The 230686-nt window shown below is 43.6% G+C and carries 227 protein-coding genes, 1 tRNA gene, 1 other RNA gene, 9 pseudogenes, 1 riboswitch and 4 other annotated features (2 of these 243 cut by a window edge); of the genes and pseudogenes, 52 read left to right on the top strand and 186 right to left on the bottom strand.

What is annotated here, in order from left to right:
• The 6 genes from hrcA to gpr form a co-directional block, all read right to left on the bottom strand.
• A protein-coding gene (gene hrcA / locus M1D98_RS12360; protein WP_010330718.1) for a heat-inducible transcriptional repressor HrcA crosses the window boundary here: on the bottom strand, positions 1–903 show its 5' portion. Its footprint begins 129 nt before the window's first position; 903 of the gene's 1032 nt are visible here — the first part of the coding sequence; it begins with the start codon at positions 901–903; its stop codon lies beyond the left edge, outside the window.
• Positions 904–983: 80 nt separating this feature from the next.
• Positions 984–2123 (bottom strand): radical SAM family heme chaperone HemW, encoded by a 1140-nt coding sequence (gene hemW / locus M1D98_RS12365; RefSeq protein ID WP_121642930.1) that lies wholly within the window; start codon positions 2121–2123, stop codon positions 984–986.
• A gap of 52 nt (positions 2124–2175) precedes the next feature.
• Positions 2176–4014 carry a translation elongation factor 4 gene (gene lepA / locus M1D98_RS12370; RefSeq protein WP_121642931.1) on the bottom strand — a complete coding sequence of 613 codons (1839 nt, stop codon included), beginning with the start codon at positions 4012–4014 and terminating at the stop codon, positions 2176–2178.
• Between the two features lie 133 nt (positions 4015–4147).
• The gene (locus tag M1D98_RS12375; protein WP_268522981.1) at positions 4148–4486 is read right to left on the bottom strand and encodes a YqxA family protein; all 339 of its coding nucleotides are present in this window, start codon (positions 4484–4486) and stop codon (positions 4148–4150) included.
• A 16-nt stretch (positions 4487–4502) separates the two neighbouring features.
• Complete coding sequence (gene spoIIP, locus M1D98_RS12380) at positions 4503–5708, bottom strand: spore autolysin SpoIIP (protein ID WP_456279617.1); 1206 nt, start codon at positions 5706–5708, stop codon at positions 4503–4505.
• A 62-nt stretch (positions 5709–5770) separates the two neighbouring features.
• Positions 5771–6877, bottom strand: coding sequence for a GPR endopeptidase (gpr, locus tag M1D98_RS12385; protein ID WP_039074531.1), 1107 nt, complete (start codon positions 6875–6877; stop codon positions 5771–5773).
• Positions 6878–7080: 203 nt separating this feature from the next.
• Between gpr and rpsT the strand changes: the two genes are divergently transcribed.
• Positions 7081–7347 carry a 30S ribosomal protein S20 gene (gene rpsT, locus M1D98_RS12390; protein ID WP_010330723.1) on the top strand — a complete coding sequence of 89 codons (267 nt, stop codon included), beginning with the start codon at positions 7081–7083 and terminating at the stop codon, positions 7345–7347.
• 14 nt (positions 7348–7361) lie between these two features.
• On the opposite strand, the gene holA is transcribed toward rpsT, so the two are convergent.
• Positions 7362–8405 (bottom strand): DNA polymerase III subunit delta, encoded by a 1044-nt coding sequence (gene holA / locus M1D98_RS12395; protein WP_010330724.1) that lies wholly within the window; start codon positions 8403–8405, stop codon positions 7362–7364.
• Positions 8406–8444: 39 nt separating this feature from the next.
• A complete protein-coding gene (locus tag M1D98_RS12400; protein ID WP_121642933.1) occupies positions 8445–8594 on the bottom strand; it encodes a hypothetical protein in 150 nt (49 codons plus the stop codon).
• Between the two features lie 40 nt (positions 8595–8634).
• Between M1D98_RS12400 and M1D98_RS12405 the strand changes: the two genes are divergently transcribed.
• Positions 8635–8769: a YqzM family protein gene (locus tag M1D98_RS12405; RefSeq protein WP_003229983.1), complete on the top strand. Its 135-nt coding sequence runs from the start codon at positions 8635–8637 to the stop codon at positions 8767–8769.
• Between the two features lie 40 nt (positions 8770–8809).
• On the opposite strand, the pseudogene M1D98_RS12410 reads toward M1D98_RS12405, so the two are convergent.
• The 3 genes and pseudogenes from M1D98_RS12410 to M1D98_RS12420 form a co-directional block, all read right to left on the bottom strand.
• Positions 8810–11139 (bottom strand): annotated as a pseudogene (locus M1D98_RS12410) (DNA internalization-related competence protein ComEC/Rec2).
• Positions 11140–11142: 3 nt separating this feature from the next.
• The gene (locus M1D98_RS12415; RefSeq protein ID WP_121642935.1) at positions 11143–11712 is read right to left on the bottom strand and encodes a ComE operon protein 2; all 570 of its coding nucleotides are present in this window, start codon (positions 11710–11712) and stop codon (positions 11143–11145) included.
• A gap of 66 nt (positions 11713–11778) precedes the next feature.
• Positions 11779–12396 carry a helix-hairpin-helix domain-containing protein gene (locus M1D98_RS12420; RefSeq protein WP_121642936.1) on the bottom strand — a complete coding sequence of 206 codons (618 nt, stop codon included), beginning with the start codon at positions 12394–12396 and terminating at the stop codon, positions 11779–11781.
• 83 nt (positions 12397–12479) lie between these two features.
• Between M1D98_RS12420 and comER the strand changes: the two genes are divergently transcribed.
• Positions 12480–13301, top strand: a complete 822-nt coding sequence (gene comER / locus M1D98_RS12425) for a late competence protein ComER (RefSeq protein ID WP_010330728.1) — start codon at positions 12480–12482, stop codon at positions 13299–13301.
• A 65-nt stretch (positions 13302–13366) separates the two neighbouring features.
• Here the strand turns inward: comER and M1D98_RS12430 are convergent, their stop codons facing one another.
• Genes M1D98_RS12430 through M1D98_RS12465 form a run of 8 tightly spaced genes read right to left on the bottom strand, consistent with a single transcriptional unit; the run spans position 13367 to position 18379 of the window.
• The gene (locus tag M1D98_RS12430; protein ID WP_010330729.1) at positions 13367–14110 is read right to left on the bottom strand and encodes a class I SAM-dependent DNA methyltransferase; all 744 of its coding nucleotides are present in this window, start codon (positions 14108–14110) and stop codon (positions 13367–13369) included.
• The gene (gene rsfS, locus M1D98_RS12435; RefSeq protein ID WP_039074535.1) at positions 14107–14463 is read right to left on the bottom strand and encodes a ribosome silencing factor; all 357 of its coding nucleotides are present in this window, start codon (positions 14461–14463) and stop codon (positions 14107–14109) included. Before rsfS ends, M1D98_RS12430 begins: the two co-directional genes overlap by 4 nt.
• Positions 14464–14480: 17 nt before the next feature.
• Positions 14481–15041 carry a bis(5'-nucleosyl)-tetraphosphatase (symmetrical) YqeK gene (gene yqeK / locus M1D98_RS12440; RefSeq protein ID WP_121642937.1) on the bottom strand — a complete coding sequence of 187 codons (561 nt, stop codon included), beginning with the start codon at positions 15039–15041 and terminating at the stop codon, positions 14481–14483.
• On the bottom strand, positions 15031–15600 hold the full coding sequence (locus tag M1D98_RS12445; protein ID WP_456279618.1) for a nicotinate-nucleotide adenylyltransferase: 570 nt from the start codon (positions 15598–15600) through the stop codon (positions 15031–15033). Before M1D98_RS12445 ends, yqeK begins: the two co-directional genes overlap by 11 nt.
• 11 nt (positions 15601–15611) lie before the next feature.
• Entirely contained in the window at positions 15612–15902 is a 291-nt protein-coding gene (gene yhbY / locus M1D98_RS12450) for a ribosome assembly RNA-binding protein YhbY (protein WP_003226133.1), read from the bottom strand.
• Positions 15896–16738, bottom strand: coding sequence for a shikimate dehydrogenase (gene aroE / locus M1D98_RS12455; RefSeq protein WP_456279619.1), 843 nt, complete (start codon positions 16736–16738; stop codon positions 15896–15898). The genes yhbY and aroE overlap by 7 nt, the downstream gene beginning before the upstream one ends.
• Before the next feature lie 18 nt (positions 16739–16756).
• Complete coding sequence (gene yqeH, locus M1D98_RS12460) at positions 16757–17857, bottom strand: ribosome biogenesis GTPase YqeH (RefSeq protein ID WP_010330734.1); 1101 nt, start codon at positions 17855–17857, stop codon at positions 16757–16759.
• 3 nt (positions 17858–17860) lie between these two features.
• Positions 17861–18379 (bottom strand): YqeG family HAD IIIA-type phosphatase, encoded by a 519-nt coding sequence (locus M1D98_RS12465; protein ID WP_003226126.1) that lies wholly within the window; start codon positions 18377–18379, stop codon positions 17861–17863.
• Positions 18380–18736: 357 nt separating this feature from the next.
• Here M1D98_RS12465 and sda point away from each other — a divergent pair, with 357 nt between their 5' ends.
• Complete coding sequence (sda, locus tag M1D98_RS12470) at positions 18737–18877, top strand: sporulation histidine kinase inhibitor Sda (RefSeq protein ID WP_003226124.1); 141 nt, start codon at positions 18737–18739, stop codon at positions 18875–18877.
• A gap of 304 nt (positions 18878–19181) precedes the next feature.
• Here sda and M1D98_RS12475 read toward each other — a convergent pair whose 3' ends face one another.
• Together M1D98_RS12475 and M1D98_RS12480 are read right to left on the bottom strand one after the other, a co-directional pair.
• Positions 19182–19913 (bottom strand): SGNH/GDSL hydrolase family protein, encoded by a 732-nt coding sequence (locus M1D98_RS12475; protein WP_010330735.1) that lies wholly within the window; start codon positions 19911–19913, stop codon positions 19182–19184.
• A gap of 253 nt (positions 19914–20166) precedes the next feature.
• Positions 20167–20756 (bottom strand): annotated as a pseudogene (locus M1D98_RS12480) (peptidoglycan recognition protein family protein).
• Positions 20757–20968: 212 nt separating this feature from the next.
• Between M1D98_RS12480 and M1D98_RS12485 the strand changes: the two are divergent.
• Positions 20969–21595 (top strand): TVP38/TMEM64 family protein, encoded by a 627-nt coding sequence (locus M1D98_RS12485; RefSeq protein WP_010330736.1) that lies wholly within the window; start codon positions 20969–20971, stop codon positions 21593–21595.
• Between the two features lie 17 nt (positions 21596–21612).
• On the opposite strand, the gene gnd is transcribed toward M1D98_RS12485, so the two are convergent.
• The gene (gene gnd, locus M1D98_RS12490; protein ID WP_435576516.1) at positions 21613–22506 is read right to left on the bottom strand and encodes a phosphogluconate dehydrogenase (NAD(+)-dependent, decarboxylating); all 894 of its coding nucleotides are present in this window, start codon (positions 22504–22506) and stop codon (positions 21613–21615) included.
• 350 nt (positions 22507–22856) lie between these two features.
• On the opposite strand from gnd, the gene M1D98_RS12495 reads away from it, so the two are divergent.
• Positions 22857–23576, top strand: a complete 720-nt coding sequence (locus M1D98_RS12495; RefSeq protein WP_456279620.1) for a YqeB family protein — start codon at positions 22857–22859, stop codon at positions 23574–23576.
• A gap of 35 nt (positions 23577–23611) precedes the next feature.
• Here M1D98_RS12495 and M1D98_RS12500 read toward each other — a convergent pair.
• A pseudogene (locus M1D98_RS12500) lies at positions 23612–24022 on the bottom strand (sporulation protein).
• 200 nt (positions 24023–24222) lie between these two features.
• Here M1D98_RS12500 and sigK point away from each other — a divergent pair.
• The 4 genes and pseudogenes from sigK to M1D98_RS12520 form a co-directional block, all read left to right on the top strand.
• The gene (sigK, locus tag M1D98_RS12505; RefSeq protein ID WP_013308023.1) at positions 24223–24951 is read left to right on the top strand and encodes an RNA polymerase sporulation sigma factor SigK; all 729 of its coding nucleotides are present in this window, start codon (positions 24223–24225) and stop codon (positions 24949–24951) included.
• A gap of 502 nt (positions 24952–25453) precedes the next feature.
• Positions 25454–25741, top strand: coding sequence for a hypothetical protein (locus M1D98_RS12510; RefSeq protein ID WP_435576514.1), 288 nt, complete (start codon positions 25454–25456; stop codon positions 25739–25741).
• Positions 25742–25864: 123 nt separating this feature from the next.
• A pseudogene (locus tag M1D98_RS12515) lies at positions 25865–26073 on the top strand (IS5/IS1182 family transposase); the annotation flags it as partial.
• A pseudogene (locus M1D98_RS12520) lies at positions 26055–26405 on the top strand (transposase); the annotation flags it as partial. The pseudogenes M1D98_RS12515 and M1D98_RS12520, both read left to right, overlap by 19 nt.
• Before the next feature lie 115 nt (positions 26406–26520).
• Here the strand turns inward: M1D98_RS12520 and M1D98_RS12525 are convergent.
• From M1D98_RS12525 to arsL, 5 genes are all read right to left on the bottom strand, one after another.
• Positions 26521–27663 (bottom strand): anion permease, encoded by a 1143-nt coding sequence (locus M1D98_RS12525; protein ID WP_456279621.1) that lies wholly within the window; start codon positions 27661–27663, stop codon positions 26521–26523.
• A 122-nt stretch (positions 27664–27785) separates the two neighbouring features.
• On the bottom strand, positions 27786–28157 hold the full coding sequence (gene vcpD / locus M1D98_RS12530) for an ArsD-related vicinal cysteine protein VcpD (protein ID WP_435576511.1): 372 nt from the start codon (positions 28155–28157) through the stop codon (positions 27786–27788).
• Between the two features lie 13 nt (positions 28158–28170).
• Entirely contained in the window at positions 28171–29280 is a 1110-nt protein-coding gene (locus M1D98_RS12535) for a GTP-binding protein (protein ID WP_456279622.1), read from the bottom strand.
• A 19-nt stretch (positions 29281–29299) separates the two neighbouring features.
• A complete protein-coding gene (locus M1D98_RS12540; protein WP_435576509.1) occupies positions 29300–30019 on the bottom strand; it encodes an aquaporin in 720 nt (239 codons plus the stop codon).
• A 13-nt stretch (positions 30020–30032) separates the two neighbouring features.
• Complete coding sequence (arsL, locus tag M1D98_RS12545) at positions 30033–31307, bottom strand: arsinothricin biosynthesis radical SAM protein ArsL (RefSeq protein WP_435576508.1); 1275 nt, start codon at positions 31305–31307, stop codon at positions 30033–30035.
• Between the two features lie 568 nt (positions 31308–31875).
• Here arsL and M1D98_RS12550 point away from each other — a divergent pair.
• Entirely contained in the window at positions 31876–33129 is a 1254-nt protein-coding gene (locus tag M1D98_RS12550) for a tetratricopeptide repeat protein (protein ID WP_435576507.1), read from the top strand.
• Positions 33130–33155: 26 nt separating this feature from the next.
• On the opposite strand, the gene M1D98_RS12555 is transcribed toward M1D98_RS12550, so the two are convergent.
• From M1D98_RS12555 to M1D98_RS12565, 3 genes are read right to left on the bottom strand one after another with little or no spacing between them, the layout of a single operon-like run.
• Positions 33156–33437, bottom strand: a complete 282-nt coding sequence (locus M1D98_RS12555) for a metalloregulator ArsR/SmtB family transcription factor (protein WP_435576506.1) — start codon at positions 33435–33437, stop codon at positions 33156–33158.
• A 2-nt stretch (positions 33438–33439) separates the two neighbouring features.
• Positions 33440–34663, bottom strand: a complete 1224-nt coding sequence (locus tag M1D98_RS12560) for an ATP-grasp domain-containing protein (RefSeq protein ID WP_435576505.1) — start codon at positions 34661–34663, stop codon at positions 33440–33442.
• 11 nt (positions 34664–34674) lie between these two features.
• The gene (locus tag M1D98_RS12565) at positions 34675–34968 is read right to left on the bottom strand and encodes a carboxymuconolactone decarboxylase family protein (protein WP_435576504.1); all 294 of its coding nucleotides are present in this window, start codon (positions 34966–34968) and stop codon (positions 34675–34677) included.
• A gap of 199 nt (positions 34969–35167) precedes the next feature.
• Here M1D98_RS12565 and M1D98_RS12570 point away from each other — a divergent pair, with 199 nt between their 5' ends.
• From M1D98_RS12570 to M1D98_RS12580, 3 genes are all read left to right on the top strand, one after another.
• Positions 35168–35620 carry a MarR family transcriptional regulator gene (locus M1D98_RS12570; RefSeq protein WP_435576503.1) on the top strand — a complete coding sequence of 151 codons (453 nt, stop codon included), beginning with the start codon at positions 35168–35170 and terminating at the stop codon, positions 35618–35620.
• An 87-nt stretch (positions 35621–35707) separates the two neighbouring features.
• Positions 35708–36610 carry a permease gene (locus M1D98_RS12575; RefSeq protein WP_435576502.1) on the top strand — a complete coding sequence of 301 codons (903 nt, stop codon included), beginning with the start codon at positions 35708–35710 and terminating at the stop codon, positions 36608–36610.
• Positions 36611–36625: 15 nt separating this feature from the next.
• A complete protein-coding gene (locus M1D98_RS12580) occupies positions 36626–36760 on the top strand; it encodes a hypothetical protein (RefSeq protein ID WP_256720753.1) in 135 nt (44 codons plus the stop codon).
• Between the two features lie 640 nt (positions 36761–37400).
• Here the strand turns inward: M1D98_RS12580 and M1D98_RS12585 are convergent.
• From M1D98_RS12585 to M1D98_RS12595, 3 genes and pseudogenes are all read right to left on the bottom strand, one after another.
• The gene (locus M1D98_RS12585; protein WP_435576501.1) at positions 37401–37574 is read right to left on the bottom strand and encodes a hypothetical protein; all 174 of its coding nucleotides are present in this window, start codon (positions 37572–37574) and stop codon (positions 37401–37403) included.
• Positions 37575–37641: 67 nt separating this feature from the next.
• Positions 37642–38231, bottom strand: a pseudogene (locus M1D98_RS12590) (siderophore biosynthesis protein); the annotation flags it as partial.
• A gap of 351 nt (positions 38232–38582) precedes the next feature.
• Complete coding sequence (locus M1D98_RS12595; RefSeq protein WP_435576500.1) at positions 38583–38993, bottom strand: sigma-70 family RNA polymerase sigma factor; 411 nt, start codon at positions 38991–38993, stop codon at positions 38583–38585.
• A gap of 313 nt (positions 38994–39306) precedes the next feature.
• Between M1D98_RS12595 and M1D98_RS12600 the strand changes: the two are divergent.
• Together M1D98_RS12600 and M1D98_RS12605 are read left to right on the top strand one after the other, a co-directional pair.
• Positions 39307–39470: pseudogene (locus tag M1D98_RS12600) on the top strand (hypothetical protein); the annotation flags it as partial.
• Between the two features lie 549 nt (positions 39471–40019).
• Positions 40020–40322: pseudogene (locus M1D98_RS12605) on the top strand (sigma-70 family RNA polymerase sigma factor); the annotation flags it as partial.
• Positions 40323–40457: 135 nt separating this feature from the next.
• On the opposite strand, the gene M1D98_RS12610 reads toward M1D98_RS12605, so the two are convergent.
• The 8 genes from M1D98_RS12610 to M1D98_RS12645 all read right to left on the bottom strand — a co-directional run bounded on the left by M1D98_RS12610 (position 40458) and on the right by M1D98_RS12645 (position 47642).
• Complete coding sequence (locus tag M1D98_RS12610) at positions 40458–41672, bottom strand: alanyl-tRNA editing protein (RefSeq protein WP_456279623.1); 1215 nt, start codon at positions 41670–41672, stop codon at positions 40458–40460.
• Positions 41673–41745: 73 nt separating this feature from the next.
• Positions 41746–42852 (bottom strand): D-TA family PLP-dependent enzyme, encoded by a 1107-nt coding sequence (locus M1D98_RS12615; RefSeq protein ID WP_268526621.1) that lies wholly within the window; start codon positions 42850–42852, stop codon positions 41746–41748.
• On the bottom strand, positions 42849–43238 hold the full coding sequence (locus M1D98_RS12620; protein ID WP_435576498.1) for a RidA family protein: 390 nt from the start codon (positions 43236–43238) through the stop codon (positions 42849–42851). The genes M1D98_RS12615 and M1D98_RS12620 overlap by 4 nt, the downstream gene beginning before the upstream one ends.
• Positions 43239–43259: 21 nt before the next feature.
• A complete protein-coding gene (locus M1D98_RS12625; RefSeq protein ID WP_456279624.1) occupies positions 43260–44234 on the bottom strand; it encodes an asparaginase in 975 nt (324 codons plus the stop codon).
• Positions 44235–44277: 43 nt separating this feature from the next.
• Positions 44278–45384 (bottom strand): threonine synthase, encoded by a 1107-nt coding sequence (locus M1D98_RS12630; protein WP_010327812.1) that lies wholly within the window; start codon positions 45382–45384, stop codon positions 44278–44280.
• 76 nt (positions 45385–45460) lie between these two features.
• Entirely contained in the window at positions 45461–45835 is a 375-nt protein-coding gene (locus M1D98_RS12635) for a RidA family protein (RefSeq protein WP_010327813.1), read from the bottom strand.
• Positions 45836–45846: 11 nt separating this feature from the next.
• The gene (locus M1D98_RS12640; RefSeq protein ID WP_010327814.1) at positions 45847–46506 is read right to left on the bottom strand and encodes a helix-turn-helix transcriptional regulator; all 660 of its coding nucleotides are present in this window, start codon (positions 46504–46506) and stop codon (positions 45847–45849) included.
• A gap of 224 nt (positions 46507–46730) precedes the next feature.
• Positions 46731–47642 (bottom strand): AraC family transcriptional regulator, encoded by a 912-nt coding sequence (locus tag M1D98_RS12645; protein WP_268526615.1) that lies wholly within the window; start codon positions 47640–47642, stop codon positions 46731–46733.
• Positions 47643–47767: 125 nt separating this feature from the next.
• Between M1D98_RS12645 and M1D98_RS12650 the strand changes: the two genes are divergently transcribed.
• The 8 genes from M1D98_RS12650 to M1D98_RS12685 all read left to right on the top strand — a co-directional run bounded on the left by M1D98_RS12650 (position 47768) and on the right by M1D98_RS12685 (position 55087).
• Positions 47768–48019, top strand: coding sequence for an Atu4866 domain-containing protein (locus tag M1D98_RS12650; protein WP_010327816.1), 252 nt, complete (start codon positions 47768–47770; stop codon positions 48017–48019).
• Positions 48006–48794 (top strand): SDR family NAD(P)-dependent oxidoreductase, encoded by a 789-nt coding sequence (locus M1D98_RS12655; RefSeq protein WP_435576496.1) that lies wholly within the window; start codon positions 48006–48008, stop codon positions 48792–48794. Before M1D98_RS12650 ends, M1D98_RS12655 begins: the two co-directional genes overlap by 14 nt.
• Before the next feature lie 943 nt (positions 48795–49737).
• Positions 49738–51357 (top strand): nickel ABC transporter substrate-binding protein, encoded by a 1620-nt coding sequence (nikA, locus tag M1D98_RS12660; protein ID WP_456279625.1) that lies wholly within the window; start codon positions 49738–49740, stop codon positions 51355–51357.
• Positions 51358–51366: 9 nt separating this feature from the next.
• Entirely contained in the window at positions 51367–52311 is a 945-nt protein-coding gene (gene nikB / locus M1D98_RS12665; protein ID WP_268524276.1) for a nickel ABC transporter permease subunit NikB, read from the top strand.
• Positions 52308–53138, top strand: coding sequence for a nickel ABC transporter permease subunit NikC (gene nikC / locus M1D98_RS12670; protein ID WP_010327822.1), 831 nt, complete (start codon positions 52308–52310; stop codon positions 53136–53138). The genes nikB and nikC overlap by 4 nt, the downstream gene beginning before the upstream one ends.
• Positions 53139–53155: 17 nt before the next feature.
• Entirely contained in the window at positions 53156–53983 is an 828-nt protein-coding gene (gene nikD / locus M1D98_RS12675) for a nickel import ATP-binding protein NikD (protein ID WP_435576495.1), read from the top strand.
• Positions 53984–54013: 30 nt separating this feature from the next.
• Positions 54014–54832, top strand: a complete 819-nt coding sequence (gene nikE / locus M1D98_RS12680) for a nickel import ATP-binding protein NikE (RefSeq protein WP_010327824.1) — start codon at positions 54014–54016, stop codon at positions 54830–54832.
• A gap of 132 nt (positions 54833–54964) precedes the next feature.
• Entirely contained in the window at positions 54965–55087 is a 123-nt protein-coding gene (locus M1D98_RS12685; protein WP_257392362.1) for a hypothetical protein, read from the top strand.
• On the opposite strand, the gene M1D98_RS12690 is transcribed toward M1D98_RS12685, so the two are convergent.
• Together M1D98_RS12690 and M1D98_RS12695 are read right to left on the bottom strand one after the other, a co-directional pair.
• Entirely contained in the window at positions 55070–56845 is a 1776-nt protein-coding gene (locus M1D98_RS12690; RefSeq protein ID WP_435576494.1) for a phosphatase PAP2 family protein, read from the bottom strand. The two genes, M1D98_RS12685 and M1D98_RS12690, sit on opposite strands and share 18 nt — an antisense overlap.
• Before the next feature lie 386 nt (positions 56846–57231).
• A complete protein-coding gene (locus M1D98_RS12695) occupies positions 57232–57987 on the bottom strand; it encodes a metal-binding protein ZinT (RefSeq protein ID WP_121642951.1) in 756 nt (251 codons plus the stop codon).
• Positions 57988–58311: 324 nt separating this feature from the next.
• On the opposite strand from M1D98_RS12695, the gene M1D98_RS12700 reads away from it, so the two are divergent.
• The 5 genes from M1D98_RS12700 to M1D98_RS12720 are packed head-to-tail and all read left to right on the top strand — an operon-like array spanning position 58312 to position 60629.
• Positions 58312–58557 (top strand): hypothetical protein, encoded by a 246-nt coding sequence (locus tag M1D98_RS12700; protein ID WP_010327827.1) that lies wholly within the window; start codon positions 58312–58314, stop codon positions 58555–58557.
• A gap of 17 nt (positions 58558–58574) precedes the next feature.
• Positions 58575–58943, top strand: coding sequence for a spore coat protein (locus M1D98_RS12705; protein WP_010327828.1), 369 nt, complete (start codon positions 58575–58577; stop codon positions 58941–58943).
• Positions 58944–58961: 18 nt separating this feature from the next.
• A complete protein-coding gene (locus tag M1D98_RS12710; RefSeq protein ID WP_435576493.1) occupies positions 58962–60098 on the top strand; it encodes an alcohol dehydrogenase catalytic domain-containing protein in 1137 nt (378 codons plus the stop codon).
• 18 nt (positions 60099–60116) lie between these two features.
• Positions 60117–60314 carry a hypothetical protein gene (locus M1D98_RS12715; protein WP_268526598.1) on the top strand — a complete coding sequence of 66 codons (198 nt, stop codon included), beginning with the start codon at positions 60117–60119 and terminating at the stop codon, positions 60312–60314.
• A 15-nt stretch (positions 60315–60329) separates the two neighbouring features.
• Positions 60330–60629, top strand: a complete 300-nt coding sequence (locus tag M1D98_RS12720; RefSeq protein WP_010327831.1) for a spore coat protein — start codon at positions 60330–60332, stop codon at positions 60627–60629.
• 101 nt (positions 60630–60730) lie between these two features.
• On the opposite strand, the gene M1D98_RS12725 is transcribed toward M1D98_RS12720, so the two are convergent.
• The 6 genes from M1D98_RS12725 to M1D98_RS12750 form a co-directional block, all read right to left on the bottom strand.
• Entirely contained in the window at positions 60731–62764 is a 2034-nt protein-coding gene (locus M1D98_RS12725; protein ID WP_010327832.1) for a GH32 C-terminal domain-containing protein, read from the bottom strand.
• Positions 62765–62923: 159 nt separating this feature from the next.
• Positions 62924–63751 (bottom strand): PTS fructose transporter subunit IID, encoded by an 828-nt coding sequence (levG, locus tag M1D98_RS12730; protein ID WP_121642956.1) that lies wholly within the window; start codon positions 63749–63751, stop codon positions 62924–62926.
• Positions 63752–63772: 21 nt separating this feature from the next.
• A complete protein-coding gene (gene levF, locus M1D98_RS12735) occupies positions 63773–64579 on the bottom strand; it encodes a PTS fructose transporter subunit IIC (protein ID WP_010327834.1) in 807 nt (268 codons plus the stop codon).
• A gap of 16 nt (positions 64580–64595) precedes the next feature.
• A complete protein-coding gene (gene levE, locus M1D98_RS12740) occupies positions 64596–65084 on the bottom strand; it encodes a PTS fructose transporter subunit IIB (RefSeq protein WP_121642957.1) in 489 nt (162 codons plus the stop codon).
• On the bottom strand, positions 65084–65524 hold the full coding sequence (levD, locus tag M1D98_RS12745) for a PTS fructose transporter subunit IIA (RefSeq protein ID WP_121642958.1): 441 nt from the start codon (positions 65522–65524) through the stop codon (positions 65084–65086). Before levD ends, levE begins: the two co-directional genes overlap by 1 nt.
• Before the next feature lie 179 nt (positions 65525–65703).
• Positions 65704–68511 carry a sigma 54-interacting transcriptional regulator gene (locus tag M1D98_RS12750; protein WP_435576491.1) on the bottom strand — a complete coding sequence of 936 codons (2808 nt, stop codon included), beginning with the start codon at positions 68509–68511 and terminating at the stop codon, positions 65704–65706.
• A 1106-nt stretch (positions 68512–69617) separates the two neighbouring features.
• Here M1D98_RS12750 and M1D98_RS12755 point away from each other — a divergent pair.
• Positions 69618–71006, top strand: a complete 1389-nt coding sequence (locus M1D98_RS12755; protein ID WP_121642961.1) for an amino acid permease — start codon at positions 69618–69620, stop codon at positions 71004–71006.
• A gap of 131 nt (positions 71007–71137) precedes the next feature.
• Here the strand turns inward: M1D98_RS12755 and M1D98_RS12760 are convergent, their stop codons facing one another.
• Positions 71138–71770, bottom strand: coding sequence for a LysE family transporter (locus M1D98_RS12760; RefSeq protein ID WP_010327840.1), 633 nt, complete (start codon positions 71768–71770; stop codon positions 71138–71140).
• A gap of 150 nt (positions 71771–71920) precedes the next feature.
• Here M1D98_RS12760 and M1D98_RS12765 point away from each other — a divergent pair, with 150 nt between their 5' ends.
• Positions 71921–72748, top strand: coding sequence for a TrmB family transcriptional regulator (locus tag M1D98_RS12765; RefSeq protein ID WP_268574240.1), 828 nt, complete (start codon positions 71921–71923; stop codon positions 72746–72748).
• 346 nt (positions 72749–73094) lie between these two features.
• Positions 73095–73391 carry a YrhK family protein gene (locus tag M1D98_RS12770; RefSeq protein ID WP_010327842.1) on the top strand — a complete coding sequence of 99 codons (297 nt, stop codon included), beginning with the start codon at positions 73095–73097 and terminating at the stop codon, positions 73389–73391.
• Positions 73392–73622: 231 nt separating this feature from the next.
• Here the strand turns inward: M1D98_RS12770 and cypB are convergent, their stop codons facing one another.
• The 7 genes from cypB to M1D98_RS12805 form a co-directional block, all read right to left on the bottom strand.
• Positions 73623–76787: a bifunctional cytochrome P450/NADPH--P450 reductase CypB gene (cypB, locus tag M1D98_RS12775; protein ID WP_456279626.1), complete on the bottom strand. Its 3165-nt coding sequence runs from the start codon at positions 76785–76787 to the stop codon at positions 73623–73625.
• Between the two features lie 20 nt (positions 76788–76807).
• A complete protein-coding gene (gene fatR / locus M1D98_RS12780; protein WP_010327844.1) occupies positions 76808–77392 on the bottom strand; it encodes a transcriptional regulator FatR in 585 nt (194 codons plus the stop codon).
• A 219-nt stretch (positions 77393–77611) separates the two neighbouring features.
• On the bottom strand, positions 77612–78154 hold the full coding sequence (locus tag M1D98_RS12785; protein ID WP_121642963.1) for a class I SAM-dependent methyltransferase: 543 nt from the start codon (positions 78152–78154) through the stop codon (positions 77612–77614).
• 188 nt (positions 78155–78342) lie between these two features.
• Positions 78343–78498: a hypothetical protein gene (locus tag M1D98_RS12790; RefSeq protein ID WP_338021076.1), complete on the bottom strand. Its 156-nt coding sequence runs from the start codon at positions 78496–78498 to the stop codon at positions 78343–78345.
• A gap of 158 nt (positions 78499–78656) precedes the next feature.
• Complete coding sequence (locus M1D98_RS12795; protein WP_010327846.1) at positions 78657–78806, bottom strand: YrzI family small protein; 150 nt, start codon at positions 78804–78806, stop codon at positions 78657–78659.
• Between the two features lie 388 nt (positions 78807–79194).
• On the bottom strand, positions 79195–79995 hold the full coding sequence (locus M1D98_RS12800) for a formate/nitrite transporter family protein (RefSeq protein ID WP_121642965.1): 801 nt from the start codon (positions 79993–79995) through the stop codon (positions 79195–79197).
• Positions 79996–80251: 256 nt separating this feature from the next.
• Complete coding sequence (locus M1D98_RS12805) at positions 80252–80620, bottom strand: DUF2294 domain-containing protein (protein WP_010327850.1); 369 nt, start codon at positions 80618–80620, stop codon at positions 80252–80254.
• Between the two features lie 314 nt (positions 80621–80934).
• On the opposite strand from M1D98_RS12805, the gene fdhF reads away from it, so the two are divergent.
• Together fdhF and M1D98_RS12815 are read left to right on the top strand one after the other, a co-directional pair.
• Positions 80935–83877: a formate dehydrogenase subunit alpha gene (gene fdhF / locus M1D98_RS12810; protein WP_121643759.1), complete on the top strand. Its 2943-nt coding sequence runs from the start codon at positions 80935–80937 to the stop codon at positions 83875–83877.
• Between the two features lie 18 nt (positions 83878–83895).
• Positions 83896–84378 carry a DUF1641 domain-containing protein gene (locus M1D98_RS12815; RefSeq protein ID WP_010327852.1) on the top strand — a complete coding sequence of 161 codons (483 nt, stop codon included), beginning with the start codon at positions 83896–83898 and terminating at the stop codon, positions 84376–84378.
• Between the two features lie 207 nt (positions 84379–84585).
• On the opposite strand, the gene M1D98_RS12820 is transcribed toward M1D98_RS12815, so the two are convergent.
• From M1D98_RS12820 to M1D98_RS12850, 7 genes are all read right to left on the bottom strand, one after another.
• Positions 84586–85209, bottom strand: a complete 624-nt coding sequence (locus M1D98_RS12820) for an FMN-binding negative transcriptional regulator (RefSeq protein WP_010327853.1) — start codon at positions 85207–85209, stop codon at positions 84586–84588.
• Between the two features lie 24 nt (positions 85210–85233).
• Entirely contained in the window at positions 85234–85752 is a 519-nt protein-coding gene (locus M1D98_RS12825; RefSeq protein ID WP_121642966.1) for a GNAT family N-acetyltransferase, read from the bottom strand.
• A gap of 657 nt (positions 85753–86409) precedes the next feature.
• On the bottom strand, positions 86410–86640 hold the full coding sequence (locus M1D98_RS12830) for a YrhC family protein (protein WP_010327855.1): 231 nt from the start codon (positions 86638–86640) through the stop codon (positions 86410–86412).
• 82 nt (positions 86641–86722) lie between these two features.
• Positions 86723–87862: a bifunctional cystathionine gamma-lyase/homocysteine desulfhydrase gene (locus tag M1D98_RS12835; protein WP_039074596.1), complete on the bottom strand. Its 1140-nt coding sequence runs from the start codon at positions 87860–87862 to the stop codon at positions 86723–86725.
• 1 nt (position 87863) lies between these two features.
• Positions 87864–88787: an O-acetylserine dependent cystathionine beta-synthase gene (locus tag M1D98_RS12840; RefSeq protein ID WP_121642967.1), complete on the bottom strand. Its 924-nt coding sequence runs from the start codon at positions 88785–88787 to the stop codon at positions 87864–87866.
• A gap of 63 nt (positions 88788–88850) precedes the next feature.
• Positions 88851–89546 carry a 5'-methylthioadenosine/S-adenosylhomocysteine nucleosidase gene (gene mtnN, locus M1D98_RS12845; RefSeq protein WP_121642968.1) on the bottom strand — a complete coding sequence of 232 codons (696 nt, stop codon included), beginning with the start codon at positions 89544–89546 and terminating at the stop codon, positions 88851–88853.
• 20 nt (positions 89547–89566) lie between these two features.
• On the bottom strand, positions 89567–90208 hold the full coding sequence (locus tag M1D98_RS12850) for a class I SAM-dependent methyltransferase (RefSeq protein WP_121642969.1): 642 nt from the start codon (positions 90206–90208) through the stop codon (positions 89567–89569).
• 191 nt (positions 90209–90399) lie between these two features.
• On the opposite strand from M1D98_RS12850, the gene M1D98_RS12855 reads away from it, so the two are divergent.
• Positions 90400–90603, top strand: a complete 204-nt coding sequence (locus tag M1D98_RS12855) for a YrzA family protein (protein ID WP_003225924.1) — start codon at positions 90400–90402, stop codon at positions 90601–90603.
• Positions 90604–90637: 34 nt separating this feature from the next.
• Here the strand turns inward: M1D98_RS12855 and M1D98_RS12860 are convergent, their stop codons facing one another.
• From M1D98_RS12860 to cymR, 21 genes are all read right to left on the bottom strand, one after another.
• Positions 90638–91333, bottom strand: a complete 696-nt coding sequence (locus tag M1D98_RS12860) for a YrrS family protein (protein ID WP_121642970.1) — start codon at positions 91331–91333, stop codon at positions 90638–90640.
• A 64-nt stretch (positions 91334–91397) separates the two neighbouring features.
• Complete coding sequence (locus M1D98_RS12865; protein ID WP_121642971.1) at positions 91398–93152, bottom strand: peptidoglycan D,D-transpeptidase FtsI family protein; 1755 nt, start codon at positions 93150–93152, stop codon at positions 91398–91400.
• 53 nt (positions 93153–93205) lie between these two features.
• The gene (gene greA, locus M1D98_RS12870; RefSeq protein ID WP_010327863.1) at positions 93206–93679 is read right to left on the bottom strand and encodes a transcription elongation factor GreA; all 474 of its coding nucleotides are present in this window, start codon (positions 93677–93679) and stop codon (positions 93206–93208) included.
• Positions 93680–93929: 250 nt separating this feature from the next.
• The gene (udk, locus tag M1D98_RS12875; RefSeq protein WP_039074602.1) at positions 93930–94565 is read right to left on the bottom strand and encodes a uridine kinase; all 636 of its coding nucleotides are present in this window, start codon (positions 94563–94565) and stop codon (positions 93930–93932) included.
• Between the two features lie 6 nt (positions 94566–94571).
• Positions 94572–95840 carry a peptidase U32 family protein gene (locus M1D98_RS12880; protein ID WP_010330986.1) on the bottom strand — a complete coding sequence of 423 codons (1269 nt, stop codon included), beginning with the start codon at positions 95838–95840 and terminating at the stop codon, positions 94572–94574.
• Positions 95841–95858: 18 nt separating this feature from the next.
• On the bottom strand, positions 95859–96788 hold the full coding sequence (locus M1D98_RS12885) for a peptidase U32 family protein (protein ID WP_456279627.1): 930 nt from the start codon (positions 96786–96788) through the stop codon (positions 95859–95861).
• A 5-nt stretch (positions 96789–96793) separates the two neighbouring features.
• Positions 96794–97447, bottom strand: coding sequence for an O-methyltransferase (locus M1D98_RS12890; RefSeq protein WP_010330988.1), 654 nt, complete (start codon positions 97445–97447; stop codon positions 96794–96796).
• 152 nt (positions 97448–97599) lie between these two features.
• Positions 97600–98682, bottom strand: coding sequence for an endolytic transglycosylase MltG (mltG, locus tag M1D98_RS12895; RefSeq protein WP_268551973.1), 1083 nt, complete (start codon positions 98680–98682; stop codon positions 97600–97602).
• A gap of 339 nt (positions 98683–99021) precedes the next feature.
• Positions 99022–99303, bottom strand: coding sequence for a DUF1292 domain-containing protein (locus tag M1D98_RS12900; protein WP_010330990.1), 282 nt, complete (start codon positions 99301–99303; stop codon positions 99022–99024).
• Between the two features lie 17 nt (positions 99304–99320).
• Positions 99321–99737, bottom strand: a complete 417-nt coding sequence (ruvX, locus tag M1D98_RS12905) for a Holliday junction resolvase RuvX (protein ID WP_010330991.1) — start codon at positions 99735–99737, stop codon at positions 99321–99323.
• Positions 99738–99744: 7 nt separating this feature from the next.
• The gene (locus tag M1D98_RS12910) at positions 99745–100011 is read right to left on the bottom strand and encodes an IreB family regulatory phosphoprotein (protein ID WP_003225903.1); all 267 of its coding nucleotides are present in this window, start codon (positions 100009–100011) and stop codon (positions 99745–99747) included.
• Positions 100012–100095: 84 nt separating this feature from the next.
• Positions 100096–102732: an alanine--tRNA ligase gene (alaS, locus tag M1D98_RS12915; RefSeq protein ID WP_456279628.1), complete on the bottom strand. Its 2637-nt coding sequence runs from the start codon at positions 102730–102732 to the stop codon at positions 100096–100098.
• Between the two features lie 337 nt (positions 102733–103069).
• Positions 103070–104131, bottom strand: a complete 1062-nt coding sequence (locus M1D98_RS12920; RefSeq protein WP_010330993.1) for an AI-2E family transporter — start codon at positions 104129–104131, stop codon at positions 103070–103072.
• A 95-nt stretch (positions 104132–104226) separates the two neighbouring features.
• Positions 104227–104358 carry a YrzQ family protein gene (locus M1D98_RS12925; protein WP_268522092.1) on the bottom strand — a complete coding sequence of 44 codons (132 nt, stop codon included), beginning with the start codon at positions 104356–104358 and terminating at the stop codon, positions 104227–104229.
• A gap of 21 nt (positions 104359–104379) precedes the next feature.
• On the bottom strand, positions 104380–104571 hold the full coding sequence (locus tag M1D98_RS12930) for a hypothetical protein (RefSeq protein WP_003225893.1): 192 nt from the start codon (positions 104569–104571) through the stop codon (positions 104380–104382).
• An 11-nt stretch (positions 104572–104582) separates the two neighbouring features.
• Entirely contained in the window at positions 104583–105107 is a 525-nt protein-coding gene (locus M1D98_RS12935) for a PRC-barrel domain-containing protein (RefSeq protein ID WP_268522093.1), read from the bottom strand.
• A 56-nt stretch (positions 105108–105163) separates the two neighbouring features.
• On the bottom strand, positions 105164–107560 hold the full coding sequence (gene recD2, locus M1D98_RS12940; RefSeq protein WP_121642975.1) for an SF1B family DNA helicase RecD2: 2397 nt from the start codon (positions 107558–107560) through the stop codon (positions 105164–105166).
• Positions 107561–107584: 24 nt separating this feature from the next.
• A complete protein-coding gene (locus M1D98_RS12945) occupies positions 107585–108205 on the bottom strand; it encodes a tetratricopeptide repeat protein (RefSeq protein ID WP_268559620.1) in 621 nt (206 codons plus the stop codon).
• A gap of 85 nt (positions 108206–108290) precedes the next feature.
• Positions 108291–109406, bottom strand: a complete 1116-nt coding sequence (gene mnmA / locus M1D98_RS12950; protein WP_121642977.1) for a tRNA 2-thiouridine(34) synthase MnmA — start codon at positions 109404–109406, stop codon at positions 108291–108293.
• A 27-nt stretch (positions 109407–109433) separates the two neighbouring features.
• Positions 109434–110576 carry a cysteine desulfurase family protein gene (locus M1D98_RS12955; protein WP_121642978.1) on the bottom strand — a complete coding sequence of 381 codons (1143 nt, stop codon included), beginning with the start codon at positions 110574–110576 and terminating at the stop codon, positions 109434–109436.
• Between the two features lie 18 nt (positions 110577–110594).
• Positions 110595–111011 carry a cysteine metabolism transcriptional regulator CymR gene (gene cymR / locus M1D98_RS12960; RefSeq protein ID WP_003225879.1) on the bottom strand — a complete coding sequence of 139 codons (417 nt, stop codon included), beginning with the start codon at positions 111009–111011 and terminating at the stop codon, positions 110595–110597.
• A 202-nt stretch (positions 111012–111213) separates the two neighbouring features.
• On the opposite strand from cymR, the gene M1D98_RS12965 reads away from it, so the two are divergent.
• Positions 111214–112479 carry a replication-associated recombination protein A gene (locus M1D98_RS12965; protein ID WP_010330999.1) on the top strand — a complete coding sequence of 422 codons (1266 nt, stop codon included), beginning with the start codon at positions 111214–111216 and terminating at the stop codon, positions 112477–112479.
• Positions 112480–112522: 43 nt separating this feature from the next.
• Here M1D98_RS12965 and M1D98_RS12970 read toward each other — a convergent pair whose 3' ends face one another.
• From M1D98_RS12970 to M1D98_RS12990, 5 genes are all read right to left on the bottom strand, one after another.
• A complete protein-coding gene (locus M1D98_RS12970; protein ID WP_010331000.1) occupies positions 112523–113287 on the bottom strand; it encodes a tRNA threonylcarbamoyladenosine dehydratase in 765 nt (254 codons plus the stop codon).
• Between the two features lie 82 nt (positions 113288–113369).
• Positions 113370–113562, bottom strand: a non-coding RNA gene (gene ssrS, locus M1D98_RS12975) — 6S RNA.
• A gap of 60 nt (positions 113563–113622) precedes the next feature.
• A complete protein-coding gene (gene aspS / locus M1D98_RS12980; protein ID WP_456279629.1) occupies positions 113623–115401 on the bottom strand; it encodes an aspartate--tRNA ligase in 1779 nt (592 codons plus the stop codon).
• Between the two features lie 13 nt (positions 115402–115414).
• On the bottom strand, positions 115415–116689 hold the full coding sequence (gene hisS, locus M1D98_RS12985) for a histidine--tRNA ligase (protein ID WP_435576477.1): 1275 nt from the start codon (positions 116687–116689) through the stop codon (positions 115415–115417).
• An 89-nt stretch (positions 116690–116778) separates the two neighbouring features.
• Positions 116779–117010, bottom strand: a binding site (T-box leader).
• 60 nt (positions 117011–117070) lie between these two features.
• Entirely contained in the window at positions 117071–117241 is a 171-nt protein-coding gene (locus tag M1D98_RS12990; protein ID WP_121642982.1) for a YrzK family protein, read from the bottom strand.
• Positions 117242–117371: 130 nt separating this feature from the next.
• Here M1D98_RS12990 and M1D98_RS12995 point away from each other — a divergent pair, with 130 nt between their 5' ends.
• The gene (locus tag M1D98_RS12995; protein ID WP_456279630.1) at positions 117372–118925 is read left to right on the top strand and encodes an SH3 domain-containing protein; all 1554 of its coding nucleotides are present in this window, start codon (positions 117372–117374) and stop codon (positions 118923–118925) included.
• A 25-nt stretch (positions 118926–118950) separates the two neighbouring features.
• Here the strand turns inward: M1D98_RS12995 and dtd are convergent, their stop codons facing one another.
• The 8 genes from dtd to comN form a co-directional block, all read right to left on the bottom strand.
• A complete protein-coding gene (gene dtd, locus M1D98_RS13000) occupies positions 118951–119391 on the bottom strand; it encodes a D-aminoacyl-tRNA deacylase (protein ID WP_121642984.1) in 441 nt (146 codons plus the stop codon).
• 12 nt (positions 119392–119403) lie between these two features.
• Positions 119404–121608 (bottom strand): GTP diphosphokinase, encoded by a 2205-nt coding sequence (gene relA / locus M1D98_RS13005; protein WP_268522099.1) that lies wholly within the window; start codon positions 121606–121608, stop codon positions 119404–119406.
• Positions 121609–121775: 167 nt separating this feature from the next.
• Positions 121776–122288 carry an adenine phosphoribosyltransferase gene (locus tag M1D98_RS13010; RefSeq protein ID WP_010331008.1) on the bottom strand — a complete coding sequence of 171 codons (513 nt, stop codon included), beginning with the start codon at positions 122286–122288 and terminating at the stop codon, positions 121776–121778.
• Between the two features lie 5 nt (positions 122289–122293).
• Positions 122294–124654: a single-stranded-DNA-specific exonuclease RecJ gene (gene recJ, locus M1D98_RS13015; protein WP_268559607.1), complete on the bottom strand. Its 2361-nt coding sequence runs from the start codon at positions 124652–124654 to the stop codon at positions 122294–122296.
• Between the two features lie 66 nt (positions 124655–124720).
• Positions 124721–125053, bottom strand: a complete 333-nt coding sequence (locus tag M1D98_RS13020) for a LapA family protein (RefSeq protein ID WP_010331010.1) — start codon at positions 125051–125053, stop codon at positions 124721–124723.
• A gap of 76 nt (positions 125054–125129) precedes the next feature.
• Positions 125130–125627: a cation:proton antiporter regulatory subunit gene (locus tag M1D98_RS13025; RefSeq protein ID WP_268559604.1), complete on the bottom strand. Its 498-nt coding sequence runs from the start codon at positions 125625–125627 to the stop codon at positions 125130–125132.
• A 159-nt stretch (positions 125628–125786) separates the two neighbouring features.
• The gene (gene secDF, locus M1D98_RS13030) at positions 125787–128000 is read right to left on the bottom strand and encodes a protein translocase subunit SecDF (RefSeq protein WP_456279631.1); all 2214 of its coding nucleotides are present in this window, start codon (positions 127998–128000) and stop codon (positions 125787–125789) included.
• A 38-nt stretch (positions 128001–128038) separates the two neighbouring features.
• Positions 128039–128335, bottom strand: a complete 297-nt coding sequence (comN, locus tag M1D98_RS13035) for a post-transcriptional regulator ComN (protein WP_010331013.1) — start codon at positions 128333–128335, stop codon at positions 128039–128041.
• Positions 128336–128451: 116 nt separating this feature from the next.
• Here comN and spoVB point away from each other — a divergent pair, with 116 nt between their 5' ends.
• Complete coding sequence (gene spoVB / locus M1D98_RS13040; RefSeq protein ID WP_010331014.1) at positions 128452–130008, top strand: stage V sporulation protein B; 1557 nt, start codon at positions 128452–128454, stop codon at positions 130006–130008.
• A 3-nt stretch (positions 130009–130011) separates the two neighbouring features.
• On the opposite strand, the gene M1D98_RS13045 is transcribed toward spoVB, so the two are convergent.
• Positions 130012–130668 carry a DUF421 domain-containing protein gene (locus M1D98_RS13045; RefSeq protein ID WP_010331015.1) on the bottom strand — a complete coding sequence of 219 codons (657 nt, stop codon included), beginning with the start codon at positions 130666–130668 and terminating at the stop codon, positions 130012–130014.
• Between the two features lie 196 nt (positions 130669–130864).
• Here M1D98_RS13045 and M1D98_RS13050 point away from each other — a divergent pair, with 196 nt between their 5' ends.
• Positions 130865–131254 carry a TIGR04086 family membrane protein gene (locus M1D98_RS13050; RefSeq protein ID WP_010331016.1) on the top strand — a complete coding sequence of 130 codons (390 nt, stop codon included), beginning with the start codon at positions 130865–130867 and terminating at the stop codon, positions 131252–131254.
• Positions 131255–131306: 52 nt separating this feature from the next.
• Here M1D98_RS13050 and yajC read toward each other — a convergent pair whose 3' ends face one another.
• The 9 genes from yajC to iolG all read right to left on the bottom strand — a co-directional run bounded on the left by yajC (position 131307) and on the right by iolG (position 138766).
• Positions 131307–131573: a preprotein translocase subunit YajC gene (yajC, locus tag M1D98_RS13055; protein WP_003237527.1), complete on the bottom strand. Its 267-nt coding sequence runs from the start codon at positions 131571–131573 to the stop codon at positions 131307–131309.
• Positions 131574–131613: 40 nt separating this feature from the next.
• The gene (gene tgt, locus M1D98_RS13060) at positions 131614–132759 is read right to left on the bottom strand and encodes a tRNA guanosine(34) transglycosylase Tgt (protein WP_268534516.1); all 1146 of its coding nucleotides are present in this window, start codon (positions 132757–132759) and stop codon (positions 131614–131616) included.
• 26 nt (positions 132760–132785) lie between these two features.
• On the bottom strand, positions 132786–133814 hold the full coding sequence (gene queA, locus M1D98_RS13065) for a tRNA preQ1(34) S-adenosylmethionine ribosyltransferase-isomerase QueA (protein ID WP_456279632.1): 1029 nt from the start codon (positions 133812–133814) through the stop codon (positions 132786–132788).
• Between the two features lie 29 nt (positions 133815–133843).
• Positions 133844–134044: a DUF2905 domain-containing protein gene (locus tag M1D98_RS13070; RefSeq protein ID WP_039074629.1), complete on the bottom strand. Its 201-nt coding sequence runs from the start codon at positions 134042–134044 to the stop codon at positions 133844–133846.
• On the bottom strand, positions 134037–135041 hold the full coding sequence (gene ruvB, locus M1D98_RS13075) for a Holliday junction branch migration DNA helicase RuvB (protein WP_010331020.1): 1005 nt from the start codon (positions 135039–135041) through the stop codon (positions 134037–134039). The genes M1D98_RS13070 and ruvB overlap by 8 nt, the downstream gene beginning before the upstream one ends.
• 10 nt (positions 135042–135051) lie before the next feature.
• On the bottom strand, positions 135052–135657 hold the full coding sequence (ruvA, locus tag M1D98_RS13080; protein ID WP_010331021.1) for a Holliday junction branch migration protein RuvA: 606 nt from the start codon (positions 135655–135657) through the stop codon (positions 135052–135054).
• 138 nt (positions 135658–135795) lie between these two features.
• Positions 135796–136308, bottom strand: a complete 513-nt coding sequence (gene bofC, locus M1D98_RS13085; protein ID WP_010331022.1) for a sporulation cell-cell signaling protein BofC — start codon at positions 136306–136308, stop codon at positions 135796–135798.
• 47 nt (positions 136309–136355) lie between these two features.
• The gene (locus M1D98_RS13090) at positions 136356–137660 is read right to left on the bottom strand and encodes an MFS transporter (protein ID WP_010331024.1); all 1305 of its coding nucleotides are present in this window, start codon (positions 137658–137660) and stop codon (positions 136356–136358) included.
• 80 nt (positions 137661–137740) lie between these two features.
• On the bottom strand, positions 137741–138766 hold the full coding sequence (gene iolG, locus M1D98_RS13095; protein ID WP_010331025.1) for an inositol 2-dehydrogenase: 1026 nt from the start codon (positions 138764–138766) through the stop codon (positions 137741–137743).
• A 234-nt stretch (positions 138767–139000) separates the two neighbouring features.
• Here iolG and M1D98_RS13100 point away from each other — a divergent pair, with 234 nt between their 5' ends.
• Positions 139001–139648, top strand: a complete 648-nt coding sequence (locus M1D98_RS13100) for a phosphotransferase (RefSeq protein WP_456279633.1) — start codon at positions 139001–139003, stop codon at positions 139646–139648.
• Positions 139649–139692: 44 nt separating this feature from the next.
• Here M1D98_RS13100 and M1D98_RS13105 read toward each other — a convergent pair whose 3' ends face one another.
• The gene (locus tag M1D98_RS13105; RefSeq protein WP_010330286.1) at positions 139693–139815 is read right to left on the bottom strand and encodes a hypothetical protein; all 123 of its coding nucleotides are present in this window, start codon (positions 139813–139815) and stop codon (positions 139693–139695) included.
• Positions 139816–140467: 652 nt separating this feature from the next.
• On the opposite strand from M1D98_RS13105, the gene M1D98_RS13110 reads away from it, so the two are divergent.
• Positions 140468–141922, top strand: a complete 1455-nt coding sequence (locus M1D98_RS13110; protein ID WP_435576473.1) for an amino acid carrier protein — start codon at positions 140468–140470, stop codon at positions 141920–141922.
• A 41-nt stretch (positions 141923–141963) separates the two neighbouring features.
• Here M1D98_RS13110 and M1D98_RS13115 read toward each other — a convergent pair whose 3' ends face one another.
• The 6 genes from M1D98_RS13115 to nadB all read right to left on the bottom strand — a co-directional run bounded on the left by M1D98_RS13115 (position 141964) and on the right by nadB (position 148310).
• On the bottom strand, positions 141964–142686 hold the full coding sequence (locus M1D98_RS13115; protein WP_435576472.1) for a YebC/PmpR family DNA-binding transcriptional regulator: 723 nt from the start codon (positions 142684–142686) through the stop codon (positions 141964–141966).
• 93 nt (positions 142687–142779) lie between these two features.
• Positions 142780–143376 carry a YhcN/YlaJ family sporulation lipoprotein gene (locus tag M1D98_RS13120; protein ID WP_121642993.1) on the bottom strand — a complete coding sequence of 199 codons (597 nt, stop codon included), beginning with the start codon at positions 143374–143376 and terminating at the stop codon, positions 142780–142782.
• Between the two features lie 146 nt (positions 143377–143522).
• Positions 143523–144686 (bottom strand): spore coat assembly protein SafA, encoded by a 1164-nt coding sequence (gene safA / locus M1D98_RS13125; protein WP_456279634.1) that lies wholly within the window; start codon positions 144684–144686, stop codon positions 143523–143525.
• Positions 144687–144801: 115 nt separating this feature from the next.
• The gene (gene nadA / locus M1D98_RS13130; RefSeq protein WP_121642995.1) at positions 144802–145908 is read right to left on the bottom strand and encodes a quinolinate synthase NadA; all 1107 of its coding nucleotides are present in this window, start codon (positions 145906–145908) and stop codon (positions 144802–144804) included.
• Complete coding sequence (gene nadC / locus M1D98_RS13135; protein ID WP_121642996.1) at positions 145895–146764, bottom strand: carboxylating nicotinate-nucleotide diphosphorylase; 870 nt, start codon at positions 146762–146764, stop codon at positions 145895–145897. Before nadC ends, nadA begins: the two co-directional genes overlap by 14 nt.
• Positions 146718–148310: an L-aspartate oxidase gene (gene nadB, locus M1D98_RS13140; RefSeq protein WP_121642997.1), complete on the bottom strand. Its 1593-nt coding sequence runs from the start codon at positions 148308–148310 to the stop codon at positions 146718–146720. Before nadB ends, nadC begins: the two co-directional genes overlap by 47 nt.
• Before the next feature lie 102 nt (positions 148311–148412).
• On the opposite strand from nadB, the gene M1D98_RS13145 reads away from it, so the two are divergent.
• Together M1D98_RS13145 and M1D98_RS13150 are read left to right on the top strand one after the other, a co-directional pair.
• A complete protein-coding gene (locus tag M1D98_RS13145) occupies positions 148413–149600 on the top strand; it encodes an IscS subfamily cysteine desulfurase (RefSeq protein WP_456279635.1) in 1188 nt (395 codons plus the stop codon).
• Positions 149560–150102, top strand: a complete 543-nt coding sequence (locus tag M1D98_RS13150) for a transcription repressor NadR (protein WP_121642999.1) — start codon at positions 149560–149562, stop codon at positions 150100–150102. Before M1D98_RS13145 ends, M1D98_RS13150 begins: the two co-directional genes overlap by 41 nt.
• Positions 150103–150128: 26 nt before the next feature.
• Here M1D98_RS13150 and pheA read toward each other — a convergent pair whose 3' ends face one another.
• The 4 genes from pheA to M1D98_RS13170 are packed head-to-tail and all read right to left on the bottom strand — an operon-like array spanning position 150129 to position 153395.
• On the bottom strand, positions 150129–150980 hold the full coding sequence (gene pheA, locus M1D98_RS13155; RefSeq protein WP_010330278.1) for a prephenate dehydratase: 852 nt from the start codon (positions 150978–150980) through the stop codon (positions 150129–150131).
• Between the two features lie 16 nt (positions 150981–150996).
• The gene (thrR, locus tag M1D98_RS13160; protein WP_003222630.1) at positions 150997–151440 is read right to left on the bottom strand and encodes a transcriptional regulator ThrR; all 444 of its coding nucleotides are present in this window, start codon (positions 151438–151440) and stop codon (positions 150997–150999) included.
• Between the two features lie 56 nt (positions 151441–151496).
• Complete coding sequence (gene obgE / locus M1D98_RS13165; protein ID WP_010330277.1) at positions 151497–152783, bottom strand: GTPase ObgE; 1287 nt, start codon at positions 152781–152783, stop codon at positions 151497–151499.
• Between the two features lie 33 nt (positions 152784–152816).
• Entirely contained in the window at positions 152817–153395 is a 579-nt protein-coding gene (locus M1D98_RS13170; RefSeq protein WP_010330276.1) for a sporulation initiation phosphotransferase B, read from the bottom strand.
• Positions 153396–153472: 77 nt separating this feature from the next.
• Here M1D98_RS13170 and M1D98_RS13175 point away from each other — a divergent pair.
• Positions 153473–153597, top strand: a pseudogene (locus tag M1D98_RS13175) (hypothetical protein).
• A gap of 121 nt (positions 153598–153718) precedes the next feature.
• Here M1D98_RS13175 and rpmA read toward each other — a convergent pair.
• From rpmA to valS, 16 genes are all read right to left on the bottom strand, one after another.
• The gene (gene rpmA / locus M1D98_RS13180; protein WP_003152662.1) at positions 153719–154003 is read right to left on the bottom strand and encodes a 50S ribosomal protein L27; all 285 of its coding nucleotides are present in this window, start codon (positions 154001–154003) and stop codon (positions 153719–153721) included.
• 12 nt (positions 154004–154015) lie between these two features.
• Positions 154016–154354, bottom strand: coding sequence for a ribosomal-processing cysteine protease Prp (locus M1D98_RS13185; RefSeq protein WP_003229669.1), 339 nt, complete (start codon positions 154352–154354; stop codon positions 154016–154018).
• A gap of 2 nt (positions 154355–154356) precedes the next feature.
• Positions 154357–154665 carry a 50S ribosomal protein L21 gene (rplU, locus tag M1D98_RS13190; protein WP_010330275.1) on the bottom strand — a complete coding sequence of 103 codons (309 nt, stop codon included), beginning with the start codon at positions 154663–154665 and terminating at the stop codon, positions 154357–154359.
• Between the two features lie 13 nt (positions 154666–154678).
• Positions 154679–154753, bottom strand: a sequence feature (ribosomal protein L21 leader region).
• A 57-nt stretch (positions 154754–154810) separates the two neighbouring features.
• On the bottom strand, positions 154811–155677 hold the full coding sequence (spoIVFB, locus tag M1D98_RS13195) for a stage IV sporulation intramembrane metalloprotease SpoIVFB (protein WP_121643002.1): 867 nt from the start codon (positions 155675–155677) through the stop codon (positions 154811–154813).
• Positions 155670–156464, bottom strand: coding sequence for a M23 family metallopeptidase (locus tag M1D98_RS13200; RefSeq protein ID WP_010330274.1), 795 nt, complete (start codon positions 156462–156464; stop codon positions 155670–155672). The genes spoIVFB and M1D98_RS13200 overlap by 8 nt, the downstream gene beginning before the upstream one ends.
• A gap of 142 nt (positions 156465–156606) precedes the next feature.
• Positions 156607–157413 (bottom strand): septum site-determining protein MinD, encoded by an 807-nt coding sequence (minD, locus tag M1D98_RS13205; RefSeq protein ID WP_010330273.1) that lies wholly within the window; start codon positions 157411–157413, stop codon positions 156607–156609.
• Between the two features lies 1 nt (position 157414).
• Positions 157415–158095, bottom strand: coding sequence for a septum site-determining protein MinC (minC, locus tag M1D98_RS13210; protein ID WP_010330272.1), 681 nt, complete (start codon positions 158093–158095; stop codon positions 157415–157417).
• 51 nt (positions 158096–158146) lie between these two features.
• Positions 158147–158665, bottom strand: a complete 519-nt coding sequence (gene mreD, locus M1D98_RS13215) for a rod shape-determining protein MreD (protein WP_010330271.1) — start codon at positions 158663–158665, stop codon at positions 158147–158149.
• Positions 158662–159534, bottom strand: a complete 873-nt coding sequence (gene mreC / locus M1D98_RS13220) for a rod shape-determining protein MreC (protein ID WP_010330270.1) — start codon at positions 159532–159534, stop codon at positions 158662–158664. The genes mreD and mreC overlap by 4 nt, the downstream gene beginning before the upstream one ends.
• A gap of 30 nt (positions 159535–159564) precedes the next feature.
• Complete coding sequence (mreB, locus tag M1D98_RS13225; protein ID WP_010330269.1) at positions 159565–160578, bottom strand: cell shape-determining protein MreB; 1014 nt, start codon at positions 160576–160578, stop codon at positions 159565–159567.
• 91 nt (positions 160579–160669) lie between these two features.
• A complete protein-coding gene (gene radC / locus M1D98_RS13230; RefSeq protein ID WP_010330268.1) occupies positions 160670–161365 on the bottom strand; it encodes a RadC family protein in 696 nt (231 codons plus the stop codon).
• 36 nt (positions 161366–161401) lie between these two features.
• On the bottom strand, positions 161402–161971 hold the full coding sequence (locus tag M1D98_RS13235) for a Maf family nucleotide pyrophosphatase (protein ID WP_010330267.1): 570 nt from the start codon (positions 161969–161971) through the stop codon (positions 161402–161404).
• Positions 161972–162122: 151 nt separating this feature from the next.
• Positions 162123–163121: an SPOR domain-containing protein gene (locus M1D98_RS13240; RefSeq protein ID WP_456279636.1), complete on the bottom strand. Its 999-nt coding sequence runs from the start codon at positions 163119–163121 to the stop codon at positions 162123–162125.
• Between the two features lie 133 nt (positions 163122–163254).
• Entirely contained in the window at positions 163255–164001 is a 747-nt protein-coding gene (locus M1D98_RS13245) for a prepilin peptidase (RefSeq protein ID WP_121643007.1), read from the bottom strand.
• Between the two features lie 137 nt (positions 164002–164138).
• Positions 164139–165431 carry a bifunctional folylpolyglutamate synthase/dihydrofolate synthase gene (locus tag M1D98_RS13250; protein ID WP_456279637.1) on the bottom strand — a complete coding sequence of 431 codons (1293 nt, stop codon included), beginning with the start codon at positions 165429–165431 and terminating at the stop codon, positions 164139–164141.
• A 59-nt stretch (positions 165432–165490) separates the two neighbouring features.
• Positions 165491–168133, bottom strand: a complete 2643-nt coding sequence (gene valS, locus M1D98_RS13255) for a valine--tRNA ligase (RefSeq protein ID WP_121643009.1) — start codon at positions 168131–168133, stop codon at positions 165491–165493.
• Between the two features lie 59 nt (positions 168134–168192).
• Positions 168193–168415 (bottom strand) — a binding site (T-box leader).
• A 165-nt stretch (positions 168416–168580) separates the two neighbouring features.
• Between valS and M1D98_RS13260 the strand changes: the two genes are divergently transcribed.
• Positions 168581–168772, top strand: coding sequence for a hypothetical protein (locus M1D98_RS13260; protein ID WP_010330262.1), 192 nt, complete (start codon positions 168581–168583; stop codon positions 168770–168772).
• Positions 168773–168789: 17 nt separating this feature from the next.
• Here the strand turns inward: M1D98_RS13260 and cotN are convergent, their stop codons facing one another.
• From cotN to hemA, 8 genes are all read right to left on the bottom strand, one after another.
• Positions 168790–169812: a spore coat protein CotN gene (cotN, locus tag M1D98_RS13265; protein ID WP_268522123.1), complete on the bottom strand. Its 1023-nt coding sequence runs from the start codon at positions 169810–169812 to the stop codon at positions 168790–168792.
• A gap of 32 nt (positions 169813–169844) precedes the next feature.
• Positions 169845–171821, bottom strand: coding sequence for a LysM peptidoglycan-binding domain-containing protein (locus M1D98_RS13270; RefSeq protein ID WP_456279638.1), 1977 nt, complete (start codon positions 171819–171821; stop codon positions 169845–169847).
• Positions 171822–171954: 133 nt separating this feature from the next.
• Positions 171955–173247, bottom strand: coding sequence for a glutamate-1-semialdehyde 2,1-aminomutase (gene hemL / locus M1D98_RS13275; RefSeq protein ID WP_121643012.1), 1293 nt, complete (start codon positions 173245–173247; stop codon positions 171955–171957).
• 29 nt (positions 173248–173276) lie between these two features.
• A complete protein-coding gene (gene hemB / locus M1D98_RS13280) occupies positions 173277–174251 on the bottom strand; it encodes a porphobilinogen synthase (RefSeq protein ID WP_268522127.1) in 975 nt (324 codons plus the stop codon).
• On the bottom strand, positions 174248–175036 hold the full coding sequence (gene hemD / locus M1D98_RS13285) for a uroporphyrinogen-III synthase (RefSeq protein WP_010330257.1): 789 nt from the start codon (positions 175034–175036) through the stop codon (positions 174248–174250). The genes hemB and hemD overlap by 4 nt, the downstream gene beginning before the upstream one ends.
• Positions 175026–175967, bottom strand: coding sequence for a hydroxymethylbilane synthase (hemC, locus tag M1D98_RS13290; RefSeq protein ID WP_010330256.1), 942 nt, complete (start codon positions 175965–175967; stop codon positions 175026–175028). The genes hemD and hemC overlap by 11 nt, the downstream gene beginning before the upstream one ends.
• Before the next feature lie 34 nt (positions 175968–176001).
• The gene (locus tag M1D98_RS13295) at positions 176002–176832 is read right to left on the bottom strand and encodes a cytochrome c biogenesis protein (protein WP_456279639.1); all 831 of its coding nucleotides are present in this window, start codon (positions 176830–176832) and stop codon (positions 176002–176004) included.
• 7 nt (positions 176833–176839) lie between these two features.
• Positions 176840–178207 carry a glutamyl-tRNA reductase gene (hemA, locus tag M1D98_RS13300; RefSeq protein WP_456280226.1) on the bottom strand — a complete coding sequence of 456 codons (1368 nt, stop codon included), beginning with the start codon at positions 178205–178207 and terminating at the stop codon, positions 176840–176842.
• A 227-nt stretch (positions 178208–178434) separates the two neighbouring features.
• On the opposite strand from hemA, the gene M1D98_RS13305 reads away from it, so the two are divergent.
• A complete protein-coding gene (locus M1D98_RS13305) occupies positions 178435–178932 on the top strand; it encodes a hypothetical protein (RefSeq protein ID WP_268559690.1) in 498 nt (165 codons plus the stop codon).
• 23 nt (positions 178933–178955) lie between these two features.
• On the opposite strand, the gene yihA is transcribed toward M1D98_RS13305, so the two are convergent.
• The 13 genes from yihA to ilvB all read right to left on the bottom strand — a co-directional run bounded on the left by yihA (position 178956) and on the right by ilvB (position 196047).
• On the bottom strand, positions 178956–179543 hold the full coding sequence (yihA, locus tag M1D98_RS13310) for a ribosome biogenesis GTP-binding protein YihA/YsxC (RefSeq protein WP_010330252.1): 588 nt from the start codon (positions 179541–179543) through the stop codon (positions 178956–178958).
• Entirely contained in the window at positions 179540–181864 is a 2325-nt protein-coding gene (gene lon, locus M1D98_RS13315) for an endopeptidase La (RefSeq protein ID WP_121643015.1), read from the bottom strand. Before lon ends, yihA begins: the two co-directional genes overlap by 4 nt.
• Positions 181865–182043: 179 nt before the next feature.
• Entirely contained in the window at positions 182044–183702 is a 1659-nt protein-coding gene (gene lonB, locus M1D98_RS13320) for an ATP-dependent protease LonB (RefSeq protein ID WP_010330250.1), read from the bottom strand.
• Between the two features lie 152 nt (positions 183703–183854).
• Positions 183855–185117 (bottom strand): ATP-dependent protease ATP-binding subunit ClpX, encoded by a 1263-nt coding sequence (clpX, locus tag M1D98_RS13325; protein ID WP_039074669.1) that lies wholly within the window; start codon positions 185115–185117, stop codon positions 183855–183857.
• A 271-nt stretch (positions 185118–185388) separates the two neighbouring features.
• Complete coding sequence (gene tig, locus M1D98_RS13330) at positions 185389–186663, bottom strand: trigger factor (protein ID WP_010330248.1); 1275 nt, start codon at positions 186661–186663, stop codon at positions 185389–185391.
• Positions 186664–186890: 227 nt separating this feature from the next.
• Positions 186891–187895 carry a DNA damage checkpoint antagonist DdcA gene (gene ddcA, locus M1D98_RS13335; RefSeq protein ID WP_456279640.1) on the bottom strand — a complete coding sequence of 335 codons (1005 nt, stop codon included), beginning with the start codon at positions 187893–187895 and terminating at the stop codon, positions 186891–186893.
• A 119-nt stretch (positions 187896–188014) separates the two neighbouring features.
• Entirely contained in the window at positions 188015–188614 is a 600-nt protein-coding gene (gene leuD, locus M1D98_RS13340; RefSeq protein ID WP_456279641.1) for a 3-isopropylmalate dehydratase small subunit, read from the bottom strand.
• 12 nt (positions 188615–188626) lie between these two features.
• A complete protein-coding gene (gene leuC / locus M1D98_RS13345; protein ID WP_121643017.1) occupies positions 188627–190045 on the bottom strand; it encodes a 3-isopropylmalate dehydratase large subunit in 1419 nt (472 codons plus the stop codon).
• A 49-nt stretch (positions 190046–190094) separates the two neighbouring features.
• Positions 190095–191192 carry a 3-isopropylmalate dehydrogenase gene (gene leuB / locus M1D98_RS13350; RefSeq protein ID WP_435576464.1) on the bottom strand — a complete coding sequence of 366 codons (1098 nt, stop codon included), beginning with the start codon at positions 191190–191192 and terminating at the stop codon, positions 190095–190097.
• 20 nt (positions 191193–191212) lie between these two features.
• Entirely contained in the window at positions 191213–192769 is a 1557-nt protein-coding gene (locus M1D98_RS13355) for a 2-isopropylmalate synthase (protein WP_121643019.1), read from the bottom strand.
• Positions 192756–193784 carry a ketol-acid reductoisomerase gene (ilvC, locus tag M1D98_RS13360; RefSeq protein ID WP_010330243.1) on the bottom strand — a complete coding sequence of 343 codons (1029 nt, stop codon included), beginning with the start codon at positions 193782–193784 and terminating at the stop codon, positions 192756–192758. Before ilvC ends, M1D98_RS13355 begins: the two co-directional genes overlap by 14 nt.
• A gap of 23 nt (positions 193785–193807) precedes the next feature.
• Entirely contained in the window at positions 193808–194326 is a 519-nt protein-coding gene (ilvN, locus tag M1D98_RS13365; protein ID WP_010330242.1) for an acetolactate synthase small subunit, read from the bottom strand.
• Positions 194323–196047, bottom strand: coding sequence for an acetolactate synthase large subunit (ilvB, locus tag M1D98_RS13370; RefSeq protein ID WP_268559452.1), 1725 nt, complete (start codon positions 196045–196047; stop codon positions 194323–194325). Before ilvB ends, ilvN begins: the two co-directional genes overlap by 4 nt.
• A 118-nt stretch (positions 196048–196165) precedes the next feature.
• Positions 196166–196413, bottom strand: a binding site (T-box leader).
• Positions 196414–196840: 427 nt separating this feature from the next.
• Here ilvB and M1D98_RS13375 point away from each other — a divergent pair.
• Together M1D98_RS13375 and M1D98_RS13380 are read left to right on the top strand one after the other, a co-directional pair.
• Positions 196841–197155 (top strand): hypothetical protein, encoded by a 315-nt coding sequence (locus M1D98_RS13375; protein ID WP_121643021.1) that lies wholly within the window; start codon positions 196841–196843, stop codon positions 197153–197155.
• A 184-nt stretch (positions 197156–197339) separates the two neighbouring features.
• On the top strand, positions 197340–197795 hold the full coding sequence (locus tag M1D98_RS13380; RefSeq protein WP_268522131.1) for a GNAT family N-acetyltransferase: 456 nt from the start codon (positions 197340–197342) through the stop codon (positions 197793–197795).
• Between the two features lie 134 nt (positions 197796–197929).
• On the opposite strand, the gene M1D98_RS13385 is transcribed toward M1D98_RS13380, so the two are convergent.
• Complete coding sequence (locus tag M1D98_RS13385; RefSeq protein WP_268522132.1) at positions 197930–199231, bottom strand: Kelch repeat-containing protein; 1302 nt, start codon at positions 199229–199231, stop codon at positions 197930–197932.
• Between the two features lie 222 nt (positions 199232–199453).
• Between M1D98_RS13385 and M1D98_RS13390 the strand changes: the two genes are divergently transcribed.
• Together M1D98_RS13390 and M1D98_RS13395 are read left to right on the top strand one after the other, a co-directional pair.
• Positions 199454–200278, top strand: a complete 825-nt coding sequence (locus tag M1D98_RS13390; RefSeq protein ID WP_268522133.1) for a YsnF/AvaK domain-containing protein — start codon at positions 199454–199456, stop codon at positions 200276–200278.
• Positions 200279–200409: 131 nt separating this feature from the next.
• Positions 200410–201560 (top strand): IS3 family transposase gene (locus M1D98_RS13395; RefSeq protein WP_435576462.1). Its coding sequence is split into 2 segments (ribosomal slippage): positions 200410–200683 and positions 200683–201560, totalling 1152 coding nucleotides; the frame shifts between segments, so codons are not numbered across the junction.
• 67 nt (positions 201561–201627) lie between these two features.
• Here the strand turns inward: M1D98_RS13395 and M1D98_RS13400 are convergent.
• The 12 genes from M1D98_RS13400 to sdhC all read right to left on the bottom strand — a co-directional run bounded on the left by M1D98_RS13400 (position 201628) and on the right by sdhC (position 210554).
• Positions 201628–201701 (bottom strand) — tRNA-Arg (locus M1D98_RS13400).
• A gap of 130 nt (positions 201702–201831) precedes the next feature.
• On the bottom strand, positions 201832–202341 hold the full coding sequence (locus M1D98_RS13405) for a YfcE family phosphodiesterase (RefSeq protein ID WP_039074679.1): 510 nt from the start codon (positions 202339–202341) through the stop codon (positions 201832–201834).
• Positions 202342–202356: 15 nt separating this feature from the next.
• The gene (locus M1D98_RS13410) at positions 202357–202953 is read right to left on the bottom strand and encodes an XTP/dITP diphosphatase (RefSeq protein ID WP_268522135.1); all 597 of its coding nucleotides are present in this window, start codon (positions 202951–202953) and stop codon (positions 202357–202359) included.
• A gap of 12 nt (positions 202954–202965) precedes the next feature.
• Positions 202966–203703 (bottom strand): ribonuclease PH, encoded by a 738-nt coding sequence (gene rph / locus M1D98_RS13415; RefSeq protein ID WP_121643027.1) that lies wholly within the window; start codon positions 203701–203703, stop codon positions 202966–202968.
• 110 nt (positions 203704–203813) lie between these two features.
• Positions 203814–204914 (bottom strand): spore germination protein GerM, encoded by a 1101-nt coding sequence (gene gerM, locus M1D98_RS13420; protein ID WP_435576461.1) that lies wholly within the window; start codon positions 204912–204914, stop codon positions 203814–203816.
• A 114-nt stretch (positions 204915–205028) separates the two neighbouring features.
• Entirely contained in the window at positions 205029–205847 is an 819-nt protein-coding gene (gene racE, locus M1D98_RS13425; protein WP_082246343.1) for a glutamate racemase, read from the bottom strand.
• A 7-nt stretch (positions 205848–205854) separates the two neighbouring features.
• Positions 205855–206295: a MarR family winged helix-turn-helix transcriptional regulator gene (locus M1D98_RS13430; protein WP_121643029.1), complete on the bottom strand. Its 441-nt coding sequence runs from the start codon at positions 206293–206295 to the stop codon at positions 205855–205857.
• Positions 206296–206546: 251 nt separating this feature from the next.
• Positions 206547–206771: a spore germination transcription factor GerE gene (gerE, locus tag M1D98_RS13435; RefSeq protein WP_003184172.1), complete on the bottom strand. Its 225-nt coding sequence runs from the start codon at positions 206769–206771 to the stop codon at positions 206547–206549.
• 114 nt (positions 206772–206885) lie between these two features.
• A complete protein-coding gene (locus M1D98_RS13440) occupies positions 206886–207329 on the bottom strand; it encodes an acyl-CoA thioesterase (protein ID WP_010329755.1) in 444 nt (147 codons plus the stop codon).
• Between the two features lie 58 nt (positions 207330–207387).
• Complete coding sequence (gene sdhB / locus M1D98_RS13445) at positions 207388–208149, bottom strand: succinate dehydrogenase iron-sulfur subunit (protein WP_010329754.1); 762 nt, start codon at positions 208147–208149, stop codon at positions 207388–207390.
• 2 nt (positions 208150–208151) lie between these two features.
• Complete coding sequence (sdhA, locus tag M1D98_RS13450) at positions 208152–209912, bottom strand: succinate dehydrogenase flavoprotein subunit (RefSeq protein WP_010329753.1); 1761 nt, start codon at positions 209910–209912, stop codon at positions 208152–208154.
• A 33-nt stretch (positions 209913–209945) separates the two neighbouring features.
• A complete protein-coding gene (sdhC, locus tag M1D98_RS13455; protein WP_121643030.1) occupies positions 209946–210554 on the bottom strand; it encodes a succinate dehydrogenase cytochrome B558 in 609 nt (202 codons plus the stop codon).
• A 292-nt stretch (positions 210555–210846) separates the two neighbouring features.
• Between sdhC and M1D98_RS13460 the strand changes: the two genes are divergently transcribed.
• Positions 210847–211293 (top strand): YslB family protein, encoded by a 447-nt coding sequence (locus tag M1D98_RS13460; RefSeq protein ID WP_010329750.1) that lies wholly within the window; start codon positions 210847–210849, stop codon positions 211291–211293.
• 44 nt (positions 211294–211337) lie between these two features.
• On the opposite strand, the gene M1D98_RS13465 is transcribed toward M1D98_RS13460, so the two are convergent.
• From M1D98_RS13465 to zapA, 15 genes are all read right to left on the bottom strand, one after another.
• Positions 211338–212567 carry an aspartate kinase gene (locus tag M1D98_RS13465; protein WP_121643031.1) on the bottom strand — a complete coding sequence of 410 codons (1230 nt, stop codon included), beginning with the start codon at positions 212565–212567 and terminating at the stop codon, positions 211338–211340.
• A gap of 127 nt (positions 212568–212694) precedes the next feature.
• Positions 212695–212874, bottom strand: a riboswitch (Lysine riboswitch).
• A 64-nt stretch (positions 212875–212938) separates the two neighbouring features.
• Entirely contained in the window at positions 212939–214711 is a 1773-nt protein-coding gene (uvrC, locus tag M1D98_RS13470) for an excinuclease ABC subunit UvrC (protein ID WP_435576460.1), read from the bottom strand.
• A gap of 135 nt (positions 214712–214846) precedes the next feature.
• Complete coding sequence (gene trxA, locus M1D98_RS13475; RefSeq protein WP_003222500.1) at positions 214847–215161, bottom strand: thioredoxin; 315 nt, start codon at positions 215159–215161, stop codon at positions 214847–214849.
• 324 nt (positions 215162–215485) lie between these two features.
• Positions 215486–216973, bottom strand: coding sequence for an alpha-L-arabinofuranosidase AbfB (gene abfB / locus M1D98_RS13480; protein ID WP_268522141.1), 1488 nt, complete (start codon positions 216971–216973; stop codon positions 215486–215488).
• A gap of 213 nt (positions 216974–217186) precedes the next feature.
• Complete coding sequence (etfA, locus tag M1D98_RS13485) at positions 217187–218164, bottom strand: electron transfer flavoprotein subunit alpha (protein WP_121643034.1); 978 nt, start codon at positions 218162–218164, stop codon at positions 217187–217189.
• A 35-nt stretch (positions 218165–218199) separates the two neighbouring features.
• On the bottom strand, positions 218200–218973 hold the full coding sequence (gene etfB, locus M1D98_RS13490; protein WP_435576459.1) for an electron transfer flavoprotein subunit beta: 774 nt from the start codon (positions 218971–218973) through the stop codon (positions 218200–218202).
• Between the two features lie 14 nt (positions 218974–218987).
• Positions 218988–219764, bottom strand: a complete 777-nt coding sequence (locus M1D98_RS13495) for an enoyl-CoA hydratase (protein ID WP_435576458.1) — start codon at positions 219762–219764, stop codon at positions 218988–218990.
• Positions 219765–219778: 14 nt separating this feature from the next.
• Positions 219779–220363, bottom strand: coding sequence for a fatty acid metabolism transcriptional regulator FadR (gene fadR, locus M1D98_RS13500; protein WP_010329742.1), 585 nt, complete (start codon positions 220361–220363; stop codon positions 219779–219781).
• A gap of 111 nt (positions 220364–220474) precedes the next feature.
• Positions 220475–222163, bottom strand: coding sequence for an AMP-binding protein (locus tag M1D98_RS13505; protein WP_456279642.1), 1689 nt, complete (start codon positions 222161–222163; stop codon positions 220475–220477).
• A gap of 197 nt (positions 222164–222360) precedes the next feature.
• Entirely contained in the window at positions 222361–223713 is a 1353-nt protein-coding gene (locus M1D98_RS13510; protein ID WP_456279643.1) for an IS1182 family transposase, read from the bottom strand.
• 225 nt (positions 223714–223938) lie between these two features.
• A complete protein-coding gene (locus tag M1D98_RS13515; protein WP_003222485.1) occupies positions 223939–224343 on the bottom strand; it encodes a DUF350 domain-containing protein in 405 nt (134 codons plus the stop codon).
• A gap of 14 nt (positions 224344–224357) precedes the next feature.
• Entirely contained in the window at positions 224358–226715 is a 2358-nt protein-coding gene (locus M1D98_RS13520; RefSeq protein ID WP_456279644.1) for an endonuclease MutS2, read from the bottom strand.
• Positions 226716–226735: 20 nt separating this feature from the next.
• A complete protein-coding gene (gene polX / locus M1D98_RS13525) occupies positions 226736–228448 on the bottom strand; it encodes a DNA polymerase/3'-5' exonuclease PolX (RefSeq protein ID WP_121643038.1) in 1713 nt (570 codons plus the stop codon).
• Positions 228449–228520: 72 nt separating this feature from the next.
• Entirely contained in the window at positions 228521–229054 is a 534-nt protein-coding gene (locus M1D98_RS13530) for a CvpA family protein (RefSeq protein ID WP_121643039.1), read from the bottom strand.
• 6 nt (positions 229055–229060) lie between these two features.
• Positions 229061–229318, bottom strand: coding sequence for a cell division protein ZapA (gene zapA / locus M1D98_RS13535; protein WP_010329735.1), 258 nt, complete (start codon positions 229316–229318; stop codon positions 229061–229063).
• A 133-nt stretch (positions 229319–229451) separates the two neighbouring features.
• On the opposite strand from zapA, the gene rnhC reads away from it, so the two are divergent.
• Positions 229452–230393 carry a ribonuclease HIII gene (rnhC, locus tag M1D98_RS13540; protein WP_010329734.1) on the top strand — a complete coding sequence of 314 codons (942 nt, stop codon included), beginning with the start codon at positions 229452–229454 and terminating at the stop codon, positions 230391–230393.
• A 34-nt stretch (positions 230394–230427) separates the two neighbouring features.
• On the opposite strand, the gene pheT is transcribed toward rnhC, so the two are convergent.
• A protein-coding gene (gene pheT / locus M1D98_RS13545; RefSeq protein ID WP_456279645.1) for a phenylalanine--tRNA ligase subunit beta crosses the window boundary here: on the bottom strand, positions 230428–230686 show its 3' portion. Its footprint extends 2156 nt past the window's final position; only the last 259 of its 2415 coding nucleotides appear in the window; its start codon lies off the right edge, out of view; the stop codon is at positions 230428–230430.

Genomic DNA, 230686 nt, shown 5'->3' on the forward strand with positions numbered 1-230686 from the left:
AACGGAATAAGAAGCCGTAATCAGACTGCAGTTTTCCATCTCTGCATAGTCGTTTTCTTTTCCGATTTTAATCGAAATTCCCGTGTGGGGGGATTGAACCAGCTTTAGTACGTCCTGTTCTTTTTCGATTAATGAAAGCAGCGACCGCACTCTGGTGATATCATGGAACTCCGGCTGGTTCAGCATATTGATTTTTCCGCCAAAAAACAGTTTTTCAACGTGGTTCGTGGAATGAAATGTTGAACGAAGCGCGTCAAGAATATTGTCATAGTTCTTAATGTGCTGTCTTAAATACATGACGACTTCCTTAAAAATGCGCTCATTCAGTTCATCCATTGGAACGCCGCTTAAACGGTCGTTTAGTATATTCACCAGTTTTTCAATATCAGACAGATCCATTTTGGCTGGAAAATTAATCGTTTTGTTTTCCACGTGCCCTGTATTGGTAACGAGAATGGCTACCGCCTTATCGGGCTGAATCGGTATGATTTGAATCTGTTTAAGGTAATTCTCACTCAGCTTCGGCCCGAGTACGATGGATGTATAATTCGTCAAATCGGACAAAATTTGCGCTGATTTTTGAACTGTCTTTTCCAGCTCGAAAATTTTCTCTTTGAAGATCGAGTGGATTTGGTCCATGTCGCTTTTCGTCAGTTTGACGGGTGACAGCAAATGGTCAACATAGTACCGGTACCCTTTTTCTGACGGAACACGTCCTGAGGATGAATGGGTTTTCTCTATGAAGCCCAATTCTTCCAAGTCAGCCATCTCGTTTCTTATTGTTGCAGAGCTAAATGTGATTTCATCTTTTTTCGAAAGAGTTCTTGACCCTACCGGCTGCGCCGATTGAATAAAATCGTTGATTATGACCTGAAGGATCAGCAGCTGACGATTTGTTAACATCATCATCACCTCTGTTAGCACTCTCAATAAGTGAGTGCTAATTCTATAACAAAAGTATCAAACCACAAGAAAAATGTCAATTATAACTCACCCAAAAAAGCGCCAAAAACTTCATTACCTAATAATTTCCCCTGATGAGTCAAATAAACGGCAGACTCCGATTGATGAATCAGGCCTTTTTCTGTGAGATCTTTTAATACGCGTGGGAAAAGCGCATCCAGGGAACGCCCGTATTTTTCTGCAAAGTGCTTTTTGCTGATACCGGCTGTTTTTCTCAAGCCTAAAAACATTTCTTCTTCAATTTGCTCTTCTGTTGTCACTACATGAGTATCTCTGTAGGGGAAGCCTTTTTCAGCGATCAGATCAATGTAATGTTTAACAGGTCCGACGTTTACTGTACGCGTGCCGCCAATATATCCATGGGCCCCAGCTCCAAATCCGAAATATTCATCATTGCTCCAATATGTGAGATTGTGCTTTGACTCCATGTCTCGCTTGGCAAAGTTGCTGATTTCATATTGATGAATGCCGCGAGCCTCCATCCGGCTCATCACCATTTCATACATTTCGGCTTCCTGCTCCTGCGGCGGTAGATGCAGCCGCCCTTTTTGCATGAGATTATAAAATACGGTTTTCGGTTCTACAATGAGAGAGTACACCGAATAATGCTCAGCACCCAGCGATAAAGCTGTGTCTAAGGAATGATCCAGATGCTTGAGGGTTTGACCCGGGAGTCCGAACATTAAATCAAGACTGATATTGTCAAAACCGATTTCCCGCGCCCTTTCAAAAGAGGCAAATACATCTTTTTGTTTGTGCACACGGCCGATTTTTTCTAACAAGTCGTCTTCGAACGTTTGAACGCCAAAGCTGAGACGGTTTACGCCTGCTTCTTTTAATATGTTTAACTTCGCTGCGGACAAGTCGTCCGGATTCGCTTCAACTGCAAATTCCGCTAAGGCGCTCGAGGGCTTCAGCACTCGGATGATGATGTCCATCAGCTTTTTGAGCTGTTCCTCAGATAGAGAGGTCGGCGTGCCTCCTCCGATAAAGATCGTTTTGAGGCGAGGCTGCCCTGTTTTTGCAATTGTATTTATCATTTCCTGTTCGAGCGCGTTTAAATACTCGTCGACAGGCTGGCTTTGAATAAAATATTTATTGAAATCGCAGTAGTGGCAAATATGCTCACAAAACGGGATGTGGATATAGGCTGATTTCAACGAATTCACCTTCTTTACAGAAAGAAGCCGCAGTACAAGACTGCGGCGGCTTCTATTGTTTTTTCGGACTGTCGTCCATTTTCAGAACTGCCATGAATGCCTCTTGCGGCACTTCAACTGAGCCGACCTGCTTCATTCGGCGTTTTCCTTCTTTTTGTTTTTCAAGAAGCTTCCGTTTACGGGAGATGTCCCCCCCGTAACACTTAGCCAATACGTTTTTACGCATCGCTTTAATCGTAGAGCGCGCTACGATTTTCTGGCCGATCGCCGCTTGAATCGGCACTTCAAAGTGCTGACGCGGAATGAGATCTTTCAGCTTCTCAACGATCACTTTTCCTCGTTCATACGCGTAATCACGGTGCACGATAAAGGAAAGGGCGTCGATTTTTTCTCCGTTCAGCATAATGTCCATTTTTACAAGCTTAGACGGTTTGTAGCCGATCAGTTCATAATCGAAGGACGCATAGCCTTTTGTGCTTGATTTCAGCTGGTCAAAAAACTCGTAAACAATTTCAGCCAGCGGCATATCATAGACAATGCTGACTCGGTTTGCGTCTAAATATTGCATATCAATAAAGTTGCCGCGTTTTCCTTGGCAAAGCTCCATCACAGCACCGACAAAATCATTCGGCACCATCATTGTTGCTTTCACATAAGGCTCTTCTACCCGTTCAATCTTCTGCGGGTCCGGCATGTTGGACGGGTTGTCGACAACAACTTTTTCACCGTCTGTCATGTATACATCGTAGATAACACTAGGCGCTGTTGTAATCAAATCGATTTTAAACTCGCGCTCAATCCGCTCCTGTATGATCTCCATGTGGAGCATGCCTAAAAATCCGCATCGGAAACCGAATCCAAGCGCCTGTGATGTCTCCGCTTCATATTGAAGGGAGGAATCATTGAGCTCAAGCTTTTCAAGAGCTTCCCTTAAATCATTATATTTCGCTGTATCAATTGGATACAAACCGCAATATACCATCGGGTTGAGCTTGCGGTATCCCGGCAATGCTTCTTCTGCAGGATTGGCAGCGCCCGTTATCGTATCACCGACACGAGTGTCGCCGACATTTTTGATTGAGGCAGTCAGGAAGCCTACATCACCGACTGTCAGTTCATTTGTCGGAGTCGCTTTCGGCGTGAACACACCGACTTCTGTTACTTCGAATTCTTTGCCGGTAGCCATCATTTTGACTTTTTGTCCCGGCTTTACCGTCCCTTCAACAACTCTGATATACGCCACGACACCCCGGTAGGCGTCATAAAGCGAGTCGAAGATGAGCGCTTTAAGCGGCGCCTCCGGATCTCCTGTCGGAGCGGGCACCTTTTCCACGACCTGTTCTAAAATCTCCTCAATCCCGATACCGGCTTTTGCTGAAGCAAGCACGGCTTCTGATGCGTCAAGGCCGATAACGTCCTCTACCTCTTGGCGCACGCGTTCAGGCTCTGCGCTCGGAAGATCGATTTTGTTAATGACTGGCAGAATTTCAAGATCATTGTCAAGCGCTAAGTAAACGTTGGCAAGCGTCTGCGCTTCAATTCCCTGCGCTGCATCCACGACAAGAATCGCTCCTTCGCAGGCAGCAAGGCTTCGGGATACTTCGTATGTGAAATCGACGTGTCCCGGCGTATCAATCAGATGAAAAATATATTCTTCTCCGTCTTTTGCTTTGTATTTAAGCTGAACAGAGTTTAACTTAATCGTTATGCCCCGTTCACGTTCAAGATCCATAGAATCGAGCAATTGTTCTTTCATTTCTCGTTGAGTGATTGCCGACGTTTTTTCTAAAATTCGATCCGCTAAGGTCGATTTTCCGTGGTCAATATGGGCAATGATAGAGAAATTCCTTATTCTCGACTGCCTCTCTAAACGCTTTTCTTTATCTGTCACAATCTATCACTCCTACTATTAAACGCAAAATACACTAGCTTAGATTATATCAATAGGATTGTAAAGATTCAATGTAAAACAAGAAAGAGAAAAGTTCCCTGTTCATCTTGGGCTGCTTTTCTCTTTCACACGCCTATTGAGTCATATCCCGTATCCATTCATACATCGACTGGACGGTGTTGGTTACAGTGTTCGAAAGCGCTTTTCCAGCTTTAGAGAACATATTGAACGTTTCCACCTGTTCCAGCTCTCTTTGTTTTTCTTCTAAATCTTTCGCCGTGACTGTTTGTCCTAGGATCGAGGCTTCTTTTTCATTATTTTTTCCGTCGGTGAGCGTAAACGCCCCCTTAAGTGAAGGGTCTTGATAGCCTTTCATGCTCAACATCCCGTTATTGGCCTGCTGCATGCCAAACAGCACGCCTAAAAACATGATCGTGACAAGCAACAGGCATTTGCCAAAATAAGCAATCAATTAAACCACCTATTTCTTATTGTTTTTTCGTTTCACCGCTCTCCGCGTTGACTTTTTCAGCATCCCAGTACATTTCGCTGAATACGTCTGCGGCGGCGTCAGCCGAGCGCTGCAGTTCCTTGAGGTTATTATCTACTCCGCCAAATTCAAGCAGAAGCGCTCTATCGGTAAGATCTTGATTGTATACCCCATTATCGCCCGGCGAGCCTTTTGAAAAGACACCTGTGCTGAGTCCTGGGTATTTTTTCTCCATCAATTTATGAAGCTCGCTTGCAATTTTATAGTTTTCTTCGAAGTTTTTGCTTTTTTTGCCGACGACAAAGGCCACCCTCGCATAGCTTTTCCCTTTAATCATTGCGGTCGTATCTTTTTTGCGCCGCGAGTCCCTATGGATGTCAATGATATATTGCAGACTTTTGTTTGATGCGAGCGCGTCTTTTACGACCGGCCTTGATTCATCATAGGATCTTGCATAGTTTAAGCCTTTTTTGTTCAGGTTCGCCTGTATATCGGTTTTATTTACTGTAGCTCCGATGCCCTGGGATTCAAGCGCTTTTCCGAACATATCTCCTACGAGGGTGACGTTGGCCTTGGAGTGGCGTGCCATGTCAGGGTCTGTCTCGCCTTTTAATAGAGGGAGATATGATTCCGTATTATGTGTGTGATAGATAAAGACCACCTTTTTATCACCTGTTGTTTGTTTCGGCGGATCTTTTTGCGCACGATCTGATTGTGTTTGCTGTTTTTCAATCTCAGCCAAATTCGCTTCTCTTTCTTCCTCCATTACCTTAGACGGCGGCGGCGATTCTGCAGGCATATTCGTATAATCCGTGCCTTGTCCAGCTAACAGAATCTCGGTATCGAATTGCGCGAATCCCGGCAGCTCCCGGCCGAGAAAGCTCCGCGGATCTTCAAGGTTTATGCTTGTTGCCAGCTTCAAAGAAAGACGTGAAAGATGAAATGAGCTGTCGGTTTGAGAAAGATCAGAAGCGAAATAATGGTTTTCCATCCGTAGCAAGTGTACAAACACGTCACCCGGCAATTCCTCAGTAATCCCGTAAAAGGAGTCAGACGACGGCCTGAGTTCAGGCCGGAGAGACGTCAGCACACCGGATAGAACAAAAATCACGATAAGGCTTACGATAAATAGAAAGATGGCTTTTACCGCTTTCCCGCCATTTACCGCAACAACAATTTGTCTGTTTCTGCGTTTATTTCTCATTGAATCCCTCCAGCGCTTGTCTAGTAATTACTCTATGAACAAGCTAGAGGAAGTAGAACCGTTTAGTGATTGTAGGAGCCTTTGTTTTCTTGTGACACTTTTTCATGAAGCGCTGTGTTTAATCCGTTCGCCAGCACATTGGCCATATCGTCGATAAATGAATCAACTTCCTTCGGCGTAACCATTAAGTTGTGGCCTAAAGGTGAAAGCACCTCGTGAATGAGCTGCCGTTTTTCATCTTCTCCAAGCGTTCCGACAATCCCGAGGAACGATTGGCGCTGCTTTTGATCAGGAAGATCCTCTTCAGTGAGCACTTTCTTTTTCCCAAACGCCATGCCTGCCGGAACAAGCGATCTTGACGGCCTGTCATCTTTCATTTCTCTTCCAAAGTGTTTTAATATGTAGTCCACCGTATCGCTGGCAATCGTCACCGCGTCAACGACTGTCGGCACTCCGATTGCAATCACCGGTACGCCAAGCGTGTCTTTGCTTAAATCCTTTCGTTTATTCCCCACACCAGAACCCGGATGAATCCCTGTGTCAGATATTTGAATGGTTGTGTTAACCCTTTCCACCGCCCGTGCCGCCAGTGCATCAATGGCAATGACAAAATCAGGCTTCGATTCCTCAATCACCCCTTTAATAATGTCGCTTGTTTCGATTCCCGTAATCCCCATCACACCAGGTGCAAATGCGCTGACAGGCCTGTAGCCCTCCTGCACATTTTCCGGCTGAAGCTTAAACAAGTGCCTTGTGACCAATAAATTTTCTACAGCCATCGGTCCGAGCGCGTCAGGTGTCACGTTCCAGTTGCCGAGCCCGACGATCAAACAGCTCGCATCTTTTGAGATATGAAGGCTTTCAAGAAAAGCCGAAAATTCCTCCGCAAAAACAGCAGAGACCTTTTCCTGCATTTCCGAATCATTCTCTCTGATTCCTTGCGCCTCGAGCGTTAAATAGCGCCCTTCTTTTTTTCCTGAGAGCTCGGCGCCTTCCTTGGTAATATCAACAGTGCGGATTTTTATGCCGCCGCGATCACGTTCTTTTTCAATAAAACCTCTAATTTCTTTTGCCGGCACAGCCTTCTGATTGGCCATCGCTTCCTTCGTCTCAACTGCTAAATCGGTACGTATCAAATACTGGTTAACGTCCAGTTCACTCTTTTTCATACAGGGGCCTCCTTCACATTCAGTACCTATATTGTTGCCATTTGCTGAATGAATCATGCTAAAAAGAGATCCTTCAATGAAAAATACTTTACATTTATATTGCAATCTAAAGATGTGTTTGATAGAATACAATTTGTTCTATTGTGAAGAAGATTTAACCTTAAGACACTGTGCTACAGGTTGTATCTTAGGAGGTGAAACACGTGCCAAACATTAAATCAGCGATTAAACGTACAAAAACAAACAACGAACGCCGCGCTCATAACGCGACAATCAAATCTGCTATGCGTACTGCAATCAAACAAGTTGAAGCTTCTGTTGCAAACAACGAAGCTGACAAAGCGAAAACTGCTCTTACTGAAGCAGCTAAACGTATTGATAAAGCAGTGAAAACAGGTCTTGTACACAAAAACACCGGTGCTCGATACAAATCAAGACTGGCTAAAAAAGTGAACGGACTTTCTGCATAATATAAAAACGATCCTCAATAATGGGGATCGTTTTTTTCATTTCTTTTTAATAGCTGTAAAAGGAACAGTTCGAGCAGGAGCTGCTTGTCCTTTTTCCCTGTTTTCATTTCATAGTCCATGACGGCAAGCTGTTCAATAATTGACCGGAGCTCAGCTTCTGAAAAAAGCCTTGCTTGATCCATCGCCAGCTTTACCCGAAATGGGTGAACTTTTAAATTAGCAGCGATTTGCTTTTGTCCGTATCCTTGTTCCGCGAAGTACTTTGTTTGCAAAATCAGCCGGAACTGATTCGAAATGAGCGCCATGATTTTGATCGGTTCTTCATTTTGTTTGAGCAAATCATAAAAAATTTGCAGGCTCTCCGTGCGTTTCCGATTGACGATTTTATTAATCAGCTCAAATATATTTTGTTCAAGGCTTCTCGCTACAAGCATTTTCACATCATCCAGTGTAATTTCTTCACGATCTCCAATAAATATGCAGAGCTTTTGAATCTCCTGAAAAATCGAAGATAGATGTCCGTTCACTAGCAGAACCAAATGCTCCGCCGCTTCAGTGCCGATTGTTTTCTGCTCGGTTTTTGCAAGGTTAACCGTAAAGTCTGTCGTCTCCTTTGCGTTTAATTCCTTCGCCTCCATCATAAACGCGTGCTTCTTTAATGCTTTCGTCAGTTTTTTCCGCTCATCCAGCTTTTCATACGGAGCGAGCAGAACAAAGACCGTGTAAGGCGCAGGCGATTGTATATATGATTCAAGCGCGCTGACGTTATGCTCAATTTTTTCTTTTTTCTTTTCACCTGTTAAAAAATATGGATTTTTCACAATAACAAGACGCCGCTCACCCATAAACGGAAACGTTTCAGCATCTGCAATCGCTTGATCCAGCGACTCCTCTTCCAGATCAAAAACAGAAAGATTGAAATCCTTTGTCTCCTGGTCAATGACCGTCTGTCTAATTCTGCTGACAGTTTCTTGCAGCAAATACGCCTCTTTTCCGTATAAACAATAAACCGGATGGACATCTCCTTTTTTCAGGCTTTTCCACACATCAAATACCATTGTTGTACGACTTCCTCTCTTTCATCATCCCCTTCTATCCTAAATTGAGTTTGGAAAATAGTAAAGAGGAAGCCTGACTGCTGCTTCCCCATTTATATTAAACGCCTGTTCGCAAGCCCCCGGGACAGCTTGTAAAAAGGCGATAATCACCAGAACAAAAAACGTTACCTTAGCTTCTAGATTTTTCAAAACGATTCCATTATACTTAAAGCAGTCAGGAGGGATTGAATTGAATGATTTTGAAAAAAACGTTCAAAGCAAACGAAATGATGCTGTCGATTCAGCTGTTGGTTTTGTTGTGTCCTTCGGATTTTTCGCCTTCTTGTTTGTCATGGCAACGGTTATTCACCTGGTTGGTTCATAACAGCGACTGCCCGGGCTGCTGATTTCTCGGCAGTCTTTTTTTAGTTCGTCTCTGTTATTCTGATGTATCATATGGAGGATAGACAGAAAAGGTTCCAACTCTGTTCTGATATCTGTATTGGATCGTTCCGTTTTGATCGGTGCGCAGCACGCGGATGGAATGTTTCTGTAATAGTTGCAGAACTTCTTGATGGGGGTGATGGTACCGATTGTTTTCTCCCGCTGAGATAAGGGCCGTTTCCGGCTGAAGCTGTTTGATAAATTCTTCCCCGGTAGAGCCTTTGCTTCCATGATGCCCAACCTTTAACACGTCTGCTTTTAGATTCGGAAACATGCGCATAACCTCCTGCTCCCCTTCTTTCTCCAAATCACCAGTCAAGATCCAGCTCACACCGCCCGTTTTCATCCACAAAACGAGAGAAGAATTATTTTTGCTTGCCGGATCAGGTGCGTCCGGTGATAGTACATGAAACTGTAAATCCTTTATGTGCAATACATCGCCTCGCTTCACTTCTTCAATTGCCACTCCCTCTTCTCTGGCAGCCTGGAGCACTTTCTCATCTTTAGGTTCAGAAACGAATCCTTTCGGAATCACGAGACGCTTCACTTTATGATGCTTCAGCAGAGTCTCCGCCTCCCCGATATGATCTTGGTCAGCATGCGTCAGTATCAAAGCGTCAAGCTGTTTGATTCCCTTAGCGGTTAAGAACGGAATCAGCACCTTTTCCCCGAGTGAAAACGGATGCTGTTTCTCCCGCCATGGCTCTGATAAGTAAGACAACGTGCCGCCAGTATCAATTAAAACATGGCCTTGCTGATACGGGGCACCGACATACATGCTGTCACCCTGCCCGATATCAATCATATCGACCTCTCCTTCAGAACTAAAACGCGGATAAATAAAAAGAAGGCAGAGCACCGCGCAGCAAATGCCCCCATTAATCATCAGCTGTGATAAGGAGCGTTTTTCAATTGCCATAAGCAATGCGATGATCGCGGCCGTGAACAAAAAGAGCAAAACAGGGGCGGGACGTGCAATGATAATTGTAAATACATCAATATCTGCTATTCTTGTGATCAGCTTGTTGATCCAGCTCATCAGGAAATCAAACCAGCTGAAGAACAACCGGCCAGCCGAAGCGGAAAGGCTTAATAAAAAAACACCTGCTATAGCTCCTGGCAAAACACAGAATGTATAAATGGGAACAAGCACCATGTTCATCAGTACGCTAATCATAGAAAACTGCTGAAAATGATACAGAAGAATGGGAAGTGAACCCAGCTGAGCGATCAGTGATACCATTGTCATCTGACCTAGGGAGGTTTTAACATGTTGAAAAATAGAAGAGGAGAGCACTAAAGAAAAACTGACGGCGAATGACAGCTGAAAACCGGCTTCAAAGAGATGGTAAGGATTGAAGAGCAGGAGGGTGATGTATGAAAGGCAGATTGCACCAGCAGCATGTACACGCCATTTAACAAGACTTCCAGCTAAGTAAATTCCCGACATTAGCGCGGCGCGAAGCACTGAAGGAGCAGCGCCAGTCAACATCACATAGAGCGGCAATAATACCAGCAACAGGATTGCTGCCTTTTCTCTGGTTATTCCAACACGGATCATGATATAAAACAAGCCGGCTGTCAAAATGCCGACGTGCAGTCCTGAAATCGCCAAGAGATGGACAACACCAAGCTTTTGGTACGCGTTAAGCACCCCGTCTTCCACGTGAAATCTGTCACCTACTATAAGAGCTTGTACGATTCCTGCCGAAGCAGGAGGCAGCAGGCTGTTAGTGAATGACACGATATCTTTTCTTAAACCGAGCAGTTTATAACTGAAATTAGCAGGTTCGCTGCAATTTTGAATAGATGCAATAGAATAGTTCCAGTGAATATGCTGCCGGTAAAGATATTCGTTATAATCAAACGCGCCCGGCACAGTTGCGTGTTTAGGTTCTTCCAGTGTGCCAGTCCATTCACATGCCATTCCCGGCTCTATATTTGACAGCTGATCTTTTTCACCGGCAGACTGAATGCGATACGAAGCGGCCCATTTTTCGCCATCAGGCGTCTTAACTATCATGGACATACGGTCGCCGTCAATTTTAGGAATGCTGTCAATGACTGCCCTGACTTGATAGGTTCCCCGCTGATATAAAGAAACATTTTGGGAATCTGTGACGGCATACAATGCAAAAAACAATATAAAAGAGAAGAAAGAAACAAATATGAGAAAAGCGTGTCTCGTTTTGATGAGGATGATAAGGAGAAAGAGGAAGAAAAGAAATACAGCGGAGAAATAAGCGGCGGCAGTGATTCCAGCCGTTGCTGAAGCTGCCGCCAAAGGCAATATTAAGCGCGAGCTACGCATTCATCACACATAGCTCGTGAAAAGTGTATTGGCTTGTTCATGTATTTTCTTCAAATCTTCCTCTGCAAGACCGGCATCCGCCAGTCTCTCTAAAAGACCAGCTACAAATGAAAGCTTTTCCCTGTTTTTCAAATCAACGATCATTTCATCGAGTTCAACCTGTTCAACGGTGACACCCGCCTGTTCAAATAATTCCTGCGCGTAAGGATTCGTTTTGTAATCCTCAGCAAAATAAACTGTTTTAATACCCGCTTGAATGATAGATTTACAGCATTGAATGCACGGATAATGCGTCACATAAATCTCCGCTCCATCTGTCGGCACCCCGAACTTTGAACATTGAAGAATCGCATTCATTTCAGCGTGAATCGTTCTTGCGCAATGATCATCTATCATCAGGCAGCCTTCGTCTGCGCAGTGCACGCCGCCAGCGATTGACCCATTATAGCCTCCGGCAATCATGCGTTTGTCTCTGACTATAGTAGCGCCGACAGACAATCTCGGGCAAGTACTGCGCAACGCCAGTAAATGGCTTTGAGCCATAAAGTATTGATTCCATGAAATTCGTTCCACGTTGTTCCCTCCAAATGTTGTGTTGCCTAGCCTTTAGTTTACCTATCATGATGCATGACCGTCAAATCACTTTACTGTAATGGAAGACTTTATTTTATCAAACGACTTCTCACCGATTCCCGACACCTTCGTGATCTCTTCAATTGTCTGGAAACGCCCGTTTTCTTCACGGTATGCGATAATAGCTTCAGCTTTTGATGGTCCCACCCCTGGGATGCCTTGTAATTCCTCTAAGGTTGCTGTATTGATATTTACCAGTGCTTCTTTCCCGCCGCCGCTTCTCACATCGTCTCCGGACCCTTGCCGCCCCGATTCCTCCTCTCCCTTTTTCGGAATATACACCACTGTCCCGTCCTGCAGCAACTCCGCCAAGTTAACTTGCATCTCATCTGCTTGTTCACTGGCCCCGCCCGCTCTCTCAATTGCCTGAGATACTCGGTCCCCTGTTTGCATCTCATAAACGCCGGGATGCTGGACAGCCCCTTTTATATCAATCACAATGGTATCGTCTGAATCGTCTTTTACGGCCTCCTGCTTTACCTCCGGATTTTCTGTCTCAGTTGATACAGCCTGCTTTACCGGCTCTTTGTTTTCCCTGCTGGCCAAGAAGAAAATAACCGCTATGAAAGCAGCCGCAAAAGCCGCTAAAATGATTGCTTTTTTATGCTGGATCAACCAATTCATCGTGCATGTTCCCCGCTTTCGTCATAATTTATTTTCATCACACATATGGTTTAGAGGATAATAGCTCAAAGGAGGGGAAATCAGTGAAGATTGGTTTTATCGGCACAGGAAATATGGGGACGATCCTTATAGAATCATTTATTGAATCAAAAGCAGCCGATCCCTCAAACATCACAATCACAAACCGCACAATTGAAAAAGCGTTACACATAAAAAACCGCTACAGCAGCATAAACGTAACAGAAAGTCTAGAAAAGCTTGTTTCTGAAAACGAGATGATTTTTATTTGTGTGAAGCCGCTTGACATATATCCTTTACTAGCAAGGGCGGTGCCTTATGTCAGAAAGGACCATATTCTTATTTCAATTACAAGCCCCGTTCAAACTGAACAGCTCGAGCAATATGTGCCATGCCAAGTGGCGCGAGTGATCCCAAGTATTACGAACAGAGCGCTGGCCGGCGTTTCTCTCGTCACTTTCGGCACAAGCTGCGGAGAAGCTGCAAAAGCGAAAGTCAATGAGCTGATGAAGCATATCTCCCATCCGCTGCAAATTGAAAGTGACATTACAAGGGTAGCATCAGATATCGTAAGCTGCGGACCCGCTTTTATGAGCTATCTGATTCAGCGGTTTATAGATGCTGCCGTATCGGAAACATCGGTATCCAAACAGGACGCTATTCTGATGTGTAAGGAAATGCTTGTCGGAATGGGAAAACTGTTAGAAACGGAATTGTACACCCTGCCCGCGTTGCAGGAAAAGGTTTGCGTTAAAGGCGGTGTGACAGGAGAAGGCATTAAAGCGCTGGAAAGCGGTGTGCAGGATATGTTTCACCGGGTATTCCAAAATACTCATATGAAGTATGAGGAGGACATTTCCGCAGTGAAGAAGCAGTTCCATGTGTAGACGAGTGTCTCATACATTTGTCTGTCCTGCAAAGGAATAAAAAAGCATTTTAAAAAACCATCGTATTAGGAAACGATGGTTTTTGATTTCTGCGCCTTGAAGAATAGGCGTTCTGATTGTGCAGTTGGCTCTGCATCCGTAAAATCAGCTGTCACGCGGTGAAGCTGAAAGCCGCAGTTCTCGAGCATTTCTTTGTATTCATCAACCGGGAATGTTCTTTGCTCGTGCGTCTCATCAAAGCGGTCATACGCTTCTCCGTTCCACACAAAAAACGACATATCGTGGATGACAGAAAGCTCTTCACTTCCGGAAAAGCTCTGCCAAATATAGCTGATATCTTCGTCCTGGTCAGCAAATGTGCTATCCGGAAAGACTTCACCAACTTTATATGATGAATGAACATCAAACAGCAACATGCCTTCAGGCTTCAACACCCGAAATACACTTTTGAAGGTTTCAATGACATCATTTTTCGTTTTTAAATAATTTAATGAGTCACAACATATCGCAACAGCGTCAAACTGGCCGTCAAAACCGGTCATCTCTCTCATATCCTGCTGAAGAAAAAGAATCGGCTGGTTACTGGAGACCTTTTGCTGGGCGTAAGCAAGCATTTCCTCACTGAGATCGATCCCTGTGACCTCGAAGCCCTTTTCGGCAAGCCGGATTGAGATCTCTCCTGTGCCGCATGCCAAATCGAGGATACGGCCTTTTTCCGGGAGAGATGCTTCAATCCACTTTGTCCATTGATCGTAAGGTGCGTGCGACATTAACTCGTCATACACGCTTGCAAAGCCTTGATAAATCATTGGTTCATTCCAAGCTCAAGATCTGCGAGCGGAGCGTCTCCCCACAGTTTTTCCAGATTGTAATAACTTCTTTCATCCTTGTGGAAGACATGGACAATCACATCACCAAGGTCAACGAGCACCCATCTTGCTTCATCGAAGCCTTCCATCTTTTTGATTTGAATGTCGTTTTCTTCAGCCTGATCCTTGATTTCACGAGCAATCGCCTGCACCTGTTTATCTGAATTCCCGTGGCAGATCAGAAAGTAATCTGCAACCAGAGATATGCCTTCCATATCCAGTGCTAAAATATCTTCTGCGCGTTTATCATCGCAAGCTGCAGCTGCGATCTTTAGAATGGACTTTTGGTTCATTCACAAATTCCTCCTGTTCAGTTACCAGACACAAGCCAGTTATACGTTGAGAATGTGTCCGGAAAAACCGGTTGATTTTTTTTCATAAGAAACATCATTGTATTTTTAATGGATTGAATGAGCGCTTGATTCAAATCTGTCTCAGCAAGCTTACGCACCTCATCGACACCGGGAAATGCCCGGTTGGGCTCAATGTAATCGGCTACGTAAATCACTTTTTCCAAAAGTGTCATGCCGGGCCGACCAGAAGTATGATACCTGATGGCGTCAAGAATGTCTTCGTCTTGAATCCCCGCTTCTCTTTGGGCCAAATAAGCGCCAACCGGAGCGTGCCACAGCTCCGGATTATGATCCAATAAATGTGAAGGCATTTTTTCCCTGGCGATAATCTGTTTCATTTCTTCTTTCGGGCGGAATTTGGCATAGTCATGAAAGATAGCGGCTGTTTCCGCTTTTTTAAGGTCGGCTCCAAATCGCTCCGCAAGTTCGATCGCCGTGTTCATCACGCCCAGCGTGTGGATATATCGGTGTTCGGTCAATTGCTGCTTGACGCAGGCAAGTGCCTCCTCACGATTCATATAAACCATTCTCCTCTACATACTTCTTCACTTTATCAGGGATTAAGTAGTCAGTGTGCTTCCTGCTTTTAAACCGTTCCCTTATCATAGTTGATGATACCTCAAATTCCGGAACGTCTGCAAAGAGAAGCGGATAAGGGGTTTCAATATGAAAACCGGGGCGCTTTACTCCAATAAATTGAATGAGGTTCAGCAGTTCGTCCAGCTTATACCATTTCGGCAAATATTCAATCATATCAGCACCGATAATAAAGAACAGCTGATCATTCGGATAACGCTGCTTCAGTAAAGAAACAGTATCAAACGTATAGGAAGGCCCTTCTCTTTCCATTTCAGCCAGCTCCAGCTTAAAGGACGGATTGGACTGAATCGCAAGCTTCAGCATTTCCACACGATGAAAGCTGTCCGTATAGTTTTCGTCCTGCTTATGCGGCGGAATTTGATTGGGCATAAACCAAATTTCATCAAGCCCCGCCTGGTACAGCACCTCATTCGCCATTAAGAGGTGACCGTTATGCGGAGGGTCAAACGTGCCTCCGAAAATTCCGATTTTCTTCATTTCAACCACCTTTAAGGAAGCTCGATTTGTTTGTTTTCCTTTGATTCCTTATATAACACAATCGTATTGCCGATTGTTTGCACCAATTGAGATCGGCTTCCTTTTACAAGAGCTTCCGCCACATCGTTTTTATCCTCTTCACAATTCTGAAGAACACTGACTTTAATGAGCTCTCTTGCTTCCAGCGCCTCGGCGATTTGTTTAATCATGTTGTCGTTTACCCCGCCTTTTCCCACTTGAAAAATCGGCGTTAAATGATGTGCTTTTGAACGTAAAAAACGTTTTTGTTTACCTGTTAACATTCTGTTCCTCCTAATTTTCCTATAACAATCGATCTCATTTTTTCAATATCAGGCTCTTTTCCAGTCCACAATTGGAAAGACAATGCTGCCTGTTCTACAAACATGCCCACTCCATCTAGCGTCTTCAGGCCATTTTGGTTTGCTTCTTTTAAAAGGGCCGTCTGAATTGGATTATACACGATATCGCATACGACGGCACAGCTTGCTGCATGCTGCAATGAAAGCGGCGCATCTTCCACGTTCGGATACATGCCCACAGACGTTGTATGGATGATTACATCATACTGCTCAAGCCGCTTTTCTGCTTCTGTCATGCTTAACACTTCTTTATTGTGAAATGAGGGAGCGGATTCTGAAAGCTGCTTTGCTTTTTCTAGCGTCCGGTTGCAAATGTCAAACTTTTTCGGTATATCACGGGCGATTGTTGTAAAGATGGCTCTTGCCGCTCCGCCCGCGCCGACCATTAAGAATGACAGCTCAGAGATGGGCTTGTCCAATACCTTCATTAATGACTTGACAAAGCCTTCCCCGTCGGTATTGTATCCGACAAGCTTGTCTCCCTCTCTCCTCACCGTGTTTACGGCACCAATCACTTTAGCACTCTCGTCAATATGATCCAAATAATTCATAATGGATACCTTATGCGGCACAGTAACATTGATGCCCTGTACGCCGAGTGCTCTTATTCCTTTTACCGCATCTTCAAGATCATTCTCTTCTACTTTGAAGGCATGATAATATCCGTCTAAACCGAGATCTTTCAACGATGCGTTATGAATATCAGGTGACATGGAATGGCCAATCGGATTTCCGATAACCCCGTACAGCTTTTTCATGCTCCTCTCCCCTTTTCATTAAATTAATGAGCGCCGAACAAACACGTGCACGCCTTTTGGCGCGTAAGCAGTTACTTTTTTATCAGCGTCATGCACCGTTACCCAGCCTAACCCAGAGAACACGATATCTGTCTTTTTGTCTTTTATCGTAAACGTATGAGCGACCAATTCCGGAAACTCACCCATTTCATCTTTTCCCGGAGGCGTGAGCAATTCCCCAGCATGCTTTTCATAAAGCGCGTCTGCATTTTCTAATTTTGTTCTATGAATCATCAGCTCATTTGGCATATAGCAAATAAAAGGAGCCCTTTCTCCGGACACGTAATCGAACCTTGCAAGCCCGCCGAAATACAGTGTTTGCTGATCGTTAAGCTGGAATGTGCGAGGCTTCAGCTCCTTTTTAGGAGATAGTATTTTCAAGTCCTTTTTATTGACATAATGCGCCATTTGGTGATGGTTGATAATTCCCGGTGTATCATAAAGCGCTGAGCCGTCGTCCAGCGGGATTTCAATCGCATCAAGGGTTGTACCCGGAAATTGGGAAGTCGTAATAATATCTTCTTCACCTGATACTTCTTTAATAATCCGGTTAATAAAGGTTGACTTTCCTACATTGGTACACCCGACAACATAAACGTCTTTATCGTTGCGATAGTGCTCAATCGCATCAATGACTTCTCTGATCCCCTGGCCGCGTCCCGCACTGACTAAAAATACGTCAACCGGTTTTAAGCCAAGCTCTTTCGCTTCACGCTTCATCCACTGGATCAGACGCTCTCTTTTCAATGACTTGGGCAAAATATCGGCTTTATTGCCGACCAATAAGACAGGGTTCCCCCCTACCAAGCGCTGCAGCCCATTGATCCAGCTGCCGTTAAAATCAAAAATATCAACAATTTTAACAACGAGAGAATCCGTTTCCCCTATACCGTGAAGAATGTTTAAGAAATCATCATCCGTTAAGGAAACATCTTGTATTTCATTATAATTTTTCAGTCTGAAGCAGCGCTGGCAAATGACATTTTCTTTCGTAAGCGATGCCGGCGGCGCGTATCCCAGACCTGATTTGTCCTCGGTTTGGATTGTTACTCCGCAGCCGATACAAACAACCTTATCCATTTCTTACTCCTCCCACTGAATATGCCCTTTTCGTTTGAGAGCACTCAGTATTCTGCGTTCAACCTGGCGGTTAAAGCGCGTAATGAACCCGTCAGAGGAAGCAACAGGCACGACCAAAATCGTATGGTAGCCGTTACGGTTTCCCCCGAGCACATCGGTCAAAAGCTGGTCTCCAATGACCACGCAGTCTTCTTTTTTCAGTTCCATATTGCGCACCGCTCTGTTAAAGGCTTTGCCCATCGGTTTTCTCGCTTTATAGATGAATGGAATTCCAAGCGGTTCTGAAAAAAGTTTTACTCTTCTTTCATTATTATTAGAGACAATCGTCACTTTAATGCCGTGCTCCTTCATTTCTTCAAACCACTCGATCAAACGCGGCGTCGCGTTCGGCCTGTCCCACTCAACAAGCGTATTATCCAGGTCAGTAATGATTCCTTTTACATTTCGTTCTTTTAATTTCTCAGGTGTAATATGAAAAATATTTTTTACAAACTCGTCAGGTAAAAAAAACTTTTTTAACAAAACCTGCACCCTTTCCTTTTCTCTTTAAAATGATTGTCGAAAAAAATCGAACTTGTGCCGAAAGAAAAACTGAGCAAAAAAATTTCGACAAAAATTGGGTTTCTTCACCAGGTGTGGATAAAATTACACACACTATCCACTCTTATTACATCACTCTTTAGACAAATTATAAACACGATACTCACAAGTTATCCACTTTTTGGTGTGGATAACAGAACGATTGTTCTTATATGCATTTCATGGTAGATTAAAGGTAACTTCAGCCTCAGATATGCGCAACGTATCAATATATGCGTTACATTCATGAATGATTCCAACTTTTAAGGAGGTGACTCTCCCATTAATTGGGTTCCAAGCATGAGAAAACTGTCTGATGAATTACTAATAGAATCTTATTTCAAAGCCACTGAAATGAATTTAAACCGTGACTTTATTGAGTTAATTGAAAACGAAATAAAAAGAAGATCGCTCGGACATATTATTTCCGTATCTTCTTAATAGGAACTTGTCTATTTTTTCCGGGCGTATTTCCTTTTTTTACTCAGATGACTGATATTATATCACTTCGGTTGCGGGCTTTACTACTGTTTTCATCAAAAAACACCCCTAAAAAGAGGTGTTTTCAAGGGACGGTAGCTATGCTAACCAATATATGCCGCCCACAACCAGAAGAACAACAACTAAAACAACGATAAAAGCATATCCATATGCCCTGCCTGCGCCATACATTGAAGCGCCTCCTTACATAAGATTTATAACAGCCTATGTAGGAGAAATAAAACGGCTTAGGCCGTTGTCCGGCTCAGTACTTCAAAACCTGCCCATCTTGTATTCCTTCATATACAATCCTTGCTCCTTTAGGTGTCATATGATTGCCTGAAGGATCTATCAGGCCCGATTGGATAAGCGCTTCATCCGTTGCTTTTCCGCCGTCTGCTTCTACAAAATGCTTCCAATTGTCTACAAGAGGGACATCCATGCGCTTCGACACATCCCTTGTTATATCGTTGTATGAGTTGTGCCATTTTCTCGCCCCGCCTTTCGGTTCAAATACAGCTGCTTTATATCTCGAATAGTAAAACAAATGGTGCTTTCCGTTCCCTTCAATAATTGGGATACATGTCATTAGGATTGGCTTGATCCCGTGCTCTCTGCTTTCTTCAATAAAATAAACCAGATTTTCTCTAAAACGCAGCTTCGATACCCTCGGTTTTCCCTCAGTCAGTATCGCGGCGTCATTTGTGCCGAACATAATGAACACATACTTCGGTTTTTGATCCAGCACATCTGCCTGAAACCGCAGACGGGCATCCTCAGTCGTCTGTCCGCCAATTCCCGCGTTGCGTATATCAAGCTTTCCGCGTTCAGCCGTTTTTAACATATTGACCCACTGCTGTGCTTTTGGATAATCGCGATAGTCCCAATTAGAGCCTCGCGTATTACTGTCACCAAATGCTACAACGTCTTCGTATCCCTCCCCCTCGCATCCAGCTGTAACGAACAGCAGAAGGAAAAGGATAAAAAAATGCTTCATCTTTACACCCCCACAAGCCTCACCACTATGTTATACCTCTGTTCCCCCTCGTTCAACGAAGAGTTTCTCGTTCTTCCTGTATTTTTCTTACTGTTAACGTGTCCCCCTCAGTAAAAATCATTCTATTTTCATTGAGGCACGGCCGATGATTCTTTTAAAAATTCCCTTCTTCTCACTCGAAAAAACACCAAATCACACAGAAAAAATATAACCTGAATCCTCCTTGGAAACAGGTTATCCCTTACCCCTGCATTCACTTTACCTTCGATTTAAGCTTGGCCTTTGTTTGGGGTCCATAGATGCCGTCCGCAGTTAATCCGTTCATCAGCTGAAAACGCTTGACGGCATTTGCGGTTTTCGGTCCGTCAACTCCGTTATTTTTGGCGCCCTTGTCAGGATAGAATAGAAAGGTGAAGTAAGTTTTATCATCCCCGACAGCAGCGGATATGATGGAGATGTCTGTTGGGGCGTATCGGCGGAAGTAATTCCATCTTAAAAAGAACTCCCGACATCCAAGAGTTTGCGCGGACATTCTTTCCCGGACCATTTTTGTAGGGAACGACATGGTTCAGCGGAATATTGATTTCTTTCATTCGTTTTCTGATCATTCACTGGGCATTTCAGTTGTTTGCTCAAAATCGCCGTCAGCATTTTCGCAAATTTCAATTCCGATTAATGTGAGCGGTTCCCTGTTCCATTTGTGCCTTCACCAGCATGCCAGCCGTTTTCATCTATCGGAAAATGCAGATAAATGACTGAATCTTCACCTGTAAAATGCCAGCTGACAGATATGCTTGGTTTTTTCACGTAAACCGTAATGTAAGCAGGATATGCCGGAATAATCCTTTTTTAGCCTAGTCATTTCTATCCCTCCCTACTATATAAAGAATGGAGAAAACAGAGAGATGGACAGCCTATTTTACAAGATAGAAAAGAATGGGTTTCCAACCCGGATATCAATTTCAATTGGACCGCTGACATGACACCAGTTATACTAACTCTAGATGACGGAGATTTCAGCTCCTGACATCACCGTAGTTGGGAGTGACACATACATGTTAAAAAAGATACTGGGTATCATCGTCATTTTGACGGTCATTGCAGTCGGTTTTTTTCAGAAAGAGGCTTGGCTTGATGCGATCAAAGCAGGAGGGATGTTTTCTGTTTTATTCAGTATGCTGCTGATTGCTGCCGATGTCTTTTTCCCTATTGTGCCGTTTGCTTTGGTAGCCGCTTTAAATGGAGCTGTGTTCGGAATGGCAAATGGAATCTGGATTACACTGAGCGGCTCCATGCTTGGTACAATCATGCTGTTTTTTCTCGCCAGGTACAGCCTTAGAGATTGGGCCAGAAAAAAAGTTCAGGCCTATCCTGCCATCCAAAGCTACGAGGCTTCTTTCAACAAGAATGCTTTTGCCGCTGTTTTATTAGGAAGGCTCATCCCGGTTATTCCTTCCCTTGTTATGAACGTGATATGCGGGCTGAGTCAGGTTCGCTGGCATGTTTTTTTCTTCGCGTCTCTCATAGGAAAAATCCCGAATATTGTCGTTGTTACCATTGCAGGTGCCAATTTCGCGAGCAATAAATTGCTGTCTTTCAGCATTTACGGAGCCTACATTCTCATCATCATGCTGATCGTTTATAAAAAGTTTCCTCACCTGCTGAACGTGCAAAAAAAATAAGGAGGCGTGTGCGCCCCCTACTTTTTTTCTGTCGCATGGCCTCCGAATTCATTTCGAAGCGCCGCGACAACCTTTCCTGTAAACGTATCGTCTGTTAAAGAACGGTATCTCATCAATAGCGACATGGCGATTACCGGCGTTGCTGTTTGCAGATCAAGCGCTGTTTCCACCGTCCATTTTCCTTCACCTGAGGAATGCATGATACCTTTGATCTGATCCAGCTTCGCATCTTTAGAGAAAGCCCGCTCAGTCAGCCCCATAAGCCAAGATCGAATGACAGAGCCATGATTCCACACCCTGGCGACCTTTTCATAGTCAAAATCAAATTGGCTGTTTTCAAGCACTTCGAATCCTTCACCGATCGCAGCCATCATTCCGTACTCAATGCCATTATGAATCATTTTCAGAAAATGTCCGCTGCCCGCTTCACCAGCGTAAAGATAGCCATTTTCAACGGCAGCATCCCGAAACAGCGGCTCAGCAGCCTCCCATGCTTCTGGGTCGCCTCCCACCATAAAACAGGCTCCGTGGCGTGCGCCTTCCATTCCGCCTGACGTTCCGGCGTCGAGATAATGGATACCCGCTTCTTTCAGTTGATTGTAACGGCGAATCGATTCTTTATAATGAGAATTTCCGGCTTCAATGATGATATCGCCTTGGCTTAATAAAGTTGTCACATCACGCAAAACAGCATCGACAACGCCATGCGGCACCATAACCCATAGTATACGCGGCGTATCTAATGAAGAAATCAACTCGTTTAGATTCGTTGTCCCTTCAGCCCCATAGGCTTTCAATTCATCAACAGCCGATTGATTTACATCATACCCAACCGCTTGATGTTTGCGGTCAATCAATTGTTTTCCTATGTTGATGCCCATTTTTCCCAGCCCGATTAATCCGATTTTCATGTCAATTCCTCCTGGTTGTCTAAAAAGCCTTTACTTTTTATGTTCCCAGTGAACTGAATTGTGATACGCATAAACACAAATGAAGTCAAAAAGGGTTTACTGTTGCACCTTGTTTATATGTTCTTAAGCATTAGCTTTTCTTTTTCCAAAACAGCTTAAGCGGTTTGACTTTCAGCTGCGCCATCCGAGCCGAGACGACTGCCAACTCAAGTCCATGTTTTACCCGGGCGCTATTGTTTCCAGCTGTTGCAGGTCCATTTCCGAGTTTCTTTTTCCCTTGATTTACCAAGTTTTTAAGATAAAATATAGGAAGGAGATTTTGATTTCCCTCAGAAAAAGAAGGTGACATATTGTATAATCGGCCATACACTCTTATAGGAGTTACGAAAACCGCTGTTTACTTGTTATACGTTGCACTTGCAATCATCGGCTTTGCGATCGGGTATTTTGTCCCGCAGTTTGCAAAATGGGCATTGTCACTCCCATGGATCCCTTTCGAGGGACCTCTCCGTCTGGTCACCTCTTTTCAGGGATCACCAGCTGCATTCATTATTGCGTTCCTTGGCGCGTCTGCAGGGATTTGGTTCGCTTATTCTGTTATTGCCATGCTGCTGTCTGTCAAGATTACAGATGACACAGTGGAATTAACCAAGGGAAAGAAAGTGCAAACGATTGATTCCAACGACATCGCTCTTGTGTTTATCGATCAAAAACAGCTTGTCCTCCTAGGAACAGCCGGGTATGAATTGGTGCGGGAAGAAATTGATGAAAAACCACAAAACGTCGAGAAGGCCTTTAGACAGCATCATTACGAATGGTCAGCAGATGGTGATCCGTTCAAAGATCAATTTCGCCGGTGGATACCTGATGCACCAGACCTTTCGCCAGGCGCCCATGCTATATTGAAGGCTCGTCACCAAGCACTGAAAGACGAAGAAACAGACGATGTGGAAGAATTCCGGCTTGAACTTGCACAGCTGGGCATCGTTGTTCGAGACGAAGGCACACGCCAGTATTGGCGAAAAGCAGGAACCAATCCTCCGAACCTTCAGCATCGCGAAGGTTCATAACAACAGAGGCTCAGGAAAGAGCCTCTATTCCTTTATTACTGCACAATAAACAGCACTCTGGTGCCGTCAGGATAACCGCTCATTTGATTCCCTACCCATGAGCCGGCCCCGCGATTATCAGAAGGCGTCACATATCGGACATCTGCCCCCGCGCCGCCCTCCTCACAAACCGCCATCAGCCACTCATCCCGGTCTTAGCCCGGCTTCGTCGGAATTCCTTTTAATGACTCCTGCCGTCTTTTGTCCGCTCCACCCTTGTCGATGGTGCAAATATCAGAATGTCCCTCTGCAATCGCATCTCTATTATGATCCCCTGTTTCCGGATAACGAGACAGCGGAAAAGTCAACACTTTGTCGTACATAGAAGCGCCTTGGATCTGCTGCGGAACCATAAAACAAAGAAGCACTGCTGCAGCAAGAAACAGGCCTGCCATCCACTTTTTCATTCCCATCCCCCCATACACATTTTTTGTACATTTCCATGTATGGGAGTCTGATAAAAATTATTTTTAAAATTTGAAATTCGTATATTGCTCACAAAAGCCAAGCCCCCCTGCGAGAAATTTCCCTGTACAGACACAGACAGCCTTATGCCCACATACATTTACATATAGGCTTTTGCCTACATACTTTTGTGGAGGTGACGATGGTGACAGGTGTTTTCGCAGCGCTCGGCTTTGTTGTTAAAGAGCTTGTCTTTTTAGTATCTTACGTGAAAAACAATGCCTTTCCACAACCGCTCTCAAGCAGCGAGGAAAAAAAATACTTAGAACTTATGGCTAAAGGGGATGAACATGCCAGGAACATGCTGATAGAGCATAATCTTCGCTTGGTCGCCCATATTGTGAAAAAATTCGAAAATACAGGTGAGGATGCAGAGGACTTAATCTCCATCGGAACAATCGGGCTGATCAAAGGGATTGAAAGCTATTCCGCCGGAAAAGGGACAAAGCTGGCGACGTATGCCGCGCGGTGTATTGAGAACGAGATCCTCATGCATTTGCGCGCATTGAAAAAAACAAAAAAAGACGTCTCCCTTCATGATCCAATCGGGCAGGATAAAGAAGGGAATGAAATAAGCCTAATCGACGTTTTAAAATCAGAAAATGAAGACGTGATTGATACGATCCAGCTCAATATGGAGCTTGAAAAAGTGAAGCAATACATCGACATTTTAGATGATCGTGAGAAGGAAGTGATTGTCGGGCGGTTTGGGCTTGATTTGAAGAAGGAAAAAACGCAACGGGAGATTGCCAAAGAGCTTGGTATTTCGCGCAGCTATGTGTCGCGGATCGAAAAGCGGGCGCTGATGAAGATGTTTCATGAGTTTTACCGGGCGGAGAAGGAGAAGCGGAAGAAAGCAAAGGGAAAATAATGGAGAAGAAGCCGGATCTCATATTCCGGCTTTCTGTATTCATTTAAAGGTTTCTTTTCATTGAAATAGAAAAACATTTATGAAAATCACTTTTTGTCATCACTGATAGCTCTCCGAGAAACGGTCTAGGTCGCACCAAAAAATTTCACTAATCCGTTCTTTACTTGCATCCGCCCTAAACAATTAAATGCCAGACGCATACTTCAGCACATCCTTAGTCTGCTTTCTTTATGAAGGCCTCGATCTGGCTGTCGAATACTCGACCTACTTACATATATTGCCATTAATTAAGGCCAATCAATCTATGAAGTTAATAAAAAATTGGATAATCCATATCTGAAAAAAGGAGATAGATTTTATTTAGATAATTTGCACAAGGATCATTTAGAAGTTTTCGATAAAAGAGGAAATTTAAGAGTAGTGTTGAATTTGGATGGAACATTGAACGAAGTTAAGACTAAGAATGCTATTGGAAGAAAATTAAAATAGGCGGTTATGATAGATGAAAAATATTGATAAAATTTTTAGTGCTTTAAAAGAATTAAATGAAAAATATAATAGTACATTAATTTCAACAGAAGAACTTTTAGAAGAAGAGGAAAATATTAAAGAACTTCCGCATATAGATGAAAGATTGAATAAAGTTTTAGCTAACTTAAGTCAAATTGAAGATAAAGAAAAACTAACTTCTGAATTACTACAGTTACATTTAGTAATAGGTGATATAGAATGGCAGTTTGACCAAATACATGAAATGGTTAGACAGGTAATCGAAAATATTGAGGATTAATATTATAAAAAAGGCCTCTTGAAAAGAGAGCCTTTCAGCGTGTCGACAAAGTCACAAAAAGTGGCTTCATCGACACGCTTTTTTGTTAAAATATGAATGAATCTAGATTTTGGAGGTTTTACCATGTTGTCCAAGCATTCAAAAGATCAGCGTGAACAGCTCGAAGTCTTTGCCTTAAGTGAACTTGTCCCTGAAAATCATTTGGTTAGGAAGATGGAAGAAGCCATGAATTTTCGTTTATTTATGATCAAGTTGCCCCTCTTTATTCTTCAAAAGGACGTCCAAGCATTGACCCCGTTGTATTGATCAAAATAAGCAGGACACAGACTTTGTCTTACACACACTTGATCAACTGCCAACACTGCCTGAGAACTGCGTGTTATATAGTGACCAAGGATCTGTGTATACATCTTACGAGTATCAGAAAGCTGTTAAAACAAAAGGCATTACCATGAGCATGTCCCGCAAAGGGACGCCCGCTGATAATGCCTCCATCGAATCGTTTCATTCCTCACTAAAGTCTGAAACGTTCTATCTTAACAGCATTGATCGAACCACGACCGCACGCACTGTCATAGAATACATTCATTATTATAACAATATTCGTATTCAAACGAAACTAAACAACCAATCACCGATAAACTATCGGCAATTGGCTGTTTAAAAGGTGTTTTGATCCCTGTCTCAAAAACAGGGATCAGTCCCTAACTGAGGCAGGCTTTTTTATAAAAATCTACATATTCTTATATTTAGAAAATCGTATAAAGATATAACAGCTGTTAAAGGATTAATTTTAGAATATAGTAGAAAATCATTGCAATAATTCCGGCACCCGGTAAAGTAACAACCCAGGATAGAATAATCTCTCTAATAACTCCAAAATTCAATGCTTCTCGTCCATTTTTTAATCCAGCTCCAATAATAGAAGAAGTACTTACGTGGGTCGTAGAAGCCGGTAATCCAAATTGACTCGAGGCCATAACTAAAGAGGTGGTAGTGAGCACTGCTGACAAGGAGCTATTTTCATCTAATTTAGTCACTTTTTTTGCTAATAGTTCTGTTACTGGCAGCCCTTTAATTAAGCTCCCTAGGCTCATCGCTACAGTAACTAAAATGAAGAATGAAAATGGTAAGGTACTGCTTTGTTCCGAGGAACCATTTAATACAGAGACTAGTAAAGCAATTGCTACAATTTTTGGTGTATCATTGACCGATCGAACGAAACAAATTAAACCACTAGAGATCCATGCAATCCCTATTCCTACTTGGGGATTGATTTTAATTTCATCTACAAATAAATTAAGGAACCAAGCTATACATAAGCCTAATACTGGACTAAGAAGTAAAGGTAAAACAAATTTACTTCCAAGATTCCCCCACAATACACTAGATACACCTTGTGAGATACATGCAACTAAGATAACTGCTCCGATAATAGCATGTGTTGTAGAAACAGGTAATGAAAATTTAGTGGCAAGTGCTACCCAAAGAGTTGCCCCTAGTGCCATAGCCAAAGCCATGATACCCGTGAGTTGATATTCTGAATTCATTAAACCGGCAGTAAATAAACCAACTAGTTTAGAAGCAAGAAAGAAGGAGCATACTCCTCCAATTACAGTCATGACAACGCCATATATTATAGCTGTTAACGCACTAGCGTAGCCAGAAGCTACTAATGAGGATACACCTTTAGAAACATCGTTTCCTCCATTTTCTGCTGCTAACCAAGCAACAACACATAACCCCATAAAGGTTATAAAAGATTCTGATGGTACAATATTAGTTATCACAAAGAAAGTTGTAGTTAAAATGGCGATGATTAAACCTGTTAAAGGGTTAGTCCCAATATTTAATTTCTTTCTTAAACCTGTTTGAACTGCTATATCAATACTTATCTTTTGATTTTGCATCTCTATTTTCACACCCTTTCACCCTGATATAATTTCTTAGCTTTTAGGAAGCTTATCTCTTTATTTAGGAAGCCAATGTTTTATTTATATAGATCTTATTTTAAATAAGGAGCCAATATACTGGCTCCTTACTATTAACTAAATTCTTTTACTACTAGTTCTAAGTGAGGTTTTGTTGCAAAGCTTACTAAGTTCCCGTTTACAACTACAGCTGGTGTTACATACTTAAGGATTGTATCCTCGCTTATATGCTGAAATCCTCTTTGTTTAATTAATTCGCTGAGCTTTTTCTGAGCCATTACTCGATCCATTGAAATATCGTAGTTATAAAGATGCACATTTACCGATTTATCAAAGTACTCCTTTAATTGCTCTTTTAACTCAAGGCTTTCTTCATAAAAATTTTGACTATCTTCGCAGCAGTCAGTATCCTCACCTGATTCTAGTTCACAACATTGAGCACCTGATATACTTGGAAAGATTTCAATTAAGTCACTTGTTTTCATTTATATCCTCTCCTTACAATACTTCGTATAAGCGATGAACAGGCTTTGGTGGTAACGGGCTAAAGCACTCATTATATGTCTCAGTCCATTTCGTACCAAACTCTTGATTAAGCGCACCGATGGCATCTGCTACAACTAAATTTAAGATTGCTGGGGATGCTTCAATACGGATATTTAATACCACTCGTAGTTGTTTTGCATCGTGTACATTTTCTTCAGTAAACGTTGGTTCATCACCTGTATGAACCATACTTGCTTTCACATATCCATTTTCAAGTCCTACATGAACTTTTAAATGAGCAATAGCCATTTTTTCTCTTGCAAAATGAGCATTTAATCTATCTAAGAAGTTTGTAGCCCATTGACGTGGATCTACATCTTGATCAGAACTTAAATCACCTAATATGTTCATCCAAGCTAATTGTGCTTCTCCTTCCGCATATCGTTCGTAATCGATATCAAGAACCTTATCTCCGCCTAAATCTGTTGTTAACCAGGTTTCAGTTAATAGATCAAGGTGATCTCCTCTTTCTGCAGAGATGGTTTGGATCACAGTTTGTGGATAGCGTTGTTGTAAATAGTTATATAGTTTTTCAATTTCTTCAGAAGAGTAACGATCTAATTTGTTGAGCGTAATGATATCTGCTTCAGCTAATTGTTTCTCAAAAATATAACTTATTGATTGTGAAAAAGAAGGTCTTGTTTCATCCGTAGCATTTAACTCATGCATCAATCTAGCTGGATCAACAACAATCGTTAGAGGTGCAGTCTTAAACTGTTCTGAATAATACTGTTTTAGTGGTTGAATTACAGTAGCAGCTAAATCTGTACAACTTCCTACAGCTTCTGCAATAATGACATCTGGTTGTTTTTCTTCTAATAATCCAGTTAAATTCTCGTATAGATCTTCAAATTGACAGCAGAAACATCCGCCTGTTACTTCTTTTGTATCTAAGCCGTTTTTACGAGCTAGTTCAGTATCAATCAACTCTTTCCCTTGGTCATTTGTTACAATAGCAACACGATAACCTTGCTCCTCAAGTTTTAAAGCAGAATTAATCATTGTAGTTGTCTTACCAGCTCCTAAAAATCCTCCAAGTAACACTAATTTTGCAGTTTTCATTTTCATTCCCCCTGATTATTTACTCTTCTTCATGAAGTATTTTATAAATGAAGGCAGCACTAATGGCACCTAATACAGTTGCTATTAGGTAAATCCATAGCGCACTAACCGACCCTGATACGATTGCAGGTCCAAATGATCGAGCAGGATTCATTGAAGCTCCACTAATTGGACCACCAAACATTGCTTCTAGAGCTACAGTTGCTCCTATTGCCATGCCAGCAAATGCTTTGACTGCTTTACCATGTACAGCTGATGTTAAAATCACCATCATTAGTACAAATGTCAAAACAAACTCTAAAACGAAACTTTGAGTCCAAGAACCACTAGGTAGAGTAGATCCCAAGTTCGCTACGTCCCCAAACATATATAATAAAGTGATGCTTGAGGCTGATGCTGCGATTAATTGAGTAAAAAGGTATAGTGTAGCTTCTCTTTTATTGATTTCACCAAGAAGTAGAAAAGCGAGTGTGACTGCTGGATTAAAATGAGCTCCTGAGATATGTCCAAATGAATAAATTAAAGCCAATACAACCAAACCAAATGTGATGGCTACTCCAACATGAGTTAGACTCTTTGTAAGGGAGTCGACGACAATTGCTCCTGTCCCTGCAAAAACAAGAAAATAGGTTCCAATAAACTCTGCTATCAGTTTCTTCTTTATTTCTGCGTAAGGATCTATCTTTAGCAAGACATGCGTTTGTCCAACAGAAGCTGCTACCATAGATTTCTCAGCCACTAGTTATTCCTCCTTAACATTTCAAGCAGCATCGCTTAAAGATGCCCTCTTCAGCTGGCGTTAACATTTCAGAATAAAGCTCGTCCAGTTTAGGATCTGGATGCTTCCAATCATAGTGGAATTCATGTTCTTCTAAATCCAAGGCTTTAATAGACTCTTTATGTAATAATGGAGAGCCTTTATACAAATATAGTCTTGTTTCATATTGAATTGGATCTACTATATTCCCTAGTTGGTTATCCTCTACAAAAGTTCTGAATTTCGTAAGATCTTCAAATTTAGTCCATGGGTTAAACATGATAAACGTTGGATTCAATTTGATATCAATTTCTCTTAAGTAGGCAATCGCTTCCTCAATGTCTGGAACGGTAGTATTCTTAGCAACTGCATCAAGTACTTCTTCAGAAGGAAATTCTAATGCTGATGTTATAAATTTGACGCCTAATTCTTTCATTTCTAAAAGGGTTTCTTTATTTTCTAGGATGTGATCTACTCGGGTAGTGAAATCATATGTTAAGTTCGGAAATTCATCATGAAGTTTACGTAAGATTTTAATTCCATGGTATTTTGCATTAAAGAAATCCGCATCAATAAATGTAAGGTGAGTCATTCCTCCTGCTACCAGATTTCGAATATCTTCTAATACAATATCTTCTGGAACTAAAATAACTTTTCCATCGTATGCTGCAAATACTGAACAGTATAAGCATTTATGATGACAGCCCCTAGCGATTTCAGTGGAGCCTACAACTTCTTCTGAGCCTAAAATATGATTAATTTGTTTTTGAGGATATTTATACAATGGTGGTAGTAAGTCTCTTGAAGGTATATCTAGATGATCACGTGCCATATAAGGATGAATTGATTCCCCTTTTATAGCTTGTTCTGCGCTTAATAATCCTGGGATGTTCTCCTGTACCTCACCTGAAAGATGTTTAGCTAATAGTGTTAATGGATGTTCCCATTCCCCGCAAATACAGGAGTTACTATACTTTCCAGCTAAACGATTAGCGTTAATTGTTGCATGTTGTCCAAAAAAAGTGATGTGAGCTTCTGGATTAAGATTTGCCGCACGCTTTGCAATCTCAATTCCAGCGTGCACTGCATCGAATAATGGAACAGAAATAGCGATTAGATCTTTATCTAAAAATTTATCTTCAACTATTCCTTCGACGTAAGTATCTAAAATTGAAACGTTAAAGCCAGCTTTGATTAATGGAGTTGCTGCTGTGGCAATGGTATTTGGCTGAAAGCCACCTTCAAAATTTGAAACCAGTAAAACATTCATTAATGAACCCTCCTAATTTCTTTTATGGCCAAACTGGATCTGTCATCATGATAATAACGGCTGCTGCCATCGTAGCGTACATTAACCAAGCTTTATATCGTATCTTCATTTTATTTCCTCCGTTCTTTGATTTTTTCCTAATAAGTATTTAATTCGCTTAGACGCGTGGCCACACTGGGTCTGACATCAATAATAATAGTAGCTGCTGCTATTGTAGCCTTCATCAACCAAATCTTATATTTTATTTTCATCGCCCTCTCCATTTTTATAATATTCAAACTATTTAAAGTGAACATGACCAGCTGTCGTCATAATTATGTAAGGCTAATACTTGTTAACTACTACTCTTCAAATTTTAATTGTATGTTCCTCCTTTTTTAACACTTAACATTAGTTAACATTTTTAATTTGTTATAAGTTTTGTTACAAATGTTAATTCATAAGTAAATAGTAATAGATGTGGAAGTCATTGTCAACACATTTTGAACATTTAACAAACTGTTTGCATTTTGTTCAAAAACGTTAATAATAGAGATAGGAAAATAACGAAAAGATTGGGGTATTTTTTATGTTAGGTCAGCGCATAAAAGAATTAAGAAAAGAATCCAAGTTAACGCAGCAACATTTATCAGAGGGCATCATTACTAGAAGCTATCTAAGTCAAATTGAAAAAGGACTTGTCCATCCTTCATTTGATGTATTAGAAAAATTAAGCGAAAAACTAGATTGTACGGTCGATGATTTTTTTAAAACCGTTGAAAATAAAGACTTACTTTTATCTCAAGTGAAAAAAGAAATAAAAACAGCCGAAAACCAAGTCAATGCTAACTCATTTGATAAAGTGGAGGCATTTGTTCAGAAAAAAGAGTATTTGTCCCGTGAGGACCTAAATGAGTATGATAAAGGGATTTTAACGTGGATACATGGAAAATATTACGAGTATAAAAAGGACTATAATCACGCGATTACTTTCTTTGAAAAAAGTTTTTATCAACTAGAAATAGGAAACCATACAAACGAAATGTTACGTTCACTGGATTCCCTAGGTCATAGTCACAGTCAGGTTCAGGATAATGAAAAGGCCCTTCATATCTTAAATAAAGCCTATCGTATCATGATTTATGATCAAATTAGTGAAATGATAAGAATCTCTATTTTAGTTAACTTAGGGATTGTTCATGGTAAGTTAAGAGAATTTTATTCAGCAATTAATTTCTTAGAAGAAGCGAGAGATTTAAACGATAAGCTAGGTTCGTTTTATAAAGCAGGAGAAATCTTTATGGCTCTAGGAGTTTGTAATATGGAGCTGAAGCGTTATAAAGAGGCTAAAATCTCTTATGAACGGGCTCTTAAATACTTTAAGTTAAGTGAAGATAAATACCATGAAGCTGGTACTTATACTAACTTAGGAATCTTATGTTCTTATCAAAAAGACTATTATCAAGCTGATCTTGACTTAAGAACAGCTATAAATATTTATAAACACGTTAAAGCTGAAGAATCTAAAATTATGAACGCACAAGTAGAGCTTGCAAAAGTATATTATCTACAAGAGAATTACGAAAAGGCTGCGTCATTATGTAACGACATTATCAAACCGGATGATAACAATAAGCATAAGGCACAAGCATTTGAACTATTAGGAGATATTAATGATAAATTATCTAATGTAGAAGTGGCGTTGTATAATTATACCGAGGCAAAGAGAATTTTAGTGAATCAATCTATGCCATGTGATCATGTATGTAAAAAGGTCGCAGATGTTTACTTCAAATTAGGAGAGTACCAAAAAGCTGCTGATTCTTATAAAGAATGTTTTTAACGAAAAAAACAGTGAGTTATCTGGACTCACTGTTTTTTTATGATTTCTTGGTAAGTGATAGGAGATAAAATGCGCTTAATTTCTTTCTCATTCACCTGATAATAGCACCAAGTTCCTCTTTCGCAACGCATGAGGATGCCGGCCTCAACAAGTAGTCTTAGATGATAAGATAGCTTTGATTGAGAAATATTAAACTTTTTTTGTAGATCAGAGACGCATAACTCCTTACAGCAGGAAATTTCCTGTAAAAGTGCAAGTCTGGTCCTATCACTAAGTGCTTTAAATTTAATCTCAACATCTGTAATCATATTTAAATCTCCAATGGGCTCTTAATTGTTATAGATAATTCTTTTTCTACAGAATCAGCTTTACTACATGAAGGGCTGTGTTCATCTCCATAGACAATAAAATAACCCAAACGATTAAAATTACTCTCGGTTCGTTGGACTAATTCACCGTTGTTAACATACCACTTCTGCTCTCTTATAGAAGCAGACTGGAATCGTTCATCAAAATAGACTTTACCTTCTTGATTTGCTAATAAAAATCGAATGGACGCAGAATGAACAGTGGATGAAGACAAATTTAAAGAATCAATTCCTTTGCCTAGGGTAACAAGAAAAGCTAAGGTTTTAAGGTCAATTCCCGTAACTGCCTTAACAAGGTGTGGGATCTCATCGCCTCCAGGTCTAGCATTCACTTCTACAATCCTTGGACCCTTATTCGTTAATTTAACTTCGGTATGAGTAACGGCAAAATCCACTCCTAAAATAGCCAAACTTTCCTTTACTAGACTTCTTATCTCTTTCCCTTCATCAGGGCCTAAAGCTACAGGGAAGTCATGCCCTACTTCAATGGAAAGGGGGTAGGGAGTGACAAGTTTTTTTGTAATCCCTAGTATAATAGTTTGGCCATTTACGGTCACAGATTCAATACTAAACTCCGGACCATCCAAAAACTCCTCAATCAATATATCTGTATCAAGACTTTGACCAACGATATTTTTCTTGCTCTGTACAATATGTTTAATAGCTATTGATATTTCCGATTCGCTCTTACATAAGTAAACATTTTTACTTCCTGAATCGTTAGACGGTTTAACAATTAGGGGGAAATCCATGCCCTGAAGTTCAGATTCTAAATCGCTTTCTGAAGTGACAAGGCGATATTGAACCTCCCCTACACTAGCTTCATTTAGTTTTTGTCTAGCCAATTTTTTATTCCGACATCGTAAACTAGCTTCATAAGGTAGTTGATATGTTAATTGTAGTGCTTCACTTATCTTAGATGCTAAAGGAATTCGGTATTCATTCATCGTAAAAACTGAAATAATATCAAGCTGATTAGCTAGTTCTAAACATTTTTCTAACACCACTTCTTCATTGTTTAAATCTATTTCGATAGGTACGTCCACATCAAAAATTTCATCAAATGAAATCTCTTTTCTTAATAAAATGGTTTTATAACCTTGTTGTTGTACCAATTGAACTTCATTATCTCTAGGACTCACTAAAATAACATATTGATTATCCATAGATCGTCTCCTTATTGGCAGCATGTAGAAGATGGTTTACTCTCTACCTTTACCTCGGCTTGATCTTTTAACTTTTGAGCATTCACAGCAACCGCAATAGCAGTTATTTGACCGATCTCTTCTTTAGTAAACCCTAATTGTTTAGCAGTTAGGACCGCATTCTTCAATGTAGCCTGATCATTTAACAAAGTAGCTGAAGTTAAAATAGCTACAACTTTCTCTCTTTCGGGCAGTGTACCCCCTTCGACTGCTTCAGTAAAAAAAGTATCAAAATAAGAATTTAGTTTTTGATTCAAAGCTAACATGTATTTAGCACCCCTTATAACTTTATTAACATTTTTATATTTTATATATAAATGTTTTGTTATGTTAATCAGATAATATAACCTATTTTTAGACCCGTCAACAAAAAAACTGAAAAAAATGTCAATTTAATCGTTGACATTTGAAATAGTTGTATTTTACAATTGTTTTAACACGCAAATAAGGTGTGGTGAAAAGATTATGAACAACGTAGAAGTAGGAAAAGAATCTCATCAATTTCGTCAAATGCTTCAAATTCTAATTAGACGCTTTGGGTTACTTGAAAAAGAGGGTGCACAATGTTGTGGAGTTTCTTTAGTACAGAGTCATATATTATTTGAAGTAGAGCGCACAAAAAAACCGTCTTTAAATGAACTCTCTGCTTCACTAGGTTTAGATAACAGTACATTAAGTCGTCATATTCAAGGATTGGTAGAACGTAATTTAGTAAGTCGTATACAATCTCCTACTGATCGTAGATATGTCACAATTACACTTACTCCTGAGGGAGATCAATACGAAGATGAAATTGCTAAACAGATGAATGTATATATTCAAGAAATCCTTTCTAATGTGCCAGAAAACAAACGTGGGCAAGTTTTAGAAAGTATTGATTTAATTCTAGAGGCTATGAAAAACAGCAGTTGCTGTTAATGCCTCTTTTTCAAAAAACAATAGTTGTATTTTGCAACTATTGTAAATATACATAGTTTCGAAGTTAATTATAAGGGGGAATGCTTTATGCCAGATGTAGTAACGAAAGTATTATTAGAATTTTTATCTTTAAGTAAGAACTTATTGGTTTTATTTCTTGGTATTTCATTTTTTATCAGCTTTGTTCAAGCATACGTACCTTTCGAAAAAGTTGAAAGATGGATGGGAAGTAAAAACCCCTTTCTAGGGAACTTGGCTGGAGCACTACTTGGTTTTGTAACACCTTTCTGTTCGTGCTCAACCATTCCATTACTCGTAACCATGCTTAACCGTAATGTACCGTTCCAAACCGTAATGACTTATTTATTTACTTCGCCTTTATTAGATCCTTGGATTTTAGGGTTGATGGCTTATATCTATGGAGTAAAGGTAACAGCTATTTATACAATTACAACTTTTATTTTCTCTATGATTATTGGATGGTATTTAGATAAGAAAAATTATAAAGATCAAGTAAGAAAAGTCATGATTAAAGGCACTCTTCCAGAACAAGATGAACGACGTAGAAAAGGCCTTATGTTAAATATAAAGGAATCCATTAAGGAAACAATAGATTTAATTCGCTCAGTTCTCGTATATATATTAATTGGGGCATTCATAGGGGCAATTATTAAAGAAGCAGTGCCAACTAACTTCTTAACATTCATTTCTGATCAAAACCAATGGTGGGTTATACCTGTTGCAGCTATTATTGGTGTTCCATTATACATTCGTCTATCAACGATGTTACCGATTGCTCAAGCTTTACTTGTTAATGGATTCCCTATTGCTCCGACAATGGCATTGCTAATAGGAGGTGCTGGTGCAAGCTTACCTGAAATCATTATGTTGAAGAGTATTTTCCGTAAAAAATTAGTAAGTGCATTTGTTGTATCTGTGTTTCTAATGGCAACTGTTTCAGGATATTTATTTTTAATTTTAGAAATTTAATGGAGGTAGATGAAGATGGGTCTAATGTCAATTTTTAAAGGAAATAAGAAAGAAAAAGATTGCTGCAATATCGAGATCGTGGAAATAAAAGAAGAAAAGAGCACTTGTTGCACAAATGAGGCTAATAAAGAGCAAAAGAAAGAAGCTTAAAAAGGAGTGATTGATTATGATGTATGAATTAGAATTCGTACTACTGGAAGAACAACGTGTAATTGATTATGCATCTCGTCAACAGAGAAATAACACTAATTTATCAACTAAAGAAACTTATCATTCAAAAATAAAAGGTACTACATCAAACCCCAATGTAACACACTCTAATTCTCAATGTTGTGTACCATGTTGCTAACGTTATAATAACAGGATAATTTTAAATTGTAAGTATAATAAAGACGGAATAATGGTATATTGGGAGACAAAACTACCTTATGAGTTATAAGTGAGGAGGTTTTATCTTCCTTTTTTTATTCTGTGTTTCTAAAAAATAAGACGAGGAGGTTTTGTATGAATAATGTTATTAATTTTTACGAGTTCCGCAGACATAGAAAAGTCAAGAAGCTTCTTCGATTCGTTATAGCAATAGCGATAATTACTATATTTTGTGTGTTTGCTTATCTTTTAATTGTAACAGGAATGCATCACCCTACCGAGTTTCCTTCTTACATTGAGCCTAAACCGTAATATTTGAATGATTAGCCTCCTCACTTAAACTAAAGTATCTATTACTAAACCTTATTAAATACAAACAAAAAGGCCCCTTTAAATTCTGAAGGGCCCAGCTATCATATACTTATAGTTTATATACTCTTCTTATTCGGCATTCACGTAAGAAAACGCCACCTTTTAAAGAACTTTTGAAGTAAGCTGAGTTGCAGTTGTCACATCTGCCACTGACCTTATCCGGAAATTCAGCGTAATCATACACTTTGTTATGATCTATTTCTTGCTGCTGTTTCTCTTCCATGTTGATCACTCTTTTCTTGTTGACTCTTATTAGATTACCACAACAGCCATTTCTTACTTCTTACATCTTATGTATACTCAAAACAATTTACTTCTTTTCTTAAATCTTTATTGAAAAATAAGTAGATATGGCCTGCACCATAAGCCTGAAAATAGTATCCTGTAGCAAATCCGATATCTGTAAATAGATGACCATCCTCATCTTTCGGCACATAAAGTAGATTTGTATAGTCAAAAGCCTCGTCTTCGCTAACACAGTCTTCCAGTAATTCTTGCCCCTCTTCTGTCATAAAACGTATATCGTCTAAAATTCCATTCACTTTAGGATAATCTAACCCCCATCCACTCGTCTGCTTTTCAACAAATTCTTGCTCTAATGCTTCTATAGATGTAAATGCCTCTCTAAAGCTAGAATAGGGGTGAATTTTCTGCTTACGTTGAAAAAATTCTTTGCGGATTTGATAGTCTTTTTCATTGCGCACATAGAATTTTTCCAGTATGTTGGAAGATTCCTGTTCAATTTCAAAGTACTGCCAGCTGCTTCAAATTTATATTTTCCGTCAATATCATCAAAGCCCAACGTATCTTCTTTTGTAAAATTCGTATGAAACAGTTGGGTAAACTCACCTACGCACCCTTCATGAAATTCCTTTGCTGATTATGTAGCCTCTTGTCCCACATTATAATCAGCTGGGTTATCTGAACCCCCATTATCTGGTACATACTCTCCATCATCATTGTAATCATTTGGATTTGAAGAAGGTGCTTTGGGATCACTCTCTAATTCTTCTTCAATATAAATTGAGCTATCAGATTCACCATTATCTGTATCTGATTCAACAGATGTATCATCCGTTAAATCATCTGTTGATGAATCGACAGATTTTACGATGTATCGTCAGTCGGATCTTCTGAAGAACATGCACCAATTACCGCCACAATGCCAACTAACACAAATAACAAACAAATCTTTTTCATTTGTCTCCTGCGCGCCGACCTGCCTCCCATTTTACACTACAGATCTTTTCAGATTCAACAAACGCTCAAAGTGGCAATCTTGGCATAATTGGCTGATCAATTCTTCTTTCATATTTCGTACAGTTTCCCTTGAAATGCCAAAATGAAGACCTATTGCACGGTAGCTCATTCCCTCCATCATGCAGTCATAAATGACCTTATGTTGCTCCCCTTTGATCTTTTCGGCACCTAGCTCCACTGCATATACTCGCTCTTCATAATACTTAAGACGTTTGAAAAGACGTTCCTCTCTCATATCCATTTGCCTTAGCTCAGCCTGACTCTTCCCAGGACTTCCTTTTGGCATAGTAGCTTCTAATACATATTGAGCAACACCCCAATTTTTCATTGGAATTACCAAGCCATAGAGTACCTTCTGCAATCCATGAACCTCTTTTGCCATTCAGTGATAGCTATTGATTAGATTTTCAATAATTTTCAATATCTTTTCGATTCATGATTGTGTCCTCCTTTTCCAAATAAAAACGGACACCAAACAAACAGCGTAATACTGTAAGTTTAGTGTCCGCAGGCTTTCCGTTTTGGACTTTTGATTTTGTTTATAAGAATTTAGGATTTAATAATCCTTTAATCTTTTTCTTTTCTTTCTCTAAAACCTCTTGGTCCTTAAGGGTTAGTGAATCTGTAAACATAAACACCTTATCTCCATCAGCAAAAAATAGATACTTATTATTTCTCGCAGCCATCTTAGCTGGTTTAGCCTTGATTTGAAGATGGAAAAACGCAACACGAAATCGCGAAAGAGCTTGGGATTTTGCGGAGCTGTGTGTTCAGGATTAAGAATCGCGCGCTGATGAAGATGTTTCATGAGTTTTACCCGGGCGGAGAAGGAAAGCGGAAGAAGCGAAGGGCGGAATGACGACAATGAAGAGGCTCAGGATTATATAAACACCTGGCCTCTTATTATTTTTAGGATGCTGCTGGGTTATCTGAGATTATTGGAACATAACTTTTAAGACGATTTTAAATTCTTTGTATATTGGTTTATTAACAGCTTTGTAGCTGAAACTAAGCGTATAAACTCTTGGGTTGCATCTTTTAACACATCGGCTTTTTTAAGGTTTCTGTTTACTGCTTGTGATGTTCCTTCATCTGTAAAAGAAATGCAAGCCTCCAATATATTTGACCATATGCTTTCATAATGAGACAAAGACTTTCTTGCTTCATTGTTGAAGCTCAAATCAAAGAGATTAACAATTTTTTCATCTAATATGAGATCCATACTGGCAGATATAGATTTGTCTCCCTTCACAAGAACATTAGTTCGTTTTTTTATAATCAAATATCATGCAAATAATCTTATTTTTTTCAAGTAATAATTCTAAAGCAAAAAAGCACCATTAATTATACATCAAACTTTTGTGTTATATCGGAAAGTGAACAAAACGGATAACCTGTGAGTAGCATTGAAATAAGCCTAATCGACGTTTTAAAATCAGAAAATGAAGACGTGATTGATACGATCCAGCTCAACATGGAGCTTGAAAAAGTGAAGCAATACATCGACATTTTAGATGATCGTGAGAAGGAAGTGATTGTCGGGCGGTTTGGGCTTGATTTGAAGAAGGAAAAAACGCAACGGGAGATTGCCAAAGAACTTGGTATTTCGCGCAGCTATGTGTCGCGGATCGAAAAGCGGGCGCTGATGAAGATGTTTCATGAGTTTTACCGGGCGGAGAAAGAGAAAAGGAAGAAAGCGAAGGGGAAATAATGGAGAAGAAGCCGGATCTCATATTCCGGCTTTCTGTATGCAGGCCTCGATATGGCTGTCGATGCTCAACTCCTGGATCTCATTTAATAAATGAACATAAGGAGTTACCTCTTATTTGACTGTCGTATTTTCTTCTCACTTTAATAGTTTAGCTATAATGTTAATGATGTGCCTTAAAAATTCCTCTACTTTTAATGACGCAGTCCCTCCACCTTGAGCGAACGTTTGATTTCCTCCACCTTTTCCATCAATAAGACAAAGGCTTTCTTGCATAAGGACTCTCATGTCCATTTTATTTGTTGATCCTCGCCCACAAACCAGTTGGAAGCGATTATGGTTTTCTGATATGAAAAAAATAAGGGCTCTTTTTTCTCGGTCGGCAATCATTTTTGCTAGCTTTTGAAGTTCTTGGATCGATCGATCTGAGAAGGTTTCTATAATGACTACAGCATCATTTTGAATGGTGCTTTTGGCTAATAAATCATTGGCTTCATACTGAAGGTTTTTTTCATTAGATTCTAGAAGCTCTTTCTCAAGCTTCTTTACATTTTCAAGCAACCGTTTGACAGCTTCACTTAATTCCCCTTCAGGACGATTAAGCAATCCCGTCAATTCAACCATTACCTTTTGTTTTTGATCGAATTGGGTTATGACCCGATTACCACAAACGAAAGACAAACGAATTTTTTTCCTTTGTCTTCCCCAATTCAATACTTTGATTGCTCCAACTTCCCCTGTAGCGCTCGGGTGTGTTCCACCGCATCCGTTATAATCAAAATCATCAATGATGACAAGACGAATATTTTCTTTTACAGATGGGGTTTTGCGAATTGGATAATTTACTAAGTCATCATATTCTATCCACTTTGTAACTATTGGTCTGTTTTGCATGATCATGTCGTTTGCGAGTTTTTCTGCTTTCCCTACTATTTCCTCTGTTAATTCTGATAGATCAAGGTCAATGGTAACGATATCATGTCCAAGATGAAATCCGACTGTATGAATATCATACAACTGAGCAAATGCTGCCGACAAAATATGCTGACCCGCGTGCTGTTGCATGTGATCAAAGCGTCGTTCCCAGTCAATAACCCCAACGACCTTATCATCTGATTGAGGTAAAGCCCTTTCTATATAATGACGAATTTCTCCATCAACTTCTTCAACGTTTAAAACTTTGACTCCATTCACAGTCCCTATATCATGTGGCTGGCCCCCGCCGGTTGGATAAAAGGCTGTTTTCTCTAAAGTAATATACGTATCACCTTTTTTGTCCTGAAATTGTTTCAAGAGTTTCGTTTCAAACGCTTTTAGATAGGGATCTTTGTAAAATAGCTTGTCATGATTCATGGCATCCTCCTATATATATTTACATTTAACAAATCAGGTAAGGATATTTTTAATTAGACATGATTTTCCTCGATTATTGAAGTCTCCCTCTAGCTTCAATATCTAATTCCTCTATCACCTCTCCATCAGAGACTAAGTAGGCTTTTTCATGTAAATTAACAACCGGGCAAATATGATTAGGAATAATTTGAACCTTGTCTCCTATACTCACTTGGTTGCGAAAGTCTTCATTATAAATGATAGCATGTTCATCGAATACGCCATGAATATAAACGCCCTCGTATTCTTTGATACGGCCAAGCCCTTTGGTTGCAGTGATCCCTTCACTTCGTGTTTGGGCAGTAATCCCCTTTGCCCCTACATCTGTAATGACTCGTTCTTTTGTTGGTTTACTAATCACGGTTGTGAGGACAGAAGCTGCACAGCGATCATACGTGCCAATCACATTTGCTTGTGAGGCATCCATAAAAATGTAAGTGCCAGGTCTAATTTCTGTCACCCCTTCTGGAATATCAAACTTAAACATGAAGGGAGGTGTAGAGCCAATACTAATTACTTTCGGCTTAAGGTTCATTTCTTCCGCTATTCGGGCGAAATGTAATGTTCGTTCTACACTTTCATTATAGAGTTCTTTACAATGTGCTGTACTTTTCGCTTTATAAGAATGCCCGTCATGTGAGAAGATTCCTTTAAGCTCGACATTTTTACACGTTTTGATGAATTCTAATAAAGTACGAAAATCATGTTCCTCAATAATTCCAGAGCGGTGTTCTCCTACTTCAATTTCCACTAACACCTGGGCTTTCTTTGTGGCTCCTTCAAATACTTCTTCAATCTCATGCACTTGATACGCACTATCAATACCAAAGGAGATATCAATTGTTTCAGATAGTTTTTTAATACGTTCAAGCTTTGATTTACCAACAATCTCATTTGCAATAAAAATATCCTTCAAACCATTTCTCGCCATCACTTCAGCTTCTCCTACTTTCGCTACAGCGATTCCTTTAGCCCCCATTTCTTCTTGTCGTTTCGCTAATCTAGGCATTTTATGTGTTTTAGTATGAGGTCGTAAGTTTACTTTCTGTTCATTAGCGTAATTTTGCATATCCTTCATATTGCCTAGCATCACATCTTTATCGATTAAAAGAGCTGGTGTATCTAATTCTAAATACTTCATTGTACCTCCTCCTTTATCGCTGCAATGGCTTCAACTTCAACAAGACATCCGGCATATAAATGATTTGATGGAACAACTACTCTTGCCGGTTTATGATCGCCGAAGAAATGAGCATACACTTCATTGATATCCGGCCAATACTTTACATCTGGGGTATAAAGTCGGCATAATATCACATCTTCCTTGGCTAATCCCCGTTCCTTGAGGACAAGCTCCATATTTACCAATGCCTGTTTTGCTTCTTCTTTTATGCCCCCAGCCGGGATTTTCCCCGTTTCCGGACTCATCGACAACTGCCCTGAAATATAGAGAACATCATTGTGTTCCATAGCTGGCACGTAATGGCCCCCATCCCGTGTTGAATACTTCGTGTGTACAGGCTTCAATATAATCTCCCCCTATTATTCTTAATATTTAAAGCTAGCCTCATCAATCTTCTGGCCAGCAGCCAGCAAAACAGCCAGTTTGACCCTTGCTTTCTTACTGTCATAGCTGCCGCCAAGTATGATTCCGGCACCTGCATATGTTGAAGCACTTCCTTTGAATCCATATACTCCCTTGACTTCACCTTCGTCAGCACTTGTTGTCAAAACGACAGGAATCTCTTTCTGTACAGCTTTCTTTGCACTTTCTAATATGGCTGGAGCCGTATGGCCTCTTCCCGGCGCCTCAATAATGATGCCGGCACTTCCGCACTCAACTGCATAATCTATAAACTTTCCATCTGATCCAAGTGCACACTTAATAAGTTCTACATTTGGCAAAGGTTGAATCAGCTGATACGTCTCACGCCTGATTAATCTTTGATGAATTGTGATCTCATCTTGATCAGCCGTTCCTAAATAACCGAATCCCGGCGAGAAAAAACCATCAACATTTGACGCATGCTGTTTTTTCACATATCGAGCAGCAAAGACCCTCTCATTAAACAACACTGTTACCCCTAAGCCTCGCGCATCAGGATGTGCCGCTAATAAGAAAGCTTGTCTTAGGTTCACAAATGCATCTGTACCTTCAAGTGTCGGTCCTCTTTGTGACCCCGTTAACACGACCGGCCTTTCATCAGAAATAATTAGATCAAGGAAATATGAGGTCTCTTCAAGGGTATCTGTCCCATGCGATATCACAATTCCAGCAACATCCTTACTCCGGAAGAAACTTTCTATATTTTCTTTTAGAACGTCAAGGTGATGAAAAGTCATATGACTGCTTGACATTTGAAAGACTGACTTGATTTCGACCTCTATATGAGAAGGCAGCTGACACATTTCAGAAAGCTCTTCGCCTGTCATGGCACCTGCTTCTAATAGACCTGTTTCAGGATCAGGCTTACTTGCAATTGTACCGCCGGTGCTCAGCAAAATAATTTTCTTGTTTTCCATGTTAACTCCCCCATTTTCATATGAAAGGTTTCTCTCTGAGTTCCTAATTAGACTTAATCCCGGCACCGCATAATGGGATCACGATTTTTTCATCAGAAGAATGTTCGTATTTTAAATAACCTGCATAGTTTGCTGCTGTTGTGGGTTCAACATAGAAGCCTTTACCAGCTAATGCTGTACGGGCTTTTAAAATCTCTTCCTCATTGGTTGTAATGATTTGGCCGTTTGTGGCACGGATGGCTTCTAAGATTTGGGCAGATCTTGCCGGTTTGGCAATCGCGATGCCCTCTGCAAGTGTGCCGCTGTTTTCGATAGGTTCAGCTGATTGTTGATTGCTGACAAATGCTTTCGCTAACGGTGCACAATTCTCGGCCTGTATCGCAACGAGTTTTGGCATTTTTTCGATACATTTGTTCTCTAATAATTCTTGAAATCCATAGTAGGCCCCGAGCAATAACGTACCATTTCCAACTGGAATCATAAGCGTATCAGGCGCTCCGTTCATTTGTTCCCAAATTTCATAGGCATATGTTTTTGTTCCTTCATAGAAAAATGGATGATACACATGGCTGGCATAGAATTTTTTCTCTTCATTCACAGCCTTTTGTGCTGCTTCAGCTACATCTTCTCTTGTGCCTTCAATTTCGCGAACGTTGGCCCCATGGGCTCTGACCTGCGCGATTTTCTTAGGCGATGTACCCTTCCGAAGAAAGATGTCACATGCGATGTCAGCCCGCTTGGCGTAAGCTGCAATAGATGTCCCTGCATTTCCGCTGCTGTCGGCTATCACATGCTTCACTCCCAGCTCCTTTGCCTTAGCTATTAATACAGCAGCACCGCGATCTTTAAAAGACAAAGTAGGCATCATATAATCCACTTTCACAAAAGTATTCGGCTCTTCGCTGTCTAACATGATGAGAGGTGTGTTTCCTTCACCCATAGTAATCGCACTCCAACTTCCAGAGTCGCGCCCAAATGGCATAGCTTCAATATATCTCCACATTGAAGGGGTGTTTTTATTTACTTTTAGATCATCAAATTCTATCTTTTCTTTCAGAAGATCTAATACGCCGCCACACTGGCATTTCCATATCTGTTCAGACACATTGTATTTCGCACCGCAAGAATGACATTGATATTGCTCCTTCATGTTTAGATCCTCCCTCTATTTGTATATTTTTTTATCTTTTATAGATTTTTTTATATGACATAGACAAAAAAATATATTACAGACTGGCAATTGCTTCAATCTCAATTTGAAAACCGTAATGCAGCTCGTTCGTCGGAACAATTGAACATGCTGGACGAAAATCGGCAAAGAAACCCTGACAGACATTATCAACACGGTCTAATAAATTGATATCGTGAAGATATAAGGTCAGCTTTAATATTCGGCCTTTATTACTGCCGGCTTCTTCTAAAATACGTTCTATATTTGACAATGCCTGTAAAGTCTCTTCTTCAATTGTGCCAAATTTCTTTTCCTGCGTGATTGGATCAATGGCAAATTGCCCTGATACATAGACCGTGTTTTGATGAATCACAGCTAAGGCATAATGTCCGTTCGATTTTAAATTCCCTGCCTCAAAAATACTCTCCACTCTACTCACTCCTATTGTCTTTTTTTCACTTCATCCAAATAACTATAGACAGTTACCTTTGAAATACCTAATTGTTCTGCCACTTTATCAACGGCACCTTTCATGAGGAATATTCCCTTTTCATCCATAAATCTGATCAGCTCAATTTTTTCCCGGCGCTTCATAAGAGAGTGTTTGTGATTCGCCACGATTTGTTCAATTAACTGATTTGTGATCTCTTCTACATTCTGAATGGAAGTTTCCTGTTCCGTCGTATTCGGGGTTTGTATGTGATGTTTCTTTTCAGTGGCAGGCATAAATGCATCTACTATTTTTTTCATTTGAATCATGACATTCATGTCATAGTTGATGCAAAACGCTCCAATTACCTGCTGGCAATCATCTCTAATAAGGGTAGTCGATGATTTTATTGTTCGCTGATCTTCTGTTTCGATTTCATACCCTGCTAAATAATCTTCTTTAAATTCGTCTGATAAAAGTACCTTTTTCACCAAGTGATCAAAGGATTGACCAACCTCTCTTCCTGTCACATGATTGTTCATTGTAAAAAAGACGGAAGACTGAGGCGTTGTCAAATCGTGAATGACAACCTCACAATTCGGCCCAAACATTTCTCCTATCGTTTTTGCAAATGGGATATAACTTTCTAAAATCTGTTTTGCTTCAGCCAAAGCCTAAACACCTAACTTTCATTCAACTCTAGAAATTCAATTCTTGAATTAATTATATAATTTTTTATACGAAAATGGAACAAAAATATATTTTTTTATACAACACGCAGATCCTTAATTTGTTATTAAATCCCATCTTAAATTCCAAAAGGGGAAATAAGATCAACAGTTAGCTCATTCGTTAAATGGATAGAAGTCGCAACGTATGCGACTTCTTGATTTGATTACACATTATATAAATTCAGATTCTCTTTACGATCTTTCCCTGGAGGCTTGCCGAACATCTTTCTATACTCTCTATTAAAATAAGAAGGACTTTCATAGCCAACTAGAAAGGCAGCGTCAGCAACCCTCATTTTTTTCCCGATAATCAACCGCCTTGCTTCATGAAGACGTAAAGCTCTCTGGTATTGGACCGGAGTCATGGTTGTAATTTGTTTAAAATGGTGATATAAAGCCGATGGGCTAAGGTTTACTTTTTTAGCTAGTCCATCTATCTTGATTTCATGAGAAAAATGATTTCTTAAATAATCCAGAGCAGCAGCCACTTCGGATAATTTACTCCCCTTGGCAACAAGGCTTTTTACTGTATGACCATGCTTTCCCTGCATAATGCGGTATAGAATTTCCTTGATGATTAAAGGTGCAAGTATTTCTGTATCATCAGGGGAATGAAGTAGTTTCACAAGTCGGATAAGTGCATCCAGAATGACCTCATCTGTCTGATCAACAAATATTCCTCGCCCTGTAGCATGATGATTAGTGCTATGTTGCTTATACTCTTTTGAGACCTCTGCAATTTGCATCAAGTTAAAATTCAATCGAAGACATAAATAAGGTTCCATCTCACTTGCTTGTAAAATTTCTCCGATAACAGGAAGATCGACTGCCACGACTAAGTATTCCCCTTTTCCGTAAAAGAAGTCTTCTCCAATTATAGAAATCACTTTTCTTCCTTGCAGAACAATACACAAAGCAGGTTCATGCATAATATGTACAGGCACCAGCGGCTTGGCAGATCGAATAAATTCCAACCCAGAGATTGACGTTACGTTCGTACCCTCCTTGGCAGCAAAGGATGACACTAGATTTGTAAGCTCCTCTTCTTTCAATTGCAATTGCTCTTCTAGAGACATGAAATCCCTCCTTTTACAAACCTTATCGACTTTGGAGGATAGGGCAAGAATGAAAGAGAAACCGGCTACCACTCCATGTTATCTTTCCCTGATACTAATAGTAGAACAGAAAAGGAGCTGATGATATGGATGAAAAAAACAATTATTCTTACGGTGGGCTTTGGGTTACCAAAGATCGGTATATCAGGCATGAACTGCTGTCCGATGGTCGCTATATTGAAGCTCGCGGCAATGTCGAATGCGCCTATACAGGTCATTACCAAATAACAGGTGACCACATTGAATATCAAGATGATACAGGATTCACAGCTGATGGAGATTTTAAAAACGGAATCCTCTATCACGCAGGGATGGTCCTGCATCGTGAAAGAAGCTAAAGATTTCTTAAAGAAAAATGACTTAAAAGAGGATGATACAAAGATGAGTATAAAGAATAAAGTTGTTCTTGTCACCGGTGGAAGCAGCGGCATTGGAGCAGCAACTGTTGATTTATTAGCTGAGAATGGAGCTACAGTAATAGCAGCAGCGCGGAGGACAGATAAGTTAGAAACACTCGTATCCACTCTTCTCCAAAAAGGATATTGTGCAGATTACAAGCAACTGGATGTCACAGACTTTGAACAAATGCAGCATACCGTCCAAGAAATTATAAAAGCATACGGCAAAATCGATGTCATCGTAAATAATGCGGGTGTAATGCCATTATCTAAATTGGAATCTCTGAAAATCGCAGAATGGAATCGTATGATCGATGTAAATATTCGTGGAGTCCTGCATGGTATTGGCGCTGTTTTGCCTATAATGAAAGAGCAGAATAGCGGACATATCGTCAATATAGCTTCCATAGGCGCATATGAGATTACCCCCACTGCAGCTGTTTATTGCGCAACCAAGTATGCTGTCCGTGCCATCACAGAAGGCTTGCGACAGGAAGCAACGAATAATATTCGAACAACTGTAATTGCACCGGGCGTAACGGAATCAGAACTAGCCGATCATATTACGGATAAACAGGCGAGTGAAGCTATGATCGAATACCGCAGACAAGCGCTTCCTGCTTCTGCTATTGCACAGGCCATTCTATATGCAATCTCGCAGCCAGTAGAGATCGATGTAAGTGAATTAATTGTCAGACCTACTCTATCACTATAAAAAGTGTATCAGAAGTAGAATCATAAGAAGATTTAAGATAAGAATTAATTTTGATACTAATGAGAAACTGAGTTAGACGGGGCCGAGAAATTGAACTCGGCCTTTCAGGTTATAGCATTATGGTAGTGGAACTACACTGATGGTCGATTAACTAAGAGGTCGGTGATGATGACTCCAGCAATTATGGTGAAGAAGAGGGGCACCATTTATTACCTCCAGTGGATTTTGATCGATTATGGCATATGTATGTGGCCATTATGTGTAGATACCAATACTATACGAAAAGCTCGACAGCGCCAACAGCCCTACTGTCTCTGATTCACTTTGAAGAATTGGTATGCCGCGTTTTGGGTTTTATTAACAGAAGCGAACTATTACATCTATAGGCTCAAATAGACCTTTTGTTTAGGCGCTTTCATTCATGGGCTCCCAGTACATACGGGGGGTTTCCTCCTTTCTATTGCGGCATGAGGAACCGAAGCGTCTTACCTTCTTTATTTGTCATCTTATACGTCCTTCCTTTCAAATATTCATAAGGTTGTAGGTTCGACTTAAAAATCTTACTTGAAAACCTCTTCCTCATTCGTTGTAAGGGTTTTGCCGTTTATAGCATAGATGGGTTTTCATATTTGGACAAAGTTGGCCGGTTTGGCACCCGCGATGCCTGCAGAAAGTGTACCGCTGTTTTCAACGATTGAGCTGCTGGTTGTTTGCTCATAATTGCCTGTGTCAACGGCGCATCATTCTCTGCCTGGGGTGCACTGAGCTTTGGCATTTTATCCTTTCATGTATTCTCCAATACTTGTTTTTATTGTGATTTCTACAAACAGCCGTTGGCACATCACTGGATTCAACATTAATACCTATATTCTTACATTGACAAGGGGTTTCGCTCTCCTTAAAATGAAAATGATTATCAACATCATTTAGGAGGAAACCACAGATGTTTAGCGGGCGGATTCGTTTGAAAATTAACATTACTTTCTTATTCATGCTCATCTTTTCTATTTTTTTAGCAGGATGTACAAACGCAGGACATTCATCAGAGAAGAAAGATCATAACAATATGGTCACAATGGCTTGGCCTAGAGATATAGGAGAAATGAATCCACATGTCTATAACCCTTCCCAATTGCTTACGCAGTCCATGGTATATGAGCCTTTGGTCTCTTATGAAGCGGGCGGAAAGCTTAAACCGCATTTAGCTGAGTCTTGGGATCTATCTAATGACGGCAAAGTGTATACGTTTCATTTGCGTAAGAATGTAACATTTTCAGATGGGACAACCTTTAATGCGAAAATCGTGAAAAAGAATTTTGATTCCATTTTAAAACATCCTGAGTTGCATAGCTGGTTAGGGTTTATGACAAAAATAGCTCAAACAAAAGTAATCGATGATCATACATTTCAATTGACACTGACTGAACCCTATTATCCAACCATTCAGGAGCTGGCAGTTGTACGGCCTGTTCGGTTTTTAGGCGAGAATGGATTCCCGAAGGACGGCGATACATCAAAAGGCGTCACTAAACCTGTCGGGACGGGTCCATGGGTATTGGAAGAACATAAAACCGATGAATATGCGATTTTTAAACGAAATGAAAATTATTGGGGTGAAAAGCCTCAGGTCGAGAAAATCAAGGTGAAAGTCATCCCGGACGCAGAAACAAGAGTGCTCGCGTTTGAAAAAGGCGAACTGGATTTCATTTACGGTGAAGGCGTCATCAGTTTGGATGCATATAAGCAGCTGCAATCGACAGGCCAATATGAAACAAGCCTTTCTGAACCGGTAGCGGCGAGACAGCTTGTCATGAATACGAAAAAAGAACAGCTGTCTGATGAACGTGTTCGCCAAGCCCTTCATTATGGCTTTAATAAAGACGCCATGGTGGAAGGCATTACCTCCGGGTTAGAAGAAAAAGCAGATTATATTTTGCCGACAACTTTCCCATATACATCTGATATTCATATAAAGCCCGTGAAATATGATGCGGAAAAAGCGGCAGCGTTATTAGATGCGGCAGGCTGGAAGCTCCCGGATGGAAAGACGGTGCGTGAGAAAGACGGAAAGCTGCTTGAATTTAGTATGATGTATGATTCCGCGGAATCCATTCAAAAAGCAATGGCAGAAACGCTGCAAGCAGAATGGGCGGCCATTGGAGTGAAGCTGAATCTTGAGGGAGTAGAATTGGCGACTCAGGTAAAACGGTTCAAAGCGAATGAATTTGATATGAACTTCTTTAGCAACTACGGCGCGCCTTATGACCCGCATACATTTGTAAACATTGTTGCGTCAAAAGGGTTTGGATTTAATGAAGCGATTTCTGCCTATCCAAACAAAGAAGAGTTATTAAAGCAGATGGAAAAGGTTCCTCAAACAACTGATGAAAAAGAGCGCCAAAAGCTTTACTCATCTATTTTAACATCCCTTCAAGATCAGGGAGCCATCGTTCCAATCTCTTATATGAAAAAGATAGCGATCTACCAAAAGAATATAACAAACTTCACTTTCCCTGCTAATCGTGACGAACATCCATTTACAGGTATCCGCATAAAGCAGTAGGAGGCTTTTATGGGCATCTATATATTGAAACGAATCATGTCTATCATTCCAGTGTTTCTTATAGCTGCACTTCTGACAACTGGAATGATACAACTCTCACCGGTTGACCCGGCTGAAGCGTATGTAGCCGCAGCGCATATCCAGCCAACCGATGACATTTTAGAACAAAAAAGACATGAGTTTGGCTTAGATCAACCATTCTTTATCCAATATGCCAATTCGATTTTGAAGATATGCCAATTCGATTTTGGCTTATCCTATGTTTCGAATCAGCCGGTTTGGGACGAGGTTGCACTCCGAATGCCAGCAACGTTCGAGCTTGCGCTTGGGAGCTTATTGATCGCGGTGCTTGTCAGTATGCCTCTCGGCTTCTTTGCGGGGATCAAAAGAAATCGTGCAGTTGATCATATCAGTCGCTTTATTTCCTTTTTCGGGGCATCCATTCCGACTTTTTGGTTAGGGTATATGATGGTTTTTTTCTTTTCTGTTCAATTAGATCTTTTTCCAGTAGAAGGAATTGGAACATGGCAGCACCTCGTACTGCCGTCATTAACGCTGGCGATTCCTTTAATCGCGATGTATACAAGGCTTTTGCGCGCCAGTGTTATAGAAAATCTGCAAGAACCGTATGTACAATACGCAAAAATCAGAGGGCTGAAAAAGAAAAGCATTATGGCTAAGCATGTATTGAAAATGGCCATTTCTCCGATGATTACAGGCCTGGGAATGAATCTTGGCAAGCTGCTCACCGGAACCATTATTGTTGAAGTGGTTTTTTCTTGGCCTGGCTTTGGCCGTTATTTTATTGAGGCCATATTCAATCGTGACATCCCAGTCATTCAATGCTATGTGTTCATCGCCGCCACCTTTTTTATAGTGAGCAGCTTAATCGTTGATCTTATTCAAATGTATATTGATCCGCGGATTTCCAGGAAAGAAGGGCAGTATCGATGATCAGAGGCATACGCAGGATATACAAAAGTCAAAAAGTGATAACAGTATGTATTACCATATTGTCCATTCTGTTCCTAATCGCTGTATGTGCCCCTTGGATTGCGCCGAACAACCCTGTTGCTGTTCATTTGTCATATAAGCTGCATCCTCCATCCTGGGAATTCCCTTTAGGAACTGATCATTTAGGAAGATGCAACTTATCCCGCCTATTGTACGGCGCACGAATTTCTCTAGGATTTGCGGTGCTCATTTTTATTTCCTCACTCGTGATCGGCCTCATTGTCGGTACGATTTCGGGATATAAAGGCGGATGGATTGATCAGCTGTTAATGAGATTTTGTGATGGTGTGATGGCCTTTCCGAACTTAATTTTAGTTCTTGGTCTAGTGGGCATATTCGGGCCTGGACTTCCTCAAGTCATTCTGGCCCTCATGCTTGTGCAATGGGTCTATTATGCAAGAATCTTCAGAGGAATGGTGCTTAGCCTGAAAGAGGAAAACTTTATTAAAGCCGCAAAAATCAACGGATCATCACAATGGAAGATTATGAAAAAACATATCATACCTAATGTCCTCCCTCCCCTCGTGGTGATGGGCACATTGGAAATGGGCTGGGCCATTATGGATATATCCGCTATGTCGTTTCTTGGGTTAGGCGTTCAGCCACCGGCTGCGGAATGGGGAGCGATGATTCATGAAGGAAAATCATACATTCGGACGAACCCTGAGTTGATGATTTACCCAGGGATGATGATCATGCTTGTGGTTGTAACATTCAATATATTGGGCGAGAGTCTATCAGACAAATACGGAGTCAAACGTCGATGATAAAAAGGAATGAGAAGTTGGAAACAGAACAATCACCGGTGCTGCAAGTGAAAGATTTGCATGTACAGGCCAAAACGCAAAGAGGCATGTCAACCCTTGTGCAAGACGTCAATTTAGAACTGAAGCGCGGTCAAATCCTTGGCCTGATTGGTGAGAGCGGATGCGGAAAAACGGTAACGGGCATGTCCATTCTTCAGATGCTCAATCAAAAAACAACCAAGGTGGAAGGAAGCATTTCATTACAAGGCCGAGAATTAAACGGATTGGCAGATCAAGAAATGCGCAAGATCCGCGGCAAAGATATCGCTTATATTATGCAAAATCCGATGAACGCTTTTACACCCGTTTTTACGATTGGTCATCAAATGATCGAAACCATTCGCACTCATACGTCTGTTAACAAAAAACAGGCGAAGGAGCTTGCAATCGAAGCATTGCATCATGTGAACTTATCCAATCCTGTTACACTTTTAAAATCTTATCCTTTTCAATTAAGCGGCGGAATGCTTCAACGGGTGATGATCGCAGCCGCTGTATGCTTACATCCAGCCATTCTCATTGCGGATGAACCCACCACTGCTCTAGACGTCAATAATCAGAAGACCGTGCTGAAACATTTAGACGACCTGCGCTCTACGTGTGGAACGGCGATTTTGCTCATCTCACATGATCTGAGCGTCATTGCAGAAATGGCGGATGAAGTTGCTGTGATGCAGAAAGGGAGAATCGCAGAAAAAGCAGATGTGTTTCAGCTGTTTGATGCACCACATCATGACTATACAAAGAAGCTATTGGATGCACGTTTGACATTGCCAATTGATGACCGTGCCATTGGGCCAGTTTGACAAAGAGCGGCATTTTAATGGGGTGAACAAGTGAGTTTATTACAAGTGAAAGAAGTCTCTCATCGTTATGCGGAACGTTCATTATTCAAATGGAAATTCCAATCTCAACAAGTCCTATCCAGTATCAGCTTTTCGATTGAGAAGGGTACATGCTTTGGTTTGCTTGGGCCGAGCGGAGCCGGTAAAAGCACATTAGGAAAGGTGCTGCTCGGTTTGGAACGGCCGCAATCGGGCCAAATACTTTTTCAAGGACATGACATATATCAAGCAGAGCAATCAATCCGCCGGAAAATACGCCGCGATCTTCAAGCGGTTTTTCAAGATTCACACTCCGCCGTCAACCCAAGGATGACGGCGGAACAGATTATAGCAGAACCATTAGAAAACTATGAAAGGCTCACAATCGACGAGCAAAGGCGAACCATCATCGAGCTGTTGGAAAGAGTAGGCTTACGTGAAGACGATTTAACAAAATATCCACACCAATTCAGCGGCGGTCAATTGCAGCGAATCAATATCGCAAGAGCAATCTCCCTCAAACCGAAGCTGATCGTATTAGATGAATCAGTCAGCAGTCTGGACATGGTAACTCAAACACGAATATTAGATTTGTTAAAAGAGCTAAAAGACGATTTTGGGTTATCGTATTTTTTTATTACGCATGATTTAAAAGCCGCTTATCAGTTGAGTGACACACTAGGTGTACTGGATAACGGAACATTAGTTGAGCTTTACGAATCCAAACATCAATTCTTTGCATCAGACCATCCAGCAGTAAAAGAAATGAAAAGCTCCATCCTTGCAGAACACCCGCGCTTTCGTTCGATAGGGAGAAAGCCGACGCTATAATAAGAAAATCGTGTCTCGGAAAAAGCATGTTAGGGTCTCCATCACGCTGAAAAAATGACAATATCCTAAAACGATAGCTGTTTTAAGATATTGTCAACAATCTAAGCACCTGTCATCGACAGGTGCTTTGTTATGGAAAAAAATCCAGACGTTAATATCATTTCTCAAGCGACGGATACACATCAAACAGTCGCTCCGCATTCCATCCGCTTTTTAATGCTGGAAGATGCTTTGGATCTATTTTGCAACTTTTAATTGAATCCGGTTGGATTTATAGATGGCCTTCACTTTGTACTTGCTTGGCAAGCCCGTGGTTTCGATTGAAGAAAAGGATCCATTACGCTTATGATAGGTGATGATCGTGGAGCCGTCTTCCGGGATATAGTTATCCGAAAAATGGAGGCGTAATGTCCCCTTTATTTTTGCCTTGCCCTTGATTTGGAACTGATCATGTTTACCGCTGAGGTTGAGTTCAAGGATACCCTTGGCTGATTGCTTGTAATCTCCGCCTATGATCAGTTTACCTGACACATCTTCCTTCAGGATGCCTCTGTTGTTTGAAACATCGCCTCTCCCAAAAGCTGTCTCTGAACCGCCCTCAAGCGTTCCCTGATCAATCCTCGTGCCGCCGGAATATGTATTGTTCCCCTCCAGCTTTAATGTGCCTGTCCCCTTTTTGGTCAGCTTTCCCTTGCCGGAGATATCGTTACGCCAACGATCAAGTGCATAAAAGCCGCCTTTGGAAGCATCCATGGCCACGGTAACGTTTTTGTCAAAAGCGCCATAACCATCGGCAGCGGAAAAGAGATCAAGCCTTCCCCACCCTTCCGCATCATCGAGAACAGGATAGCCGGAAGGAAGGCCTGTTGTAGCTAAAACCGAGCGGCGCTGCTTTTTGTCAAGGTAAGGAAAACGGGTTTCAAGCAGGACTTCAGCTCCCTTTGGAACCACCATAGGTTTAGCAATTGAATTCATTCGCCCAAATCCGTATGTCAATCGCTGGGTGTACTGATTTTTATTCATGTTATAATCACTGAATCGATCTTCAGCCGTGCCGGTTTGCGTTAACAACTTCTGATGAGCTTCATCATAAGCAGCCTTTTTCAAGCTTTGATTGGCTGGATCAGATAGAATAGCGGCCGCCAATCCAGTTGCCATGACACGTCCTCCCATGACATCAAGCGGGGAATGCATACCGGCAACAATACGGTTTTGGCCGAGCTCTGAAGCCCGGGTAAGGAGTTCCTGATAACGCTCCGGCACGGCATAAGCCATGGCAAAAGCGCTGAGATATGCGGCATTTGTATGTCCGCTGGGAAATCCTCCGTCTTTGGCCGGATCAGGATTAATTGCGGGTACAAGGGTTGGGACAAGAATAGAATTGCTTTCCCAGCGAAACGGGCGTGGATATTGAAAATATCCCTTAGCCGGGTTCGTTGAAGAATAGGGGCCTCGTAACGTATTGACTAAACTGACGATGCTGCCGAGACTGGAACTCGTGCTGCCGGAATTGGTTCCTTCATCATGATATTTTTTTATCGCGGCATCTGCAGGGATACTGTTAATTGTTGTCGTCGCGCCCGCATTTATTCGATAGATATCAGTAAGCGGACCAAGGCCGTCAATCACACTGTAGCTCTGATTCCTGCGATCATCAAAGTATGCAGCATTTTCCTCGAGCGGGGTGCGGTGTTTAGCAAAGTCAGCCACTTTTTGAATATTAGCATCCAACACGCTGCTGTTTCGTTTCACTCCGCTATCCCAAGTACTTCCGGGAGACCAAAGCTTTTGAAATTCTGAAAGCACTCCAATCGCGGGATTGGAATTCACTGTCATATTAGCAGAACTGTTATTTTTGTAATGATCCACAAAGTATCCTGAAGCAGGTGGCGGCGGCGTAACTGTTTTTGCTTTAGCTGTTGCGCTCGCATCACATACACTCACAGAGCTTTGAAATAATACCAAAGCAAATAAAGCAACTATTACATGTTTCTTCATCCTTCGTAATGTCATACTTTCATACTCTCCCTTACTTTTCATTCTCTCTACAACACTTTTTTGCCAACCATAAAGTTATATTGATCGTATCTTACCTTTGTTAATGAAATAGCATCGTTTTATTAATGTTTTGTTTATTTTTTCTAGACTTCAGTAAAGTTTTTATAAGTGATCGAAAAACGAAGATGTCAGGCGTAGTGCGATATATTGCCTACGATACGAAGAATATAACGCGAAGGAACTCACGATCCCCTAGTATGAGAAATCAGCAGCTTAAAACGTTTCATGAGTTGATCGGACGGAGAGGAAGAAACGAAAGAAGGAAAAAAGCTGCTGACGAGGAGTCAGCAGCTGGCGTCTAAGCACTACCTTATTCACAGGTAAAATCATATTTCATAGGATTAGTGCGCCATCATCTCATGGGCAATATCGTGGCCGTCCATTTCTGACGGATAGTAGGTAGGCCAGTTTTTAACTTCATCAAGTAAAGCTTTACGGTCATCACCCCAATACAGATGGTAGTGACTAGCTTTAGTCGGATAGATACTATGATCACTAAATTGAATATACTGAGGAAGGCCTTCCGTTTTTTCAGCTAGTTTGAATATGTATCTTACCCCTCTATTGCCCGCATCATATGTTAAAACCTCATATCCGTCATACGTATACTTACCAGAAGATTCTTTTCCATTTTTGAAGAACGTTACTGTATCTTGCTGGATTACGATACGATCAACATCTGTTTTATACCCTTTTTTATAATATTCTTTATATTCTTCAGCTGTCTTGTCACCTTCATGCTCGGATTTATGTGAAAATACTTCGTCAAGAGTGCCATCTTGAAGAAATGGGTACACAGATTGCCAGTCTCCTTCCCAATCAGAAAGCTGGCGATCCTTTACTTGGCTGTTTTTAAAATAGCCTTCATAAATTTTTTCTGTCTCTTCATCATGTGCATGACTATGGTCGTGGCCGTGATCGTGCTCATGATCATGAGCTTCTGATGTTTGCTCTTGCGTTTTAGAAGAGTTTTCTTCAATTGCTGAGGATGATGGATTAGACTCACCTTTTGACGAACCTGATGTCTGACACCCTGCCAATACCAGTAATGAACCAATCGTTAATATGCCTAACCTCTTTACAGATAACATTCCCATTACAACACTCCTTCTCTGTAAAACGAAATAATTACGATTTGTATTATACACTACTTTGTGCAAAATACAAAGGTAAAAAGACCCAAGTCCCCAAGGTTTTAGAGGCTTTCTATTAGCCAGGTTTGTTATGTAATCTTAATGGCGTTTTGTTATATCCTTATTTGATGATGAAAGACCGGATTCTTTTGAATGAAGCGTATAAACCTCTCCAAAAAACAACTTCAATTATATGGAATGCGCCCTTTTTTACAGTGAACAGTTCTATCCGTATGCTACACCCTCATTTCGGGAAATGTAACGTTGATTAAAGGAGGTTACATCACTATGGATCATCAAACATTAGCTGCTCACGAAGCGGTAGATTTACATGAAATCGTTAATTTTAAAACCCTTTGTGTAGCGAAATCAAAATTAATGCAGGGACTTGTATTTGACCAAGATCTAAAGGACTTGATGCAGAAAGATGTGCAGCAAGCCATGCAAGACCTTACTGATTTACAAGCGGTTTATGAGCGTGCGCCATTTCAGGCTCCTGTCCCTCAAAGCCGCCCAACGCCCATCATTGATTGAAAGGAAGGTGAGCACCATTGAACCAAGATCATTTAGACCCTATTAATTCGCTGAATGTGCCTGAACTTGCAGATACCACATTCGCGTTAGATTTTCTGATACGAGCAAAAGAAGGCGTGAGAAATACTGCTGTAGCTTTGACTGAAACCGCATCACCTGATGTAAGAGCCTTGTTACGGAAACAGCTGATGCAAGGAATCGCAATGCATCAAGAAATAACGGAACTCATGATAAGCAAAAAATGGTTCCATCCGTATGAGCTGAGCGAACAATATAAACTGGATCAGCTCTCTGCAAAAAATACAATCATGGTCGGCAACATGAATCTCTTTCCTGTTGAAACAAATCGAAAAGGGATGTTTGACCGGACACCTGATGAACATTAACATTGGAGGTTTTTTAGCATGAAGGCCGTAACGTATCAAGGCATTAAAAATGTTGTTGTCAAAGATGTGCCAGATCCAAAGATTGAAAAGTCCGATGACATGATTATAAAAGTCACCAGTACAGCCATTTGCGGATCAGATTTACATTTAATCCATGGATTCATCCCTAATCTGCAAGAAGACTATGTCATCGGCCATGAACCGATGGGCATCGTTGAAGAAGTTGGGCCGGGCGTGACAAAGGTGCAAAAAGGCGATCGCGTCATTATTCCTTTTACAATCGCCTGCGGTGAATGCTTTTTTTGTAAACATCAGCTGGAAAGCCAGTGTGATCAATCTAATGACAATGGAGAAATGGGCGCCTATTTCGGTTATTCGGGACAAACAGGCGATTATCCGGGCGGACAGGCTGAATATTTAAGAGTGCCATTTGCGAATTTTACCCATTTTAAAATTCCTGAAACCTGTGAGGAGCCCGATGAGAAGTTAAGCGTGATCTCCGATGCCATGACAACCGGTTTCTGGAGTGTTGACAATGCCGGCGTAAAAGACGGCGATACAGTTATCGTTCTAGGCTGCGGGCCAGTCGGCCTTTTTGCTCAAAAGTTTTGTTGGCTAAAGGGCGCAAAGCGCGTTATAGCGGTTGACTATGTAAACTACCGCTTACAGCATGCCAAACGAACAAATCAAGTAGAAATCGTTAATTTTGAAGACCATGAGAATACTGGGAGTTACTTGAAGGAAATCACCAAAGGCGGAGCTGATGTTGTCATTGACGCTGTTGGGATGGATGGGAAAATGACCGACCTCGAATTCCTTGCAAGCGGATTAAAGCTTCATGGCGGAACGATGAGTGCGTTGGTCATTGCTTCCCAAGCCGTCCGCAAAGGAGGAACCATCCAAATTACAGGCGTGTACGGCGGCAGATATAACGGTTTCCCGTTAGGAGATATCATGCAGCGAAACATCAATATACGTTCTGGACAAGCTCCGGTGATCCATTATATGCCATACATGTTTGAATTAGTGTCAACGGGCAAAATTAACCCCGGTGACGTTGTAAGCCATGTCCTGCCTCTTAGTGAAGCCAAGCATGGCTATGACATCTTTGATGCAAAAATGGATGACTGTATAAAAGTTGTGTTAAAACCTTAAAAAACGGAGGTTACAGAAATGAACTATGCCTTACATGAAGTGCTTGAGGTTCAGGAAATGACTGCATTTAAGACACTTTGTTTAACGAAATCCAAAACAATGAAGGCGCTGGTATCAGATCCGAAGCTAAAGAAAATCATGCAGCAAGACGTTGACACCACCACACGGCAGCTACAGGAATTTGCCTCGATTTTATCTAAAGCAAAGCATGAATGAGGAGATGAGTGAATAATGAATCCTATCATTGAATATCTGACCGGCATGAATGTACTGACAGACCAAATCATCGCCATGGATTTATTGATTGCCGCAAAAAACGGCGTCAGAAATTATGCGATGGCCGCAACGGAAGCTGGAACGCCTGAAGTAAAAGAGGTCCTGATCCGCCATTTAGAGGAAGCCCTCGATATGCATGAACAAATCTCTAGCTATATGATGGAAAAGGGCTGGTACCACCCTTGGAACACAGATGAACAAGTTAAGATGAATTTACAAAATATCGAAACCGCGATAAAGTTGCCAACCCTTTAACAAACATTGATTTGCTGAGGAACAGTATGGATTGACCCACTGTCCCTCAGCTTCTGTTTTATGAAGGGCTTTATTGAGTGTCTGCTACATGAAATTCCATTTTAAGGCCCCTTGTTTACATTTTGAAAGACAGCAGTCGCATCCCACACATTCAAGCCAAAATGACCTTCTGAGAATGTGGAATCATTCGCATCAATCACAAGACGATCATCTAAATAAATTTTAAAGTGATCGCCCTCGGCCTCAGTTTTCAAATGATACTGTTTGTTCACGTCTATCGGCGTTTTGTATTCGGCGATGACAGAAGCGGCGCCGTTCTCAAATTTAAAGAATTTCACCAGGTCATGCTTCGCATCCACGTTGGCAAGATAAGCATTTTTGGCGCCTTTGTCAGAGCGGAACATAAGCGCCCCCGCCCCTCTTCCGTTTCCATCCTTAATGGTGATATCAGATTCATAGGTGAAGTTTGATCCGGAAGCTGAAGACAACGTAAAGGAGTCACCGTCCGATCTTCCTTGTTTTCCTTCAATTGTGTCAGCCCATGTGCCATTGACCGTCGTCCAGCCAGACAAATTCGAGATAAAAGGTGACGTTCCCCACACCTTTTGTAAAGGGTATGCCGCTAATGATTTCACCTTTACACCGCCATTCGCCGCATATAACTCAAGACCTTTGCTCGATCGATCCGGGAGAATGATATCGGTTATGACCTGCTGTCCGTCATTCCCAAACACTTCAACTGAAGAGCGGTCGACAAAAATGCGCATCTTTACCCTTCCATTGACCGGCTTCAGCGGAGCTGTTTGTTTTCCTGTGTTAAAGGTTGGATGAAAGGTGACATTCCCCGACTTGCTCCGGTCAACGAACAATTTGGCGTTCTTTCGATCGTAGCCGACTTTTGTGAATTGATTTTTGCCTGTTCGAACTTTAAAACCAAATTCAGCTGCCGAACCTGGAGTTACTTGAAATTCTGCATGCAATTCATACGCATCACCAGATAGGCCCGCTAACACATTTTGACTTGCAGGCGATATGGTCTGATTCTTCCACTTCCTAGCGTTCCCGCGAATGGTTTGCAGCTCTTTCACCGGTGTTTGGACGACTCTAGTTCCTCCAGTAAGCGTTTTCAATTTTAACTCTCTTGGAATGGATGCCGCACTTCTCCATGGGGATGTAGGGACATCATTCGCATATTGCCAATTGCTCATCCAGCCTAACCAAAGCCGCCGGCCATCTGAGGATGGAATGTCGGACCAGGATACAGCCGCATAAAAGTCTTTGCCGTAATCCGTCCAGAGAACTTGGTTTGACGGATTTTCATTTTTAAAATGAGTTCCATCAAAGTCCCCTACAAAATATTGCATGCCTGATCCTCCCGAAACCGCTCCGTTTCCGACACTGACCTGCATGACCCATTTTTTCCGATTCGGATTGCCGTCTACCGGAAGTTCAAACAAATCCGGGCATTCCCATACTCCGCCATGGCTTCCCTGCCCCTCTCCAAATTCACTTGCATATGTCCACTGCTTCAGATTTTTGGACGTATACATAAGAATTCGGTCACCGGCCGCAAGCACCATCACCCACTTGTTTTCTTTTTCATACCAAAAGACTTTTGGATCGCGAAAATCTTTTTTCCCCGGGTTTGGAATGACCGGGTTGCCTGCATATTTCGTCCACGTTCTCCCTTTGTCATTGCTATAGGCGATGCTCTGTACTTGATGCCCTTCCCGATCCTGTGTATAAATGGCCACAAGCGGCTTCTCTTCGCCTGTTTGAAAACCGCTTGTGTTATTCTTGTCTACAACTGCGCTTCCAGAAAATATCGTGCCTTTGTCATCCGGAGCCAGTGCAACAGGAAGGTGCTTCCACGTAACCAAATCTTTGCTCACGGCATGCCCCCAATGCATGGGCCCCCACTGGAGCCCGTATGGATGGTATTGATAGAACAAGTGATATTCTCCATCATAATATACCATCCCGTTTGGGTCATTCATCCAGTTAGCCTCCGGCGTAAAATGATATTGAGGTCGATAATCCTCATCATAGTAGCTTGAATCGGCTGCCTCAACAGGAAATGCCATCGTAAACAGCAGGGTCAACATGATGATGCCTTGAGAAAGTCTCTTTTTCATTTGTTTCTTCGCTCCTCTCTTCTTGTTTGAACACTTTCAAGAGAGACTGCTGTACAAGTTGGTGAGTTTGTAGCCATTCTCCCCTGGTTTCCGCTTTTATCCGAGTGAATGTTATATGATAGACTGCGGCAGTCTCCCTCTTCTTACATTCCACAGAGCTTATGCTAAGAATCCAGCCCAATACCCAACAATCCCGATGATAAAAATTCCGCATATAATGAGAAGAGGATTCACCCCTTTGCGCAGCATCCATGCCACTAACAACGTTAACCCTAGAGGCAGCGCACCCGGCATAATGCTGTCTAATACATTTTGTACGGTTTGAACATCCACTTTGCCGCTTTCATCCTTAATTCTTGACACAACGATGGGAATGTTGATCGTGGTCCATTTGGAAACGAGAGCCCCCATAACAAATAACCCGAGAATCGACGCGCCCTCTGTCAGCTTTTGAATACGATTCCCCGCTAAATCCTGCAGAATCTCGATTCCTTTTACATAGCCATACTTTAACCCGTAATATTTAGTGCTTAATCTTATGGCATTCAGCAAGAAAAAGAATAGCAAAGGCCCGGCAATGTTTCCGCCTAAAGCTAGTGACGCCCCTAACGCAGCTAAGACAGGGCGAATCGTTCCCCAGAAAATCGGATCGCCTACACCCGCTATTGGGCCCATCAAACCGATTTTCATTCCGCTGATCGCTTTTCCATCAATTCCTTTGTTGTTCGCCATTTCTTCTTCCATGGCTGCCGTCACGCCAAATATAGGCGCTGTCAGCCACGGATGTGTATTAAACCATTCCAAATGCCGCTGCAAGGCTTCGTTTCTTTTTGCACCGGGACCGTACAGTTTTTTGATCGCCGGTATCATCACATAGCAATATCCCATGGCCTGCACACGTTCGAAGTTAAAGGAACCGAGCAAAAAATTTGAACGAATAAACATGCTGAAAATCTCTTTTTTCGTTAATCGTTTTTCTTTCTCCATCTTTTCGTCACCCCTCATGGTTTAGGCGTCAAGGTCGTCATCGTCATCATAAACAGCAACACGGCCGCCGTCTGAAGCAGCTGCGACCGCTCCGTGGGCGTTTTGTCTTTGCATGACCTGCTGGTATAAAAGCGCCAGACAGAGACCAAGGGCCCCAAATCCCACTAAGTTGAAATCGGTAAACGCCGCTAATAAAAATCCAATATAGAAAAATGGCTTCAAATAAGGAATATTCATCATATTGATCACCATGGCATATCCGACAACCACGATAATGCCGCCGCCTATTTGCAGCCCTTTTGTAATCACGTCCGGAATATTGCCCAGAAACGCCTGAACCGCACTGACACTGATCAATGCGACAATTAATGTCGGTATCATGACGCGCAGTGCTTGAAATACCATCGCGGTAATATGCATGATTTCAATTCCTTTTATATTCCCTTCTTTTGCGTAGCGATCAGCGCGGTGAATGAAAAAGACAGTGATCGTCCGCACAAAAATGGTCAGCGCCTGACCCGCAGCTGCCAAAGCAACAGCAACGGCGATGCCTTCGCCAATTCCCTGATCAGCGGTAATGACTAATATGGTTGAGATGACAGAGGCGATCGCTGTATCAGGTGCCATGGCAAGGCCGACGTTCATCCAGCCCAGCGCCATCAGCTCCAGTGTGCCGCCTAGAATAATTCCTGTTTTTAAGTCCCCGAGCACCAGGCCAACCAGCGTGCAGGCCACAAGCGGCCGGTGTGTCTGCCCTTCATCCAATACACTTGCGATGCCGGTGATGGCTGCAATGATTAACAACAAAATAATTTGTAATGAAGACATATTCTCATCCCCTTGATTATTTTGTTACGTTCCGTAGAATCTGTGCAAAATCCTCGCTGGCATCTGAAGGCAGCTGCCTCAATTCCAGTTTCACGCCCAGGTCACTTAATGTTTCAAATGCCTTTATGTCTTGTTCTGTAACACTGACTGATTTTGTGATTTGACGGCGCTGATTTTCAAACCGCATTCCCCCGACGTTTACGGTTTTGATCGGCACGCCTGCTTCTATAAGGGATACAATATCGGACGGATTTTCAAACAAGAGCATCGCCGTTACTCCTTCATAGCGCGGACTATGAAACGCTTTTGCCATTTTTGAAACCGAAACGGCACTCGCTTTTACATTTGAAGGCGCAACAGACAGGATCAGCGTTTTTCTCATGTCATCCTGTGCGACATCATCGGAGACAACGATAATTCGGTCTGCCGCATGGACTTTAATCCACCTTGTCAAGATTTGGCCGTGAATAAAGCGGTCATCAATTCTGGCTAACACAATGTTCATCACAATTCATCCTCTCTTGTTTCTTGATTGGCTGTTTTCACTTTTTCTAAATGTTCACTGCACACTTGAAAGCTTTGCTGGCTCATTGTTTTTAAGTTGTTCAGCAAATCTTTGAGCGTCAGGTGTTCTCTCAAGCTTAATACCTCCAGCAGAATCGGCAGGTTTACGCCGGCTGCCATATCCATTCTTTGATCTTCAGCAATGAAAGACGCTGCTGCGTTATATGGCGTTCCTCCAAAAATATCGACTAGAAAAAGCACTTCATGTTCTTCCGGAATGCCCTTGAGCGCCTGATGATATTTTCCTTGCAGCGTTTGAATGCCTTCCCCTTTCAAAAACGGCACTGCAATCAGGTTATGTTCTTCACCGAATATCATCCCCGAAGACTCTTTTAATGCGATGGGAAAGTCTCCATGGCCGCTGATAATAACTGAAATCATATCCATTGCTCCTTTCCTTGTTTCGTACATCCTTTTATAATGCAAGGATCGTGCCAACAAAGTTGTGTTAAGCGTTTTCATTTATTTTTCGCCTGTTGTTGAAACACTTAAAATGAAAAAAATAAACCTGTATTAAAATGGCGTTCCATTTAATACAGGTTTGAAGAAAAAAATCGCTATTAAAACAGCTGGACAGGCACTTCTTCAGCGAATAGCGCGGCTATAAATAATTTTTCATCATCACTTATGCGAAGTCCAAGCTTTTGTTCATATGGGGCTAATGTCCGTTCTGTCACGGTTAACATTCTTTTTAGCTTTTCATTTATTTCATCTTCCTCTGAGAAAGCGATCGGATTCTGCTTTAACACCCTTTCAAAAGCGAAAGCCGTATGCATGATGACTTTGATCAAAACAGCATTATTGAAAATGACTCCCAACTCACCTTGAACAGTTTGCAGCCACTCTAATAACATCTCGATCATATGGTGGGGGTTCAAGAAGACAAGATATTTTTTCAAGCTATCCTCGCAAAGCTCCCTGACAATGATATTAGCTTCGTTTAACCCATTGCTCAACGGAATGCTGCCCTTTGTAATCACCTGTTGAATCAGCCTTTCCCCCTCCCCTTCAATTAACACTTCTAATGATACATGCGGCGCATTGATTTTAGGGTCTTTCGTTCCGACTGTCGCAAGGATGTCATACTTTTTTTCGATTTCTTTTATGCTGTTTGCCAGTTTAATGGATGAGACGGTCAATATGTGAATCGGGGTATCAGAGGCCTTGTTCACGATCGTAGTCAGGATGTCTTCCAGCTTTTTGGCCGTCCCGCTGCCTGTCGCGCAGATGGAAACCAATGCTTTCTTTTTGCCGGATACCGCTGGCTGCCGCTCCCATAACTCAATAAAATCTTTCGTGACCGATTGATAGATCGCATGCAAATTCAAATCCAAATAATTCACCTTTCTGACAGCATCCAGCACCATTGAGGTCGTCACATTGCTGATGGTTTTGATGGCAATGCCTGTCCTTTCCTCCAGCTTGCTTTCCATCATCGCAAGTGACCCCATATCCACGAGCATTAAAACACCTTCACCTTCGTCAACCTGTTTCATTTTTTCCGCTACACATTCCATAATGTCCGAAGGCGAAACCGAAAGCGGCATGTCAACTGCTGCAATGGGGGTGCTCCCTAACAACTCTGTCGCGACTTCAACCATTGAGCTCGCCGTGCTATTTCCATGTGCAGCCACGATAATCCCGACCCTTTTGTTCTCTTTTAATGATTTGATGGAATGAATCAGCATTGTTAAGTAGATGACTTCTATTTCGGGGATGGCCACTTTAAAATATTCCTGAATTTGATCTTTAAATATCATCGCCACCCGATACTCTTGCATATGAGTGTCACGGATTTCATCCGTCTCCTGTGTATTGAAAACATCTATGTGTTTTCCGCGCTTTAAAAATGCGTCAATATGCAGACTCAAGAAATAAATAAATTTACGGTCAAATGTGCAATCCAGCTCATGTTCAGCTATTTCTTTTAACTGTTTTGTCAATTGAATCACGTCATCTTCTACGAATGTCATCAAGTTGTCCTTTTGAAACGCCCGGTGATGAAAAAAACTTTTCACATGCAAATGAACATCAGTCAAGATGTACTGATTAATATCCTTTTTGGATAATCCTTCTTTTTGGAGGGTTTTTACTTTTTCCTCGATCAAATGATACAAGTTAAATGAGAGGTCTTCGTCAATTTTTGTCGTTTCATCTTCTATAATCGGAGATATAATCGTTGTAATATTGACATATTCAGAAATGGCTTTGCTTCTTTGTATGTTTTTACTGCTGGACATCCATTCTTGCTTGATTTCATCCGGCAGATCCCGAACAGTCAGCTCAATCACCTCATGTCTGTCAAGATTGTGCAAAAAGCCGTGTGCACAAACTAACTGGACATTTGATTTCAGCTGTCCCACATTGCCAAATTTAGCAGAATGAATCAGCGCATTATAGACATCAATGTGCACACTTAGATTTTTCTTGATTCGCTCTGCTTCTTTCCCTAATAAAAACGTCGTCAAATCCACTCTTTCTTTAAGCGATCGTTCTTCAAGCGAAGGAATATGAATGGTCATAGGGATTCTACGCAAAAATGTTTTCAATAATGCAGAACTCGGATTTTCTGTAGTGGCGCAAATAAACAATACGTTTGATGTTCGTTTATGTTCAGATTCTCCAAGCCGGTTATAAGAACCGCTGTCAATAAAATAAAACAGCATTTCCTGGCCCTCAGGAGGGAGACGGTGGATTTCATCCATAAAAAGAATGCCTCCATTAGCCTGTTCGACTAAACCAGCCTTATCTTCACCGGCACCTGTAAATGAACCTTTTTTGTGTCCAAATAATTGAGATAGCAATAGTTGAGGATTGTTGTAATAATCTGCACAGTTAAATGTAATAAATGGGGCACCGGCCTTCAGAATGTCTGAGTAAATGGCAAATTGGTAAATCCGGTTCGCAAAAAGTGATTTACCAGAACCAGTCGGGCCTAAGAGGAGCATATGCAGGCCATTCGGCGGATAAAAGACAGCTGCTTGTGCCTGGGAGATTGCTTTCTTCAAACTGCCTTTTGCCCCAATCATAAGCTCTAAAGGATTTGTGGCGATAGGTTGATGATTCTGTTTTGGATTCTCAGCAAACGGCTCAAGGCCTTTCACTTCCATCATCTCTGTATCCCATTTTTTGTTGCATAACCTTTCCGCTATTTCGACTGGGAGGTATCGCACAGGAAATGTTTTAATTTTTATGACCTTTTTAGATCGGACGAGATTGTTCAATTCAAAACTGACATTGGACCGCTCCATTTTCAGCTGCTCAGCAATTTCCTTTGCTGAACTCCCCTGTACCTTTAAAAGATGATCTAAACTGACATCATGAAAATGATGCATGAGCTGGTGGTATATTTTATCTATTCTTTTCACGTCTATCATCCTTTTTCCTTATTAGATAAGCCATTAACAAGAATATTCCGAATCTTTCACAACAGACAGCCTGATACTTCCAGAAAGGTCTTCAAGCAGATTGACAAACTGGCCTTCTATGTTAGGTATTGATCATTTCCATCTCATACTAGTATTTTAGAATCTCCGTTCTTCAGGACTGTGCTCCTCCCAAAGTAATAATCAGTAAACAGTTTATCATTCTTAAGGAATGTCATGATGGCAAAATCATGAATGATAAAAAATGAATCTAATAGATCAGGCTAAATGTCCTAAAATGTAAAAAAGCGGACACTCTTTGTGTCCGCCACAGTGATTTCACGACCAGAAATGAGGTTTCAGCAGCTCTGCTCCATTTCTTTTCATGATCCAAAACGTCTTCATCTTTACAATACATCTGTAAGGTCAGTGCATCTGTAAACATAAAAACTTTATCTCTATCTGCAAAAAATAATTAATAGTGATCATTTCGTGCAGCCATCTTACCCAGGGTTTCAAAATCGTCTGTATGGTCGATGCGATATCCCCTGCTGTTTTCCGCAAAAGAGAGCGAATGATCATAGAGATCGTTACGCATTAAAAAAGCCTTGCACGCTTGGTAAGCATCAGTAAACTCCTCATCCTGCAAATCGCCATGGTGACATTCCCCCTCCCAATCATGATTTAAAAATGGTGTAACAACCGTTTGACTGAAAGTGGAAAGATCAGGAGATATCCAATCTTTTATTTCAAGCTTATTTTCCGAAAGGCCAATTACGATGCGATGTTTATTCTTCTCTTGGTGTTCCCAATCAAAAAACTGATACAGATAAGATTTTCAATAGCTGTACAGTTGGTACATAAAACCGTCCCAATCATGTATCACAATAATCGATTTTGCACCGGAAATACCGTCCAAACCGACTCCCGGCGTATCCTTATACACCAGATAGATGGTGAACCAAGACCTTGATAGAGCTAGAGGCCTTCAGTAGTTTTCACTTGCAAATCAATTATTTTAAAAATTTAAAAATAAAACTTTTTATCTTTTAGATGTTATAATATCCGATAAAACTTTATTCATCTTTTATTATTGGAGGAACATAAAATTGATTGGCAATTCTAACAGAGACAATTTGGGACAACAACAAAAATTGTCTAGAGGCCTTAAAAACAGGCATATACAATTAATGGCGATTGGGGGTGCAATCGGAACAGGCTTATTCTTAGGCTCAGGAAAATCAATCCACTTTGCGGGACCATCCATTTTATTTGCTTACTTGGTCACCGGAGTCTTTTGCTTTTTTATTATGCGTTCGCTCGGAGAACTGCTATTGTCAAATACGGGGTATCACTCTTTCGTTGATTTCGTAAGAGACTATTTAGGCGACATGGCGGCATTTATCACTGGCTGGACCTACTGGTTCTGCTGGATTTCTCTCGCGATGGCTGATTTAACGGCGGTCGGGATTTATACGCAATATTGGCTTCCTGCGGTGCCTCAATGGCTGCCTGGTCTTCTTGCCCTGATTATCTTGCTAATCATGAACCTTGCCACCGTTAAACTGTTCGGAGAATTAGAATTCTGGTTTGCATTGATCAAAGTTATTGCCATACTGGCTCTTATCGTAACTGGTATTATTTTAATTGCCAAAGGTTTTTCCACAGCTTCCGGCTCAGCCAGCATCACGAATCTTTGGAGCCATGGCGGCATGTTTCCAAATGGATGGCATGGGTTTATCCTTTCATTCCAAATGGTTGTCTTCGCTTTTGTGGGAATTGAACTTGTTGGACTGACCGCAGGTGAGACAGATAACCCCCAAAAAGTGATCCCTAAAGCCATCAACCAAATCCCTGCCCGGATTTTACTTTTTTATGTCGGCGCACTTTTTGTCATTATGTGCATCTACCCTTGGAATGTTTTGAACCCAAGTGAAAGCCCATTTGTTCAAGTCTTTTCTGTCGTAGGCATCGTTGCCGCCGCCAGTATAATCAATTTTGTTGTCATCACATCAGCTGCATCAGCGGCCAACAGCGCTTTATTCAGCACAAGCCGCATGGTCTATTCACTTGCTAAGGATCATCACGCACCTGGATTACTGCAGAAATTGACTTCATCTAAAGTTCCAAGCAATGCGCTGTTCTTTTCAACCATCGCCATTCTGATTGGCGTTAGCCTGAATTATATCATGCCGGAACAAGTCTTTACGCTGATTACAAGTGTTTCTACTATATGCTTCATTTTCATTTGGGGCATTACAGTGATTTGCCATTTGAAATATCGAAAAACAAGGCAGGATGAAGCGAAAGCAAATACATTTAAAATGCCTTTTTACCCATTATCCAACTACTTCACGCTCGCATTTCTCGCGTTCATTCTTGTCGTATTGGCACTGGCGAATGATACACGCGTTGCTTTGTTTGTCACTCCGGTCTGGTTTATTTTATTGATTATCATGTATAAGGTGCAGACGAGCAGAGGACATGTGAGGAAATAACAAAAAGACAAGGGATTTACACGCCCTTGTCTTTTTTGTATAGAAAATGATACTGCCGGAACAAAAAGAAGATTCAAACAGGCAAAACAACTGCTTTACATCTACCATATTGATTCTTTCCTATTAGGAATTTAATTCATACCGGTTTTGATGCCAAAACCTACTAATATCATGCCCGTTACTTTTTGAAAGGCTTTCTGGAACTTCGAATTTCTCAGCCATTTTTTCGCATAATCAATTACATAAACAAGAAAGAGAAACCATAACACCGCTAGTAAGGTAAGGATTGAAGCTAAAATAATAAGCTGTTGGTTTATATTTCCCTCTAGATTGATAAATTGGGGCATGATTGTCACATAAACCAAGACAGTTTTAGGGTTGAGAATATTACTGAGTGATCCTTGCATAAAGGAAGTTTTATAATAACGTTTCGGAGAATGTTCCTTGCTTTTTGCTTGGGATTGCATGTCATCTAAAGAAAACGTGCTTTTGGCAAAAAAACTTCTGATTCCTAAATAAATTAAGTATGCTGCGCCCAAATATTTAATTGTCGTGAAAAGAAATACTGACTTTGCGATAACGACAGATAAACCTAAAATGGCGATAACCGTCCAAAAGGAAAGTCCTGTTGCCAATCCTAGAATGTTATAACGGCCAGCTTTTGCGCCATATCTAAGCGTATTTTTCATAACAAGCATCGTATCAGCTCCCGGTATGATCACCATCATGGCCGCAATCGGTATGTATGTGAGTAGGCTGTGCATTTCTTCTCCCCCTTTGATATATCCCCGCACCATATAGTGACTACGAAAGTAACTACTCATAAAATTGTATCAATGCGTTTGGAATAAATCAATATCGTTTGTTAAAATAGCGATGACAAAGGCAGCGACTGCTTTTATATTGGAGGATCTATGAAGGAAAATATGTTAGACATTTTAAAAAACCTTAATTTTACAGAGTATGAATCAAAAGCATATCTTGCTTTATTGCAAGAATCGCCTTTAACAGGCTATGCCGTCGCCAAAAATTCCGGAGTGCCCCGTTCTAAAATTTATGAAGTCTTAGAAAGCCTTGTCTTAAGAGGAGATGTTTTTGTAAGCCATGGAAATACGCCTCAGTATGTGCCTGTGCCCGCCAAGGAACTGATTAAAAACCGCCGGCTCAAAGCGGAAGAGCATTTTGACCAGGCTGAGAAATACTTTGAAAAATTCGAGCAGACCGCAAACGACCGGGAAAATATCTGGAATATCACCGGACGCAATGAAATTCTTGAAAAGGTGAAAGCTTGTATCTTATCCGCCAAAAAAAGGATTCTATTAGAAATATGGAAAGAGGATTTTGAAGAGATAGAATCAGAGCTAAGACAGGCGGCAAATCAAGGCGTCATTGTCACCATTATTGCGTACGGAGACATCACATCTGATTTTGCTTCTGTTTACCTTCATGATATGAGCAGTGAAATCACAGAAGAGTATGACGGAAGGTGGCTTGTGTATAGCGGAGATAATTCAGAAGTAGTAGCAGGCATCGTCTCCCTTGGCAACGACAGCCGTGCTGCATGGACGATGCATGTAGGTTTGGTTATGCCCATTACTGAGGTGATCATTCATGATCTGTACCTCATGGAAATCCTGAAAAAGCATAGAGGGCTTTTAGAAGAAAGCTTTGGGGAAAATCTCATCCAGCTGCGCCGCAAATTTTCTATCCATTCCGATTTCAAAAAACATTATCTGGAATAGGGCAACATAAAGCTTGTCGATTTTTTTGGCAAGCTTTTTTTACACATTATTTTCTTTATCGGTTGGTCAGTCTGGCACACGGCTGCAAGATCATTCACAGCCTGCCTTCTTTTATAAAAACCAGTTTTTTTCAGCCTTTTTTTGTAAAAAATACTTCTTTTATATGTTCAAGCTGAGTCATGTTGAACACCTTACAGAATTCATTGTATACAACCAGCATCCTTTTGGGCCAGCTGTTAAGTATGAAGGAATTGACTGGAGACTTAAATATCTTCCTTTCCTTTTTCAAAGTATGTTTATCTAGAATTTCTATTAGGGTAATGAATGATTGAATGGAGGGAGAATGATGGCACCTAAAGAAGAAAATGATATCAAACAAGAACTGAAACGATACGAGCAATTTTTCAAAAAACGATATAAGATCCTCTATACAGTAAATGACTTTATCATTGGTGCCCTGTTTCTTGTCGGGAGCTTTTTCTTTTTTTATGAGCAGTTCAAGTCAGCAGGGATATGGCTGTTTGCAATTGGGAGCTTGCTGCTGTTAATCAGGCCGACGATTCGGCTGATTCATGACGTTCATTACCGTAAACATGTGGAAAGCCAATTTAAACATCGATCTTCAACAGATGGCTCATCTTGAGGCATAAGCGAGAACAAATTTCCATAAAATGAATGCAAAATCAAAAACAAGACTTTTAGACTATTTAATTTTAAAAATAAGCCAAAAACCTAAACTTTTGTCCTGGTTTGACGATATGAACAATAAGGCCGGCGCGATACTCCCTATAACATCCTTTTCAGTAGATTTCATTATCGTGCCGGTTTTCTCACATGCAAAGCAATCCCGCCAATCTGATTGGCGGGATTTTTTTTACATTCCTGTCCAAACGTCTTTCACATATCGTTTTTGGTTTTGCAGCTTCTGCAGCCATTCAGCTGATTCTTCCCGGCTCGCTCCTTTTTCAGCTTCATACACCAGACGCAGCGTATTTTCTACATCAGGAGCCATTTGAGATCCATCACCGCATACGTATATGTGCGCCCCTTTTTCAATGAGTGCTATCAATTTCTGCGTATCTTGTTTGAGCAGATGCTGGACATATCCTTTTGGTTCGTTTTCGACGCGTGAGTAGCATCGGCGGATGGTGACAATACCATCCTGTTCCGCTTGATCCAGCTCTTCTCTGTATAGATCGTCATGATCAGGGCGCCGGCAGCCGAAGTATAAAATAGCTTCGCCAAGCGTGCTTCCTTCCTTCTTCAAGACAGATCTTGCCTGAATAAAGCCCCTGAATGGCGCAATTCCTGTACCCGGCCCAACCATAATCATAGGTGTTTCAGGGTCGTCCGGCATCTGAAATCCGGATTGCGGCGTACGGATGAAACAGGCTGCTGCATCACCTGTATTCAACTCTGCTAAATAATTAGAGGCGACGCCTTTGTATTCGCCTCGCCCGCTCCATGCTGAGGCCTTAACAATACCTACTGTCACGCTTACAATATTGGAATGGGCTTTCGGTGAGCTTGAGACGGAATAATATCTTGGTTTTAATGATGGCAAAAGTTCTAAAAACCGTTCAAACGGCATTTCACAGGCAGGATAATCCTCTAAAAGATCCAGCATGGTGAGTCTTTTTTCCAGCACCTGCTCTTTGTAAGTGCCATCATCTGAAATGAGCTGTTCCAGCTCTTTTTTATGCGGCGGACAGACTGTATAAGAAGCAAGTTCCCTAATCTGATGCCTTGAAGCAGGGTCTTGCAGCTCCACATAGGATGCCAATACATCCGCCACTTTGATCGGCCGTTCCATCGGAAGATGAGCCATATGGGGGCTTCCGCTCATTTTTATGACATGATTGGCTTCCAAACCGAATCGGCTGAGAACCCGCTGAACAAGCTCCCGGCTGTTTTTCGGCAATATTCCGATATGATCGCCTTCTTGATAGGTTTTGGCATCAGGAATTTGCAATTCAATATGGCGTGTCGAACGCGGGCTTTCTGCTGTCTGGAGCTCCCGGTTCTCTAAGACAATCCCTTCAAACGCGCCATATGCTTTGGCAAGCGGCGTGTCTGTCGCTTCACTGAGAAAAGTAATCGATAATGAAGGCCCGTCTTCTTTCTGAGATATTTCGTTGATATCAAATGCGTCCATCGTTTCCTTCCAGAAGCGATTTTCCCAAGACTCGCGATGGCTTTCAAAATCATCGGCAGCATCGCCTTCCCCGATCGCTGTTAAACGCGTTGCCCCCTTTGCTTTCATCATGTCATCTATCAATCGGGGAACCCGCTGATACGTGCTGGCCCAGCTCCGGTTTCCGCAGCCGAATACCGCATAGGAAACACCTTTCAACCGCCCTTCCTCAAGCTCCTCCAGCCACTCTACAAAGCCGGCTGCATTATCTGGCGGCGTCCCATTATAAGAAGCCGTAACGATGACGACTGCGCCTTGTTCTGGCAGCTTGCCAATATAATCGTCAAGCGGAGCGGTTGCAGCTGTAAAGCCCATCTGGCGGCCGTAAGCAGCCAGTTCACCGGCTATTCCTTCCGCTGTCCCCAAATTTGAACCGTAAAGAACAAGCAAAGGTGTGCCGTGTTTAGGTTTTGATTCTTTTGGCTTCGTTTCTGTTTTGATGTCAGCCTGTTCTTTTCTCTGTACATGGATTGCTGCTCGTTTCCGCGGTTTCACCGTGATTTTAAATTCATCCGGCTTAATCGTTAATGCCTCTTTGATCCTCAGCTCGTATCCAGTATGGTTTATCAATTCAAAATGCTTCAATACAAGACCGAGAACCATCGTCGCTTCTTGGAGAGCAAACTGCATGCCGATACAAGCGCGCTGTCCGTTTCCAAACGGCTTATACGCGTGGTGAGGAATACGTGAAGAGTCTTCAAAGCGTTCCGGACGAAACTCTTCCGCATCCTCGCCCCAAGCGTTTTGATCCCTGTGCAGTTTCGGAATCAAAACAGTAACGGGCTGCCCTTTGCTGATCGGATATTCTCCGCCTAGAACAGTATCGTCCTTCGCGTAGAGTGAAAAGGCCGGAGCTGTTGGATACAGTCTTAGCGTTTCATTTAAAACCATCCGAATGTATGTCAGCTGCTGGATTTGTCTATATTCCGGCGTGTCATCCGTTAACACGCGATCCGCTTCCTCTTGGGCTTTTTTCAGTTTTTCCGGATGTGTGAGCAGACAGTAGATCGCAAAGGATAGCAAACCGCTTGTTGTTTCATGGCCTGCAATCAAAAATGTGATGATCTGGTATCTAATGTTTTCATCATCCAGCGTTTCACCTGTTACTGGATCTTTGGCATAAAGCATAAGTGATAAAAGATCCTTAATGTTTTCATCCGGGTTCTCTTTTCGCTCCGCTATCATTCGATCGACAAGTGCGTTCATGACTTCTATATCCTTTTGGAACTGCAGCTTCGTTTTCACCATCATCTTATCTTGCAAACCCAGTCTTTTCGATTGGTTCATCGCCTCTTTTAAGGCACGGAGCATACTGGTGATAAACGGATGCTGAGAATCACGGTAAAAGCTGTTGAAACGATAATTAAACCCGCATAATCCGATCGTATCAAGGGTCAGACGGGTCATGTCATCCGCTACATCAATTTCTTCATTGGGATTAAGGCGGCTCCATTTTTGAATCAGTTGGGTTGCGATATCCAGCATCATAGAATGATAGCCTTTCATCGCTTTTTGACTGAAACTCGGCAGCAAAATGCGGTGGGCTTTTTGCCAGTTCGGCTCATGCGTCCAGCTTGTAAATAAACCGTCTCCGCCAAACTCTCGCACCTTTAGCAAGCCTTTGCCAAGGTTTTTGTCAAAGCGGCTTTCATCACACACTTCAGCCACAAGACTGTGACCGGATACAAAAACACTGGAAACACCAGGAAATTCAAATCGGAAAATCGGCCCTAATTCATCAGCTAATCGCCATAAAGATTGAGATAGCTGCTCTTTTTCCAGATGCGGAAGATTTTTTAAAGGTCCGTATGTTTTGGGCTGAGGTATTGCGCTTGCCTGTTTCATCAACATCTTCCTTTCTTTTTTTATGAAGTACATGAATGAAGCTTAATGGCGTCCCAGCAGCATTGTTCCAACTCAGTCATTAAATCAGTGTCCATCTTTATATCACCCGTTTGGACAAGCTGATATATCTTGAGAAACGCCCCTAACACAATCGCAATTAACACGTTTGAGGGCAGGCTGCGAATGACACCTTCCGCTTTTCCCTTATTAAAATAGTCATCAAGCATTTGAGTCAGATGTTCTATCATGGTTCTGCTTGTCGCATTTAAGTAGTGAGCATCTTTCTTCGTATCAAGAAAAAACAGCGCATAATCACTCTCTTTCGTAAATTGAACGAGACAGCAAAATACGTGGTGAAAGCCTTCTCTGACAGGCAATTCCGAAAAATCTTGCTTCAGCTTTTCCATAAAGCGCTGGATGCTTTCTTGAAACAATACGTTGACGAGCGTTTCTTTACTGTCAAAATAGCGGTAGATCGTTCCTGTCCCCACATGAGCCCGTTCAGCTATCATAGGGATAGTAGTAGCGTTAAATCCTCTTTCCGTAAATAATGAAACCGATGCTTTCATAATCATGTCGTACTTACTGCTGGATGCGGATAACATGTAATCTTACAACCCCCATTTTAGCGGAATGAATATTCATTCCGCTTGTTCATCATAATGTCCGATCTGGCTGATATCACCTCTTTACTCTTTCTTATGTTATCAGTTTATAAGAAAAAAACTTTTTTTAATATAAAGTATATGCAAAAAATAAAAAATTAAGAAAATATACCCAAATCCCAAAATGAAGGATCTGGATATATTTCCCGAGAAATGATTTTATTTAACAGCCACAATGCAAAGGCAGGAATCACGCCTAATGACACAAAGATCCCTGAAATGCTGGTCTTTCAGCAATTGAATATACTTTTTCTCTTTTTCACCGGTATTTGTATCAATATTGATGAAAAATCGGCCGTCAATCTGAAGCACACGGTAAATTTCCCTTAATGCAAGCCTCATATCAGTGCAGCTCTGAACCGTATGTAACGAAAACACTTTATTAAAGGTACGGTCATCAAAGGGAATGTTCTCAGGATGGCCATGAATAATCTCCCCTGTCCCCATGTTCTTTCGATTCGCCCGTGATATGTTCCTTACCTTTCGCTTAGAAGGGTCAATGCTTTTTAGGCTTCCCTTTTCTAGTTTCTCGGTTATGTTCTTAAAGAGAGTGCCATTTCCGGTTCCAATTTCTAAAATTCTGTCATTTCCTTGTATGTCTATAAAGTCAATCATCATATGCTCAATTGTTTTGGCCTGCTTATATTTCCGAGAAAATAATGTGAAAAGATTCGTTCGTTTATAGAGTCTATTTTCTAGCATTTTAAACACCTGCTTTTGGTTTCCTATGTTTATTTATTATATTTTAAAAATAAACATCCCCTTCATTTCCAAATGGGAATGAAGGTATCAACTAGACGGCAATGTGTTTAAAAATGTTTCAACTGAACTGAACTTTTTCATTTTTTCCCGCAAAAAAAGCAGAAAACAACATGTTTTCTGCCCTCTTTCTAGCCCCAATAATAAGGGAATACATACAACCTTTGCTGCTGCATGGCCATCAGCCTCTGCTGGCGGAATGGATTTCCATAACCATGTTTGAAGGAATGCGGCATGGACGCATAACCATGGCCTATCGACGGCAGCCTTTTTTGATAATCGCCCATCATGCCATCACCTGCCTTACCGTAACGTTGATTTATCATATGCAGGCCGGCATTTTCTTGACAGCTGTTTCGCTAAACTTGGTCCTTCTCCATTGTATAATGCATCAATAATTCCATTCTAAGCATTTGTCATCTCCCCCTTCAGTTTTTCATTGCTTTTAGCGCCAGTTTGTTAAATAAAGATGCTTTAACTGAGACTCTTTCATTTCACCGTAGATCTGCTCAATCTGCTGTTCTCGTTCGAATTCTTCCGGGCTTTTAAACCGTTTGTTAATCGTTAACGTTAAAAAGAATAGGTTAATCGTCATATCGCTCACCCCCTTTCAAATCCGCTTCAAGCGAAATAACCCCCGGCATCATTCCTTCTGCCGCGGGCAAATAAAAACCGCAGACAAAAGAAGACACCAATGCCTCTACTGCCTGCGGGGAGTTGCGTATGTCCGTCTATTCCGAATTTAATGCGTGCGATAAGCATCGGTTAAGGAAGGACACGAACTCTTCCACAGGCTGAATGAACCATGAACTTTTCCTTGTGTATCACGTACAGGTTGACGTCGCTGTCTCATTGTCATTTTGTTCAGCCTCCTTTGCTTTTTTCTTCCTTTGTAAGTATATCCACCAAATTCCATTTTGTAAACATCTTTTTCTAAAAATGGACGGAAATTGTGCGATTCATCAAGTGGATTTGCCCCTTTTTTATGAGACCTGCTTCATTTCTTTTCTGGAGCGGTCTTTCTTGTGATATCCAATAAAATAAATGAGACCGACAAACACGGCTCCGCCGATGACATTGCCGATAAAAGCCGGAATGATGTTTCCGATAAACTGCTCCCACGTGAACGAGCCTGCAAAAATGGCTGCTGGAATCACAAACATATTGGCGACAACGTGCTGAAATCCGATTGCCACAAAAGCCATAATAGGGAACCAAATGCCAAGGATTTTTCCTGCTCCATCTTGTGCCCCGAAAGAAAGCCACACTGCGAGACATACAAGCCAGTTACATCCGATGCCGGATATAAGAACCTTGCCGAAGCTCATATCGAGCTTTCCTTGCGCAATAGCGATTGTTTTTTCTAAATAAGGGCCTGTTTCAGTCAGCCCAACCAAATGCCCGAAAAAGTAAGCAACAAACAAGGCGCCGATTAAGTTCATAATCGTGATGATTCCCCAGTTAACCGCCAATTCTTTTAGTGATATTTTTCTCGAAAATAAAGCCATCGCAACGGACATCATATTCCCTGTTATCAATTCAGCGCCAGCGAGCACCACAAGGATCAGGCCGACAGGAAATACCGCAGCTCCGATAAGGCTGGACAGGCTTCCCCATTCTTTCGGCAAATCACCGATTACCCTGATATCAAGCAAGTACCCGAGCGCGATAAATGCGCCGCCTAAAAACCCCAATACAAGCAGAGACGGCAGCGGGAGCTTTACTTTTTTCGCCCCTGCTTCAATTGCTGCATCCGCTATTTCATCCGGTTTCCGAAAACCCATACTAAAACCCTCCATTATTTCTTCTTTTCTCAGTTATGGCAGAAAGGCAATAAAAAAAGGCAGCACTCAAATAACCTGTCAACCAGGCGTTCGAATGCTGCCTAACTTGTATGCATACCCATACAACAATATCAAGCAGAATTGAGATATTGAAAGAGAATATATACAGTTCGTGCATACATTCCATTGTTTTTGCCTTCTATAACTGTAGCCACATCATATCAAATGTGACAAAAATGTGTCAACGACAAATGTGCTAGCTTTGCACCGCTTCTTTTTGATCATCTATTTTTTGATCAAAGACAAACACAGATACAGCGATATTTTCCTCAATTTTTATATCAGAAAACAAATGGACTAGCTTAGCCCCGATCAGCTCCTCCATTCCTTCCGGCGTTTGTTTGGAATACAGATCTTGAATCAGGCTTGTCCGGGCCGCATGCACCATTTCTCTGCCTTCAGGTGTGCGGGCGATAAACTGCTCGCTTGCACTCAGATTTCCGTACAGTGTTGAGACCGCCATGTTTTCCACAAATACAGTATGTATCCGTTCAGGCCCTTTGCCGAACAATTCTTTGCGAAGTTTTCGAATAATATCATTGAACTCATGAATTTTTTTAGACACGCTGATTACCCCTTCCGATATTGCCTCGTAAGGCTTTTCCCGGTTCCCCTCAGGACATTTCACTTGGTTAAAATTTTCCTGCTATATTGTATTATAATAAATATCACTTTATAATAAAAGCAGTGTTGATGGATTTGTAATAGGATCTTGTTATGAGTCTATCGGTTTATAAAAATCAAGGATTGGTCTGTTAGTAAGACTTGCTAGTGAACTATTCCGCCATGTGTGTTTACACCTTCTTAGCATTAAGGGCAGGTGTATCTATACATGGCTTTTTTTGACTTCTTGAAAGAAAGATGGAGGGGAATATGAATATGATGGACGTTAAGTCGATCAGTGTCCGTGTAGACGGAACAGAAATTCAAGCACGAGCAGGGGCCACAATTTTAGATATTTTAAATGAACACAAGATTGAGTACCCGCAGATTTGCCACGTTCCAGAGGTTGACCCGATTCAAACTTGTGATACTTGCATTGTAGAGGCCAACGGCAAGCTGGTTCGTTCATGCTCTACTATCGCAGAAAACGGAATGTCAATTGATCTTTCGGGAAATCGGGTGAAAGAAGCGCAAACCGAAGCGATGGATCGCCTTCTTGAAAATCATTTGCTGTATTGTACAGTTTGTGATAACAACAATGGGAACTGTACACTGCACAACACAGCGGAAATGATGGGGATCGAGCATCAAAAATACCCATACACGCCAAAAGAAGATCCGTCTTGCGCTGTTGATATGTCTCATCCGTTTTACCGTTATGATCCAAACCAATGTATCGCCTGCGGCCAGTGTGTTGAAGTATGTCAAAACCTTCAGGTAAATGAAACACTCTCAATCGACTGGGAACGTGAACGTCCTCGTGTCATATGGGATGAGGGAGTTTCAATCAATGAATCTTCTTGTGTCAGCTGCGGCCAGTGTGTCACCGTATGCCCATGTAATGCGCTGATGGAAAAATCAATGCTCGGGCAGGCTGGCTTTATGACAGGCATCAAAGAGGATGTCATGGAACCGATGATTGATCTCGTAAAAAACGTTGAACCCGATTACGGCAGCATTTTTGCCATTTCTGAAGTCGAAGCGGCTATGCGTGAAACGAGAACGAAAAAAACAAAAACGGTATGTACGTTCTGCGGTGTCGGATGTTCTTTTGAAGTATGGACAAAAGGACGGGATATTTTAAAGATCCAGCCTGTTTCTGACGCTCCGGTTAACGCGATTTCTACATGTGTCAAAGGAAAATTCGGCTGGGATTTCGTCAATTCTGAAGAGCGGATCACAAAGCCTTTAATCCGTAAAAATGGGGCTTTTGTTGAATCTTCTTGGGAAGAAGCCCTCGATCTTGTCGCAAGCAGATTAGGATCAATTAAGGAGCAGTACGGCAAAGGTTCTGTCGGATTTATTTCTTCTTCTAAGATTACGAATGAAGAAAACTATGCCATTCAAAAGTTAGCGCGTCAGGTATTTGAAACAAACGACGTCGATAACTGCTCACGCTACTGCCAGTCTCCTGCTACAGACGGATTGTTCCGCACTGTCGGGATGGGCGGCGACGCCGGCACGATTAAAGATATTGCCAAAGCGGGGCTCGTCATCATTGTCGGTGCCAATCCGGCGGAAGGACACCCTGTGCTTGCAACACGTGTCAAACGGGCGCACAAGCTCCATGGCCAAAAACTGATTGTTGCCGACCTGCGTAAAAATGAAATGGCTGAGCGGTCAGACCTGTTCATCAGCCCTAAACAAGGTACAGACCAAGTTTGGCTGATGGCTGTTACAAAATATATGATCGACCAAGGCTGGCACGATCAGGCATTTATTGATGAGAACGTAAATTACTTTGAAGATTATAAAGAAACGCTTAACACCTATACACTTGATTATGCAGAACGCATCACAGGCCTTTCAAAAGAAAACATCATTCGAATTGCCGAAATGATTCGTGACGCTGACGGCACTTGTGTCCTTTGGGGAATGGGTGTCACACAAAATACAGGCGGTTCTGATACGTCAGCAGCAATATCAAACCTGCTACTCGCTACGGGCAACTATCGCCGTCCGGGTGCCGGCGCTTATCCTCTGCGCGGACATAATAACGTTCAAGGCGCTTGCGATATGGGAACACTTCCTGGCTGGCTGCCTGGATATCAGCATATTACAGATGACAATGCCCGTGCTAAATTTGAAGAGGCTTATGGTGTCGAAATTGACGGCAAGCCGGGTTTAGATAATATCCAAATGCTTCATTCCATTGAAGAAGGAAAAATGAAGGCGATGTATCTTGTCGGCGAGGATATGGCGCTTGTCGATTCAAACGCGAACCACGTGCATGAAATTTTATCAAGCCTTGATTTCTTCGTGGTTCAGGACATCTTCCTGTCAAGAACAGCTCAATATGCCGATGTCGTCTTGCCGGCTACTCCTTCACTTGAGAAAGACGGCACATTTACAAATACAGAACGCCGCGTGCAGCGATTATATCAGGCGCTTCCGACGCTAGGTGATGCGAAACCGGATTGGTGGATTATTCAAGAGGTGGCAAACCGCTTAGGAGCGAACTGGAATTACAGCCATCCTAGTGACATTTTCTCAGAAATGGCGAGTCTTTCCCCTCTGTTTAGCAAAGCAAGCTATGAGGTGCTTGAAGGCTGGAACAGCTTCCTATGGGGCAGCTTCTCAGGTGAAAGCACTCCGCTTCTGTATGAAGACGGATTTCATTTCCCTGACAAAAAAGCCCGCTTTGCCCTTTCTGATTGGACTGAGCCAGCGGCATTTCCGGAGGAATATGATCTTCATATCAATAACGGACGGATGCTGGAGCATTTTCACGAAGGAAACATGACAAATAAATCGAAAGGCATTCAGGCAAAAGTGCCGAATGTATTTGTTGAAATCTCGCCTGAGCTCGCACAAGAGCGAGGTGTGTGTGACGGTTCGCTTGTACGGCTCGTTTCTCCGTTCGGTGCAGTCAAATTAAACGCGCTGATCACAGACCGTGTACGGAAAAATGAACTTTATCTGCCAATGAACTCAACAGACAAGGAGTCAGCGATTAACTTCCTGACAGGGCCTGCAGCTGATAAACGGACGAACACGCCTGCTTATAAACAGACGAAGGTCCGCATGGAGGTGCTAGGGGGCTGCGAAACAGCGCCGCTTCCGAAAACAAATCCGCGCAACAAAAAACGGCACCCGCAAAATGGGGTCGAAGCAGAAAGAAAATGGAACCGTCCGGGTTATGTCCATCTGACAGATTAAACGAGAGGAGGAAAACGAATGGCCGCTCCAATTACGACGATCAAAAAAGAAACAAAAACCGCAGAGCAAATCAAGCTTGAAAAAATAGAAGAGCTAAAAGAGCTGCTGGCGGAAAACGAGGACGCCGTCTCTAAAACGATGACGTTAATGAATGAACTTAATGAACTTGGCATTTTTGACGCAGCAACAAGCATGTTAAGAGCGAAAGAAGACATCGCCAAGATTGCGCTTGGCCAAGTTTCGCGTGAGCCTGTCACCAACCTCATCAACACAATGATGGCCGCTGGAGGCGCATTGACAAAAGCAGATCCTGAGTTTACAGGAAAGCTTTTAGAAAGCGTAATGGCTGGTACCGAACAAGCGCAAAGCTTTTTAAAAGAAGACAAGAAGGTCGGGATTCTCGACCTTCTCAAAGCAATGAACGATCCTGATATCAACAGAGCCGTCGGCTTTGGCCTTCAGTTTTTAAAAGGTATGGGAAAAGAACTGCAGGAAAAATAAAATAGCCATCGTTGGTTTCTTAGATGTTTTTTGCTTTTCATTTTCCCGATGAAAAAATCCTTCAAACGTTTCATACTGACCGTTTGAAGGATTTATTATGGCTATTCTATCCGAAGCAATGATGTCAATTCACGTCTATGTATCAAAATTTTACTGAAAGACTCTTTACATTTTCGTATTTTCAATCTTTAAAATGAAACCTAACACTTATTTGTCCTTTTTGAAGCTTCTCTCCATCAACTGTGCCATTTGCTGAGAATCCATATCCTTTTCTTCATAGAGTTTACTCACGATGTTTTGATAGTCCTCATCTTTACGATTTTGACTTAATTTATCGGCAGCTTGAACTTCCTGCACTTTCATCTTAAATCCAACAATCCCTTTAAGTTCTTTTTCTAATAATTGAGGTGAAAGCGTATCCCATAAAACTGGATTCTCACGATGTTTTTCGTACTTTTGCAGCAACATTGTCAGGTCTTGCTTTAACTCTTCTTCGTTTAAAATACTGGCTTTGCCATAAACATGTACAGCTTGATAGTTCCATGTCGGCACGTTTTCCTGCTTATACCATGAAGAGGAGATATAAGCGTGCGGCCCTTGGAACATCACCAGTACAGCTTCACACGTTTCTAATGTCCTCCATTGAGGGTTTCCATAAGCGATATGCCCCGTTATATAGTAAGTGTCTCCTTCCTTCGTTAATTGCAATGGCAAATGAGTGGCTATGGGTTTCCCCTGTTTTGTTGTGACGATCGTGCCAAAAGCATGTTCTCGAACAAATTCCCATATTTCATCAACATTAGTGACCTTAAAATATCGCGGAATATACATATCTGCCTCTCCTATCCATAGTAGTTATACTAGGGTTTTGACCATTATAAAGTCTACTTGTTCCTCATCACCCATATAAAAAGCGTGGGCCCCTGTTTGAACAAATCCCATTTTCTTATAAAACGCAAGAGCATGTTCGTTTTTCTCCCATACACCCAGCCAGATTTTCTTTTTATGATGTTCCATGGCCATATCTATTGCATGATGTAACAGATATGTGCCAAGCCCAAGTTTTTGAAACTTGTTTTTTATATAAATCCTTTCGATCTCTAGAGATTCATCCCCCATCTCCTCAGACTGCGCATCGTCGGTATTGACCTTCAAATAGCCTGCAACTTCGTTATCAACATAAACCAAAAAGAAGTGTGAAGACGTATTAGCTACTTCTTTTTCAATTTGTTCTAGGTGAAAAGCCTTTTCCAAATAAGCTTCCATATTTTCAGGTGAATTCTGATGCTTAAATGTCTCATTAAATGTTTCATAACCAATTTGTTGAAGTTCACATAAATGTTCAAGTGTGCACTTTTTTACTTTTATCGCCATGTTACTCAGTCACCCCTTTAGATTCATAATGTTTCTTGTTTCTCTTTTTTCTTCACTTTCAGAAAATCCTGTTCATGCGATTTCATTTGATGATTCATCATGTTCTCTTTTATAGATGGACATCCAGTTTGTTAGCTTTGTCTTCTTTCTTTTTAACATAATTGCACGAGTTGCTGTTGTTCGAACTACTTGTATCATTTCAGCCAACTTTTCTTGAATTCCTGGGTTTTCGCCTATTCCTACCAGATCCTTTAAATTGCTTGTAGAATCCTAATGCCCTAGCAATCATTACGATTTCAAAGAATAGTCTCCCCAATACATATTTTATTGCAAATGCAACAAAAATGCCATTGCATTAAATATATCGTATCTTTGTTGCATTTTCAACAAAAAAACACAATAAGGAGCCGAGTTATGCCATTTTAAAATTACCTAACTCAACTGCTGCATGACCTAATGAAGATGAAACCATTTGATCTAAATCAATCGAACACACCGCAATTCTTTTATAGAAAAAAAAGAGGAGCAACCCCATGGTTACTCCCTAACTCGTTTCTATACCTTTTATTCTCTTAGCTTGGTGTTTTCTTTCATACACCGAGGCGATACGTTCGCCCTTAATTGGATACCGCCCATTTCTAAATGAAAGCTGCTTTTTTATTCGTCGGCTTCTTCCAAACGCTTCTTATAAATCAATGAACGGTCCACACAAAAGAAGGCACCGGCTAAAAATACGCAATCCGCTAAAAACATCATCGATTTTTGGCCTAACGTTAAACCCTGATCGGGGAGGACTGCGCCTATATATATAAAAGTGCTGACTGCAAGCAATGTAAAAGCAAAATGCTTGTAATCTTCTGTTAAAGATTTCATTCTATTTTTATTCAAAAGAATCACCTGCCAGATTCATAGTATACGACTATTATAATATAATCTGGCGGCTTACAGAGAAAGTAATTGTATCCATTTGTTATAAATTTTTAAGTGCTTGCTCGATATCTTCCAGCAAATCTTCTGCATCTTCAATCCCTACAGAAATTCTGATCAAGCCATCTGTAATGCCGAGTTCAAGCCTGCGTTCTCTCGGAATAGAAGCATGAGTCATTCTTGCCGGAACAGAAATTAAGCTTTCCACCGCGCCCAGGCTTTCAGCAATGGTAAACAGTGTCAGATTCCCCAAAAATGCATCAACACGCTCTTCACTGCCGATATCAAAGGAGATCATGCCGCCGAATCCAGACCCTTGAGCTTTTGCAAGCTCGTGTCCGGGATGGTTTGAAGAGCCGGGATAATATAACGTTTGGACACCAGGATGATTCTCAAGAAAACGTGCGATCTTCCGCGCATTTTGATCGATCGCTTCCATTCTGAGACCCAATGTTTTGATTCCCCTCATTAACAGCCAGGAATCTTGAGGACCAAGAACGCCGCCTGTGGAGTTTTGCACAAAATGCAGCTCTTCTCCAAGCTCTTTAGAAGATGTCACAACTAACCCGCCAACGACATCACTGTGTCCGCCAAGATATTTTGTCGCACTGTGAAGCACGATATCAGCGCCTAAAGTAAGCGGCTGCTGAAAATAAGGAGTGTTAAAGGTATTGTCTACGATAAGCAACACACCGGATTTTTTTGCCAGATCAGCCATGAGCGCCAAGTCGGTGATTTTGAGCAGCGGGTTTGTCGGTGTCTCAATATAAATGGCTTTTGTGTTAGGACGAATGGCTTTTTCAACTTCTTCTCTGCTGCTTGTATCGACAAATGTTGATTCAATGCCAAGGCGATTGAGCACCTTTGTCATCACGCGATATGTTCCGCCGTACACATCATCAGTCAGAATAACATGATCTCCGCTGTTAAACAGCATCATAACCGCCGTAATGGCAGCCATTCCCGAACTGAACGCATAGCCTGCTTCCCCGCCTTCCAACTCTGTCACTAGGGCTTCGAGAGCGGCTCTTGTCGGATTGGCCGTTCTTGAATATTCGTAGCCGGTATGCTGCCCTGCTTTCGGCTGCTTGTACGTACTCACTTGATAAATAGGTACGGACACAGCGCCTGTTTTTTCATCACCTGTGATTCCGCCGTGAATCATCAATGTTTTTTTCTTCATATCAGATGCCTCCTTCGTATATTTGTTTGCTGATATACCGGTCGCTGCTGTCAGGAAATACGGTGACGATGTTTGTTCCTACGGACGCTTTTTTCGCCTCCTCCAATGCTGCATATAGCGCTGCACCTGAAGAGCTTCCGATCAGCAGGCCTTCTTTTTCTGCCGCTTCTTTCACAAGTCTAAACGCATCCCCATCTGTGACGGTGTAGATCTCATCAAAATGGCTTTCATTCATATAGCCGGGGATAAACTCCATGCCGATGCCTTCTGTTTTATGAGCATGGGGCTCTCCTCCGTTTAAAATGGAGCCCTCCGGTTCGACAATCACTGTTTTCACTGCCGGATTTCTTTCCTTTAAGAAGGAAGCAGTTCCTGCGAATGTGCCCCCTGATCCTGCCCCCGCGACAAACGTATGAATCTTGCCGTCAAGCGCTTCCCATATTTCAGGCCCAAGCGTCTTATAGTAAGTCGATGGATTTACTTGGTTTTCAAATTGCAAAACACAATAAGAATTTTTAATTTCTGTCTCCAGCTGAATGGCTTTTTGAATGGCTCCCTGCATTCCGTCTTGACGCGGAGTATGAATGATCGATGCGCCAAGCGCTTGCATAATTTGCTGTTTCTCTGTGCTGAAATGTTCAGGAACACAGAAAATCGCTTGTACTCCATATTTTCTGGCACTCAGTGCAAGGCCGATCCCTGTATTGCCTGCCGTAGCTTCTATAATGACTCCGCCGGGTTTCACCCTACCTGACTCCAGCGCGTCACGGATCAGCATATCTCCCAGTCTGTCTTTGATGCTTCCGCCGGGATTCATCATTTCAAGCTTGGCATACACTGTGACTCCTTCAGGAACATCAAAGTTTTTCAGGCGGAGAAGCGGTGTGTTTCCAATCAGCTCGGTGATGTCCGTTATAACAGCCATATATGTCCTCCTCCTTGATAGAGGTTGTTTTTAGAAAAAACAGAGGAGAACGCTCCCCTGTTTTTAATGAATTCGCTTAATCACCTTTAACACAAGCTCTGTTGAATTGACAGCCGCCTGCTCTAAAAATTGGTCAAATGATACATGTGATTCTTTTCCTGCGATATCTGATAACGCTCTGATCACAACAAACGGCGTTTTAAATTGATGGCATACTTGAGCCACTGCCGCAGCCTCCATTTCAACCGCGTACAGATCAGAAAATCTCTTACGCACTTCTTCAACCCGCTTCGGATCGTTCATGAAAGAATCGCCTGTTGCGATCGTTCCTTTTGCAACTTGAACGCCGTCGAGTTCAGAAATCGTTTCTTCCGTGATGCTGATCAGCTTTTCATCTGCCGCATAAGCAGCCGGAAGACCCGGCACCTGGCCGTATTCATAGTCAAAGGCTGTTACATCTACATCATGGTGGCGAACGTCAGTAGAAATGACGACATCTCCTACATTCAGTGTATGATGAAATCCGCCCGCTGAGCCTGTGTTAATCACATAATCAGGCTTGTAACGGTCAAGCAAAAGCGTTGTGCTGATGGCAGCATTTACTTTTCCAATTCCTGATTTTAAAAGAATCACTTCAGTTCCTTCATATTCGCCTGTTGTAAATTCACAGTGTGCGATTGTTTCTGTTTTTGTATGTTCAAGTTTGCTTCTTAGGATGGTAACTTCCTCTTCCATTGCTCCGATGACTGCTAGTTTCATCTATCCACATTCCCTTCACTTTACCGTTTGATGGCCTCCATTATCCACACGAAGTCGTTTTGCTGAGTGAATTGGACTGCAAAACCTTCAGCTGTAAACATCTCTTTCAACGCATCCAATGTGGGATAATGCTCCGTCTCTAAATCATTTGCCAGATGGTAGAAGCCTTGAGAACGGGCTTTATCAATAGCCTGTTCATATGCTTGCACATCTTCAAAGACGGTATCGGCAAACACTATTCTATCATGCAAGTGAAGGTATTTGCCATATTGCTTTATGGCAGCCCGCTTTTCTTCGTCAGTCAAATGATGAAACGCATACGAACTGACAATTGTGTCAGCCTGAAATGGCGGCTCGGGAAATGCCAGGAAGTCTCCGTCAACGATTTCCGCCCTGCCTGAAAGCTTGTCAGAAGCCAATTTGCGCATTGCGGCTGAGGGTTCAATTCCAAATACAGATTTACCCCCATCCAGCAGCTTGGATGTCAAATTCCCCGTCCCCGGGCCAAATTCTAACACATGCGTTCCAGATTTGCTGACGATGGCATGAAGGATATCATCGTAGCCTCTGAACGCTTCTTTATACTGTATATCAAAACCTTGTACTGTTTGATCATAAGTTGCTGCCCAATCTTCAAAGAGAGGAATAAATTCACGTCCCATATTTTTCACACTCCATATTTAATTATTCCTATAAGTATACTATGAATTAATGATGGAACAGTTCCTATCATACCACATCTTCTGGAAAGCAGGTACTAAAACACTTTGTGTATTTTATGCCATCTATATTGCGCGTTACCCGCAAAAAAGCTTATACTTCATATGACTTGTGAAAGCTGGAGGGTCGAGAGATGAATTTTCAATTAGATTTGATAAAAGACAAAGTGGAATTTTTCGAAGCGGCTTCATTGCAGGAGCTTGAAAAGAAAATCAATACGCAAATTGAAAACAATAAAGCAATCATGCTACGGGTAAAATCTGTTTCACACCAAACCGCTGTGGCAGACGGAAGGATTTTGTACAGCGCGGTAGTTCATTTCGCAGCTGAAGCCTAAAACAAAAGCAGCCGGCTCTAAACCGGCTGCTTTGTTATTTTAGTTTTTCTACTTTTGTTGGCTTCCAGCCTTTGTCATCAACCCATGTAATCGTGACTTGATATTTATCTCCAGTCGTCTTGTCTAAAATCTTACCTTTGGCATCCTGAGGGCTGCCGTTATTTCCGAGCCAGAGCACCGTCATGTTATCTGTTGAGACACCAGTCGCATATGATATGGCTTTCAGCATCTCAGCCCAGTCTTGTGAGCTTGAATCATAAGTCGCGGCATGCTCGCCCGTTTGCTCAGTTCCAACTGCTTTCCAGTCAGGATTTTCATACGTTTTTTCCACATCGCTTGATGAGCCGCCTTCTGTTACTTTTGCGTCTTTAAGCGGATCATCTGAATCTGAGTCTGAATCTGAGTCATCATCTTTAGAAGAATCATCTTTTTTGGCATCCGAATCTGAATCTGAGGACTTCTCAGCATCCTTTTCGCTGTCAGATGTATCTTTCTTGCTGTCTTTTATATCTTCATCCGATTTCTTTTCCGTCTTTCCTGAAGCCGGAGATTCCTGTTTTTGCGCCGTTTCAGAATCCTTGCTGACATCTTTGCTAGAAGGACTGTTAATGAAGAGATTAGCTGCTACCACGACGATTAGTATGGATACAATTGCGATTAAAATGTTAAGCACTAAATTCGTTTTCCTGCGCTTATCACGGTTTTCATAACGAGATTGATTATTGCTCAATACTTCTGCACTCCTTTATCCCTCTTGGCTCAGCATACATTTTACCATGTGCTGAGAAGTTGTTCTATTTCTGATTGATTTCAATTTCGTGTACTTTTTTAACAATATCATAAAACAAGGAATTTGTCAGAGCCTTATCCTCGGGCGTATCCATGTGTAAAACGACAAGAGCGTATTTCGGCTTATCCGCGGGAAAATATCCGGCAAACCATTTTTCATAGAGCGTTTTTTTCTCTTTTGACAGCTTGCCTGTCTGGGCTGTGCCTGACTTCCCTGCTACAGTATACGGAAGATCCTGAAACCTTCTGCCCGTTCCTGAAGGAGATTCCACCACCCGCCGCAGCATTTTTTGAAGCTGCTGTGCCGTATATTTGTCTATCGTTTCTCCTTTTAGATTCTGGTCCTTGAATTTGACGAGTGTTGTGCCATTTTTATATTCAATTTGTTCAGCGATTTTCACCTGCCGCTTTTCGCCTCCGCGGGCGATTGTCGCCATCATATTCGCTACCTGAAGCGGCGTTACCTTTACATTTTTCTGCCCGATCGCTGTTTGCGCAATGGCTTTTTTGACTGATTTGTCTTTTTCATCCCCCCAAATCACGCCGTTTTTTTCGTTATACAACTGGCGGAAATGTGTTTCGTGATACAGTTTTCCTTCCCAGCCTGCCCGATCTGTGAGAGTCAGCTTTTCTGCCATATCTTCAATAACTGAATTGTCTTTTCTCATTAATTGTTCTGCAAGGCTCGTAAATGTGTAATTGCAGCTCTGGGCAAAACTTTCATCAAAAGACAAGGTTCCTTTGTCTTCGCCCGGTTCCCCGTACAGGTTTACATTGCAATTAAAGGATTGGCTCGGCTTCACCGTATCATTTTCAATCGCAGCCGCGGCAATGACTGTTTTAAAAACAGACCCGGGATAGATTGGCGTCAGCATATAATTTTGAAGCGTGTTTTGCCGGGAGACATCGGCGTCCGGTTTGCTTACAATTCCCAGAACACTGCTATTTTCGATGTCCAAAAGCACAGCTCCTCCTTTTTTCAGCCCCTGTTCATTCAATATTTCCTCCATCGCTTTTTGAATGCTTTGATCGATCGTTGTTTTGATCTGGAGCGGATAAAACGTATTGGCTTCAGCAGTATATTTGACGTCCATGCCGAACAAAGGGTTTCCTCTTCCGTCCACATGATATAAAAGTTTTGTATCTTGTTCTGGAAGCAAAAACTCATCAAATGTCCGTTCTAACCCGGTTGTTCCGATTTTCGTTGTAATCGGAAGGTTATCCTGCTCGGGATATTTCCTCCGCAGAAGCGCCGGGTCTTGATTTGTGCTTCCTATCGTATGTGAAGCAAGGCTGGGCTTGTCTTCATTCTCCATATATACGCCGTAAATGCCGGGATATTTCAAAGAATTGATTTTTGTAATGGATTGTTTCGAAAGTGTTTTGATTTTCCTTTGACGCAATATGACCGGTTTTTTTGCCTTTGTGAGCGTCTGGCGCAATTCATCTTCAGACATGCCGAGGATATCCGCAACTTTTTTGACCGGCCAATCCTGCGTCAGCAGAAAAGGGAACAAAACAACCGCAGGCTCGCTTTTGCCGGTCAGCGCCTGTCCGTTTCGATCTAAAAAGGAACCTCTTCCGTCAGAAATGAGCACTTCCTCCGTTCGCTGTTTCACACTTTCTTTGATCAAATTAATTTTCCTGTTAGAAAAGGATTCAGTGAAGAACAGCTGGATTTCCGCCAGCCGCAGCAGCAGCAGAAAAAACACGATCAAAAAAGCGATGACTGCCAGCTTCATTCGTTTCGATATCTTCATAAAAAAACACCTCACCCACATTGTGGACGAGGTGTTTCTCTGCTAAACGGATATTATGAAATTTTCACAATTTTCACGAGCATTTCTCCGCCCGGTGTTTGCACTGTGACTTCATCATCTACTTTTTTGCCCAGCAGGCTTTTTGCGATCGGTGAATCGTTTGAGATTTTCCCTTCAAACGGATCAGCCTCAGCGCTTCCAACGATGGTATATGATTCTTCTTCACCATCAGGCAATTCGACGAAAGTGACGGTTTTCCCCAAACCGACAACGTTAGAGCCGCCGTCATCTTCAATGATTTTCGCGTTGCGGATCATATTTTCAAGAGTCGTTACACGGCCCTCTACGAATGCCTGCTCTTCTTTCGCTGAATCGTATTCAGAGTTCTCGGAAAGGTCTCCGAAACTTCTCGCAATTTTGATGCGCTCTACTACTTCTTTTCGTTTAACCGTTTTCAAATATTCCAATTCTTGTTCAAGTTTTTGTTTTCCTTCTTCAGTCATAGGAAAAACTTTCTCTTGTGCCATGTCCCTTCACTCCTTCTGGTTGTCCCTCAACATCTTCGATTATGTATGAGAGCATAAACTAAAAAATACAAGAATGAGAACACAGGGCAGTCCTCGTTCTTCTCTCCCATATAGGTACTGTTTATCTTAAACTGAATCTTGTCGATCTGCAAATATTTCGCGTTTATAAACAGGGAAAGAAGGGAATTCGCACATCCCCTTCCTGCCTATACATAATATGGTCAGAGTTATTTATGTCTATGCTATGGTATTACAAAATCGCGTTTTGTTCAAGGATGGTCTGTATTTTCGTGACCATCAGATCAATTGCGACGTGATTCTGTCCGCCTTCCGGGATAATAATATCAGCGTATCGTTTCGTCGGTTCAACGAATTGGTTATGCATCGGGCGGACAACTGACACATACTGTTCAATGACAGAATCAATAGAGCGGCCGCGCTCATTAATATCTCTCATAATCCGTCTGATGATACGCAAGTCGGCGTCTGTATCCACGTAAAGCTTGATATCCATCAGGTCACGGAGCCTTTTGTCTTCAAGAACAAGAATGCCTTCAAGGATAATAACATCCTTTGGCTCTACGTGAACCGTTTCTTCTGAACGTGTGTGAAGCTTGTAGTCGTAAATCGGCTTTTCAATCGCGCGGTAATTCAATAGATCCTGAATATGCTCGATTAAATAGTCATTATCAAACGCAAGCGGATGATCATAGTTTGTGTTCAGCCTTTCTTCAAATGGAAGATGGCTTTGGTCTTTATAATAAAGGTCTTGCTGGATCATTAAAATCGAGTGTCCTTTAAATTGTTCATAAATGGACCGTGTGACACTCGTTTTTCCTGAACCGGAACCTCCTGCGATTCCAATGACTACTGGATTCTTACCCATGGGTTGTTACTTCCCCTTTCTCATCATGTTGCTCGGATAAATCTTTTTGTCTAGTTTGAATTTGACAATTTGCAGGGGATGGCGGGCAGCATCTAGCTCATTACCGTCTTCGTCCCAAATGGTTTCAATCGTATGTGTAAAGTTGTCGATTTCCGGACCGAAAAATTCCACTTCGTCGCCTTTTTTGAAGAAATTGCGCTGTTGGAGCGTAACCATTTGTGTGTCTTCATCATAATTCAGCACTAAGCCGACAAAATCAAACGTCGTTTTTTTGCCGTGCTCGCCGAACATTTGCTCTTCATAGCCTGGCGTTCCTTCAAAGAAAGCTGTCGCAGTGTCCCGGTTGGCGCACTTATCAAGCTCTTCAAGCCATTCTTTTTGAATCACAAAGTGATCCGGATCAGCGCAATAAGCGTCGATGACTTTTCGGTATACGCTGACAACTGTTGCTACATAGTGAATGGATTTCATGCGTCCTTCAATCTTTAAGCTGTCGATGCCCATTTCGATCATTTTCGGAATGGATTCAATCAGCTTCAAATCTTTCGGGCTCATCGCAAATGGCGCATCTTCTTCACCATACAAAGCAACGGCATTGGCACCGTCAGTTTGATACAAATCATAATCCCAGCGGCATGACTGGCAGCAGCCTCCGCGGTTGGAATCCCGCGCCGTCATGTGATTGCTCAACACGCAGCGGCCGGAATATGCGATACACATCGCGCCGTGAATAAAGGATTCGATTTCGATATCTACCTTTTCTTTCATTTCTCTGATTTCAAGAGCGCTTGTTTCACGTGCCAGCACGACGCGGTCCAGACCTTCTTCCTTCCAGAACTGGACAGCCTTCCAGTTTGAAAGAGACTGCTGCGTGCTCAAGTGCACCTCAACATTCGGGGCCACTCTGCGGCATGTTTCGATGATCAGCGGATCTGCCACAATAATGCCGGCAACGTTGGCGTCTCCAAGTGCTTTCAAGTATTCTTCAAGCCCGTCCATGTTTTCATTATGGGCAAAAATGTTTGTCGTTACGTAGATCTTCGCGCCATATTGTTTCGCGAATTCAACGCCTTCTGCAATTTCTTCGATTGTAAAGTTATCGGCATTTGAGCGCAGACCGTATTCCTGTCCTCCAATAAAGACCGCGTCCGCTCCGTAATGAACAGCGATTTTCAGTTTTTCAAGATTACCGGCGGGTGCGAGAAGCTCCGGCTTTTTTGTAATTACACGCTTGCCATTGACGATTTTGGATATTTTATCATTTACGGCAGTCATAGCTTAACCTCCTTTTCATTAATAAACCGTTTCTTTAAAGAAGAATCCGGTATCGATTTTTCTGTTAACTGGCTGGATGCTTTCAATGCGTTCGATCCAGTCTTCTTTTTTCGCTTCATATTCGTCACGGTTTTCCACACACAGATCAATCGCTTCTCTGTACATGTTGGTGACTTCAATTAAGTATTCCGGCGATTTCAGGACACCGTCGATTTTGAAAGAATCAATGCCGGCATCTATCAATTCCTCAAGTTCATCAATAATGCACACATCGTTCGGGCTCATGATGTGCGTGCCGTTTTCATCTTCGAAAATCGGGTATTTATTATCACGTTCTTTATCGTGCAAGAACAAGCCTGATTCTTTTTTCTTTCCTTCAATGTCCATGACTTTGCCTTGGTATTCAAAATAGTTGCCAATTAAAGAACGCTTTGATTGGAACATGCACGTCATTCCATGCACGTGGATTTCAATTTCAACTTCAGCGTTTTCTTTGATCTCCACAATGCTGTCCATGTTTAACTCTCTGGCAAGCACAGAACGCACCGCGCCTTTTCGTCCCCAGTAGTTGCATGTATAGTAGTTGGTGCCTGTCGTTTCTGTGCTCCAATGAAGCTTTAGGCCGGGCGCAGATTCACGGGCAGCCATCAGCACGGCAGGATCGCCGAATACCGCTGCATCGACACCGGTTTCCGCTAAGAAAGCCAGATATTCGCCAAGCTCTCCCACTTTATCGTTATGAAAAATGGCATTTACGGCAACGTATACTTTTGCCCCTTCTTTGTGTGCAATTTCAACCGTTTTTGTTACATCATCACGAGAAAATTCCCCCGCTAATCTCAAGCCGTATTTCTGTTCCCCAACTAAAAACGCAGTTGCCCCCGCCTGTATCAGCGGCAAAATGTCCGCCGCACTCGTCGGCGTCACTAAGAGCTCTGGTTTTTTCATGACATTCACCTCTTCTTTTTACTAATCGCAAGTCCGTCCCCGACAGGAATAATCGCAGTTTGATAATCGGGATGATTCATCAGCCAATGGTTATATTCATCAATTTTTGTTATCAGCCTGCGCCTTCTTTTCGGTTCTATTTTGCTGTAATCCTCTGCCACCAGACCTTTAAACAGCACGTTGTCTGTTAACAGCACCCCGTCCGGTGAAAGCATCGGTTCATATAAATGAAAAAAGTTTTGATACTGGCCTTTTGCAGCGTCAATAAAAATGACATCATAAGGCGCGGTAACATGAACGGCGTCGGCTAATTCAAGCGCGTCTCCGTAAAAAACATGAATTCGGTCATCAAGCTGAAACTCCTTGATATTGTTTACCGCTTCTTCATGCCGTTTGTCATTGCGTTCAATTGTATATATTTCAGCAGACGGCAGCTCCAGCGCCATTCGAATGGCGGAATAACCAATGGCCGTTCCGATTTCTAGTATTTTTTTCGGCTGTTTCACAGACAAAATTTGAAGCAGCACCGCCATGCTCCCTTTTTCCATAATCGGGACATGATGTTCTTCTGCATATGCTTCAAGCTTCTTCACGTTTTCCGGCCGAGGCTTCAATAATGCTTCTATATAGTCATTTATTCGTTCATACCGGTCAGTCACTACAAACAGCCTCCCGTTCTAAAAAGGAGTGCCCCAGTCTTTTTACACAGGACACTCTCTGAATACATCATGATACATCGGTAAACAACCCGATATATTTTATCATAAAACCTTGCGGAAAGCGAACAAAAGGAGAGCTTTTTGCTCCCCTTTTATTGCTCATTTTTTGAGAAAATGTATTTTTCTTTTGCTTTATTGTGCTCTTTTAGCGTTTTTGTAAATACGACCTCACCACTTGATTTCGCCAAGAAGTACAGATAGTCCGTTTGCTCTGGATGCAACGCCGCTTCCCATGACGACATGCCGGCGTTGGCAATCGGTCCTGGCGTCAATCCCGGGTTTTTATACGTATTGTAAGGTGAATCGATTTCCAGATCCTTATAAAGAACGCGATCTTTATGCTTGCCTGCGGCGTACAGTACGGTCGGATCTGTTTGGAGCGGCATTTTCTTCTTCAGACGGTTATAAAAGACGCTCGCAATTTTATGGCGATCGACTTTTTCAGTCGCTTCTTCTTCAATCAATGAAGCCATCGTCAGCAGCTTATGCACGGAAAGTTTATTTTTCTTCATTTCTGCTTTATATGTTTCTACATAAGAATTTGTCTGTTTAACCATTGCCGTGATCATGTCTTCAAGTGACGTGTCCGGATCATGAAAAGGGTATGTAGCCGGGAATAGGTACCCTTCCAGCGGATGCTTTATATTTTTATTGAAAACATCCTTTGTCACAGTGTCCGGAAACTCTTTCTTCAGCTGATGAATAAATGTTTCATCGTCCAGCTTCGCCATGACTTGTTTTTTTGAGTATTTCGTTTCATCGGCAATAGCGGCCGCGATTTGTGTCAGCTGTGCTCCCTCAGTTACTGTAATCTGAAAGGCATAGCTTGTAGCCCCGCTTGTCAGCTTATGAATAATGGCATCTACATCCATTCCTTTATTCAAATGGTAAAATCCCGCCTGAAATCCGGAAGCGCCTTTAAATTTTACATAATACTGAAATGCCTTCTCGCTTTTTATGACGTCGTTTTTCTTTAATATCGATGCGATGGCCGAAACAGACGAGCCGCTCGGAATGTTGATGTCCACTGTCGCTTCACTGTCTTTTTCAACAGGTTCCAGCATTGATTTCCCATATAAAAATGTCCCGCCAATGATGAGAAGCAGCACAATAATGGAAGACAGTATGATTGTTTTTTTATTGAAAAATGATTTTTTTTGCCGATTGATATACATTAGGTCCCCTCCCATCAGGTCTTATACTACATGATTCATTAGATTTCGGCAATTTATTACAAAACAAGGGTGAACAAGCCCTTCATACAGCAGAAAAAAAGCCGGAGCATTATGCTCCGGCTTTCAGCGTGTCGACAAACCCTCGCATTCGTTGTCAGGCCTGCGCGTCGGTGCTCACGAATCCCTACATTCGCTGTGCTCCGATGCTCGCCCTTCCTAGACTTCAAGGGTTTTCAATCACGCTGAAAAGATGACAAAGTCATAAAACGAAAACCGTTTTATGACTTTGTCAACAATCTGAAGCCGGAGCATTATGGCTCCGGCTTTGGACGCGGTGTTTTATTCTTCGTCTTCGTCCGCTAAGAATGTGTTAAGGGTTTCTTCAATCATATCCCATTCTTCGTCAGTTTCGATCGGATATAGCTCACCGTTTTCACCGTCTTCGTTTGGCGTGAAACTGGAAGCAAGAATTTCTACTTCTTCATCATCTTTTGCTTCCATTGGGTAGTACAGCACATAAGACTTGCCAAACTCTTCGTTTTCAAATGTAAACAGCACTTCACAAAGCTGTTCATTTCCTTGATCGTCAACAATTGTAATATTATTTTCGCCGTGTTCCATTTTCTTCACCTCTGGCTTTAATTTAAGCTGTCAAGATATCCTTGCAAAATCATAACAGCCGCCATTTTATCAATGACTTTTTTTCGTTTTTGCCTGCTGACATCAGCGGCAATCAGCATTTTTTCAGCCGCCATTGTGGTAAGACGCTCGTCCCACAGCACAACAGGAACATTGTACGTTGTTTCAAGGATTTTCGCAAATGTTTGGCTGGCTTCGCCTCTCGGGCCGACTGTTCCATTCATATTTTTAGGAAAGCCGAGCACGATTTTATCTATAGTATACTCCTGAATCAGATCAGATAAACGTGATAAACCATAATCGCCTTCAGCTTCATTAATCTTTATGGTCTCAATGCCTTGAGCAGTCCAGCCCATTTCGTCGCTCAGAGCAACACCGAGTGTTTTGGTTCCTAAATCGAGTCCTAATATTCTCATTCTTTATTTACGCCTCTTTATGTTGTTCTAAATAAGACTTTACCAATTCCTCGATTAATTCGTCTCTTTCAAGTTTGCGAATTAAATTACGAGCGTCACGATGCCTAGGAATGTAAGCGGGATCACCTGACAGCAAGTATCCGACAATCTGATTGATTGGATTGTAGCCCTTTTCCTGAAGCGCGTCATACACTGTAATCAGCACCTCATTTACGTTAGTCTCAGCAGAATCATCGGAGAAATTAAATTTCATCGTTTTATCAAACGAGCTCACCGTTTTGCACCTCTTTCCCAAATTCGCAGGCAAAGTTCAGCCTGGGGTCCTAATCTTACCATCATTCTACACTACATGGGCAAATTATAAAACGGATTTCACCCAATCTTCTACGGAAGCCAAAGCTTCTTCTAATTTTTCAGGCTGTTTGCCGCCTGCCTGCGCCATGTCCGGACGGCCTCCGCCGCCTCCGCCGCAAACCTCCGCAGCTTGTTTAACCAGCTTGCCGGCATGCAGGCCTTTCTCAATGAGATCCTTTGTTACGCCGGCGGAAATATTAACTTTCTCGTTTTGTACCGCACCAAGCACGATCACAGCAGAGCCGATCTTCGCTTTCAGTTCATCCACCATTGTGCGGAGATGGTTCATGTCTTTCGCATTAACTTTTTCCGCAAGCACACTCACGCCGTCAACTTCTTTCACTTTTGACAGAATCGCTCCTGCTTCCACGTTTCCTAGTTTCGCCAGAAGAGATTCATTTTCTCTTTGGGCTTCTTTCAGTTCAGCCTGCAGAGCCGCAACCCGTTTCGGCACTTCTTTAATATTTGTTTTCAGCTCGTCAGCAGCCTGCTTCAAAACGGAAATCTGGCTGTTCATTTCGACGTAAGCGCCTTGTCCTGTTACAGCTTCAATCCGTCTTGTGCCTGCTCCGATTCCAGACTCTGAAGCAATTTTAAATAAGCCGATTTCCGCTGTGTTTCTGACATGACAGCCGCCGCACAGCTCTATACTGTAATCTCCGACTTGGACAACCCGGACAATATCACCGTATTTTTCGCCGAACAGAGCCATCGCGCCCATTTCTTTTGCTTCAGCGATTGGCTTCAAATCGATGCTGACCGGGATGCTCGCCCAGATCTTTTCGTTGACGATTGTTTCAATTTGTTCAAGCTCTTCTTTTGTCACTTGCCCAAAATGCGAGAAGTCAAAACGAAGACGGTTTTCAGTCACAAGAGATCCGGCCTGATTGACATGAGTTCCAAGAACGTCTTTAAGCGCCTGATGCAATAAATGCGTTGCCGTATGGTTTTTAATGACGCCGCTTCTCATATGGTCTTCAACTTCAGCCGTTACATGCAGGCCTTTTTGAACAGTGCCGCTCTCCACAACACCTTCATGCACATGCTGGCCGTTCGGGGCTTTTTGCACATCTTTAATTCTCATCACTGCCTGTTCGCTGCGGAGATAACCTTTATCGCCGATTTGGCCGCCGCTTTCTGCGTAGAACGGTGTTTCATCAAGAATGATTTGAACGCTGTCCCCTTCATGAGCCTCTTCAATGAATTGTCCATCCTGAAGAAGCACAATGACATTGGCGCCAGCTTTCGTTTGAGAGTAGCCGACAAATGTGCTTTCATCGGTCACGTCCCGCAATGCGCCGCCCTGCACCTGCATGCTGCCGACATCCTGGCGGGCGTTTCTTGCCCGTTCACGCTGCTGGTTCATTTCTTCTTCGAAGCCTTTATGGTCAACCGTCATGCCCTCGTCTTCTGCGTATTCTTCTGTCAGCTCAACTGGGAACCCATACGTATCGTACAATTTAAACACGTCGGCCCCTGAAATCACGCTGCTTCCCTTGCCTTTTTCTTTTTTGATCATTTCTGACAGGATCGCAAGCCCTTCATTAAGGGTTTCGTGGAAGCGCTCTTCTTCGGTTTTGATGACTTTTGCGATGAAATCCGCTTTCTCTTTTACTTCAGGGTAGAAATCAGCCATGATTTCAGCGACAACCGGCACTAAGTCGTACATGAACGGACGGTGGATGTTGATTGTTTTGGCATAACGCACGGCCCGGCGCAACAAGCGTCTTAATACATAGCCGCGGCCTTCATTTGACGGCAGCGCCCCATCACTGACAGCAAAGGCAACCGTTCTGATGTGGTCGGCAATCACTTTAAACGCAGTGTCTTTCACATTGTCTGTGCCGTACGCTTCACCAGAAATGGTTTCTGTTGCTTTGATGATCGGCACAAATAAATCGGTATCAAAGTTTGTCGGGACATTCTGGATGACAGATACCATTCTTTCAAGCCCCATGCCTGTATCAATGTTTTTCTTCGGAAGCGGCGTGTACGTGCCGTCTGGGTTATGGTTGAACTCAGAGAACACAAGATTCCATACTTCCAAATAACGGTCGTTTTCTCCGCCTGGATAGAGCTCCGGATCTTCTGGATCATTACCGTATGCTTCACCGCGGTCGTAGAAAATCTCTGTGTTCGGTCCGCTCGGTCCTTCACCGATATCCCAGAAGTTCCCTTCTAGGCGGATAATTCTTTCCTCAGGAATACCGATTTTTTTCGCCCAAAATTCATACGCTTCTTCATCCTCAGGGTGAACCGTAACAGAGAGAAGCTCTTTGTCGAAGCCGATCCACTTGTCACTCGTTAAAAACTCCCAAGCCCATGTAATGGCTTCTTCTTTGAAATAATCGCCGATAGAGAAGTTTCCAAGCATTTCAAAGAATGTATGATGGCGCGCAGTTTTACCTACATTTTCTATATCGTTTGTTCTGATCGCTTTTTGAGCGTTTACGATTCTTGGATTTTCCGGAACGACACGTCCGTCAAAATACTTTTTCAGTGTCGCAACACCGCTGTTGATCCACAGCAGTGAAGGGTCCTCATGCGGCACTAATGACGCGCTTGGCTCTACCGCATGTCCTTTTTCTTTAAAGAAATCCAAAAACATTTGACGAACTTCAGCAGAAGTTAAGTGTTTCATTGTATTTCCTTCCTCCTCTATAAAAATCGAAATTCTCTTTAGTGACAGCAAAAAAGCCCTCCCCCTATGCAAACCACACGTTTACACAGGGACGAGAGCTGTCTCGCGGTACCACCCTGATTACGGGCTTTAACATTCGCCCGTCACCTTTAACCCTGTAACGCAGGATGTGCGGCAGTGATTAACTGCACTCAGGATTAGCTTCCTCCGATCTTCTGATAAAGCTCCTTTCAGCTAGCGGAACTTCTCTCTTTAACAGGGCTTCGGCATACTCAGATCCGTCACTCGAGATTCGTATGTATTCTACGAGAAATTATAGACAAGCTGCACGACAATGTCAATGCTCCGTCCTCATCCGCAAAAAATGGATCATCATCACTTTTAAAACAGCCGTCGCCGGAACAGCAAGAATCATCCCGACGATTCCCGCCAGCTCTCCTCCGGCAAGGAGCGCAAGCATGATGACGACTGGATGCATTTTAAGACTTCTGCCGACAATGAACGGACTGAGGATATTCCCTTCCATAAATTGCAGAGCAAACACTGTAAACACCACAACTAGAATCGCTTTCACTGAAATGGTCATCGCAATTAAAAGCGCAGGAACAGCTCCAATGAAAGGGCCAAAATACGGTATGACATTCGTGATCCCGGAAATCAGGCCTAAGATCAACGGATATGGAAGCCCAAATATCCAGAATGTAATGCCCGCCAGCACGCCGAGAATGAAGCAGACCAGAAGCTGGCCGCGGACATAATCGCCAAGAGAGTCGTCTACATCCCTCAGGAAGGCGCTGCCCCGCTTTCTCCACGACTTCGGCGTCAAATACCATACCGTCTTTTTCATCAACTCAATATCCTTTACCATATAAAACACGAGAAAAGGGATTGTTGCCGCAATGATGAAATAATCAAGCACGTTGCGAATCCCGCTGATTGCTCCCTCGATTGTTTCCGCGAAAAATGCCTCCGTCTGGCTGATCATTTTATCTATACGATGATGCATGCCGTCAGGCCAGTCATCAGTATGGTTATGCACATGAAGAAGGAGCCCGTTATACGTTTCGGCAAACATAGGGATATTCTCTGATAAATCCGTCAGCTGCACAATTAAAACAGGCACCCCTTTATACAGCGCCCAGCCAATTCCGCCAAAGAAAAGCACATAAATCACCAAGATACTCAAGGTCCTCGGCAATCCTTTGCCATGCAGCCACTCTGTGACCGGCAGCAATAAATAAGAAATAAAAATAGAAATAATTAGGGGGATCAAAATCGTTTTGATGACGAGCCAAAAGGGCGACCATAATATATCGAGCATAAAAAAGACATAGACTGTTAACAGGACCAGCAAACAAATGGCCACCCACAACAAAAGCTGCACCGGTTTTTGGAGCATTTGCTTTCACCTCTTCTATATCTTTTGAGGAACGGTGCGAATTATTCTCGCTCTATAACAAAAAGGATACTCTCCGAGGAGTATCCTTTTCCACATTAAAACATTTTCGTTATTCTTCTTCTCATCCGCTTCATGCTTCGATTATTCAGCATGTCGGATTGAGCCGCCATCCGATATACGAGAGCCCCGGCTCCCAATGCCAAAAGAGAAGTCATCGTCCGATTCATCCTGAGCATCTCCCTTCATAATCAAAAATTGATGCTGCGTTCGTCCTCAGAAAACAAATCATCCAAGCTGCTTAACGTTCCGTCTTCTTCCACCTGATGAGTTGCTATCTTCCCTTTCGCCACTGTCAGTTCGATAAAACAGCCCCAGCAATAATATTGGTTCACGCCGATTTTCCCGATATCCTTACTTTTGCAGTTCGGGCATATAAGCATATCTCACACCTCTATCCGTTCAGAACGATCTCGTCTTTCCGCACCTCGACAAGCGAATCCGCTCTTTGGATCTGATGCTTGCTTCCCGCCAAGTCAGAAAAGAAACCGTCCGAGAGTTCATATGCTACGATTATGCCCCTGTCCAAACAAAAGTATACATCTTCCAGCATCCCCAATATATCTCCCTCTTGCGATTTCACAAGCTTCATTCTCATCTGCTCGTATGTGAAGCATGACTTCGGAAGAGGCAGAAGCTGGCCTGAACTGATTGAGGCCAATATGCGGTCATCAAGAATGGAAGTGATATCACACGCCCGTAATAGTGCATGATGATGATGCAAAAACCGTTTTTGTGCAAGTATAAATCCGAGACAATCTCCCTTCAGAGAAAAACAAATATCAGAAATGGTCCCGAGATAACAAGAAGTTCGTTCTGAGTATACTGGGAATCCTTCTACCTCATGGCATGTTCTCAAAGTGTGATCAACCACCTTTTGTTGAACAGGCTTAGGTTTTGCTTTGCGCCTTTGACTCATACGATGAAATCACTTCCACCGCAAATGCAAAAAAACTCCCGCTAACACGGGAGCCTTTACAGCTGTTCTTCTTTCATAAAATCGAATGGCGTAATGCCTTCCATACCAATATTGGCATCATGTACACTGAACGGGAGCTCTTTTTGCAAAGCCTCAAGCTCGGCATCCATTTCCTCAATCTGTAATGACAGCCTGTTTTTCAAGGATGTCTGCCTGACAGTTGCGTCATTATTTTTTACGCCCCACTCCAGCGCCTCCTCTTCCCCGCATAAAATGAGAAATTTCTTTGCTCGAGTAATCGCGGTATAAAGAAGGTTTCTTCTGAGCATTCTATAGTAACCTTTTACAACAGGCAACACCACAATCGGAAATTCACTTCCCTGCGATTTATGAATAGAGCAGCAATACGCATGGGTAAACTGGTTAAAATCTTTTTTCGTAAATGTCATTTCATTACCGTCAAAATTAACGACGGCCATGTCTTCTTTTTCTGTATTTTCCTTCGCATAAAATATCGACGTAATTTCGCCAATATCTCCGTTGAACACATTGTTTTCCGGCTGATTGACAAGCTGCAAAATTTTATCTCCGGTTCTGTAGACAACATCTCCGAACTTCAATTCTCTCCGTTTTTCTTTAGGAGGGTTTAAAATGTCCTGCAGCATGACATTTAGTTCATTGATCCCGGCTTTACCTCTGTACATCGGGGCGAGAACCTGAATGTCCTTTGCCGTATAGCCTTTTTTCATTGCATTGGCGACAACCTTCTCAACCACCTCTTTAATTTGCAAGCCTCCGCAGCGAATAAAGGAACGATCCTTCGTCGGGGCAGTCAAATTGTTTGGCAGCAAGCCTTTTTTCATTTGGTGGGCAAGCTCGACGATTGATGACCCCTCCGCCTGGCGGTAGATGTCTGTCAGTCTCACAGTCGGAATCACCCGGGATGCCAAAAGGTCTCTCAGTACTTGGCCCGGACCGACAGAAGGCAGCTGATCTTCGTCACCGACGATGATGATTTGAATATGATCAGGGATCGCCTTGAACAAGTGGTTCGCCAGCCATATATCCAACATACTCGCTTCATCGATGATTAACAGCTTCCCTTCGATCGGCTGGTCCTCTGTATGAGTAAAGCCCTCTGCACCGTTCCAGCCAAGCAGCCTGTGTATCGTGACTGCCGGAAGGCCCGTCGATTCACTCATCCGTTTCGCCGCTCTCCCTGTCGGTGCGGCCAATACAATCGGAAAAGTTTCATCCTTTTTATAAGCTGAAGGGTCTAGTGACACACCGTGAAGCTCTCCGTACAGTTCGACAATCCCTCTGATGACCGTCGTTTTTCCTGTTCCCGGCCCTCCCGTTAGCAGCAGCATTGGTGAGGAAAGGGCTTTTTGAATCGCTTCCTTCTGGCTGGGGGCATACTGAACGTTCATCCGTTCCTCCAGTTCCCCCAAAGCGAGCAGAAATTCGGATTCAGGAAACTGGTCGTCATAATCGGTTTGGCTTGCGATATGTTTCACGCGCTTTGCAACGTTTTGTTCCGCGTAAAACAGCGATGGAAAATAACAGCGGCCATCTTCTATCACAATGTCTTTATTTTCTCCAAGGGCTATCATCGCGTTAGCTGCATCCATTTCTGTGATCCGCTGCCCTTCTTTTACTGACTGATTTAGCAGTGATTGGGTATCGATAATAAGTTGTTCCGTTTCTATGTACGTATGCCCATCTGACAGACAGGTCGTTTCAAGCGTGTACAAAATGGCGGCTTTTATCCGCTCAGGATGATTACCTGAAAGCCCCATTCTGCTGCCCAACTCATCCGCTTTCCCAAACCCGATGCCTTCTACATCTTTGACAAGCTGATAAGGATTTTCCTGAATCTTGTCAAGCGTCTCTGATTCATAGGCTTGATAGATTTTCATAGACAGCTGCGGGCCGAATCCAAACTGATTCAGGGAGATCATGATTTGCTCCAGTCCCTGATGCCGCTGCAAAGCGCCTGCTAGCGTGTCGGCTTTCTTTTTTGACAGCCTCGGGACATCGTAAAGCACTGAAGCGTCAGCCAATATTTTATTAATCGCGCTGTCACCCAATTTTTTTACAATTTCTTCGGCTGTTTTTTTGCCGATTCCTTCGAACAAATCACTGGATAAATAATGAATGATGCCTTCCTTAGTTGTCGGAATTTCTTTTTTAAAATGCTCCGCCTGAAATTGAAGCCCGAATTTCGGGTGGGTGACGGCCTTTCCGTAAAACGTGTAAGTCTCTTCTTCTTGAAGCGCAGGGAAGTAGCCCGTCACGGATACGGCTTTATCTTCAATGGCTTCGGAGGTTTCTGTGACTTTCACTTTCAGAACCGTATATAAATTGGCGTCATTATGATAGATGACTGTGTTGACTGTCCCTTTTAAATAGGGCTCTTCCTCCATGTTAAGCTGATCCGGATGCTGCTGCACGAGCTATCCCTCCTCCTGTGCCTGTTATGATGGGTCGATCAGTTTTTTAGCATGAAGCGCAAGCATATGATCCGGCTGGATATCGATCGCCTTGTCGAGCATTTCCAGGGCTCTTTCTCGATTTTCTTGATATGCATAAGCGACACCGGCATTATAAAATGCATCAGCGTGCTCCGGATTTAGCTCAGTTACAGCTATGAATTGACTGAGCGCTTCGTCCAGCATGCCCTCGTTCGCTAAGCACATTCCAAATTGAAAACGAGCTTCCGCATCGTTTTCATTCAATTCGACCGCTCTTTGTAAATACGGCAGTGCAAGCTTAGGCTGTTCGAGCTTGACAAGTACCGTTCCGAGCATGTAAAACAGGTCGCCGTTTTCCATTCCGGCACGAAGCGCTTTTTCAAACATGTCTTTCGCTTCTTTGTACATTTCTTTTACAACATAGACATTTCCTGCTCCATAATAAGCAGTAGCAGCGCTGTTGTCTAATTCAAGCGCTTTATCATAAAACGCAAGCGCCCGTTCCAGCTCGTTTACGGATGAAAGCAGGTTAGCAAAGTTGATATAGGGAATCGCGTCATCTTTATTTTCTTCAATTGCTTTTGTAAATGCCTCTGCCGCTTTCTCGTAATCGCCTTTTTGCATCGCCTCTATACCGAGTTGATTATAATCCACCGATCATCTTCCTTTCATTAAAAAACCCCAACTCTGTGTTGAGGTTTTTCATCTTTTATACGTACCACAATTTTGTTCCGTCTTTGTACACATCATCAATGGTTCCGCCGCCAAGGCATTCTTCGCCGTCATAAAAGACAACCGCTTGTCCCGGCGTTACAGCGCGGACTTGTTCATCAAAAATAACTTCTGCTTCGCCTTCACCCGTCATGCGCACCGTCACCTTATGATCCTCTTGACGGTAACGGAATTTAGCCGTGCAGGCAATCTCTTCACCCTTCATCGTATCCGAATGAACCCAGCTGATATTCGTTGCTGTGATTTTGTCGGAATAAAGAAGAGGGTTATGGAACCCTTGATCCACGTAAAGGATGTTCTTTTCAAGATCTTTACCAACCGCAAACCATGGCTCGCCGCTTCCGCCGATGCCAAGGCCGTGACGCTGTCCGATCGTGTAGTACATCAACCCGTCGTGGCGTCCTTTTACTTCACCGTCCATCGTCATCATATCGCCCGGCTGTGCAGGGAGATATTGGCTGAGAAACGTTTTGAAGTTGCGTTCGCCGATAAAACAAATGCCCGTACTGTCTTTTTTCGTTGCTGTTGCAAGATCTGCTTCTTTGGCAATTTCACGCACACGGCTTTTTTGAAGCTCGCCGATCGGGAACATGACTTTGCTTAGCGTATCCTCTGTCAGCTGATTCAAGAAGTACGTTTGATCCTTGTTTTCGTCAATGCCGCGCAGCATTCTGACTTTGCCGCCGCTTCTGTCTACCCTTGCATAGTGGCCAGTCGCTAAGTAGTCGGCGCCAAGTGACAGGGCGTGCTCCAAAAACGCCTTGAATTTAATTTCTTTGTTGCACAGCACATCCGGGTTGGGTGTTCTGCCTGCTTTATATTCATCAAGGAAGTATTGAAATACCTTCTCATAATATTGTTTTTCAAAATTAACAGCGTAGTACGGAATCCCGATTTGATTGCAGACGCGGATCACATCTTCATAATCCTCTGTCGCTGTGCAAAAACCGTTTTCATCCGTATCATCCCAGTTTTTCATAAAAATTCCGATCACATCATAGCCCTGTTCTTTTAACAGCAAGGCCGCCACAGATGAGTCTACACCGCCGGACATGCCGACAACGACTCTTGTATCTTCCGGACGTTTTTCCATTTCATTCACTCCAATAACTAAGCCGCCTTATTGTGTCAGCCGTTTGACAACGTCGGCCACATGTTTGGCAGCAGTTTTCACTTGCTCAGCCGTATTGCCGAGGCCGAAGCTGATCCGAATTGAGGACGTCAGCCGGTCACTCTCTTCTCCGAACATGGCAGTCAGAACATGTGACGGCAAAATTGAACCGGCCGTGCACGCTGATCCGCTTGAGACAGCGACTCCCGCCATGTCCAGATTCACCAGCAGCGCTTCCACTGATACACCGGGAAAATAAAGGTTCAGAACATGCGGCAGGCAATGCTCTTTATCCCCGTTGATCCCGAATGCCACACCGGCATTTTCAAGCGTGTCGGTGATGATTGTCTTAAACGATTGATACTTTTCGTTTTTTTCATCCCGTTCTTCACTTGACAGTTTGATCGCTTCTTTCAGCCCGACAATTCCCGGAACATTTTCTGTTCCGGCACGGCGTTTTCTTTCTTGCTCTCCTCCAAATAAAAGCGGGGAAAGCTTCACATCTTTATTTGCATATAAAAAGCCTGTCCCTTTTGGCCCGTTGAGCTTGTGCCCGGAAACAGACAGAAGGTCAATATGGCTGTTTTTCACATCAATTGGCAGAAGCCCAAATGCCTGAACAGCATCGGTATGAAAATATGACTGGTGTTCCTTCAGCAGCTCACCGATTTCATCAATCGGCTGCACTGTTCCGACTTCATTATTTCCATACATCACTGTCACAAGGATTGTATCATCACGCAGTGCTTCTTTCACCTGTTTTGCACTGACTCTTCCATTTTGGTCAACATCGAGATACGTGATGTCAAATCCGTCTTCCTCAAGTTTTTCACACGTGTGAAGCACAGCGTGATGCTCAATTTTTGTCGTGATAATATGTCTGCCCACATCTTTTCTTGCAAGCGCGGTTCCTATAATGGCCAAGTTATCGGCTTCTGTCCCCCCGCTTGTAAAAACGATCTCCTGCTCCGCCGCTCCGATTTCGGCTGCAATCTGAGCTCTTGCTTCGTCCACCCATTTCCGAGATTCTCTTCCAAATGAATGGATGCTGGATGGATTGCCGAAATTGCCGGAGAAATGAGGGGTCATTTTTTCCAGCACGCGCTCATCCATCGGAGACGTTGCGGCATGATCTAAATAAATCCGTTCCATTATATTTGCACCTCTGATCTAAATATAGAACATATAAGCTTCTTGCTCTCCGTCTGTATAGCTGGCAAGATCCTCTAATGTTGTACTGTCTAAAACCTCTTTCACAGCATCACGTATGCGAATCCACAGCTCACGCTTGGCAGGCTCCTCGTCTTCCAGCACTTCAACAGGACTGATCGGCCCTTCGAGCACACGGATAATATCTCCAGCCGTGATCGCATCCGGCTCACTGCCTAATACATATCCGCCGTATGCGCCTCTGATGCTTTTCACTAAACCGGCATTTCTGAGCGGCGATACCAGCTGCTCCAAATAATGCTCAGACAGATTATTCGTCTGTGCGATGCTTTTTAATGAAGTCGGGCCTTCACCATGCTTTTTGGCAAGCTCGATCATAATGGTAAGCCCGTATCTTCCCTTAGTTGATATTTTCAACATGAACACCTCTGTTATTTCATGATTTTTCACATTTATAATGGTAATTTCTATATGATTCGTCCGTTTATGACTGAATAGACCAACTGTTATTATAACATACCTTGAGCGAATTTTCATTGAGGCAGGGGGGAAACGGCCCTTCTCCCTTTCCTAATGTCCGTTTTTCCGTTACCCTGTAAATAAGTAAGGAGAGATGATGATGAAGCCATTGGCATATCGGATGCGTCCGACAAAAATAGAAGATATTATCGGCCAGCAGCATCTGGTGGCTGAAGATAAAATGATCGGCAGAATGGTTCAGGCAAAACATTTGTCATCCATGATTTTGTACGGGCCGCCCGGAATTGGAAAAACTTCAATCGCAACAGCAATTGCCGGTTCAACAAGTATTGCTTTTCGAACGCTGAATGCTGTCATTCACAATAAAAAAGATATGGAAATCGTAGCTCAGGAAGCAAAAATGTCTGGCCAAGTGATTTTGATTCTGGATGAAGTTCACAGGCTGGATAAAGGCAAGCAAGATTTTCTGTTGCCCTATTTAGAAAACGGAATGATCATTTTGATCGGAGCAACCACGGCTAACCCATATCATGCAATTAATCCGGCGATCAGAAGCCGGACACAAATCTTTGAGCTTGAGCCGTTAACACCGGTACTGATTAAACAGGCTCTGGAACGTGCGCTCCATGATGAAGACCGGGGCCTTGGCACCTATTCTGTATCCATTGATGATCAGGCGATGGAGCATTTTGCGCACGGATGCGGAGGGGATGTCCGTTCCGCTTTAAATGCACTTGAACTGGCCGTGTTGACAACCAAAGAGTCATCAGACGGCGTGATTCACATTACATTGGACACGGCGGAGGAATGTTTGCAGAAAAAGAGCTTTACTCACGATAAAGATGGTGACGCGCATTATGATGTATTGTCCGCTTTTCAAAAATCGATCCGCGGCTCTGATGCTAACGCCGCTCTTCACTATTTAGCAAGATTAATTGAAGCAGGCGATCTTGATAGCATCGCAAGAAGACTGCTTGTCATCGCTTATGAAGATATCGGTTTAGCAAGCCCGCAAGCCGGCCCAAGAGTGCTGCACGCGATTCAGACTGCTGAACGGGTCGGATTTCCCGAAGCACGAATCCCGCTGGCCAACGCGGTCATTGAACTTTGCCTCTCGCCAAAATCAAACTCAGCCATTCTGGCAATCGATGAGGCGCTTGCAGATATCAGAGCCGGAAAAATCGGGGAAATCCCAAAGCATTTAAAAGATGCGCATTATAAAGGAGCTCAGGAATTAGGAAGAGGAATCGACTATAAATATCCGCACAGTTACGACAACGGATGGGTCGAACAGCAATATCTCCCTGATCCTTTAAAGAATAAGCAATATTACAAGCCGAAACAGACAGGAAAGTTCGAGTCCGCCTTAAAGCAGGTGTATGACAGATTAATGAAAAGAAAATAAAACAAAAACAGCCTTGCGTATTATCAAGGCTGTTTCTTATGCGTTATTTATCCTTCACACGTTTGATTTCAACATCTTTTAAAAGATCCATGACAACATGTCCGCCCATAATCAAACCGGCCACTGACGGCACAAAAGCATTTGAGGATGGCGGCATTTTTGCTTTGCGGATGTTCGCTTCGTCATTTCCCACTTCTTTTCTGACATCTTCCCGAATAACAATCGGGCTTTCGTCAGAGAAAATCACTTGAACGCCCTTTTTGATGCCCTCTTTGCGTAATCTCGTACGGACGACCTTCGCAATGGGATCAGTGTGCGTTTTTGAAATATCAGCGATTTGGAAGCGTGTGGGATCCGTTTTATTAGCCGCACCCATGCTGGAGATGAGCGGAATATCCCGCTTCAGACATTCTTTCATTAAATGGATTTTATAATGGATCGTGTCTGACGCATCAATGACGTAGTCAAGCTCATAGTCAAAAAATTGTTCATACGTTTCTTCGGTATAGAACATCTTTAACGCGATCACTTCACACTCCGGGTTAATGTCCGCGATCCGCGCTTTCATTAAATCAACTTTCGGCTGTCCGACAGTTGAAAGCAGCGCGTGAAGCTGGCGGTTTACATTTGTAATGTCCACATCATCTTTGTCGACAAGCAGAATCCGGCCGACGCCTGACCGCGCGAGGGCTTCCGCTGCGAACGATCCGACTCCGCCAACCCCCAGCACAGCAACCGTGCTGTTTTTCAGCGTTTCAAGGCCTTCTTTTCCGATAGCTAATTCATTGCGTGAAAACTGGTGTAACAAGAACCTCACTCCACATTCGTATTCTGGTTTCATCTATAAAATGGCTGATCCAAGAGCAGCCGTTTTTTCTGCGCACAAAAAATAAAGTCCCAATAGTGCCGTTGCAGCTTTCCTTTGTTTTGAACCCGCTCTCAGCAGGTGGGTGCCCTCTTTTAAATCTTGTAAGTCCTCTTTACCGAATGAAAAGAGGCATGTACGCCATTTAAAAATGCGGGCTCCCAAATCAAAAAAATGTTCGGTCAAAACTAGGTGTACAACTAACACATCAGGACTTTATTTAACTTGTCAAAATCATATCATAGACGATTTTGATTTTCAAGATTCGAACTGCCCAATCAGTTCTTCACTTTTTTCTTAATAGAAAGATGAAGCTCATCAAGCTGGGCCTCGCTTACTTCCCCTGGCGCTTCGGTCATCAGGCAGCTTGCGCTTGCCGTTTTCGGGAATGCAATCGTATCTCTTAGGTTCGTGCGTCCTGCGAGAAGCATAACGAGACGGTCTAAGCCGAGCGCGATTCCGCCGTGCGGAGGAGCGCCGTAATCAAATGCTTCCAATAAGAATCCGAACTGCTCAGCTGCCTCTTCTTGTGAGAAGCCAAGAAGCGCAAACATTTTCTCCTGAATTTCTTTTTCGAAAATACGGATTGAACCTCCGCCAAGCTCATAGCCGTTTAAGACGAGGTCATAGGCTTGTGCTTTCATGTCTTCAGGCGCTGTTTCAATCAGTTCAAGATCATCACGGACAGGCATTGTGAACGGATGATGTGCTGCGTAAAAACGGCCTTCCTCCGGATCATGCTCTAAGAGCGGCCAGTCGATCACCCATAAGAAATTGAACAGGTTTTCGTCAATCAGTCCGCGTTCTTTCCCAAGCTTTAAGCGCAAGGCGCCGAGCGATGCGGCAACCACTTCAAATGAATCCGCTCCGAACAGCAGCAAATCACCTTCAGCGGCATCAAGCGCGTCAATCAGCTTAGACTGCTTGTCTTCATCAAAGAATTTTGCGATTGGGCCTTTTACTCCGTCCGCCTCAACTTTTACCCAGGCAAGTCCTTTTGCCCCATAGTTTGCAGCAAAAGCGCCAAGAGCGTCGATATCTTTTCTGGAGTAATCGCCCGCTCCGCCTTTTACGTTGATTGCCTTTACAACGCCGCCGTTTGCGACAGCTGATGAGAATACTTTAAACTCTGTATCCTTCACAATGTCAGACACATCTGTCAATAGCATATTAAAACGCGTATCCGGCTTATCCGACCCATAACGGTTCATTGCCTCATCGTACGTCATACGAGGAAGAGGAAGCTTGAGTTCCACACCTTTTGTTTCACGCATAATCTTTGCCATCATATCCTCAGCCAATGACATGATATCTTCCTGGCTCATAAAGGACATTTCAATATCGATTTGCGTAAACTCAGGCTGGCGGTCTGCACGCAAGTCTTCATCGCGGAAACAGCGGGCAATTTGATAATAGCGTTCAATACCTGACACCATCAGAAGCTGTTTAAATAGCTGCGGTGACTGAGGCAGCGCATAGAATTCACCTTCATGCACACGGCTCGGCACCAAGTAGTCACGTGCGCCCTCAGGTGTGCTTTTTGTTAAAATCGGCGTTTCAATATCAAGAAACCCGTTTTCATCCAAAAAGTTCCGAACGGCTTTCGTCACGTTATGGCGCATCTGCATTGTTTGAAACATAGCCGGTCTGCGCAAATCCAAGTAACGGTGTTTTAAACGGACGTCCTCTGATACGTCTTCCGCTTGATCAGAAATCGCAAATGGCGGTGTCTTCGCAGCACTTAATACAGCCACTCCGTCAGCGTGAATTTCGATCGCGCCTGTTTTCAAATTCTGATTGACTGTTCCTTCTTCACGCGCCACCACTTTCCCTTGAATATCAAGCACGTATTCGTTTCGGATGCCTTCCGCAATAGCAAGCGCTTCTTTTGACACATCAGGGTTAAACACGACTTGAACAATTCCCGTGCGGTCGCGCAAGTCGATAAAAATCAATCCCCCGAGATCCCGTCTTTTTTGGACCCAGCCTTTCAGCGTTACAGATTCACCAATTGCTTTTTCAGTTATTTCACCGCAATAATATGTTCTTCCAAACAATAGATTCCACTCCTTATCCCTTTTGGTTTGCCTTCATCACATGTATAAATTCATCAAGTGCCACTTCAATCTGTTCGCCCGTCTGTGCATCCTTAACATTGATTTTATTTTGAGCTAGCTCATCTTCACCCAAAATCGCAATAAATCTGGCATTCAGGCGGTCAGCTGTTTTGAACTGGCCTTTCATTTTCTTATTTTCATAATCGATTTCGCTGGAGATTCCTGCTTCTCTCAGTTTGTACACCAATGAAACAGAATAATCCTTTGCTTTTTCGCCGAGCGTGACGACATAGCAATCGATTCCCTGATCGACAGGCAGTTCTCTTTTTTCAGCATCAATGGCGGCAAGCAGGCGTTCAATGCTCATCGCAAAACCGATGCCCGGTGCTTCAGGTCCGCCGATCTGTTCGACCAAACCGTCATAACGTCCGCCGCCGGCAAGGGTTGTAATCGCCCCAAACCCCTCCGCATTGCTCATGATTTCAAATGCCGTGTGGTTGTAATAATCCAGCCCTCTCACAAGATTAGGATCAATTTCATACGCAATGCCAAGATCGTTTAAGTATTGTTTCACTTTGCCAAAATAAGCCGCTGATTCTTCATTTAAATATGTCAAAATTGAAGGCGCTGATTTCATCAGTTCATGATCGCGGTCTTTTTTGCAATCCAAGATTCTGAGCGGATTTGTGTGCACCCGTGACTGACAGTCTGAACAAAACTCTTCGATGCGAGGCTCAAAATGCTTCACGAGCGCTTCTCTGTAGCTTTTGCGGCTTTCTTGGTCGCCAAGGCTGTTTATCACAAGCTTAACATTTTGCAAACCAGCTTTTTGATAAATACTCATCGCAAGCGCCATGACTTCGGCATCAATCGCAGGATCTTTCGAGCCTATCGCTTCAATTCCAAACTGATAGAACTGGCGGTAACGGCCCGTCTGCGGACGTTCATAACGGAACATCGGCCCGACATAATAAAGCTTTGTCGGCTGGACAGGGTTTGCGAATAGCTTGTTTTCATTAAACGCGCGAACCGCCGCAGCTGTTCCTTCCGGACGAAGCGTCAGGCTTCTGCCTTTGCGGTCCTGAAAAGTATACATTTCTTTTTGTACGATATCCGTAGACTCACCAACACCTCTGGCAAACAGTTCTGTATGCTCAAAAATCGGTGTGCGGATTTCTTTATATTGATAAGTGCGGCAAGTGTCTCTCATAATTTGTTCAACAAACTGCCAGCGATCTGATTCTCCAGGCAAAATATCCTGTGTTCCTCTTGGAATGCTATATCCCATATGTAGACCTCCTTATGTATTCCTTATAAAAATATACAATGATCATTCATGATGAAAATAAAAAACTCCCGCCCCTACTATACATGTATAGTAGGGACGAGAGTTATACCCGTGGTGCCACCCTAGTTGGAATATGGTCATATTCCCACTCGATCCTTTAACGCAGGTTCACGTTCACTGCCTAATGACGGTATTACCGCGTTCAGCAGGAAACCTCCGGAGTGTTGTTTCGCGAAAGACGCAATGGGATCCGCTTTCAGCCTGGGGCGGTTCCTCTCTAGCCATGCAATCTGACCTACTCTTCTCCATTATCGGTTCAAATCTTTTATCATTTTGCTATGTACTCAATTTCTATTATAATAATGGGATTGCAGTCCTCTGTCAAGCTTTATTCCGGTTGTTATTCCTTATCGCTGCTTCTTTGGACATAAGACCGAATTCAGATGCTGTTTCAGTAAGATAACCGGTCGTTTCGGAATCTGCGTGATCGCTGTAATGCAGGTTTGCTTCACCGTCGTGAAACGCGCGGCCCATTTTTGGATGATATTTCATGATTTGCACACCTTTATGATTGTATTTACGCCTAGTATAAACATATCATTTTATTTTTATTTAAAAATCTGAAAGGACTTTACGATATTAAGCAAGAAAGCTTTTTTACGATATCTGAAAGGAGGACGCAATGAGCAAGAAATACTTTGTTCTTATTGTATGTATTATTGTCGCCGGAACGCTTTTCCCGCCGTTTTCTTCCGTTACAGCCGCTCAGGGAGAAGCGGTCATCGCAACTGATGAAATGAACGTCAGAAGCGGCCCGGGACTTAGCTACGGTATTACTGCAGAAGCAAGAAAGGGAGAGCACTACCCGATTTTAAAGGAAAAAGGAGACTGGGTGCAGATTCAGCTTGGTACCGGAGAAAAAGGTTGGGTGGTCTCCTGGCTTATTACAAAAGAAGACCTGAGCGGCACGAGCTCTTCGGAAAGCAGTGGTACTGTTACATCAACAGATCCCGATCTGCGGATGAGAACAGGACCGGGGACTTCATATGATGTCATCGGCAAATTTCCGCAAGGCAGCCAAGGGTCTGTTATTGATAAAGATTCTGGATGGATCAAAATATCCTATCAGAATGCCACCGGATGGGTGTCATCTGAATATGTCACGTCAGGCGGCAGTTCAGCAGTATCTGAGGGGAATCAACAAACCGAATCTTCCGGTGCAACAACGGGCACGGTCGGCGTTTCTTCACTGCATGTAAGAGCCTCCGCCTCACATGACGCGGCGATTATAACGAAACTTGATCGCGGTACGAAAGTGACAATTCTCAACGAGAAAAATGGCTGGGCTCACATTGAAGCAAATGGGCTGAAAGGCTGGGTTGCAAGCCATTACCTTTTATCTAGTTCTGATCCAGCTGAAAGTTCAGCAAATGCCCACAGCTCATCCTCCGCTAAAAAAGCCTATATTGTATACGGAGGAACGAATGTTAGAAGCGACGCATCAACATCAGCTGCGATCGTGGAACGCGCTGCCAAAGGTGATTCCTACCCGATTACCGGTTCAAAGGGCAGCTGGTATGAAATAAAGCTTGATAATGGGCAGACTGCTTATGTCGCCAATTGGGTGGTTCAAACGTCTAAAAGCGCGGAAGAAGCAGGTGAACCCCCTGTCGCTGATTCTCCGTCCGGAAACGGCTCTCTGAACAATAAAACGATAATTGTTGATCCGGGGCACGGAGGAAAAGACAGCGGAACGATCGGCTATTCGGGTAAATTCGAGAAAAACCTGACGATCAAAACGGCAAAACTGCTCGCCGGCAAACTTAGATCAGCTGGAGCAGATGTGTATGTGACACGCCAGGATGATACCTTCGTCAGCCTGCAGTCACGGGTCTCTACATCTCACTATCGCAACGCTGACGCCTTTATCAGCATTCACTATGACAGCTATGCAGATGCTTCCACGAGAGGCAGCACCGCTTATTACTACAGCCCTGCCAAAGATCAAGAACTAGCGGCGGATGTACACTCTGAAGTGGTGAAGCGTTCTTCCATTCCAGACCGCGGCGTGTTGTTCGGAGATTATTATGTGCTCCGTGAAAACAAACAGCCCGCTATGCTGTATGAGCTGGGATATGTAAGCCATCCGCAAGAAGAGGCCATTGTACATAGCAGCTCTTACCAAGAGAAAGTAACAGACGGTATCGAGAGCGGATTGGAGAAATATTTCCAATAAAAAAAGCTGCCTTTTGGCAGCTTTTTTATTTTGAATCCATCATAAGCGTGACCGGTCCGGAGTTTGTAAGCTGAACATCCATCATCGCTCCAAACGTTCCAGTCTCCACTTTGATTCCTTTTTCACGAAGCAGGTCGTTCCATTTTTCATAGAGGGCTAAAGCTTTATCAGGTTTGGCGGCGTTCATGTAGTTTGGCCGGCGCCCTTTTTTCGTATCACCGTAAAGCGTGAACTGTGAGACGGAGAGAATTTCTCCTCCTATATCTAAAAGAGACAGATTCATTTTCCCTTCACTGTCATCGAATATACGAAGATGAACAATTTTATCGGCTAAATAAGCTGCATCCTCTTCAGTATCATCGTGAGTGATACCGACCAGCACCATGATGCCTTGTCCAATTTGACCGACAACCTCTTCATTCACTGTAACGCTAGCTTCTGTTACTCGCTGAACAACTAATCTCATTTTCTAACCCCTTTAGTTCATGACGCGGCGCACAGAGTAGATGTCTCTTATCTGTTTAATACGCTCGACGACTTTGTGCAAGTGATTGATGTTCTGAATAAAAATGGCCATATGAATGGTTGCCACTTTATTGCGATCCGATTTGCCAGAAACAGATGAAATATTTGTTTTCGTTTCATTCACTGCCTGAAGCACCTCGTTCAGCAATCCGCGGCGGTCATAACCAAGAATCTCTATCTCAACATTATATTCCTTGCGCTTTTGAACCTGCGACTCATGCTCCCACTCTACCGGAATCAGCCGCTCCAGCGCTTCATTCGTCTTGACATTCGGACAGTCATCACGATGGACTGAGACCCCTCTGCCTTTTGTGATAAATCCGACAATATCGTCACCCGGTACAGGATTGCAGCATTTTGACAAACGGACAAGAAGATTGTCGATCCCCTTGACGCGGACGCCTGCTTCCCGTTTCCTGCCCTGCGGGTAAGGCTTAGATTCCGCAGTGACTTCCTGAACGCTCTTTTCCTGTTCTTCCTGATCGCGCTGCTTTCTCTCTTTTTCCGTCAGGCGGTTTGCGACCTGCAAGGCTGTAATGCCGTTGTAGCCGACTGCCGCGTACATATCCTCTTCATTTGAGAAATTAAACTTGTCAGCAACCTTCTGGATATTCTCCGGCGTTAAGACTTCCTTCACTTCAAAATCCAGATTTTTAATTTCTTTTTCGACCAGCTCACGGCCTTTTTCGACATTTTCTTCGCGCCGCTGTTTCTTAAAGAATTGACGGATCTTATGCTTTGCCTGGGATGTTTGGGCAAGTTTGACCCAATCCTGGCTCGGACCGTAGGAATGCTTGGAGGTGAGTATTTCAACGATATCACCTGTCCGAAGCTTATGATCCAGCGTTACCATTTTTCCGTTTACTTTGGCACCGATTGTTTTATTGCCGATCTCAGAGTGAATCCTGTAAGAAAAATCAATTGGAACAGAACCGGAAGGAAGCTCGATGACATCTCCTTTCGGCGTAAAGACATACACCATGTCAGAAAACAAATCGATTTTGAGTGATTCCATAAATTCTTCAGCATCTGTTGATTCATTTTGGAATTCTAAAATTTCACGGAACCAAGAAAGCTTTTTCTCAAAGGTTGCGCCTTCGCTGGCCGCTTTCCCTTCTTTATAAGCCCAGTGAGCCGCAACCCCGTATTCCGCAATTTCATGCATTTCAAAGGTGCGGATCTGCACTTCCAGCGGATCGCCTTTAGGCCCGATTACCGTTGTATGAAGCGATTGATACATATTCGGCTTCGGCATTGCGATGTAATCTTTGAATCTGCCTGGCATCGGTTTCCAGCAGGTGTGAATGATGCCGAGCACCGCATAGCAATCCTTTATGCTATTCACAAGAATACGGACAGCCAATAAATCGTAAATTTCGTTAAATTGCTTATTTTGCAGCACCATTTTGCGATAAATGCTGTAAATGTGTTTCGGGCGTCCCGAGAAGTCAGCTTTGATGTGCACTTCTTCGACACGTTTCTTCACTTCATTGACAACCTCTTCGACATAAAGTTCACGTTCTGCGCGTTTCTTTTTCATGAGGTTGACAATTCTGTAATATTGCTGAGGATTCAAATAACGGAGCGCTGTATCTTCCAATTCCCACTTAATTTTAGAAATCCCGAGACGATGCGCCAAAGGAGCGAAAATCTCCAGTGTTTCATTGGAAATTCTCCGCTGCTTTTCCTGAGGGAGATGTTTCAGCGTCCGCATATTGTGAAGACGATCCGCCAGCTTGATCAATATGACCCGGATATCTTGAGCCATAGCGACAAACATTTTGCGATGATTTTCCGCCTGCTGTTCCTCTTGAGATTTATATTTAATTTTGCCGAGCTTCGTTACGCCGTCCACAAGCATTGCCACTTCTTCAGAAAATGCTTCTTTCAGGTCATCGAGCGTCACATCTGTATCTTCCACGACATCGTGCAGGAATCCGCCCGCGATTGTGGAAGGGTCCATTTCCAGATCCACGAGAATCCCCGCAACCTGAATCGGATGAATAATATATGGCTCGCCCGATTTGCGGTATTGCTCGCGATGAGCATCTTCAGCGTATAGATATGCTTTTTCGACAAATGCGATATGCTCATCAGATAGATAGCTGCGCGCTTTATCAATAACTTGCTCGGCAGTCAATACTTGTTCGTTCGCCATGGAATCACCTTTTTTAGAATGTAAACTGTATTGTAGTTTATTATCAAGAAAAAAACGAAAGATGTAAAGAGCAGAAGTTCAAATCTCCAAATATTATATAAAATAAATGCAAACCAATAGGAAAAAAGCACCCTGACATGGAGTGCTTTTTCGTTATGCGATTATCTTTAATATTTCATCAATGTTAAGATATCATAATCTTCAAGCTTCTCTCTGCCGTCAAGGTAAGAAAGCTCGATTAAGAAAGCGATACCAGCAACAACGCCGCCAAGCTCTTCAACAAGTTTGATTGTCGCTTCAATTGTGCCGCCTGTCGCAAGCAGGTCATCTGTAATAAGCACACGCTGACCCGGTCTAATCGCATCTTTGTGGATTGTTAATACGTCTTTTCCGTATTCCAAGCCGTAGTCCACTTTGATCACTTCACGAGGCAATTTGCCTTCTTTACGAACCGGCGCAAAACCAACGCCAAGCGCGTAAGCAACAGGACAGCCGATAATAAAGCCGCGCGCTTCAGGTCCGACGACCAAATCAATTTGCTTTTCTTTCGCATATTCAACAATTTGGTCTGTGGCATAGCGGTATACATCGCCTTTATCCATCAATGTCGTAATATCTTTAAATTGCACGCCCTCTTTCGGGTAATCCGGTACAATTGTTACGTATTGTTTTAAATCCATCTGTTTTATGTCCTCCTCGTACTTTCATAAGCCTCTGAATCTTTTTTCATCAGCTTATTCAGCCATTCCTTCAGCTCTTCAGCAGAAGAATAATTCAGCTTTTGATCCAGTTCCATCAGCTGCTTCTTCTCCTGATATGTTTGTGAGTCTGTTAAGTCGCGTTTTTTCACTCCGCTAACCACAGACAGCACACCATTCTCTATTTTAACAAAACCGAGATCAAAAAACACCTTTGTCATGAAATTGATTGTTTCTATTGACCAGCCTTTATGCCTCGCAAGCTCTGAACCGTGTTTTTTCACGTCGAAAGAACCCCTTTTCAGAAGAAACGCATAATACCATTTAAAGTAGTCTCTTGCGGGAAAAGCTGATAAAAAGTGGTCCTCATGATTGAGAAAAATAAAATATATCCGCTCAGGCGCCTTGCCTTCCAGCAAATGTGTGAGCATGTCCAAGGAAGGCGGCGGATCCAGCAGTACAATATAAGCACCATCGAGATCAAACGCCTTCGCTTGATCTTCAGAGCTAATGACGTGCACTTCGCGGCGAAGGTCTTCATCCTCAAGAAGTGTTGTTGAATCTTCTTTGAAAGAAACAATAGCCCGTTTAGCAGATGGAAGGGCGGAAACTGTGTCTTCCCACATCCGTTTTCCCCTTAAATCAAATAGCTGCCATTCAGAAACAGCGGCATCCTTAATCATTAGCTGCGGTTTTTTTCTATTGTTCCATTCATTGATAGACATCTCACCGACAATTGAAATTCTTGAGCCGGGGACAATGCCTTCTTCAAGCTCACCTTTATGAAAACCGACGCAATCAAGCTGAGACGACTCGTTTTTGACCGTCATTTTTACATGATTTTTATTCGCGCCGATCTTGCGGACATCTTCCAGCACAGCGTTTTCCACGAGAACGTGCGGTTTCGGGTTCAGCATCCCAAAGGGGGACAGCAGGTTCATTTCTGTAATGCTGTCAACCGTAATGTCCTCGACACCGCAGACGAGATCAACTTCCTGTACAGGAATAAAATCTTCTTCCGTAAGCGTGTTTTCCGCTATTTCATTCAGCCTGTTTCGCAAATCCGGCACATCTTCGGCATTCAGCGTCATCCCCGCGGCCATTGGATGGCCACCGAAATGAGGAAGAATATCTCTGCATTCAGAAAGGCTCTCGAATAAATTAAAACCTCTGATGCTTCGGGCCGAACCTTTAGCAATCCCTTTTTCTTCATCAATGCCAAGCACAATGGCCGGACGATAGAATCGGTCCACAAGCTTTGAAGCCACAATCCCGACGACACCTGGGTTCCACCCGGCTTTGGCCACGACGATTGCAGTTTGATCGAGACTTTGCTGTTCAACCATTTCAATCGCTTCATCCGTCATCTTGCTAACCATTTTTTGGCGTTCTTTGTTTAGCTGGTCAATTTCAGCGGCAAGCTCTTCCGCTTCTAACTGATCCTCTGACATAAGCAAATGGACAGCGGGATCCGCCTGTTCGATTCTCCCGACGGCATTCAGCCTTGGTGCAAGCTGAAACCCGACTGTTTCTTCGTTTGCTTCTCCAAGGTCTCCGCCTGAGAGCTTGATCAGCTCTTGTAAGCCCAGCCGATTCGTCCGCCGAAGCCTTTCAAGTCCCAGTGTTGCAATTAATCTATTTTCGTCATGCAGCGGGACAAGGTCAGCAATCGTGCCGATCGCTGCCAGGTCAAGCAGTTCATCTGGAAGTTCGCCCAATAAAGCGTGGGCAAGCTTAAACGCAACTCCGACTCCGGCCAGTTCTTTATACGGGTAGGTACAGCCCGGCTGCTTCGGGTGGACAATCGCGTGAACATCCGGAAGCTCTGGCCCCGGCTCATGGTGATCTGTAATGATAACATCCAGCCCGAGTTCCTTGGCCACATTTGCTTCATGCACAGCGGCAATCCCTGTATCAACCGTAATAATCAGAGAGAAGCCTCGTTCTTTAATCGAACGAAACGCCTGTTCATTAGGGCCATAGCCTTCTTTAAAGCGGTCAGGTATATAAAAATCAACTTGAGCCGACAGCTTTTGCAGTGTATGGAGCATCACTGAGGTACTGGTAACTCCATCGGCATCATAATCGCCATATATCATAATCTGTTCTTGTTGTGATATCGCCTGTTTTATTCGATCTGCCGCTTCTTTCATGCCCTTCATTTCAAAAGGATCATAAAAATCGGCATCCTTTGTATGTAAAAACAGGCTTGCGCTTTCTGCTGTATCAAAGCCTCTTTTTACAAGCAGGGACGCAACAAGAGGTGTGATATGCAATTGTTCTGTGAGTGATTTGACCTTATCCTGATCTGGTCGCTGGATTTCCCATCGCATTTTTGACGCTAACATAAATTCACCCCTCAACCACCCTATTATACTAGAGCAGGCTGAGGGGTTTCAAATATTATTCGAAAACTAGTCTTTTTTCTCAAGTCTGGCTGATGCATCCTGTGTGTCGTTCAGGTCAGGATGCAACGTATCCTCTTGTTTGTGTATCGTGCCTTGTGCAGTTTTGTTTTCTTTCCTCAGCGCTTTTATTTCCCGCTTTAGTTTCATCACTTGAAAAATGCCGGCAGAAAATACGATCAGCGCCCCCATTAAAACGGAACCTAAAATAACAAGAATAAGCGGCCACTCCGATCTGCCAAACAGATAATCAACTTCTACCGATCTTACATTAATCACTGCAAAAATAGCGACAATTAAGGTGAAAATAAGTGCGAAAATAATGGTCCATTGTTTATTCATTCTCTTTCCCCCAAACTTCACATTATTAGGTAACTTTCCCTGTCAAGGCTTGTTTTAAACATGGCTTGACGCTAGGTCAAGCCTCATTTGCGGTTAATTTTTCCCGGATCAGCCTCTTCAGTCCGTTTCTCTCACCGGAAATCACAAGGGTATCTCCTTCATTAATAATGGTTGCCGATCCCGGATTCAATTGTTTTTCCTGATTCTTCTTAATAATCGCAATGATGGTCACATGATATTCCTGCCCTGCATTCAAATCACCAATTGTATGATGAATGGCAGGCGCTCCAACCTCTGCTTTACACCACTCTATAATTAAATCATTAAGGGCTGCCTCGACGCTTTCCAATGCTTTTGGTTTATATGCCATTCCGCCCAGAATGGCAGAAATTTGCCTGGCTTCAGCGTCATCAAATTGCACCGAGGCAACACATTCTTCATGATCATTTTCATCAAAATAGTACAGCTCTCTCCGGCCGTCATGATGAATAATAATTGAAATTTTATCGCGGTTTCTCGTGATGATTTCCACTTTATGCCCGATGCCCGGCAACACTGATTCACGAACCCTCATATATAAACCCTCCCACATATCTGAAAACCAGCCACAATACTTTTTAACACCATTTATATGTGCAAATGTAAGCGCATGTCATTATAGCAAATGTCTATTTTAAGTTCAATGAAACTTCAAAAAAACAGGCTGCCCAGCAAAGGACAGCCTGACACTTTTTTATTGAATCGAATCTTTTTTCAGTTCTTTCCCTTTCCATACAAGCCAAATTTGCGCGGCGATGTAGAGGGATGAATATACACCTGTCAACAGCCCGATTAACAGTGCGACTGAGAAGTTCGTAATAGAAGCCGCTCCAAAAATCAACAGCGCCACTACAACAATCACTACAGTCAGTACCGTATTTACTGAACGCGTAAAGGTTTGCTGCAGGCTTAAGTTTACGATATGTTTCAGGTCAGTAAATGTTTTCGGCTTGCGTTTTTTCATATGCTCGCGAATCCTGTCAAATGTAACAATTGTATCGTTTATCGAATATCCGATAATCGTCAGGACGGCGGCAATAAACGTAACATCTACTTCCAGCCTTGTCATGCTGAAAATGGTAAGGATGAAGAAAGCGTCATACAGCAGCGAAGCAATAGCGGCAATCGCCATTTTATATTCAAACCGGATCGAAACGTAAATGATGATACAGATAGAAGCGATCGCGACTGCGTACAGGGCATTTCTCGCCAGCTCTTTACCGACGGTCGGTGAAACTGTGCTGACATTCGGCTCTGTCCCGTATTTGTCTTTGAAGTACGTTTTTACTTCGGCAATCGTTTCTTTATCTGGCACTCCGACAAAACGCGCAACCCCGATATTGCTTTTGTCACCAGAAAGTACAATTGTATCAGGGTCCATCCCAATTGATGCAAAGTCTTTCTCCACCTGCTCTGTGGTCAGCTTATGGTCGCTTTGCACTTCAATCCGTGAGCCGCTTGCAAAATCAATGCCCAGATTCAGCTTAAACACGAGCAAAATAATAATTCCTATAACAGTGATGGCACTGGAGAATATGAGGAAAAATTTACGCTTGCTTGTGAAGTCCCATTTTTGGAACGGCGTATACGGTTCGGTATTTTCATCTGTATGCTGAATATCCATGATATGTTTCTTTTTGACGCCGAACCAGCCTTTTTTCCGATCAAACCATCTGCTTTCCACAAGAAGCGACAGCAAAAATCTTGATAAGAAAACCGCTGTGATAAAGCTTGTCAAAATCGACAGGATCAACATTGTCGCAAACCCTTTTACAGAGCTTGTCCCAAAGATGAAGAGCACAACCGCCGCAATGATCGTTGTAATATTGGCGTCAAGAATCGTCGCGAACGACCGTCTGTTTCCTGAACGAAAGGCAGAGCGGACCGACTTTCCTAGCTTAAGTTCCTCTTTAATCCGTTCATAGGTGATGATATTCGCATCAACAGCCATCCCGACACCTAATATGAGCGCGGCAATTCCCGGAAGTGTGAGTACAGCATTCATCCAGTCAAAGACCTGGAGTGTAATATAGATGTAAACCGACAGCGTAATCACTGCGATAAATCCAGGCAGGCGATAATAGAAAAGCATAAATAAGAAAATAATTGCGATTCCGATAATGCCTGCAAACACCGTATCCTGCAGCGCCTGCTGTCCAAATTGTGCGCCTACTGATGTTGAATATTTTTCAGTCAGTTTTACAGGAAGCGCGCCGGCGTTTAAAATGCTTGCGAGATCTTTCGCTTCTTGAACCGTAAATTGACCTTCAATTGTAACATCTTTTGTGTTTAATTCTTGGCTTACATTTGGAGCAGATACATACTTGGGATGCTCTTTTTGAACTTCTTTTCTAAAGGAGTCTCCTTTTTCGTAATCCATCCAAATGACAAGCTGATTGTTTGGCGCCATGTTCATGACTTTTTTAGTCACTTCGCCGAATTTATCAGCGTCTTTCAGTTTAATGCTGACAATGGGTTCATTTGTTTTGGCGTCATATGTTTGTTTAGCCCCGTTTTCGACGAGGTCAGAGCCATTCAGCAATTCTTTATCATTTGTATCCCTGAAAGAAAGCTGAGCTTCAGTGGCTAAGATTTCACGTGCTCTGTTTTGGTTTGTCACCCCAGCGAGCTGAACGCGAATCCGGTTATTCCCTTCGATTTGAATGTTCGGTTCGCTGACACCGAGAACATTGGCCCTGCGGTTCAACGCCTCTACTGTGCTGACCAGAACGTCTTTTGTGATTTTGTCACCTTTTTTTACGGGCTGTACATCATACAGCACCTCAAATCCGCCTTGCAAATCCAATCCTAACGTAATATTGTTAGCCGCAGGCTTCGTAAAGTAGCCTAGGCCCGTGCCAATCAATAAAACGAGAAGGAAAAACGCAATCAAGCGCCCTTTTTTCATTATGTATATCCTCCCTTAAACCTATGTGAATCAGCCTGCTATCTCAGCAGTTCTTCCAATGCTTCCTGGCCTTCTTCACTGCCTAGCCAATTAGACGTTTTAAACGACTCAACAGTTGCATAGTTCATAAATTCGCCAATTTTCACTGATAAAATATCGCTTGTCAGTTCATAAATGTGCAGTTCCGTTTTCTTTTTCCACTTCTTATCTGTTAAGTACGACCACAAACTTTCGAGTTCAACATCATCATATCCGAGAATCTTAAACTCTTCCAATTTGCTGCGAAGAAACGGCCTGACGTGGTCTTTATATAGATCGGCGGGATGCTTCTCCATGAATTCCACGCTCCTTTTTTTATTGTTTTTCAAGAAGACTTGTCATGCTTGGACGATATAAACGCATATCTTTATTGTATATGATTACAGGTAGTTTGAGAAGGCAGGGGGTAAAAATGGCGAAACAGACGTTTTTAAGGGGCACTCTTATCCTGATCGCTGCAGGAATGGTTACAAGAATGCTCGGTTTTGTCAACCGGGTGGTGATCGCCCGGTTTATCGGTGAAGAAGGAGTCGGGCTTTACATGATGGCGGCGCCGACCTTTTTCTTGGCCACTACATTAACTCAATTCGGTCTTCCGGTCGCGATCAGCAAGCTTGTGGCTGAAGCCAGCGCGCGCGGAGATCATCAAAAAACAAAAAATATTTTAGTCATGTCACTGACCATCACAGGAGTGCTCAGCCTAATCTTTACACCGCTGTTTTTATTTTTCGCCCCGGTTATGGCGGAAACGATGCTGACAGATAAGAGAACACTGTACCCGCTTCTGGCCATTACGCCGGTTGTGCCGATCATTGCCATATCCAGTGTACTCAGGGGATACTTTCAAGGAAAACAGAATATGAACCCGCTAGCCGTGTCACAAGTTCTTGAACAGGTCGTCCGCATTTCACTTGTCGCTGTATGCACGACGATTTTTCTCCCTTACGGAATTGAATATGCCGCAGCAGGGGCAATGATATCTTCAGTCGCAGGTGAGCTGGCGTCACTCCTTTATTTGTTTGTTTGCTTTAAGTATAAAAAAACAATCAAAATCAGAAAGCATTTTTTCCAATCCATTAAAAACGGCAAACAAACCTTCACCCAATTAATGAGCGTGTCCCTTCCTACGACGGGAAGCCGCTTTATCGGCAACCTCTCTTGGTTTTTCGAGCCGATTGTCGTCGCTCAAAGCCTTGCCATCGCCGGGGTGGCGACAGTTGCCGCCACGAAGCAATACGGGGAGCTGACCGGCTTTGCCATGACGCTATTGACTCTGCCCAGCTTTATTACATATTCTTTGTCGACTGCACTTGTTCCTGCGATCAGTGAAGGAATGGAACAGAAAAAACTGCAGGTGGTGGAATACAGGCTGGAGCAGGCAATGCGTCTGTGCCTGCTCAGCGGGGGGATTGCAGTTGTCATTTTGTATGTATTTGCGGATGAGCTGATGAGGGTGATGTATGGTTCCTCAGGCGCAGCTGTATTTATCAAAGTCATGGCCCCGTTTTTTTTGCTATATTATTTTCAAGGCCCTCTTCAAGCTGTGCTGCAGGCGCTTAATTTAGCGGGCGCTGCGATGATGAACAGCTTAATCGGGGCCCTTGTCAAAACGGGTCTTATTTTCGTCCTTGCCACCAGACCGTCCCTCGGCATAATGGGCGCGGCATTAGCCATCGTAACAGGCATGGTGCTCGTTACGCTTTTGCATGCGGCAACAGTGAGCAAGGTGCTGCCAATCAGTATCAAAATCAAGGAATATGCGCTCAGTTTCGCTGTGATTGTGGTATGCGGATTCATCAGCTCCGCTATCAAACAATATGTAACCTTTGGCGCGTCCGAAGTTGTGAATGTCGCCGGATGGATTGTGATGAGCGTTGCCGTCTATATCGTCCTCCTGCTTATTTTCCGTTTAATTAAAAAAGATGAGCTTCGCCGCATTCCCATTATCGGACGGCTGATCGTCCGATAATGCTCACGTGCGAGGCCCATCTTTTTCATCAATAAATAATTCTCCGTCAGTAAACGAGCAGAATGAAATCTCTGAACAATTTGTATATCCGTGTTTTCTTAATTTATCAAGCAGCCATTGCTTATCTTTACCGATTCTGGACAGGTTTTCTGTTTGGATAGCTCCGTCTATAATGAGCGGCATTTCGAGCTGCCGATGCTCGCCGCTCTTTTCTTTTTTGACAACTGTCAGTTTGCCTGACGGCTCCAAAATGGCAAATGATACATCAGCTACTCTGTCGATATTATTTTCTCTGAGCTGAACCATTAAATCATCAAAATTATAACGCTGTGATTTCATTGCGTCTTCGTCAATTTTTCCATATTTAATAATAATCGTCGGCTTGCCGTCCAGAAGCTGGCGGATTTTTCGGTTTTTTAAAGAAAAGTATGCGAATGTCACTTGAATAATCATTAAGACAAGCATTGGCAAAATGGTGTGAAATAGATGATCTTCTACGTTTTCTATCGCTAAAACGGCAATTTCAGCCATCATGATAAAGACAACGAGGTCTAAAATGCTAAGCTCCCCGATCTCCCGTTTGCCCATAAAACGAAAAATGACCAATATCACAAAATACAATATGATCGTGCGAATCGTAATAGTGAGAAGCTCTTCCATATTACACCTCCAACTCACCATAGGATGCAACAAAACGAACAAATTATGTAAGATGAACAAGTCGATTTCATAAAGCTTTTACGTCTAATTATCGGGATAAGGGAATACATTTTTACAAAGACGAGCCATCAGCATGTCTGATAGCTTTGTTCAAAAAGAACAGAGGCCTTTACATACAGGCAGAGAGGAGACATTCATGGAGGAAACGAAACAAGTTGGAAAAGGCATTCTTTACGGCTTAATCGCCATTTTCTCAGCCATGCTTCTGACGAGCTTAGCCGTTTCACTTTTACTGACGGCAACCTCGCTTGAAGAGTCGTCATTTAACTGGCTGATCACCGCCATCTCATTTCTTTCTTTATTCATCGGCGGGTTTATCTCAGGAGGAAAAGGGAAGGAAAGAGGCTGGATGATCGGGGCGTTGACTGCCTTAAGCTTTTCAGTGATTATTTTGTTGTTTCAGTATTTAGGGTTCGGAATAACATTTACAGCGGAGCAGCTGCTTTACCATCTAGGATTTTTAGGGGTATGCATGCTGGGCGGGATTTTCGGCGTGAATATGAGGGGAAACAGGTCTTCCACATAAAAAAGAGCGGAATCATCCGCTCTTTTTTGTTTGCTATGTATAGCTCCTGCTGTTATTCAGCAGCAGAAACTTCTCTGATCGCGCGGCGGTCGAACGTTAGACGTGTGTTTTCACCAGTCTTAATGACAACTTTGCTTTCGTCGATAGAGTCAACAGTTCCGTGCAATCCCCCGATTGTCACTACTGAATCGCCTTTTTTCAGTTCCTCCTGCATTTGGCGCACAGCCTTTTGCTGTTTTTGCTGAGGACGAATCAGCAAGAAATAAAGGACCGCAAACATTAAAATAATAGGAACCAATGTACCTAAAGTGCCTGTCATAATTTTCACCCCTTTCTGTAAGCCAGTGATTAATTTTTATTTAGAAGCTTTTCGCATTTGGCTTGTTGTAGCCGTAACGCTCAAAGAACTCTTCTCTGAAATCACCCAGACGATCCTCACGGATAGCCTGTCTTACCTGCTCCATTAAGTGTAACAGAAAATGAAGGTTATGATAAGTTGTTAATCGAAGGCCCAATGTTTCGTTGCAGCGGATCAAATGTCTGATATACGCGCGTGTGTAGTTTTTACATGTGTAGCAATCACATTCTTCATCAATCGGACGGAAATCTCTTTCGAATTTCGCATTTTTCATATTGAGACGGCCATCAGCGGTAAACACTGTGCCATTTCTTGCAATCCGAGTAGGCAGCACACAGTCAAACATATCGACCCCGCGGATCGCCCCATCGATCAGTGCGTCCGGAGAACCGACCCCCATCAGATATCTCGGTTTATCCTTCGGCAAAAGCGGTGTTGTAAACTCAAGCACACGATTCATGACATCCTTCGGTTCACCTACAGATAATCCGCCTATAGCATATCCCGGAAAATCAAGAGAAATCAAGTCTTTCGCGCTTTGCGTGCGCAAATCTTCATATTCTCCGCCTTGTACGATGCCAAACAGCCCTTGTTCATCCTGGCGGCTGTGGGCATTCAGACAGCGTTCCGCCCAGCGGCTTGTCCGCTCAACTGAGCGCTTCATATAATCGTACTCTGCCGGATATGGCGGGCATTCGTCAAACGCCATCATAATATCAGAGCCGAGTGCGTTTTGGATTTCCATCGCTTTTTCTGGAGATAAAAACAGCTTGTCCCCATTTAAGTGATTGCGGAAATGGACGCCCTCTTCCTCTATATTACGAAACTTGCTCAAAGAAAAGACCTGAAAACCGCCTGAATCTGTTAAAATCGCGCGGTCCCAATTCATAAATTGATGGAGCCCGCCCGCTTCTTTCACAATATCCTGGCCCGGTCGGAGCCACAGGTGATACGTGTTGCTTAAAATGATGCCCGCATCCATTGCTTTCAGCTCTTCAGGCGACATCGTTTTGACTGTCGCCAGTGTGCCCACCGGCATAAAAACAGGCGTTTCAAAGGAGCCATGGGGCGTATGCACTTTGCCCAGGCGCGCCCCTGTTTGTTTGCATTCTTTTATAAATTCATAGCGTATTGGTTGTTCAGCCACTTTTGGTGAGGCCTCCTGTTCTCAAATTATAGAATCAGCATCGCGTCTCCGAAGCTGAAGAAACGGTATTCCTCTTCCACCGCATGGTTATAGGCGCGCAGAACGTTTTCTCTTCCCGCAAGCGCACTGACCAGCATAATCAATGACGATTTAGGCAAATGGAAGTTTGTAATCATTCCGTCAATGGCTTTAAATTCATAGCCCGGATAAATAAAGATAGATGTCCAGCCGCTTGATGCTTTAAATTGTCCGTCATGCTCCCCGGCAATCGTTTCAAGCGTGCGTGTCGAAGTCGTGCCGACGGAAATGATTCGGCCGCCCTTTTCCCTTACTTTGTTTAAAGCCGCAGCCGTTTCTTCTGACATTTGATAAAACTCTGCATGCATATTATGCTCTTCAACGTCATCGGCACTCACAGGGCGAAACGTTCCAAGGCCTACGTGAAGAGTGATGAACTCAATTTGCACACCTTTGTCACTCAATTGCTGCAAGATTTCTTCCGTGAAGTGAAGGCCTGCAGTAGGCGCTGCGGCAGAGCCGATTTCTTTTGAAAACACTGTTTGGTAGCGTTCTCTGTCATCAAGCTGTTCTTTGATATATGGCGGGAGCGGCATCTCTCCAAGGGATTCCAGCACCTCATAGAAAATGCCTTCATATTGAAATTCTACTTTTCTGCCGCCATGCTCAAGCTCATCCGTACAGACTGCCTTTAATCTTCCATCTCCAAACGTCACTACGGTTCCCTTTTTCACCCGTTTCGCCGGTTTGACAAGCGTTTCCCATTTGTCACCAGCTTCTTGTTTGAGCAAAAGAAGTTCCACTTTCGCGCCGGTATCCTCTTTTGTTCCGAATAACCGCGCCGGGAGCACACGGGTATTGTTCAGCACAAGGCAATCTCCTTCTTTAAAGAAGCTGATAATATGCTTAAACGAGCTGTCAGTCAGCTCTCCCGTATGTTTATCAAGCACCATCAGCCTTGAAGCATCACGCTGTTCCAACGGCACTTGTGCAATTAAACGTTCCGGTAATTCAAAATCAAATAAATCGACTTTCATGATGATTTCACCTTTATTCTAGTCTTTTGTTATTTCATTCTGCCGAAAAGAGTAAGCAAAATTGATAATACCACACTTATGATGATACAAGTGACAACCGGGAAGAAAAACGTGACATTTCCCTTTTTCACAAAAATATCTCCCGGCATCTTGCCGACAACATGCAACACTGCTCCGATGATAAGCAAAACAGCACCAAGAATCATAATGATCTTAGGGAATTCAGTCATATCGGGGAGCCTCCATTTGGAAGTGATGATAAACGGCCGGTGTCACGATCCTTCCACGCGGCGTTCTTTGGATAAAACCAATTTGCAGCAGATACGGTTCGTATACGTCTTCAATCGTATGCGGTTCTTCGCCGATCGTGGCTGAAATGGTATCAAGACCCACAGGGCCTCCGTTAAACTTTTCGATCATGCCCATCAGGAGCTTGTGGTCAATATGGTCCAAACCGAGACGGTCAACCTGAAGCCGCTCCAGCGCATCCTGCGAAATCTCTTCCGTAATTCGGCTGTCACCCAGCACCTGTGCAAAATCGCGGACCCTTCTCAGCAGGCGGTTCGCTACGCGGGGCGTCCCTCTCGATCTTCTCGCGATTTCGAGAGCAGACGGGTTATCAATCTCAACCTCGAATACGTCAGCGGTTCTTGTGACAATGTCCGCAAGCTCTTCTTGCGTATAGTATTCAAGGCGCGACATCACGCCGAATCGATCTCTTAACGGCGCCGTCAAAAGCCCTACCCTCGTCGTGGCGCCTACCAGCGTAAAAGGCGGCAAGTCGAGCCGGACGGAGCGGGCAGAGGGGCCTTTACCGATCACAATATCCAGACAAAAGTCTTCCATCGCAGGATATAGCACCTCTTCAATCGATCTGTGCAGCCTATGTATTTCATCAATAAATAATACATCACCCGGCTCCAGTGCCGTTAATATGGCGGCCAAATCACCAGGTCTTTCAATCGCAGGCCCTGACGTCGTCCGCAATTCCACTCCCATTTCATTAGCAACAATGGAAGCAAGCGTCGTTTTCCCAAGTCCCGGCGGCCCGTACAGAAGAACATGATCCAGCGTCTCCTGTCTCATTTTTGCCGCGTCTATAAATACGCGCAAATTTTCTTTCACCTTATGCTGCCCGATATACTGCGCCAGATTTTGCGGCCTCAAACTTTGCTCTATCATTGATTCATGGTTGTCTGCTTCACTTGAGACGAGCCGTTCATCCATGAACATCACCTTACTTCAATAGTTTTTGTAATGCTTTTTTCACATATTGGTCTGTTGTCAGCCCAGCTTCTTCGTTTAAGTGAGGAAGCACCTTTTTGATTTCTTTTTCAGCGTAACCGAGAACCCTGAGGGCCTCAAGCGCTTCTTCGAGAGCCGTTTCTGCTGTTTGCTTTTCTAGCCTTTCTTCATGATTAAACAGGTTTTCAATCATTTCAGGCACGACATCAGCGAGCTTTCCTTTTAAATCAAGAATAATCTGGCGCGCGGTTTTCTTTCCTACACCAGGAAACTTGACCAAAAAGGCTTCATCCTCATTTTCAATCGCTTGGATAACCGCTCCCGGATCACCTGAGCCTAAAATGGCGAGTGCCCCTTTTGGACCGATTCCGGTCACGTTTAACAGCTTTGTAAAGAGCGCCTTCTCCTCTCTTGTTGAAAAACCGTAGAGCGAAAAAGCATCCTCTCTGATATGATGGTACGTAAAAATCGTTTCTTTGTTTCTCTCCTTGTATATAAACGGATTCGGCGTGAAGATCTGATAGCCAATGCCGCCGTTCTCTATCACAATATATTGGGGAGATACATAATCAATCGTCCCTTTTACAAATTCGATCACGCAAATTCACCTCTTTGACTGTTCTTCATTGTACCATAAAAACAGCCAAAGTCTCATAGAAAAGTTAACATACGTTCGCTTCTCTCTCATTCTTTCACGAAAAAAAAGACATGAATACATGTCTTCAATCAGCGGACGTCAACCGCTGTATGTCTTCATATGTTCTATTACGTCCTCAAACTCCGCTTTCGTCCGAAATGGAATGCCTTTCAGCAGATTTTTTTGCATATGGCTCTCCAGCCTTTCTAAATCAATTTGAAAAAAAGACTGAATCGGTTCGGAATCTGACTCAGGCCGCCCATGAAAGGTGGAAATCACGCCATGATCCGATACACCGATATACCCGTTCACCTTGCTGAGCGGAGAAATATCATCCATTTGCTTCCGGAAGAGTACATAGCCCTTTTTTTGTTCGACAAGCGTCCAGCCGGCATAAGCTGCCCAAAAATCATCCATAGAAAGCACTTTTTCATGCTTATGCTCAATACTGACATCGCCGTCCAAATACACTTTTTCAAGCTGCACATGCACCTGCAGCGGCTCATAGTGCTCCACTTCGGCTCCTAATGCACGGGGAGGAGCAACTATTAGAAATGCTGCGGCTGAGCAAAAAATGCCCAGCAAAAGATACGCCGTGCTGAATCGTTTCACCCTCTACACCTCTTTGCACACGTTTATGACTAGTTTGACCAAAGAGGCTACTGCTTAACCGTTTTCTCGAAATTTGTTTGCACGTTTTCCCTGACAAGCCGTTCCTCCGTCAAGACATCGGCGCTTTGCTCAGAAATCGTCAGGAATTGCGTCAGAAAAGCACTGAAAAAATACAATGCCGCAAAAATCCAAATCACCCCGCCTGCACCGAGCGGGCCAATGAAAAGACTGACGATGCCCGGCGCGATAAACGCACATAAACCAGAACCTAAATTCAACACTGACATGGCAGCCCCTTTATTATCAGGTGCAAGCGTCGGCAAAAGCGCGCTTAATGGCACGTAGCCAGCCAATGCCGCACCGTAACAGCAAGCGATCACCATCAGCACCCAATACTGATGCCCGATCAACTGAGGCGTGTAATAAAGCGCCAGCGTAAAAATGCCGCAACCGACACCGCCAAACCACATCACGGTATTGCGCCAGCCAAGTTTATCTCCGACTGCACCAAATATGATGTTACATACAATATTCACAAAAAACAGCGTCCCCCATATTTGCAGCCATTCCGAAACGGAATACCCGTAACGCGCTAAATAAGTAGGAAGAAAGATGGCAAATCCGAATTGCCCTATGGCATTAATTGTCTTGACCACTCCGCCGATGCCGACCTTAGGGTTTTCAAACATAATTGTAAACGCCTTCGACAGTTCTTTCCATTTCGGCTGATCTGGGTGTACAGGTGTGAATGTATCTCTATTAAAAAATAAGGCGAGGAATCCTCCTGCCGCCACAAATAACAAAGCGCTCCAAAGCGTATTGATTTCTCCAAAGGCCGGAACCGCATAGCTGGAATAGAACGGCCCGAGCACGTTAAGGCCACACGTAAACATAAACCAAAACCAGCCGACGGCTTTTCCAAGAATACGATGAGAGGTGCTGTATGACACCCACACGAGAAAAGAGTATGCAAACAGCGGATATCCCAAGCCTCTAAGTGCATAGCTACCTAAGAGAGCCGGATAATGCATATGAGGAATCGCCCAGCCGATAAAAGCAACCGAACCGAGGATAAATGCAAGCAAACCGACAGTCATCGTTTTTCTTGGCCCCCAAGTTTGGACAAACGTGCCCGACAGCCAAGCCGAGATGGTGACTGCAATGCCATACATGGTAAATAAAGATGCGGATTGCTGCATGCTGAGACCGTGATCAACAAGAAAAGGAGACAGCCAGCCTTGTTCGAGCCCGTCTCCAACCATAAAGATGACAACGCCAATATAACCCCAAACCATGTGAGAAGGAATTCCGATTTTGTTCAAAATAGTTCCTTTACCTTGTGCTGTATTCATTTTCTCCACCGCCTGCTTAAAGTATCAAAGTATCGATGGAGGTTATATACCCAAGCTTTGTGACTGTTAATCCTGCTTGCTCAAAAAGCGATTTTTTCATTGTGCTCGACACTGACAGGCATACCGATAGCAAGAGACTGCTGAGCCGCTCTGGCGATCCGCTCCGCTTGAAAACCGTCGTTGCCCGTGCAGGCGTTTTCCCGGTTTGTGCCGATCGCTTCTGCAAACCGAATCATCTCCTCCTCATACGCATCCTTATAGCGCTCAAGGAAAAAGAAATGCGGTTTATCCTTCATCACGAAATCAGCCGTTGACACTTCGACTGTCGTCGGCCTGCTGTTGTCTGCCGCTGCCGAGCCTTTCGTCCCGAAAACCTCGACTCGCTGGTCATATCCGTACACAGCTTGTCGGCTGTTGTCAATCACAGCCATGGCACCGTTTTCAAATGTCAGTGTAATGACAGCCGTATCAATATCTCCCAGCTCTGCAAAGGATGGATTCACCAAAGCCGCCCCTTTTGCATACACTTCCGTCACTTCGCTTCCCATAATATATCTGGCCATATCAAAATCATGAATCGACATATCCATAAACAAACCGCCAGAAGTGCGGAGATAATCTACATGTGGGGGTTCTGGGTCCCGCGACGTGATTTTTAACAAGTGAGGCGTACCAATTTCACCATTTTCAACAATGGTTTTGATTTTTTTAAAATGAGGATCAAAACGGCGGTTAAAGCCGACTTGAAGTGCAACTCCGTGTTTTCGGACGGCCGCAAGCGCTTCTTTGGTTTCATCTAGAGAAAAACTGATAGGCTTCTCACAAAAAATATGTTTTTTCGCCTCTGCCGCTTCCCTGATCATCTGTGCATGCGTGGCTGTCGGTGAGCAAATAAGAACAGCTTCAATATCAGGGTCATGCAATAAATCACGATAGTCAGAGGTTATGTATTCAATCTGATGGCTCTCAGCCCACCTTTTTATATCGCTTGCCTGATTATCAGAGACCGCCTTTATTTTCATATGAGGAATTCGGCCGATATTTTGAACATGAAGTTTGCCGATGCGTCCAGCACCGATAATCCCTGTCACAATCTGTTTTGTCATTGCTTGTTCCCCCTTGAACATTACGAAAGCGCTTCATTTTAAATTAATACTATCCCATTTGTAAGCGCTTTTCAAGAATGGAAATGATCGCTCTATGTCTCTTTTATCACAATCAAGGCTTATAGATAGCCTTCCTCTTCAAGACCAGATACACTAGATATAGGCTCTTTTTCCGAACAGTTTATGATTTTCCTGCAAACAGCTGCATAAAATAGAGCAAAGAAGGTGAATGAAATGCTGACAAAAGCAGAGGCACTGGCCCATTCAGTCATATACCGCAAGAACAGCAGATTTGATAAAGTCAAAGAAAAGTCTGAAGAATTAACACTAATCGGCAAGGGAAGAAGCGCCTATGTATTTGCCTTAACAGAAGGCAAGCGAAACATGGCGCTGAAAGTATTTTTTCCAGAGTATCAGGCGACAGCCATCAAAGAAGCCGCGATCTATGAAAAATTAGCCGGGTCCGCATTCTACCCTGACATTTACGAAACTGGTGATTCATTTATTCTCATGGAATATATAAAAGGTGAAACCTTTTATAACTGTTTGAAGAAAGGCATTGCGATCAATGACGACATGATTCAGCAGGTTGAAGAAGCACTGTCTGACGCCCGGGCAGCCGGTCTGAATCCGTCAGACATTCATTTGCGGAATTTGATATTGACAGAAACCGGCACAGTGCAGGTGATTGATGTTGCAAGATTCGAACAGATCAAAACGTGTACGCAGTGGGACGATTTAAAATCAGCGTACCATGCGCTCTACAAAAAACCGATATTCCCCAAAAAGATTCCGGGTTTTTGGCTGGAAATTATCGCATTTTTATATAAAAAAGATTGGTTTCAAAAGCATTTCGCACAGTGGAAAAGAAAATATTCTTAAATTGAAAAGGCAGCCGCTTGAGCGGCTGCCTTTTCAATTTATTTTTACTTTCTGCCAGCAGAAATCATTTTCATTTGTTCAGGTGACAGCTTAATCAGATAGCCTCTCACAGTTAAGTAAACCGCTTTTGAGTCTTCCTCTCTGGAATGGCAATACATTTTCTCCATTTCTGTCTCCCCCCACCCTTTATTTGTTTATTTCATCATACCAGCACTTTATTGAGCAAATTTTAAGGAAATGTAAAGATCGTATGAAGGAGAGAAACAAGAAGTTCACACTTGAATATGCCGTAACATCCAACTTATCATATTGTTTTCTTCGATATCGCCGGTTGTCAGTCATCTGTTAAACTCTTATGTATCCCGTAATACCTTGAGCTTAGAGCGGCCAGAGGCGAACTTGTGAATGAAAACAATCTATCTACGGTAATGATCTAGACAGCAGTCCCATCCTGATCAATCACAATACTATGAAAATCGGCCATCACGCTTTACATGATATGGATGAAACGTATGAAGGGATGATCATCGGGTACATGAAGATCCTCCGCAGGCGCCACTGAAGTGATGAAACATGAATCAAGATGAACAGAACTAGTGAAAGACGACCTAATTATAGATTGACGTAGCTTGGCCATTTGCTGTTAAAAGACTTTATCAAAAATTCCCTCAGTTGCCTTATAAAACAACGCGGTATCTCCTTTTCCCCTCCTATTGATAATTACCCGTTATATAATGTGACAAATTAATTGTAGAAATAGTTCAATTAGCCCAAAATCCTTGTTATATATGTATTTAATATGTGCGAGGAGGAAACTTGATGGCAGATTTTGTTACTCATTTAAACGCAGTCTTATGGAGTACGCCCGTCATTTATATGTTATTGGGAGTCGGATTGATCTTTTCTATTATGACCCGTTTTTTACAAGTCAGACATTTGAAAGAAATGATTGTTCTGATGTTCAAAGGGAAGAGCTCTAAAGCCGGTGTTTCTTCTTTTCAAGCATTATCGATTGCACTGTCCGGCCGAGTGGGAACAGGAAACATCGCGGGTGTGGCGACAGCAATCGCCTTCGGCGGACCCGGTGCGGTGTTCTGGATGTGGGCGATTGCCTTTATCGGTGCGGCTAGCGCCTTTGTTGAGTCAACTCTTGCCCAAATGTACAAAGTGAAACAAGACGGCCAATATCGAGGCGGCCCCGCTTATTATATCGAAAAAGGATTAGGCATTAAGTGGTTTGCCATCATATTTGCCGCCGCTGCCCTTATTGCAATGGCCCTGCTGATGCCGGGCGTACAGTCCAACTCTATTGCGGCCGGCGTCCAAAATGCATTTGGCATTTCTCCTGCCATCACAGGCGGTGTTCTCGTTTTATTGTTAGGATTTATCATTTTTGGCGGCGTCAAGCGTATTGCAAGTGCTGCGCAAATGATTGTTCCGTTTATGGCCATTAGCTATATCCTGCTGTCTTTCATCATTATTGTTATGAATATTTCTGAATTGCCTGCAGTGATTTCATTAATTTTCAAAAGCGCGATTGCATTGGACTCCGCTTTTGGCGGCCTGATCGGCATGGCGATTTCTTGGGGTGTCAAACGAGGCATTTACTCAAACGAAGCCGGCCAGGGAACAGGCCCGCATCCGGCGGCGGCCGCAGAAGTTTCCCATCCGGTCAAACAGGGGCTGGTTCAGGCATTTTCGGTTTATATTGACACCTTATTTGTGTGTTCAGCTACAGCTTTCATGATCTTATTTACCGGGATGTACAATACCCAATCTGCAGATGGTTCTTTTATCGTGCATCACCTTAAAGGCGTAGAGGCTGGACCTGGTTTCACTCAAGCGGCCATTGACAACGTCCTTCCCGGATTTGGCGCTGGTTTTGTTGCTATCGCTTTATTCTTCTTCGCATTTACAACGATTATGGCGTATTACTATATCGCAGAAACAAATATCGTCTATTTAGCCCGAGGCAGGGATGGCAAATGGGCCATATTTGGTTTAAAGCTGATTATTTTAGCAGCGACGTTCTACGGAACTGTAAAAACTGCTTCACTTGCTTGGGCATTAGGTGATGCAGGGCTTGGCATTATGGTATGGCTGAACGTCATTGCGATCGTGCTGCTTGCCAAGCCAGCGCTAATCGCTTTAAAGGATTATGAGCGCCAAAAGAAGCAGGGCTTAGACCCGGTCTTTGATCCGAAAGCACTGGGCATCAAAAACGCTGATTTCTGGGAGAAAGAATACACACAGGAAAATGAGCGTGTCTCTTGAATACACCAAAACGGGCTCGAAATGATATCGTGCCCGTTTTTTTATGAGCGCCAATTTGTATATACTTCTTGAACATCATCGTCATCTTCAAGGATGTCGATCAATTTTTCCAGCTTCTCAACAGCCTGATCATCGGCTTCCGCATAAGTTTTCGGAAGCATGGTCACCTCTGCCGAAGAAATTGGATAGTTCGATTCGAGAGTTGTTTTTACGCCTTCAAAACGCTCGGGCTCCGTTAATACCACATAATGATCTTCTTCTGTCTGCAGCTCTTCTCCACCTGCTTCCAGCACATCAAGCATGAGCTCATCTTCATCTATTTGATGTTCTGCACGGTCAATCGTCATAAATCCCTTCCGTTCAAATAAAAAGGACACACATCCGTTTTCCCCCAAACTTCCGCCGTTTTTATGAAAAGCCGTCCGCACATTTGAGGCTGTTCGGTTTTTGTTATCTGTAACACATTCAACCATGACGGCAACCCCGGATGGGGCGTAGCCCTCATAGGTGATTTCCTCATAGTTGCTTCCGTCTTGGTTCCCCGCGGCTTTTTGAATGGCTCGGTCTATATTTTCATTCGGCATATTGGCGCCTTTTGCTTTTTCGATGACAATACGCAATGCTGAATTTGTTTCGGGATCAGCTCCCCCTTCTCTCGCTGCCACATAGATGTCTTTCGCAAGCTTCATAAATATTTTCCCGCGCTTTGCATCCTGCGCATTTTTCCTTTTTTGTATGTTTTTCCACTTGGAATGGCCAGCCATGCTTTCACCTTCTTTTGACATTTTCTATGTACACTTTAATGGTTATTTTTCGCTGATGCAAAGAAAAAGGCTGCCGAGCGGCAGCCTTTCAGTCTAGCGGGTGTTCATTTTGTGCAGCTTTCTGAACAGCCCTTTATCTGTCGACACTTGAACGTCACGGCCATTCGCATAGTTGCGTGCGGCTTTTGTAACATTATCCCTGTCGGACTGAGTGAACTCTCTGTGGCTTCTGACTGCGACAACCACTTTGTCATCCGTTACCATTACTTGGGTGTCAATGACGTTTTTCACTTGTTTCACCCGGTTGGCAATTTTTGCAGCCAGTCTTCTGTTTTCCTGGTTTTCATATCCGTTGTTTGTCGCATTTCGATTCATGTTTCTGTTATTTGTATAGTTATTTGTTCCGTCAGTTGCCAAGGGAACACGATCATCAGCAGTAACACCGTTACGGTTATTCACATTAGTCGTGTTTCGGTTACCGTCGTTCTGGTCCTCCATTAATTCTGTAACAGGACCATCGTTATCGATTCCTTCTCCCTGTCTGTCAGCATCATTTTCATTTGTATAATATCCAATTGGACGGGTATTGCCGTTATTGCGTGTATCATTCTGAGCATTATCGTTTGCTCCGCATGCTGTTAAGCCTGCTGTCATTAGAATCAAGCTCGCGATCGTCATTTTTTTACCCAATGGAAAAACCCCCCGTGGACGAATTGAGCATGTTTGCTCTGTATTATCATGCGCGTCCGAGGGGCATGTTAAGCTTGTCAGTTCTGTCCATTTGCAACAGTCTGCGTGAAACAAAAAAAAGGAACGATTTACATCGTTCCAAATCATCACTCATTTTCTTCTTCCGGCCGGCCAAACATTTGGTTGACAGAAGGCTGATTCGCCATTGGCATAGAAGCTCCGGCCGCATATGGATTTGGGTTTGGATTAGCTGCGCCATACGGCATATAAGGGTTTCCATAAGCTCCCGAATAGCCAGGTGCGGAGAAATATGGCTGATGATTATCGTCACAGCCGCAATCGTCGGGATCATTGTACGGCATGTAGCCAGGAGCCGCAGACGGCTGGTATGCTCCCATCACTTGAGGACTCCCATAATAAGGGCCATATGGCATTTGTCCATAAGGAGATCCATAAGCCGGAGATGCATATTGAGGCGCTCCGTATGAACCGTAATGTCCGTGATGGCTGTTTTCATGATGCTGGTTTTCAAATTGGCCCGGATCATACTGAGGCGATACAAAGCTTGGCTGGTATCCATAAGGCTGAACCATTGGATAAGCTTGTGCCGGATAGTACGGGTAGCATAATCCTGATCCCGGAAGGACTGGTGAAATTGGGACCGGACATGGGACGCAGTGAGCCGGATAATGATAATAAGGCTGAACAGCCGGCCCCGGCATATTCGGAACTGTGTGATGAATATTTTCTTCTTCCATACCGCCTACCTCTGGCGCCTTTGGCATATTAGGCATATTTGGATAATTTGCATTTTCCATATTACTCATAGCCTCCTGTTGTGGAAATTGATCTTGCATGTGATGCATATGATCCATATTTCCGTCATGATGTTTTTTCGGCTCCTCCGGTTTAGGAGGCGACCACGGCTGGAAAAGCTGTTTCATATCATAGTAATCGTTCACATCAGCCTCAGGGTATACATTTTCCTGCAAATTAGGCATCGGCGGGACATACGGCACAGACTCCTTTTCTTTCGGCTTTGTGTCTTCTACGTCAACAACGGACTTAGGCTTTTCTTTCGCATATGGATGTTCTTGCATCATACTCCCGGCCGAAGCCGGACTTTTGCCTGCTAATGGCTCTTTTCTGACCGGTACAGCTTCAGACGGCACTTTTATTTTCATTCCAGGCATGATTAAGTCTGGATTGCTAAGCTGCGTATTGAGTTTTTTCACTTCCTCAATATCAACTCCGTATTTTTCAGCTATTTTCCAGAGCGAATCGCCTTTTTGAACGATATGGATTTTCAACGTTTTCCCCTCCTATGCAAAACGTGAACAGTTCAGCTGAGATTACAATATGTTTCTTCACAACATATGCCCAAACAAAAGAAGTTATGAGTCAGGAGGGGAAATATTTCTGATTCTACGTAATTGAAAGCATACGGTTCAGGGCAAGGAGGGCATCTTGCTGAATGGCTTTCGGCACCTTGATCACGCCTGACGGATCTCCTTTTTCTATTTGTTCCAAAGACCATAGCAAATGCGGCAAATCGATTCGATTCATTGTCAGACACGGGCACATGTCAGGGTTAAGTGATTCGATTTGTTTATCAGGGTGCTCGTGAATGATCCTCTGGACAAGATTCATCTCTGTTCCGATTGCCCACTTGCTTCCCGCCGAAGCCTGGTTGATTGTATCGATAATATATTTTGTTGAACCGCTGTCGTCACTTAGCGTTACGACTTCATGTGAGCATTCCGGGTGTACAATGACCCGAATGTCAGGATCTCGCTCTTTCACATCATGGATATTTTTCACGGTGAATTTTTCGTGAACTGAGCAATGCCCTTTCCACAAAACCACTTTCACATTCTTATGCTCAGATTCGGTAACTAATTCTTCTTTTATCGGATCCCACACAGCCATATCTTCAAGCCTAATGCCTAGATCATAAGCCGTATTTCTTCCTAAATGCTGATCAGGCAAAAATAAAATTCGTTTTTTCTGTGTAAACGCCCATTCAAGCACTTTTTTCGCATTTGAAGAAGTCACGGTCGCCCCGCCATGCTTACCGACGAAAGCCTTGATCTCCGCAGTGGAGTTTACATACGTTAAAGGTATGATCGTATCTCCGAAAGTATGCTGAAGCTTCTCCCACGCCCTATTGGTCTGCTGCATGTCAGCCATGTCAGCCATGGAACACCCTGCTCTCATATCGGGCAGGATAACCGTTTGTTCCGCGCCTGTCAGCATATCAGCGGTCTCTGCCATAAAGTGCACACCGCAAAATACAATATAATCCGCATCTTTATTTTTTTCGGCGATTTGAGCCAGTTGAAGGGAATCGCCTGTTTGATCAGCAAATTGTATCACTTCATCTTTTTGATAATGATGGCCCGGTATAAAGAGCCTGCTGCCGAACTTTTTCTTAATGGCGGCAACACGAGTTTCCATATCTTTTCTCGACATTCCTTTGTAACCTTCAGGCATCATATCATTCGATTGTTTTATCACATCAAGAATTGACATAATGGCATTCCTCCACAGATTCATTTGATAATGTGACATCCATGCTGATATCTAAACTCTTGACCGAATGCGTCAGAAACCCTAATGATATATAATCCACACCCGTCCCTTTAAAAGCAGCCAAAGTTTCTAACGTAATCCCTCCTGAAGCTTCAGTTTTGATATGGTCGGGTGTAAGAGTTGCGAAATGGCGGACCGTCTCTGGCGGACAGTTGTCAAACATAATAACATCCGCTCCTGCATCTATTGCTTCCCGCAGCTGTTCCTCCGTTTCAATTTCCACTTCGATTTTCACCATATGCCCAGCGGCTCGGCGCGCTTTTTGGCACGCCTCTGTAATAGAGCCGCAGGCCGCAATATGATTATCTTTGATCATGATGCCGTCATATAAACCGAACCGATGATTAGACCCGCCGCCGGCTTTGACAGCGTATTTCTCCAGCATTCTCAACCCCGGTGTTGTTTTTCTCGTGTCACAAATTTCAATCTGTTCATCATCCAGCCGCCGCACAGCCTCCCCTGTCATCGTCGCAATTCCAGAAAGCCTCTGAATAAGATTTAATACGACCCGCTCTCCTGATAGAAGCGCAGCTGCCGGACCGCGTAACACGGCAATCACTTCACCTTTTCGCAAAATGTCTCCATCTGTTTTATGTAAACGGGTTTGAACATCTTCGTCTAATAACATAAAGCCTTCTTTTATCACGGCAGCTCCCGCAAAGATGCCATCTGACTTTGCAACAATCTTTGCTTCACAGCTCTGTTCTCCAAATATAGACTGCGATGTAAGATCCCCCATCCCTATATCCTCAAGAAAAAAGTGATTCAGCATTTTTTTCAGCTGTAAATGATTCATTTTTCCAAATCCCCTCGTTTTTTCTAATCTTTGTTCCGGTTTTTGTATGGACAATTTGTCTTCCCTGCCAGCGCTCATCAGAGTGGGGAAAGTCGGTGCGAAAGTGGGCCCCTCTGCTTTCCTCCCTCAAAAGCGCGGACGATGTCATTAGTTTTGCAACCTGCCATAAATGAGAAAGCTCCAGCTGAGATATTGTGATATCCTTCACATTCACTTCCTGATAAGGCAGCATATGAAGCCAGTTGCTTAGCTCAACCAAACTGCTTTGTTCCCGCAAGATGGACATGTGGTTTGTCATTCTGCTTTGCAATTCATACATCTCTGTATTCGGCACCCTGTATACTATAGTTTGTGGAGCAGATTGATATCGGCTGTAATAAGCCGGTTTTTGCATCATATGCTCTGCTGCCCTTTTTCCAAACACCAGGGCCTCTAATAAGGAATTGCTCGCAAGCCGGTTTGCTCCGTGTAAACCGGTGCATGAGGTCTCACCAACTGCATAAAGCCCCGGAACTGTCGTTTCCCCCCATTGATTAACTAAAACACCTCCCATCAAGAAATGCATTCCCGGGGCAACAGGTATTTTTCCGCTTTTTATATCAACCCCTGCTTTTTCACAAATAGCGGTGATGGTAGGGAAACGCGCTTCGAAATCAGAAATCGCGCTGCAGTCGATATAAACGTTGTTTCCTTTTGCCATTTCTTCATGAATTACCCGTGAGACGATGTCCCTTGGAGCCAGGTCACCTAAAGGATGCCGTTCAACCATAACCCGGCGGCCGTGATCATCAACTAAACATCCTCCTTCCCCTCTTACAGCTTCAGAAACAAGCCCGTAGGAAACACCGTTTTTCACAAGCAGTGTCGGGTGAAATTGAGTAAACTCTAAATCAGTTAATTCCGCTCCGGCCCGATAAGCCAGTGAAAGACCGTCACCTGTGACAGAGGGATCGTTTGTATGGTGAAGAAATAGGCTCCCGCATCCGCCAGCCGCCAGCACCACTTCATCCGCATGCCTTACCTTGATCCGCCCTTGGCTGTCTTTTGTCATGATGCCGATACAGCGTCCGTGATCAATTAGCAAATCTGCCGCCGTTTCATGCTCGATTAACTCGATTTTGCTGTTGACCTGTTTCAGCAAATACTCGACAAGCAGCCTGCCTGTTGCGTCTCCCCCTGCATGAAAAATGCGGTTGTGCGAGTGGGCTCCTTCTCTGCCAAGACATACATCGCCTTGATCGTTGCGATCGAATGGAAATTCTCTTTCTAATAAGTTTTGAATCATCCATTTCCCATCATGTAAAACGTCTGCTGCAATAGCTAGATCGTTATGCCCGCACCCGGCATACAGCGTATCCTCCAGATGGGCTTCAATTGAATCAAGCTCTGCATAAGCCGCAGCAATTCCGCCTTGTGCATAGACTGAATTGCTGTTTTTGACGCTTTTTTTTGTGATGACAGTCACTTCGTATGAGGGCGGAAACGCTGACGCTAAGGAAAGCGCCGCCGCCCCTGAACCGATGACTGCAACCGTCTTTTTAGACATATGCCACCCTCCTGTTGTTTACACCTGTCTTGACACCTATATTTACACAACGATAGAATAAACTCAAGAGTTTTTTATGAGAACGGATGGAGGAAAGACCGGATGATTTATTTAGATTATGCAGCAACAACGCCTATTTGTGAGGAAGCCCTTCACGTCTATCAGAAGCTCAGTATGGATATGTATGGCAATGCCAGCAGCCTGCATGACGCAGGTGGAAGAGCAAAACACATATTGGAGTACTGCCGCGAAAAAATCGCTGACATCATTGGCGGAGAAGCAAGCGGCATCTATTTTACAAGCGGCGGCACTGAGTCCAATTTTCTGGCCATTCAATCATTGCTAAACGGACTGCCAAAATCCAAAAGACATTTCATTACGTCTGCCATGGAACATCAATCCATTCACAATTGTGCCGGATTTCTGGAACAGCATGGATTCGATGTAACCATCATTGAACCGAATGAATACGGGCTTATTACCGAGGAAATATTAGCAGCCCATATCCGCCCGGAAACAGGTCTGGTATCTATTCAGCATGCCAACTCTGAAACAGGGATTATTCAGCCCATTCAGCGTCTGTCTTCCTTTCTGCACAAAAGGGATATTCTTCTCCATTGCGACGCTGTGCAAACGTTTGGAAAAATCCCAATTCATACAGACCAACTAGGGATGGATGCACTCTCAGTGTCCAGCCATAAAGTCCACGGGCCTAAAGGAGTAGGTGCGGTCTACATTCGTCCAGGTGTGCCTTGGAAACCCGTCTATCCTCTTACCGCGCACGAACAAGGATTCAGGGCCGGCACGGTGAATGTTCCCGGGATCGGAGCCTTCACTGCCGCTGCGGAGTTAATTGTAAGTGAAATGGATAAACAGTTATCCCGCAATAAGACGTTAAGAACATACTTTTTAGACCAAATCAGCATTCGGTCTCTCCCTGTAACCCTTGCGGCTGACACTTCACAAACGGAATGTCTTTCCCATATTGTCGGGTGTTTATTTCACTCATTTGAAGGACAATATGTTATGTTAGAATGTAATCGGAATAATATTTGCATTTCAACGGGCAGCGCTTGTTCCGCCGGTTATCACGGACCATCTGAAGCAATGAAAGCATTAAGAAAAACAGAACAAGAAGCCCTGCAATTTATCCGCATCTCTTTTGGAAGGCATACAACGGCTGAACAACTGGATCAGTTGTTACATACGTTTACATTGCTTTGGGAACAAAAGAAAGGAGAATTTGATATTGACCGAAGAATTAAAGCTCATGGGCGCCAACAGGCGTGACCAGCTTCTTCTGTGGCTGAAGGAATCCACATCACCGCTAACAGGAGGAGAACTCGCCAAAAAAGCGAATGTTTCAAGACAGGTAATTGTTCAGGATATATCGCTCTTGAAAGCGAAAAATGAACCGATTATCGCTACAAGCCAAGGATATGTGTATATGGATGCAGCCGCTCAGCAGCACCAGCAGACAGAAAGAATTATCGCTTGTCTGCACGGCCCTGAACGGACAGAAGAGGAACTGCAGATCATCGTGGACGAAGGTGTTACCGTAAAAGACGTAAAAATTGAACATCCCGTCTACGGAGATTTAACGGCAGCCATCCAAGTAGGGACCCGGAAAGAAGTAAGCCATTTCATCAAAAAAATCAATTCTACGAATGCCGCCTATTTATCACAGCTGACTGATGGCGTGCATCTTCATACACTGACAGCACCCGATGAATACCGCATCCATCAAGCCTGCCAAGCACTTGAGGAAGCCGGCATTTTAATTAAAGACTAAAAAAAGCCCTTTATTGGGCTTTTTTATCATTGGTAAGACTGATATGCACCAAGAAGCTTCACGTTGCAGCCAAGCGCTTCGAGCTCTTGCATGGCACCTGGAATCAATACATCATCAAACGCTTTTTCTATATCAATAATAAAGAAATAATGGCCTAATCCGGTTTTTGTCGGACGCGACTCAATTTTCGACAAATTTAAGTTTCTCCAAGAAAAAGCAGACAGCACTCTATGGAGCGCCCCGGACTCATCCTCCGGAAGCATGACCATGAGGGTCGTTTTAGGTCTTGAACTCAGTTTTGAATTCACTTCAAATGATATGTTCGCATCAGGAGACAGGATAACAAATCTCGTATGATTATCCCTGTAATCCTGTATATCTCGTTTGACAATTTTTAATTCGTATGTAGAAGCTGCCATGTCATTGGCAATGACCCCGATATTCAGCTCAGGATGATCACTGACAAATTTTGCTGCCGCTCCGGTTGAATTGGCATATTCATACGGAATGGAAGGTAATTGAGAATGGAGGAATTTATGGCATTGCGCAATCGCGTGTGAGTGCGAATAAATTTTGTCGAGCTCTTTCCATGCATCCTCTCTTGAAGGGTGGACGAGCAAGTGCTGATGAATTGGCAACGTCATTTCCCCTACGATTGGCAAGGGCTTTTCATGTATTAAATAGTCTATCGTTACATTTACCGATCCTTCTAATGCATTCTCTAAAGGAACAAAAGCAAAATCAACTTCACCTGCAACTGCCGCATCGATACACTCAGGTATTGTGCGGTAAGCAACGTGTTCGGCGCCGTTTTGAAAACAAGAACTGACTGCTAAATGTGTGAATGTTGCTGCTGGACCTAAATAACCGACTTTCATGACGATATTCTCTCCCTTATGCACCTGAACCTAATATTTCAACCTTTTCTACAAAATCAAACTTTCTGAGTTTATTCATTAACGTATGAATGTCCTCTTCCATTGCAGATGTACTGATAGACAGTGTCACATTCGCCCTGCCTTGAAGCGGTATGGTCTGGTGAATGGAAAGAACGTTGCTTCCAGAATCGGCTACCGCCTGCAGGAGCTGAGATAACGCGCCCGACCTATCCTCTAAATGAAAGAAAAGTGTGATAATTTGTTCTTTAACCATCGTATAAAATGGAAAAACAGCATCTCTGTATTTATAAAACGCACTTCTGCTTAAATCCACCTTCTGAACGGCGTCTGCCACTGAATCTGCTTTTTTTCGATCAAGCAGCTTTTTGACTTCCAATGTCTTTCTCATCGCATCGGGCAATACATCTTCACGGACAAGATAAAATGTCTCCTCTTTCATTTGCACCCCCCCTTTAAAATAGAGAGCCTGACATCCAGGCTCTCCTCTCAGTCACGTTAATCAATAAATTCAAATTCGAATTCTAGAAGCCTGATGATATCTCCATCCTTGGCTCCGCGTTCTCTAAGCGCTTCATCAACACCCATTCCGCGCATCTGTCTAGCAAACCGTTTAACCGATTCATCACGGGAGAAATCAGTCATCTTGAATAACCGCTCAAGACTGTCTCCAGAAAGCACATAGACACCGTCTGGATCGCGTGTAATGTTAAATGGCACTTCTTCATTTTCCATCGTGTACATGACACGGTTTTGTGTAAGCTCTTCCTCGTCATACAGCGGGAATTCCGGCGTGTTCTCAAGCTGATTGGCGACTTCAAACAGAAGCTCACGAAGGCCTTCTCTTGTCACCGCACTGATCGGGAATACCGGGTAATCATCTGTCAGCTTTTCTTTAAAGGCTTCAAGATTTTCCGCAGCCTGCGGCATGTCCATTTTATTTGCAACGATAATTTGCGGACGCTCAGTGAGACGCAGATTGTACTCACTTAGTTCTTGGTTAATCGTGACATAATCCTCATACGGATCGCGGCCTTCCAAACCGGACATGTCAATAACGTGAACAATCACCCGCGTCCGTTCAATATGGCGCAAAAATTGGTGGCCAAGTCCGACACCTTGATGTGCGCCTTCAATCAGTCCAGGCAAATCAGCCATAACAAAGCTGCGTCCGTCATCTGTTTCAACCATGCCGAGATTCGGGACAAGCGTTGTGAAGTGATAGTCGGCAATTTTCGGTTTTGCGGATGAGACAACAGACAGCAAAGTCGATTTACCCACGCTCGGGAACCCAACTAGTCCGACATCCGCAAGCACTTTTAATTCAAGAACAACATAACGTTCTTTTCCCGGCTCGCCGTTTTCTGAAAGCTGAGGCGCGGGATTAGCCGGTGTGGCAAAGCGGGAATTCCCTCTTCCGCCTCTCCCGCCCCTTGCGATAACAGCCTGCTGGCCGTGTTCAGTTAAATCAGCAATGACCTGCTTTGTATCATCATCTGTCACAACGGTGCCTGGTGGAACTTTAATGACCATATCATCTGCATTTCGGCCGTGCTGGTTTTTGGACATGCCATGCTCGCCGCGAATTGCTTTAAAGTGTTTTTTATATCTAAAATCCATCAGGGTGCGGAGACCTTCATCCACTTCAAAAACGACGTCTCCTCCATTTCCTCCGTCACCGCCGGCAGGACCGCCTTTCGGTACATACTTTTCTCGGCGAAACGCAACCATTCCGTTGCCGCCGTCGCCGCCTTTTACATAAACTTTGACCTGATCTACAAACATAATGTCCTCCGTTCTAAACCGTTAAAAACTCCGCTAGTCCAACCCAATTTCAATCAAGCATTCATGACCTGTGATTTCAAAACGCATGATATCAATACCCTCAAAGCAATTTTGCCGAATCTCATCAAAAGCAGCTGGATCGGCAAAGGCCCCATGAAAATCAAGATACATAATCAGCTGTCTGTCAGGATGATCCGTTTGAAGCGAAACCGTTACATGATTCTCGCTCTCTCTGCTGACAGCTTGATCAAACAGAGAAAACAGCTTTCTCATCAGCTTCGTCAGCTTTTGATCATAAGCCGATAAATCCTTAATTTCTCCAAGGACTTCATATTCAAGCGTCATATAATGGGTTTTCCAATTAAACGTCAGAAAATCAAACGCCAATTGCGGTGTTTTCAGGTTTGAGAGCTTTGATTCGTGCTTTGCGTCTATAACCATTTCTTCAATCATTTCAAAAACGCGGTCATACTTCTGCAAGCTTAAGTTTCCTTTAATGAGCTGCAGCTTATTCATCCAATCATGCCGAGAATGGGCAAGCAGATGAATCAGTTCGTTTGTTAATGCCGTATCGCTTATATTTTCTTCTTGTTTTTTTGAAACATCCTTCATTTTCGCACTCCCAATCATTTAATTTCTTATTTAGGAGTCTGTATAAGTGTGTATTATGAATTATAACAGAGAAGGCTTTGTTAGAAAAACAATTGTTTTTCCCAGAAATATCATGTTCCTTTTTTTTCTGGCTATGGTTGATTTGCAGCCAGGCAGAACATTTTATGTATTACTGCTTGGGGAACATATCCAGTGGGTTTGAGACATATATTCTCATTCTTGGCGGGGTCTGCTCGCACATACTCTGCATTTCATTCTTGATGTTTACTCCGCATTATTGCAAAAAAAACTCCAGTCATCATCGACCGGAGTTTTTTGAATCATTATTGAGCTACAGGATATACGCTCACTTTTTTGCGGTCACGTCCGAAACGTTCGAATTTAACAGTTCCGTCGATTTTCGCGAAAAGAGTGTCATCTCCGCCGCGGCCCACGTTTTCACCTGGGTAAATTTTTGTTCCGCGTTGACGGTAAAGGATAGAACCGCCTGTTACGAATTGACCGTCAGCACGTTTAGCACCTAAACGTTTAGACTCAGAGTCACGTCCGTTCTTTGTAGAACCTACTCCTTTTTTAGAAGCGAAAAACTGAAGATCTAATCTAAGCATGTAGCTCACCTCCTATATTATGTTTGTGGTCACACGCAAGTTATCTTTGTAATCTCGTTCGATTGTCTCCAGCGAAACAATCATGCCTTCAATCAGCAGCTGAGCTTTTTGGCGCGCCTCCGGATCAAGAGATTCAGGGAATTCAAAGTAAAAATAACCCCCGTCCTCCCCTATATCAAGAAGCGGCTCGAAGCCCGCGAGCACAATGACTGCGTTAACAGCTCCAAACACAACGGCTGTCACTCCGGCACAAACAAGATCTTGTCCATGTTCAGCAAAATTGGCATGGCCTGTCATTTCAAAAGACAATATGCCTTTGTCATGAGACCTTCTGATTGTTGCCTGAATCATGCTTACGCGTTGATTTTTTCGATCGTCAATTTAGTGTAAGGCTGACGATGACCTTGTTTTTTATGAACGTTTTTCTTTGCTTTGTATCTGAAAACAGTGATTTTTTTCGCGCGGCCTTGTTTTTCAACTTTAGCCGTTACTGTTGCGCCTTCAACTGTAGGGTTGCCGACTTTCACGTTGTCTCCGCCAACAAACAAAACGTCTTCAAAAGTAACTGTTTCACCTGCTTCAGCAGCAAGTTTTTCGATGTAAACAGTTTGGCCTTCTTCAACTTTGATTTGTTTACCGCCTGTTTTAATGATTGCGTACATTCTCTGCACCTCCTATTAGACTAAGACTCGCCAGACACCAGGGGGCTTTAAAGCTCTTAACACCTGTACTGAGCGGTTGTAGCAATGGTGCTACATCCATAACATTAAAAAATATACCAAAATACAAGACGTTTGTCAATCCATTTTAGTAAGGCAGCAGCAGTTCCTCCATAGAAGAATTCGTCCGCTTATCGGCAAAGTAAGCGTGCAGGACTTCATTCTCGTCAAGCTGGCTCAGTTTCTGCCCTGATTTCTCTATAATAATCGGGTGTTTGCATCCGCGCTTGAACTCGGCCATCACATGATAGACTTTGTCCTCTGCCTTTACAGTGAGCGGCAGCAGTTTTTCAAGCTCACGGTTTTTTCCGTAATACCGCTCAAGGAGAAATCTCACATGGATATAATGCCTTTGCCTGTATTCCTCAAACAAAGAAACAGCCAGAAAGACAAACAAAACCCATGCGCTGATTTGCAGAGGAACCACAAATAAAACCCAACACCCCAGCAACAGGCAGAAGCAGAGCGATGTTTTTAAATGAAGCCGGTGGGCTCTTTGAAAAGGAAGCTGCTTGGAAAACAACAGAAATAACAATTTTCCGCCATCAAGCGGCCAGATCGGCAGCAAATTCACAAATAAAATAGAAAGATTATAAAAGGTGAAGAGTTCAAAGGTATGCTGATGAATCACTGAGAATTCTGCAAGCGTCCAGGCAGCAAGCTGAAGCCAGATATGCTGAAGAGGGCCGGCAATAATGACCGCAAACTCTTCCTTTAGCGGCCGATTCCCGTGCTCTTCCACTTCCACCGTTCCGCCAAACGGCAGCAAAAAGACACGTTTGATTCTCCAAGAAAAAAACACGGCCAGAGCAGCATGCCCCAGCTCATGGACCAGTACAATCAGAAGCAGACATAATAATGCTTTCATATGGCCTGTGACTAGGCCCAGCGCAGCGATAATCCACAAAAAAGGGTGCACATGTATCTTCAAAATAAGGTCAATCCATTTATTCAAATGAAATCACCTGTATCGGATCAATAAATCTATCGCCGTCTTTCATGGCAAAATAATAGACCCCTTTATGATGGTCATCCAATTTAATTGAGCCGAGTTTTTTGCCTTTATCTACAAAGTCATATAACGCAACATCGACATCTTTCAGTTTGCCATAAATACTGTAGGTATTATCCGCATGCTGCACCTTAACCGTCAGTCCCGTCTGGCTGTCTTTGCTGACTTCAACTACATAGCCTTCTTTTATGCTATCAATTGTATCACTGCTTGTTTCGACTTTAATCCCTTCCCCATTGTCCTGAAAATCCTGCTGCACTTTCCCAGATGCAGGCGCAACGAGATCTTGGCTCACTTCGACCTGCCGATCCTTATTTTTATGTTCAGGGGCCAGAAAAGCAAGAGGATTGCCAAATTTCGTTTCAAACCAATGGCTTGCTGAGGCAAATTGAAATTCAGTTTCGAAGGTTTTGGCAACGGCAGGTTTAATCTGGCTGACAGGCCCAATGTTTGTTTTATAGGCTATGGCGGAAACGAGAACAAGGCAAGCCGACAGAAGACATTTCAAGATTATTGAATCTGTTTTCACCAGAGGGTGTTTTCCGTTGAATGTCGAGATGCTATCTTCATAGACCGGAAGAGTTCCATGCTTTTCCTCATCGGTTACCTTCACCCAGGACGGGGGGGGCTGCTTTTCAGAAACTGTCTGAGTAGAGGAACGTTTTGAGCCGGTAAGCTGTTTTCTTCTTTTCTCTAATCGTTTTCTGATTTCATCTGCTCTGTGACTCATTGCCATCATCCTTTGCATTCGTAGGGTTTGTACATCATATGTCTTGTCCATGGCAAATATTCGTTTTACTCAAGCACAAAGCAGACAATACAAAAAAATCTGACACAGCATTCGCTTTGTCAGATTCTTCTCTTTGATTCTATTATGATCTTACTCCGAAAAATGACTTAATCTTAGCCATCATTCCTTTGTTTTGCTCTTCAAGCATCTGCAAAGGAACCGATTCACCTAAAATGCGGCGGGCAATGTTGCGATAGGCAATGGAAGCGCGGTTTTTCGGGTCCATTGCAATCGGTTCTCCGTGATTGGAAGCTTTAATGACTTCATCATCATCGGCCACGATTCCAAGCAAATCGATCGACAAATGCTGTACGATTTCATCGATATCCATCGAGTCACCATTTTTCATCAGATGATTTCTGATTCTGTTGACAACGAGACGCGGCGGTTCAATGTTTTCCTCTTGCTCAAGCAGCCCTATAATACGGTCAGCATCACGAACAGCTGAGATTTCAGGCGTTGTGACCACAATCGCTTTGTCAGCTCCGGAAACGGCATTTTTATATCCTTGTTCAATTCCGGCAGGACAGTCTATGATGACATAATCAAATTCCTGTTTGAGCTGTTGGACCATATTTTTGATTTGTTCAGGAGCAACAGCTGTCTTATCGCTCGTTTGAGCAGCGGGCATCAAATAGAGCAGATCATCGAAACGTTTGTCTTTTACGAGCGCCTGATGCATTTTGCATCTTTCCTCTACAACGTCAACAAGATCATAAATAATTCTATTTTCAAGACCCATTACAACATCTAGGTTACGCAGCCCTATATCAGTATCTACTAAGCATACACGCTTCCCTAAAATGGCTAAGGCGGTACCGAGGTTCGCAGATGTTGTCGTTTTACCTACTCCGCCTTTTCCCGAAGTTATTACGATAGCCTCACCCAATTCACATTCCTCCCTCAAGCCTTGTTAGATCAGGTCTTAAATGAGCCAAATGTTGAAGGCGTTCAATGACCATATTTCCGTCTGTATCTAAGTAAGCACATTCCATTTCGTTCCCTTTTTGAATGTGGTCTGGGGAGCGATTTAACACGTGATTGATTCTTAATTGTGTCGGCAGCATTTCAGAGGCGGCGATGACCGCTTGATTATTTCCGTTACATCCGGCGTGCGCGACTCCTTTCAGTGAGCCCAGAATGAAAATGTTCCCTCCGGCCCTGACTGTTCCGCCTGGATTCACATCCCCGATCAGGAGCAAATCTCCTTTTACCTGCAGTACTTGGCCTGACCGGACAATTTTTGAAACGGAAACAATTTCAGCTTCCTCTTTCATACGCTGTGCTTCTTTTTTAGTAATGACTTCACTGTCAATAGAATGAACAAACAAATCCTTCTTTGACGAGATCAATTCGGTCAGCTGTCCCTCTTGCTCTTTATATAAAAAGCGATTTCCCAGCTTCACATGGACGCTGATTTTCTGGCCTTTACCATCCGTATATTGTTCAATTGACAGCATATTCTGAAGACCATCGAGAAGCTCATCAAAAGAACACGCATCATCCAGATGCAATGTTAACCCATTCTTTGTTCCTTTTATTGTTACATATTGCTGCTTTTTGGTCTTCACAATATCACCTCAACAACATACTCATTTCGTCAAAAAAAGATAAAATCCTTTTTACTCATCTCTCAATTCTTTCTTTAGACTGATAAAAAATAATCTAAATGGCAGAACCAGAATAAGAGCGGCTGCAATATTTAATAAAACTGTCGGTATAAACCGGTCAAGCACAAATCCGTTAAACGTCATGATGTCTTTATGAATCAAAGACTGAATGCCAAATACGTAAAATTCAAGCACGCAGACAGCGAGAACAGCTATTAATATTACCACAAAAGCGTTCGTATGCAGCACTTTAAATGCTTTTGAAGCCAAATAGCATAATCCGGCAAACCCAAACATATAAACGCCTAATAGACTTGTATAGTTCATGTCATATAAAAGCCCGAAAATAAACCCGTAAATCATCGCGTGCTTTTGGTTGATGAAAGCCGACATAAATATCAATACCAGCATCAGAAAACGCGGGACAAGCACCTGATCATCTGTAACGAAAGGGAAATGCACCAGATCTGTAAAAATGCTTTCCGCAGAAAAAACAAGCATCATAACGAAAGGGAGAAGGAAACGTTTCACGATCCTTCCTCCTCTGTATCGACTGTCGGCACATCACGGTTAACAACAATCACATTATTTAAATCAGAAAGGTCAGCAGCAGGCTTTACATAAGCAACTTTCGTTAATCCATAGGAATCTGACTCAACCTCCGTCACTTCACCGATTGTCAGCCCCTCTGGGAAAACCCCGCCTGTTCCTGAGGTTTCAATAAGATCGCCTTTTTTCACGTCTTGTTTATCTTTGCGCTCAATAATTGACATCTTAAGCCTTTTTTTGTCTCTGTCATAGCCTTCGATCAATCCGTAGCCTTTGCTGCCTTTTTTTCCGGAAATTTTTGTCGCGACTCTGTTATTGCGGTCAGTATCGCTTAAAAGCTGAACAGTAGACGTAAAGTTGTTAAGTCCGGAGCTTTTAATCTTGCCGATTAATGCGCCTTTTTCATTTGTAACAGCCATATCTTTCGCTACGTTTTGCTGAGTTCCCTTATTAATTTTGACCTGTTTCGCCCAATGATCTGGGCTTCTGGCAATGACCGTCGCTAAAATCGGCTTGTAATCTTTAATCGAACTGACATGACCAAGCTCGTCACGCAAGGATTTGTTTTCTTCTTCAAGTTCTTGAAGCTTTGCTTCATATTGGGTCTGTCCGTCAAGCTTCTCTCTCAAACGCTCGTTTTCTTTGTATGTGTTTTTTAAATCATTCATGTTCTCAAATATCCCTGCAAAAAACTCGGCAGGCGTATGAAAAATATTTTGAAATACTCCCGTCGTATCGCCGATCACTTTCTCAGGCCAGGTGGTATTGCGGCCGCCCTTCAGCGAAAATCCAATCATAGCCACCAATATGATAATACACAGAAGTAATAGCATTAACCGTTTATTCGGCATCGTGTTACACCTCTTCTATTGAACTCCCGATTATCTAGTTTTCCCTTTGAAAAGATGGATGTGCTCCAATGCTTTTCCTGTTCCGATCGCTACACAATCAAGCGGGTCTTCGGCGATAAGAACCGGCATTTTTGTTTCTTCGCTGATGACTTTGTCCAAATTGCGAAGAAGCGCTCCGCCTCCGGTTAACACAATACCTCTGTCCATAATATCTGCTGCAAGCTCAGGCGGTGTTTTTTCAAGCGTGCTTTTCACTGCTTCCACAATTGTAGATACAGTGTCGCGCAGAGCATTAGAAATTTCTTTTCCTGTTATTTCGATTGTTTTCGGCAGACCTGTCAGTAAATCGCGTCCGCGGATTTCCATTTTATCGGATTCTTCAGGCGCTTCTGCAGATCCGATCTCCATTTTAATCGCTTCAGCCGTACGGTCACCGATCATTAAGTTGTACGTTTTTCTGATGTAGTTGATAATTGCATCATCCATTTCATCACCGGCTACGCGGATTGACTGTGACGTTACAATGCCTCCGAGGGAAATGATCGCAACTTCTGTCGTACCGCCCCCGATATCGACAACCATGCTTCCAGTCGGTTCCCAAACCGGCAGATTAGCTCCGATTGCTGCGGCAAACGGCTCTTCAATCGGATAGGCGTCACGTGCTCCCGCTTGTCTTGTCGCATCGATGACAGCGCGTTCTTCAACAGCTGTAATGCCTGATGGTACACAAACCATCACATATGGTTTTCTGGCAAACATGCCTTTATTTTTAATGGCTTGATTGATGTAATATTTCATCATAGTAGCCGTTGTTTCATAATCAGCGATAACGCCGTCTTTCATCGGGCGAAGAGCCACAACGTTGCCCGGTGTCCGTCCGATCATATTTTTCGCATCATTTCCGACAGCAACAATCGACTTCGTATCCGTTTGCAAAGCGACGACTGACGGCTCTCTCACAACAATTCCTTTTCCTTTTACAAAAACAAGCGTATTCGCAGTTCCAAGATCTATACCAAGGTCTCTTGTACCAATTCCAAACATATGTATGTATCTTCCTTTCTTAAAGCAAAAATACCCTAAAGGGAAAAACTCATAAACTCTATTATAGCTTAATTCGACGAAAAAAAAAGTGTTACAAATATCCTTTTTCCTTTAAACTCACAAATTTTTTGTCCCCGATCACCAAATGGTCAAGCAGCTCGATGCCAATCAGGTTTCCGCATTCAAACAGCCGCCTTGTCACTTCAATATCTTCCCTGCTCGGCGTCGGATCTCCAGAAGGATGATTATGAACACAGATAAAGGAAGCGGCAGATCGTTTAAACGCTTCTTTAAACACCTCACGCGGGTGGACAATAGATGAATTCAAGCTTCCGATAAAGACGGTGCGTTTATGGATGACTTGGTTTTTTGTATTTAAGTATAAACAGACAAAATGCTCCTGGGTTAAAAAGCGCATATCCTCCATGACAAGATTTGCGCCGTCTTCCGGGGAGCGAATGACGAAATGTTCTTCGTTGGCTAATTTATGAATACGGCTTCCAAGCTCAACTGCCGCCAGGATTTGAACCGCTTTTACCATACCGATTCCCGGGATGCTCGACAGCTCTTCAACAGATGCCTCTTTCAGCAGACGCAGTCCGTCAAAAGAGCGCAGAAGCCGGTTGGACAGATCCATAACAGACTCGTGTTTCGTGCCTGTCCGCAATAATATAGCCAAAAGTTCATGATTCGCCAAGTTCTCGGCTCCGACTTTCAGCAGCCGTTCTCTTGGCTTTTCTTTCGTTGGGAAATCTCTGAGTTTTAATGGCAGATCGTGTATGACCAAGCACTCCTTTTCTTTCCCTTCCCGTTTATAGAACCGTCATGCCTTCATATCAAAATGGCGAAGAGCTCTCATCGTTTTTGATATAGGGAGTCCCATGACTGAATAATAATCTCCGTCTATTTTCTTTACAAAAAGCGCGCCTCTTCCTTGGATGCCGTATGCACCTGCTTTATCCATGGGCTCTTTCGTTTCAATATAAGTCCAAACCTCTTCTTCACTGAGGGGCCAAAACGTAACTTCTGTCTTATCATAAAATGTCTCACTGTGATTTTCGGCTTGTATACTGACCGCGGTAATTACTGAATGGCTTCTGCCTGAAAGCCTCCGCAGCATAGAAGCAGCTTCTTCTTGATCTTGCGGTTTGCCGAGACATTCGCCGTCCAGGCATACCATTGTATCAGCGCCAATAACGATTGCGTGCGGATGGAGATCAGCCACAGCCTTAGCTTTTTGTTTTGCCAACCATTGGACGTTTTCTTCTGGTGAAAAGTTTCGATTTAATTTTTCCTCTACTTCACTGACAATAATGGAGTAGGGCAGCTGGAGAAGATCGAGGAGTTCTTTCCTGCGTGGAGATTGTGACGCAAGTATTAGCGGCTTTGTCATGTTCGTCATCCTTTCAGGGTTTGCTTAAGAAAAAAAGATACTTGTTTATCCTATCAAATCATGAGGCTTGTCACAATTTCAGAAAAATAACTTTTTCATGACAAAATAAAAAAAGCCTGTCACTAAAGGACGAAGGCTCACGTGCTTTCGCTTATTTAATGACGGCTAACAGCTGCTGCTGAGCCTTCCAACCGGCTTCAGCACTTGGATCCTCTAATTCTTCTAACGCCTGCAAAATCGCTTTTTTCTCCCCTGTTTCAGACGCTTTATTATGACCGAGAGACTTTTCTATTTTCTCCACACTCGCCTTTGTAATGTCTTCGCCGAGAATCGCTTTTGCTGCAAGCTCCGCTGTCTCCTTGAAAGAATCTGTCATATCTTGCTCTATTGATAAGGAAAGCTCTTTGCCTCCCCAGGCTTCAAAATCATTGTCGATTAAAAGCTGGCCTAATTGCTGCGACACGTCCTTATCACTAGCTAAACCCGCGATGACATACGTATACCCGTCATCCTTTGACAACGCAACGGCGGAATAGCCTTTTTCAGTCAGTTGTCCTGCTAACGTTTCGGCACCCTTTTCATTTGAGAATTTTCCGGCTTGTACAGCGTATGTTTTATATGTACCTTCAGCAGGCACCGCCTGCTTTTCCGCACCTGTGCTTTGTTTATCAGCAGAAGTATCCCCGGCCTTTGCTGTTTGGCTGCCCAGGGAACCATCTAAAGAGGCTGGTGCCGCCGCTTCTTTATTGCCCGAGATGTTCAACGCGAATAAACCTAATCCGGTGCCTATGACAGCTGCAAAGGCAATCGTCGCCGCCACTCTTTTTATGGGTTTGGCTGTCCCCGCTTTTCCTTTTGCATACAGGTTTGTTTTCTTTTTTTGATAGGGCGGAACGACTTTTGGATCCTCTTTAAACACCTTGTCCTCCTCGGAATCCCAGTTAAATTCATCTTCATCAGGGTGTTCATGGGATGCTGCGACCTCTTGTTCTGCCTTTCTCTTTTCCTCCCAGTTTGAAAATGTCATGTTTTTTTCCGTCTCAGTTTCAGGCGTCTCTTGCTCGTAAACCGTCTCTTCTTTTCCATTAATCGTCACCTTGAGGGCTTTTTCTGCGGCTTTACTGTTTTTTTTATTCTTCCTTTTTTTCAATTCCGCTTCCTCCCTTCGTTTGCTTGACCATTCTTGTCGGCTTTTCATGCTACACACTTTAGCACAGGCGAAAAAAAAAAGAACAAGACTTTTGTCGCCTTGTCCAAAAAACGTTCGTCAAATTTTTCAGCGGTCAGCCCAATGCTATCTTTATATAAAAAGAAATAATAGAGTCGCCGTATAAATAGGCTAAAATACTCCCAGCCGCAATTGCGGGGGCAAAGGGAAGCGGCTGCCTTTTGGCGAGTCTTCCAGTCAGGACAGCTGCCGATCCATACAATGCACCTATTAAAACGGAAAAGAAAAAGGCAGCTGCCAGCATTTTCATACCTAGCACAAAGCCAATGACCGCAAATAATTTAATATCTCCTCCTCCTATTCCGCCACCGGTGATTGCCGCAAATAAAGCCAGAAATACAAATCCGGCAGCCGCACCTAACAGACCGGCATACCAGGAATCAAGCGGAGAAATCAATCTGGCAGCACCCAAAAAGGGAAGAAAGAAAATCAATATTTTATTTGGAATCAGCATAAAATGAATATCTGTCACTGCTGCCATGATCAGAAGAGAGATAAACACGACAGCGGGAAACAGCTCCAAAGACGAGCCAAAGCGTATTCCTGCGGCAGCAAATAAACACGCTGTCACAAGCTCTGCCGCGGGATACATAAAAGAAATTCTATGCCCGCAGCTTTTACATTTTCCTTTTTGGAATAGAAATGACAGGATGGGAATTAATTCTGCTGGAGTTAATGGCTGCTGGCAAAACGAGCATGCCGAACGGGGTTTGACAATAGATTTATGCAAGGGGATACGGCAGCCGGCCGTATAATAAAACGAACCAAGGATCAGCCCGAGAATAAAAAGAATGGGGAGCATTGACAACACACCTTTACAAGATACTGGTATGGATTGTAGCAGAATGGCCGGCCTAAACACCACTCAAGAAATTTTGATTTTATGCGTAAAAAACCCCTGCAAAATCTCATTTTCGATTCTGCAGGGGCTTGACGCCTTTATTTTAACCTTTTGCGAATGTCAGAAATAAAATAGAGCGATCCGGTAACCAGCACAATATCATTTGAGCCCTTTTTGCTTTCGATGAATTCGATTACCTTGTCGGGATCCTCATTCCAGCTTTTATTGCTGATTTCACTTGCATCATAAAGATCTTTCGCAAGAGAAGCACGCGGGAAATCAAAAGCAGCAAAATGAATCGCATACGCTATGGTTTCCAGTTTCTTAATCATGTTTTGATACGGTTTGTCCTTTAACGCGCTAAACACCACAAAAATGCGGGAATCAGGGAAACGCTGTTTCATCGTTTCCGCCAGCTTCTCAACGCCTTCTTCATTATGCGCACCATCTAAGTATACCGGCGGATGTTCCTGAACAAGCTCTAACCGACCCGGCCAAGCAGCCTGTACAAGTCCGTTTCTTAACGCTTCATCACTGATATGGGCAATATTCTCCCTATTGAGCCACTCAGCAGCCAAAATGGACAAAGCCGCATTTTGTCTTTGATGGGTTCCGATCAGAGATGTCTGAATATCTTCATAATATTTCTCGCCCGTTTTGAATGAAAACTGTTCTCCGGCAGGCAGAGACGCTTCATTGGAAATAATACATGAATCATGTAATGATTGGAACGGTGCAGCATGTCGTTCAGCTTCATGACGTATGACCTGTACGGCTTCCGGCTGAGTAACAGCTGTAACGATTGGAATACCCTCTTTAATAATGCCGGCCTTTTCTCCTGCAATTTCTTCAATAGTGTTACCCAAAATGTTCATATGGTCATGCCCGATGCTTGTTATCAATGTTAACAGCGGTTCAACCACATTCGTAGAGTCGAATCTACCGCCTAGACCTGTTTCAAAAATAACAAAGTCGACCTTATGAAACTCGGCAAAATATAAAAACGCACAAGCCGTCATAATTTCAAATTCCGTCGGCTGTCCGTATTCTGTGTGATCCAGCGCTTCAACATGCGGTTTGATATGATTAACGAGTGCCGTCCATTCCTCATCTGAAATCGGTGTCCCGTTTACGCTGATCCGTTCATTAAACGTAATGATATAAGGTGACGTAAACGTTCCAACCGTATACCCGGCTTCTTGTAGCATAGAACGAATAAATGCGACAGATGATCCTTTTCCGTTTGTCCCTGCTACGTGGAACGCGCGAATCTTCTTTTCAGGATGGCCTAACCGCGCCATCAGCTGCTTCATTCGGCCGAGTCCGGGCTTCACTCCGAATTTCAGCCGCCCGTGAATCCAGCTGCGCGCTTCTTCATATGCAGTAAACAATGATAATCCCCTCTTTTATAAGACAAGGCGGTTTCTCTAGAAACCGCCTCGGCTTTTCATTAGCCCTTCAGTTCAGCCATTCGTTTTTGAACAGCATCACGCTTTGCCACATAATCTTTTTCTTTTTCACGCTCTTCATCAATTACGTGCGCAGGCGCTTTTTTGATAAATCCTTCATTTCCAAGTTTCTTTTGGACGCGCTCGACTTCTTTTGTCAGCTTATCGAATTCTTTTTGCAGGCGGGCAATCTCTTCATCAATATTAATCAAGCCTTCAAGCGGAAGAATCACCTCTGCTCCTGAGACAACAGCCGTCATCGCTTTATCAACGGCCTCAATATCCGTGCCGATTTTAAGCACGCTCGGATTCGTAAAACGTTCAACATATGAACGGTTCGCTTCGAGGCGGGCCGCTATTTCGTCTGTGCTTGTTTTAATATACAATTCAACCTGCTTGCTCATTGGCGTATTGACTTCACTGCGGATATTGCGCACAGAACGGATCAGCTCAACAAGAAGCTTCATGTCAGCTGCCGATTCAGTATCGGTATGCTCCGGTACGACAACAGGCCATTGACTGACTGTAATGGATTCTCCTTGATGAGGAAGGTGCTGCCAAATTTCCTCCGTTAAGAATGGCATAAATGGATGGAGCAGGCGCATTGTTTGATCCAGTACATAAGCAAGGATGGAACGGGTTGTTTTCTTAGCCGCTTCGTCCTCTCCGTAAAGCGGAAGCTTCGCCATTTCAATATACCAATCACAGAAATCGTCCCAAATAAAGTTGTATAAATGGCGTCCGACTTCACCAAATTCATATCGATCAGCAAGCTGAGTCACATGCTCAATCGTTTCATTTAATCGCGTTAAAATCCACTTGTCAGCGACTGATTTTTCACCTGACAGATCAAGCTCATCGTATGTTAAGCCATCCATGTTCATTAATGCAAACCGGGAGGCATTCCAAATTTTGTTGGCGAAATTCCATGTCGATTCCACTTTTTCATAGCTAAAGCGCAGATCTTGGCCGGGAGAGCTTCCTGTGGCAAGGAAATAACGCAGAGAATCTGCTCCGTACTTGTCAATGACATCCATCGGATCGACACCGTTGCCAAGAGATTTACTCATTTTCCGGCCTTGCTCGTCACGAATTAAGCCATGGATTAAAACGTCTTTAAACGGGCGCTCATCTGTAAATTCAATCCCTTGGAAAATCATGCGTGATACCCAGAAGAAAATGATGTCGTACCCTGTCACGAGAACGTCTGTCGGATAGTAACGTTTAAAGTCTTCAGCAGTTACATCAGGCCAACCCATCGTGGAGAACGGCCAGAGTGCAGAACTGAACCACGTATCCAGTACGTCAGTATCCTGTTCCCACTTTTCGCTGTCCTCAGGCGCTTCAAGACCGACGTAAAGCTCGCCTGTTTCTTTATGATACCAAGCAGGAATGCGGTGGCCCCACCACAACTGACGGGAAATACACCAGTCACGGATGTTTTCCATCCAGTGTAAATACGTTTTTTCGAAACGGTCAGGCACAAAGTTGACTTTTTCGTCTTTCTTCTGCAGCTCAATCGCTGCATCAGCAAGCGGCTGCATGCGCACAAACCATTGAGTAGAAAGATAAGGCTCAACAACAACCCCGCTTCGTTCACTATGGCCGACAGAATGCATATGATCCTCAATTTTGAAGAGAACTCCCGCCTCCTGTAAATCTTTTACGAGCTTTTTGCGGCATTCAAAACGATCCATACCTTGATATTGAAGAGCATTTTCATTCATCGTTCCATCTTCATTCATGACAAGAATGCGTTCTAAATTGTGGCGGTTGCCAAGCTCGAAGTCGTTCGGATCATGAGCAGGCGTAATTTTCACCGCACCTGAACCAAATTCCATATCAACGTAGTCATCACCGACAATTGGAATTTCACGATTTGTAATTGGCAGGAGCACCGTTTTTCCGATAAGGTGCTTATAGCGCTCATCTTCAGGGTGAACGGCAACAGCTGTATCACCGAGCATCGTTTCAGGACGTGTCGTTGCAATGTCAATTGAGCCTGAACCGTCAGCGAGCGGATAGCTCATATGATAAAACGCGCCTTGGACATCCTTGTATATGACCTCAATGTCGGATAAAGCTGTTTTTGTCGCAGGGTCCCAGTTAATAATATATTCGCCTCTGTAGATCAGGCCTTTTTCATACAGCTTAACGAAAACTTCACGAACCGCTTTGCTCAAGCCTTCATCCAGCGTAAAGCGTTCACGGGAATAATCAAGGCCAAGCCCTAATTTCGCCCACTGGCTGCGAATAAACTCAGCATACTCTTCCTTCCACTTCCACGTTTCTTCGAGGAATTTTTCGCGGCCCAAATCGTAACGGGATGTGCCTTCTTCACGAAGTTTCGCTTCCACTTTAGCCTGTGTCGCAATGCCGGCATGGTCCATACCCGGAAGCCACAGCACATCGTAACCTTGCATGCGTTTCATTCTTGTTACAATGTCTTGCAGCGTCGTGTCCCACGCATGGCCAAGGTGAAGCCTTCCTGTTACGTTTGGCGGCGGAATGACAACAGAATATGGCTCTTTTGTCTGATCGCTGCCCGCTTCGAAAAATTTGCCTTTTAGCCAAAAATCATATCGGTCTTTTTCAACCGCTGCCGGATCGTATTTCGTCGGCATTGTTTGTTCATTCGTTTCCATCATAACCCTCCAGCATGTTTAAAAATGGCTGAGAACGAAAAAAGAGCTTCTCATCCCTGTAAAAGGACGAAAAGCTCTTTCGCGGTACCACCTTTTTTCATGAACTAAATCGGTTCATGCACTTACAACGGATAACGGGTGTTTCCCGAATTTCTCTACTCTTCTTTCAAGAAATTATGCTCCCGGGCGACCTTCCAATCAGACAACATAAGAAGCCTTTCAGCAAACGGCCTCTCTCTCTGCATGCGTCTTTTTTGTACTCTTCCCGTTCTAAGCAGGTGTATTTATCAGCTCATCATATACTTTATTTATGTTCTTTATTATAGTAAAAGTGTTTTTGATTCGTCAATCATCTTTTCCAAAAACGCCGTTTTCTATACAGATGGGCAGGCTCCTATTGCAAAAGTTGGCATATGATGCTTATAAATGCGCAGAGGAGGATGCACCGTGAAGAAACGTTTCAGCTCTTATTCGCTGCCGCCGTGGGTTAGGCAAATTCGGCTTGTATCCGCACAAGTGATTATTCCCATTACGATTTTTCAAGGAATCAGAACCATTTTCTTTCCAACAACCTTTGATGTTTTGCTGCTTGCCATCCTAATCTTGTTAGCTTGCGCCCTGCATTTAGATTGGATATAAACAAAAAGTCCGCGCCATTAAGACGTGGACTCGTTTTCAGCCTGGAATTTTTTCGCTTGTTCATTCTCATGGATTTTCATCACAAACGGCTCAATATTTTTCATTTGCCAGTAAGCCTTTAATAAATGCGTGCATTCATCTTTTTCATGCTGTCTCTTCCCGGTTTGATAACGGTTCAGCACCTTGTACATGGCTGCAGGATATGCCATATAGCTGAGAAAAAGACTGGCTTCTGCTTCACGCAAAGGGAATGATTTCGTGTATGCATCATACCATTCGACGCATTCCGGACAAGCTTTTGGCAAGCCCCTGAACAATTTTGTATAAAAGCCGAGCAAATCGTTTTGCGGCGGCCCGACAGACGCTCTTTCAAAGTTTGTCAAATACCCGGTTCCTGCATCATTATAGAGAAAATGGTGAATAGACAGGCTGCCATGATTCATGACAACTCTCGAGACACCCTTTTCTTTAGCCGACTCATACCAGTCCTCCATCCGCTCCAGTGCAAAGTTTACCGCGGAAATGGTTTCTGAAAAATAGGTTGCTGCCTGTAGTTCAAAAGGAGAAAGATACCATTCCTTCTCCGCTCTATCTACAAACTGTTCATAGAATCTTTTATCCTGTTCCCACTGTTTTTTCGTTTGTCCGTAATAACGTTCAATGTCATCACGGCTGACTTTCATTTCCTGCACGGTTCTCTCGTGGAGACGGGCTGTTTCTCTAAATAAGTAATCATGTTTCTGATCCCGTTCTTCCTCCTGGTCAAATTGGAGCCAAGGCATTAAATAATAGGAATTTCCTGATTGTACGCCGGAGAAAAACTCTCCGCTATTTGTTCTGTAAATGGGGACAAACGACCGGAAACCTTTTTCCTCAATCGCCACCATGTGATCTGTAAACTGTTTTCCGCGAGCCGCCTTCAATTTTTTCAGGGCAAATACACCGTAGTCTGTATACACTTTCCACACTAGAGGACTGACAGGCTCAATAAATTGAGCAGTCAGTCCATACTCCTGAAGAACCGTTTGGGTATCTTCCATTCCATTCACCACATTTTCCGATTGCTTACGGCTTACGCATGGCTGTTGTTATATTGTGGAATATAGAGGATCTGTCCTGCTTTCAACTCATCGTCCAAGGCTAATGAATTCATTCTGATTAGCTGCTGGGAGGTGATTTCATACCGTTCGCATAAACGTTCGATCGTATCTTCCTGCTGAACAATACATATTTTCATTCTCGAAAACTCATCCTCTTCTCTCGTAAAGAGTTTTGTTAAATAAAGAGAATTATCACTTTCCTTTGTTTGAGATTCCTTTGTTTCAGCAGCAGGAGCAACCCTAGGAACAGCATCCGCTTCCTTCCTTTCTGTCTCAGAGGCCTCAGGCAACTGGAAGGATTGATAAGGTGTTTCTTCCTCAGGCTCTTCAGCCGAAGGTATTTTTCTCACTTCAATTTCAAAGCTGTCTTCCTCTTGTTCTTCCTTTTCCAGTAGTTTAGGCATGGAATAAAAAGAATCTTCCTCTTCTTGTTCGGGCAGGAAGGTGCGGTATACCGTTGTGAGCTCTTTTTGAGGCGTCTCGTCTGAGCTGGCTTTTTGATTGAAATGAAGCTGTAACGCTTCGTCATCCTCCGTATATGGCGCTGACACGGATTTCTTCTCTCTGTTTTCTTCGATGGAGAGAACGGACTCAGATACAGGCTCCGAAGCTTCATCCTCTTCATGACGAAGCGCAGGCTCAGCGTGCTCCGGTTGGGCTGCTTCTCTCTCTTCTTGACGAAGCGCAGGCTCAGCGTGCTCCGGTTGAGCCGCTGCTTCATCTTCTTGACGGAGTGCTGGCTCAGCGTGCCCCGGTTGAGCCGCTGCTTTCTCTTCTTGACGAAGCGCAGGCTCAGCGTGCCCCGGTTGAGCCGCTGCTTTCTCTTCTTGACGAAGCGCGGGCTCAGCGTGCCCCGGTTGAGCCGCTGCTTTCTCTTCTTGACGAAACGCGGGCTCAGCGTGCTCCGGTTGAGCCGCTGCTTTCTCTTCTTGACGAAGCGCAGGCTCAGCGTGCTCCGGTTGAGCCGCTGCTTTCTCTTCTTGACGAAACGCGGGCTCAGCGTGCTCCGATTGAGCCGCTTCTTCATTTTGATCCTCTTGGCGCAGCGCATATTCAAGAGTAGGAGACACTGATGTTTCTCCTTCTTCCTTAGAACTCACACTCTCTGCATGTTGCTCAGCCTCACCTGCAGAGTCCGCTTCTTCACGAACAACTGCTGTTGCAGCTGCTGGCTCCGGCGTTTCCTTTTCGGCATGAACCATCCCTTGAATCTCTTTTTCTAAAGCTTCTGATTGTGGCTCAGCTTCTCCTGTTTCCGGTTCTGTACGAGTCGGAGCTTTCGCACTTTCTCGCGACTCTGGTTCTAAGGCAATTGATTCCGGGGGAGCAGATGCTGCTTTTTCTGTTTCCAGTTCTTCACGGAGCCCCGCTTTCGAGATAAAAAGTTCTGGCGGTTCATCCTTTAATTCCGCTTGCTCTTCCGGAGGCGCACTCGTTTCTAATACACTTTGGATCGGCGGTTCAGAAAGCTCTTCCTCCCTAATTGCAGGAGGAGCTTCGTACAGAGGCATCTCCGGCTCTTTATCTGCTGTATCATCCAAAAGCCCTTCGATCGCTAAATCAGCCTGAATCGTTAAAATGCGCGAATCGGTTAATTGATAGTCAAATGCGTCAATAAAGACGAAGACATCCTGTAAATGGCTCACTTTATTTTTAGGAATGGTAATATCCACAGGAAAACAGTGAGTCAGTTCCGCGCTTCCATCCTCTCTCTTTCTGACTTCTTCAACAAACCGCTTATCAGTATAAAGCTCCTCGGTATGTTTGTTTTGATCTATGTTGTACTCACCTGTAAGTTCAAGCGATCCTCTGATTGATACATAATCATTGACTTCCTGAACCCTAATATCAGGATCTAATGAAATAGAAAGCAGTTCAGAAACTTCCTGTCCTTTTTGGAAACAGATCGATTCTTCTACAGAAAATTGCAATCGATGATTTTGCGGCAAGTTCATATCCTCCTTTCATCTAATCCTTAAAATTAGATGTCACTAAAGGTGTATGTATGAACTGGAGGAAATATGAGTGGGAGTACACAGAAAAAAACCGGCCCAAGGATACCCTTGAAACCGGTTTTCACTTTTATCCGCGGCTGATCTCAGCGAATACTTTCTCAGCTGCCTGAATTGTTTTTTCAATATCTTCATCAGTATGGGCCGTTGAAAGAAAAAGGCCTTCGAATTGTGAGGGCGGGAGGAATACACCTTCATTCGCCATCCCTTTATAATAGTTGGCAAACAGCTTCAAATCAGATGATTTGGCTGTTTCATAATTGGTGACAGGTTCGTTTGTAAAGAAGAAACCGATCATCGAGCCTGCGCGGTTAAAGGTATGCGGAATGCCATGAGCCTCGGCCGCTTTAGAAATGCCTTCTTCCAGCCTGTCGCCTTTTTTGATGAAATTCTTGTAGGATTCTGGTGTCAGCTGCTTCAATGTTTCTAAGCCAGCTGTCATCGCAAGCGGGTTGCCTGACAATGTGCCCGCCTGATAGATCGGACCGCTCGGAGCGATCTGCTCCATGATTTCAGCCTTGCCGCCATAAGCGCCCACAGGAAGCCCGCCCCCGATCACTTTTCCTAAACAAGTGAGATCAGGCGTTACGCCAAAATAGCCTTGAGCACATTGATAGTCGACCCGGAAGCCAGTCATCACTTCATCAAAAATCAGCAGGGAACCATATTCCTCCGTGATCTCACGCAAACCTTGCAGGAAGCCTTCTTGCGGCGGAACAACCCCCATATTTCCGGCAACCGGCTCTACGATAACACCCGCAATGTCTTCACCGAATTGCTGGAAAGCAAGCTTTACACTTTCTAAATCATTGTACGGGACAGTAACGGTGTTTTTCGCAATGCCTTCTGGCACGCCAGGGCTATCCGGCAGACCGAGAGTAGCCACTCCTGAACCTGCTTTAATCAAGAGAGAATCGCCGTGTCCGTGGTAGCAGCCCTCAAATTTTACAATCTTGTTGCGGCCTGTATAGCCTCTAGCTAAACGAAGAGCACTCATTGTAGCCTCCGTTCCGGAGCTGACCATTCGTACAATTTCTACAGATGGCACACGATCAATGACGAGCTTTGCCAATTCATTTTCAACTTCAGTCGGGGCACCAAAGCTTGTCCCGTATTCAGCCACTTTTTTGAGGCTCTCTACGACGCGGTCATTTGTATGGCCTAAAATTAAAGGCCCCCATGACAAGACGTAATCAATATACTCGTTTCCGTCAATATCAATGATTTTTGAGCCTTTTCCGCGCTCCATAAAAATCGGGTCCATGTCTACCGATTTAAATGCGCGAACGGGACTGTTCACACCACCCGGCATGAGTTTTTGCGCTTCTTTAAAAGCCGCTTTGGATTTTTCATAGCTTCTCATCTGCCTCAACTCCTGTCAACTGAATAAAATTACTCCGCAAGCCATTTCGCTGCGTCTTTCGCATGATACGTAATAATCAGATCGGCACCTGCACGCTTCATACTTGTTAAAATTTCTAACACGATTTCTTTTTCTTTGATCCAGCCGTTCTGCGCTGCAGCCTTCACCATTGAATACTCTCCGCTTACATTATAAGCAACGAGCGGCAAAGGAAATTCATTTTTAACATCACGCATGATATCCATATATGAAAGCGAAGGTTTGACAATCAAAAAGTCCGCGCCTTCCTCGACATCTGATTGTGCTTCGCGCAGTGCTTCCATACGGTTGGCAGGATCCATCTGGTATGTTTTGCGGTCCCCGAATTGCGGCGTGCTGTTTGCTGCATCACGGAACGGCCCGTAAAACTCACTTGAATATTTCACAGCGTAAGACATGATCGGAATATTCACGAACCCTTCTTTATCGAGCGCTTCTCTGATCACGGTAACAAATCCGTCCATCATGTTTGAAGGCGCAATGATATCAGCACCTGCTTTCGCTTGGCTGACAGCTGTCTGGGCTAAAAGCTCAAGTGATGCATCATTGAGGATGACCCCGTCTTTGACAAGTCCGCAATGACCGTGGTCTGTATATTCGCATAAGCATGTATCAGCGACTACAACCATCTCAGGGAAGTGGTTTTTAATTTCTGTGATGGCTTTTTGAACGATGCCGTGATCATGGTACGCTTGCGTTCCGCAATCATCTTTTTCTTCCGGGATGCCGAACACGATGACCGATTGAATGCCCAGTTTGACCAGCTCTGCCACTTCATCCTTCAATAGATCTAAAGAAACATGGTACACATCAGGCATAGACGGAACAGCTTTTTTGCCTTCCAGCCCTTCAACGACAAAAATCGGATAAATAAAATCGGATGGGTGCAAACGCGTTTCCTTCACCATCTCTCTCATTGCTTTTGAAGACCGCAGGCGGCGGTGTCTGTTAAATGATTGACTCATATTCTCTCTTCCTCTCTTGACATGCTGCACATTAACTCAAGCATGCCATCTATTGTAAATGTATCAGGCGTATGCGATGTGATGCCGTACGTCATCAGGGCGTCCCTTGTTAAAGGCCCAATGCTGATACAGGCCGTCCTGTTCATCTGCCACTTTTTCAATTCTTCTTTTAAGACATGCATAAACGTATGTACGGTTGATGAACTCGTAAATGTCACGTAATCAAATGAATATTGACTCGCACACTTTTTCAGATCCTCAATGCCTTCTTCATCAGGAATCGTTTCATAGACAACCCATTCCTTCACTTCAAAACCGAGCGGGACAAGCTCTTGTTTCACCACATCACGTGACAAATTGCCTTTAATTACGGTAATCCGTTCCGCAGGTTCAGCATGCTGCTTAAGGGTCTCTGCCAATTGTTCAGCAATATAGTCCTTAGGCATCACATCAACCGATACGTTATGCGTTTCCAAACGGCGGGCCGTTTTTTCACCGACGGCCGCAATTTTTTTATGCGCAGGAAGAATAAGCTGATTTTCCTTTAGGTAAGAAAAAAAGAAGTCCGCTCCGTTCACACTTGTAAAAACAAGCCAGCCGGGCGCAGCAAGGTCCTCTTTCACCTGTTTCGCAACATCATTCGGCAAAGCGGGGCGAAACGTAATTAATGAGGTCAAAACCGCTTTCCCGCCAAGTGACTCCACTTTTTGCTGAAACGATTTTGCCTGCGCCTTATTTCGGGTGACCAGCACTGTTTTTCCCTTCAACGGAAGGTCATTTTCCATCCTCATCAAGCTCCCGTTTTACACGATCGATTAATTCTTTGGCTCCTTTATCAGCCATAAGAGCGGCACAGCGCTTTCCGACTTCCTCCGGATCGTTTCCTGTAACGGTTTCTTTATAAATGATTTTTCCGTCAGGAGAAGCGACAAGACCTGTCAACTCAATTTCATCCTGCTCGTTTAAAACGGAGTAGCCTGCGATCGGAACCTGGCAGCCGCCCTCCAACGCGTTTAAATAGGCACGTTCCGCCAACACGGTCCGTTTTGTATATTCATCTGTAAACTGTGAAAACAACGCCATTAGCTCTTCATCCGATTCTCGGCACTCAATCGCCAAGGCTCCTTGGCCCACTGCAGGCAAACAGCGTTCAGGCTCGAGGAATTCGGTTACAACGTCTTGCTTCCATCCCATTCTGGAAAGTCCGGCAGCAGCTAAAATAATTGCGTCATAATCCTCAGTTTCCAGTTTTTGAAGTCTCGTATCTATATTACCTCTAATCCATTTAATTGTAATGTCAGGACGCTCAATCAAAAGCTGAGCGCTTCTTCTTAAACTGCTTGTGCCGATGACAGCGCCTTCCTTCATTTCTGAGAGCTTTTCGCGATTCTTTGAAATAAAAGCATCACGAGGGTCTTCTCGTTCAGGAATACAGCCGATCACAAGGCCTTCTGGCAAAGCAGCAGGCATGTCTTTCATGCTGTGTACCGCCATATCAATCTCTTCGTTTAAAAGCGCTTGTTCAATCTCTTTGACAAACAGCCCTTTTCCGCCCACTTTTGATAGCGTAACATCGACGATTCGATCGCCCTTTGTCACAATTTCTTTGATTTCAAAAGCAAATGAAGGATTGATTTCCTTCAGTTTTTGAATGACCCATTTCGTTTGAGTCATAGCGAGTTTGCTCCGTCTGGAACCTACTTTAATCGTTCTCATATTTTTTTCCTCCCGAATCTGCTTGGGACATCATTTAACTGAACCAATGGAATTGCGACAGGCTTCCAAGCAGGAAATAGTTGATCATCAGCACGAGAAAACAAGCCGAATTCCACAGTGCAGCGACCTTTCCTTGCAGCTCTTTAATCAGCCTGATATAGAGATAATAGCTGTACAGCAGCAGGACGACAAATGAACCAAGCACTTTAGCGTCGAACCAATACAGCGTTTCTAGTGAGACATACGCCCAAATAACGCCAAGAATCAAACTCAGCAACAGCATCGGGACTCCGATGACATTCAGAACATATGCCATATAATCAAGCTTAGACAAATCTTCTATTCTCAACAGCCATTTTCCCCATTTTTTCTTTTTCAGCAGACGATATTGAAACAGATATAACACTGAAAAAACGAAAGAAAGGGAAAAAGCGCCGTATGAAAGAATCGCCATTGTAATATGAATCACCAACAGCTCGGATACAAGCTGCCCGGAAAAAGCGGCTGACTGCTGCTCTGTCGGCGAAAATGTATGAATGGCAATCATGGAAAACCCTATTACATTTGTAAAAAAGACAATAAAGTCAACTCGTAAAAGCTTTGTCAGTACAAGTGACAGCGTGACAAGAACCCAGGCATAAAAATATAGCGCCTCCGTCACATTTAATACCGGAAACCGCCCGGACACCCACATAAAGTAGGCCAAATACACGGTTTGCAGAGTCCAGACAATAGAAAGCAACCAGAAGGCCATTTTTCCAGCCTTCCGGTTGTGTTGAAGAAAATCTATAAAATAAAAGAGCACACTTAATGCGTAAATGACGATTGTCCCCTCATTAAGCCTAGCCATTGCAGTATCAATCATTCAGCTTTCACTCACTTACAAGCGGGGCAAAGCCCGCTTTTGATTCAGCCTTCTTAAAAGAATGGACCTTTTGGCTGCTTTCAACAGTATCCATCATTTGACGGCCCGCAGCTTCCTCAATATCAAAAATCTGCATAAACAAAGCCAGTTTTTCTTCAGAATCAGCATCTGCCGCAAGCTCTTTCACCTTTAATATCGGATCTCGGAGCATTTGGTTAATGATACTTTTGGTGTGTTTGTTCAACAGTTTTTTCTCTCTTGTGCTTAAATGAGGCAGCTTCCGCTCGATGCTATCCATCGTTTCTGACTGGATGGCAAGCGCCTTTTCGCGCAATGCGGAAATAACCGGGACAACCCCAAGTGTATTCAGCCATTGTTTAAACTCCACAATGGTTTCTTCGATTAACAGTTCAACTTTTTCAGCGGTTTCTCTGCGCTCTTTCATGTTCGCCTCTACAATGCCTTCCAAATCGTCAATATCATAAAGGAAAACACCTTCAAGATCATTCAGCGCCGGATCAAGGTCTCTAGGCACGGCAATGTCTACCATAAACAGCGGACGTCCCTTACGAAGCTTATTCGCATTCTCCATCATTTCTTTAGACACGACAAAATCACTTGCACCGGTTGAACTGATTAAAATATCGGCCTCCGCAAGCGCGCTTTCAAGCTGATTCAAGCTTCTCGCCTCACCGGAAAAACGGTCTGCAAGCTCCTTTGCTTTCAAGTATGTTCGGTTAATGACAGTGACCTTGCCAATTCCATGTCCGTGCAAGTTTTCCGCAGCAAGCTCGCCCATTTTTCCCGCACCAAGAATCAATATGTGCTTGGTTGAAAGGTTTCCGAAGATTTTTTTCGCAAGCTCAACAGCCGCATAGCTAACAGACACTGCATTAGAGCCAATGTCTGTTTCGGCGTGAGTCCGTTTACCTACCGTAACCGCCTGCTTAAACAATTCATTAAAAATCGTGCCGATCGTTTTTTCTTGCTGAGCTGTTTTAAAGCTGTCGCGCACCTGGCCGAGAATTTGCGTTTCACCGATCACCATAGAGTCCAATCCGCAGGCTACACGGAACAAATGCTCAACAGCCGCATCGCTTTCGTAAAAACGTAAAAACGGTGAAAGGTCTTCTTTTCTTAATTCAAACCATTCAGCTAAAAACTTCTTTATATAATAACGGCCGGTATGGAGCTGGTCGACGACCGCATAAATTTCCGTGCGGTTGCAGGTTGAGACAATGATGTTTTCAAGAATGCTTTTCTCTGCTTTCAGCTGCACCATCGCTTCCGCCAGCTCATTCGGCTGAAAGCTTACTTTTTCACGTATCTCAATAGGGGCGGATTTATAATCTACTCCCACAACAAGTATATGCATAGCTTTCATTACACCCCCAACGCCAAAACTTTATTTATAATCATTCTAACATAGAATTCATTATTTATAATAATTATAACATAGTTTCTTTCGCAAATTGTGAACAGATTTTAAAATTCTTATGCTATATTAGAAAAAGCTTCACATGCAATAAGCATTCCTATTGACAATACCAAAAACAGCAAAAATTTACTACACATCAGCTCTAAAATAAGAAGGTGATATGCATGAAACAAAAATCAATTTTATTCCCTTGTCTTCTGCTTGCCGCATCTGTATACGCATGGCTTGAAAGCGGACAAGCCGAACTGTTTTCAGGGCAGGATCAATGGCCTGTTCTCCTCATGCTGTTAGGCGCAGCCTTTGTATACCAAGGTAAAAAAGAAGCCGTCACACCCCATTTCTTTATCGGTTTGCTTCTTTTTGGAATCGGTTTGCACTTTTTCGCCAAACCGAAATGGATGTGGTGGCCGGATGATTTTGAAACGCTTCTATTTATGATCGGCTTTTCGCTCTTGGTGTCAACCGTTCAGAAAAAGGAATATGTATATGAAGCTGTGTCGATGATTTGTTTTTCCCTGTTTTTGTACTTTTTCAAACAAATTATGGCTTGGCTTGAGTCTGCGCATATTCCGACAGCGCTTCTGAAAGAGTATTGGCCATTTGTCTTTATTGGAATTAGTTTATTGTTATTATTGATGAAACGGAAAAAATCTATACGATAAATAAAACCGGCAGAGAAAATTCTCTACCGGTTTATCATTTTTTTGATCGCTCCCCAAGCTTCGTCTTTCCCCTTCTTCGTTTCAGAGGAGAAGAGAATCAGCTCGTCTTCCGGATCAATATTTAATGTCTGTCGGACAACTTTTGCGTGTTTGTCCCATTTTCCTTTCGGGATCTTATCCGCCTTTGTAGCGATAATAATGACAGGGATGCCGTAATACTTTAAGAATTCATACATCTGCACATCATCAGCAGACGGCGCATGCCGCAAATCAACGATCTGCACCACTGCTTTCAATTCCTCGCGTGACGTGATGTAGGTTTCAATCATTCTGCCCCAAGCTTCACGCTCAGTCTTTGACACTTTGGCAAAACCGTAACCCGGCACATCCACAAAATGCAGCTCATCATTGATAATGTAGAAATTCAGCGTTTGTGTTTTTCCCGGTTTTGATGATGTTCTCGCAAGATTTTTGCGATTGATTAATGAATTGATAAAAGACGATTTTCCCACGTTCGATCTTCCGGCCAGTGCAATTTCCGGAAGCCCCCCATCAGGGTACTGCTCCGGCTTAACCGCACTGATCACGATTTCTGACTTTGTGACTTTCATTTCTTCTCTCCTACTAAGGCATGTTCCAACACTTCGTCTAAATGGGACGCCAATATAAATGTCAGGCCCTCTCTGACGCTTTCCGGAATATCCTCTATGTCTTTTTCATTTTCTTTAGGCGCAATAATGGTCGTTAATCCCGCTCTGTGTGCGCCAAGCGCTTTTTCCTTTAAACCGCCGATTGGCAGCACGCGCCCGCGAAGCGTGATTTCTCCAGTCATGCCGACTTCACGTGAAACTGCCCGTCCCGTTAAAGCAGAAACAAGGGCTGTTGCCATCGTAATACCGGCTGACGGACCATCTTTAGGCACTGCACCTTCAGGTACATGTATATGAATATCATACTTCTCATGAAAGTCAGGTTCAATGCCAAGTTCTTCTGTTTTTGACCGCACATAGCTGAACGCGGCCTGAGCTGACTCTCTCATAACATCTCCGAGCTTTCCTGTCAGAATCAATTTCCCTTTCCCCGGGGAAAGCGATACTTCAATCGACAGCGTATCTCCGCCGACGGTTGTATAAGCAAGCCCTGTAACGACACCTACCTGATCCTCTGTTTCAGCTTGTCCGTATCTGAAAACGCGCTTTCCGATAAAGTCCTGAAGATTCTTTTCAGTAACTGTAATCCGCTTTCGCTCTTCAGCAACAATGGTTCTTGCGGCCTTCCGGCAAATCGCGGCAAGCTGGCGTTCAAGGCTTCTCACACCAGCTTCTCTCGTGTAGTAGCGGATGATATCGAGAATCGCCTGATCACGCAGCTGCAGGTTGCTTTTCTTAAGCCCGTGTTCCTTGATTTGCTTCGGCAGCAGGTGGTCCTTCACGATTTCAAGTTTTTCTACTTCTGTGTAACCCGCAATATTAATGATTTCCATTCTGTCTCTGAGCGGACCCGGGATCGTGGCCAAATTGTTTGCCGTTGCGATAAACAGCACTTTTGATAAATCAAAGGTTTCTTCAATATAGTGATCACTAAAGGTGCTGTTTTGCTCTGGATCTAGCACTTCAAGCATAGCAGATGACGGGTCGCCTCTGAAATCAGATGACATTTTGTCAATCTCGTCCAATAAGAATACCGGATTCAGCTTGCCTGCTTTTTTCATGCCTTGAATAATACGTCCAGGCATTGCTCCGACATAGGTCCGTCTGTGTCCGCGAATCTCTGATTCGTCACGCACTCCGCCAAGTGAGATTCTGACGAATTTCCGCCCCAAGCTTTTTGCAATTGATTTGGCTAAAGACGTTTTCCCGACACCTGGAGGTCCTGCCAAGCAAAGAATCGGGCCTTTCAGGGATTTTGTCAGCTTCTGGACAGCCAAATATTCCAGAATCCGTTCTTTCACCTTTTCAAGTCCGTGATGCTCTTCGTCCAAGAGACGCCCTGCCTCTTTCAAATCAAGCTTGTCATCTGTCTCATCCGTCCACGGGAGAGCGATCAGCCAGTCGATATAGTTGCGGATCACGGAGCTTTCCGCGGAACTTGACGGGATTTTTTCGTATCTGTTTAATTCCTTAAGCGCCGTTTCCTTTACATGGTCAGGCATGCCCGCTTCTTCGATCTTTTCCGTCAGCGTCTGCACTTCACCTGTCTTGCCTTCTTTATCACCAAGCTCTTTTTGAATCGCCTTCATTTGTTCACGCAAGTAATATTCCTTTTGCGTACGCTCCATCGAACGTTTGACGCGCTGGCCGATTTTTTTCTCGATCTCCAGCACTTCTTTTTCATTATTAATAAAATCAATGACCTTGTTCAGTCTGTCTTTGACCTCCGCCGTTTCTAAAATATCCTGCTTATCCTTGAGCTTAAGAGGCAGGTGAGAAGCAACGATGTCTGCCATTCTCCCTGGCTCTTCAATATCAGTAACAGCAGCGTACGTTTCAGCCGAGATTTTTTTAGAAATTTTTATGTACTGATCAAAGTGGTCTAACAAAGTCCGCATCAATGCTTCGTCTTCTGTATCTTTAGAATCATCTTCCTGAATCAGCTGGATGTCGACCGACGTGTAATCCTCATACTCATTGTATTTGACGATCTGGGCGCGCTTGAGGCCCTCAACCAACACACGAATCGTACCGTTCGGAAGCTTCAGCATTTGCTTAATTTTTGTATAGGTGCCGACAGTAAAAATCTCGTCTTCACCCGGTTCGTCTATCGAAATATCCTGCTGAGTGGCTAAAAATATCATATGATCATGCATCATTGCCTGTTCAAGGGCTTGGACCGACTTGTCACGTCCTACATCTAAGTGTAAAACCATCGTCGGATACACTAATAAACCTCTTAAAGGGAGGAGCGGGATGCTGCGTTTTAATTCTTCTGCCATGTGACTGACACCTCCGTGACTTTAGTATGAACCATTATAATACAACTTTTTCATCCTTGTACAATAAACGGCATGGTTCCACTTTTTATAATACAGTCTCCTCGTAGTATACCCTTTCTTTCTGATATGAAAAAGGAAAAGATGTCCTTCATAAAAAAAACCCTATTTTAGAAATAGGGTCAAACGGATTCTTTATTGATTTGCATATGAAGCGGTTTTTGTTCTGTCGGCGGATTCACTAAAATTTCATCAAGCACTTCCTGGAACGTCTTCACTGCAATAATTGCGATTCCGTCAATCTTCTTTAAGATCGTCTGCTGATTTTCATATGGGATAATCACTTTTTTCGCCCCGGATTGCTTTGCTGCTTTTATTTTCGGTATCACGCCTCCAATGGGTTTTACAAGACCATTCAGGCTGATTTCGCCCGTCATGGCAACGGTATTGTCAATTGGGATTTTGTGAATCGCCGAGAAAATCCCTGCTGCCATCGCGATGCCCGCCGACGGCCCGTCAATCGGGATCCCTCCTGGGAAATTAACGTGAATATCATAATCAGACGGCTTCATCCCCATTGTTCGCAGGACGGTTAACACGTTTTCGACCGACCCCTTCGCCATGCTTTTTCTCCGGATTGATTTTGATTGGCTGCCGATACTTTCTTCCTCAGCTATCCCTGTGATATTAATGGATCCTTTCTCCTGAGCCGGGCTTACACTCACTTCGATTTCCAAAAGCGACCCGCTGTTAGGTCCGTATACAGCAAGCCCATTTACGATGCCGACTTGCGGTTCAGCCCCGATTTTCTGCTCGTGCTTTGGAGTAAGCTGGCTGGAATGAATAACCCATTCAATATCCTCAATTGTAATGTCTTTCCGATTCTCTGTTACCGCCATTCCCGCTGCGATTTGTATCATGTTAACGGCTTCCCGCCCGTTCCGCGTAAAGCTCGTCAACAGATCCAGACCTTCAGCAGAAATGTTTTTTTCAATTTTATCCGCTGCTGTTTTGGCAACTGTTTTCAGCTCATCCTTTTCAAGCTCACGGAAAAACACCTCTAAACAGCGGGATCGGATAGCTGGCGGAATTTCATTCGGCATTCTTGTCGTTGCGCCAATCAGGCGAAAATCAGCCGGCAGCCCATTTTGAAAAATATCGTGAATATGATTCGGGATTTGTGTGTTTTCCTCACTGTAATACGCGCTGTCTAAAAAGACTTTTCTATCCTCAAGCACCTTCAGCATTTTATTCATTTGAATAGGATGCAGCTCACCTATTTCATCAATAAACAGCACACCGCCATGAGCATGGGTAACAGCACCCTGCTTCGGCTGCGGAATCCCCGCCTGTCCCATCGCTCCTGCCCCTTGGTATATAGGATCATGGACAGAGCCGATGAGCGGATCGGCAATTCCTCTTTCATCAAATCGTGCTGTTGTCGCATCGAGTTCCACAAAAACAGCCTGCTCTTTAAACGGCGATTGTTTATGTTTTTTCGCTTCTTCTAACACAAGCCGTGCAGCAGCAGTTTTACCGACACCCGGAGGTCCATAGACAATGACATGCTGAGGATTCGGCCCGCACAAAGCGGCCTTTAATGCTTTAATGCCGTCTTCCTGTCCAACGATATCTTGAAAACTTTTGGGGCGGACCTTTTCAGATAATGGTTCGGACAAGCTGATAGCGCGCATTTTCCGAAGCTGCTCCATTTCCTTCTTTGATTCCTTATCTATCGTGACCTTTTGTGTCCTTTGATTTTTAAGCAAATTCCAAAAATACAAACCAATGATGATCCCAAAAAACAGCTGAATAAATAACGCGATCCCTGTCCAACTCATGATGGTCCCTCCTGAAAAACAATTTATGTATCCAATTCATTCCTCTGAATGCTAGTATCTCCCACAGGAGACGGGAATAAACGTTTTTCCGGAAGAGTTTGCACGACAAAAAACCTCCTGAATGTCACCACTCAGGAGGTTTGTGCTTATCATTATGCAGATGTTTTGTCTTGGTTTACCTCAGTGCCGTCTTTTAATAAGAGGCGAGGAGGCTCTCCATGTGTCACCGTCGCTCCGGTAATCACACATTTTTCAATGTCATCACGAGAAGGCAGATCAAACATCACATCAAGCATGATGCCTTCAATGATAGAACGAAGTCCGCGAGCGCCAGTCTTGCGTTCAATTGCTTTTTTAGCAATTTCAGAAAGAGCGCCTTCTTCAAACTCAAGCTCAACATTGTCAAGCTCAAGCATTTTCTTGAATTGCTTCACAAGGGCGTTTTTCGGTTTTGTTAAAATCGCAACCAATGCTTCCTCGTCAAGTTTTTCAAGACTTGCAATAACCGGAAGGCGTCCGATGAATTCAGGGATTAACCCGAAGCGAAGCAAGTCTTCAGGAAGCACTTTTGAAAGAAGATCCTCTTTCTCAAGATCAGCAGCTTTATTCTCTCCGCCGAATCCAATGACTTTTTGGCCTAAGCGGCGTTTGATGATTTGTTCGATACCATCGAAAGCACCGCCGCAAATGAACAAAATGTTTGTTGTGTCAATTTGAATGAATTCTTGATGAGGATGCTTACGTCCTCCTTGAGGCGGCACGCTTGCCACTGTACCCTCAAGAATTTTAAGCAGCGCCTGCTGTACACCTTCGCCTGACACGTCACGTGTAATAGACGGGTTTTCTGATTTTCTTGCCACTTTATCAATTTCATCAATATAAATAATGCCTTTTTCAGCTTTTTCCACATCATAATCAGCAGCTTGGATGAGCTTCAAAAGAATATTTTCTACATCTTCACCCACGTATCCAGCTTCAGTCAGAGACGTAGCGTCAGCAATCGCAAACGGCACATTTAAAATGCGGGCCAATGTTTGCGCCAGAAGGGTTTTACCGCTTCCTGTAGGACCGATTAAAGAAATATTACTTTTTGAAAGCTCAACATCATCCACTTTGCTGTTGGAGTTAATGCGCTTATAGTGGTTATACACAGCAACAGCGAGTGATTTCTTCGCTTGATCCTGGCCGATGACATATTCATTCAGAATTTCGCGGATTTCCTGAGGCTTTGGTACGTCTTTAAATTCTACTTCTTCCTCTGTTCCGAGTTCTTCCTCCACAATTTCAGTGCAGAGTTCGATACATTCGTCACATATATATACACCAGGTCCGGCTACAAGCTTTCGAACCTGATCTTGTGTTTTTCCACAAAACGAGCATTTTAATTGTCCTTTTTCCTCGTTAAATTTAAACATTCTTTCACCCCTTAATCTTGTCTCACTTTTTCTTTTACCGGCAGAGCAAAAGAAAATGATACTTGAAACGAACGAGTATGTATTGCATTTTACCATACTTTCCAAAAAGACGGTAACAATGTGTTTCTGACTTGCACATTCTATATGTATGACAAAAAACAGCCCTGCATTAACTATCTTGCCCCAAGAAAAAGAGATATATCATAATTGTACAAAACAAGGCACGAATCATTCGCGCCCTGTTTTATTCTTACTATTATTATGCACCATATTAACGGTTTTCTACAAGAAAATCAATCGCTTTGCGAACTTTTAAATCTTCTTTCATCGCGTCAGTAGAACCGATGGCTTGTTTAATATTTTCAACAGGCATGTTGTATGCTTCAGCCATTTTAGAAAGCTCAGCATCAACTTCCTCATCTGATACTTCAAGGTTTTCCGCTTTCGCAATTCCTTCAAGTGTCAGGTTAGATTTAACGCGTTTTTCAGCATCTTCTTTCATTTGCTCTTTTAACGCAGCCTCATCTTGGCCGGAGAATTGAGTGTAAAGCTCAAGGTTCATGCCTTGCATTTGCAGACGCTGTTCGAATTCTTTCAGCATGCGGTCAAGCTCAGTGTCAACCATTGCTTGCGGTACATCGATTTCAGCATTTTCAGAAGCTTTCAGAACAAGCTCTTCACGCAATTTAGCGTCAGCTTCGTTTTCTTTTGCTTCTTCTAAACGTTTCTTTGTTTTCTCAGTTAATTCAGCGAGTGTTTCCACTTCTTCATCGATATCTTTTGCGAATTCATCATCAAGCTCAGGAAGCTCTTTCGCTTTGATTTCGTGAATTTTCACTTTGAACACAGCTGGTTTGCCAGCAAGCTCTTCAGCGTGGTACTCTTCAGGGAATGTCACTTCAACATCCTTCTCAGCACCAGCTTCAAGACCGATTAGCTGCTCTTCGAAGCCAGGAATGAATGAACCAGAACCAACTTCAAGAGAGTAGTTTTCTGCTTGTCCGCCTTCGAATGCTTCGCCATCAACGAATCCTTCGAAATCCAGAACAACTGTGTTTCCTTCTTCAACAGCGCCTTCTTCTTTGACAACAAGCTCCGCTTGACGCTCTTGAAGCGCTTTTAGTTCGTTTTGAACATCTTCGTCAGTTACAGTTGCATCGTCTTTTTCAACGCCCAGGCCTTTGTATTCGCCAAGCTTCACTTCAGGTTTCACTGTTACTTTCGCAGTGAAGATTAAGCTTTCGCCTTTTTCGATTTTTTCAACATCGATTTCAGGACGGTCTACAGGCTCGATTCCAGCTTCTTCAACCGCTTTAGGGTATTCTACAGGAAGAAGAATATCCAAAGCGTCTTGGTAAAGAGCTTCTACGCCAAAACGCTGTTCGAATAATCCGCGAGGAATTTTACCTTTACGGAATCCAGGAATTGAAACTTGTTTTACTACTTTTTTAAATGCATCATCAAGTGCTGTTTTAAACGTTTCAGCATCAACTTCAACCGTTAAAACGCCTTCGTTGCCTTCTTGTTTTTCCCATTTTACAGACATGTGTTTCCCTCCAAAAATCTATTCAGGTTGTGTCGGTCTTCCATTCTAAAGCAATCATTCGGCTTCGTCCAACAAAAACAAAGCTGCCAAAGATCAGAATCATTATGTATAGATGTGAATAATGAACTGCAAAGCCTGTCCAACCGTTTTTCTTATAACCCGTTATACACAAATACAACCATTATATTATAACATAACACTTAGCGCTTTCAACTATATGGCGCGATTTACAAATAAGAAATTTCTTCAATATCTTTTATCATGGTGCACGCTTCATCGAGTTCTCTGTCGGTAAACTCATACATCATATGAAGTTCTTCTTTTTCAATTTCGATCCCGTGCATCTCGTAACCGACTTTATGCAGGGCAGCCGCCCAAAGGTCAGCCGACAGCAATTTCGGCTGGAACGGATATAAAACGTACATATGTCTTCTCCACAGTTCTTCCACTGCCGCATACAAGGTCGGATTTTCATTTCCAAGCGTCTCATCCAGCACACGGAGAACACGGTGTAAAATCGGAGCGGCATCAGGCGGGACAATCTCAGACGGTTCAATGGTCAGCGACTCGCCAAATTTAGTAATGTGCACGGGTTTGCTATACTCGTGCTCAGCAAGCAGCATGACGATCATGGTTTTGATAATCGGGTGAGCCGAGGGGTCTTGAAGGAGTGTTTTGAGCAGACCTGTATACTTCGCTACATTCCGGTCTTTTAAGGAATGAATTAAATTCATTTGCTCCTCAGGGCTTGCCAGCACTTTCTCCGTATCAATGGTATCCTCATATTCCTCTGCCCAAGCCTCATCCTCACGTTCCGGATCGGTCATTTTACGGCTGAAATCAAGCAGCTTATAAAATTGCTCGGCACTTTCCGCAGGCAGCTGATTTTCTTCCAAAACAGCTTCGATCGTGCTTTTGACTTCTTCATATTTTTTGAGCTGAATTAAGATGGTCATGTACACCTGCAAAACCGTAAAATAATGGCCATAGCCTTCTTTTAGCATCTTCTCGCAGACGCTTTTTGCCTCTTCCAATTCGCCCAGCTCCAAAAAGCAGATGGCCATCCCTAAGTGAAGATCAGATTCAGTATCGTCATATTTCATCGCTTCTGAAAACAGATCAAGCGCTTCTTGATACTTTTTTTCCTTCAGTGATGACATCCCTTTTTCCACAAGACGGTCTTTCAGATGAGGAAAAGGAATAATTTTTGCGTTCTTCTTGTCATGCGTCATACCTATATTCCTTTCAGGCATTTATTTTGTTCAAGTGTAACAACACCTGTGAACAAAAACAAGGAATGAAAGGTTTCACCAGGTGAAAAAAGCCGCCGGCATTTGTCCGGCGGCTTTTTTCAGGCTTGAAGCCAAGAGCTTCTTTGTGCTTCAAATTGCTTGATCTCATCTTCAAGCAAAAGCGTTAATGAAATTTCATCATAGCCGTTGATAAGCATCTCTTTCCAGTGCGGATCAACTTCAAAAGAAATTTGATTGCCTTCACTGTCGTAAATAAGCTGATTTTCAAGATCAACAGTCATTTGCAATGACTGGTTTTCATACTGGCCGACAAGCGTTCTCCAATTGTCATATGGCATGCGAATCGGCAGCATGCCGTTCTTAAAGCAGTTCTGGTGGAAAATATCAGCAAATGACGGCGCGATAATAATTTTAAACCCATAATCATCAAGCGCCCATGGAGCGTGTTCACGCGATGACCCGCACCCGAAGTTCTCCCCTGCTATTAAGATGGAAGCCCCTTGATAAGCAGGCTGGTTTAATTCAAATTCAGGGTTCGGTTCGCCTTTCTCATCATATCTCCAGTCAAAGAATGCAAAACAGCCGTAGCCTGTTCTTTCAATTCTCTTCAAAAATTGTTTCGGAATAATCTGGTCTGTGTCAACATTGATTCGATTTAATACGGCCGCTTTCCCCGTATGTGTTTTTAAAGGTTCCATCTCGCGCACTCCTTACACAACTGTTTTTTCCTGATAAAACTTTCTGACATCAACGAAGTGTCCGTGAATGGCAGCCATCGCAGCCATTGCCGGACTGACGAGATGTGTTCTTGCACCTTTTCCTTGTCTGCCTTCGAAGTTGCGGTTAGAGGTTGACGCACAGCGCTCTCCTTCAGGAACAACGTCATTATTCATGCTTAAACACATGCTGCAGCCTGACTCTCTCCATTCAAATCCAGCTTCCAAGAAAATCTGGTCAAGCCCTTCTTTTTCAGCCTGAAGCTTCACGCTTTGAGATCCGGGAACGACAATGGCTCTTACGCTGGCAGCTACCTTCTTCCCTTTGATCATATCAGCTGCCTGGCGAAGGTCAGTCATGCGGGAATTTGTGCAGGAACCAATAAATACGTGCTCCACTTTGATGTCTTCAATTTTCTGAAGAGGACTCAGCCCCATATATTCATAAGCGCGAATCGCTTCTTTTTTGTCATCTTCTGCGGAAAAGCTCTCCGGCGCAGGAACTTCGGAATCGACAGGAAGAACCATTCCCGGGTTGATGCCCCATGTCACCATCGGAGAAATGTCGTTGCCGTCAAGGACGATAGATTTATCGTACACAGCGCCTGGATCTGTGCGCAGCGCCTTCCATTCCTCTACGGCTTTATCAAATTCTTCGCCTTTTGGCGTGTACTTGCGGTTTTGGCAATATTCAAATGTTACCTCATCAGGCGCAATTAAACCTGCTCTAGCCCCTGCTTCAATTGACATGTTACAAACAGTCATCCGTTCATCCATCGTCATATTTCTGAATACTTCCCCAGTGTATTCAATGACGTAGCCAGTGCCGAATTTCACTCCGTATTTGCCGATGACAGCAAGAATGACATCCTTTGCCGTTACCCCTTTTTGAAGCGTTCCGTCTACGCGCACTTCAAGTGTTTTCGGACGCTGTTGCCAAAGTGTCTGTGTCGAAAGGACATGCTCAACTTCACTCGTCCCGATTCCGAATGCAAGGGCGCCGAATGCCCCATGGGTTGATGTATGGCTGTCGCCGCATACGATCGTTTTCCCTGGAAGAGTCAAACCCAGTTCAGGACCGACAACATGGACAATCCCTTGATCCACACTGTGAAGATCGGCAAGGCGCACGCCAAATTCTTCACAGTTTCGTTCAAGCGCCGTCACTTGGCGTTTCGCCACTTCATCCTTTATCTCAAATCGATTGACGGTCGGGATGTTGTGGTCCATTGTCGCAAATGTATTTTGGGGTCTTCTGACCTTTCTTCCCTTTTGTCTCAACCCTTCAAAAGCCTGAGGAGACGTCACCTCATGAATAAGATGCAAATCAATATAGAGAAGATCCGGTTTTCCCTCACCATGTTTCACAATATGCTGATCCCAAATCTTTTCGATGATTGTTCGAGGCATCACTTTTATTTCCTCCCTCTACCTATGAACTAAGACCGCTTCACGTAAGCTGTCACACATTAGAAATTGTTTTTTTACTCATTATTGCTGCCTTAACTTCCTCTGTAATGGCCTGAGTGCCGCTGAACTCTTCGCCTCGTGCCAAGTCTCTTGTTCTTTTTCCGGAAGTTAAAACTTTGTTAACCGCATCTTCTACAGCTTTCGCTTCCTCTTCAAGCCCGAAAGATGTTCTCAAAAGCATTGCCGCTGACAATATGGCCGCGAACGGATTTGCCATCCCTTTTCCGGCTATGTCAGGCGCGGAGCCATGAACAGGCTCAAACAGATGGAGACCTGAGCTTGATAGGCTGGCTGACGGGAGCATTCCGAGTGAGCCTGTAAGCATGGAGGCTTCATCGCTTAAAATGTCGCCGAACATGTTTTCAGTCACCACGACATCAAATTGATTCGGTGCATAAATCAGCTGCATGGCTGCGTTATCCACAAGCATGTGCTCCAGCTTCACATCAGGAAAGTCTTTTGCAACGTCCTCAGCCACTTCACGCCACAGTCTGCTTGATTCAAGAACGTTCGCTTTATCAACAGAGGTTACCTTGCCTTTTCTGGCTGCGGCCATTTTGAAGCCCTCTCTGATCACGCGTTCAATTTCCGTTCGCTTATAAAACAGTGTGTCTACAGCTTCCTGCTCACCTTCCGTGTTTACATAGCGCTTGCTCGGCTGGCCGAAATACAAGCCGCCTGTCAGCTCACGGACGATAACGAAATCAACGTGATCTATATATTCTTTTTTCAAAGGTGAAGCGTCGGAAAGGCTCTCAAACACCTTCACAGGCCGCAAATTCGCAAACAAATCAAGCTGTTTTCTGATGCTGAGCAGCCCTTTTTCCGGTCTGAGCTCTGATGGATTTTGATCCCATTTCGGTCCGCCGACAGCGCCGAGCAATATCGCGTCCGCGTTTTTGCAAGCCGCAACGGTTTCCTCCGGGAGGGGGTTGTTATATTCATCAATCGCCGCCCCTCCAATTAGGCCAGATTCAAATTCGAATTCATGATGAAAGCGTTCGGCAACACTTTTCAGGACGTCTGTCGCTGATTCTAATACTTCAGGGCCGATCCCGTCACCAGGCAATAGAGCAATACGTTTCTTCAAGTTAACCGTTCTCCTTTCTTTTATGACCCGACAGCTGTATGGTTTTTAAGTCCGCTCATATTCGACTGGAAAACCAATTGACGGTTGACTGCGTTCAAATAGGCTTTTGCTGAAGCTTCTAACACGTCTTGCGCTATGCCCCGCCCTGCTGATTCTTTTCCATTCACTACTACTCTTACATACACCTGGGCAAATGCGTCTTCGCCTTTTCTGTTAGACTGAATGCGGTAGTCCAAGAGCTCCACGTCTTTATCGATGCAGCGCTCAAGCGTGTTGTAGATCGCTTCCACGCTTCCGGCTCCAGTTGCCGCTTCCTGAATAAGCTCTGCGTTTTCTTGATTTTTCAAAGAAAGGGTTGCTGTAGGAACCTGACTTGTTCCGTAATGCACTTGCAGAGAAAGAAATTCATACCCAATCTTGCGGTCTGTTACTTTTTCTTCTAAAATAAGAGAAACAAGATCCTCATCAGTGATTTCTTTTTTCTTCTCAGTCAACTCTTTGAACATCGTAAAGAATTTATTAATCTCTTCACTATCAAATTGGAACCCTAAAGCAGTCAGACGGTCTTTAAATGCGTGGCGTCCGGAATGTTTACCCAGGACAAGCGCATCTGCTGTTACACCTACAAGCTCCGGTGAAATAATTTCATAAGTCGATTTTTCTTTTAAGAAGCCATCCTGATGGATGCCCGATTCATGTGCAAATGCATTATCGCCCACAACCGCTTTATTGCGCGGAACAGCCATGCCTGTCAGCTTGCTTACCAAATCGCTTGTTCGCTTAATTTCGTTCATTGTAATGCCTGTTTCAACTTGATAGAAATCTTTTCTGATATGAAGGGCAACGGCAATTTCTTCTAATGCGGCGTTACCGGCTCTTTCACCGATCCCGTTGACAGCACATTCGATTTGATCAGCGCCACTTTCAATCGCAGCAAGAGAGTTTGCGACCGCCATTCCCAAATCATCGTGACAGTGGGCTGAAAGCTTTGCTTGATGAATGTTCGAAACGTTTCCCCTCATATATTTAAAGATATTTCCGTATTCTGCTGGAGCCAGGTAGCCGACTGTATCCGGAAGATTGATCACACTGGCGCCAGCGTCAATGACTTTCTCGACGATTTCCGCTAAAAACGGCAGTTCAGTGCGGCAGGCATCTTCAGCTGACCATTGCACAACCGGAAAACGCTCTTTTGCGTATTTCACCATTTCAACGGCTCTTTCGATGACTTGCTCGCGAGTCATGTTCAGCTTGTGTTTCAAATGAATGTCCGATGTGGCAATAAATACGTGAATTCTCGGGTAAGCACCATCTTTTAACGCTTCCCAAGCAGCATCAATATCACCCTTTACACAGCGGGCAAGACCAGTCACCGAGCAATTTTTAATGGTTCTTGCGATTTCCTGAACAGCTAAAAAGTCACCTCGGGACGAAGCGGGAAACCCCGCTTCAATGATATCTGCCCCGAGTCTTTCGAGCTGCTTTGCTATGGCAAGTTTCTCCTGTGTATTTAAGTTCACGCCAGGGGACTGTTCACCATCACGAAGCGTCGTATCGAAAACATTAATTTTGCGCAACGGAGACCACCGCTTCCTTCTTCTTGCCTTGTTTCACAAACGGCATCATTTCACGAAGCTTTCTTCCCACCACTTCGATTTGATGTTCGTTTTCGCTCGCGTTGATAGCGTTGAAACGAGGACGGTTTACTTGGTTTTCGACGATCCACTCTTTTGCGAATGTACCGTTTTGGATATCTTTTAATACTTCTTTCATCGATTCTTTTACTTGAGCATCAACAACGCGCGGTCCTGATACGAAATCTCCCCACTGTGCTGTGTCAGAGATTGAATATCTCATGCCCGCAAGCCCTTCTTCATACATAAGGTCTACGATTAGTTTCAGCTCGTGAAGACACTCGAAGTATGCAAGTTCAGGCTGGTAACCTGCTTCAGTTAATGTTTCAAATCCAGCTTTTACAAGCGCGCTTAATCCGCCGCAAAGAACTGCTTGCTCACCGAACAAATCCGTTTCTGTTTCTTCTTTAAATGTCGTTTCCAAAACGCCAGCTCTCGCGCCGCCGATTCCTTTTGCATACGCAAGGGCTTTGTCTCTTGCTTCTCCAGTCACATCTTGGTAAATCGCGAACAATGCCGGTACGCCAGCTCCTTGCTCATATGTTCTTCTGACCAAGTGTCCTGGACCTTTAGGCGCTACCAAGAAAACATCTACATCCGCTGGCGGAACGATTTGATGGAAATGAACGTTAAATCCGTGAGCGAACACCAATGATTTTCCAGCTGTCAATTCCTCTTTAATTTCAGCTTCGTAAACTTTTTGCTGCTGTTCATCCGGAAGCAGCACCATGATGATTTCCGCTTGGGCTGCCGCTTCTTTTACTGTAAATACTTTATGTCCGTCTTCTTGGGCCTGTGTGAAAGATTTTCCTTGTCTAACACCGACGATCACGTCAACTCCGCTTTCTTTAAGGTTCAGGGCATGTGCATGGCCTTGTGAACCGTACCCGATAACCGCTACTGTTTTCCCAGCCAATACGTTCTCTTTGATATCACCGTTATAATATACTTTTACCATTTCAATCTCTCCCTTGTTATGTTTTATACAATAGATATTGTTTTATTGGATGACGCCTTTTGCTGGGTTCCCCTCGCAAAAGCCGTTGTACCTGTTCTCGCGATTTCTTTAATGCCATAAGGTTTTAACAATTCAATAAGCGCTTCAATTTTGTTAGATTCGCCTGTCACCTGAACAACGATGCTGTCTCTGCTGACATCAACGACAGAGGCTCTGAACGGTTCTATCATTCCATTAATCTCTGATCTCGTTGACGGTGCGGAAACGACCTTGATTAAGGCCAGCTCCCTCTGAACAATCGATTGATTCGTGATGTCCGTGACTTTCAGTACATCAATCTGTTTGTTGAGCTGTTTTGTCAGCTGTTCAACATCATTTTCTCCATCAACGTGAACGACAAAGGTGATTCTGGAAACGCCGGTTGTTTCTGTGTGGCCAACCGTAATGCTTTCAATATTGTAATGTCTTTTTGTGAATAGACCGGTGATCCGGTTTAATACGCCGGAACGGTTCACCACAGTCAATGTGATAATTCTTTTCAAGGTTTCACCCCCACCATTTCATGCAGCCCTTTCCCCGGAGCAACCATCGGGAACACTTTTTCTTCTCTTGCAACCCGTACGTCAATGACAACCGGTTCTTTTGATGTCAATGCCTCTTCCAGCTTTTCTTTCGCTTCCGCATCTGATGAAATTCTGATGCCTTTAATGCCGTATGCTTCTGACAATTTGACGAAATCAGGCTGAGAAGCAAATTTAGATTCTGAATAGCGTTCTTCATAGAAAATTTCCTGCCACTGTCTGACCATTCCGAGACAAGCATTATTTAAAATGATAACTTTGACCGGCAGATTCAATTCGCGAATGACATCGAGTTCTTGGAGCGTCATTTGAAAACCGCCGTCCCCAAGAACCGCCACTACAGTAGCCTCTTTATCAGCCAGCTGTGCGCCAATTGCTGCCGGAAGGCCGAATCCCATCGTTCCAAGTCCGCCTGATGTGACCCATTTATCTGCTTGTTGGAATGGATAAAATTGCGCTGACCACATTTGATGCTGGCCGACATCCGTTGCGACAATGGCCTCGCCATTTGTAAATTGATGAATATATTCAATCAATTTCTGAGGTTTAAAGCCGTCTTCTTCATTATCTACATACCAGAGCGGGTACTCTTCTTTCCATTTGGCGAGCTGTGTTTTCCATTCGCTTGAATCGCTTTGTCTTCCGTCTTGTTTGATCAGCTCCTGCAGGACCATTTTGCTGTCTCCGACTACAGGAATCTGCGTTTTCATGATTTTTCCGATTTCAGCCGGATCAATATCGATATGGGCAATCTTTGCGTTTCTTGCAAAGTGCTTCAGGTTTCCTGTGACGCGGTCATCAAAACGGGCGCCGATACTGATTAAAAGGTCACAATCATGAAGGGCCATGTTGGCTGTATAAGTGCCGTGCATCCCCGCCATCCCCAAGAAAAGCGGATGGTCCGCCGGGAAGCCTCCAAGCCCCAAAAGGGTGTGTGCCACAGGGATTTGCTGCTGTTCTGCATAATTTTTTAATTCTTCTGACGCTTTTCCGTGCAATACGCCCGCACCCGCCAGAATCACCGGTTTCTTCGCGCTGCTTACCGCTTCGACAAGCTTGCGGATCTGCAAATAATTCGGCTCTATTGTCGGCTGGTATCCCGGGAGATTCATTTCATGATCGTAGCTGAATTCTCCTTCAATTGTTGCGACATCTTTCGGTATATCAATCAGCACAGGTCCGGGTCTTCCGGTTGTTGCAATATGGAATGCCTCTTTAATGATGCGCGGCAGATCTTCAGGCTGGCGTACCTGATAGCTGTGTTTTGTCACCGGCATCGTAATTCCTAAAATATCCGCTTCCTGAAATGCATCACTCCCGATAACGGATGTGGCTACCTGCCCTGTAAAGACGACTAGTGGCAATGAATCAATCATGGCATCCGCAAGGCCTGTAACGAGGTTTGTCGCTCCCGGGCCAGACGTGGCAATGACGACGCCCGGTTTTCCAGAGACTCTTGCGTATCCTTCCGCTGCATGAATCGCACCTTGTTCGTGACGGGGAAGGATATGTACCATCCCTGAATGATAAAGCTTATCGTAGATCGGAAGCACAGCCCCGCCCGGGTAACCGAATATCATGTCTACTTTCTCTTTTTTTAATGATTCAATCAGCATTAATGCTCCGCTCATCGTCTGTGTACATTTGGCAGATGCTGAATCCACCTGTACATTAGTCCCCATTTTCAGTTCCTCCTTTTGGATTTTCATCCTCTAAAGATCGTTTTATTAGTTTGATAGCTGACTATTCAATAAAAAGAGCCTTTCCACCCACAATCAGCCGCGCAGTGATGCGATAGCTAAAAGGGGCGAAAAGGCTCTTCTTTCCGCGGTACCACCCTTGTTTACGGCCTATTGAATCCGCCGTCTCATGGATATTTCTATCCGCTTTAATAACGAGTGAATCAAGTTCACCCGGCCAAGTCCTACTATGGTTTCAGACTGGCACTCTGAGGCGAGTTCACCTTGTAAAGCTTCGCCGGTTCTCAGCTACCCCGGTTCTCTGTGGAAAGCTTTATCAAGGCTACTTATCCTCATCTGCGCTTTTCATATTCAGCCCCCGAAACAGCTTTTTTCAGCTGTTGAAGAAGGTCGTTTGTTTTTTCATTTTTCAGAATCATATTGCGATCTTTTTTGCTTGTGAAGCTTGCGTTTATCTTTTGTTGAACTCATATTACGCCGCTTTGGACGCAGTGTCAACAGCATTTTTTAAAATTATTAGACAATTTTGATTAATCAATCTATATTGTATACGCTTTCATTATTGGTGTATAAGGAATTGTAAATGTTAAAAGTTTTTATAATTTTTTTATTAATCTATCAATAATACAACAGAATATCCCAATCCGATAGAAACATGTCATAAAATATAACGTGTTATCGTCTCGACAAGATTATAGGTATGGAAGATCGGATAGGCACTTCCATTACTCCCCCAGCATACATTGAAGGTATCTTGCAAAGAAAAGGTGATACGATGAATAAATCATTAGCTGATATGCAAGGGATTCCCTTGGGCTTTCCCAGCTTGCCTCAGCCATATTATCCGGCAGCTCCTGCCTTTTATCAGCAGCCATTTGGAAACATTGGGTACGGACAGCCGTACAGCCAGTCATACAGTCCCATGAGCACTCCATCTGCTATGTACTCTTCATTCCCATATGCATCAGGATTTTACGGACAGCAATTTGCAGGGGCTGGCTATAGCGGCCACGGGGTCGGTTTCGGTATCCCGGCGACGCACGCCGTTGGATTCAGCGGAGCACCCGGCGCTCACGTAGGGTTTCGATAGTAAGGCCGAACATTGTTTTCGGCCTCTTTTTTTCACTTTGAAATGCCTGATACAAAACAAATCATGCCAAACACGATTCATACCGGCAGATTTTCTGTCTTTCTATTTGGAAAAAGGACGTAATATGCATATGATGAAATCAGTTATGTTCTGAAAACCCGCGAATTTTTGAGGAGGAATAGAATTGTTTATAAAAATAGATGATGTAACTGGACACGAAGTGATTTCATTTGTGAATGAGCATTTACATAGCATGACACTCATGTCCCCGCCAGAAAGCATCCATGCTCTAGATGCAGAAAGGCTGAAAGGGCCTGAAATGACATTTTGGAGCGCATGGGAGGACAACGAACTAGCCGGCTGCGGAGCGCTTAAAGAACTGGACAGCAGGCATGGAGAAATCAAGTCGATGCGGACCGCTGCATCCCATTTAAGAAAAGGCGTTGCCAAACAAGTTCTCAAGCACATCCTGAGTGAAGCTAGGAAGCGAGGCTATGAGCGGGTAAGCTTAGAAACGGGTTCAATGGCCTCATTTGAGCCGGCAAGAAAATTGTATGAAAGCTTTGGTTTTCAGTACTGTGAACCGTTTGCTGACTATGTTGAAGATCCGAACAGTGTGTTTATGACGAAGAAGCTGTGAATTTTTATAGGATAGATAAGTGCAGAGGATTTTTGTCTACTCTTATATAAATTTCATCAGTTTTTCCTGTTAAAATTTAATAGAGTTAGTCAACAAAACCATCCAGCATTGCACTGGATGGTTTCTGTATGATTTTATTTATATTTATTCACTTCATACATCAAAATGTTTTTAAACACAACATAATCCTTTTTACTTTCAAAAGGCCCTTTGTTGTTGTCATGCTCATCTATTTCATAAAAACCTGGTCCCTCTCCAGCATCACGCTGTTTATACCATTTGAGGAATCCATTTACTTCTTTCATAGAAAGCTGATATTCTTTTTGCAAACCGTTTACCATGGTGACAACAAGGAGAGCGTCTCCGTCTTCTGCTGGTTTATCCTCAGAAGGGGTTGTTGGCTCTTTATCACTATCTCCCGAATTGTCCTCAGTAGGTGTTGTTGATCCTTTATCACTATCTCCCGGAGTCTCCCCCGCATCGGATGGTATGTTCAAATCCTTTAATGAAATTGACATAACTGATTTAAATCTAGAATCTGCATATCCAGCAAAACTTGATCGTGTCTCCTCCCTTCCACCGATTACATAAAGAGTATCATCAATAATGGCAGAAGAATGTGCGATTCTGTATGGCGCTTTAGGATTTGTTACTGCTGTAAAAGATTGACCATTAGGATCGTACACCTTAATTCTGTTTACACCTCCAGTCATCAGTATTTTCCCTTTATAAACAAGGGCAGAATAATACCCTGCTGTGAGCCCTGTACCATTTTTTGTCCAAATGTCCTTTTCTGGATCATAAGCATAAACGATTCGGGAAGAATATTCCCTTCCACCAAGAATATATAGTTTATTATCGATAACTGCTGTAGAAGCCCCAGTTACTTCATAATCTAACTTCTGTTTTTTCTCCCATTTCTTCGTTTCTAGATCGTAACTGTAAGTCGTTGCATATCTAGAATTTTCATAGGCTACAACATATATTTTCTTTCCAATAGCTTCTGCATAAATCCTATAAGCCGGAACCTTATTTTCAAAGGGGAGATCATCCGATTTTTCCCACGTATCTTTTTTTGGATCATATACTTCAACTGTCTTTACAACTCCATCGTTTGACATTCCACCCATGACATAAATTTTACCGTCAACTGTAACAGTCGCAGCTCCTCCCCTCGCTGTGGGCATGTCGGCTTTTCTTGTCCATTCATTTGTTTTAGGATCGTAGACAAACGTTTGATTCCCATAAGTACCTGGTTTTACTGTCCCGCCACCTATCACATATATCTTTCCATCTACCACACCACTGCTTGCGCCGACACGCGGCTCAGGCAAATCTGCTCTTTCTTTCCATTCAACTGTTTCCGCGCTAACTGTTTGAAGCGATTGAAACAGCGTCATAACGAATAAGAAAAAAACTATGAACCATTTTTTCAAAAGAAAACACTCCCTTTATTTAATTGTTTCACATAACAAATATCGGCATGACTATGTTTTTTTTCATATTCTTTCCGAAATATTCATTTTTCAGGAAATTATATAATAAAAGGTTTGTTCTAAAAACTTCGGATGCTTTTCATTTTGTTTATTTCAAAGTTCAGCGGGAATTAAAAACGACATGAACGATAAAATCTAACATTGATAAAGGAGGAGATTGATATGAAAAGCATAGTTGGCGTATACGAAACTCCGCAGGAAACCATTGCAGCGATTGAAGGCTTATTAACAAAAGGTTTTGATTCTGACGATATTTCAGTTGTGACAAGCCGCCGAGATACAGACGATCTTGAGTCACGTACTGGAACAGAAGTCAATCAGGCCGTCGATGCACATAAGGATGAATCCGATTCATTTTTTGATAAACTGAAAGATTATTTTGCAATGGATGATACTGCCGCACACAGCAAGACATTATCAGATTTGGATATTATGACTGGCGAAATAGACAAGTATCAAGAGGATCTGGATGATGGAAAACTCCTTGTGGCTGTTGATACAGACGCAGAAGTCAATCCGCCTATCGATAACGGCAATGCTCTTTCAGGCGGCCTTTCAAACACAAATGAAATGGCGGATTATACAACGAAAGAAGAAAAAACAATGCCGCTGCGGGAAGAGCAGCTGAAAGTCAATAAGGAAGATGTTCAAACTGGAGAAGTAGAGATCGGAAAAGAAGTGAAAACTGAACAAAGAGATATGGACATTCCGGTGAGACACGATGAAATTTATGTTGAACGCCGCCCTGTGGATGAAAATACAGCGGACGCTTCCCCCGTCAATGATTCGGAAGAGATCAGAGTGCCAATCGTTGAGGAAAAACTGGAAGTGACTAAAAAACCGGTTGTCACTGATGAAGTGGTTGTCGGAAAACGGACTGTCAAAGAGAATGAGCATATTTCTGAAACGGTGAAAAAAGAAGAGCCTCGCATGAACAAAGACGGAAAAGTTGATGGCTTGGATGATGATACACTGAATAACAAATAATCATCAACCTACAACAAAAAACCTCAAATCCTTTAAGGGGACTGACCCCATAAGATGAGACAAATAAAAACACCTTCAAGTTTGAAAACGGATGATTGTTATCCGAAATTAGACTTGGAGGTGTTTTTTCTATGGGGACAAGAGTGAGTTATCCGGTTGAAGTGAAACAGAAGGCTGTAGAAATGAGATTGGCAGGCGTACCTATGAAAGAGATCATGCAGGAGTTGAATATCAAAAATAATACGCAGATTAAGACATGGGTCAGATGGTATAAGGCTGGGGATACACATCGATTTGAACAGCCTGTTGGTAAGCAATACACTTATGGAAAAGGTCCGGAGTATTCTTCCGAATTAGAGAAACTGCAGGCAGAGATTCGTTACCTGAGACAACAGAATGAAGTTTTAAAAAAGTACAACGAATTGGAAAGGAAGTTGATAGCAAAACGTCAGTCGAACTTGTAGAAATATTGCACAGCACAATGACCGTGCAGGATATCTGTATTCATTTAGATATCTCTCGGGCGTCTTATTATCGTTGGAAGAAGAATATGATGAAGGATCATCCCAAACGCCATTTGGAAAAACAAATCGGCACGTTGTGCCGAGAGCACAAGTATCGATATGGATATCGAAAAATCACAGCCATATTAAAAAAGGGAATGTGTATTAACCATAAAACGGTTCAGCGTATTATGCAGAAAAATCAGTGGCAGTGCCGTGTTAAGGTGAAAAAGCGCAAGAAGAATGGGCAGCCATATGCCGTGGTCGATAATATATTAGATCGGAACTTTCAGTCTGATCGTCCTCTTGAAAAACTAGTAACGGACATCACGTATTTGCCTTATGGGCAGAAACAATTGTATCTATCCAGTATATTGGATGTATACAATGGAGAAGTGGTTGCTTTTACGATTGGAGATAAGCAGGACACAGCCTTTGTCTTAGACACACTTGATCAGCTGCCAAATCTGCCTGAAAGCTGCGTGTTACATAGTGACCAAGGATCTGTGTATACATCTTACGAGTATCAGAAAGCTGTTAAAACAAAAGGCATTACCATGAGCATGTCCCGCAAAGGGACGCCCGCTGATAATGCCTCCATCGAATCGTTTCATTCCTCACTAAAGTCTGAAACGTTCTATCTTAACAGCATTGATCGAACCACGACCGCCATCGTAGAACGAACTGTCATAGAATACATTCATTATTATAACAATATTCGTATTCAAACGAAACTAAACAACCAATCACCGATAAATTATCGACAATTGGCTGTTTAAAAGGTGTTTGATCCCTGTCTCAAAAACGGGGGTCAGTCCCAAGGATTTGAGGTTTTTCTTTTTGGTACGTCCCAGGAGAGATTCGAACTCCCGACCGACGGCTTAGAAGGCCGTTGCTCTATCCAGCTGAGCTACTGGGACATGTTTTGTTATTTCGTTTTTCGCTTTAACTATCAGCGACAAGATTTATTATATATGGGATGCAACAATAAGTCAACGGTTTTTTAGAATTTTTTTCATGAGGAAGAAAATTTTCTTCCTCATGACATTTTCATAGTGTGACACGGTTGTGCAGATCCTCAATTTCATGGCCTGCTTGGTCGTAAAAACGCACTGTTGCGGCATCATTTTCTAAAGTCAGTATAGCATAGCTTTCTGTCCTGCGCACCCTTGGAAGGCGGATGCTGCCGGGATTAATCATCAGCTTTCCGCGCAGCACTTCGCTTCCCGCGATGTGCGAATGCCCGAAACAGATCATATCCGCTCCGAGCTCCTCTGCCCGATAGTATACGTTTAACAAGGTCTGTTTTATACCGTGAAGATGGCCGTGTGTGACCAGTATTTTTTTTGAACCGGCATTCAAAAGAAGCTCGTCCTTAAAATCGCCCGCAAAATCGCAATTGCCTTTTACAACCTTATAAGGATCCAATGCCGGATGCCCGGTTTCGAGTTCAGAGTCTCCGCAATGAATCATGAGATCTACTTCCGCTTCATGCCGTTTCGCGATGGTTTGGAGTTCTTCTTCAAGCCCATGGCTGTCACTGATAATCAGCACGTTCATGTACAAGCTTCCTCCTTATGCCTTTAAAAGCTTAGACAGCTTTTTAAGCGCGTCAGCCCTATGGCTGATTTTATTTTTTTCATCACTTGTCAGTTCAGCCATTGTCTTATCTTTATCTTTCACGATAAAGATTGGGTCATAGCCAAAGCCGTATTCTCCTCTCGGCTCTTCAGCAATATACCCTTCCACATGGCCTTCGACTGTTTTTGTTTCTTCACCGGGGATACTCACAGCCAGCGCGCAGCGAAAACGGGCCGTACGCTGTTCTTTTTCAATTCCTTTCAGTTCGCCGAGCACTTTAACGATATTTGCCTGGTCGTCTTTCTGTTCCCCTGCATAGCGCGCGGAATAAACGCCGGGGCTGCCGCCAAGATTATCGATTGACAGGCCGGAGTCATCCGCAATCACCATTTTATTCACTGCTTTTGCAACAGCTTCCGCTTTCAAAACGGCATTCTCTTCAAACGTATGGCCTGTTTCCTCGATCTCCTCTGTGTATCCGATGTCAGCTAACGATTTGACATCATAGCCTTTTGGTTCAAGGATTTCTTTAAATTCTTTCACTTTTCCCGGATTATGTGTCGCAATGATTGCCTCTTTCATGATGATCAAGCCTTTCTATCATTATTTCAAATCTGGCAGAGAATCACCTAACACTTCTTTTTGTTTATCAATCAGTTCCTGAATGCCTTTTTCTGCAAGACCGAGAAGACCGTTTAGATCATCCCGTGAAAACGTCGCCTCTTCTCCGGTTCCCTGCAGCTCAACAAAACGGCCGCTGCCTGTCATAATGACATTCATGTCCACTTCAGCGGATGAATCTTCTTCATAATTTAAATCTAACAAAATCCCCTGTTCCTTATCAATTCCGACAGAGATCGCTGCAAGAAAATCAGTGATCGGGTTCGCCTTGATTGTTCCCGCTTTGAGCAGCTTGCCAATCGCAATTGCCATGGCAAGAAATGCGCCTGTAATGGAAGCGGTTCTTGTTCCGCCATCAGCCTGAATGACATCACAGTCAATCCAAATCGTCCGTTCACCGAGCTTTTCTAAATCTACGACTGCCCGAAGCGCGCGGCCGATCAGGCGCTGGATTTCCATTGTTCTGCCGGAAACTTTCCCCTTCGAAGATTCTCTGATCGTTCTTTGGTTTGTTGCCCGCGGCAGCATGCTGTATTCAGCTGTAATCCAGCCTTTTCCTCCGCCCCGCAAAAACGGCGGCACGCGATCTTCCACAGACGCGTTGCAGATTACTTTTGTATTTCCTGCTGTTATTAGAACAGAACCTTCCGGATGGCTGATAAAATCCAAATCAAATGTGATTGGGCGCAGCTCATCATGTTGTCTTCCGTCATGTCTCATGTTTTACCTCCGATTGTATGTACATAAACCATTTTTGTCCCGGAATTGAATAAAGAAAGAGGCAGCCGGAACGCTAACCTCTTTCTTTCTAGTATATCAAAAATTTCAATTTAAAAACTACCCGTATTCACTTGAGAAGGTCTGGAGACCGGTTCAGTGAGCTTTTCGCCTTTTTCATTGACAAGCTCCGATTTCCCGTTTACTTTGACGGAAACACTCTTTACATCCGGCTGTTCTGTTAACGTCAGCACAATACTGTTCAGCACTTCTGAAGAAATCATTTTTGTCTTTTCATCCGCGCTGCCGAATATGGATTGATTGAAATCTAACGTCACGCGACCGTCTTTGATTTTCGGTTTGCTGACCAGCTTTACGTCATCACTGAAATCTGTTAACAGCCCGCTCACCTTGCTAGGGCCTTTAGCCAATTCATTGATTGCTGCTGTGATGTCGTCTTTTTCCGAATTGTCGATCCGTTTTGTCACCGGCACGTAATACTCACTGTCTTCGTTTTCCGCCAAATAATAAACGGTGAGCGGATGTGTTGCGGTGAGATCATTTACGCCTGATGTTTCCATATTAATTCCGTCTTTACGGCTTAAATCATCTGAGATTGGCGTGCCTCCTACAGGCATCTCCTTCAGTTCATGGCCATTAATTCTAAGCTTTACTTTATCTATCGAGCTAAATTGCGTCAGCGTCCACGTCACGGATTGAACAATTTTCTGCTCGTCTTCCTTCTTATAATTTTTAAATTCATTAGAGAAATCCGCTATTGCTGTGCCGTCTTTTTTGATGTCAACGTTAACAGTTGTGTCAGCCGGCAATACGGCTCTGAAGCCATTCGGAAGAATTTCTGACACCGGCCCGCCCTGAACGAGGAATTCAAGCGCCTGCTTAGCCGTGCCTTCACTTTTCGGAAGAGGCAGCGTTTGCGCAACAACGTACCCGTTTTTATCAATGAGATAAAGCTCCCTCATGACTGTAGATGAGACTTGATCCGCTTTGGCGGTATCGCTTTTTTCACTTTCTGCTTTTTCGGCTGCTGTTGTATTTGAATCGGCCCCCGCTTCATCGTTCACGTATGTAACGTCTTGAGGCGGATCAATTTCCTCGGCTACCTTATCAGATTGGAACAAACCGCATCCGGATAAAAGCAGGGCAGAGGTGAGACAAGTGGCACCAATGACTGCAGGTCCTTTTTTCAGCATACTTTTCCCTCCTAAGGCTGTTTGTACTATTATGTATACGAGCCTTATTTGGAAATAGACCGAAGAATTCCGGCAAAACAGAAAAAAACCGCAACAAGACGTTGCGGGTCAAAGCTATTTTCTAATCGGTTCTTGCAGTGAGATGCATTCCACATGGCCCACCCCATGGCCAAACCAGTCGTCTGCGATTTTCGCAAACTGATCACGCGCTCCGGTTGTCAGGAACTGATGATTCGGGGCAACCGAAGACTGGTTCAGCAGCCCTTTATATGAAAGAATTGTGCTGACTTCCCGGGCTGTTTCATCGCCGGACGAAATCATGTTTACGTGTTCTCCCATATATCTCTGAATGGAATCTTTTAAGATAGGATAGTGGGTGCAGCCTAAAATCAGCGAATCAATCGATGTGTCTTTTAACGGATACAGCGATGTTTTGACAATCTCGTCTGCTGTTTTGTCAAGAAACTTCCCGCTTTCCACAAAAGGCACAAGGAGCGGACAGGCAAGGTTCTCAACCTTCAGATCAGGATTTAATGCCAAAAGCGCCTCTTCGTACGCGTTGCTCTTCATCGTATTTTCCGTGCCTATGACACCGATATGCTGGTTTTCCGTCATTTTTATCGCTGCTCTCGCACCCGGCTGAATGACTCCGACCACAGGGATGCCGACGCTGCGCCGGATGTCTTCCAATGCGATCGCTGTTGCTGTGTTGCAGGCGATCACGAGCATTTTAATATGGTGGTTTTCAAGTAGATAATTCGTCAGCTCCCACGTGTATTGAAGCACTTCTTCTTCAGGACGCGGCCCGTACGGACACCGTTTCGTATCCCCGACGTAGATAATATTTTCTTTTGGTAGCTGTCTCATGATTTCCTTTGCAACGGTTAAACCGCCAACCCCGGAATCAATGACTCCTATTGGTTGCTCCAACAAAATCGCCTCATTTTCTCTTCATTTCATGCTGCAGTTTCATCAATGATTTTTCGAAGATGGCTACTTCTTCATCTGTAAACGTTTCGAACATATCACGCAGGTATTCCTGCCTTTTTGTAATGACCTCTTGGATAATCCGCTCTCCTTCTGGCAGCAGATGTATCCGGACGACACGTCTGTCCGCCGGGTCCTTGACCCGCTCGACAAGGTCATTTTTCTGCATGCGGTCGATTAAGTCCGTTGTTGTGCTGCATGCCAGATACATTTTACCCGACAGTTCGCCGATTGTCATATCTCCCAATTCATAAAGCCATTGCAGGCCGACAAATTGCGGCGGCGTAATCGCATATTGGTTAAGGATTTCTCGTCCTTTTTGCTTAATGATCGCGGCAATGTGGCGGAGTGACTTTTCTATATCCGCAACATGCTCCAAATGTTTTGATGTCATTTGTCCATCCCTCACTCAAGGATCTCTTACGCACAAAAGCGTTCCGTGTCTATTTTCCTTCTTTTTTGAAGAAAATGCAAGACTCCGCAAGAGAAATGGAGGACTTTAGGCAAACAACACCAAACAGAAACATGTATTGCTCTATCCGTTGCCATCCAACTTTTTGCATAGCAAGCCAAACATGGTTTGAGAACGTGCCGAACAAACAGGAATAACCGGCTCCTTCCTGAAAGAAGGAATACCGGCAAGGATTAAAGCTCTAGTTCACCCATTCTAAGAAGCTCAACAACGGCTTGCGAACGCCCTTTCACACCCAATTTCTGCATGGCATTTGAAATATGGTTTCGAACGGTTTTCTCACTGATAAATAGCTCGCTTGCAATCTCCTTTGTTGTCTTATCTTGAACGAGCAATTCGAACACTTCTCTTTCTCTTTTCGTTAGCAGCGGCTTCGATTGAAATTCTTTCTCCTTCAAGTATTGTAACCCTCCTTGCTAAGGTGAGAGCGAATCAGAAACGAATGGGTTTGATATAGTCAAGATATCTTATGTAAGAAGGGCACGGGAGGTGACGTTTACAAGAGAATTAGTTTATGGTGCAGGGAGCAGCGTTTCTTTCTCCTCATCTGTCCAGCTGACAGCCCTGCCGCTTTCCTTTGAGACTTGGACCATCACAACGGCTCCGGTGAAGCACGGTTCGCCTTTGCGATTCTCTCCGAGATAATGCAAGGTAAGGGATGAGCTGCCGACGGCGCTTGTTTTCACATAGATGCGCAACTCTTCATAAGGCATGACTTGGCGCAGATAATCGCATTGCTGGCTTGCCACGACCGTTATGGTCTGTTTGTTTTCATTCATCATATTCAGCTTTTTAAAATAAGAAATCCGCGCCTCCTCAAAGTATATAAAAGGTGTCACATTATTCATGTGTCCAAACATGTCCGTCTCGGAAAATCGCACGGATACTTGATAAAAAAAAGAAAAGGACGATTTCCATTCTTGAAACGGCATGTCAATATAAGCGGGAATCTTCATCTTTACTCATCTCCTTATGGTTAAAAAACCTCTCCCATGCGGAAGAGGTTTTTTCTTCTTATACTCTGTCGCTTCCGAAGAAATTACGGAACGCTTGTAAGTTTGTATCTCTGTTTAAGGCTGCAATCGAAGTGGTGAGCGGGATGCCTTTCGGGCAGGACTGAACGCAGTTTTGCGAGTTTCCGCAATCTGCAAGGCCGCCGTCATCCATCAGTGCTTCTAATCGGTCAGATTTATTCATGGCGCCTGTCGGATGGGCGTTAAACAGGCGGACTTGAGACATCGGTGCCGGCCCCATGAACTTCGATTTGCTGTTCACATTCGGGCAGGCTTCGAGGCAGACGCCGCACGTCATGCATTTTGATAATTCATATGCCCATTGACGGCGTTTTTCCGGCATTCTCGGCCCCGGTCCCAAATCATACGTACCGTCAATCGGTATCCAGGCTTTTACTTTTTTCAATGAATCAAACATTCTGCTCCGGTCAACCTGCAAATCACGCACGACCGGGAAAGTTTTCATCGGTTTTAAGCGGATCGGCTGTTCAAGCTGGTCGATAAGCGCCGTACAAGATTGGCGGGGTTTTCCGTTTATGACCATTGAACATGCGCCGCATACTTCTTCAAGACAGTTCATATCCCATGTGACAGGGGTTGTCTTTTCACCTTTCACGTTAACCGGATTCCGGCGAATTTCCATCAGTGCGGAAATGACATTAAGGTTTGGGCGGTATGGTACCTCAAATTCTTCATCGTAAGGCGTGCTGTCGGTTGTATCTTGCCGTGTGATAATAAATCGTATCGTTTTTTGTTCACTCATGATTATTTCGCCACCTTCTTCTTCGAGTAATCCCGTTTCCGAGGCGTTATCAGTGAGACATCGACATCCTGATATTCAAATTCCGGCGCTTCATACGGGCTTACATGTTTAGCTATTGTTGTTTTGAGCCATTCATCATCATTACGTTCAGGATAATCCGGTTTATAATGGGCGCCCCTGCTTTCATTGCGGTTGTAAGCGCCAAGGGTAACCACTCTCGCAAGCTGAAGCATGTTCGAGAGCTGGCGTGTGAACATCGCCCCTTGGTTGCTCCATTTCGTCGTATCATTGATGTTAATCTTTTTAAACCGCTCCATTAGTTCCTGAATTTTGTCATCCGTTTTCAATAGCTTGTCGTTATGGCGGACAACCGTGACGTTTGCCGTCATCCACTCACCAAGCTCTTTGTGAAGAACATAGGCATTTTCTGTTCCGTCCATACTCATAATCTCAGCCCATTTTTCTTCTTCTTTTTTGACGTGAGCGTCAAATAAAGAGGAAGACATGTCTTCTGCTGAAGATTCTAAGCCGTTTACATATTTCACCGCATTCGGTCCGGCCACCATTCCTCCGTATATCGCGGAGAGCAGGGAGTTTGCCCCCAAGCGGTTGCCGCCGTGCATAGAGTAATCACATTCCCCGGCTGCAAACAGTCCCGGGATGTTCGTCATTTGATCGTAATCCACCCATAATCCGCCCATTGAGTAATGAACCGCCGGGAAGATTTTCATTGGAAGCTTACGCGGGTCGTCTCCCATGAATTTCTCATAAATCTCAATGATGCCGCCGAGCTTAATGTCAAGCTCTTTCGGATCTTTATGAGAAAGATCGAGATACACCATGTTTTCGCCGTTAATGCCGAGTTTCTGGTTGACACACACATCAAATATTTCGCGTGTCGCAATATCACGCGGCACCAGATTCCCGTATGCCGGGTATTTCTCTTCCAGGAAGTACCACGGCTTTCCGTCTTTATATGTCCACACGCGTCCGCCTTCACCGCGCGCCGATTCACTCATCAGTCTTAGCTTGTCATCGCCCGGTATGGCTGTCGGGTGGATTTGAATGAATTCTCCGTTTGCATAATACGCTCCCTGCTGATAAACGATCGAAGCTGCAGACCCTGTATTAATCATGGAGTTCGTCGATTTTCCAAAAATAATTCCCGGTCCGCCCGTCGCCATAATTACAGCGTCTGAACGGAAGGATTCAATTTGCATGTTTGTCAGGTTTTGCGCAACAATTCCGCGGCAGGTTTTGTCGTCATCCAATACAGCGCCAAGGAATTCCCAGCCTTCGTATTTTGTAACCAGACCCGCAACTTCGTACCTGCGCACTTGCTCGTCCAGTGCGTAAAGCAGCTGCTGCCCCGTTGTCGCACCCGCATAAGCAGTTCTGTGGTGCTGTGTGCCTCCGAATCGGCGGAAGTCAAGCAGGCCTTCTGGCGTCCGGTTAAACATGACGCCCATACGGTCTAATAAGTGGATGATAGAAGGCGCCGCGTCACACATCGCTTTGACCGGCGGCTGGTTCGCAAGAAAGTCTCCCCCGTACACAGTGTCATCAAAATGCTCCCATGGAGAGTCGCCTTCCCCTTTAGTATTGACCGCTCCATTTATGCCGCCTTGCGCGCAAACCGAATGAGACCGTTTGACAGGAACGATGGAAAAAAGCTTAACCGCCATTCCTGATTCCGCTGCTTTAATTGTCGCCATGAGGCCGGCAAGACCCCCGCCGACTACGATAATGCTTGATTGACTCATGATAGCCCCTCTCCCTCTAGTAATCTAGTACTCTTATACAAATGCAAAAATCGCTTTTAAGCCTACGTAAGACAGTGCAACAAAAATAATCAGCGTAACGTAAGTCGAAATTCTTTGAGAACGAGGCGTTACCGTGATGCCCCATGTAACAGCGAACGACCATAAACCGTTCGAGAAGTGGAAAATCGTTGATAAGACACCGACAATGTAGAAGCCAAGCATAGCCGGAGAGCTCAAAATATTCGCCATCATGTCAAAGTTGACCTCAGCGCCCATTTGCGCTGCAATACGGGTTTCCCACACATGCCAGCTGACGAAAATGAGGGTGATGATACCGGTTACACGCTGCAGGACAAAGAGCCAATTTCTCATATAGCTGTATTGACCTGCATTATTTTTCGCAGTAAACGCTATGTACACACCATAAATTGCATGATAAATTAATGGTAAGAAGATAATAAAAATTTCCAAGGCATACCTGAAAGGCAGACTATCCATAAAATGCGCAGCATTATTGAATGCATCAGCGCCCCTTGCAGCAAACTGGTTGACGACTAAATGCTGAATGAGAAAAATGCCGACCGGTATGACGCCAAGCAAGGAATGCAATCTTCGAAAATAAAACTCTCTGTTCCCAGACATTACTTTACCCCCTGTTTGATAAGTGCGAAATGTGCTAAATCTCTTCCCCCACTTCTTTCAATTGTAAGCACTTTATTAAGATTTATTGACAATTTCATTTTACTCCTCCCTCAAAAGGGCGTCAAGAAAACGCGTACATAAATTACAATTTTCCGAATTAATTAGTTGATTCAAAAATTTTATTTTATCAGTATATATTTCTCCCTTAAAATTTCATAAGAATTACAGGATCATTCTGTAATACCTCCCCCTCTTTGGGCTATAATATACGAAGGAGAGAGGGGAGACAGATATGAAGTCTAAATTTGAAGCATCTATTGATCATTTAAAAGAAATCGAAATGAACGCCTACGCCTACGAACTAATACGAGAGATCGTTCTCCCAGATATGCTTGGCCAAGATTACTCTTCCATGATGTATTGGGCAGGGAAACATCTCGCCCGTAAGTTTCCTCTTGAATCATGGGAGCAATTTCCGGCTTTCTTTGAAGAAGCGGGCTGGGGAACCCTTACAAACGTAAGCGCAAAAAAACAGGAGCTTGAATTTGAACTTGAAGGGCCGATCATTTCCAACCGGCTTAAACACCAGAAAGAACCATGTTTTCAATTGGAAGCTGGTTTTATTGCTGAACAAATTCAATTGCTGAATGAGCAGATTGCCGAATCATATGAACAAGTGAAAAAGAGAGCCGATAAAGTGGTTCTGACTGTGAAATGGGATTTGAAAGATCCAGTGTAATCAAAAAGGCGGTGACTTCAATAGTCCCGCCTTTTTGATTGTCGTTACACAGCTGAAGGGTGTTTTGAAAGCTCAAATGCATCGTGCAACGCTTCGACCGCTTTCACCATGTCATTTTCGCTTACGACTGTTGACACTTTGATTTCAGATGTGCTGACCATTTTAATTAATATGTTTTTTTCCGCCAGTACAGCAAACATTTCTGCCGCTACACCAGGGTTTGAGACCATGCCGGATCCGACGATGGATACTTTGGCCAATTTGCTTTCTGTCTCGATTTTCGCGAATTCAAGCGCGCCCTTATACTCTTCAAGCACTGCAACGGCTTGGTTTGCGTCTTCTGTTTTGACAGAGAAGGAAATTCCGGTCTGATTGTCTCCAGCTTGCGTTTGGATAATGATATCAACGTTAATGTTTCTTTTGGCAAGTGTTGTAAATATTGTAGACAAGGTTGTCAGGCCGCCAGTCAGCCCGTAAATGGTTACCCTTGTGATTTGGTCTTCGAACGCAATGCCTCTGACAATTAAATTTTGCTCCATGGATGATTCCTCCTCAATTAATGTTCCCGCTTCTGTTTCTGTACTTGAACGTACTTCTAACGGCACTTCGTAATTTTTCGCAAATTCAACGGCTCTCGGATGAAGAACGCCGGCGCCTAAATTGGCAAGCTCAAGCATTTCATCGTATGAGATTCCGGCAAGCTTTCTCGCTGATTTCACATAGCGCGGATCGGTTGTAAACACGCCGGGCACATCTGTGTATATGTCACATTTATCCGCTTTTAATGCGGCAGCCAAAGCGACTGCTGTTGTGTCTGAACCGCCACGGCCCAATGTTGTGATCTCGCAATTGTCCGCCATGCCTTGGAATCCTGCGACAATCACAATCTTTCCTTGCTCAAGCTGGTCTGTTAAAACAGAAGTGTCGATATCTGTAATTCTGGCGTTTCCGTGTACGGATTCCGTGCGGATTCCCGCCTGCCAGCCAGTATAGGACACCGCGTCATAGCCTTTTTCATGCAGTGCCATTGAAAGCAGGGAAATCGTGACCTGTTCGCCAGTCGCCAGCAGCATATCCATTTCGCGTTTGCTCGGCTGGCCAGTGATGTCTTTTGCAAGGCTGACCAATGCGTCAGTGGATTTCCCCATAGCTGAAACGACTACGACGACTTGATGGCCTCTCTGTTTTTCTGCAATTGCGCGGTTTGCCGCATTTTGAATTTTTTCGACTGAGCCGACGGAAGTACCTCCGAATTTTTGTACGATAAGACCCATGAATGACCACCCTTTACATTTTGGTTCGTGCGGGTGAGGAGAAAGAGCGCTTTGTCCACAATAAAAAAAGCAATGAGAGGAATTTGCTCTCATTGCTTATCAATTAATCATCATAAATGATTATGAACAACGAGATAGCCCTCCAAGAAAATGATTTCTTGACAGCCTTACATTTATTCAATGCACGGCCAGCAAATAATACCGATGGGGTTTTATTTGCTTCGGCGACGCTCCCCTTTCAGCCTTTTTCACAGAATCCATCTTTCTCCAAAGGCTTACTTTTGAAGTTCGCACCTCTATCTTCACCATATAACACGATCTAACTATGAAATTAGTTCACATTTTATCAGATCTTTTTTAAAAGGACAACACTATTTTTGCAATTTGTCGTAAAGGAGCTGAGCCGCCGCTGCCGGAACACCCGCTTTTTTGAGGTCCTCAAGGCTTGCTTCCTTCATTTTTTTAACCGAACCGAAATGCTTTAACAGCATTTTCTTTCTTTTCTCTCCGATGCCCGGGATGTCGTCCAAGACGGATTGAAACGCGCTTTTTCCGCGGATTTGCCGGTGAAAGCTGATCGCGAATCGGTGCACCTCGTCCTGGATGCGCTGCAGGAGGTAAAATTCCTGGCTGTTTCGTTCCAGATATACCGCCTCCAGCGGTTCCCCGATGAGTAAATTTGAAGTTCTGTGTTTTTCGTCTTTTGCTAAGCCGGCGATGGGAATATCCAGGCCTAATTCATTTTCAATAACATCCCTTGCAGCGTTGATTTGCCCTTTTCCTCCGTCAATGATGATCAGATCGGGAAGCGGCAGGTTTTCACGAAGCACTCTTGAATAACGCCTTCTGACGACCTCTCTCATTGAACCGTAATCATCCGGCCCTGTAACGGTTTTGATTTTATATTTGCGGTATTCCCTTTTGTTCGGTTTGCCGTCGATAAATACGATCATCGCGGAAACCGGGTTTGTCCCCTGTATGTTTGAGTTATCAAACGCTTCAATTCTGTGCGGGGTATAAATATTCAAGGCTTCACCGAGTTTCTGCACAGCCCCGATTGAACGCTCCTCGTCCCGTTCAATTAAAGAGAATTTTTCTTTCAACGCGATTTTCGCGTTTTTATGGGCCAGCATAAGCAGTTCTTTTTTCGGGCCTTTTTTCGGCTGGTGGACGTTTGTTTCCAGCAGCTGCTCAATCATCGATTGATCTACGCTGTCCGGAACTAAAATTTCCTTTGGAAGGAAGTGGTTGTTTTTTGAATAAAACTGCCCGATGAACGTAAGGAACTCATCATCAGCTTCCTGATAGAGCGGAAACATGCTGACATCCCGCTCAATAAGCTTTCCTTGGCGGATGAAAAAGACCTGCACACACATCCATCCCTTATCATATGCGTACGCGAATACGTCACGGTCGACTAAATCGTTCATCGTCATTTTTTGTTTTTCCATCGTTGAGTCAATATGGGCGATTTGGTCGCGAAGCTCTTTTGCCCGTTCAAACTCAAGATTCTCCGCAGCTTCCTGCATCTTCTCTTCAAGCTCTTTTTTGACATCATTATAGCCGCCCTTTAAGAAACGGGTAATGCGCTCAACCAGCTCTCTGTTTGTCTCTTCGGAAATGTCCTTTACGCACGGAGCGAGACATTGGCCCAAATGATAGTAAAGGCATACTCTGTCCGGCAGCTTGGAGCATTTTCTGAGAGGATACAGCCGGTCTAGCAGTTTTTTTGTTTCTCTTGCAGCCTGTACATTCGGGTACGGCCCGAAATAACGCCCCTTGTCTTTTTTGACATTGCGGGTGACAATCAGCCTTGGATGGCGTTCATGGGTAAGTTTTATGAAAGGATAGGTTTTGTCGTCTTTCAGCATGACATTGTATTTCGGATCATGCTTTTTGATCAAGTTCATTTCTAAAATAAGCGCTTCAAGGTTGGAGGACGTCACGATATATTCAAAATCCTCGATTTCCGTCACAAGCCTTTGGGTTTTCGCATCGTGAGAACCGGTGAAGTAGGAGCGCACTCTGTTTTTCAGCACTTTAGCTTTTCCTACGTAGATCACAGTCTGCTGCCGGTCCTTCATGAGATAACACCCGGGCTGATCAGGAAGGAGGGCGAGTTTTTCTTTCAGTTGTTTGTTCATCTATTACCCTTCCTTATATTTAGTCCTTTATTTCCAGTTTAACACGAACGTTTGTTTTTCTCTACGGTTCACAATTGGCGAATAAAAAAAGCGATCCCTCAATCGGAATCGCTCTGGCATGTAAGCAGCCGTAAATTAAAGATGTTTGTTTACAAGCTCTTGAAGCGCTTCTTTCGGTTTGAAGCCGACAGAAGTTTCAACAACTTCTCCGTCTTTTAACACAAGAAGTGTCGGGATGCTCATAACGCCGTATTTTCCGGCTGTTTCTTGGTTTTCATCCACATCGATTTTTACGATTTTGAGTTTGTCTCCCATTTCTTGATCCAGTTCTTCAAGAACAGGTGCAATCATTTTACAAGGTCCGCACCAAGGAGCCCAGAAATCAGCCAGTACGACGCCTTCGCTTGTTTCAGCTGAGAAAGATTGATCAGTTGCTTTTACGATAGCCATTATTGAATTCCTCCAATTGTGAATGATGATGTTTAGTATAGCATCTCCCATTCGTTCACGCTATTTTAATGCTTAGAAATTATTTTCTCCTGATCGCAATCGGTTTACTCATTTTTGTCTTGATGGAATGGGATATGTCTTTTTTCATTAAAACACAAATCTGATAATGGCCCCGATCACTACAATTGCCCCGATGATCATTAGAATGGTACGAAGCATAGAATAACACTCCTCTTTACTGTCATGTACTTTACCATGCCCTCCCGGAGCAATTTTCAAACATGAAAGAGAGCGCCGGCATGAAGCTCCGGCGCTCTCGCTTGGTTAAGAATCAGCCCGCAGCGTGAGTAAGACAACTGACATAGGCGGGAGTTTTACTTTCAGTTTGTTTTTGTTGAGCGTGTATTGGCTGAAAGATTCCGGTTTGACGTGATGAGGATCGTCAAACGTGTTATGGGCATTCATTTTTTCTGCCGTGAGAATGACTCCAGAATGGTCCGCAGTCTTGTCAACACCTCTCAGTTCAATCTCGGCCTCCGCTTTGTTTTGATGGTCAATGTTGCAAATCGTAATATTGATATCGCCTTCTGCATGTTTCGAGGCTGAAACACTGATTTGCGGCAGCGTTTCTCCCTTCCATTCATAGTCAGCAGACGTTGTTTCAGTGTCTAAAAGAGAAGCATCCTGGTGTACCTTAAACATATCAAATACATGGTACGTCGGTGTCAAAAGCATCCGCTCTCCCTCAGTCAAAATCATGGCTTGAAGAACGTTTACCGTTTGGGCGATGTTGGTCATTTGCACCCGGCGGCAATGCTGGTGGAAAATGTGGAAGTGAGAAGCCGCCACCAGTGCATCGCGAATGGTATTTTGCTGATAAAGGAAACCAGGGTTCGTGCCCGGCTCAGGATCAAACCACGTGCCCCATTCGTCAATAATCAGGCCGACCCGCTGCTCCGGATCGTACCGGTCCATAATTGTGCCGTGTTTTTGAATCAGTTCGTCGATATATTTGGCCTTTTTCATTGTAATGAACCATTCATCCTCTGTGAATTCTGTCGCTGACCCTTTGCCTTTCCAGAAATCACCCGGAATCGTGTAATAATGAAGGCTCAATCCGTCCATCAGGCCGGCGGCTTTTTTCATAAGCACGTCCGTCCAATTAAAGTCATCTACATTTGCGCCGCCAGCAATTTTATAGATTTCATTGCCGCTGTAATTTCGCACATAGGTTTGAAAACGCCGGTACAGATCAGCATAGTATTCAGGGTGCATGTTTCCGCCGCAGCCCCAGTTTTCATTGCCCACCCCGAAATATTTCAGCTTCCAAGGCTCCTCTCTTCCATTTTGTTTTCTCCAGTCTGACATTGGAGTGCCTTCTTCAAACGTCATATATTCGATCCATTCCGCCATTTCCTGAACCGTTCCGCTTCCGACATTGCCGCAGATATAAGGCTCGCATTCAAGCAGCTCGCAAAGCATCATAAATTCATGCGTTCCGAATTCATTTGATTCAACTGTTCCGCCCCAGTGCGTGTTAAGCATCGTCTTTCGGTCTCCGACACCGTTTGCCCAATGATATTCGTCTGCAAAACACCCGCCAGGCCATCTGAGGACAGGAATATGAAGCTGCTTGAGCGCTTCCAGCACATCCTTTCGTATTCCGTTTATATTGGGAATGCTCGAGTCTGTTCCGACCCAAATCCCCTCATAAATCCCTCTTCCTAAATGCTCCGCAAAATGACCGTATATATTTTTGTTAATCGTTCCTTTTACAATATCTGTCTGGATCACTGCTTGATGTTTAGACATGCCTGATCATTCCTTTCATACGAATATGAAAAGCACCACAGTCAAATATGTGATCTGTCTTTCGCCTGAGGAGTCCGCATGAATGTAAGCGCTTTTAAAGTAACGATATTATATATGTTCGTACATGTCAATGATATTTTTTATTACGTATCCATTTGTACGTATATATTTAAACATACAAAAACCCCGAACTTCAGCAGTTCGGGGTTTCCTTTACGAGTGTATATTTAATTGTTTGAATTCCTCAGTTAATAACGGAACCACTTCAAATAAATCGCCTACGATGCCATAATCAGCTATTTTAAAAATATCGGCTTCGGGATCCTTATTGATGGCGACAATGATCTTGCTGTTTGACATCCCGGCTAAATGCTGGATGGCGCCGGAAATGCCGCAGGCGATGTACAAATCCGGGGTGACGACTTTTCCGGTCTGCCCGATCTGGAGAGCGTAATCACAATAATCAGCGTCGCACGCCCCGCGAGAAGCCCCAACTGCGGCTCCGAGCACTTCGGCAAGCTCCTCTAGCGGCTGAAATCCTTCCTTGCTTTTGACTCCGCGGCCGCCTGCAACGATAATTTTGGCTTCGGAGAGATCAACGCCGTCCGTTGTTTTTTTCACAACCTCTTGGATAACGGTGCGGAGGTCAGTAAGAGAAACATCAAGGCTTTCGATACTCCCTGACCTGCCGGTGTCTTTTTCTGAAGCTTGAATGTTATTAGGGCGAATCGTTGCAAAAATCAGCGGATCGGTTGATATGACGCGTTCAAATGCTTTCCCCGAGTAAATCGGCCGTGTGAATACGACATTCTCTCCGGCAACGCTTACATCAGTAGCATCAGAAATTAAGCCTGTTTGCAGCCGGGCCGCGAGCTTCGGTGAAAGGTCTTTGCCCATTGCTGTGTGCCCGCATATGACTGAATCGGGTTTTTCTTGGCCAATAATGGCCCTCATGACCTGGCTGTATCCGTCTGCCGTGTATGCTTTCAGCTTCGGACCCTCGGCTGTGAGAACTTTATCGGCTCCGTAATGGATAAGCTCCTGTGCAAGGCTTTGAGCATTTTCTCCGATCAAAACACCGATGACTTCTCCATCACCTGAGATGGTTCTTCCTGCAGCTAATGCTTCAAAGGTGACATTCCGCAATTCCCCATCGCGAATTTCTCCAAGTACGATCACTTTTTTTCCCATTCTAACATCCCCCTGTTTCTTTGAATGTCCAAGCTTTACATGACTTTAGCTTCGCTGCGGAGCAATGAGACGAGCTCTTTTGCCTGTTCGGCAGGCTCACCTTGGAGAAGCTTCCCGGCTTCTTTTTTCGGCGGAAGAAAACGCTCTATGGTTTTCACTTTTGGTTCGGCATCCTCTTCGTCAAGATGAAGATCATCTAGCTCCAGCTCTTCAAGCGGTTTTTTCTTGGCCTTCATAATTCCCGGAAGCGATGGATAACGCGGTTCGTTTAAACCCTGCTGAGCTGTGACAAGCAATGGGAGCGTCGTTTTGATCTTCTCAACATCCCCTTCAACGTCTCTTTCTGCTTCTGCATCAGTGCCGTTGATTTCGAGTTTGGTGATCGTCGTGATGCACGGAATATCCAGCAGCTCGGCAAGCCGAGGGGCGACTTGTCCTGACCCTCCGTCAATGGCAACATTTCCGCCGAGAATCAAATCAAACTCCTGATCCTTCATATAGTGGTATAAAATTTGAGATAAAGAATATTGGTCGGGTTCCTCGAGATCATCTTCTATGTTGATTAAAACGGCTTGGTCACATCCCATGGCAAGCGCAGTGCGCAATTCTTTCTCCGCTTCTTCGCCGCCGACAGTGACGGCGGTGATCGTGCCGCCGTGCTTTTCCTTCAGCTGGATGGCTTCTTCTATCGCGTACTCATCGTATGGATTAATGATCCATTCCGCTCCGTCGTCCTGAATCTTTCCTGCTTCAATGACGATTTTTTCTTCTGTGTCAAACGTCCGTTTCATCAGTACAAATAGATTCATGATCATATCCCCTTTTATTCGCCTTTGAACTGAGGCTTTCTTTTTTCGAGAAATGCCTGGATGCCTTCTTTGGCGTCCTCTGACTCAAATGCTTCACCAAACCGCTTTGCTTCAAGCTTTAAGCTGCCATCATAGGAATACACCTTGTTTGAGTAAAGAAGCTCAAGCAGTGATGCCAGCGTTTGCGGGCTTTTTTCTGCAAACTTAGCGGCAAGCGCTTTTGCTTTTTCAAGCACTTCTGCTTCATCCTTCGCTCCAATTGAAACAAGTCCGAGATCAAGCGCTTCTTTTCCGGATATCGGTTCTCCGGATCCAATGAGCTCTAATGCTTTGGCTATCCCGATATATCTCGGTAGACGCTGTGTTCCCGCAAAACCCGGAATGATACCGAGGTTAAGCTCAGGGAGCCCCAGTTTGGCATCTTCCGCGGCGATTCTGATATGACACGCCATCGCCAGCTCAAGTCCGCCCCCAAGTGCAGCTCCGTGAATCGCCGCGATAATTGGTTTAGGGAAGCCTTCAACTCTTTCCATCAGCTGCTGGCCGCGCTCAGCCAGCAGTGAGGAATCCTCATTGCCTTTAAGCGATGTAAATTCTTTAATATCAGCGCCGGCTGAGAAAAATCTTCCCTCACCGTGAATGATAATGGTTCGTACGCCTGCATCTGTCTCACATTGATCTAGACAGGAGGACAGCTCTTCTAATATCCGGCTGGAAAGCGCATTTGCCGGCGGATTGTGAATCGTCAAGACTGCCACAAATTGATCAACCGCCAGTGATATTGCATTCATAGGACAGAACCCCTTTACTTATTATGAATTCCGGACACCAACAATTCTAAAACGCTGTCGGATAAGGCAGCGAGATCGTACTTTTGGTCATTCATCACCCAAGTTGTCACGGTTTCGTCAATCGTTCCAAAAATCATCTGCCGGGCGAGGCGGACATCGAGGCCTTTTTTTAATTCGCCTGATTGTATGCCTTCCGTCAAAATGCCATCCAAAATATTTAAGTAGCCCTTTAATATTTCATTGATTTTCTGGCGCAGCTCCAAGTTGGACTGACGGAGCTCAAGCTGAGTGACAATCGCGAGATTATGGTCATCCGCTAAAAGAGTAAAATGCTTTGAAATGACAAGCGCCAGTTTTTCTTTGGCTGTCTTTTTTTCTTTGATGCCCTCTTCCATCCGCTCAATAAATTGGCCCATTTTTTCTTTAAATAGAGAAATTAAAATGTCTTCTTTATTTTTGAAATAAAGATAGATGGTGCCGTCCGCTACTCCGGCTTGTTTGGCGATTTTGGACACCTGTGACTGGTGGTAGCCGTTTTCCGCAATGACTTCTACTGCTGCATCAATAATCTGCATATACTTTGGCCGTTTTTGCTTCAATGTTCATCGTTCCTTCCTATAGAAATGAATGACTATTCATTCATATTTTTATGATAAGAAGGATTTTCGGCTTTGTCAAGTTTATTCATAGATGTTCTCTTTTTTCTTATGTCATTTGTGATTAATATGATGATTTTCAGCATCTTCTTCGAGTAAACGCCTTCTTAAAATTTTCCCTACCGCCGTTTTCGGCAGCTCTTTTCTGAACTCATAGGCTTTCGGCACCTTGTAGGGAGCGAGACGGGATCTCGCAAAAGCGTCCAGTTCTTCTGTATCGGCTTTTGCGTCTTTCTTTAACACGACAAATGCTTTTACTGTTTCTCCCCTGTAGGAATCCGGCACACCGGCAACGACAATTTCCTGAATGGCATCATGTTCATAAAGCGCTTCTTCGACTTCACGCGGGTAAATATTATAGCCGCCGGCGATGATGATGTCCTTCTTCCTGTCGGCAATATAGAAAAAACCCTCTTCATCCATATAGCCCATATCTCCGGTGAACAGCCAGCCGTCTCTCAGTACAGCGGCGGTTTCCTCTGGTTTGTTCCAATATCCTTTCATGACTTGCGGGCCTTTGACAATGATTTCTCCATGCTCATACGGTGCGGCAAGCTCACCCGTCTCTTCTGAATAGATCGCTGCGTCAGTACCCGGCCAAGGACAGCCAATACTGCCCGGCTTGTTTTTCCCCCAGATAAAATTGGAGTGCGTCACAGGGGATGCTTCAGACAAACCATAGCCTTCCACAAGCTTTCCGCCAGTCACTTTTTCAAATTGCTGCTTTACCTCCACAGGGAGCGCGGCTGATCCGCTAAGACAGCTTTTAATAGATGACAGATCATAGTGCTGCAATTCGGGGTGATGCAAAAGGCCAATGTAAATTGTCGGTGCTCCTGGAAAGAGCGTCGGTTTTTGCTTGTCGATGATTTTAAGCGTTTCGAGCGGGTCGAACTTAGGAAGAAGAATCATTTCGAAGCCTTGCTTAATCGAATAATTCATCACTGCCGTGAGCCCGTAAACGTGAAAAAACGGTACAATGGCAAGCACTTTTTCAGCGGCTTCCTCTACATCGTACATCCAAGCCGTGCACATTTCGGCATTGGCCAAGATATTCCGGTGTGTAAGCATGACCCCTTTGGGAGCCCCCGTTGTTCCTCCAGTATACTGAAGAACAGCGATATCATGCTCAGGCTCGATCTTCGGGATTGTCACGAGCTCCATATTTTCCTGCTTCACGCTGGAGGCAAACGTGTGAATGTGATCATTTTTGTCAAAATCGATGTGCACTTTTTGTTTTTGTGTCAGCGGGTAAAGAATATTTTTCGGAAAAGGCAAATAGTCTTTTATGCTGGTTACTAAAATTTGATCCACTATTGATAACGTTTTCATTTTTATTGCCTTCGGAAAAAGCAAATTTAAGGTGATGATCACGCTTGCCCCAGCATCTCTCAACTGGTACTCAAGCTCATGCTCGGTATAGAGCGGATTCGTCTGGACCACGATGCCGCCGGCAAACAAGACGCCATAATAAGAAATGACTGATTGCGGGCAATTGGGCAGCATAACAGCCACTCTGTCTCCTTTTTGCAGGCCATTGGACTGTAAAAAAGCTGCGAGTTTAAGCGCATCCGTCAGAATGTCATGAAAGGTGAGTTTTTTTCCATAAAACGTTACGGCGGTTTTGTCAGGGAATCGTGCGGCGGAGTCTGTCAGGATGGATTGCAGGGTTTGGTTCGGCAACGGAAGATCATGCGGAATTTCGTCGGGATACTCGGCAAGCCAAGGCTTTTGAGACTGCATAAAACCTCCCCTTTCGGTTTTAGAGTTCCACCCTATCATTATAGCAGATGGACGGCAAAAAAAAGAAAAAGAAAGGTAAATCTTTCTTTTTCTCAGCTTGTAGAGAAAACGACGTTTTTTCTACAAGCTTTTTTATTTTGTGCTGTTTCTTTAGATTTTCATTAGGTTTCAAATACAGAAAAAGAGCTCCCACATACCTAGCCCTGCTTGGCTAGGTATGTGGCAATCTTCTTCATGTTCTGGCATGCGGCTGTGAGGAGAACTTGTTCACTCACATTCCGTTTTCCCCTCAACCTGCAATAGCGAAGCCCATGCAGCTGTTTTGAATCTGCAAAGCTTCGCTCTATTTTTTCTTTTCTTTTTTTATAGAGGGTTTTTCCTGAAACAGACAAGCGGTTTTGTCTGACCTTTTCTTTATGGTCCTCCCATACATGCCGGGTGATGATCTTCTGGCGGTTCTTTGATCTTGTGCATTGTTCAAGCAGTGGGCATGCGGAACAGGTTTCAGGATTTGATTTATATGACCGGTAGCCTTTTCGGTCAGTTGTTGAGTATGTAAGTACCTGCTGGTTCGGGCAAATGTAACGGTCTTGTTCACTGTCATAATGAAACTTCCATTTTGGAAACAAGCCCCTAGTAGGGTGATATCGTCTATGGGCAATAACGCCAAAAATATGGCGGTCGGCTAATCCTTTACAGATCGGAGTCGTTAAATAACCAGAATCAAGAGCGACAGCTTCTACTTTAAAATGAAAACGTGCCATTTGGTGATCCAATCGGTCAAGATAAGGCACAGAATCATGGACATTTCCAGGCGTAACATAGGCGTCGGTGATAATGTTATGTTTCATATCCGTTGTTCGGTGATCTAAGTAAAAGAAACCCTCCGGTTTGTTTTCGCGATACATATAACCACTTTCCGGATCAGTGGTACTGTGGCGGATCTCTTTTTCAGCTTTCACCTCCTCTTTGGCCGGTAATGGCTTTTTTCCGTGCTCCTCCCGATCTTCTTGAATGGCTTCATTTAAATCTTTGATATAGTTTTGTGTATCCTGTTCAATCGTTTTTCTTGTGTATTTGTGTTTGTTGGCATTGGCTTTCAGATGAGTTGAATCAGTGAAAAGGACACGTCCGCCCACCATATCATGATTGATGGCCTGAAGAACGACCTCATCAAAAATGTCTTGGAAAATCGTTGTATCTTTAAAGCGTGTGCGTCTGTTCCAGCTGATGGTGGAGTGGTGCGGAACTGGGTCATTGATATTCAGGCCCAAAAACCATCTGTACGCCATATTGTAATAAATTTCTTTTTCAAGCTGTCTTTCTGAACGGATACCGTAGAGGTAGCCGATAAACATCATTTTGAATAAAATCAGCGGGTCGAGTGAGGGGCGGCCTTTGTTTTCGCTATAGTAAGGCTTAACCTTTTCAATGATAAAAGAGAAGTCTATGTGTTTATCAATTTTTCGAAGCAAATGATCCTCTTCGACGAGTTGGTCAAGCAGAACAAATTCGGCTGCATTTTGAGAAGAATTTCTTGTGTGGAACATAAGAAAGACACCATCCTTTTTAGTCTTTCTTTTATTTTATTACACGAGAATGGTTATTTTAAGGAAAAATAAAGGCTGTCGAGATTTTCTCGACAGCCTGAGAAAAAGAAAGGTAAATCTTTCTTTTTCTCATGATACGAACAGATAAATAAGACCGATTAACAAAAAGATTCCCGCCGCGGCGAGGAGTACCTTTGCAAGCTTTTCCATCGATTCTCCGTCCCCTTATATTCCGGCTGCCACCACAAATGAAAGCCCGACAGAAATGACAAATGAAATAAAACCGACAGCCCGGTTATCATTTTCGATTTCCTTATCAATTTTAAACCGCGGAGTCAAAAACTCAAAAATAAAGTAGCTGAGCAGAAGCATGACAAACCCGTAAACGCCCCAGCCGATCATTTGCAGCAGAGAATTGTGCTGGGAAATGGAATGCTGAAATACGTTTGCGATTCCTAAAATTTTTCCGCCGGTCGCCATTGCCACCGCAAGATTTCCTTTTTGAATCTCTTCCCAGTTTTTATAAGCTGTCACCAGCTCAAACACAGTCAAAAAGAGGACGAGGCAGAGAACCGCGACACTGTAATACGCCGCGATTTCCACAAGCTCGTTTTCCCAAAAATCACTCATGGCCATACTCCCTTTTATTTTAGTTCAACAACCGTAACGCCTGATCCTCCCTCACCTGCTTCACCGAAACGGGAGCTTTTGACGCTGCGATGGTTTTTCAAAAGATCCTGCACGCCTTTTCTTAAAGCGCCAGTTCCTTTTCCGTGGATGATTGACACTCTTGGATATCCCGCTAACACTGCATCATCCAAGTATTTTTCAACACGGCTGAGGGCATTTTCATAGCGTTCGCCGCGAAGATCAAGTTCAAGCGATACGTGATAATCCTTTCCTTTAACAGCCGTAATGATTTTTTCTTTTTTGGGTTCCGGAGCTGATTTGATAAACTCCAAATCTTTTTCTGTTACTTTCATTTTTAAAATGCCGATTTGGACATTCCATTCACTGCCGCCGGTTTTTTCAAGCAGTGTTCCTTTTTGTCCGAAGGTGAGGACTTTCACCTCATCACCAGGCTTGAAATCGCGTTTTTGCGTTTTCGGTTTTTCCGGTTTTTTGGACTTTTCAAAGGTAGGAACTGCGCCTTCTAGCCGTTTCTTCGCGTTGATCAGTTCGTGATCCTTGAAGGATCTGTGTTCTTGTTTGATTGAGCGCAATTCGTGAATAATGTCTTCGGCTTCTTTCGTTGCCGCTTTTACTTTTTCAGCCGCTTGCTGTTCAGCCTCCTCGAGCATTTTGTCTTTTTTGCTGTTGAGCTCGATGATTTGCTGCTGTAGCTCTTTATGCAGCTTATCTGCTTCTCTTCTGATAGCCTCCGTCTCAGAAAGCTCTTCTTCCGCACGTTTTTTGCTTTGTTCCAGCGACGCAATCATCGTATCGACTTCGTTGTGCTCGGCCGTCATTTCTGATTTCGCCTGCTCGATGATATGGTCCGGGAGCCCAAGGCGTTTTGAAATTTCGAAAGCGTTGCTTCGTCCCGGCACACCAATTAACAGTTTATAGGTCGGCGACAGCGTTTCGATGTCAAATTCGACGCTCGCGTTCATGACGCCTTCTCTGTTATAGCCATACGCCTTTAATTCCGGATAGTGCGTGGTGGCTAACACTCTTGCATTGGTGCGATGCACGTCATCCAAGATGCTCATGGCAAGGGCAGCCCCTTCTTGCGGATCTGTCCCTGCGCCCAGCTCATCGAAAAGGACCAGGCTGTTTTCATTGACCTGTTCTAAAATGCCGACAATGTTCACCATATGGGACGAGAACGTACTTAAGCTTTGCTCAATCGACTGTTCATCACCGATATCAGCGAATACATGCTCAAATACTGCCGCTTCTGATCCTTCATCTGCCGGAATATGAAGACCGGATTGTGCCATTAAGGTTAATAGGCCTAATGTTTTAAGGGTGACTGTTTTCCCTCCGGTGTTTGGTCCTGTAATGACCATGGTTGAAAAATCGCCGCCAAGCTCAATATCATTAGCAACCACCTGTTCAGCCGGAAGCAATGGATGGCGGGCTTTTTTCAAACGAACAAAGCCGCTGTCGTTCATCAGCGGTTTTGTCGCTTTGACCGCTTTAGCGTATCTTGCCTTTGCAAAAATAAAGTCAAGTGTCTGCAGCACGTGCAAATCTTGAAAGAGCTCTTCTATGTGTTCCGCCGTTTGCTCTGTCAGCATGCGCAAAATCCGTTCAATTTCTTGTTTTTCTTTCACTTTCGCCTGCTGAAGCGAGTTGTTCATATCGACAATCGCCTGCGGTTCAATGAACAGTGTCGCGCCAGAGGAAGAGGTATCGTGCACAATTCCCCCGTAGCTCGATCTGTACTCTTGTTTGACTGGAATCACAAAGCGGTCATTCCGAATCGTAACAATTGTATCAGACAGCATTTTTGAAGCGGAGGAGGAACGCAGCATTGACTCTAACCGGTCTCTGATTCTCGATTCGAGTGTCCTGAGCTGTGTGCGGATTCCTCTTAATGTTTCTGACGCGTGATCAAGCACTTCTCCGTGATCATCGATGCAGGAATTAATGTCCCGCTCTAAATCGGACAGCGTAATCAGCTGTTCCGCATGCTGATGGATCAGCGGAATGTCGACACCGTCTTCAGCCATTTGGCTGATAAAATGTTTCATTTGTTTCACTGCGTAAAGCAGGCCTGAGATTTCAGTAAATTCTGCGGGACTGAGAACGCTGCCGATTTCCGCCCGTCTTAACGCACCTCTGATATCAACAAGGCCGCCAAAAGGCGCCTGGCCTCTTAGGCGGATAATGGCAGAAGCCTCGTCTACTTCATCCAGCTGTTTTTTGATTTCGTCTATAGAAGCAGAAGGCTGAAGCGCGAGTAACATCTCTTTTCCGAGCGATGATGCGGCGTGCTCAATCACCTGTTCTTTCACTTTATGAAATTCGAGAGCTGATAATACTTTTTGCTGCACGATTGTGTGAGCCTCCTTACTTAATCGTTGCGCTTCAGGAATGCCTCTACGTCTTCAAGCGATCGGGCATTCAGAACGTTTTTCGTTTCCGTCCATCCTTTGCGCGCGGCAGTAACGCCGGTTTTCATATCGTCTAACATTTCAATGTTATGGGCGTCGGTATTAATGACCAATGTAACCCCTTGTTCAGTTGCTTTGATTAAATGCTCTGTGCGCAGATCGAGACGCGCAGGGTTGGCGTTGAGTTCTAGCGCCGTATTTGTTTTCTTCGCAAGCTCAATCAGCTTGTCAATGTCGATTTCATATCCGGCTCGTCTGCCGATCAGGCGTCCAGTCGGATGTGCGATAATGTCAACATGCTTGTTGGCCAGTGCCGTCTCAAGCCGTTTCATAATGACGTGTTCCGGCTGATTAAAGCTGGAATGAATCGATGCAATGACGATATCCATGTCTGCCAGCACGTCGTCATCATAATCAAGCGTGCCATCAGGCAGGATATCCATCTCGACGCCTTTCAAGATCCGGAAATTCTCGAATTCCGCATTGAGCGCGTCAATTTCTTTTGCCTGCTGCTTGAGTCTTTCTGCAGTCAGCCCGTTGGCGACCTTTAAATATTGCGAGTGATCGGTGATCGCCATATATTGATAGCCTTTATTCATGCATGCTTCAGCCATCTCTCTGATCGAAAACGCGCCATCGCTCCACGTGGAGTGCATGTGGAGATCTCCTTTGATGTGCCCGGGCTCTATCAATTCAATGCTGTCGCTGTAGGTTTCCACTTCTTGCCCGCTTTCGCGGAGCTCCGGCGGAATCAGCGGCAGTCCGAAATGCGCATAAAATTCACGTTCACTCGGGAATGTTTTGATGTCTCCGGTTTCAACTGTCTCGACGCCGTATTCACTGATTCGCTCGCCGCGTTCTTTGGCGATTTGGCGCATCTTAATATTGTGATCTTTTGATCCTGTAAAATGATGCAGTGTTGTCGGAAACTGCTCTTCCGTAACAAGACGGAAATCGACGCTTGTTTCATATTCAAAGGAAAGAATGACAGACACCTTCGTATCTCCGCTCGCGATGACGCTTTTGATGTTTGGCAGTGCAAGAAGCTGCTCTCTTACTTCAGCCGGGTGATCTGTGGCGATGATATAATCCAGATCCTTCACCGTTTCCCGGGCTCTGCGGAGACTTCCGGCACGAGAAAACTTGATGATATCTGTAAATTGAGAAAGATGCTCCTCAATGTCCCGGGCGATCCGGAGGGCGTAGCCGATCGGGAACCGTTCAGGCTGTTTTCCGGCTTCACCGAGCGCCTGTAATATTTTTTCTTCTGATTTTTTGCCGAAGCCCGCAAGACCTTGTACCTTTTGCTGTTCACAGGCTTCTTTCAGGGATTCTGCATCATGTACGCCGAGCTCCTTATACAGCTTTGCGATTTTTTTGCCGCCGAGCCCCGGCAGCTTTAATAATGGCACGAGCCCTTCCGGCACTTCTTGCTGCAGCGCTTCGAGCGTACTTGACTTTCCTTCATCTATATACTCTTTTATGACGCTGTACGTTCCTTTTCCAATGCCGGACAACGACATGATATCGTCCATTTCTGATAAACTGCGGTCATCCTGTTCCAGGGCTGCCGCTGCTTTTCGGAAGGCGGATACTTTAAACGGGTTGTCCCCTTTGAGTTCCATATAGACTGCAATGGTTTCAAGCAGCCGGATAATATCTTTTTTATGCATTTCATAACCCCCCAGATGTTCGCATATGTTTCCATCATACTTGAAAAAAACTTCTCCGGACAAGAGAAGTTTTTATGCTCCGTACTGTGTCCACAGCTCTTCTAAAAGCCCTGACAAATACGGTGTATGGTTAATGATCACATTTACCAGAGACGATTGCCCCATCATTTGCTGTAAAGCATCTACCGGTAGCACGGATGCGACATACAGCAGCACAAATGTAAATAAATAGACTTCCAGAAAACCGAGCACGGCGCCCAGCACTTGGTTGATTTGTTTAATGACCGGAATGCCCGCTACAATACTCAAGAATGAGCCTATGATTCTCAGTAAAATTTTCGCGATAATAAATAAAATGATAAACGCAATCGCATTATAGTAGGCTGCTTCCAGATTTCCCGTAAAAAAAGAAAGAGCAGGCTGTCCCGCTGAGAAGTCGGGCGCGGGAATCCACTTTACATGGGGCGCCACATCTTTATAAAATAAAGCCGCAAAGGCGATCGATAAAATAAAGCTCGTCAGGCGGATAAACTGCAAAATAAAACCGCGTTTTAATCCCAGTAAAGTCCCCATCAGGAGCAAGATTAAGATGATGATATCCAGCATAGTTGTTCAATCCTTTTCTTTAAGCTGACGCTCCAGTTTCTCATATTTCTCTTGTAATTTGACATAATCGTGCACCACATTTACAGCTGTCAGCACTGCAAGTTTATTTATATCAAGGTATGGATTTTTTTCATTGATTTCTCTCATTTTATCATCAACAATTCCGGCGACATACCTCATATGGGCTTTGCTTTCTTCACCGATCATCGTGAAGTGCTGGCCGTAAATGTCAACGGTTGTTTTTGTTTTTTTGCCGTCAGACAACGTTTCTCCTCCATTCCGTGAGAATCCTAGTACTTATCATAACACGTTTATTAAATGAATGGAAAGACGAGCCTCCCGCTGTTATGATACACTGGTAGATACAGCGAAAAGTGTAAAAAAAGGAGATTATTACGTGTCCCATTCTGTGATAAAAGTATCGTTGTCTGCTATTGACCAAATGAAAACGACATACAGCGGTTCGCTTACTGCTTCTGTTCCGCAGGGAGCTGTTTTTCAGGCGAAACCGCCAGGCTGTACCATTACAGCATACCAATCCGGCAAGGTCTTGTTTCAAGGCAAAAACGCAGCGGCAGAATCCGCACGCTGGGGAACAGCAGTGCCGCAGGAAAAGAAGAAAACGTCCAAAAAGCCGGCCGACCCCCGCTACGCCCCTCCGGCAAATATCGCCGGAATGTCTATTATCGGCTCTGACGAGGTCGGAACCGGAGATTACTTTGGCCCGATGACGGTTGTATGCGCGTACGTCGACAAAACCATGATTCCTTTAATGAAAGAACTCGGTGTGAAGGACTCTAAAGACTTAAAAGACCCGCAAATCATCGAGATTGCCCGAAATCTGATCAAAACCATTCCGTACAGCCTGCTGGTCTTAAAAAATGAAAAGTACAACAGCATGCAGGAAAAAGGCATGAGCCAAGGGAAAATGAAAGCATTGCTTCACAATCAAGCCATCACCCATTTGTTGAAAAAAATGGACGGGGTAAAGCCTGAAGCCATTTTGATTGACCAATTCGCTGAGCCCGGCGTCTACTTCAATCATTTAAAGGGCAGAGACATTGTGAAGGAGCGGACCTATTTCAGCACGAAGGCTGAAGGCATTCACTTGTCAGTCGCCGCCGCTTCCATCATTGCGAGATATTCGTTTTTAATGGAAATGGATAAACTGTCGCGTGAGGCAGGAATGACACTTCCGAAAGGGGCAGGCCCGCACGTGGATGAAGCGGCCGCCAAGCTGATCCTTACAAAAGGGGCCTCCGCTCTCAGAACCTTTACAAAACTCCATTTTGCCAATACGCAAAAAGCGCAACGCCTTGCTGATAGAAAACGTTCATAGAAAAAGCTTGCAGATTTCTCTGCAAGCTTTTTTCTTAACCTCTCAAAACAGCCTGATACGTGTCTTCCAGCGCTTTCAGCACTTTGCTGTGGGCCTTTGTCACTTCTTCTTCAGTCAGTGTTTGTTCAGGGTTGACATATTGAAGGGAGAAAGCGACTGACTTTTTGCCTTCCTCCATATGCTCGCCTTCGTATACGTCAAAGACGGATACGTCTTTCAGAAGCTTGCCGCCAGCCTCTTTAATCACGCTCTCGAGTTGGCCGCTTGTGACAGATTTATCTGTGACAAGCGCG

It is taken from the genome of Bacillus sp. K7 (genome assembly GCF_053903245.1).

Coding starts and splice junctions, on each gene's coding strand:
- spoIIP (WP_456279617.1), bottom strand. CDS start 5,708: ATGAGAAATAAACGCAGAAACAGACAAATTGTTGTTGCGGTAAATGGC.
- gpr (WP_039074531.1), bottom strand. CDS start 6,877: ATGAAAAAGAGTGAACTGGACGTTAACCAGTATTTGATACGTACCGAT.
- holA (WP_010330724.1), bottom strand. CDS start 8,405: ATGGTATTTGATGTGTGGAAAAGCCTGAAAAAAGGAGATGTCCATCCG.
- M1D98_RS12420 (WP_121642936.1), bottom strand. CDS start 12,396: ATGAATTGGTTGATCCAGCATAAAAAAGCAATCATTTTAGCGGCTTTT.
- M1D98_RS12430 (WP_010330729.1), bottom strand. CDS start 14,110: ATGATTTATCAAGGCTTTGCAAGCGTGTATGACGAGTTAATGTCGCAC.
- rsfS (WP_039074535.1), bottom strand. CDS start 14,463: ATGAACCAAAAGTCCATTCTAAAGATCGCAGCTGCAGCTTGCGATGAT.
- yqeK (WP_121642937.1), bottom strand. CDS start 15,041: ATGAATCGTGAGGAGGCACTTGCCTGCGTCAAGCAGCAATTGACCGAA.
- M1D98_RS12445 (WP_456279618.1), bottom strand. CDS start 15,600: ATGAAGAAAATCGGAATTTTCGGAGGCACGTTTGACCCTCCGCATAAC.
- yhbY (WP_003226133.1), bottom strand. CDS start 15,902: ATGTTAACAGGTAAACAAAAACGTTTTTTACGTTCAAAAGCACATCAT.
- aroE (WP_456279619.1), bottom strand. CDS start 16,738: ATGAAAAAGCTGTACGGGGTTATCGGAAATCCGATTGGCCATTCCATG.
- yqeH (WP_010330734.1), bottom strand. CDS start 17,857: ATGGATAAGGTTGTTTGTATCGGCTGCGGAGTAACAATCCAAACCGAG.
- sda (WP_003226124.1), top strand. CDS start 18,737: ATGAGAAAACTGTCTGATGAATTACTAATAGAATCTTATTTCAAAGCC.
- M1D98_RS12475 (WP_010330735.1), bottom strand. CDS start 19,913: ATGAAGCATTTTTTTATCCTTTTCCTTCTGCTGTTCGTTACAGCTGGA.
- M1D98_RS12485 (WP_010330736.1), top strand. CDS start 20,969: ATGTTAAAAAAGATACTGGGTATCATCGTCATTTTGACGGTCATTGCA.
- gnd (WP_435576516.1), bottom strand. CDS start 22,506: ATGAAAATCGGATTAATCGGGCTGGGAAAAATGGGCATCAACATAGGA.
- sigK (WP_013308023.1), top strand. CDS start 24,223: ATGGTGACAGGTGTTTTCGCAGCGCTCGGCTTTGTTGTTAAAGAGCTT.
- M1D98_RS12510 (WP_435576514.1), top strand. CDS start 25,454: ATGAAAAATATTGATAAAATTTTTAGTGCTTTAAAAGAATTAAATGAA.
- vcpD (WP_435576511.1), bottom strand. CDS start 28,157: ATGAAAACAAGTGACTTAATTGAAATCTTTCCAAGTATATCAGGTGCT.
- M1D98_RS12535 (WP_456279622.1), bottom strand. CDS start 29,280: ATGAAAACTGCAAAATTAGTGTTACTTGGAGGATTTTTAGGAGCTGGT.
- arsL (WP_435576508.1), bottom strand. CDS start 31,307: ATGAATGTTTTACTGGTTTCAAATTTTGAAGGTGGCTTTCAGCCAAAT.
- M1D98_RS12550 (WP_435576507.1), top strand. CDS start 31,876: ATGTTAGGTCAGCGCATAAAAGAATTAAGAAAAGAATCCAAGTTAACG.
- M1D98_RS12555 (WP_435576506.1), bottom strand. CDS start 33,437: ATGATTACAGATGTTGAGATTAAATTTAAAGCACTTAGTGATAGGACC.
- M1D98_RS12560 (WP_435576505.1), bottom strand. CDS start 34,663: ATGGATAATCAATATGTTATTTTAGTGAGTCCTAGAGATAATGAAGTT.
- M1D98_RS12565 (WP_435576504.1), bottom strand. CDS start 34,968: ATGTTAGCTTTGAATCAAAAACTAAATTCTTATTTTGATACTTTTTTT.
- M1D98_RS12570 (WP_435576503.1), top strand. CDS start 35,168: ATGAACAACGTAGAAGTAGGAAAAGAATCTCATCAATTTCGTCAAATG.
- M1D98_RS12575 (WP_435576502.1), top strand. CDS start 35,708: ATGCCAGATGTAGTAACGAAAGTATTATTAGAATTTTTATCTTTAAGT.
- M1D98_RS12580 (WP_256720753.1), top strand. CDS start 36,626: ATGGGTCTAATGTCAATTTTTAAAGGAAATAAGAAAGAAAAAGATTGC.
- M1D98_RS12585 (WP_435576501.1), bottom strand. CDS start 37,574: ATGGAAGAGAAACAGCAGCAAGAAATAGATCATAACAAAGTGTATGAT.
- M1D98_RS12595 (WP_435576500.1), bottom strand. CDS start 38,993: ATGGCAAAAGAGGTTCATGGATTGCAGAAGGTACTCTATGGCTTGGTA.
- M1D98_RS12610 (WP_456279623.1), bottom strand. CDS start 41,672: ATGAATCATGACAAGCTATTTTACAAAGATCCCTATCTAAAAGCGTTT.
- M1D98_RS12615 (WP_268526621.1), bottom strand. CDS start 42,852: ATGAAGTATTTAGAATTAGATACACCAGCTCTTTTAATCGATAAAGAT.
- M1D98_RS12625 (WP_456279624.1), bottom strand. CDS start 44,234: ATGGAAAACAAGAAAATTATTTTGCTGAGCACCGGCGGTACAATTGCA.
- M1D98_RS12630 (WP_010327812.1), bottom strand. CDS start 45,384: ATGAAGGAGCAATATCAATGTCATTCTTGCGGTGCGAAATACAATGTG.
- M1D98_RS12645 (WP_268526615.1), bottom strand. CDS start 47,642: ATGTCTCTAGAAGAGCAATTGCAATTGAAAGAAGAGGAGCTTACAAAT.
- M1D98_RS12650 (WP_010327816.1), top strand. CDS start 47,768: ATGGATGAAAAAAACAATTATTCTTACGGTGGGCTTTGGGTTACCAAA.
- nikA (WP_456279625.1), top strand. CDS start 49,738: ATGTTTAGCGGGCGGATTCGTTTGAAAATTAACATTACTTTCTTATTC.
- nikB (WP_268524276.1), top strand. CDS start 51,367: ATGGGCATCTATATATTGAAACGAATCATGTCTATCATTCCAGTGTTT.
- nikC (WP_010327822.1), top strand. CDS start 52,308: ATGATCAGAGGCATACGCAGGATATACAAAAGTCAAAAAGTGATAACA.
- M1D98_RS12685 (WP_257392362.1), top strand. CDS start 54,965: ATGGAAAAAAATCCAGACGTTAATATCATTTCTCAAGCGACGGATACA.
- M1D98_RS12690 (WP_435576494.1), bottom strand. CDS start 56,845: ATGACATTACGAAGGATGAAGAAACATGTAATAGTTGCTTTATTTGCT.
- M1D98_RS12695 (WP_121642951.1), bottom strand. CDS start 57,987: ATGGGAATGTTATCTGTAAAGAGGTTAGGCATATTAACGATTGGTTCA.
- M1D98_RS12700 (WP_010327827.1), top strand. CDS start 58,312: ATGGATCATCAAACATTAGCTGCTCACGAAGCGGTAGATTTACATGAA.
- M1D98_RS12710 (WP_435576493.1), top strand. CDS start 58,962: ATGAAGGCCGTAACGTATCAAGGCATTAAAAATGTTGTTGTCAAAGAT.
- M1D98_RS12715 (WP_268526598.1), top strand. CDS start 60,117: ATGAACTATGCCTTACATGAAGTGCTTGAGGTTCAGGAAATGACTGCA.
- M1D98_RS12720 (WP_010327831.1), top strand. CDS start 60,330: ATGAATCCTATCATTGAATATCTGACCGGCATGAATGTACTGACAGAC.
- M1D98_RS12725 (WP_010327832.1), bottom strand. CDS start 62,764: ATGAAAAAGAGACTTTCTCAAGGCATCATCATGTTGACCCTGCTGTTT.
- levG (WP_121642956.1), bottom strand. CDS start 63,751: ATGGAGAAAGAAAAACGATTAACGAAAAAAGAGATTTTCAGCATGTTT.
- levF (WP_010327834.1), bottom strand. CDS start 64,579: ATGTCTTCATTACAAATTATTTTGTTGTTAATCATTGCAGCCATCACC.
- levE (WP_121642957.1), bottom strand. CDS start 65,084: ATGAACATTGTGTTAGCCAGAATTGATGACCGCTTTATTCACGGCCAA.
- levD (WP_121642958.1), bottom strand. CDS start 65,524: ATGATTTCAGTTATTATCAGCGGCCATGGAGACTTTCCCATCGCATTA.
- M1D98_RS12760 (WP_010327840.1), bottom strand. CDS start 71,770: ATGCACAGCCTACTCACATACATACCGATTGCGGCCATGATGGTGATC.
- M1D98_RS12765 (WP_268574240.1), top strand. CDS start 71,921: ATGAAGGAAAATATGTTAGACATTTTAAAAAACCTTAATTTTACAGAG.
- M1D98_RS12770 (WP_010327842.1), top strand. CDS start 73,095: ATGGCACCTAAAGAAGAAAATGATATCAAACAAGAACTGAAACGATAC.
- cypB (WP_456279626.1), bottom strand. CDS start 76,787: ATGAAACAGGCAAGCGCAATACCTCAGCCCAAAACATACGGACCTTTA.
- fatR (WP_010327844.1), bottom strand. CDS start 77,392: ATGTTATCCGCATCCAGCAGTAAGTACGACATGATTATGAAAGCATCG.
- M1D98_RS12785 (WP_121642963.1), bottom strand. CDS start 78,154: ATGCTAGAAAATAGACTCTATAAACGAACGAATCTTTTCACATTATTT.
- M1D98_RS12790 (WP_338021076.1), bottom strand. CDS start 78,498: ATGGGCGATTATCAAAAAAGGCTGCCGTCGATAGGCCATGGTTATGCG.
- M1D98_RS12795 (WP_010327846.1), bottom strand. CDS start 78,806: ATGACGATTAACCTATTCTTTTTAACGTTAACGATTAACAAACGGTTT.
- M1D98_RS12800 (WP_121642965.1), bottom strand. CDS start 79,995: ATGGGTTTTCGGAAACCGGATGAAATAGCGGATGCAGCAATTGAAGCA.
- fdhF (WP_121643759.1), top strand. CDS start 80,935: ATGATGGACGTTAAGTCGATCAGTGTCCGTGTAGACGGAACAGAAATT.
- M1D98_RS12815 (WP_010327852.1), top strand. CDS start 83,896: ATGGCCGCTCCAATTACGACGATCAAAAAAGAAACAAAAACCGCAGAG.
- M1D98_RS12820 (WP_010327853.1), bottom strand. CDS start 85,209: ATGTATATTCCGCGATATTTTAAGGTCACTAATGTTGATGAAATATGG.
- M1D98_RS12825 (WP_121642966.1), bottom strand. CDS start 85,752: ATGGCGATAAAAGTAAAAAAGTGCACACTTGAACATTTATGTGAACTT.
- M1D98_RS12835 (WP_039074596.1), bottom strand. CDS start 87,862: ATGAAGAAAAAAACATTGATGATTCACGGCGGAATCACAGGTGATGAA.
- M1D98_RS12840 (WP_121642967.1), bottom strand. CDS start 88,787: ATGGCTGTTATAACGGACATCACCGAGCTGATTGGAAACACACCGCTT.
- mtnN (WP_121642968.1), bottom strand. CDS start 89,546: ATGAAACTAGCAGTCATCGGAGCAATGGAAGAGGAAGTTACCATCCTA.
- M1D98_RS12850 (WP_121642969.1), bottom strand. CDS start 90,208: ATGGGACGTGAATTTATTCCTCTCTTTGAAGATTGGGCAGCAACTTAT.
- M1D98_RS12855 (WP_003225924.1), top strand. CDS start 90,400: ATGAATTTTCAATTAGATTTGATAAAAGACAAAGTGGAATTTTTCGAA.
- M1D98_RS12865 (WP_121642971.1), bottom strand. CDS start 93,152: ATGAAGATATCGAAACGAATGAAGCTGGCAGTCATCGCTTTTTTGATC.
- greA (WP_010327863.1), bottom strand. CDS start 93,679: ATGGCACAAGAGAAAGTTTTTCCTATGACTGAAGAAGGAAAACAAAAA.
- udk (WP_039074602.1), bottom strand. CDS start 94,565: ATGGGTAAGAATCCAGTAGTCATTGGAATCGCAGGAGGTTCCGGTTCA.
- M1D98_RS12880 (WP_010330986.1), bottom strand. CDS start 95,840: ATGACTGCCGTAAATGATAAAATATCCAAAATCGTCAATGGCAAGCGT.
- M1D98_RS12885 (WP_456279627.1), bottom strand. CDS start 96,788: ATGAAAAAACCAGAGCTCTTAGTGACGCCGACGAGTGCGGCGGACATT.
- mltG (WP_268551973.1), bottom strand. CDS start 98,682: ATGTATATCAATCGGCAAAAAAAATCATTTTTCAATAAAAAAACAATC.
- M1D98_RS12900 (WP_010330990.1), bottom strand. CDS start 99,303: ATGGAACACGGCGAAAATAATATTACAATTGTTGACGATCAAGGAAAT.
- ruvX (WP_010330991.1), bottom strand. CDS start 99,737: ATGAGAATATTAGGACTCGATTTAGGAACCAAAACACTCGGTGTTGCT.
- alaS (WP_456279628.1), bottom strand. CDS start 102,732: ATGAAACACTTAACTTCTGCTGAAGTTCGTCAAATGTTTTTGGATTTC.
- M1D98_RS12920 (WP_010330993.1), bottom strand. CDS start 104,131: ATGCTCCAAAAACCGGTGCAGCTTTTGTTGTGGGTGGCCATTTGTTTG.
- M1D98_RS12925 (WP_268522092.1), bottom strand. CDS start 104,358: ATGAATCGGACGATGACTTCTCTTTTGGCATTGGGAGCCGGGGCTCTC.
- M1D98_RS12930 (WP_003225893.1), bottom strand. CDS start 104,571: ATGCTTATATGCCCGAACTGCAAAAGTAAGGATATCGGGAAAATCGGC.
- M1D98_RS12935 (WP_268522093.1), bottom strand. CDS start 105,107: ATGAGTCAAAGGCGCAAAGCAAAACCTAAGCCTGTTCAACAAAAGGTG.
- M1D98_RS12945 (WP_268559620.1), bottom strand. CDS start 108,205: ATGCAAAAAGGCGATTACGAGAAAGCGGCAGAGGCATTTACAAAAGCA.
- mnmA (WP_121642977.1), bottom strand. CDS start 109,406: ATGGAAAAACGTCCGGAAGATACAAGAGTCGTTGTCGGCATGTCCGGC.
- M1D98_RS12955 (WP_121642978.1), bottom strand. CDS start 110,576: ATGGAACGGATTTATTTAGATCATGCCGCAACGTCTCCGATGGATGAG.
- M1D98_RS12965 (WP_010330999.1), top strand. CDS start 111,214: ATGAAGCCATTGGCATATCGGATGCGTCCGACAAAAATAGAAGATATT.
- hisS (WP_435576477.1), bottom strand. CDS start 116,689: ATGGGATATAGCATTCCAAGAGGAACACAGGATATTTTGCCTGGAGAA.
- M1D98_RS12990 (WP_121642982.1), bottom strand. CDS start 117,241: ATGAAATATCATCCAAAAATGGGCCGCGCGTTTCACGACGGTGAAGCA.
- M1D98_RS12995 (WP_456279630.1), top strand. CDS start 117,372: ATGAGCAAGAAATACTTTGTTCTTATTGTATGTATTATTGTCGCCGGA.
- dtd (WP_121642984.1), bottom strand. CDS start 119,391: ATGAGATTAGTTGTTCAGCGAGTAACAGAAGCTAGCGTTACAGTGAAT.
- relA (WP_268522099.1), bottom strand. CDS start 121,608: ATGGCGAACGAACAAGTATTGACTGCCGAGCAAGTTATTGATAAAGCG.
- M1D98_RS13010 (WP_010331008.1), bottom strand. CDS start 122,288: ATGGATTTAAAACAATACGTAACAATTGTACCGGATTACCCGAAAGAG.
- recJ (WP_268559607.1), bottom strand. CDS start 124,654: ATGTTAGCGTCAAAAATGCGATGGGAAATCCAGCGACCAGATCAGGAT.
- M1D98_RS13020 (WP_010331010.1), bottom strand. CDS start 125,053: ATGAATAAACAATGGACCATTATTTTCGCACTTATTTTCACCTTAATT.
- M1D98_RS13025 (WP_268559604.1), bottom strand. CDS start 125,627: ATGAGGGTTCGTGAATCAGTGTTGCCGGGCATCGGGCATAAAGTGGAA.
- secDF (WP_456279631.1), bottom strand. CDS start 128,000: ATGAAAAAAGGGCGCTTGATTGCGTTTTTCCTTCTCGTTTTATTGATT.
- comN (WP_010331013.1), bottom strand. CDS start 128,335: ATGGAGAAGCATCCCGCCGATCTATATAAAGACCACGTCAGGCCGTTT.
- spoVB (WP_010331014.1), top strand. CDS start 128,452: ATGGCGAAACAGACGTTTTTAAGGGGCACTCTTATCCTGATCGCTGCA.
- M1D98_RS13045 (WP_010331015.1), bottom strand. CDS start 130,668: ATGGAAGAGCTTCTCACTATTACGATTCGCACGATCATATTGTATTTT.
- M1D98_RS13050 (WP_010331016.1), top strand. CDS start 130,865: ATGGAGGAAACGAAACAAGTTGGAAAAGGCATTCTTTACGGCTTAATC.
- yajC (WP_003237527.1), bottom strand. CDS start 131,573: ATGACAGGCACTTTAGGTACATTGGTTCCTATTATTTTAATGTTTGCG.
- queA (WP_456279632.1), bottom strand. CDS start 133,814: ATGAAAGTCGATTTATTTGATTTTGAATTACCGGAACGTTTAATTGCA.
- M1D98_RS13070 (WP_039074629.1), bottom strand. CDS start 134,044: ATGACTGAATTCCCTAAGATCATTATGATTCTTGGTGCTGTTTTGCTT.
- ruvB (WP_010331020.1), bottom strand. CDS start 135,041: ATGGATGAACGGCTCGTCTCAAGTGAAGCAGACAACCATGAATCAATG.
- M1D98_RS13090 (WP_010331024.1), bottom strand. CDS start 137,660: ATGAATACAGCACAAGGTAAAGGAACTATTTTGAACAAAATCGGAATT.
- iolG (WP_010331025.1), bottom strand. CDS start 138,766: ATGACAAAACAGATTGTGACAGGGATTATCGGTGCTGGACGCATCGGC.
- M1D98_RS13100 (WP_456279633.1), top strand. CDS start 139,001: ATGCTGACAAAAGCAGAGGCACTGGCCCATTCAGTCATATACCGCAAG.
- M1D98_RS13105 (WP_010330286.1), bottom strand. CDS start 139,815: ATGGAGAAAATGTATTGCCATTCCAGAGAGGAAGACTCAAAAGCGGTT.
- M1D98_RS13110 (WP_435576473.1), top strand. CDS start 140,468: ATGGCAGATTTTGTTACTCATTTAAACGCAGTCTTATGGAGTACGCCC.
- M1D98_RS13115 (WP_435576472.1), bottom strand. CDS start 142,686: ATGGCTGGCCATTCCAAGTGGAAAAACATACAAAAAAGGAAAAATGCG.
- nadA (WP_121642995.1), bottom strand. CDS start 145,908: ATGTCAATTCTTGATGTGATAAAACAATCGAATGATATGATGCCTGAA.
- nadC (WP_121642996.1), bottom strand. CDS start 146,764: ATGAATCATTTACAGCTGAAAAAAATGCTGAATCACTTTTTTCTTGAG.
- nadB (WP_121642997.1), bottom strand. CDS start 148,310: ATGTCTAAAAAGACGGTTGCAGTCATCGGTTCAGGGGCGGCGGCGCTT.
- M1D98_RS13145 (WP_456279635.1), top strand. CDS start 148,413: ATGATTTATTTAGATTATGCAGCAACAACGCCTATTTGTGAGGAAGCC.
- pheA (WP_010330278.1), bottom strand. CDS start 150,980: ATGAAAGTCGGTTATTTAGGTCCAGCAGCAACATTCACACATTTAGCA.
- thrR (WP_003222630.1), bottom strand. CDS start 151,440: ATGAAAGAGGAGACATTTTATCTTGTCCGTGAAGATGTATTGCCCGAT.
- obgE (WP_010330277.1), bottom strand. CDS start 152,783: ATGTTTGTAGATCAGGTCAAAGTTTATGTAAAAGGCGGCGACGGCGGC.
- M1D98_RS13170 (WP_010330276.1), bottom strand. CDS start 153,395: ATGAAGGATGTTTCAAAAAAACAAGAAGAAAATATAAGCGATACGGCA.
- rpmA (WP_003152662.1), bottom strand. CDS start 154,003: ATGCTTAGATTAGATCTTCAGTTTTTCGCTTCTAAAAAAGGAGTAGGT.
- M1D98_RS13185 (WP_003229669.1), bottom strand. CDS start 154,354: ATGATTCAGGCAACAATCAGAAGGTCTCATGACAAAGGCATATTGTCT.
- rplU (WP_010330275.1), bottom strand. CDS start 154,665: ATGTACGCAATCATTAAAACAGGCGGTAAACAAATCAAAGTTGAAGAA.
- M1D98_RS13200 (WP_010330274.1), bottom strand. CDS start 156,464: ATGAGTCACAGAGCAGATGAAATCAGAAAACGATTAGAGAAAAGAAGA.
- mreC (WP_010330270.1), bottom strand. CDS start 159,534: ATGCCGAATAAACGGTTAATGCTATTACTTCTGTGTATTATCATATTG.
- mreB (WP_010330269.1), bottom strand. CDS start 160,578: ATGTTTGGAATTGGTACAAGAGACCTTGGTATAGATCTTGGAACTGCG.
- M1D98_RS13235 (WP_010330267.1), bottom strand. CDS start 161,971: ATGACAAAGCCGCTAATACTTGCGTCACAATCTCCACGCAGGAAAGAA.
- M1D98_RS13245 (WP_121643007.1), bottom strand. CDS start 164,001: ATGCTCCCCATTCTTTTTATTCTCGGGCTGATCCTTGGTTCGTTTTAT.
- valS (WP_121643009.1), bottom strand. CDS start 168,133: ATGGAAACGAATGAACAAACAATGCCGACGAAATACGATCCGGCAGCG.
- cotN (WP_268522123.1), bottom strand. CDS start 169,812: ATGGAAGATACCCAAACGGTTCTTCAGGAGTATGGACTGACTGCTCAA.
- hemL (WP_121643012.1), bottom strand. CDS start 173,247: ATGAGAAGCTATGAAAAATCCAAAGCGGCTTTTAAAGAAGCGCAAAAA.
- hemB (WP_268522127.1), bottom strand. CDS start 174,251: ATGAGTCAATCATTTAACAGACACCGCCGCCTGCGGTCTTCAAAAGCA.
- hemD (WP_010330257.1), bottom strand. CDS start 175,036: ATGGAAAATGACCTTCCGTTGAAGGGAAAAACAGTGCTGGTCACCCGA.
- hemC (WP_010330256.1), bottom strand. CDS start 175,967: ATGAGAACGATTAAAGTAGGTTCCAGACGGAGCAAACTCGCTATGACT.
- M1D98_RS13295 (WP_456279639.1), bottom strand. CDS start 176,832: ATGATTGATACTGCAATGGCTAGGCTTAATGAGGGGACAATCGTCATT.
- hemA (WP_456280226.1), bottom strand. CDS start 178,207: ATGCATATACTTGTTGTGGGAGTAGATTATAAATCCGCCCCTATTGAG.
- M1D98_RS13305 (WP_268559690.1), top strand. CDS start 178,435: ATGAAACAAAAATCAATTTTATTCCCTTGTCTTCTGCTTGCCGCATCT.
- yihA (WP_010330252.1), bottom strand. CDS start 179,543: ATGAAAGTCACAAAGTCAGAAATCGTGATCAGTGCGGTTAAGCCGGAG.
- lon (WP_121643015.1), bottom strand. CDS start 181,864: ATGGCAGAAGAATTAAAACGCAGCATCCCGCTCCTCCCTTTAAGAGGT.
- lonB (WP_010330250.1), bottom strand. CDS start 183,702: ATGAGTTGGACAGGGATCGCGTTATTTATTCAGCTGTTTTTTGGGATC.
- clpX (WP_039074669.1), bottom strand. CDS start 185,117: ATGTTTAAATTTAACGAGGAAAAAGGACAATTAAAATGCTCGTTTTGT.
- tig (WP_010330248.1), bottom strand. CDS start 186,663: ATGTCTGTAAAATGGGAAAAACAAGAAGGCAACGAAGGCGTTTTAACG.
- ddcA (WP_456279640.1), bottom strand. CDS start 187,895: ATGACGCATGACAAGAAGAACGCAAAAATTATTCCTTTTCCTCATCTG.
- leuD (WP_456279641.1), bottom strand. CDS start 188,614: ATGGAACCTTTAAAAACACATACGGGGAAAGCGGCCGTATTAAATCGA.
- ilvC (WP_010330243.1), bottom strand. CDS start 193,784: ATGGTAAAAGTATATTATAACGGTGATATCAAAGAGAACGTATTGGCT.
- ilvB (WP_268559452.1), bottom strand. CDS start 196,047: ATGGGGACTAATGTACAGGTGGATTCAGCATCTGCCAAATGTACACAG.
- M1D98_RS13375 (WP_121643021.1), top strand. CDS start 196,841: ATGAATAAATCATTAGCTGATATGCAAGGGATTCCCTTGGGCTTTCCC.
- M1D98_RS13390 (WP_268522133.1), top strand. CDS start 199,454: ATGAAAAGCATAGTTGGCGTATACGAAACTCCGCAGGAAACCATTGCA.
- M1D98_RS13405 (WP_039074679.1), bottom strand. CDS start 202,341: ATGAACGTGCTGATTATCAGTGACAGCCATGGGCTTGAAGAAGAACTC.
- rph (WP_121643027.1), bottom strand. CDS start 203,703: ATGAGACATGACGGAAGACAACATGATGAGCTGCGCCCAATCACATTT.
- gerM (WP_435576461.1), bottom strand. CDS start 204,914: ATGCTGAAAAAAGGACCTGCAGTCATTGGTGCCACTTGTCTCACCTCT.
- M1D98_RS13430 (WP_121643029.1), bottom strand. CDS start 206,295: ATGACATCAAAACATTTGGAGCATGTTGCGGATATAGAAAAGTCACTC.
- M1D98_RS13440 (WP_010329755.1), bottom strand. CDS start 207,329: ATGAAGATTCCCGCTTATATTGACATGCCGTTTCAAGAATGGAAATCG.
- sdhB (WP_010329754.1), bottom strand. CDS start 208,149: ATGAGTGAACAAAAAACGATACGATTTATTATCACACGGCAAGATACA.
- sdhA (WP_010329753.1), bottom strand. CDS start 209,912: ATGAGTCAATCAAGCATTATCGTAGTCGGCGGGGGTCTTGCCGGCCTC.
- sdhC (WP_121643030.1), bottom strand. CDS start 210,554: ATGTCTGGGAACAGAGAGTTTTATTTTCGAAGATTGCATTCCTTGCTT.
- M1D98_RS13460 (WP_010329750.1), top strand. CDS start 210,847: ATGAAGTCTAAATTTGAAGCATCTATTGATCATTTAAAAGAAATCGAA.
- M1D98_RS13465 (WP_121643031.1), bottom strand. CDS start 212,567: ATGGGTCTTATCGTACAAAAATTCGGAGGTACTTCCGTCGGCTCAGTC.
- uvrC (WP_435576460.1), bottom strand. CDS start 214,711: ATGAACAAACAACTGAAAGAAAAACTCGCCCTCCTTCCTGATCAGCCC.
- trxA (WP_003222500.1), bottom strand. CDS start 215,161: ATGGCTATCGTAAAAGCAACTGATCAATCTTTCTCAGCTGAAACAAGC.
- abfB (WP_268522141.1), bottom strand. CDS start 216,973: ATGTCTAAACATCAAGCAGTGATCCAGACAGATATTGTAAAAGGAACG.
- etfA (WP_121643034.1), bottom strand. CDS start 218,164: ATGGGAAAAAAAGTGATCGTACTTGGAGAAATTCGCGATGGGGAATTG.
- etfB (WP_435576459.1), bottom strand. CDS start 218,973: ATGAATCTATTTGTACTGATGAAACGGACGTTTGACACAGAAGAAAAA.
- M1D98_RS13495 (WP_435576458.1), bottom strand. CDS start 219,764: ATGAATGCAATATCACTGGCGGTTGATCAATTTGTGGCAGTCTTGACG.
- M1D98_RS13505 (WP_456279642.1), bottom strand. CDS start 222,163: ATGCAGTCTCAAAAGCCTTGGCTTGCCGAGTATCCCGACGAAATTCCG.
- M1D98_RS13510 (WP_456279643.1), bottom strand. CDS start 223,713: ATGTTCCACACAAGAAATTCTTCTCAAAATGCAGCCGAATTTGTTCTG.
- M1D98_RS13515 (WP_003222485.1), bottom strand. CDS start 224,343: ATGAGTGATTTTTGGGAAAACGAGCTTGTGGAAATCGCGGCGTATTAC.
- polX (WP_121643038.1), bottom strand. CDS start 228,448: ATGCATAAAAAAGATATTATCCGGCTGCTTGAAACCATTGCAGTCTAT.
- M1D98_RS13530 (WP_121643039.1), bottom strand. CDS start 229,054: ATGCTGGATATCATCATCTTAATCTTGCTCCTGATGGGGACTTTACTG.